Below are 224,042 nucleotides of genomic sequence, written 5' to 3'. Positions count from 1 at the left end.
GGGCGGCGGCCCTGGCCTGGGCCCTGGCGGTCGCCGTACCGGCGGCCCTGATCCTGAGGGCCTGGCGGCTGCGCGGCCGCGATCCGTACGCGGAGGACGGCGAGGACGCGGACGAGGACGCGGGGGAGGAGGGCGAGACCGGCGGGCCCGGGGCGAAGGGCACGGTGGACGGCCCGGCGGACGGTCCGGTCCCCGAGCCGGCGGCCCGTCGCCGGTGGTCGTGGCGCGGACGCCGTACGGGCGGACCGGACGCGGAGCCGGACCCCGCCGCCGTGCCGGTGCCCCGTCCGTCCGCCATGGGCACGGCGGTCCCGGGCGTCGCGGACGACGACATCGACCCGTACGACTTCCTGCCCACCGATCCCTGGCACGCGCGGACGCCCCCCGGACCGCGCCCGGAGGAACGCCCCGCGCCCGCGCCCGCGACGGCCGACGAGCCGCCGGGCGGGAGCGGCCCTAGTTCTTGACGCCGAAGAAGGGCTCCAGCGGCTTCGGGAGCAGTTCGTTGCAGGAGAGCTGACCCGATTTGGTGAGGGCGTCGTTCACACAGGTGTAGTAGTCGCGGTAGACCAGCTGAACGGTGAACGTCGTCGCCACGATCGCCAGCGCGACCACGGCCGTCACCAGACCGGTGACCGCGGCCGTCGTCTGCTGCCGGCTGCCGCGCTGCGCGTACGCGGCGGGCGGCGGGCCGGGCACGGAGGAACCGGGGGCCGGGGGAGCGGCCGGTGCGGCCGGCGACGGGCCCGCGGTGCCGGGAGCGGCCTGCTCCTTGGGCTTGGCCCGCAGCGCGCTGACCGACCAGTACGCGGCGAGCGCCCCGAGCAGCAGGGCGATCTCCGGGAAGTCGAAGAGCGCGAAGAAGAAGGCCCACATGCCGGAGAGCAGGGAGTAACGGGCGCGGCGCTGGACCGGGTCCGTCGGGTCCCAGCGCATTCCGCCACCGGGGGAGCCCTCCGGGCCGCCCTGGCCGCTCGGCCCGCCGGGCCCGGACGGCCGCCCGCCGAAGGTGCCGCTCTGGCGCCCCGGCTGGTGGCTGCTCCACTGGCTGCCCCAGACCGGCCGGTCGTCCGACGACCCGCCCTCGGGCGCGTCCCCGTCACCGCCCTCGCCCCGGGAGCCGCCCGCCGGCCGGCGCGGCTGCCACGGCTGGTCGGGGCGGTCCTCCGGCGGCGGCGCGAACGGGTTGTCCTCGCCCCGCCCCGAACCGGACGAACCGCCCGGCTCGTCCGAGGGGGAAGAGGAGGAGGAAGAGGAGCCCGGTGCGGGGGGCCGGCCCTCCCGCATCAGCAGTGGGGCCCGCTCGGACAGCGGCAGGCGGAAGGAGGTGCGGCGTCGGTCCGGCATGTGGTGAACGTCTTCCCCATCTCGTCATGTCCGCCCGGCGGACGGTTCACTGTCCCCGACGCTACCTTCCGGCGAGGAGGGGCCGGAAGCGGGGCGTACCGGCACGGTGGCCGAGAGCCGACGTCCGGCCGCGCCGGCGGGGCTCACCCCCGTCAGACGGGGCTCCGCCGAGGTGCCGGTATCGTTGCTGACGGTCGGACCGTTCGTAGAGTTCCCCGTATCGGGGGGCCCGATTCTTTCGTACGACCGTACAAACAGCATGGCCGCCGTGCCGATGCGCCCGCGACGCGGCGGGCGGTGCGGCCGCTTCGAACCGCTCCACACGTGAGAAAGGGCCCAGCCGTGGCCTCCCCGCTCTCTTCCGCCGGACCGGCCCGACTGGTGGTCCTGGTCTCCGGTTCCGGTACGAACCTTCAGGCACTGCTCGACGCGATCGGCGACGACCCCGAGGGCTACGGCGCCCGCGTCGTCGCGGTCGGCGCCGACCGCGACGGCATCGCCGGCCTGGAACGCGCCGAGCGGGCCGGGATCCCCACCTTCGTGTGCCGGGTCAGGGACCACGCCACACGCGCGGAGTGGGACACCGCGCTCGCCGAGGCCACCGCCGCGCACCGGCCGGACCTCGTCGTCTCCGCGGGCTTCATGAAGATCGTGGGCAAGGCGTTCCTGGCCGGATTCGGCGGCCGGTTCATCAACACCCACCCCGCCCTGCTCCCCAGCTTTCCCGGTGCCCACGGGGTGCGCGACGCGCTCGCGTACGGCGTGAAGGTCACCGGGTGCACCGTCCACTTCGTCGACGACGGCGTCGACACCGGTCCGATCATCGCGCAGGGCGTGGTCGAGGTGACCGAAGAGGACACCCCGGAGGGCGAAGCGGCTCTCCACGAACGCATCAAGGAAGTCGAGCGCAAGCTGCTCGTCGAGGCCGTGGGGCGGCTCGCCCGTGACGGCTATCGCATTGAGGGACGAAAGGTTCATCTCGATCATGTCGGTGAATAAGCCCATCCGCCGCGCCCTGGTCAGCGTCTACGACAAGACGGGGCTCGAAGACCTCGCACGCGGTCTGCACGAGGCGGGTGTCGAGCTGGTCTCCACCGGCTCCACCGCCGGGAAGATCGCCGCCGCCGGAGTGCCCGTCACCAAGGTCGAGGAGCTGACCGGCTTCCCCGAGTGCCTCGACGGCCGCGTCAAGACGCTGCACCCGCGCGTCCACGCCGGCATCCTGGCCGACCTCCGCCTGGAGAGCCACCGCGAGCAGCTGGCCGAGCTGGGCGTGGAGCCCTTCGACCTGGTGGTCGTCAACCTCTACCCGTTCACGGAGACCGTCGCCTCCGGCGCCTCGGACGACGACTGCGTCGAGCAGATCGACATCGGCGGCCCGTCCATGGTCCGCGCCGCGGCGAAGAACCACCCCTCCGTCGCCGTCGTCACCAGCCCGGAGCGGTACGCCGACGTGCTGGCCGCCGTCAGGGCGGGCGGCTTCGACCTGACGGCCCGCAAGCGGCTCGCCGCCGAGGCCTTCCGGCACACCGCCGAGTACGACGTGGCCGTCGCCTCCTGGTTCGCCGACGGGTACGCGGCCGCCGACGACTCGGGCTTCCCGGAGTTCCTCGGCGACACCTTCCACCGCAAGAACGTCCTGCGCTACGGCGAGAACCCGCACCAGCCCGCCGCGCTCTACTCCTACGCCGAGGGCGGTCTCGCGGAGGCCGAGCAACTGCACGGCAAGGAGATGTCCTTCAACAACTACACGGACACCGACGCCGCCCGCCGCGCCGCCTACGACCACGCCGAGCCGTGCGTGGCGATCATCAAGCACGCCAACCCGTGCGGCATCGCGATCGCGGACGACGTCGCGACCGCCCACCGCAACGCGCACGCCTGCGACCCGCTCTCCGCGTTCGGCGGCGTGATCGCCGTCAACCGCCCGGTGACGGTGGCCATGGCCGAGCAGGTCGCGGAGATCTTCACCGAGGTCATCGTCGCCCCGGACTACGAGGACGGCGCCGTCGAGGTGCTGGCCCGCAAGAAGAACATCCGCGTGCTGCGCTGCCCCGACGCCCCGACCCGGGCGTACGAGGTGAAGCCGGTCGACGGCGGCGCGCTGCTCCAGGTGACCGACCGCCTCCAGGCCGAGGGCGACGACCCGGCCAACTGGACGCTGGCCACCGGCGACGCGCTCTCCGCCGAGGAGCTGGCGGAGCTGTCCTTCGCCTGGAAGGCGTGCCGCGCGGTCAAGTCCAACGCGATCCTGCTCGCCAAGGACGGCGCCTCGGTCGGCGTCGGCATGGGCCAGGTCAACCGCGTCGACTCCGCGAAGCTCGCCGTCGAGCGCGCGGGCGAGGAGAGGGCGCGCGGTGCGTACGCCGCGTCGGACGCGTTCTTCCCGTTCCCCGACGGGCTGGAGATCCTGACCGCGGCCGGCGTCAAGGCCGTGGTGCAGCCCGGCGGTTCGGTCCGTGACGAGCTGGTCGTCGAGGCGGCGAAGAAGGCCGGCGTGACGATGTACTTCACGGGTACGCGGCACTTCTTCCACTGATCCGCACCCGCGCACGGCGAAGGGCCGGTCCCCCGAATCGAGTTCGGGGGACCGGCCCTTCGCCGTGCTGTGCGTACCGCGTTACTTCTTGATCACCAGGGTGTTGGCGGCCTTGTCGTGCCAGCCGCGCAGCTGTCCGGTGTTGTCGAAGAACGGAGAGATCACGATCAGGACGTAGCCCAAGCCACAGGTGATGTACCCGAGGCCGATCGGGAAGCCCCAGCGGACCAGCGCCGGACCGAAGGTCGGCTTCTGGCCGGTGCGGGAGTTGACGATCCGCATGCCGAGGATCATCTTGCCGGGCGTGGAGCCCATGGCGCTGACGAAGATGACGTCGTAGAAGATCACCGTCAGCGCAGAGAGGATCAGGGCACCGACGAAGGTGCCGACGGCCGCACCGGCGCTCGGTTCGTCGTCCCCGACACCGATGGCGAACGAGCCGAAGATGATCGAGTTGAGGATGAAGACCACGATGTACGCGAAGATCATGTCGAGTAGACGGGCGCCGAAGCGGGCCCCGTACGTGCCGACCTCGACCATGCCCAGACCGGGCACGTTCGCGTAGCCCTCGGGGGCCGGGGCGCCGGGCTGGCCCTGGTACTGCGGGCCGCCGTACGGCGGCATCCCCGGCTGCTGCGGGTAGCCGTAGCCGGGCTGGCCCTGCGGCGGCACGCCCTGGGGCGCCTGCTGCGGGTAGCCGTACCCCGGCTGTCCCTGGGGCGGCTGGCCGGGCTGCTGGCCGTAGGGGTTGTTCGGGTTCGGGTCGCCGAAGCTCATCTGGCGCTTTCCTCCAACGGACGTACGGGGACGAATGCGGCCGCGTGGAGGAGAGAAAACATCAGCGGTCCGCCCCCCGGGTACTACTGCGGCACTGCGGCCTTCATCGTTATAAGCGGAACGTAAGTTTGTCCAGTCGCCCGCGAGAGACGTTGTGCAAGTGCAACCTTGCGTCCACGCCCCGGACCTGGGATTGGTCCCTGGGCGGGGTCATCCGCGAGTATGGGGACATGACTGCCCAGATTCTCGATGGCAAGGCCACCGCAGCCGCGATCAAGTCCGATCTCACCGTCCGCGTGGCGGCCCTCAAGGCCCGGGGCGTCAACCCCGGCCTGGGAACCCTGCTCGTCGGGGACGACCCCGGCAGCCGGTGGTACGTGAACGGCAAGCACAAGGACTGCGCCCAGGTCGGCATCGGTTCCATCCAGCGCGAACTGCCGGACACCGCCACGCAGGAGGAGATCGAGGCGGTCGTCCGCGAGCTCAACGACGACCCGGCCTGCACCGGTTACATCGTGCAGCTCCCGCTGCCCGACGGCATCGACACCAACCGCGTCCTGGAACTGATGGACCCGGCCAAGGACGCCGACGGGCTGCACCCGATGAACCTCGGCCGTCTGGTGCTGGGTGAGCCGGGCCCGCTGCCCTGCACCCCGCAGGGCGTCGTCCAGCTGCTCCGGCACCACGGCGTCGAGATCAACGGCGCCAACGTGGTGGTCGTGGGGCGCGGCGTCACCATCGGCCGGCCGATGCCGCTGCTGCTGACCCGCCGCTCCGAGAACGCCACGGTGACCCAGTGCCACACCGGCACCCGGGACCTCTCCGCCCATCTGCGCCAGGCGGACATCATCGTCGCCGCCGCGGGCGTGCCGCACATCATCAAGCCCGACGACGTGAAGCCGGGCGCGGCCGTGCTGGACGTCGGCGTCAGCCGCGACGAGAACGGCAAGATCGTCGGTGACGTCCACCCGGGCGTGGCCGAGGTCGCCGCCTGGATCTCGCCGAACCCGGGCGGTGTCGGCCCGATGACCCGTGCCCAGCTGCTCGTCAACGTGGTCGAGGCGGCCGAGCGCGACGCCGCGGCGCTCTGAACCCGCCGCACGGATCCGGAGGGAACCCCATGGGTTCTGGTACGAGCCCGGCCGCACGGCGGTCCAGGCGCTTCCCGTCGTTCACCCGGGACACCGCCCGTCCCGAGGGCGGCGGCCGGGCGGCGGCCGGGGACGCCCCGGCACCCGCCCGCCAGTGGCCGCTGCTCGCGGTGCTCTGCACGGCCGGGGCGGGGCTGCTGATCGTGGCCCTCGACGCCTTCGAGGAGGCCTTCAGGATCGGCACGATCCTGATCGGGGTGGCGCTCATCGGGGGTGCGGTGCTGCGGCTGGTGGTGCCCTCGGTGGGCATGCTGGCGGTGCGTTCGCGCTTCACCGACCTGGTGACGTACGGGCTGCTCGGCGTCCTCATCGTGATGCTTGCGCTGGTGGCGCAGCCGAAGCCCTGGCTGGACGTGCCGATCCTGGAGGACGCCGTCCACTTCACGATCCGCTGAGCGCGGCGCGTGCCCCGGCCGGACTCGGTGTCCGTCCCCTCCCCCGAGGAGGGACGGACACCGAAGGGGCCGGGACACCGGGGGGAATGCCCCGGAAAGAGCGGCATGGGCCGCCTTGCCCCGTCCGGCTTCCAGCCTTGTTGACGGGCACCACCGGTTCAAGGCGTGGCCGGGGCCTGTGGCACGGAAGTGACCATTCCGCCACGGTGTGATCGTCCGGCAACGGTGGCAGACTGAACCGGTCGGTAACGGCGGGGGCGCATGGGAGTGCGCCCGGCTGCCGTGTGTGCCACCGTGCGCCCCTTCCCCAGGAACTGACCGTCCGCGTTCGCGCATCTCCCTGGGTAGCCCGGAACGGAAGGACCAACGGTCCGGGGCGAGGGGGGCGGAACCGTGCGGCACCGGCCGGCGGACCGGGCCGGCGGGCGCACGGCGCACGCGGCGACAGCGGCACAGGCGAGCGGGATGTAGGGGGATGGAATGCCTCGTTGGAAGGCACTGCCGGACGAGCTGGATCCGCAGGTCCGGGAGTTCACCGGGCAACTGCGCAGACTCGTCGACCGCAGCGGCCTGGGCATCGCCGCGCTGGCCGACCGCACCGGCTACAGCAAGACCTCCTGGGAGCGCTATCTGAACGGGCGGCTCCTCGCCCCCCGCGGCGCGATCGTCAAGCTCGCCGAGGTGACCGGCACCGACCAGGGCCATCTGAACACCATGTGGGAACTGGCGGAGCGGGCCTGGAGCCGGGCCGAGATGCGCCACGACATGACCATGGAGGCCATACGGATCGCCCAGGCGCGGGCCGCGCTCGACGAGGCCGCCGGTCCGCGCGGCCACGGCCGCAGCCGCCCCGCGGGCCACGCCGGTCCCGCCGCCGGGCAGCGCCCGCCCTCCGTACCGGTCCAGCGCGGTACCTACCCCCGCGTGCCGCAGCAGCCGCAGGCCGGACCCGACTCCGCCCCCGGGCACGGACTGCCGCCCGCCGTGGCCTACGCGGCCGGCCTCGGGACCCCGCCGCCCGCCGCCCGACCCGCGCGGCGCCGCCCCGCCGTGATCGCCGCCGCCGTCGCGGGCGCCCTGCTCGTGGTCACCGGGGCGGTGCTGCTGCTCCTTCCCGGCGACGGCCCGGACAAGGCCGAGGCGGCGGCCTCCCCGTCCCCGGCCGGCCCCGCGACGAGCGCCCCGCGCCTGCCCGCCGGCGTCGAGTGCAGCGGCTCCGACTGCGCGGGCGAGGACCCCGAGCGGATGGGCTGCGGCGGCGAGCACGCCCGTACGCTCTCCACCGCCACCGTCGGCACCCGGATCGTCGAGGTGCGCTACAGCGAGACCTGCTCTGCGGCCTGGGCGCGGATCACCAAGGGCGCACCCGGCGACACCGTCGAGATCAGCGCCGGCGCGAAGGGCCAGAAGGGCGCCGTCGACACGGCGGCGGAGGTGTACACGCCGATGGTGGCCGTGAAGCGCACCGCCGATGTGCGGGCCTGCGCCACGCTCGCCACGGGCACGAAGGGATGCACCACCGAGTCCGCCCGCTGACGCGCCACGGGCTCCCGGGCGCGGGACTCCGTACGAGCGGTGTGTGACCGTGTGTGCGCGGTGCCACAGGGGGCCGGGCGGCCGGGGGGTTCCGGGTCGGATAGCCTGGCGGGCGGATATCTCTTCACATCAAGATTCAGGGATGTCCCGCACCAGGGGCCAGGAGCCCCCACCGCCAGCTTGCTAACGGAGATCGCCATGACCCGCACTCCCGTGAATGTCACCGTGACCGGCGCGGCCGGCCAGATCGGTTACGCGCTGCTCTTCCGCATCGCCTCCGGTCACCTGCTCGGCCCGGACGTGCCGGTCAACCTGCGTCTCCTGGAGATCCCGCAGGGTCTGAAGGCCGCCGAGGGCACCGCGATGGAGCTCGACGACTGCGCGTTCCCGCTGCTGCGCAACATCGAGATCACCGACGACGCCAACGTCGGCTTCGCCGGTGCGAACGTCGCCCTGCTCGTCGGCGCCCGCCCGCGCACCAAGGGCATGGAGCGCGGTGACCTGCTCTCCGCCAACGGCGGCATCTTCAAGCCGCAGGGCAAGGCGATCAACGACAACGCCGCGGACGACATCAAGGTCCTCGTCGTCGGCAACCCGGCCAACACCAACGCGCTCATCGCGCAGGCCGCCGCCCCGGACGTCCCGGCCGAGCGCTTCACCGCGATGACCCGCCTGGACCACAACCGCGCGATCTCGCAGCTGGCCGCCAAGACCGGTGCCGCCGTCTCCGACATCAAGAAGTTGACGATCTGGGGCAACCACTCGGCCACCCAGTACCCGGACATCTTCCACGCCGAGGTCGCCGGCAAGAACGCCGCCGAGCTGGTGAACGACGAGGCGTGGCTGGCCGACTCCTTCATCCCGACCGTCGCCAAGCGCGGCGCCGCGATCATCGAGGCCCGTGGCGCCTCCTCGGCCGCCTCCGCCGCCAACGCCGCCATCGACCACGTGTACACCTGGGTCAACGGCACCGCCGCGGGCGACTGGACCTCGATGGGCATCCCGTCGGACGGCTCCTACGGCGTCCCCGAGGGCATCATCTCGTCCTTCCCGGTCACCACCGAGAACGGCACCTACAAGATCGTCCAGGGCCTGGACATCAACGAGTTCTCCCGTGCGCGCATCGACGCCTCGGTCAAGGAGCTCACCGAGGAGCGCGACGCGGTCCGCGAGCTCGGCCTGATCTGATCCACCGCCCGCGCCGTCCGCGGGCAGCCACCACGCCCCCGTCAGCGGATCGCCGACGGGGGCGTGGTGCTGTGCGGCCGCTCCCGGTACGCGGGGGCTCAGGCGTCCGCGGCCGTCCGCAGACCGGTGGCGATCGTGCCCAGGGCCGCCATGGCCCGGCGCTGGAGACCGGGGCCGAAGGTGACCCTGGCCGCGCCCAGTTCGCCCAGCCGGGCCGGGGACGGGCCGTCCGGGCGGGCCAGCGCGTTCAGCGGGCCCGGGACGGCCGCCGCCAGGCGGGGGAGCGCCTCGGGCGGGGCCATGATCGGGTAGACGCACTCGGCGCCCGCCGCCCCGTACAGCAGCGCCCGCCGCACCGTCTCGGCCTCCGGGTCCACCACCTCCGGCACGCCCGTCACATACGTGTCCACGCGGGCGTTGACGAACAGCGCGTCCCCGGCCGCCGCGCGCACCGCCGCCAGCCGGTCGGCCTGCCGGCCCGCGTCCACGAGGACGCCGTCCACGGTGTCCTCCAGATTGCAGCCGACGGCACCGGCCGCCAGCAGCCGCTCGACCAACTCGCCGGGCGGCAGTCCGTACCCGGCCTCCACATCGGCGGAGACCGGTACGGACACGGCCCGGGTGATCCGGGCCACCGCCGCGAACATCTCGTCGGCGGGCACCGCGCCGTCCGCGTACCCGAGCGAGGCGGCGACGCCCGCGCTCGGGGTGGCGAGGGCCGGGAAGCCCGCGTCTTCGAGGACCCGGGCGCTCCCGGCGTCCCACGGTCCGGGCAGGACCAGCGGATCGCCGGGGGCCCGGTCCCGGTGCAGGGCGCGCAGGACGGAAACGCTCATCGCGGGCTCCTCGGGGCGGGGCGGATCAGCGGTGGTCGCCGGGGGTGTAGTGGCCCGGGACCATGCGCGTGCTGACGGCGAAGCGGTTCCAGGCGTTGATCGTGACGATCGCGCCGATCAGATGGGCCAGCTCCGCCTCGTCGAAGTGCTTGGCGGCCTTCTCGTACACCTCGTCCGGGACGAAACCGTCGGTCAGCACGGTCACCGCCTCGGCCAGTTCGATCGCGGCGATCTCCCTCGGCGTGTAGAAGTGCCGCGACTCCTCCCAGGCGCTGAGCTGCACGATCCGCTCGATCGACTCACCGGCCGCGAGGGCGTCCTTGGTGTGCATGTCGAGGCAGAACGCGCAGTGGTTGAGCTGCGAGCAGCGGATCTTCACCAGCTCGCCCAGCACCGGGTCGATGCCCCGGCGGGTCGCGGCCTCCAGCCGCGCCATCGCCTTGTAGACCTCGGGGGCGTGGTCGGTCCACGTCATGCGGGGCGTGTGCTCGGGGGTGTGTTCGGAGGTCGCGTGGTGGTGCTCGTTCGTGGTCATGGCAACGACGCTACGCGGCCAGTGGCACAGCGGTATGGTCCATTGGTGTGAAAGATGACTGGGCCACTTTCGGGGCCGACCTGCATCTCGACCTCACCGGGGCGAGCGGACTGCGGACCGGGCTGATGGACGCACTGAGGGAGGCCGCCCGCTCGGGCCGGCTGGCGCCCGGGACCCGGCTGCCGTCCTCCCGGACCCTCGCCGCCGACCTCGGCATCGCCCGCAACACCGTCGCCGACGCCTACGCGGAACTGGTCGCGGAGGGCTGGCTCACCGCCCGGCAGGGCTCCGGCACCCGGGTGGCCCAGCGGGCCGCCCCGCGCCCGCCGGCCCCGGCAGCCGCCCCGCGCACCCGGCCGCCGCGCGGCCGTCCCGCCCACAGCCTGATGCCCGGCTCGCCCGATCTGGCGACCTTCCCGCGCGCCGCCTGGCTGCGGGCCGCCCGCCGCGCCGTCACCCGCGCCCCGCACGACGCCTTCGGCTACGGCGACCCGCGCGGCCGCGTCGAACTGCGCACGGTCCTCGCCGGCTACCTGGCACGGGCGCGCGGGGTGTACGCCGACCCCGAACGCATCGTCGTCTGCGCCGGCTTCGTCCACGGGCTGATGATGCTCGGCAAGGTCCTGCGCGCCCGCCGGGTGCGGGAGGTGGCCGTCGAGTCGTACGGACTGGACCTGCACTCCGGTCTGCTCACCGACGCCGGGCTGCGCATTCCCTGCCTGCCCCTGGACGGGCTGGGCTCCGAGACCCGCGCCCTGCCCGGGATGCGCGGCGCGGGCGCGGTCCTGCTCACCCCCGCCCACCAGTTCCCGACCGGGGTGCCCCTCCACCCGGACCGGCGCGCGGCGGCCGTCGACTGGGCGCGGAGCACGGGCGGGCTGATCCTGGAGGACGACTACGACGGCGAGTTCCGCTACGACCGCCAGCCCGTCGGCGCGCTCCAGGGCCTCGATCCCGAACGCGTCGTCTATCTGGGCACGGCGAGCAAGTCCCTCGCCCCGGGGCTGCGGCTGGGGTGGATGGTGGTCCCGGAGTCCCTGGTGGGCGAGGTGACCGAGGCCAAGGGGTGGAGCGACTGGTCGTCCAGCGCCCTGGAGCAGCTCACGCTCGCGGAGTTCATCGAGTCCGGCGCGTACGACCGCCATGTCCGCGCCATGCGCCTGCGCTACCGCAGCCGCCGCGACCAGCTCGTCGCCGCCCTCGCCGAACGCGCCCCCGGCATCCGCGTCACGGGCATCGCCGCCGGACTCCACGCCGTCCTCGAACTCCCGCGCGGCACCGAGGCCGAGGCGATCCGCTCCGCCGCCTGGCAGGGCCTCGCCGTCCAGGGCCTCTCCTTCTTCCGCCACCCGGACGCCGAGGACCGGCGCGAGGCCCTGGTCATCGGCTACGCCACCCCGACCGACAGCGCCTGGACGGGGGCCCTGGACGCGCTCTGCCGGATCCTGCCGTGACGGGGGTGGAGGCGGAGGTTCAGGGACGCGCCCCCGCCTCCGCCCCGGTCCCCGCCGGTGCCTCGCCGAAGCGGGCCAGGGCGAGCGCTCCCGCCACGGCCACGGCGAAACCGGTGACGGCGAGCCAGCCGAGGCCGTCGCGGGTGCGGTCGCCGAGCCAGCCGACGCCGGCCAGGGCGGGGCCGATGGTCTCGCCCAGGACCATCCCGGCGGTCGCGGTGGTCACCGAGCCGCGTTGCAGCGCCGAGGTGAGCAGCAGGAACGCCGCGCCGCCCCCCAGCAGCAGGGCGTAGACCGCCGGATCGGTGACGAGGGCGGCGGGCGACACGTCGTCGATCAGCCGTACGGCGATCTCCACCACACCGAAACCGCACCCCGCGCCCAGCCCCAGCACGAGCGCGCGGACCCGGCCGGGGAGCCGCCCGGCCACCGCGCCGAGGAGCAGGATCCCGGCGGCGGCACCGAGCAGCCAGAACCCCAGACCGTCCGGGCCGGAGCCGTGCCCCTCGGCCCCGGAGGACAGGGCGAGCATCCCCAGCCCCGCGCAGACCACGGCGACGGCCGTCCACTCGGTGCCGCTCAGCCGCGTCCCGAGGAGCCGCGCGGCGACGACGGCGGTGACCGCCAGACTGGCGGCCAGCGCCGCGCCCACCGCGTAGATCGGCAGGGCGCGCAGCGCCACGATCTGGAGGACGAAGCCGAGGCCGTCGAGGCCCAGCCCGGCCACGTACCGCCACTGCCGCACGGCCCGCAGGAGCAGCGCCGGATCGACGCCCGCCCCGGCGTCCGGCGCGGCGGCGGCGCGGGCGGCGACGGCCTGGAGGACGGAGGCCGTGCCGAAGCAGACCGCGGAGCCGAGCGCACAGATCATCCCCAGGAGCACATCGGGACTCTACTGGCGCCCCGGCCGCCGACGGGACCCCGCGCACGGCGGTGGGTCCGGCCGCGTGCGGGGCCGGACCCACGGGTGGGCCGGTGGGCGCGACCGCCGCCGGGCCCGCGCCCCCGTCAGCCGCGCAGTACCGCGCGCAGCTGCTCCAGGCCCCAGTCCAGGTCCTCCTTGGAGATCACCAGCGGCGGGGCGATGCGGATGGTGGAGCCGTGGGTGTCCTTGACCAGGACGCCCCGCTCCATCAGCCGCTCGGAGATCTCCCGGCCGGTGCCGAGCGCCGGATCGATGTCCACACCCGCCCACAGCCCGCGTCCGCGCACCTCGCGCACGGCGCCGGCGCCGACGAGGAGGCCCAGTTCGCGGTGGAGGTGGTCGCCCAGCTCCGCCGCCCGCTCCTGGAACTCGCCGGTGCGCAGCATCGCGATGACCTCCAGGGCGACCGCGCAGGCCAGCGGGTTGCCGCCGAAGGTCGAGCCGTGCTCCCCGGGCCGGAAGACGCCCAGCACCTCCGCCGAGGACACCACGGCCGAGACGGGCACCACGCCGCCGCCGAGCGCCTTGCCGAGGACGTACACGTCGGGCACGACGCCCTCGTGTTCGCAGGCGAAGGTCCGTCCGGTGCGGCCGAGGCCCGACTGGATCTCGTCCGCGACGAAGAGCACCCCGCGCTCCCGGGTCAGCTCCCGGACCCCGGCCAGATAGCCGGGCGGCGGCACCAGCACCCCGGCCTCGCCCTGGATCGGCTCCAGCAGCACCGCCACGGTGTTCTCGGTCATCGCCGCCCGCAGCGCGGTGAGGTCCCCGTACGGCACGATCTCGAAGCCCGGGGTGTACGGGCCGAAGTCGGCACGTGCCTCGTGGTCCGTGGAGAAGCTGACGATCGTGGTGGTCCGGCCGTGGAAGTTGTCGGCGGCGACGATGATCTTCGCCATGCCGTCGGGGACGCCCTTCACCCGGTAGCCCCATTTGCGGGCCGTCTTCACGGCCGTCTCCACGGCCTCCGCCCCGGTGTTCATGGGCAGCACCATCTCCATGCCGCACAGCTCGGCCAGCCCGGCGCAGAAGTCGGCGAACCGGTCGTGCTGGAAGGCGCGCGAGGTGAGCGTGACCCGTTCCAGCTGGGCCCTGGCCGCGTCGATCAGCCGGCGGTTGCCGTGGCCGAAATTGAGCGCCGAGTAGCCGGCGAGCAGATCGAGATAGCGCCGGCCCTCGACATCGGTCATCCAGGCCCCGTCGGCGGTGGCCACGACGACGGGCAGCGGGTGGTAGTTGTGCGCGCTGTGCGCGTCGGCGGAGGCGAGGGCACGTTCGGTGGTCGACACGGGGTCTCCGTTCGTCGTGCGGCGTGAGCCGGGGTTCTGGCCCACTTTGTATCGTCGGTCGGATCCCCCACGGGGAAACCTCCGGTACGCGGCGCGCCCGCGCCGTACCCCGTTCACACAGCCGTACGCCTTTCACACACCGGCGGCCCGAGATCGGTTCCGCACCTGAGACAATGGGTGCCATGGCCTCTGAACGTCCCCGTGTGCTCTCCGGAATCCAGCCCACCGCAGGCTCGTTCCACCTCGGCAACTACCTCGGCGCGGTCCGCCAGTGGGTGGCCCTGCAGGAATCGCACGACGCCTTCTACATGGTCGTCGACCTGCACGCGATCACCGTCCCGCAGGACCCGGCCGAACTGCGTGCGAACACCAGGCTCGCCGTCGCGCAGCTGCTCGCCGCCGGTCTGGACCCGGAGCGCTGCACGCTCTTCGTGCAGAGCCATGTGCCCGAGCACGCCCAGCTCGGCTGGGTGATGAACTGCCTGGCCGGTTTCGGCGAGGCCTCCCGGATGACGCAGTTCAAGGACAAGTCGGCCAAGCAGGGCAGCGACCGCACCACGGTCGGGCTGTTCACCTACCCGCTGCTGATGGTCGCCGACATCCTGCTCTACCAGGCCGACGAGGTCCCGGTGGGCGAGGACCAGCGCCAGCACCTGGAGCTGACCCGCAACCTCGCGGAGCGGTTCAACGGCACCTACGGCGACACGTTCACGATCCCGGACCCGTACATCCTCAAGGAGACGGCGAAGATCTACGACCTCCAGGACCCGTCCTCGAAGATGAGCAAGTCCGCGGCGACGGCCAAGGGTCTGATCAACCTTCTGGACGAGCCGAAGGTGACCGCCAAGAAGGTGAAGAGCGCCGTCACGGACACCGAGGCCGTGATCCGCTTCGACCAGGTGGAGAAGCCCGGCGTCAGCAATCTGCTGTCGATCTACTCGACGCTCACCAACACGTCGGTCGCCGACCTGGAGCAGAAGTACGAGGGCAAGGGCTACGGTGCGCTGAAGACGGACCTCGCCGAGGTCATGGTCGACTTCGTCACACCGTTCCGCACCCGGACCCAGGAATATCTCGACGACACCGAGACGCTGGACTCCATTCTGGCCAAGGGCGCGGAGAAGGCGCGTGCCGTCGCGGCCGAGACCCTGGCGCGGACCTACGAGCGGATGGGCCTTCTGCCCGCCAAGCACTGAGTCCAAGGACCCTGGCGTCCGGGCCTCCGCAGGCGGCACACTGGCGGCGTGAAGTATGCGGCCGTCAGTGGCTGAAAACAGACCATCGAGCATGGAGGAGAACGACGTGGGGACCGTAACGCTCGGCGTTTCGATCGCGGTCCCGGAGCCCTACGGCAGCCTGCTCCAGGAGCGGCGCGCGAGCTTCGGGGACCCTGCCGCACACGGCATTCCCACCCACGTCACCCTGCTGCCGCCGACCGAGGCGGAGGCGGCCGACCTGCCGGCCATCGAGGCGCATCTGTCCTCGGTCGCCACGGCCGGCCGCCCCTTCCCGATGCGGCTCTCCGGCACGGGCACCTTCCGCCCGCTCTCGCCGGTCGTCTTCGTCCAGGTCGTCGAGGGCGCGGCGGCCTGCTCCTGGCTCCAGAAGCGGGTCCGGGACGCCTCCGGGCCGCTGGTGCGCGAGCTCCAGTTCCCGTACCACCCGCACGTCACCGTGGCCCACGCCATCTCCGAGTCCGCGATGGACCGGGCCTACGAGGAGCTGGGCGACTACGAGGCGGCGTGGACCTGCGGTTCCTTCGCGCTCTACGAACAGGGCCCGGACGGCGTCTGGCGCAAGATCCACGAGTTCCCGTTCGGCGCGGGCGGCGGCGCGTCCGCCGTGCCCGCACAGAGCGGCAGCGCGGTGGACGCACCCTCCTTCCATCCCTGAGGGCGGCCCGCCGCCCCGAGGGGCGGCGCCGCCCGTACGTCCCTCAGACCGGCAGCCGGCGGAACAGCGGCCTCGGCACATGCCGCAGCGCCGCCATCACCCCGCGCAGCGCGCCCGGCACCCACACCGTCTCCGCACGCCTGCGCAGCCCCGCCACGATCGCGTCCGCGACCTCGTCGGGCGTCGTCACCAGCGGGGTCCGCAGGAGCGGAACACGTGTCAGTCGCGGCTCCTGCGCGTACCCCCGGCCCTCCGCGCTCCGCACCGGGCCGGGGCGGACGATCATCACCTGCACACCCGTGCCGTACAGGGCGTCCCCGAGGCCCTGGGCGAAGGCGTCCAGCCCCGCCTTGCTGGAGCCGTAGATGAAGTCGGCGCGCCGGGCGCGCTCCCCGGACACCGAGGACAGCACCACCAGCGAGCCGTGCCCCTGCGCCTGGAGCGCGCCCGCGCACACCAGCCCGGCGGAGACCGCCCCCGTGTAGTTCGTCTGCGCCACCCGGACCGCGCCGAGCGGCTCCTCCTCGTCGCGTTCCTGGTCACCGGGGACGCCGAAGGCCAGCAGCACCATGTCGATGTCGCCCTCGGTGAAGATCTTGCCGAGGCCGGTCTCGTGGGACTCGGTGTCCAGGGCGTCGAAGTCGACGGTACGGACATAGGCCCCCCGGCCGCGCAGCTCGGCGGCGGCCGCGTCCAGCTCGGGGGAGGGGCGGCCGGCCAGCCAGACCGTACGGGTGCGGCGGGCGATCAGCCGGCGGGCGGTGGCGAGCCCGATCTCCGACGTGCCGCCGAGGATCAGCAGGGACTGGGGGGCACCGAAGGCGTCCTTCACGAGCACACTCCTTGAGGCGGTGGACGGCGGTTGGCGGCGGATTCGTGGCTGTTCACGGCTGGTCACGACGGGCGGTGAGGGGCGCGGGCCGGTGGCGGGCGGGTCAGAGGCCCAGCCGGCGCGACAGGTCCGACCGGAACGCGCCGTGCGGGTCCAGCTCGGCGCGCAGGGCCCGGAAGGCGTCCAGCCGGGGATACATCGCCGCCGCGGCGGCCGGGCGCATCCGGGAGTCGTCGGTCAGGCAGACCCGCCCGCCGGCCGCCGCCACGTCCTCGTCCAGCCGGTCCAGCAGCCGCGCCAGCCCCGGCAGCCCGGCCGGCAGGTCCAGGGCCAGGCTCCAGCCGGGCCGCGGGAACGACAGCCAGCCGGCGTCGGCCGCGCCGAAGCGCCCCAGCACGGCGGAGTACGCGGGGACGCGCCGCTGGGCGAGACTCCGGACGATCCGGCGCACCGTCTCGGCCCGGTTGTCCCCGACGGTGAACGCGTAGTGCACCAGACCGCCCCGGCCGCCCACCCGGCTGCCGTACGGTCCGGTGTCCTGCGGCGCGAAGAACGCGCCGATCCGGCGGAGTTCGCCGGTGCGGGAGCGCGGGGCGCGCCGGTAGCGCAGCTCGTTGACCGCGGCGGCGGCCAGCCGGCCGGCCGGACCCCCGGGCACCGGCTCTGGGAGGTGCGCGGAGGAGGGACGGAGGGTCTGCGCCGTGCGCCGGGCGTGCGCCGGGAGCGCGGCAAGCACGTCGGGGGAGACGTGCTCCCCCCGGGTCAGAATGCCCCGTCCGGTCGCCCGGCCCCGGGCGGTGAGGTCGACCCAGGCGGAGGCGTAGTGCCGGCGGCGGCCTCCGGTGGCCAGGCGCGTCATCAGATCGTCCAGGTCCAGGGCCCGTTCGGTGTCGACGGCGATCAGCGGGGTGCGGACCGGGCGCAGCCGGAGCGTGGCCGAGAGGATCACCCCGGTCAGCCCCAGACCGCCCGCGGTGGCCTCGAAGAGCGGGGTGCCGGGCAGAACGGTGCGGATCTCGCCGTCCGCCGCGAGGAGCGCGAACTCCGTGACATGGCGCGAGAAGGCGCCCGCCGCGAGGTGGTTGCTCCCGTGGGCGTCGGAGCCGAGGGCCCCGCCCACCGTGACGTACCGCCCGCCCGGCGCCACCGGGGGCAGCCAGCCGAGCGGGAGCAGCACCTCGCGCAGCCGCCGCAGGCTCACCCCGGCGTCGCAGACCACCGTGCCGCGTTCCGCGTCGACGGTGCGGATCCGGTCGAGCCCCGTCATGTCGAGGACCGAGCCCCCGGCGTTCTGCGCCGCGTCCCCGTGGGCCCGGCCCAGGCCGCGGGCGATCGAACCGCGCGGCCCGCAGCCGCGCACGGTCGCCGCCGCCTCCTCGTAACTGCGGGGGCGGAAGCGCAGCGCGGTGGTCGGGGCGGTGCGGCCCCAGCCGGTCAGGGACACGGTGTCGACGGACATGGGGGTGACCGTATCGTCCGAGAAAACACCTTTGAGGGATTTGTTACAACACTCACCGAAATGGGTGATTGAAGGGGTGTCACTCCCTCCCCGCCGCAGCGGACACCCGTTTTCGCCGTCCGGGAGGGTAGTCGTACGTCCATGGACTGGCTGAAGAAACTCCCCGTCATCGGGCCGCTCGTCTCCCGGCTGATGGAGACCCACGCCTGGCGCAGCTACGAGACGCTGGACCGCGTCCACTGGACCCGGCTCGCCGCGGCGATCACGTTCATCAGCTTCCTGGCGCTCTTCCCGCTGATCGCGGTCGGCGCGGCGATCGGCGCGGCCCTGCTCTCCACCGAGCAGCTCCACAAGATCGAGGACAAGATCGCCGAGCAGGTGCCCGGCATCTCCGACCAGCTCGGCATCGGCAATCTGGTGGCCCACGCCGGGACGGTCGGGCTGGTGGCCGGTGCGCTGCTGCTGTTCACGGGCATCGGCTGGATCGGCTCGATGCGGGACTGCCTGCGCGCGGTCTGGGGGAAGGACGACCAGGACCTGGGCAATCCGGTCCTGCGCAAACTCAAGGACGCCGGAGTGCTGTTCGGGCTCGGCGGTGCCGCGCTGCTGACCCTGGCGATCTCCTCGGTGGGCTCGGTGGCCGTCGACCGGGTCGCGGATCTGCTCGGCATCCCGGGGGACGGCGCGGGTGGGGTGTTCCTGCGGATCGCCGCCCTGCTGGTGGCCGCCGTCGCCAACTTCCTGCTGCTGCTCTACCTGCTGACCCTGCTGCCCGGCGTCGAACCGCCGCGCCGGCCGCTCGTCGTGGCCGCCGTGATCGGCGCCGTCGGCTTCGAACTGCTCAAGCTGCTGCTCGGCAGCTATATGAAGGGCGTCGCCTCCAAGAGCATGTACGGCGCCTTCGGCGTGCCGATCGCGCTGCTGCTCTGGATCAACTTCACCGCCAAACTGCTGCTGTTCTGCGCCGCCTGGACGGCGACGCCGAGCCGGTCGGCGGAGCGGGCGGCGGACGCGGAACAGGGCCCCGCGCCCGCCGCCGGCGGCTCCACGCTCAGCGGCGGGGGATCCGGCGCACCAGGTCCGGGAGCGGCCAGCGCCGGTTGACCAGGAACGCCGCCCCGGCCAGCAGCACCAGCACCCCGCCGGTGATGCCGAAGGCGACGCCCATCCCGCTGGAGCCCCCGGAGGCCGCGGCCTTCTTCGCGGTCTGCGGGCCGTTCGCCCGGTCGGCGGCCGGCTTGCCCGCCTCCGCGCCCTTGCCGGTCCCGGTCGCGTCCTCCAGGGACTTCGGCGCGACCAGCTCGCCGACCGGGGTGACCTTGCCGCTCGCGGCGAAGCCCCAGTCCAGCAGCTTGGCGGCCTCCTTGTAGACGGCGTGCGTCTCGTCGGACGAGGGGTTCATGACGGTGACGAGCAGCACCCTGCCGTTGCGCTCGGCGACTCCGGTGAAGGTGTTGCCGGCGTGCGTCGTGTAGCCGTTCTTGACCCCGGCGATGCCCTTGTACGGGGTGACGCCGTCCGCCCCGGTCAGCAGCCGGTTGGTGTTCTGGATGCCGAAGGTCTCGCGCTTCTTGCCCTTCTCCTGCTTGCCCGGGAACTGCGCGGTGGCGGTCGCGCAGTACTCCCGGAAGTCCGCCTTCTGGAGCCCGCTGCGGGCGAACAGCGAGAGGTCGTACGCGCTGGAGACCTGCCGCGGCGCGTCGTACCCGTCGGGCGATACCACCGTGGTGTCCAGCGCCTGGAGCTCCACCGCGTGCGCCTGCATGTCGGCGACGGTCTTGGGCACGCCCCCGTACATCGACGCCAGCACGTGCACCGCGTCGTTGCCCGAGCGCAGGAAGACGCCCAGCCACAGATCGTGCACCGTGTAGCTCAGGTCCTCCTTGACCCCGACCAGGCTGCTGCCCTCACCGAGATCGGCCAGGTCCTCGTCCTTCACCGTGTACGCGAGCGTCTTCGGCTGGAGCGCGGGCGACTCGATCAGCGTGTCGGCGAAGAGCATCTTCAGCGTGGAGGCCGGGGGCAGCCGCCAGTGCGGATTGTGCGCGGCGAGCACCTCGCCGCTCTCCGCGTCCGAGACCATCCAGGACCTGCCGGTCAGCCCCTTGGGCAGCACCGGTGCGCCCGCGCCCAGATTCACCTGGGTTCCGCTCATGCCGAGCTGGGCGCCGCCGATCTTCGACATGACGGCGGGCGGTTTCGGCTCGTTGTCGTCCTCGTCGCCACTGGCCGCCGACGCGGGAGCGGCAAGGAAAGCGGACAGCAAAACGGCAGAGGTGACCGACAACACGGTCTTCTTGAGAGCTGACACGGTCGAAAACGTACATGCAGTTGATCTGAATATGGACCCCGACGCTATGACCCGCCGTGCGCTCCGCCGGGACAGCCCACCCCGGACGAAGCCCCCGCAGGGCGGCGGAGATACTGACTTCATGAAGCTCAGCCGCCCCGTCTCCTGGTTCCTGCTCGCTTTCGGGGTGTGGAGCTGGTTCATCTGGATCACTTTCGTCAAGAACCTCTGGAAGGACGGCAGTGGTCTCGCCTTCGACGACGCGGGTGACCCGACCGCCTACTTCTGGGTGCATCTGCTGCTCGCCATCACGTCCTTTCTCCTGGGGACGGCGGTCGGCGCCATCGGGTTCCGGGGCGTCAGGGCCCTGCGCCGCCCCGCCGAGTAGCGATCCGGTTTCCGGCCGGACCTGACACCGGACGAACAAGCACGAACGAGGCGGGGGACATACGAATGGCGGTCGTCGGACTCGCACTGCTCGCGGTCGTGGTGCTCGCACTGCTGGTGCTGGTCCACCGGTACGTGTGGCGCCGCTTCGTCGGCGACACGACGGCCCCGGGCAGCCCCCTGCGCCGGGCCGGCACCGTCGCGGTGTACGTCCTGCCGCTGCTCAGCGTCGGCGCGCTGGTCTCCGGCCGCGCGGGCGCGCCCTTCTGGCTCCAGCGGGTCCTGGCCTGGCCGGGCTACCTCTGGCTGGCCGCCCTGCTCTATCTGACGCTCGCTCTGCTGGCCGGCGAGGCGGTACGGCCGCTGCTGCGCCGGGCCCTGGAGCGCCGGGCGGGGGCTGCGGCACCGGAGGCCGCGCCCGGCGCCGCGCCCTCCGGCGACGCCGCGTCCCCGGGCTCCTCCGGCTCCTCCGTCGTGACCGAGGCGCCGCCCGCCCCCGCCCCCGCCGTCCCGGCCGGGGCGTCTGCCCTCGCGGCCCCCTCACGGCGGCTCTTCGTCGCGCGGACCGTCGGCGGCGCGGCGGCCGTCGCCGGGCTCGGGACCACCGCCTACGGCACCTACGGGGTGCTGCGCGGCCCCCGGGTCAAGCGCGTCACCGTCCCGCTCGCCCGGCTGCCCCGCTCCGCGCACGGCTTCCGGATCGCCGTCGTCAGCGACATCCACCTGGGCCCGGTCCTGGGCCGGGCCCACACCCGGCGGATCGTCGACACGGTCAACCGGACCCAGCCCGATCTGATCGCGGTCGTCGGGGACCTGGTCGACGGCACGGTCGCCGACCTCGGGCCCGCCGCCGAACCGCTCGCCGGACTGCGCTCCCGGCACGGTGCGTTCTTCGTCACGGGCAACCACGAGTACTACTCGGGCGCCGCCCCCTGGGTCGAGCACGTCAGGGAGCTGGGCCTGCACCCGCTGGAGAACGCCCGGGTGGAGATCGCCGGATTCGATCTCGCCGGCGTCAACGACGTGGCGGGCGAGAGCGAGGGGCAGGGGCCCGACTTCGGGCGGGCCCTCGGCGACCGGGACCGCAGCCGCGCCGCCGTCCTCATGGCCCATCAGCCGGTCGTCATCGACGAGGCCGTCGAGCACGGGGTGGACCTCCAGCTCTCCGGGCACACCCACGGCGGCCAGCTCTGGCCGGGCAACTACATCGCGGAGCTGTCCAATCCCACCGTCGCCGGGCTCGAACGGTACGGCGACACCCAGCTCTACGTGACGCGCGGCGCCGGTGCCTGGGGGCCGCCCGTCCGGGTCGGCGCGCCCTCCGACATCACCGTCGTGGAACTGGCCTCGAAGCAGGCGTGAACCGGGCGCGAACCGGGCGCGGACACCTCGGGAGGCCTCATGGGGTGACCGGGGGTGAACCCTCTGTATTCGACCTTACGGTGCAAGGTTTCAAGTAAAGAACAAAAGGCTATGAGCCTCAGATTTCCTCTTCCTGATGTGAAAAGCGTGTGATTGGCTGAGTGCGAACTTGTGCGGTGACCTGCGCCTCTGATGCGCGTCGCCGAGGTGGGGCTGGTAAGGGAGAGCACGTCAATGCGGTCGGTCCGGCTACGGATTCTCGCGATTCTCGCGGTATTGCTCATCGCAGGCGTAGGCGCCTGGCAGCTGCTTCCCTCCGATGAGGCGAACACCGATCCCGTGACGGTCGGCACGACCGACGAGGTCACCTCGCTCGACCCGGCCGGAGCGTACGACGCGGGTTCCTGGGCGATGTACAGCAACGTCTACCAGTCGCTCATGACGTTCAAGTCCGGGGCGATCGTGCCCGAGCCGGACGCGGCCGAGGAATGCCACTTCGTCGGTGCGAAGCTGCAGACCTACCAGTGCACGCTCCGGGACGACGTCACCTTCTCCGACGGCAAGAAGATCACCGCCGAGGACGTCAAGTACTCCTTCGACCGGATGATGGCGATCAAGGTCGACGTCGGTCCCTCGGTGCTCTTCCCGAGTCTGAAGAACGTGGTGGCCAAGGGCCTCACCGTCACCTTCAACCTCTCCGCCCGCGACGCCACCTTCCCGCAGAAGCTCGCCACCGGCGCGGGCTCCATCGTGGAGAAGGAGGCCTACTCGGAGCACAAGCTGCGCGGCGACAACAAGGTCACGGGCTCCGGGCCGTACGTGCTGAAGTCGTACGAACCGGGCGTCTCCGCCCAGCTGGTGCCCAACTCGCGGTACAAGGGCGCGCTGAAGAGCACCGGCGGCCCGGTCACCGTGCGCTACTACAAGCAGTCGGAAGACCTCCTGGCGGCCTGGAACTCCGGCAAGGTCGACGTGACGCACCGCCAGCTCCCGCCGTCCACGCTCGCCGAGCTGGACACGGGCGACGTCGACCAGCGCGTGACCGAGGCCGACAGTGCCGAGATCCGCAACCTGGTCTTCAACGTCCGCAAGGGCTCCCCGCTCGCCGACAAGAAGGTCCGGCAGGCCATCGCGTCGATCATCGACCGCGCCCCGCTGGTGACCGACATCTACAAGGGCACCGTCGAACCGCTGTACTCGCTGATCCCGCAGGGCTACATCGGGCACAGCACCCCGTTCTTCGACGCCTACCCCTCGCCCAACCCGAAGCGGGCCCGCGAACTGATGCAGGAGGCGGGCGTCCAGCTGCCGGTCCACATCACCTTCGCCTACCGCGCCTCGGACGACTCGTACAAGAAGGAGACGGCGGAGATCCGCCGCCAGCTGGAGGCGGACGGGCTGTTCAAGGTCTCGGTGAAGGAGGTCGAGTGGCAGGCCTTCCAGAAGGGGTACGCGAACGGCGCGTACGACGCGTACACCGTCGGCTGGCTCCCCGACTACCCGGACCCCGACACCTTCAGCCAGCCGCTCGTCGGCCGTGACAACAGCCTCCACAACGGCTACACCAGCACCAAGATGGACCAGCTGATCGCCGCCACGCTCCAGTACAGCGACCGCAGCCGGACCTCCGCCGACTTCAAGTCGCTGCAGAAGCTCGTCGGCGAGGATGTGCCGCTGGTGCCGCTGTGGCAGAAGAAGGACTACGTCGTCGCCAAGCCGGACATCTCCGGATCGCAGTACCTCACCGACGGCACCGGCATCTGGCGCCTGTGGGAGCTGGGCCGGATCTGATCCGCCCCCGTACGCACACGACAGCGGCCGCCCCGGTCTCCCGGGGCGGCCGCTTCGCCGTTCCCGCCCGCGCTACCGCGCCGCCGCCCCGGGCAGGAACTCCTCCAGCACGTCGTGGATCTGGCGGACCAGTGGACGCAGCACCCGGAAACGGGACAGCGCGATGGCACGGGCGGCGATCGGCGCGGTCCGCTCGACCAGACGGCGGCTGCGCTCGGCGCCCTCCGTGCGGTCGTACACCCAGAACAGCACCAGACCCATCTGCATCAGCCACATCAGCCGCGGCAGTACCTCGGCGAGCTGGGGGTCGGTCCGGGTCGAGGAGCCGGACAGACAGCGCTCCTGGATGGCGACCGCCGCCTCACGGGCCGGGAGCGAATCGGGGGAGAAGGGGCTGAGCGGGCTCTCCGGGTCGGCGGCGTTCTTGAAGAACTGGGCGGCGAAGCGGTGGTACTGCCCGGCCACGTCCAGCCAGCACAGCAGGACCCCGCGGATGCGCACCGCGAGGTCCCGGTCGCCGTCCAGGACCGGACCGACCGCCTCCGCGTGCTCGGCGGCCAGCCGGTCGTAGAAGCCCTGGACGAGGTGCTCCTTGGAGGCGAAGTAGTAGTACGCGTTCCCCACGGAGACGCCGGCCTCCTGCGCGATGGCCCGCATCGTCGTCTTGTCGTAGCCGCGCTCCTGGAAGAGCCGGAGCGCGGTTTCGAGGATGAGCGTGCGGGTCTGTTCGCTCTTGGGAGCCTTGGCTTCCCCGGCGTGCTTCACGTGCTTCACCACGGACCCGAGGGTATCGGTGCCGCCCGCCCCCGTCCGCCGTCCCTACGACTCCGCGACCGGCTCCCGCAGCCCGGGACCCGGTTCCGCGGCCGTTCGCGCCGGGTCCGTGAAGCGACGCACCCCCGGCACCGCCGCGGTGCCCACACAGGCCGCGCCGACCGTCAGACCGGCCACCAGCAGCGGGGCCTCCACGCCCCACCGGGAGGCGGCGAGCGGGGCCAGGGCGTAGCCGAGCGGGGTCGCGCCCAGCGAGAGCAGCCAGTCGTACGAGGTGACGCGGGCCAGTGTGTGGGCGGGGACGGCCGACTGGACGGCGGTCTCCCAGACCGGGTTGAGGAAGCCGAGCCCGGCCATGGCCACGCCGTAGGCGGTGATGCTCATGGCGACGGGCGCGTGCGCGGCCAGCAGACAGAGCGGCAGGACGTACAGCGCGCCGCAGAGATTGGCGCAGAGCACCGGACGGCGGGGCCGGGCCCGGCCGGCCGCCAGCGAGCCCAGCAGCAGTCCGACGGCCCCGGCCTGGAGGAAGACCACCCAGACGCCCTTGCCGCCCGGGTCCGCGAGGAAGAGGGCCGGACCGACCGTCATCAGGACGGCCGCCCCGCCGTTCCAGAGGGCGTGGGCGATCAGGCTCGTCCAGTACCAGTCGCGGCCCCGGACCTCGTCCCAGCCCTCCTTCAGATCGGCGGCCAGCGAGCGGCGCGCGATCGGCACGTGCCGGACCTCGATCGCGGCCAGCAGCGCCGCGCTCACCGCGAAGCTCACCCCGTCCAGCACGAAGGCCCAGCCGGGACCGGCGGTGAGGACCAGCGCCCCGGCGACGGCCGGCCCGCCGAGCCGGGTGGTGCTCGCGGCCACCGCCATCAGGGAGTTGGCGCGCAGCAGTCCGGATCCGGCGACGGTGCCCCGGACCAGCGGGGAGACGGTCGGCATGGCGAAGGCCCCGGCGGCGCCGCCGATCGCCTCGGCCACCGCGATCTGCCAGAGGGCCGGCGTGCCCGAGAGCAGTTCGGCGCCGACGAAGAGCTGGCTGACGCACCGTACGGCGTCGGTGGTCAGCGCGACCGTACGGGCGTTGAAGCGGTCGCCCACCACACCGCCCAGCGGCAGCAGGAGCAGTTTGGGGACCATGGCGCAGGCGAGCACCAGGGCGAGGGCGCCGGTCGAGCCGGTGGCCAGGTAGACGGCGAGGGTGAGCGCGGCGGGGATGGCCGCGTCACCGAGCAGCGAGAGGCTCCGGCCGATGAAGAGCAACCGGAAGGATCGGATCCGTAAGGGATGGGGCGAGACGGCGGGCTTCGGAGCGGCGGGCTGAGGCATGCGGGGCAATCTATTTCGCCAGCAAACTGTTCGTCAACGAAATATTAGGTACCGAAGGAATGTTGACGGTCCGGCGTAGGGTGGGGGCATGGAGCAACGCGACTGGACCGACGGCCATGTCGAGCGGTGGAAGCCGGTCCTCCCCGAACTCGACCCGGACATCGAGGGCGCCGTCACCCGGATGAAGAAGCTCTCCGTCCATCTGCGCCGGGTGCGCGAGCAGTCGCTGGTCGACTTCGACCTGGACCGCCAGGAGTTCGACACCCTGCACAAGCTCGCCGGACGCGGCGGCAAGGGCGCCCCCTCCGAACTGGCCGCCGACCTCGACCTCGCCCCCGCCTCCGTCACCGGCCGGCTGGACGCCCTGGAGCGCCGCGGCTTCGTCCGCCGCACCCCCTCCACCACCGACCGGCGCCGCGTCGACGTGGAGCTGACCGACGAGGGCCGCGCCACCTGGGTCGGCGCGATGGAGGTCCTCGGCAACGAGGAGGAACGCCTGCTGGGCGTCCTGTCCGCCGAGGAGCGCACCCTGCTCAACGACATGCTGCGGCGCGTCATGGTCCTCGCCGAGTCCCGGGGCGAAGCCGACTGGTGACGGCGCGCGCCGGTCCGGGAGCGGGCGGCCCGGAGCCGCGCCGGTCCGTGGTGCGGCCGGCGGTCAGTCCGTGCGGCGGCCCGGCCCCGGAAGACCCCGGCCGGACGCCAGCTCGGCGCGCAGCTCGTCCGGGGAGAGCGCCAGCAGCGCCCCGGCCGCCCTGTTCCAGCCCTCGGCCGCCCGCTCCACCCCGTCCCGGAAACCGCGCCGCAGCGCCCGCCCCGCCAGCAGCAGCGCCACCGCGGCCACCGGCCGCAACAGCCACCGCCCCCGCACGCTCGCCGCGACCTCCACCGTCCAGCAGCCCTCCCCCGACCGCCGGGGCCGCAGATACAGCCGCGCCTCACCCAGCCGGTGCCGCACCCTGCCGGCGGCCGGTGCCCTCGCCACCGCCGGTGCCCCCGGAGGAAGTTCCGCCGCCGCCCACCACGCCGCCAGATCGACCCGCGCCCGCCCGGTCCCGCGTTGCAGCGCCCCGGAGCCCTCCGCGCCCCGCATCCGGCCCTCGGCCTCCAGCAGCCGGGGCCGCTCCGGTGTCGTCAGCCGCACCGTCAGCCGCGCGGAGAGGTCCGGCGCGCTCATCAGCTGTTCCACCGCGACCGGGCCGCCCCGCCGCCATTCCCGTATCCGCAGCACGATCCGTTCCCGGACGTCCGGCTCCACCACCTCGTAGCGGGCCCCGGGACGCAGATGGCGGCCCCCGGTCAGCCGCAGGTCCGGCACCGGCTGCCCGTCGGGCATCAGCACCGTGCCGCCGCGCGTCCGGGTGGACTCGGCGATCTCCAGCAGGAGCGAGGTCAGCTCCCGCAGCCGGTCCGGCCCCACCGCCACGACCTCGACGGAATGCCTGAGTACGGCCATGCGCCCCGCCCCTCCCGAGGATCCGGCCCCCGGCACCCGCCGCGCCGTGGAGTCGCGTCCGACCGTACGCCAAACGGCCCCGCCCTCCGCGGACGTGCTGCGGAGGGCGGGGCCGTACGGAAGCGGGGGATCAGAAGCGACGCGTGATCAGCGCGCGCTTGACCTCCTGGATCGCCTTGGTGACCTCGATGCCACGGGGGCAGGCGTCCGTGCAGTTGAAGGTGGTGCGGCAGCGCCACACCCCGTCACGGTCGTTGAGGATCTCCAGGCGCTGCTCGCCGCCCTCGTCGCGCGAGTCGAAGATGAAGCGGTGCGCGTTGACGATCGCCGCCGGGCCGAAGTACTGGCCGTCGTTCCAGAACACCGGGCACGAGGACGTGCACGCGGCGCACAGGATGCACTTGGTGGTGTCGTCGAAGCGCTCGCGGTCCTCGGGGGACTGCAGACGCTCGCGGGTCGGCTCGTTCCCCTTGGTGATGAGGAAGGGCATGACGTCGCGGTAGGCCTGGAAGAACGGGTCCATGTCGACCACGAGGTCCTTCAGGACCGTGAGGCCCTTGATGGCCTCGATCGTGATCGGCTTCTCCGGGTTCAGGTCCTTGATCAGCGTCTTGCAGGCGAGCCTGTTCTTGCCGTTGATCCGCATGGCGTCCGAACCGCAGATGCCGTGCGCGCAGGAGCGGCGGAACGTGAGCGTCCCGTCCTGGTTCCACTTGATCTTGTGAAGGGCGTCGAGGACACGCTCCTTCGGGTCGATCTCGATCTGGAAGTCCTGCCACTGGGCCTCGTCGGAGACCTCCGGGTTGAACCGCCGGATGCGGAACGTCGCCGTGATGTACGGCGAGTCGGCGAAGCCTGCCTCGGGCTCGGGAGCCTTGTCGGCCTTGTCCAGGGTGGGTGTAGCCATCAGTACTTACGCTCCATCGGCTGGTAGCGGGTCTGGACGACCGGCTTGTAGTCCAGCCGGATCGACTCGGTGCCGTCGTCGGCGACCTCGCGGTACGCCATGGTGTGGCGCATGAAGTTGACGTCGTCGCGGTTGGGGTAGTCCTCGCGGTAGTGACCGCCGCGCGACTCCTTGCGGGCGAGCGCCGACGTCGCCATGACCTCGGCGAGGTCGAGCAGGTTGCCCAGCTCGATGGCCTCCAGCAGGTCCGTGTTGAACCGCTTGCCCTTGTCCTGGATCGACACGTTCAGGTAGCGCTTGCGCAGCTCCGCGATCGTGTCGACCGCGGTCTTGATCGTCTGCTCGGTGCGGAACACCATCACGTTGGCGTCCATGCACTCCTGGAGCTCCTGGCGGATCGTCGCGACCCGCTCGGTGCCCGTGGAGTTGCGCAGCCGCTCGACCTGGTCGACGACCGTCTGCGCCGGGTCCTCGGGCAGCGCGACGAAGTCGTGCGTCGAGGCGTACTCGGCGGCGGCGATGCCCGACCGGCGTCCGAAGACGTTGATGTCGAGCAGCGAGTTCGTCCCCAGGCGGTTGGCACCGTGCACGGAGACACAGGCGACCTCGCCGGCGGCGTACAGGCCCGGGACGACGGTGGTGTTGTCGGCCAGCACCTCGCCCTCGACGTTGGTCGGGATGCCGCCCATGGCGTAGTGCGCGGTCGGCTGGATCGGGATCGGGTCCGTGTAGGGCTCGATGCCGAGGTACGTACGCGCGAACTCGGTGATGTCCGGGAGCTTGGCGTCCAGCTGCTCCGGCGGCAGGTGCGTCAGGTCCAGGTAGACGTGGTCGCCCTCGGGACCGCAGCCGCGGCCCTCGCGGATCTCCGTGTAGATGGAGCGCGAGACGACGTCGCGCGAGGCGAGGTCCTTCATGACGGGCGCGTACTTCTCCATGAAGCGCTCGCCGTCCTTGTTGCGGAGGATGCCGCCCTCACCGCGGGCGCCCTCCGTCAGCAGGATGCCCATGCGCCAGATGCCCGTCGGGTGGAACTGGAAGAACTCCATGTCCTCCAGCGGCAGGCCCCGGCGGTAGCAGGCGGCCTGGCCGTCACCGGTCAGGGTGTGCGCGTTCGACGTCACCTTGAAGAACTTGCCGGTGCCGCCCGAGGCGTAGATGACCGACTTCGCCTGGAAGACGTGGATCTCGCCGGTGGCCAGCTCGTAGGCGACGACGCCGGCGGACTTCTTGACGCCGTCCTCCTCGACGACCAGCTGGTCCAGGACGTAGAACTCGTTGAAGAACTCCACGCCCTCCTTGACGCAGTTCTGGTAGAGCGTCTGGAGGATCATGTGGCCGGTGCGGTCGCCCGAGTAGCAGGCGCGGCGGACCGGGGCCTCGCCGTGGTTGCGGGAGTGACCGCCGAACCGGCGCTGGTCGATCTTGCCCTGGGGCGTGCGGCCGAACGGCAGGCCCATCTTCTCCAGGTCGAGAACGGCGTCGATGGCCTCCTTCGCCAGGATCTCGGCGGCGTCCTGGTCGACCAGGTAGTCACCGCCCTTGATCGTGTCGAAGGTGTGCCACTCCCAGTTGTCCTCCTCCACGTTGGCCAGCGCGGCGGCCATGCCGCCCTGCGCGGCGCCCGTGTGGGAGCGGGTGGGGTAGAGCTTGGTCAGCACGGCGGTGCGGCTGCGCTTGGTCGACTCGATGGCCGCGCGCATGCCGGCGCCGCCGGCGCCGACGATGACGGTGTCGTACTTGTGGATCTGCATGGTTTACCTCTGGTCTTCGGGCCCGGCGCCTAGCGGATGTTCGGGTCGAAGGTGAAGATCACCAGCGTGCCCAGCAGGACGGTGAACACCGTGGCGGTGTACAGGAGCATCTTCAGCCAGAAGCGGGTGTTGTCCCGTTCGGCGTAGTCGTTGATGACCGTACGGAGACCGTTGGCGCCGTGCAGCATGGCGAGCCACAGCATGGCGAGGTCCCAGACCTGCCAGAACGGCGAGGCCCAGCGGCCGGCGACGAAGGCGAAGCCGATCTTGGAGACACCGCCGTCCAGCACCAGCTGGATCAGCAGGTGGCCGAGGACCAGGACCACCAGCACGATGCCCGACAGGCGCATGAAGAGCCAGGCGTACATCTCGAAGTTGGTGCGCGAGCCCTTGGGCGTCTTGCCGGTCCGCTTGCGCGGCGGCTCGATGACGGGTGCCGGGTTGTCGACGTCGTACAGGGAGACGCCTTCGACAGCGCCGATCGCGGAAGTCTCGGTGGACATGGGCCTCAGCTCCCGAAGATTTCACGGACGGCGTGGCCGAGCACCGGGTACAGCGCCCCGAGCATCAGCACGATCCAGATGCCCAGCACGGTCCAGAGCATCTGCTTCTGAACGCGCGGGCCCTTGGCCCAGAAGTCCACGGCGACGATGCGCAGACCGTTCAGCGCGTGGAAGAGAATCGCGGCCACCAGGCCGTATTCCAGCAGCGCGACGATCGGCGTCTTGTACGTGGACACGACGTCGTCGTACGCCTCGGGGGAGACGCGGACAAGGGCGGTGTCCAGGACATGAACGAACAGGAAGAAGAAAATGAGGACACCGGTGACTCGATGAGCCACCCAGGACCACATGCCTTCCCGGCCGCGGTACAGCGTTCCAGCCGGCACGGAAGAACCCTCCGGGAGCGGGGATTGGGGTCGGCCGGCTTGACTGTCGGTCTGACCCGGCCGGGTACGGTCCACCGGCCCCGGCCATCGTAGCGACGGTTTGTCGGTTCGCTCGCGCGGGGGCCTCTGGTGTGATCAAAGTGGCAACGAAACAGGCACGGACGGGCTATGGACAGGCCGCGAAAGCCCTTTCCGCCCCCTCGGGAACGGGCGGGCCGCCGCGGTCGGGACCGCGACCGGTCCGTTACTGACTCGATACCAGCTCGATGATGCGGCCCCGGGCGAGCCGCCGCATCTCGTCGGCCGTCACCACCCGCTCGTGCTCGGGATCGTGCGCGAGCCGCGCCCGGATGCCGGCCAGCACCTGGTCGGGGTGCTCGGCGGGCAGGAACGCGTCCAGGCAGATCACGAAGACATGCCCGAACCGGCTCTCGTACGCCGCGTGCGCGGCGGCCAGCGCCAGATGGGCGGAGGGCGGCGCGTCCGGACGCAGCCCCGGCGACTCCTCCGCCGCGAGCGCCTCGGCCCGGTCCGCGGGGGAGAGGTCGTACCCCGCCTCGTCGGCGGCGGCGAGCAGCGCGTCCAGATCCGGATAGGGGCGGTGGTCGGCCAGCCGCTGCGCCCAGCGGCGGCTGCCGTAACAGTCCAGCAGCGCGGCCTCGGCCTCGGCGGCGGGCACGGCGTTGAACCGCCGCAGCCCGGCGGCCGGCACGGGACCGCAGTTCTGCACGGGGACGGCGGTGTGCGGGGCGGGCGGGGGCGGCTGCGCGGGGAGGCCGGCGTGGGACTCGCTGGACCTGGACAGCGTGAACTCCTGGAATGAACGCATCGGTGCGCCTGGAGTGGGGAGGGACCGGAGGGGCCAGACGGATGCAGGGTGAGGGAAGTACAAGGAGTGGTGAATGTGCCTCAAAGCTAACGACCCGGGGCAACGGCCGTCCGACGGATGCGCGAATTTCACCCGGACGGGAGAGTTTCACGCCCCCCGGGAAGCGATACGACGCGGTGAATGCCCGGCTATTGCCAGAGAAAAGACGAGATCGGGTGGACCATATCCCTATCATCCGTTCTTCCCCTTCTCTGCCGTCCCCACCTTCTCTGCCGTCCCCTCCGCACCCTCCCTCCCCTCTGTTCTCTCCGTACCAGGAGGTTTCTGACCGATGTCGCCCTCTCGCGGCCCACTCGTGGCCGGAGCCGCCCTCACGGCGGCGGCCGCGGCGACCCTCGTCGTCGTCCTCTGGCCGGAGGGCTCCGGCACCGGGGGCCCGGCCGGGGCCGCGTCCTCGCCGCCGCGCCCGTCGTCCGCCGCCCCCTCGCCGTCCCCGACCCGGAGCTATCCGCTCTCCGAGGCGCCCCGGACCATCCCCGCGGTCCGCGAGCACACCGCCGCCCGGGGGCCCGGCTGGAGGCCGGAGCCCGGCGGCGGGGTCGTGATCGCCCGCGGGGACGGGGCGCTCGCGGACGAGGCGAAGCTGCTCGCCGGGGAGCTGAAGCTGAGCTACCGGGGCGAGGCCGCGGCCCGCGCGGGCGATGTCGAGCTGGCCCTCGCCCCGAAGGACTCCGGCGGGCCCGAGTCGTACACCCTGCGCACCCGCGACGGGCGGGTCACGATCAGCGGACCGGGCGAGGCGGGCGTCTTCTACGGCACCCGCACGCTCAAGCAGTCCGTGCGCGCCGACGGGCTGATGCCGGAGGGCGAGGTGCGCGACCGGCCGGACCGGCCGCAGCGCGGCCTCAACCTGGACATCGCGCGCAAGTACTACAGCGCGGCCTGGATCGAGACCCGGCTGCGGGAGATGGCCGACCTCAAGCTCAACCAGCTCGGGCTGCACTTCTCCGACGACCAGGCCTTCCGGATCCAGTCCACGACCCACCCGGAGATCGTGTCGCCGCAGCACCTGACCACGGCCGAGGTCCGGGACATCGTGGCGCTGGCCCGCCGGCTGCACATCGACGTCGTCCCGGAGATCGACTCGCCCGGCCACCTCGGGGCGGTCCTCCGGGCGCATCCGGACCTCCAGCTGCGCAATGTCTCGGGCGTCGCCTCGACCGGCTCGCTGGACATCTCCAAGCCGGGGGCGGCGAAGCTGATCGACGAACTGCTGGGCGAGTACACCAAGCTCTTCGGCGGGTCCTTCTGGCATCTGGGCGCCGACGAGTACCGCGCGCTGATGGCACGCGATCCGGCGGCCTCGTACCCCCAGCTCCAGCGCGCCGCCGTGGCGAAGTACGGGGCGGGCGCGGGCATCTCCGATCTGGCCACCGGCTGGCTGAACGACCGGGCGGCGGTGGTCCGGCCGCACGGGATGACACCGAAGGCGTGGAACGACGGCATGTTCCGCGACAGCAGGGTCCGGGCGGCCAAGGACATCGAGGTCGAGTACTGGACGGGCAAGGAGTACGGGGCCCGGCCGCCCGAGCAGTACCTGGCCGAGGGGCGCCAGGTGGTGAACCTCAACGACGAGTACCTCTATTACGTGCTCGGCCAGCCCAACGCGTTCGTCTATCCGACCGGCAAGCGCATCTACGAGCAGTGGACCCCGCTCGTCCTGCGCGGCACGGCCCCGGTCCCCTCGCGCTACTCCGACCAGATCCTCGGCGGCCGGTTCGCGGTCTGGGGCGACTTCCCGAACGCCCAGACCGCCGCGCAGGTGGCGGCGGGCATCCGGATGCCGCTGCGTGCGACGGCCCAGAAGCTCTGGGACCCGGGGAAGCCCGCGCGGGGCTGGGAGGCGTTCAAGGCGCTGGCGGCGGAGATCGACAAGGGCTGAGGGGCCGGCGGGGCGGCCGAGGGGCCGACGAGGGCGAACTCCATGGACAGCGCGGCGGGCTGGCGCTAGCTTCCGCTTGGCGTGCGGTCCGGGGAGGGACGCGCGCTCCACGCGTAGTCGTCCGATCCCTGGGGGGTTCCACTTCCATGCTCTGCTCGCTCTGCGGTACAAGACCCGGCACCACCTCCGACGGACGGTGCGCGTTGTGCGCCGCCACCCGGCGCTCACGGGCGGGCGGGCTCATGCCGACGCCCACGGGCCCGCAGACGTCGAACGTGCTGCGCTCGCCGGTCGGACTCGGCCGGGCCGTGTGCGTCCTGCTGGGCGCGGTGGCCGTGGCGGACGTGGCGTCCATCGGTGCCGGCTTCCACGCCCGTCAGGTGTTCGGCGAGGCGGCGGCCGACGACGTCCTCCGGTACGGGGACGCGGCGGCGGTGGACGGCGCGGACAGGCTCTACCAGGCCTCCGTGTCGCTGTACCTGCTGATGTTCCTGGCGACCGCGGTGGTCTTCCTCGTGTGGTTCCGCCGGGTGCGGATGAACGCGGAGGTCTTCGACGCCTACGCGCACGCCATGCGGCCCGGCTGGGCGATCGGCGCCTGGTTCGTGCCCCTCGGCAACTTCCTGCTGCCGCACCGCGTCGCGAGCGGCGTCTGGACCGCGAGTTCTCCCGGCGGCAGCAACAGGGCGCCCGCCCCGCGCGGACTGCTGCACGCGTGGTGGGCGGCGCTGCTGTGCGCGACCCTCGTCGCCCGGTACGCCGCGCTGCGCTACGAGAAGGCGGAGGACACCGGCGAACTGCTGCACGCGCTCGACCTGGGCATGGTCGCCGACGCTCTCGACATCGCCGCCGCGGTCCTCGCGATCCTGTTCGTGCGCCGGCTGACCGCCATGCAGGGCGAGCGGGCCGCGGCGGGCCCGGACCGGCAGGCCGTATCGCCTCGTCCGGCGGACCTCATGGCCTGGCGCCGGGCGCACTGACGGCCGACGCCGGGCCGAACGGCGTTATTCAGACGGAGCGGGTGACACTTTTCGGCCATTCGGCGCTGAAGCCGATAAGGGGAAGCGCTGCGTCCCCGTGCGTCCGGGCACGGGGGCGGCCGACGGGAGACGCCGATGAGCCTGCTCGAACTGATCGCAGCCGCCGACGCGCGGGGACTCGCCGCGAGTGCCGCGGGCTGCCTCGACCGCTGCCTGCCGCGCCCGGAGGGCGGGTCCGGAGCCGATCCGCTCCGCCCGCTCTGGTCCGGCTGCGCCGATCCGGGGCTCTGGCCGGACCGGCTGGCGGAGGCGCGCACGGCGGTGGACGCCCTCGCGGAGGCGGACGGCGACGACACCCTCGCGCGGATCCGCGAACTCCTGGACGGGGCCCCGGGGGAGCGGACCGGCGAGGAACTGCGCGCCTGGGCCGACGCCTGCTCGCTGCTGGCGCTCGACGTCCACCGCGGCTACGACGCGGTCGGGGCCGGTGCGGAGGATCCGGTCGCGCACTGCCGCACCGGCACGACCGAGGGGGCGGGCCCGCTGCTGGCCGGTGAGGCCGCCCGGCAGACCCGGATCCTGGAGATGCTCGCGGAGATCGGCGAGGGGGCCCCGGTCGGCGCCGGACTGCGCCAGGTGATGGACGTGTCGACCGAGGGCCAGCGGGTGCTGCGCGCTGCCGCCGCCCGGAAAGCCCGTGTCCGCTGAGGTGTGCGGTTGCGAAGAATCGTGCCCAGATGTCAGGGGAAATCCGGCACATCGCCATTAGCCAGGGCGAATTCCCGGGAGAGAACCGGGTGATAGCTTTGCCCGCGAAGGCTTGACATGGACTCGATTGAGGGGGACCCGGTGCTCCGGACGACATTGAGCAGGACGGCCGTGGGAGTGGTCGCGGGCACGCTGACGGTGCTGTTCGCCGCGGGCTGCTCCGTGAGCGTGGGCGCGAAGGAAGTGAAGAAGGACGAGGTCGCCTCCCAGGCGTCGGACGCCCTCGCCAAGCAGACCGGCAAGAAGCCCGACGACGTCAGCTGCCAGGACGACCTCAAGGCGAAGGTCGGCGCCACCGTCCGCTGCGAACTGACGAGCGGCGGCACGAAGTACGGCATGACGGTCACCGCGAAGTCCGTGGACGACGACAAGGTGCAGATGGCCTTCAAGGTCGACGACGCCCCGGCCGGCGGCCAGTCCTCCGAGCGTCCCGACCCGGCCTCCTCCGCCGGCGCCTCCGGAGCCGTCGCCAAGGCCGAGGTCGCCCGCCAGGGCAAGGCCGCCCTCGCCGCGCAGGCGGGCCGTCAGCCCGACGCCTTCTCCTGCCCCGAGGACCTTCCCGCCCGCGTCGGCGCGACGATCCGCTGCCAGCTCGCCGCCGACGGCAAGCAGTACGGGGTGACGGTCACCGCGGCCTCCGTCGACGGCGGCAAGGTCAACATGGACTTCAAGGTCGACGAGACGCCGGGCGGCTGAGGCCGGAGCGGGCGCGCGGCCCGGGGAGACGAGGGGGAGTGGAGGACGACCGGGGCCGCCACCCCCCACAGGAGAGGCCCCGGTCGTCTTCCGCGGGGCCGCAGGACGACCCCGTACTCATCTCTGCGCCGCGGCCGCGATTTCTGTCACACCGTGCGGTGACACTCCGGATGTTGCAGGTTGTACAAGTCATGGACGCGGCGCCCGCGCACGACGTAGCGTGCGGAGTCGCGCAGGGTGGCGCGGCAGTGGTGACCAGCTGCGATTCGGGACAGCAGGGCAGGTTGAGGGAGTGCTGGGGGACGACGCGGGGCTTACCGCCGCGGTGCTCGCGGCTCAGGACGGGGACGAGGACGCCTTCCGTACTGTGTACCGCGCTGTGCAGCCGCGGCTGCTGGGCTACATAAGGACGCTGGTGGGGGAGCCGGACGCCGAGGACGTGGCGTCCGAGTCGTGGCTGCAGATAGCCAGGGACCTCGATCGGTTCAGCGGGGACGCGGACCGGTTCAGGGGCTGGGCGGCCCGGATAGCCCGCAATCGCGCGCTGGACCATCTGCGGATGCGCGGCCGGCGGCCCGCCGTCGGCGGGGACGAGACCGAACTGTCCGAGAAGCCGGCCGGCTCCGACACGGCGGACGAGGCCATCGAGGCCCTGGCCACCGGACGCACCATGTCGCTCATTGCCCAGCTGCCGCAGGACCAGGCCGAGGCCGTCGTCCTGCGCGTGGTGGTCGGGCTCGACGCCAAGAGCGCGGCCCAGACCCTCGGCAAGCGGCCCGGCGCCGTCCGCACCGCCGCGCACCGCGGACTCAAGCGCCTCGCCGAGCTGCTCCGCGCCGATGCCGCCGCCGGAGGGGCCGGTGCCGCCGGTGACGAGGGCGCCGCGGACACCGGCGACGGCCGGGTGTCCCTGCCCGCGCCCGCGGCGCCCCCCGCGCCCCGTTCCCGGGGCGGCCGGCCCTCGGCGGGGGCGGGCCGGAGCCGTTCCGACGCGGCCCGTACGCTCCCGGAGCCGAACCGTCCGGCAGCGGAACAAGACCGTCCGTCCGGCAATGGTCCGGTTACGCCGGCCGGCCCCGGGGGCGAGCCCGGCGACGGCACGCCCCGGACGCCGTCCGCGCAGGACAGCGCGGGCGGCCGGACCCTGGGACTCGGCGCGGTGCCCGCGCAACGCCCCTCCCGCACCGGTCTGGTGGCCCCCGCGGGTGTGACGCATTCGCGTCTGTGGACGCAGAAGGACATGTGATGGCCGACGAGCAGCACGGATGGCTCGACAAGGAAGCGGCGGAGCGACTGTTCCGCCGCGAACCGGTCGTCCCCTCCGACGGCCCGGCCCGGCAGGACGCCGAACGCCTCGTGGCCGCCCTGGACGCCGCGGCCCGCACCGCCCGCCCCGCCACCGGCGAACTGCCCGGCGAAGCCGCCGCGCTGGCCGCCTTCCGTGCCGTCCCCCGCGCCTCCGCGCGGAGCGGTGGTGCCGGACGGGCGGAGCAGGCCCAGGGCGGAACCGGGGATTCCGGCATGCTCGCGCCGGTCCGCATACGCGCGGCCGGCCCCGGCACGGCAGCCGGGTCCGCAGCCTCCCGCGGCCCCCGCCCGATGCGCTGGAGCCGGCCGATCCGCTTCGGCCTGGTCGCCTCCCTCGCGTGCTGCGCGATAGGCGGTGTGGCCGTGGCCGCCGGATCCGGTGTGCTGCCCGGCCCGTTCGGCCGGCACGGCCCCGCACCGGCCACCTCGGTGTCGGCCGCGGCCTCTCCCGAGGAGCTGGGCTCCGGCACCACCGCCGGGGAGGACGGCACCGCCGCCACCCCGCCCCGGTCCCCGGGCCGGGACGCGAAGACCCCGGACGCGACCGGATCCGGACCCACCCCCGGCGGCACCCCCTCGCGGGAGGGGACCACCGGCGCCGGCCCGGACGGCACCGACGACCACGCCGGCGGCGCGTCCGACGACACCACCCCCGGCACCACCGGCCAGGGACAGGACGGTCAGGGCGGCCGGAGCGGCGAGGACGACGACACGTCCTCCGGCAACGTCGAGGACGGCACCGCCGCCTGGTACGCCAAGACCCTCCAGGCCTGCCGCGACTACCGCGACGGCACGCTCGACGAGACCCGCCGGAAGCGGCTGGTCGCCCTGGCGAACGGGGCCCGCAACCTGGACCGCTTCTGCGACCGCCTGCTCGACCAGCCGGGCGCCAAGGGCAGCGGTAGCCAGAGCGACAACGGCAACGGGAACAGCCAGGGCGAGCCCGGCGACGACGACTCCGACGGCGGCTCGGGCACCCTGCCGTCGATCGGTTTCTCCACCGCCTCCCCCGGGCCCACCACGGCCGGCACCCCGGACCCCGGCCTCGCGGACGCCCCGGAGCCGACCCCGTCCCTCGCCGCGCGCTGAACCGGCCCGCACGGCCGGGTGTGACGTTTTCCGGCCGCCGGGCGCAGTACTGAGTGAGCCGACTGGTCATCGGCAGCGCCCGGAGCCGGGGTTCCCCCCGTACCTGCGGCTCGGCGCACATGGCGCGGGCGGGACACGTTCCCCCGGTCCCGCCCGCGCCCCTCTCTCCCGCGCCGCTCTCCGCGCGCACCGGCGCGGTTCACCAGTAGATGACGACCTTGTCGCCGTTGCGGACCTGGTCGAAGAGCGCGGCGATCTTCCCCTCGTCCCGGACGTTGACGCAGCCGTGCGAGGCGCCGTTGTAGCCGCGGGCCGCGAAGTCCGACGAGTAGTGCACCGCCTGGCCGCCGCTGAAGAACATCGCGTACGGCATGGCCGTGTGGTAGATCGACGACACGTGGTGGCGGGACTTCCAGTACACCGAGAAGGTGCCCTCGCGGGTCGGGGTGTACTGCGAGCCGAACCGCACGTCCATCGTCGAGACGACCTTGCCGTCGATCATCCACGACAGCGATCTGCTGGTCTTGCTGATGCAGATCACCCGGCCCGTCATACAGCGCTTGTCCGGCTTCGCGGCCGGTCGCGTCGTCGGCGGGGTCAGCTCCGCCGCCGTCGGTGTGCGCGTCATACCGAGCAGCTTCTGCCAGGTGACGGTGTCCGTCCTCCCGGTCCGCGGCAGTCCGCGCTTGCCCTGGAAGGACTGGACGGCGGTGACCGTGACGGAACCGTAGTAGCCCGTGGGGGTGCGGTCGAAGTGGCCGATCTGCCGCAGCCGGGCCTGGAGTTCCCGCACCTGCTTGCCCTGCGATCCGCTCGCCATCAGCACCTTGGCCGCGGGAGTGGCGGCGGGGGAGGAGGCCGGCGGCTTCGTGGGTGTGGCCTTCGGCGACGGGCTCGCCGACGTGTCCGGCTCCGCGCTCGCCGACGGGGTGGGCGACGCGCCGGTGTCCGTTTCCGGCGGGCTGCTGCTCGCGGGCGCGGAGGGCGCCGCCGACGCGCTGCCAGCCGGCTCCGCCTTGCATCCCGCGGTCAGGGCGACCAGGGCCAGGACGGCCGCCGCGGCCGCACCCGCCCCCCGGCCGCCGAGGTGTGCGTGACCGCGCCCGGTTCTTCCGCTGGATATCATCCCGGCCCCCTTCGGCCCCTTTTTCTGCGGTATCCCCTGGGACGGATTCCCGTTCGCTCCGGTTGCCGGATCGCGCGTAACGAAGGGATAGCGGTGGTCGATCATGGAGCCCGGACGAGCCGCCGAACCCCGCTTCCGAAGGATCGCACGCCCGTGCGACACTCCGTCCCATGCTGGGTGTCACCGACCTTCCGACCTATCTCGCCGGCCTCGCGCTCATCGTCCTGCTGCCGGGCCCGAACTCCCTGTACGTGCTCTCCGTCGCCGCCCGGCGCGGGGTGCGCACCGGGTACGCCGCCGCGGCCGGGGTGTGGACCGGGGACACCGTGCTGATGACCCTGTCCGCGCTCGGGGCCTCGTCGCTGCTGCAGACCACGCCGGTGCTCTTCGCCGTGGTGAAGTACGCGGGCGCGGGCTATCTGACCTGGATGGCGATCGGGATGCTGCGGGCGGCGGCCGGCATGTGGCGCGAACGGCACCGCAGGGTGGCCGAGATCACCGGCGAGGCGGCGGGGGCCGAGGCCCCCGCCGCCCTGGAGCGGCCGTACCGGCGGGCGCTGGTGGTCAGCCTGTTCAACCCGAAGGCGATCCTCTTCCTGATCTCCTTCTTCGTGCAGTTCGTCGATCCCGGGTACGCCTACCCGGCGCTGTCCTTCCTGGTGCTGGGCACCCTGCTCCAGATCGCCAGCTTCCTGTACCTGTCGGTGCTGATCTTCGGCGGCACCCGGCTCTCCGCCGCCTTCCGCCGCCGCAAGCGGCTCTCGGCGGGAGCCACTTCGGCGGCGGGCGTGCTGTTCCTCGGGTTCGCGGCGAAGCTGTCGCTCAGCAGCGTCTGACCGGGGCGGCTCCCCGGGGCCGCGCTACTCGTGCCAGGCCGTGCCGTTCACGTTGTGGATCATGCGCTGGAGCACCTTGAGGGCGGCGACGAACTCCTCGTCGGGGATGCCCTCGTGGATCTCCGCGCGGGCGGTCGTGACGCTCTCCATGGCACGGGTGCGCAGGGCGTGGCCCTCCGGCGTCAGCCGCAGCCGGGCCCCGGGGTCCTGGGTGACAAGGCCGCGCTCGACCAGGGTGTCGATCTCCGGTTCCAGGCTGTCCCCGGTGTCGAGGTAGCCGCTGAGCAGGGTGACCACGTCGGCGCGCGGCCTGCCCTCCTCGTCGGAGTCGACGAGCTGGTTGAGCACCCACCAGGGGGGCTGGGTCAGTCCGTGGTCGGCGAGCGCGGCACGGATACGGGTCACGGTGGCCTTGTGCGCGGCCCAGCTCCAGTAACCGATGGGCTGGCGGGCGAGTCCGGCGTCGTCATGTGAGTAGTCCATGCCGAGGACCGTAGGAACTCAACCGCGGTTGAGGTCAAGGCCGATCGGGGCGAGGTACTCGGCGAGCCCGGTGGCGTCCTCGCCCGCCCAGCCGACGTACCCGTCCGGACGGACCAGGAACAGCCCCTTCCCGTACGCCTCGTAGGCGCCCGTGCGGTGCACCCGCAGCATCGGTCCGCCGCCCGTCGGCAGCTCCGCGTCCGTGCCCACCGCGAGCAGGGTGAAGTGCGGACCCCGGAAGACGTCGAAGAGCCTGCGGCCGTCCCCGGCCGGGCCGTCGGGCGCGCGGTCTCCCGCTTCCAGCACGCCCGCGCGGCCCGTGGACAGCGGGCCGCCCCGGTAGCCGAGGCCCAGCTGCTGCGTCGCCGCGCCCCGCTCCTGCTCGCCCCGGTGGATCCGGGTGGACAGGCCGAGGACCCCGGCGGCGACCGGACGGCGCTCCTCCTCGTAGCTGTCGACGAGGGACGCGGACGCCCCGTGGAGCAGCACCTGCCCGAGCTTCCAGCCCAGGTTGTACGCGTCCTGCACGCTGGTGTTCAGCCCCTGCCCGCCGGCCGGGGAGTGGACGTGCGCGGCGTCCCCGGCCAGCAGCACCCGCCCCGCGCGGAAGCGGTCGGCGAGCGCGGCGCGCGGGCGGAAGTCGGACGCCCAGCGCACCTCGGTGACGTCCTCGGCGCGCAGATGGGTGCGCGCGGCGACCAGGGCGCGGACCCCGTCGGCGGAGAGGTCCGGCGCGCCCTCCTTGAACTGGGCGACCAGCTGGAAGTCGGCCGTGCCGGGCAGCGGGCAGAGCGTGATGAAGCCCGCGTCGGTGTTCATCATGTGCCAGTTGAGCCGGTCCAGCGCGTCCTCGGCGACGCGCACGTCCGCGACCAGCATCGGGGCCGGATCGACCGTCTCGCCGGTCATCGCGATGCCGAGCGCGCGCCGCACGGTGGAGCGTCCGCCGTCCGCCGCGACCAGGTACGCGGCCCGGACCGGCCCCGTGGACAGCCGCGCGGTGACCCCGTCGGCGTCCTGGTCGAGACCGGTCAGCGCGGTGGAGAACTCCACGTCGCCGCCCAGTTCGCGCAGGCGCGCCAGCAGGATCTCCTGGGTGCGCCACTGCGGCATCATCCACGGCTCCCCGTACGGCTCCGCCTCCGTCGGCGGCGCCACCCGGAACATCCGGTGCTCGCCCGTCCGCGCACCGTCCTGCCACGCCATCCCGACCGGCGCAGGACCGCCGTGCGTCCGCACCGCGTCCCCCACGCCGAGGTCGTCCAGGACCTCGCGGGTGCGCGGCTGGACGCCCTTGCCGCGCGAGCCGGGGAAGAGCCCCGCCCCCTGCTCGACGAGGCGGGCGGGCACGCCCCGGCGGGCCAGGTCGCAGGCCAGGGCGAGACCGCAGGGGCCCGCGCCGACGATGAGGACGGCGGTGTCCGCGACGGTTTCCTTAACGTTGTTAAGTTCCATGTCCGCGAGTGTGTCCTTAACGCTGTTAAGTTGTCAAGGACGGGAGCCGTGCGGGGGCTGTTAACTTGGCGAGGTGGGTACGACGAAGATCGACCGCGCACGGGTGGCCGACACCGCGCTGCGCCTGCTGAACGAGGTGGGCCTCGACGGGCTCTCCCTGCGCGCCATCGCCAAGGAACTGGACGTCAAGGCGCCCGCCCTCTACTGGCACTTCAAGGACAAGCAGGCCCTGCTCGACGAGATGGCCACGGTCATGTACCGGCGGATGGCCGACGAGGGCCTGCCCGGTCCCACCCCCGAGACCTGGCAGGACCAGCTCGTCGCGTACAACAGCGGACTGCGCCGCGGGCTGCTGCGCTACCGCGACGGGGCCAAGGTCTACGGCGGCGCACGGTTCACCGGCACCGAGCACGCCGAAGGTCTGGAAGGCCATCTGCGGACCATGGTCGACGCCGGCTTCGAACTCTGGCAGGCGGTGCGCGCCGGCACCACCGCGTACTCCTACACCATGGGCTTCGTCAGCGAGGAGCAGGGCGTCCGTCCGCTGCCGGAGCAGCAGCGCGACGGCTTCGACATCGGCGAACGCGCGGAACGCCTGGCCCGCTACCCGCTGGCCGCCGCGGCCGGCGAGGAGATCTTCGCCCACTACGACGAGCGCTTCGAGGACGGATTGCGGCTGATCATCGCGGGGATCGAGGCGCGGTACGGGGGGCGGGGGCGAGGGTGAGGAGGGGGTGCGCCGAGGCCGCCTCAGGCCCCGTGGCGGCGGGCCGGTGCGCTCACGCGGCCCGGAGGAAGGCCGACGTCGCGACCCGGCCCAGCATCGTCAGCCGGGACGCTCCGTCCGCCAGATGCTTGTCCAGGGCCTCCTGGACACCCGGCCAGGACGCGTCGCCGTAGTCGTCGAGGACGACGATGCCGCCCGGAGCGACGATCTCCTCGACCCACTCCAGATCCGCGGCCACGCCCTCCATCGAGTGGTCGCCGTCCACGACGATCACCCCGTACGCCCGGTCGCCGACCTCGGCCCTCACCTCCGGGTCGGAGGAGAACCCCTGGCGGATGCGCGGATGGTGCGTGGAACCTCCCCCGGTCAGTGCCAGATTGGCCCGCACCACGTCCTCGCGCACCGGAGTCCCCGTCGGGTCGGTGGACAGCGTGGTGCCGGGCTGGAGCTGCGCCCCGGCCAGCGGATCGACGATCGTCAACTCCGGCTCGATGCCCGCCCGGTGCACCATCCGGGTCAGCGCCGAGGCGAACAGCCCGTACAGCGTGCCGATCTCCAGGATGCTCCCGTTCGGCGGGGCCAGCAGCGGCACCGTGGCCAGCTTCCCGCACACATTGGACGTCGACCCCGCCAGTCGGCCGACACCCAGCGCCTCCAGCGCCACCACCGTGCGGTACGCCGTCACGACACTGCGCCGCGCCTTCGCGGTGTCCCCGCACAGCCCGGCGATCTCGTCGACCAGTGTGTCGATCTCCCGGGCCGGCGGAATCCGGTGCGCGCCCCGGCCGGTCCCGTCGAGGAGCAGCCCCAGCGCGTAACCGTGGCGCCGGTCCTCCTCCAGCTCCCCGCGCAGCGCGGCGAGTTCGGAGCGGAGCGGTTCGGCCGACCGCTCCACCCGGAGGCGGATGCGGCGGTCGACCAGATCAAGGGCGGGGCGCAGGGCGCGCTTCGTCAGGCGGTTGCGCAGAAGGGAGGGCATGGATGGGAACGTACGCGGGGCCGCGCACCGGTCCCACCACGCGCAGATGAAGTCTCGGTGTCCGCACGGCTACACGGGCAACCTTTCCGGCGTCTCGTGCATCGGGGCGGCCGCGGCCGGTCCGGTGCGCCCCCTCCTCCGCCGTACCACCGGCACGCACACCGTCGTCACCAGCGCCACCAGCGCGGCGGCCCCGGCGTACAGCCCGGCCCGCAGGCCCGGCGGCCGGAACGCGCAGTCGACCGTCGTCCGCCCGCCGTCCAGCGGCGCGGCCACCAGGCCCCGATACGAACCGGCCGGGCGTCCGTCGCAGCGCCAGCCCGCGATGCGCGGCGCGGCCAGCACCGCGACACCCGTGCTGCCCGGCGGCAGTTCGGCCCGGACCCCGCTGCCGGTGACGGACACCCGCATCGCACCGGTCCGCTTCAGGGCCGTGACCGCCGACGCCAGCCGGCCGCGGTCCAGGCAGCCGACCGCTTCGTGCGGCACGGTCCCGTCCCGGGCCACGCGCAGGGCCACGGAGAGCGGCCCGCCGCTGGTCCCGATGCGCCGCATGACGGCGCGCCGCCCCGGCAACTCCCCGCGGAAGTCAGTGAGTTCACCGTCCGTACCGAGTCGGGCCCGGCCGAACAGGTCGGGCGCCCACAGATATACCTCGCTGCCGACGGGGCAGCGGGCCGTCAACGTGTACGTACCGGGCCGCACGCGGTAGTCGTACGCTCCGGAGTCCTCGGCCCCCGCCCCGTCCCCGGCGGTCAGCGTGGTCGCGGGCACGGTGTACACGTCGGTGCCGAGCAGCCTCTCCTGGTTGCGGAACGGTGAACGGCCCGGCCGCCCGGCGTCGGCGGACGGCCGCACCGTCACCAGCGGCGGCGCGTCCTGCCGGACCACCGTGACCGGGCGGTCGTCCGGCAGATTCCAGCCCTGGTGCGGGTCCCGGGGCATGCGGACCCGGGCGCCGACCGAGAACACCGCGTCCGTCACCGGGTTGTCCAGGCTCTGGAGCGAGCGCCCGTTGGACGTCCAGCCGGCGCCTAGCGCGAGGAGGGTACGGGTCAGCACGTCGGGGGTGTGGCTGCTGTAGTACGCCCCGCCCTCACCGCCCACCAGCATCGGGTCGTTGGCCGTGGACTGCTCAAGACCGGGGTCGGTCCGGTAGCGCGGCCAGCCGTCCGCCCCTGCCACCGCCGCCGCCTGGCGGTCCTGGCGTACGCCCCAGGGCGCGTAGTCGTCGAGCCGGTTCAGCCGCTGGCGGTCGGCGTACGCGGTGGTGGCGGCGGCCTGCCCGGCCTGCGCGCCGATCAGCAGCAGCGCCGCGAGCACCGCGTACCGGCCCCGGCGGGCCAGCACCAGCGCCCCCAGCGCGGCCAGCGTCCCCGCCGCGAACAGCGGATACGTCCACGCGGTCACCAGCTCGCTGGCCGCGCCGCCCGCCGCGACCGCCCCCAGCACCACCGTCCCGCCCAGCAGCGCGCGCAGGTCCGGCCAGCCGGACGCCACCGCCGTCCACGCGGCGATCACCACCAGCCCGGACAGCACGAACGTCTGCCGGTACGGGCTGCCGTTCGGCGTCGCGAAGGCGTGCCACAGCAGATGCGTGGGCTCCCACTGGAGCGACAGCGCGACCACGGCCACCAGCCCCGGCCAGACGAACCGCTCGGCACGCGGGGCACCCCGGTGGAAGGCCAGCGCACAGGCCAACAGCAGCGCCCCTGTCCCCAGGAACAGCGCCGGACTGAAGAAGCTGTACGTGGCCGGCAGCAGCCGCGCCGCCACATCGGACCAGTCCGCCGGGGCGAAGGCCCGGGTCCAGCCCGGATACGCGTGCTTGGTCCCCAGGTACACCGGCACCAGCACCGGCGCGGCCAGCCCGATGCCCACCAGCACCGTCCGCACCGCTCGCCCCACCCCCCGCACCCGCTCCCGCGCGGTCCCCTCCTCCACTCCCAGCCGCACCGCCAGCACCAGCGCCGCGCCGAGCGTCGCCATGTACGCCGTATAGAAGTTCGACACCCACGCCAGCGTCACCAGCAGCGTGCCCAGGACCGGCCGCCGCCCCCGGCGCGCCCACTCGCCCGCCAGGCACAGCAGCGGGAACGCGATCAGCCCGTCCAGCCACATCGGGTTGTACACGGCCTCCACCACGGACCAGCCGCACAGCGCGTACGCGCCCCCCAGCACGCCCGCCGCCCACTCCCGCCCGCGCCCCTGCCGCAGCGACGTGAGCAGCCACGCCATCGCCGCCGCCGCCACGCCCGTCTTCACCAGCGTCACCACGTACACGGCCAGATCGATCCGGTCCTTCGGGAAGAACCCCACGAGCAGCGCGAACGGGCTCCCGAGATAGGTCCCGAAGTCCGGCAGGAAGCTGGTCCCGAACCCGGATTGCCAGTTCAGCAGCCCCGGTTCGGCGTTCCCGTGCAGCAGGTCCAGCAGCCGCGCGTGGAACGGGACGAACTGGTTCCCCAGATCGTTCACGCTGCGCGTATGCGGTCCGAACGGATAACTGCGGGCCACCGCGTCCCCGGCACAGACCGTGACGACGGCGAGCAGCGCGGCCAGAGCGGCGCCCCGGGCGCGCGGGGACCGCGTAAGTGACAGAGTCCTCATGATGGGTCGAATATGTCATCGAACATCGTGAAATCCGCTGCTGGAGAAGGCGGTTCACCGGATGGACGGCGACGCTTCATGTGGCGGTCCGTGTCCGGTCACGTGTCGCGCGGGAATCCCCGGCGGCCAGGCATCCGGCCGGTGGCGCCCTTGGCGGAGGGCCTTCTCGCCTTTCCGGGAGGAACAGCGCATGGCGTACGGTCGCGGCCCCCGGCGCGATGTCCGTGGCCTCGGCCCCGCCCCCTCACCCCGCCGCCGCCCGCTTCAGCGTCCGCGCTCTGCGGGCCAGGCGGCGGACCGTCGCGTTGCGTGGGATGAAGGCGAGCTGGGCGGGGACCGCCCCCGGCAGGCCCAGTGCGGTCAGCCGGCGTCGCTTGAAGTACCGCCAGAGGTGGTCGCGGTGCCCGCTGAGGTAGCGCTCGGCGTCGGGGCGGAGGGCGGCCTGGATCTGGGGCTGCATGGCGTAGCCGACGGCGGCGAGGAGGCCGGTCGGTTCGCCCGCGATCTGCTCGGGGGAGGGGAGGGACCAGGCGGTGACGGCGGCCGGGTCCTCCAGGTCGGGGAGGAGGGCGTCGACGATGGTCAGGGGGACGCGGTTGCTGTTCTGGTACGGGCTGAGGCGTTCCAGGAGGGGGGCGGTGCCGACGCGGGCGACGGGCAGGCCGTAGAAGGAGGCGGCCGTCAGCAGGGCGGTGGAGAAGCAGCCGACGACCAGGGCGGGGCGCGCCGTCTCGAACAGGGTCTCGGCGAGGACCGGGGTGTCCAGGACGGTCAGTTCGGCGCCGAGCCGTTCCGCCTCCGCCTCCAGGGACCGGGCCCACTGGGCCGGGGCGCTGGGGTGCGGCTTGAACACGATCCGGGTGTGGCCGAGGGCGACCGCCCCGCGCAGCATCCGGGCGTGCAGGTCCTCCTCCTCCTGGGCGGTGAGGATGCCCAGGGTGGAGAGGTACTGGCCGAGGAGCAGGGCGGGTGCGGGGCCGGGTCCGGGGATGCCGAAGTCGGGGGCCACGGCCGCCAGTTCGCCCAGCACCTTCAGGAACACGTCCGTCGGCACGACCTCCGCCTCCACGCCGAACTCCGTGAGGAGCAGCGGGCGCAGGCCCGGAACCAGGTCGAGGTGGAGCAGACGGCGGATGCGGGTGCCGAGCAGCTGGTCGAGCTTGCTGCGGGTCGGTCCGTAGCTCATCAGCCCGTCGGCGTAGATGTGGACCGGGCTGTCGCCGAAGACGGTCGCGAGGGCCTGGGCGGGGTTGGCCTGGATGGACTCGCAGGCCAGCTCCACCGGTTCGTCGCCCAGCTCCCACTCCTGGCGGACGGCCCGCTCCCAGAGGGAAGCGTCCTGCTCCCGGGGGGACCAGCCGGCCGGATGGAAGGGGCGGATGAAGTCGTTCCAGGACCGCACCGTGTCGAACTCGCCCGCCAGGACCTCGAATCCGGGGCGCTCGTGCAGCGGCGTGCCCAGCTCCGGGGAGGGGGAGGTGTCGCTGACGACGAGGATGCGCCGGTGCGCGGAGCGCGGGCCGAACCGGCCCGCGCGCAGCGCGGCGACGAGCGTGGCGGCCGCGTACTGCGTGCACGCGGAGAAGATCTGGGTGGTGGACCGGCCGGCCGGTGCCGTGTGCGTACCGGACATCAGGCCGCGACCTCCCGGGAGACGGAACGGCGGCGGACCCGGCGCAACTGGGCCGCGCGGCGGTCCCCGAGCGCGTCCAGGGTGTCGGCGAGAACATCCTGCGGCATGCGCCGCAGAGAGGCCGCGCTCATGGAACGCAATTTCCGTGCCACTGCCGGTTCGAACCTTTCGATGGATTCCAGATGGTGCGCCATGACCGCGCAATACGTGCGCACCGCTTTCGGCATCAGCGCCTCCGCCTCGGGATCCCGCGCGGTTTCCTCAAGCACCTGGTCGAAGGCCCGGATGAAGTCGAGCTGGCGCACATCGCCGATCTGTGTGAGCGAGGACGCGACGCCGCGCCGGTAGAAAACGCCCGGCAGTCCGACCGCTGCGAAGGAATTCGCCTCTCGGTGCAGCCGCCAGATCCACGGCCGGTCCTCCGCCGTCCGCAGTCCGTCCCGGAACCGGAGCAGCCCGGAGTCCGCGAGCCTGCGGTGGTACGCCCCGGCCCACGCGTACGCGTAGTCCACCGGCGTCGACCGGTCCGACGGCAGGATCACGTCGCGCGGGCGCAGCACCGTGTCGCGCAGCCCGTGCGGAACGCGGTGGACGGTGCGCACCCGGTCCGTGAACTGCACATGGTCCGTACGGACGAAATCGCAGCCCAGGGCGGTGATCGCGGCCAGCAGCCGCTCGTAGTGTCCGGGCACGACCCAGTCGTCGCCGTCGAGGAAGGTGAGGTACTCGCCGCGCGCCGCGTCGATCCCGGTATTGCGCGCGGTGGCCAGGCCCCCGTTCTTCTCGTGCGTGACGAGGACGGCACCCGGGATCTCGCGTTCGGCACGCCGGAGGATGTCCAGCGTCCCGTCCGTCGAGCAGTCGTCGACGAGGACGAACTCGAAATCGTCACGGGCATTGGCCCGCAGACTTCTCAGGGTGTCGGGGGCATAGGCCCGTACGTTGTAGAACGGCACGATGACGGAGAGCTTGACCACGCGCCACACGCTAGGCCGGGGTCCGTCATTTGCCCTGGCCCTGACAGGGACAACAGGTGAACGAAGAATGTCGACCTGATGAACCGGACCGGCCCGTTCATGGGAAAAGGGGACGCGCCGGGGCGGTTGGCCAAGCGTCGGTGGTCTGTTAACCCGTTGTTGCTGTCGCGTTGGGCTGCGAATCCGAATGACTTCCTAAGTTCTGGGACGTGCCCTCCCGTACCGAAAAGACGACCGCCCTCCGGGTAGCCGTACTCGCCGACTCCGACACCCGCTGGAAGTGGGGCGCGCTCACCGCGCGCCGGCTGACCACGGGCGACGGCGGCGCCCCCGCGCCCCGCACGGAGATCAGCGGACTGCTGCTGCGCGGCCGGGCGACCCCCACGCCGCGCCAGCTCGCCGAGGTCGGGGACGTCGGCATCGACGCCGGCCGGGTCCGCGAGGTCACCGCCGTCGAGTTCCTGCACACGGTCCGCGACGAGGGCTACGACCTGGTGGTCCTCGCCCTGGTCGGCGGCGCTGTCCAGGCGGTGCTGCACGGACTGGCCGCGCTGGACCTGCCCGCCCGGCCCGTCGTCGTCACCGGCTACGTCGGGGTCGTCTACGAGAAGCTCGCCGACGGACTGCTGCTGCGCCACGGCGCCGACGTCGTCCTCGCCAACTCCCGCCACGACGCCGACCGCTTCCGCGCGGTGTACGAGGGAGTGGGCGCCGACGCCTCCGCCGTCACCGAGGCCGCGCTGCCCTTCCTCGGCGGCGCCCCCCACCGGCCCGAACCGGGCCGCGACACCGTGGTGTTCGCCGCCCAGCCGTCCGTCCCCGCCACCCGCGAGGACCGCGCCTACCTGCTGCGCCGGCTCGTCGAGCACGCCCGGCTGCACCCCGGCCGCGAGGTCCTGCTCAAACTCCGCTCCAAGCCCGGCGAGCACACCACGCACATCGAGGAACTGCCCTACCAGAAGCTGGCCGAACGGATCCCCGGCGGCCTCCCGCCCAACCTCCGCCTGGTCTACGGGCACATGGGCGAGGTCCTGGACCGCACCGACCTCCTGGTCACCGTCTCCTCCACCGCCGCCCTGGAAGCCCTGCACCGGGGCATCCCCACCGCCGTCCTCACCGACCTCGGGGTGCGCGAGGTGCTCGGCAACCACCACTTCACCGGCTCCGGGCTGCTCGCCTCGTGGGACCAGCTCGACGGCGGCGCCCACCCGGAGCCCGACGCGGAGTGGCTGGCCGGCCAGGGCGTCGCGGCCGACGGCTCCTACGCCACCGCCTACGACACCGCCCGCGCCCGGGTCACCGCCCTCCTGGAACGGGACCGGCTGCCCGCGCTCGCGCCCTACTACACGCCCGCCACCGCCCCCGGCTACCTCCCGGGCATCCTCGCCCGCCACCACCTGGGCCCCGACGGCCGGCCGCTGCCGGGCGCCGCCGCGCGGGGGGACACCGGCCGGGTCAGGGGAGCGGTCCGCGACGCCGTCCGCGAGGCCGCCCGGGGCGCGTACCGCCACGGCGTCCAGCGCGTCGCCCCGGTCATCCGGCGGATGGGCGAGCTGTGAACACCACCACCACGTCACCTTCTGGAGCAGCGATGCCGCAGCCCACCGTGCTCGCCGTGATCCCCGCCCGCGGCGGATCCAAGGGCGTCCCGGCCAAGAACCTCGCCCAGGTCGGCGGTGTGCCGCTGGTCGTCCGCGCCGTCCGCGCCTGCCTCGCCTCCAGCGAGGTCACGGACGTCGTCGTCACCACCGACGCGCCCGCCGTCGCCGAGACCGTACGGGCCGCCGCCGACGCCCTCGGCGAGAGCGGACGCGTCCACCTCGTCCGGCGCCCCGAGGCCATCGCCGGCGACACCGCGACCAGCGAGGCCGCGGTCCTGCACGCCCTGGACACCTACGAGGCCGAGCACGGCACGACCGCGGACGTGGTCCTCCTCGTCCAGTGCACCAGCCCCTTCGTCAGCCGCGACGACATCGACGGCGTCGCCTCCGCCGTCGCCCGCGAGGGCGCCGACACGGCCGTCACCGTCGCCCCGTTCCACGGCTTCCTCTGGCGCGACGGCACCGCGGTCGAGGACCACAACTACGGCGTCAACCACGACAAGGCCGTCCGCCCCCGCCGCCAGGACCGCCCCGAGGACCTGCTGGAGACCGGCGCCGCCTACGCCATGGACGCGGCAGGCTTCCGCACCCACCGCCACCGCTTCTTCGGCCACACCGCGCTGGTGCGCACCGACCCCGCCCGGGTCCTGGAGATCGACGACCCGCACGACCTGGCCCGCGCCCGCGCGCTCGCCCCGCTCCTGGACCCGGCCCCGCTGCCCACCCGCGCGGACATCGACGCCGTCGTCCTCGACTTCGACGGCACCCAGACCGACGACCGCGTGTTCATCGACGCCGACGGCCACGAGACCGTCGCCGTGCACCGGGGCGACGGACTGGGCATCGCCGCCCTGCGCCGGGCCGGCGTACCGCTGCTGATCCTCTCCACGGAACAGAACCCGGTCGTCGCCGCCCGCGCCCGCAAGCTCCGCATCCCCGTCCTGCACGGCATCGACCGCAAGGACCTCGCGCTCAAGCAGTGGTGCGAGGAGCAGTCCCTCGCCCCCGAACGCGTCATGTACGTCGGCAACGACGTCAACGACCTCCCCTGCTTCGCACTCGCCGGCTGGCCCGTGGCCGTGGCGAGCGCGCACGACTCGGTACGCGCCGCGGCGCGTGCCGTGACGACCACCCCCGGCGGCTTCGGCGCCGTCCGCGAGATCGCGGCCTGGCTCCTGGGCCCCACCCTCACCGACACCCCCCTCCCCGAGTAAGGACACGCACCATGAGCACCTCCCGCCTGCGCACCTTCGGCACCCGCACCGCCGGCCCCGGCCACCCCGTGTACATCACCGGCGAGATCGGCATCAACCACAACGGCGACCTCGACAACGCCCTCGCGCTGATCGACGTGGCCGCCGAGGCCGGCTGCGACGCCGTCAAGTTCCAGAAGCGCACCCCGGAGATCTGCACCCCGCGCGACCAGTGGGACATCGAGCGCGACACCCCCTGGGGCCGCATGACGTACATCGACTACCGCCACCGCGTCGAATTCGGCGAGGACGAGTACCGCGCCATCTCCGAGCACTGCGCCAAGCGCGGCATCGACTGGTTCGCCTCCCCGTGGGACACCGAGGCCGTCGCCTTCCTGGAGAAGTTCGACGTCCCCGCCCACAAGGTGGCCTCCGCCTCCCTCACCGACGACGAGCTGCTGCGCGCCCTGCGCGCCACCGGCCGCACGGTGATCCTCTCCACCGGCATGTCGACCCCGCGCCAGATCCGCCACGCCGTCGAGGTCCTCGGCTCGGACAACATCCTGCTCTGCCACGCCACGTCGACGTACCCGGCCAAGGCCGAGGAGCTGAACCTCCGGGTCATCAACACCCTCCAGCAGGAGTACCCCAACGTCCCGATCGGCTACAGCGGCCACGAGACGGGCCTGCAGACCACCCTCGCCGCCGTCGCGCTCGGCGCCGCCTTCGTCGAGCGCCACATCACCCTCGACCGCGCCATGTGGGGCTCCGACCAGGCCGCCTCCGTCGAGCCCCAGGGCCTGACCCGCCTGGTCCGCGACATCCGCACCATCGAGGCCTCGCTCGGCGACGGCGTCAAGAAGGTGTACGAGTCCGAGCTCGGCCCGATGAAGAAGCTCCGCCGGGTCCCGGGTGTCGTCGCCGAGGCGGCCCGGGCCGCCGAGCCGGTCGCGGTCTGACGGGCCGACCGGTGAACCTCGCCTTCGTCGAGAGCCCGGTCCAGCTCCTGAACGTCCTGGAGTGGGCCGTCACAGAGGGAGGCGGCGCCCGCGTCCTCGCGGACGTCACCGTCGTCGTCCTCCCTCCGGTCGACCCGATGTCGCGCGGTCAGCTGCGCCGGATGGCGGAGCTGGCCCGCGACGAGGGCATGACCGTGCGCTGGCAGGAGGCGCGCGGCGACTCGGGAACCCCCCTGAAGTCGCTGCGCGCCCTGTCCCGCCTGGTCCGGAACGCCGACCACATCGTCATCGGCGACCCCTTCTCGCGGTACGTGCAACTGCTGCTCACCCTGGTCCGGCCGCGCCGCCTGACCGTGGTGGACGACGGCACCGCCACCCTGGAGTTCGTCGCCCAGCTGACCCGCGGCGAACGCCTCACCCGCTGGCACCGGCGCGGCGGCACCGGCCCGCGCGATCTGGCCCTGGCCCCGGTCACCGCCACCGCGCGCCGCCGCTTCACCCCGTCCGCGGCCCGCGAGGTCGAACTCTTCACCGCGATGCCGGTGGTCCCGCCGCCCGGCATCACCCTGATCCCCAACACCTTCTCCTGGACCCGCTCCCGCTTCGGCCCGCCCTCGCTCACCAAGGGCGCCGACCTGGTCGGCACCTCCCTGGTCGAGACGGGCGTCGTCGACCGCGCCCCGTACCTGGACGCCGTCGGCGCCCTGGCCCGCACCCACGGAGCCACCCGCTACTTCGCCCACCGCCGCGAGTCCACCGAGAAGCTCCACGCCCTGGAGGCCGCCACCGGACTGGAGATCGTCCGCCCCGACCTCCCCCTCGAACTCATCGCCCGCCGCGGCCCCATCGGCCGTACGGTCCTGAGCTTCCCCTCCACCGTCGTCCACACCCTCCCCCTCGCCCTGGCCGGCACCGAGGTCAAGGTCGCCGTCTGCGACATCGCCCCCGAGTGGCTCCGGGAGACCGCCTCTCCCCGCGCCCAGGGCTTCCTCGCCGGCGTCACCGAGACCGCCCGCGGCGCCCACCGCCTCGGCGGAGCCATGGCGGTGACGGGCGAGGCGTGAGGAGGGGCGGGGCACCTCCGCTCCGCCCCCGGGGGCGAAAAGTCGAGGAGTTTACCCACCTCCACCCCCCACCACACGCTCCCACGCCACCTTTTGTTCCTCTATGCGGCTGAACTTTTGTTGATCTGTGGTCAGTTGACGGGGCAGTGGGCCTACCCTTCAACGGGTGAACCAGTTGAAGTCCCGCGCGTCCGAAACCGACCTGCCCGTGGACGGAGTGCTGCCCGGCACCCTGTCCGACCCGCTCCGTGCCGAGCTGATCGCCTTCCGCCGTGATCTGCACATGCATCCGGAGCTGGGCAACCAGGAGTTCCGCACCACCGCGGCCCTCAAGGCCCGGCTGGAGCTGGCCGGGCTGGCGCCGCGGGTGCTGGCCACGGGGACGGGGCTGATCTGCGACGTCGGGACGCGGGGCCCGGACACGGGGCCGATGCTGGCGCTGCGGGCGGACATCGACGCGCTGCCGATCCCGGACACCAAGGCGGGCGTTCCGTACCGCTCGACCGTGCCCGACCGGGCGCACGCCTGCGGGCACGACGTGCACACCACGGCGGTGCTGGGCGCGGGCCTGGTGCTGGCCGCGCTGGACCGGGAGGGGCTGCTGCCGCACCCGGTGCGGCTGATCTTCCAGCCGGCCGAGGAGGTGCTGCCGGGCGGGGCGCCGGAGGCGATCGAGGCGGGGGTCCTGGAAGGCGTCGGGCGGATCATCGGGGTGCACTGCGACCCCAAGGTCGACGTGGGGCGGATCGGGCTGCGGGCCGGGGCCATCACCTCCGCCTGCGACCGGCTGGAGGTCTCGCTGGACGGGCCCGGCGGCCACACCGCCCGTCCGCATCTGACCACGGACCTGGTCACCGCCGCCGCCAAGGTGGCCACCGAGGTCCCCGCGCTGCTGACCCGCCGCGTCGACGCCCGCGCCGGGCTCGCGGTGGCCTGGGGGCGGCTGGAGACCGGGCACGTCTGCAACGCCATCCCGCAGCACGCCGAGCTGTCCGGGACGGTGCGCTGCCTCGACCTGGCCACCTGGCGCCAGGCCCCCGACCTGGTGCACGCGGCCATCGACGAGGTGGCCGGAATGTACCGGGCCAAGACGGTGATCGACTACATCCGGGGCGTCCCGCCGGTGGTCAACGATCCGGAGTCCATCGATCTGCTGGCCACGGCGATGACCGCCCGCCGCGGATCGTATGCGATCGAGGACACCGAGCAGAGCCTCGGCGGGGAGGACTTCTCCTGGTATCTGGAGCAGGTGCCCGGCGCGATGGCGCGGCTCGGCGTCCGCACCCCGGGCGACACGCGCGGGCTCGACCTGCACCGGGGCAATTTCGACGCCGACGAGGAGGCGATCACCGTGGGGGTGGAACTCTTCACCGCCTCCGCGTTGCTGTACGGCAACCATACGTAACCGGACAGGCCACCCCCGGTTCGCGACGATCCGATAACGGCTTCCGTACAGGTCCTTATCTGACATCTACGCGCGTTACGATCGCGGCGAAACCAGCGCCGGAAGAGGCGCTTCGGTCAGGTTTGAAGGAGCCTTCCCTTGCGCCGGGTATCCAAGATCACCGCTGCTTGTGCCGTCACCGCGGCGCTGGCGCTCACCGCCTCCGCGTGCGGCAGCTCGTCCGACGAGAGCAGCAGCTCCGACGACGGCCAGATGAAGATCGGCATGGCCTACGACGTCGGCGGCCGTGGCGACAACTCGTTCAACGACTCCGCCGCCCGTGGCCTCGACAAGGCCAAGAAGGAGTTCGACGCCCAGACGAAGGAGCTCACCGCCAAGAACGGTGAGACCCCCGCCGACCGTGAGCAGCGTCTGCAGTCGCTGGCCGAGGGCGGCTACAACCCGGTCATCGCCGTCGGCTTCGCGTACAAGGACGCGGTCGACAAGATCGCCCCGAACTACCCGAAGGTCAGCTTCGGCCTGGTCGACTCCGTCGCCGCCGCGAAGAACGTCGACTCGATCGTCTTCACCGAGGAGCAGGGCTCGTACCTCGCCGGTGTCGCGGCCGCCCTCAAGTCCAAGGACGGCAAGGTCGGCTTCATCGGCGGTGTGGACCTTCCGCTGATCAAGAAGTTCGCCGCCGGCTTCCAGCAGGGCGTCAAGGACACCAAGCCCTCGGCCACGGTGCAGATCCAGTACCTGTCCACCGGTTCGGACCTGTCCGGCTTCGGCAGCCCCGACAAGGGCAAGGCCGCCGCCAAGGGCATGCTCGACAAGGGCGTCGACGTCATCTTCGCCGCCGCGGGCGGTTCGGGTGCCGGTTCGATCGAGGCCGTCGCCGGCCAGAAGGGCGCCTGGTCGATCGGCGTCGACTCCGACCAGGCCCTGGACCCGGCCCTGGCGAAGTACAAGGACACGATCCTGACCTCGGTCGTCAAGAACGTCGACACCGGCGTCTTCGACCTGGTCAAGTCCGTCAAGGACGGCAAGCCGCTCACCGGCACCCAGACGTACTCCCTGGCCAAGGGCGGCGTCAGCCTGACCACCACGGGTGACCACCTGAGCGACATCCAGACCCAGCTGGACGAGGCGAAGAAGAAGATCGTCGACGGCACCATCACGGTCAAGACCACGACCTGATCCGTCCCGTCGATCGGGGCCCGGACGAGTGGCTTCGGCCGCCCTTCCGGGCCCCGATCGCGTACCCCCGTGCAGGGGGTGCCCCGGCCCCGGTCCGCCATCTGTGATCAGCTGGCCAACGATTCGGTGGCGCTACGCGCGTAGCTGCGGCTCGGGCGCGGTACCTTTTTCCGCCCCCCGCTCACGCCTCCCCGTCTCCGTCCCACCGCCTCCGCCCTCCGCTCCTGCCAAGGAGAGTGCGCCATCAACGCGTCCACCAGTCCTCATGCCGTGGAGCTCCGCGGCATCACCAAGCGGTTCCCCGGGGTCGTGGCCAACCACGACATCGACATCACCGTGCGCCGCGGCACCGTCCACGCCCTCGTCGGCGAGAACGGTGCCGGCAAGTCGACACTGATGAAGATCCTGTACGGCATGCAGAAGCCGGACGAGGGCACCATCGCGGTGGACGGCGAACAGGCCGTGTTCTCCAACCCCGGCGACGCCATCGACCGCGGCATCGGCATGGTCCACCAGCACTTCATGCTCGCGGACTACCTCACCGTCCTGGAGAACGTCGTCCTCGGCTCGGAGAAGCTGTACGGCATCGGCGACCGGGCCCGCGCGAAGATCAAGGAGATCTCCGACGCGTACGGCCTCGGCGTCCGCCCGGACGCCATGGTCGAGGACCTCGGGGTCGCCGACCGCCAGCGCGTGGAGATCCTCAAGGTCCTCTACCGGGGCGCCCGCACCCTGATCCTCGACGAGCCGACCGCCGTCCTCGTCCCGCAGGAGGTCGACGCGCTCTTCGACAACCTGCGCGAGCTCAAGGCCGAGGGCCTGACCGTCATCTTCATCTCGCACAAGCTGGGCGAGGTGCTGTCGGTGGCCGACGAGATCACCGTCATCCGCCGCGGCACCACCGTGGGCACCGCCGACCCGGAGCACACCACGACCAAGCAGCTCGCCGAGCTGATGGTCGGCAGCGAACTGCCCTCGCCGGAGACCCGCGAGTCGACCGTCACCGACACCCCGATGCTCACCGTCGACGGCCTGCGGCTCACCGCGACCGACCCCGACGGCGTGGTCCGGGCCGTCCTCGACGGCATCACCTTCACCATCCACAAGGGCGAGGTCCTCGGCATCGCGGGCGTCGAGGGCAACGGCCAGTCCGAACTCGTCGACGCCATCATGGGCATGCGGACCCTGGACGCGGGCACCCTCACCCTGGACGGCACGGACATCTCCCGCATCCCCACGCGCAAGCGCCGCGAGGACGGCATGGCCGTCATCCCCGAGGACCGCCACCGGCACGGACTGCTGCTGGAGGCCCCGCTCTGGGAGAACCGCATTCTCGGCCATGTCACCGAACGCCCCAACAGCAAGGGCGCCTTCCTCGACCTCAAGGCCGCCCGCGCCGACACCGAGCGCATCGTCCGCGAGTACGACGTGCGCACCCCCGGCATCGAGGTCACCGCGGCCTCCCTCTCCGGCGGGAACCAGCAGAAGCTGATCGTCGGCCGCGAGATGAGCCACGCCCCCAAGCTCCTGATCGCCGCCCACCCCACCCGGGGCGTGGACGTCGGCGCCCAGGCCCAGATCTGGGACCAGATCCGCGAGGCGCGCCGCGAGGGACTGGCGGTGCTGCTGATCTCCGCCGACCTGGACGAGCTGATCGGGCTCTCCGACACCCTGCGCGTCATGTACCGCGGCCGGCTGGTCGCGGACGCCGACCCGGCCGCCATCACCCCCGAGGAACTCGGCTCGGCGATGACGGGCGCGGCCAGCGGCCACCTCGAAGCGCCGGAGGAGGGCGGGGCCCCCGCCGCCACGGACGACGACACCGACCCCCGGGACGGGGGAGAGGACCGATGAAGAAGATCGACAAGGAGCGCCTGCTCCTGGGGATCGCGGCCCCCGTACTCGCGATCGTGGTCGCCTTCCTGGTGACGGCACTCGTGCTCGCCGCCACCGGCAAGGAGCCCTTCAGCGCCTTCGGCATCATGTTCGACTACGGCGTGAAGTCGGACAGCCAGGTCTACATCCTGAACAAGGCGACCACGTACTACCTCGCGGGCCTCGCGGTGGCCGTCGGCTTCCGGATGAACCTCTTCAACATCGGCGTCGACGGCCAGTACCGCCTGGCCGCCTTCTTCGCCGCGGCGCTCGGCGGCGCCCTCACCCTGCCCGGCGCGCTCTCGATCCCGCTGATCATCCTCACCGCGATGATCGTCGGCGCCATGTGGGCCGGTATCGCCGGTGTCCTCAAGGTCACCCGGGGCGTCAGCGAGGTCGTCTCGACGATCATGCTGAACGCCATCGCCACCGCCGTCATCGGCTATCTGCTCCAGCAGAACCGGCTCGGCCACCTCGACGAGGCCGGCACCAAGATCTCCACCAAGCCGCTCCCGGAGTCCTCGCACTTCTTCGAGTTCCCGACCACCCCGTCGCCCATCTGGGGCTTCATCGTGGTCGCGGTCGTCGCCGGCGTCGCGTACTGGTTCACGCTCTCGCGCACCCGCTTCGGCTTCGATCTGCGCACCGTCGGCCAGTCCGGCTCCGCCGCCGAGGCCAGCGGCGTCAACGTCAAGAAGATGGTCGTCACCTCGATGCTCATCTCCGGCGCCGTGGCCGGCCTGATCGGCATGCCGACCCTGCTGAACGACAGCTACGAGTACAGCGGCGACTTCCCCGTCGGCATCGGCTTCACCGGCATCGCCATCGCCCTCCTCGGCCGCAACCACCCCATCGGCATCGCGCTCGGCGCGCTCCTGTGGGGCTTCCTGGAACGCGGCACCGGAAAGCTGGAGTTCGAGGGCTACGACAAGGAGATCGTCGGCGTCATCCAGGGCGTCATCGTCCTCTGCGTCGTCATCGCCTACGAAGTCGTCCGCCGCTACGGACTCAAGCGCCAGCAGAGCAAGGTCGGCGCGGAACTCGCCGCACAGGCCGCCCGTAACTCCGACCAGCAGGAGGTGTCGGCGTGACCGTCACGGCGACTTCCACCCCGCCCCCCGCGGCCCCCAAGGTCTCCGGCGGCAAGGGCGGCCGCACCCGCCTCTCCTTCCCCGTCCTGCTGCTGGTCATCGCGGGCGTGCTGCTCGCGCTGTCCGCGGTGCGCGCCATCACCGGCGCCGAGGACGTCACCTCGGCCGGCCAGATCAGCGCCGCGCTCGCCATGGCCGTGCCGATCGGCCTCGCCGGTCTCGGCGGCCTCTGGTCGGAGCGCGCCGGTGTGGTCAACATCGGCCTCGAAGGCATGATGATCCTGGGCACCTTCTTCGGCGCCTGGGCCGGCTGGCAGACCAACCCGTGGCTCGGCGTCCTCGCCGGCGTCATCGGCGGTGCGCTCGGCGGACTGCTGCACGCGGTCGCGACCGTCACCTTCGGCGTCGACCACATCATCTCCGGCATCGCCATCAACATCCTGGCGCTCGGCTTCACCACCTACTTCGCCAAGCTCTGGTTCAACGCCGGCGAGGCGGCGGCCAAGGGCGGCTCCCCGAAGCAGTCCCCGCCGGCCGACGACATCACCTCTGTGACGATCCCCGGCCTCTCCGACTGGCTGCACAGCATCGAGAAGCACCACTGGTTCTTCGTCTCCGACCTGGCCGGCGTCATCGGCGGCCTGGTCACCAACGTCTCGCTGCTGACGATCCTGGCCGTCGTCCTGTTCGTCGTCACCTTCTTCGTCCTGTGGAAGACCGCCTTCGGTCTGCGGCTGCGCTCCTGCGGCGAGAACCCGGTGGCCGCCGAGTCCCTCGGCGTGAACGTCTACGCGTACAAGTACGCCGCGGTCGTCGTCTCCGGCGCCATGGCCGGACTCGGCGGGGCCTTCCTCTCCCTGGTCACCTCGCACATCTACAACGAGGGCCAGACCGGGGGCCGCGGCTACATCGGTCTCGCCGCGATGATCTTCGGCAACTGGCGGCCCGGCGGACTCGCCATGGGCGCGGGCCTGTTCGGCTTCGCCGACGCGCTCCAGCTGCGCAACGGCGGCGAGTCCGTCCACGCGCTGCTGCTGCTCCTGTTCGTGGTGCTGGCCGGCCTCGCCGTCTGGAAGCTCTACCGCAAGAGCTTCGTCCAGGGCGGCGTCAGCGCGGTGATCGCCGCCGCGGTCCTGGTCTGGTACCTCGCCACGGACACCGTGCCCACCGAGTTCGTCAGCGCGACCCCGTACATCGTCACGCTGCTCGTCCTCTCGCTCTCCGCGCAGCGGCTGCGGATGCCGAAGGCGGACGGCATGCGCTACCGCAAGGGCCAGGGCAAGTGACGCCCCCGGCCCGCGACGGGGCCGACTGGGACGCCCTGCGCGCCGCGGCCCGGGACGCCATGTCCCGGGCGTACGCGCCCTACTCCGGCTACCCGGTCGGCGTCGCCGCCCGGGTGGACGACGGCCGCACGATCACCGGCTGCAACGTCGAGAACGCCTCGTACGGCATCGGGCTCTGCGCCGAATGCGGGCTGGTCTCCACGCTGCACGCCACCGGCGGCGGCCGGCTGACCCACTTCACCTGCGTGGACGGGACGGGCGCGATCCTGGTCCCGTGCGGCCGGTGCCGTCAGCTGCTGTACGAGTTCGGCGGCCCGGAGCTGGTCCTGGAGACCCCGGACGGCTTCCGCACCCTCGACGAGATGCTGCCGCAGGCCTTCGGCCCGGCGCACCTCGGCTGACCACGCGCCGGGTGGGCCCCGATTCCGGGCCCACCCGGCGCCTCTTTCTCTCTCTATGCGCGTAGAGTCACCAGGACCCCACGCATGCGCACGTACCGGCCGGAAGGACGCCAGACCATGGACGCCATCTCCGTCATCCGCACCAAGCGGGACCGAGGCGAGCTGACCCCCGAGCAGATCGACTGGGTCATCGACGCGTACACCCGCGGCGAGGTCGCCGACGAGCAGATGTCCGCGCTGGCCATGGCGATCCTGCTGAACGGCATGAACCGTACGGAGATCGCCCGCTGGACCGCCGCCATGATCGCCTCCGGCGAGCGGATGAACTTCGACACCCTGTCCCGCCCCACCACGGACAAGCACTCCACCGGCGGCGTCGGCGACAAGATCACCCTCCCGCTCGCCCCGCTGGTCGCCGCCTGCGGCGCCGCCGTCCCCCAGCTCAGCGGCCGCGGCCTCGGCCACACCGGCGGCACGCTCGACAAGCTGGAGTCCATCCCCGGCTGGCGCGCCCACCTCTCGAACGCCGAGATGCTCGACGTCCTCGACACCACCGGCGCGGTCATCTGCGCGGCGGGCGACGGCCTGGCCCCCGCCGACAAGAAGCTCTACGCGCTCCGCGACGTCACCGGCACCGTCGAGGCGATCCCGCTCATCGCCAGCTCGATCATGTCCAAGAAGATCGCCGAGGGCACCGGAGCCCTCGTCCTGGACGTCAAGGTCGGCTCCGGAGCCTTCATGAAGACCCTCGACGACGCCCGCGAGCTCGCCTCCACCATGGTCGCCCTCGGCACCGACAGCGGCGTCCGCACCGTGGCCCTCCTCACCGACATGGCCACCCCTCTCGGCCTCACCGCGGGCAACGCCCTGGAGGTCCGCGAATCCGTCGAGGTCCTCGCCGGCGGCGGCCCCAAGGACGTCATCGACCTCACCCTCGCCCTCGCCCGCGAAATGCTCGACGCGGCCGGCCTCAAGGACGCCGACCCCGAGAAGGCCCTCGCCGACGGCTCCGCCATGGACGTCTGGCGCCGCATGATCTCCGCCCAGGGCGGCGACCCCGACGCCCCGCTCCCGGTGGCCCGCGAGCAGCACGTCGTCAGGGCGTCGTCCTCCGGCGTCCTCACCCGCCTCGACGCCTACGACATCGGCGTCGCCGCCTGGCGCCTCGGCGCCGGCCGCGCCCGCAAGGAGGACCCGGTCCAGGCCGGCGCCGGCATCGAACTCCACGCCAAGCCCGGCGACGAGATCACCGCCGGCCAGCCGCTGCTGACGCTGCACACGGACACCCCGGAGAAGTTCGACTACGCCCTGAAGGCCCTGCCCGACGCGTACGACATCGCCCCGGCGGGCACGGAGTTCACGGCGGCGTCGGTGGTGCGGGAACGTATCGCCTGACCTGCGGGTTCCTCGTACGGGTGAACGGGATCGGTGGACTGCCATCGGTCCCGTTCGGCATGCTGGACTCGGTGACGCACCGATAAGAGGAGATCGCCATGAGCGCACTCACCGTCGACCCGGCGCCGGGCCAAGGCCAGGAGTGGGACGACCTCGTCCGGATCTGGGAGGAGACGGACGCGCCCGAGGGCTGCAAGGTGGAGATCATCGAGGGGATCGTCACTGTGTCGCCACCGCCGTCCAAGGACCACAACACCACTGCGGAACTGCTGCAACGCAAGCTCTACGCCGTCATTCCGGAGGACTGGGGGATCTATCAGACCCTCGGTGTCTCCGTCCCCGGCCGCGCGGGCATCTACATCCCCGACCTCGTCGTCGTACCACGGGCCATCGCGTCGGGCCCCGGCAATCGCGTCCCGGCGGAGGAGGCCCGGGTCGTCGTGGAGATCACCTCACGGGCGAACGCCAACCACGACCGGATCGGCAAGGCGCACGGGTACGCGAAGGCGGGCGTGCCGTTGTTCCTGCTGCTGGATCCCTGGCAGTCGGGCCGGCCGACCGCCACGTTGTACGGGGAGCCGTCCGGGAGCACGTACCGGGTGCTGGACTCCGTCGAGTACGGAGGGACGCTGAAGCTGCCCGAGCCGTTCGGGACGGACCTCGACACCGGGATCTTCCCGGCCGGCTGAGAAGCACGGCGCCGCCGCGATGAGTTTCGCCCGCGGCGACGGTCTCCTTGGCATGGATCTCATGCCGCCGACGGCACTCGTCGTCACGGGCCGCATCACCCGGGCCGGGGTGCCGGCCCTCTGCGCACGTCTTGAGGCGATACTCGCCGCCACTGACGCAACGGTCGTGGACTGCGACGTGGGCGGCATCGAGCACCCTGATCTGGCCTCGGTGGAGGCGGTCGCACGGCTGTCGCTGGTCGCCCGCAGGGCGGGCGGGCGGCGGTTGCGGCTGGTCGGGGCCCCGCCCGCACTGCGTCTGCTGCTCGATCTGGTGGGGATCGAGGACGTGGTGGGGCTGGTGGGGGAGGACGGGGGCTGAGAGGGGACCGTCCCGAGACCCGTCGGCCGGCCGGGCCGGGCTGCCGGACCCGTCCTCCGCCCCGCCGTCACTCCTCGTCCCCGCCCCTACTCCTCGGCGTCCGTTCTGAACTCCGCCGTATCGCAGATCACTTGCACGAGCCGGGCCGTCGGCTGCCCGTCCGGCGGGACGTACTTCTCCGAGGGAGAGGCCGCCGCGCCGGAGGGATACGCCGAATCCCACGGGTTCGGTGGGCGCGGGACCGGCGTCACGCGCAGGGGCGTGGACCGCGACGGAGTAGGCGTCGCCGGAGGGGCGTCGTCCGCCCCCGGTGGCCGTTTCGCGGTCTCAGGGACCCCCGGCACCTCCTGCGCCCCCGGCGACCGCTTCGCGGCCGCCCTCAGCTCCTCGCAGTCGTACTCCGGCTGGGGGCCCGGTTCGGCGGCCGAGGAGGGCGGGGTGACCGGGGCCGGGCCGGAGGTCGCGGTGACTTCGCCGAGCCACTGGGCCGTGGCCCAGCCGGCGACGGCGAGGACGGCCCAGCCGGCGACCAGGGCCCGGGTCGTGCCGCGCCTCACGCGGCATCGGCCGCCAGGCGGTCGGCGAAGCCGAAGAGGGGGAACCAGCGCGGGGTGTCGAGGAAGCAGTGCATCCCGGTGATGGCGCCGTCCTTGATATCGATGACCTGGACCGCCCAGGGGATGAAACCCTCGCCCTCGGGGTCCGGCTTGTAGTGGGCGAAGGCCGGGGTGCCGTTGGCGTACGTCGCGATCAGACGGGAACCGGCGCAGCTCGCGCCGATCGAGGTCATGAAGCCGGTGATGTCGTCGTGGCCCTGGAGCCACAGGTCGAACGGCGGCATCGTCATGATCGCGTCCTCGTGGAGGAGCGCGGTCAGCGCCTTCATGTCGTAGCCCTCGAACGCCGCCACGTACCGCTCCAGGAGCTTCGCCTGCTCCTCGTCCAGCGGGTCCGCCGCGTCGGCGGTCACCGTCTCCCGGTCGGTCAGCGTGGCCCGCGCCCGCTGGAGGGCGCTGTTGACGGAGGCGACGGAGGTGTCGAGCAGCTCCGCGACCTCGGCGGCCTTCCAGGCCAGCACCTCGCGCAGGATCAGCACCGCCCGCTGCTTCGGCGGCAGATGCTGGAGCGCGGCGACGAACGCCAGACGCACGGACTCGCGCGCGACGGCGGCCTCCGCCGGGTCCTCGACCGAGGGAAGGATCCGCCCGTCCGGCATCGGCTCCAGCCAGGTGTTCTCCGGAAGCGGGTTGAGCGCCGCCTGGGCGAGCGGGGTCGGGCCGGACAGGTCGACCGGCCTGGCCCGCTTGTTGCCCGCGTTCAGCATGTCCAGGCAGACGTTGGTCGCGATGCGGTACAGCCACGACCGCAGCGAGGAGCGCCCCTCGAACTTGTCGAAGCTGCGCCAGGCGCGGACCAGGGTGTCCTGGACCGCGTCCTCCGCCTCGAAGGCCGAGCCGAGCATCCGGTAGCAGTAACCGGTCAGCTCGACCCGGTGTCCCTCCAGACGGCTGTCGATGTCCGTCGTCGTCGCCGTCAGATCACTCATCGCGTCGCTTCACCCCTGTTGCGCTGTGACACCGCTCACTTCAGCACTTCGGAAGCTACCGCACGCCACTGACAGCCGGGGCGGGAAGAGCAGAAGCGATCACGTTCCGGGCTTGCGCCCGTACACGTAGACGTCGTCGCCGTTCCTCAACAGGCTCCAGTATGTCTTCGCGTCGGCGGTGCGCATGTTGACGCAACCGTGCGACCCCGGCGGGTTCCACATCTTCACGCCGACCGCGTGGAAGGCCTGGCCGCCGTCGAAGAACTGGGAGTACGGCATCGCCACGTGGTACAGCGACGAGACGTGGTTCTTGTGCCGCCAGTAGATCTTCTTCGAGCCCGTCCGCGTCTCGTAGCCGTCGCGCCCCGTCCGTACCGGCACCGGCCCGAACTTCAGCTTCTTGCCGTCCTGGATCCAGCTGATCTGCCGGGTCAGGTCCACGCACGCGATGCGCCCCTTGTTGGTGGGGCACTTCCCGGCCTTGTTCGGCGTCTTCCCGGCGGCCTTCTGCGCGGTGAGCGTCTGCATGGTGCGCCAGGTCACCGGCCCCGCGTACCCGATCGTCGGGGTGACCCCGTACGTGCTCTGGAACGTGCGGATCTTCTTGCAGTCGGCGGCCGACTGCCGGCCGTCCACCTTCAGGCGCAGGTACTTCTCCACCTGCTTCTGGTACGGCCCCGTCGACGTCGTACAGGACGCGGCCTCGGCCGTACCCCCCGTACCCAGGACGAACGCCGGTACGGCGGTCAGCCCGGCGACGGCCAGCGCGAGCCCGCGCCGTGCCGTCGCGCCCCGTATGCGCCCCATGCTCCCCGTGCCCCTCATATGCGCCAACTCCCCTTCGCGCGCAGTGCGGTGATTCCGCCTGCTAGACGCGCGTCGGGGAGTCGAAGGTTGTGCGCCGAATGTCACGGTTCTGTACGGGGCTGCCGTACGGGGGCCGGTTCCGTACGGGGCGGCCTCGCGGGCGTCAGTTCCGTACGGGCACGAGCGCCGCCGCCCGCAGCCGTTCCGTACGAGCCGCGCGCGACCCGTACAGCGTGATCGAGACGACACCGAGCACCGCGAGCAGTCCCAGGCCGACCGTGCCCGCCCAGCCGCCGGCGTGGAAGGCGACGGCGCCGAGGGTGCCGCCCGCGCTGGAGCCGAGGTAGTACGCGGACTGGTACAGCGCCGAGGCCTGGGCGCGGCCGGTGGTGGCCGTACGGCTGACCGAGGAGGAGGCGACCGCGTGCCCGGCGAAGAAGCCGGCCGTGATCAGGACCAGGCCGAGGAGGACGGCGGCCAGCTGGTCGGCGAGCGAGAGCAGCAGACCCGCGGCGGTGGTGGAGACGGCGAGGTAGAGCGCGCCCCGGCGTCCCAGCCGGCCGACGAGCCGGCCCGCGGCGGCGGAGGAGACCGTACCGACCAGATAGACCAGGAAGATCGATCCGACGATGCCCTGCGGAAGGCTGAACGGGGCCTCCACCAGCCGGTAGCCGATCACCGTGTACACCGCGCCGAACACCGTCATGAACAGCGCGCCGATCGCGTACAGCCGACGCAGCAGCGGATCGGCGAGATGGCCGCCCACGGTCTTCGCCAGCGCCTTGGGGTTCAGCGAACCGGGGGTGAAGTGCCGGGCCCGGGGGATCATGAAGTGGAAGACGACCGCGCAGGCCACGGCCAGCAGCCCGACCGCGCCGAGGGCCGCGCGCCAGCCCCAGAGCTGGGCGATCCAGCCGGTGAGGATGCGGCCGCTCATGCCGCCGATGCTGTTGCCCGCCACGAACAGCCCGATCGCGGCGACGAGCGCCTTCGGCCGGACCTCCTCCGCCAGATACGCCATCGCGGAGGCGGGGAGCCCGGCGAGCGCGGCGCCCTGGACGGCGCGCAGCGCGATCAGCCAGCCCAGCGACGGTGCGAACGGCACGAACAGCCCGATCGTCACCGCGACGACCAGCGATCCGGTCATCATCTGCCGCCGCCCGAACCGCTCGGAGAGCGCGCTCAGCGGCAGCACGCACAGCGCCAGCGCGCCCGTCGCGGCGGAGACCGTCCAGCTCGCCTGCCCGGCGGTGGCGCCGAAGGACGCGGAGACGGCGGGCAGCAGCGCCTGGGTGGAGTAGAGGAGTGCGAACGTCGCGACACCGGCGGCGAAGAGCGCGAAGCTCATCCGGCGGTAGCCGGGGCGGCCGGGTTCGAGCCGGTCCGCGGTGGCGGTCGGCGCGGGGGCGACGGAGGTGACGGGGGACGACGGGGTCGAGGCGGCCACGGTGAGGGTGGACGCCCCGGTACTGGCGGGAGGCATGCCACGAACCTAGGACGACCTCCTTTCATGCGTCCAATGCACAAACACGCGATAATCCATCCCATGGCGCATCAGCACAGCTCACGGCCTCGGCTGTCACCAAGCAGTTACGAAGAAGACATTCGCGCGGTGCTCGCCCCGCGCCTCGCCTACTTCGAGGCCGTCGCCCGCCACGAGCACGTCACCCGCGCCGCGCAGGAGCTGGGCGTCCCGCAGTCGACGCTCTCGCGGGCCATGGTCCGGCTGGAACAGGACCTGGGCGTCGCCCTGTTCGCCCGCAGGGGCCGCACCGTCTCCCTCACCCCCGCCGGCCGCACCTTCCTGGCCTCGGCCGAGCGCGCCCTGGCGGAGGTCGAGAAGGCCGCCGACTCGGTCCGGGCCGACGCCGACCCCACCGCGGGCCGGGTCGCCTTCGGCTTTCTGCACACCATGGGCTCCGAGACCGTCCCCGCCCTGATCCGCGCCTTCCGCGCCGACCACCCCCGGGTCCGCTTCCAGCTCGTCCAGAACTACGGCGAGGCCATGATCGAACGCCTCCGCGCCGGCGGCCTCGACCTCTGCCTCACCTCCCCGGTCCCCGACGCCCCCGACCTCGTCACCCGCCGCCTCGACGAACAGCGCCTGCGCCTCGTCGTCCCCGAGGACCACCGCCTCGCCGGCCGCCGCCGCGTCCGCCTCGCCGAGGCCGCCGACGAAACCTTCGTCACCCTCGAACCCGGCTACGGCCTCCGCCGCATCACCGACGACCTCTGCGCCGAGGCAGGCTTCACCCCGCGTGTCGCCTTCGAGGGCGAGGAGGCCGAAACCCTCCGCGGCCTGGTCGCCGCCGGCCTCGGCGTCGCCCTCCTCCCGCCCCCCGCCGTCGCCCGCCCCGGCGTCGTCGAACTCACGGTGACGGCCCCCCGCGCCGCCCGCGAGATCGGCGTCGCCTGGCTGGACGGCCACCCGGACACACCCCCGGTGGCGGCGTTCAAGAAGTTCCTGCTGTCGCGGCGGGGGAATCTGCTGCCGGAGTGAGGGGGGATCCACTCTCCGGTGTCGTATCCCCTCGCCACCGTTGAAGTGTCTGGGGTCGGTAGCGATCAGTCCCTGGCTTCGGGCTACCTCGTTGAACAAGCGCTGACGGGCAATGTGTGAGGACCTGTGCGTGAGGTGACCTGTAGTTGGCATGAGAGGTGCATCTGAGTGACTCATGCTCGCGCAAGCCCCGACAGGTTCCATCCCCGGAGCTACGGGGAGCAGTTGTGCGCAGCAGACCCGTCGGGGCCATCCCCGCTGTAGCGAGGAGCGCGTAGGCTCATTTGCCTGAACCGAGTATGCCTTGAACCACTGAGCGTACGAATCGGACGCCGTAATCGGTGCTCATCGGTGCGAAAGAGCTAAGGAGAACGCAGAACCCGAGCAACTGGGCTGCCTCGTGTACCGATGTCCCCGCCAGTTTGAGGACAGTGCCGGCGGTGACGACGCATACGGTCAAGGACCGGGCGGAAGAGTGGCATGACTGCCCTAGACGAGCGCTGATTTGTGGTACCTGCGCTGCAGTTCGCTGACCGTCATTCATCCGATGCCTACCGTCTCTTCATGGATTGGTGCGAAGTGCGCTGCTGTCCAACAAGAGTAGGGGGAGTAATGCAGACCCGTCGTTCAGGAAGGCTGTTCTCGGCAATGTGAGGAGCTGAATTCACCCTTGCGTGCCTCGGGATCGCCATCGCCTGGACGACTATTGTGCAAATGTTCGGGGTAGAGGGGATTTCGCTACCGGACCCGCGAGATGATCCGACAGGTCAATGGGTTCCAATCGCTCCTGCAATCCGGGCGCTGGGGGCTTGTCTGGCAAGCGATCTTGCTCGGGTCGCGGAGTCTGAGGATCAGTGGGGGGAGGTGAGGTCTGGCCTTGCGTTGGGTGGCCAGACTGCCGAAGCGGGTGCGATCGCGCGGAACTGCTCGGGACGACAGAAGCAGCGTTCGACTACGGAGTTGGCCTTGTGGAGTCTCCGACCGAAAGGTGGCGGCCTGCCGCTGGCACCCCTTCGCTGCGGGCGGTGGGCCCTCCTGGTCGGCCCGTTCGAGGGAATGATCTGGTTGCTTCGCCTGCCCAGGACCTGGCGGCTCGGCCAAGATCTGGACGACTAAGGGCTGTTGAGTAAGAACTTGAGCGCTCTTCAGATCCACCCAACAGGCACCTGCCACGCCGGTGGGAAACGGTGCAGAGTCGGACAGCTGATCTGGTCCACCATGGCCGAAATCGAGCAGGGTTGCCGTTGTGCAACAGCCTTAAAACCTCAAGGGACGCGTCAGGTCTCCGGCACGGATGCCCGCACCGACCCGGTGCGCCCCGGCTCGTTCGTGACTGTTCCAGAGGCGGTGGAATCGTTGACTCGGTTGACGTCCACCCCACGGCCCCGACGGAGGTGCCGGACAGGTCGCGGAATGCCCACGAAATCGCCTGGTTGGCCAGAAATGCCCCCACCCTCCGGCTCCGTGGCCCTCGTTGTTACGGAACTCGGCGCCGACGTAGCCCTGCACGGCCGGATTCCGGGCGGGGACTTCGAACTGAGGCTGAGTTGTGAGCAGAAGACAGGAATGGTCCGGATCGAGGTCTCCGACACCCACGACGCCCGCCCCGACCCCGATGCGGTCGCGGAGCGGGAGGCCCTTGCCGACGCCGGGAGGGGGCTTCCCATCGTTCGGGCCGTTGCTCTCCGCTGGGGAGTGAGCGACCGCAACGGGCCCGGAAAGACGGTGTGGGCGGAGGTGGGGCCGTCCGGGCCGCCGGACGAGGTGCGTACACCGCGCCCGGTCGGTGAGCGGCCCCGCCCCGCGGGTGGTCAACGATCATGTGAACGACGCCCGTTCCGGCGAATCGCAGGGCCCCGCCGCATGCCCGCTCCGCCGCCCGGGGCGGGCCGTTCCCGGCGGGCCGGGATCGTCCGAGGCCGCCCGGAGGCGCTGGGGTGCGCCCTACTCTGGCAGTTCTGACGGGGGCCAGCTGAACAGAGAGGGGCAGGGCCATGACGAGTGACGCCACGCCGGATCCGTACGCCGACCCGATCGCGTTCGGACAGCGCATGCAGATGCTGCGTACGAGGAGGGGGATGTCGCGGCCGGTCGTGGCCGGGCTCCTGGGGATGTCGCCGTCGTGGGTGAAGCAGGTGGAGACGGGGCAGATCGGGATGCCGAAGCTGCCCATGGTGCTGCGCATCGCGGAGTTGCTGCGGGTGCGGGCGCTGTCGGATCTGACGGGGGATCTCTCGGACTCCGTCGACCTGTTCATCGGCCCCGGGCACTCCCGGCTCCCGGCGGTCCGGGACGCGGTGAACGTCCTCGTGGCGGACGGGACGCGGCAGGCCCCGCCGGCCGCGCGACTCGCGGCCCGGCTCGCCGAGGCGTGGATGGCCAGGCACCGGGCGCCGAACCACCGGGAGGTGCTGGGTGACTTGCTGCCGGGACTGATCCGGGACGCGCAACTGGCCGTCAGGCAGGCGGAGTCGGCGACGGACCGGCGGGCCGCTCAGGCGGTGCTGTCGGAGGTGTACTCGCTGGCGCAGTTCTTCGTGGCGTACCAGCCGGACAGCGCGCTGCTGTGGCGGGTGGCCGAGCGGGGCATGGTCGCCGCGCAGGAGTCCGAGGACCCGCACGCGATCGGCGTCGCGGCCTGGCTGGCCACGCAGGCGCACCGGGACATGGGCAGCAACCACTTCGACGCCGCCGACGCCCTGACGCGGGACGCGCTCGCCCACCTCGACCGGTTCCTGCTGGAGGCCGACGACCGGACGACCGCGATCACGGGGGCGCTGCAGTTCGAGGCCGGGTACACCGCCGCCCGGCGCGGGGCCCGGGGCGAGGCCTGGGGCTGGTGGGACAAGGCCCGCGCCACCGCGAAGCGGCTGACGCCCGGCTACTACCACCCCATCACCTCCTTCTCCACCGCGATCATGGGGGCCCACGCCGTGACCGTGGCCGTGGAACTGCGCGCCGGAGGCGAGTCGGTACGGCAGGCCGTCGACGCGGACAGCACCGCGATCCCCTCCCGCCCGAGGCTGGCCCGGCACCGGATCGAGGAGGCCCGCGCCTACCACCTGGACGGACAGGCGGAAACCGCGCTCGCCACCCTGGAACGGGCCTACAAGGCCGCCCCGGAGACCATCCGCTACAACGGCTACGCCCGGCGCATCGTCCTGGAGGAGACCGAGTCCCGCGTCCCGGTCCGCCGCCACCGCGCCGCCGCCCTCGCCGACCAACTGGGACTCCTCGCGGCGTAGGGGGTGACCGGCGCACTGCGCCGGCCCCGCCGGGACGTCGCCCCCGATACTCCGCGCGGCCCGAGGACGCCGGAACGGAACCCGTCGAACCCCTGGCCGAGGGGCAGGAATCCTGCCCCTCGGCCGTCCCGCGCGCTCGTACCGTCGGAAGACACCGCCCACGAGAGAGCGTCAGGGGGACGAGCCCGTGATGACCATCAACGAGTACGAGTTGTCTCGCGACGGGGACGCCAGAGCCCCGCGTCCCGGGACACCGGCCACCACCGAAGCCCGCGTCGCCTTCCAGGGCTGCCCCTGCGCCCGCTGCCGCGCCGCCCGCGCCGATGCCGCGTACCGGGCCTGGCTGGCCCACACCACCTCCTGCGCCACCTGCCGCGCCGGCGCCGCGTGCGTCACCGCCGTGGGCCTGGGCCGCGCCTGGAGGAACCGCCGATGATCTGCGCCCGCTGCGACGAGCCCATGACCGACGAGGAGGCCGTCGCGTACACCGTCCCCGGAGCCTCCGGACCCGGCATCACGATCCACGTCCACCGCGTCCTCTGCGACATCCCCGACACGACGCCCCGCCGGTACCCGACACCACCCTGCTGACGGATCGGCACTCGGGCAAGCATGCTTCCGGTCCCGGGGCGACAAAGCCCGCTTCTGCCTGAGGCTGTTGGCCAGGGCATTTCCGCGCGTGCGGGGAGCAGACGAAGCCATCGAAGTAGCTTCTCCAAATCGCGGGACCATCCCCGCACGCGCGGGGAGCAGGCGTCCGCCGGGAACGTGCCCTGGGACCAGGCGGGACCATCCCCGCACGCGCGGGGAGCAGTTCAGCCGCCACTGGACGACCTTGTTGTCGGCGGGACCATCCCCGCACGCGCGGGGAGCAGTCGCTCGATTTACGGAGGGCGTCATCCCGGCCGGGACCATCCCCGCACGCGCGGGGAGCAGGCTGCCCGACCTGTGACGTTATCCGTCCAGGGCAACGAATCTGACCACTTTCACGCAATCGGGCATAAGCGATCAAACCTCCCGTTGTTGACTGGGTCGGTTGAATCGGGAGGGGCAACTTACAAGAACTCGGCCCCTTCTGGGGCTGGTTCTCTCCAACTAGCCCCATATTCAGGTGGCTTTCATCATATGACCGCCCAGCACGGCCTCTTCCCTGTATCCATCTCCCATGACCCCCGCACACCGAGGCGTCCCCGACTCCGGCCTGCGCCTCAGGCTTTCCAGGCCCGCACGTGTCGTGTGGGCCAAGCATGACCGGGACTCCGACGGGTGGCTGCCGTTGTGGCGGCACATGGAGGACAGTGCCGCGGTTGCGGGGCTGTTGTGGGACGGGTGGGTGCCGCGGAATGTCCGGGGTCTGATCGGCGACGCGCTTCCCGAGGGTCAGGAGGACGGGCGGCGGCTTGCCGTGTGGCTGGCCGGGGCGCATGACGTCGGGAAGGCGACTCCGGCTTTCGCCTGCCAGGTCGATGTGCTCGCGGACCGCATGCGGGACGAAGGACTGGATATGCGCTCGGCCAGGGTCATGGGCCCGGACCGCAGGATCGCGCCGCACGGGCTGGCCGGTCAGGCGCTGCTGGGGGAGTGGCTGCGCGAGCGGTGCGGCTGGACGGTGAAGCAGGCGGGGCAGTTCACGGTCGTGGTCGGCGGGCATCACGGCGTACCGCCGGAGCACGGACAGATCGACGCGCTGCGCAGACATGGGAGCCTGCTGCGCAGTCCGGGACCGGGCCAGGACGTCTGGCGGCGGGTGCAGGACGAACTGCTCGACGCCTGCGCGGAGGAGTACGGCGTACGGGACCGGCTGAACGCCTGGCGGGAGGTGAGGCTGCCGCAGACCGCTCAGGTGCTGCTCACCTCACTCGTGATCGTGGCCGACTGGATCGCGAGCAACGCGGACCTCTTCCCGTACTTCCCGCAGGACTCCGCCCGCACCGGCGAGGAGCGCGTCGCCGCCGCCTGGCGCGGGCTGGATCTGCCCGCGCCCTGGTCCCCGCACGATCCGGCCGAGGATGCTCAGCAGCTCATCGGCTCCCGCTTCGGCCTGCCGGAGGGGGCGAAGGCCCGGCCGGTGCAGGAGGCCGCCGTCGAGCTGGCCCGTTCGGCCGGCACGCCGGGGCTGATGGTGATCGAGGCCCCGATGGGTGAGGGGAAGACGGAGGCGGCACTCGCCGTCGCCGAGATCTTCGCGGCCCGCTCGGGCGCCGGCGGTGTCTTCTTCGCGCTCCCTACCATGGCCACCGGCAACGCCATGTTCCCCCGGCTGCTCGACTGGATCGAACGGCTCCCCTCCGCCCCGGGCGCCCGGCACTCCGTGCTGCTCGCCCACTCCAAGGCGGCGTTGAACGAGCAGTTCGCCGACCTCGTGCGCGACAGCGGCCAACGCATCGTCGCCGTCGACCTCGACGCCCCGGAGGCGCCGCGCTGGCATCCCCGGGACACCTCCCACGCCGCATCCGCCGATCTCGTCGCACACGCCTGGCTGCGGGGACGCAAGAAGGCCATGCTGTCCTCCTTCGTCGCGGGGACCATCGACCAACTCCTCTTCGCCGGACTCAAGAGCCGCCACCTGGCAATGCGCCATCTCGCGGTGGCGGGCAAGGTCGTCGTCATCGACGAGGCGCACGCCTACGACACGTACATGAGCGTCTACCTCGACCGCGTCCTGTCCTGGCTCGGTGCGTACGGGGTTCCCGTGGTCGTCCTGTCCGCGACCCTTCCCGCCCGCAGACGGCAAGAGCTCGTCGAGGCGTACGCGGGGGCCGGAGCCCGAGGAGGCGACGGACACGCGGCGTTCGATGCGGTGGGGGAAGCCGCCGGCTATCCGCTGCTGACCGCCGTGAGCCACGGCGGCCGGCCGGTCATGCGCAGCCCCGGTGCCTCAGGGCGTGGTACGGACGTCGTGCTCGAACGGGTCGACGACGACATGGAGGTTCTCGTCGCACGGCTCGCCACCGAGCTGGACGGCGGTGGCTGCGCCCTCGTCGTACGCAACACCGTCACCCGCGTACTGGAGACGGCCAAGGCGCTCAGAAGCAGGTTCGGCGACGAGGGCGTGACGGTCGCGCACTCGTGCTTCATCGATGTCGACCGGGCGGCCAAGGACGCGTATCTCCTCAGACGTTTCGGGCCTCCCCGTGCGGCACGCGGCCATCCTGGGGGTACGGCACAGGCCACTTCACCGGGCAGGGTGCCGGCCCGCCCGCCCGGCCCGCACATCGTCGTGGCCAGCCAGGTGGCCGAGCAGTCGCTCGATGTCGACTTCGACCTGCTCGTCACCGACCTCTGCCCGGTCGACCTTCTGCTCCAGCGCATGGGCCGTCTCCACCGGCACCGGCGCGGCGTCGGTCAGCAGGACCGTCCCGAGCGGCTTCGCCGTGCGCGCTGCCTGGTGACGGGCGCCGACTGGGAGGCCGAGGTGCCCGTTCCCGTACGGGGATCCGTCGCCGTGTACGGGGCGCATGCGCTCCTGCGGTCGGCTGCGGCACTTCTGCCGCACTTCGTACGCGGGGAGGCGCGTCCCGTCCGGCTGCCCGACGACATCAGCCCGCTCGTCCAGGCCGCGTACGCCGATGACCCCGACGAGCCCCGGGGCTGGGCGGAGGCGTTGGCGTACGCGCGTGAACGTCATGAGAAGCACCGCGCCGATCAGGCCGAACGCGCGGCCGCGTTCCGGCTGGGGAAGGTAGGGGCGGCGGGCAGGCCGCTGTTCGGATGGGTTGCGGCCGGAGTGGGCGACGCGGACGACACCCGCGCCGGGCGCGCCCAGGTGCGCGACAGCAGGGAGAGCCTGGAGGTCGTGGTGGTGCGGCGCCGGGCCGACGGCACGCTGACGACGGTTCCGTGGCTCGCGCCCGACCGGCACGGCAACCCGCTCGGAGGGCTCGACCTGCCGCTGGACCAGGTGCCGGCCCGGCGCGCGGCAAGGGCGGCGGCGAGCTGCGGGCTGCGGCTGCCGATCCAGTTCTCGTACGCCGACGTCATGGACCGGGCCATCGCCGAACTGGAGGAACTGTACGTCCCCGCCTGGCAGGTGAAGGAGAGCTCCTGGCTCTCCGGCCAGCTGGTTCTCGCGCTCGACGACGATTGTCAGACCCGCCTGGCAGGCTTTTCCCTGAGCTACAGCGAGAGCGACGGCCTTGAGGTGACCCGTGACCGAGACCGATGAGAACGCCGCCCGTGCGCTGTCGTTCGACCTCACATCGGAGCCCTGGATTCCCGTTCTGTTTCTGGACGGCACGCAAGCAGATCTGTCATTGCGGCAGGTCCTGGACCGGGCCCGCACGGTGAGACGGATCGTCGGGGACCTGCCCACCCAGGAGTTCGCCCTGCTCCGGCTGCTGCTGGCCGTCGCGCACGACGCGGTCGACGGGCCGCGGGACGCCGAGCACTGGGCGGAGCTGTGGGCCGACGACGACCCCTTCGCACCGGCCGGGGCGTATCTCGACGGGCATCGCGACCGCTTCGACCTCTTCCACGACCGCACGCCCTTCTTACAGGTCGCCGGACTCCGGACCGCGAAGGGCGAGGTCGCGTCCCTGAACCGCATCGTGGCCGATGTGCCCAACGGTGAGCCCTTCCTCAGTTCCCGCATGCCGGGTGCGGAACGGCTGAGCTACGCGGAAGCCGCCCGATGGGTCGTGCACGCGCACGCGTACGACACCTCCGGCATCAAGACCGGGGTGGTGGGCGACGACCGGGTCAAGGGGGGCCGGGTCTACCCACTCGGTGTCGGCTGGGCGGGCAGCCTCGGCGGCGTCTTCGCCGAGGGGCCCACGCTGCGTGAGACCCTTCTGCTCAACATGGTGGCGCCGGCCGACACCCCCGGCCTCAGCGACTGGGACACCGGTGACGACCGGCCCGCTTGGCGGCGCGATCCCTGCGGGCCGGGTGCCGGAGCCTTACGGGCCCCCACCGGAGTGCGTGATCTCTACACCTGGCAGACCCGCCGCATCCTGCTGCACGCGGACGGCGACGGCGTCCATGGTGTGGTCCTCGGCTACGGCGACCCGCTCACCTCCCGCAACAAGCACGGCTGCGAGCCGATGACCGCCTGGCGGCGCAGCAAGGCGCAGGAGAAGAAGCACGGTGAATCGGTCGCGTACATGCCCCGCGAGCACGACCCGACGCGCTCGGCCTGGCGGGGGCTCGCTTCCCTGATCGCCAATAGGGGCGCACCCTCGCAGGGTTCCGAGGCAGCGGACTACCTGCCTCCTCGTCTCTTCGAGTGGATCGCCCGGCTGGTGACGGAGGGAGAGCTGGACGAGGGATTCCTGCTCAGGGCGCGGATCATCGGCGCCCAGTACGGCACGCAGCAGTCGGTGGTCGACGAGGTCGTCGACGACCACATGGCCATGGGAGTGGTCCTGCTCCACGCACAGAGGACCGAGTACGCGGAGCAGGCGATCAGCGCCGTCAGCGATGCCGAAGAGGCGGTCACCGCGTTCGGCGACCTCGCGACGAATCTCGCCCGCGCCGCCGGTACCGACAGCGAGGGACCCAGAGCGGCAGCGCGCGACGCGGGCTTCCACCTGCTGGGCACGCACTACCGGACCTGGCTCGCCGCCCTGCACCGCAGCCCGGACCCGTACGGGGCACGAGCGGAGTGGCAGCAGCAGGTGCACGGCATCGTGTCCCGGCTGGGCGACGGCCTCATCGACCGGGCCGGGGACGCCGCCTGGGAAGGCCGGGTCATCACGGTCAAGTCCCGTACGGAATGGCTGAACGCGGGTCTGGCCGGCAACTGGTTCCGCCACCGACTCCGCACGTGCCTGGGTCACCCGGGGGATTCCGGCGCACCGACGGACACGACTCGTGGACCGGCCCCGGCCGGGACATCCGCCGGCACAACAGGCCCTGCCGTCGCCATGGCCTCCTCCACGGCCCCCACATCCGTCCCTGCCACTGCCGCGCCTGCCACCGAGGGGCACGTATGACGACGTCGACCAGCACCACCGCCACCGCTCTGCCGACGCCCCGCGACCGCGTCGAGAAGCTGGCCGGGGACCGCCTCCGCGTGTACCAGGAGGGATATCTCGCCGACCGTCCGGACGCCGTCGCGGCCCTGGCCCGGCTGCGCCGGGGGGCCGGGAAGAAGCCGGAACACGTGCCCGACCTGTGGGCCCTCGTCGACATCTCCCCCCTGCACACTCCACCCGAGGGCGCCCGTGCGCTGAGCGAATCCGAACTCGAACGTGCGGAGAACGCCCTGCATACGTCGCTCACGCTGTGGGCGCTGCACCAGCAGTCCCGCCGCGATGCGCGCATGCACCAGTCGAACAGCCGCGGAATGCCCCGCGGGCTGGGCGCGGCGGTGCGCCGCATGATGAAGCCCGACGAGATCGACGAGCCGCTGCGCAAACGACTGGTGCGGGCCGGTACGGCGCCCGACCTGCCCGTTCTCGCGCAGCGCCTGAGAGACATCGTCCTGTTGCTCCGCCGTGAGCAGTACCCCCTCGACTACGCGCTGCTGGCCGGCCAGCTCTACGTGTGGCAGTGGCCGGACGGCCCCGATCGCGTCCGCAGGGAATGGGGCCGGTCCTTCCACGCCCGGCAGAGCGAGGCCCGGCAGCCGCGTGGCGAAGAACGGCCGGGCGACGACCAGTACACCGACCAGAACGACAAGGACGCCTCGTGAACCGCTTCTATCTCGATGTGCACGCCCTGCAGACCGTTCCGCCGAGCAATCTGAACAGGGACGACACCGGTGCCCCGAAGTCATCGGTGTACGGGGGAGTGCCCCGCGCCCGGGTCTCCAGCCAGGCGTGGAAGAAGGCCACCCGGGACTACTTCGCGGCCGAGAACCTCCTCGACCCGAGCGAGCTGGGCGTGCGGACGAAGAGGGTCGTCGAGGTCCTGGCCGAACGGATCCGTGAGTACGACACCTCGGTGTCCGAGGACGACGCGCTGAAGCTGGCCGCCGAGGTCGTCACCACCACGGGGCTCAAGACCGAGGTGCCCCAGCGCAAGAAGGCGAAGAAGGCGGGGGCCGACGGCGCAGCAGCCGACGAGGAGACGCAGAACCGGCCGCCCGAGGCCAAGTACCTGGTCTTTCTCAGCGCCCGGCAGCTCGACGGACTGGCCCGGTTCGCCCTCGAAGGTGCGGCCGACCTCACGGCCTTCCTGAAGGACAAGGAGAACAAGGCCAGGGTGAAGCAGATCGCGGACAGCCGTCACTCGGTCGACATCGCCCTGTTCGGGCGGATGGTCGCGGACGCCACCGACTTCAATGTGGATGCCGCGGTCCAGGTGGCGCACGCGATCAGCGTCCACCGCGTGGACAACGAGTCCGATTACTACACGGCGGTCGACGACCGCAACGCGGACTCCGAGCCGGGTGCCGGAATGATCGGCACGGTGGACTTCAACTCCGCCACCCTCTACCGGTATGCGGCGCTGGGCGTCCACCAGCTGGCGGCGAACCTGGGGGAGGGGCTGCGCGAGGACGAGTCGGGGGTCACCCCGGTGCGCCGTGCCGCCGAGGCGTTCGTCCGGGGATTCGTCGAATCCCTGCCCACCGGCAAGATCAACACCTTCGGCCACCACACACGGCCCGACGCGGTGGTCGTCAAGCTCCGGACCACCCGCCCCATCAGCTTCGTCGCGGCGTTCGAGGAGCCGGTGCGGGGCGATCTCGGTGGTCACATGTCCGAGGCGTGCTCGCGCCTCGCGGAGTACGTGCCGGACATCGAGCGGGCTTACGGCGACGAGGAGTCCACGCTCACCTGGGTGCTCCGTGTCGGCCCGAGCACCCGGAAGCTGGCGGGCATCGGCGAGGAGACCGCGAGCATCGGCGAACTGGTCGCGGCGGTCGGCCGGGCCGTGGGCGAGCGCCTGGAGAAGCCCGCATGAGCGTGCTGACGATGCGGCTGGCGGGCCCGCTGCAGTCCTGGGGGTCGTCGGCCCGCTTCATCCGCCGCACCACGGAGGCGGCCCCGACGAAGAGCGGGGTGATCGGCCTGCTGGCAGCGGCGGCCGGCATCGAGCGGGGCGACGACACGGCCCTGGCCACCCTCGCCGGGCTGCGGTTCGGCGTTCGCATCGACCAACCCGGCAGCCGGGTCAGGGACTTCCAGACCGCGCACCACCTGGTAACTGGCGACTCCATGCCGCTGACCGAGCGCTTCTATCTGGCCGACGCGGTGTTCGTCGCGGCGGTCGCGGGCGAGGCCGGACTCCTCGCCCGGCTCTACGCGGCCTTGCGGGCCCCGGCCTATCCACTGTTCCTCGGCCGCCGCTCCTGCCCACCCGCCCAGCCCGTGGAGCTGGGGATACGCGACGGCGACTCGCTTCACCTTGCCCTGGCGGACGAGCCGTGGCAGGCGGCCGCCTGGTACCGGCGCAGGCACCGGGGCGAGGCCACGGTGTCCCTGACCGTGCTGCGAGAAGCGGACGAGGACGAGGGCGACGCGGACCACCAACGCGACCAGCCGCTCAGTTTCTCCGCCGAGCAACGTCGGCACGCCCTGCGCACGGTGGTCAGCAGGACGGTGACCGTCCTCAACCCGGACACCGTGCACCGGCGGCCGGAACGGCCCGTGCACGAGCCGTTCGACGCACTGGAGGAGAGCGCCCGATGTTCCTGACCCGTTTCCGCCTGAACACCGCGCGCACGGGCGCACGCCATCTACTGTCCTCACCGCAGGTGCTGCACGCCGCCGTCATGGCCTCGTTCCCCGGGCTCCTGCCCACGCGCGCCCCCGCCGCCGCGGACGGCCCCCGGGTGCTGTGGCGCCTCGACCAGAACGCGAGGGCCGAGGTGCTGCTGTACGTCACCGGTCCGGACCGTCCCGATCTGACGCACCTGGTGGAGCAGGCCGGCTGGCCCGCGCTGGCGGAACCCGACTCCCCGGGCTGGCAGACGCGTCCCTACGCCCCTTTCCTCGATCGTCTGACCCCGGCACAGCGGTGGGCGTTCCGGCTGACGGCCAACCCCGTGCACGACATCCGGCGGAAGCCGGACGAGCCGACCAAGCGCACCGCGCACCTCACCCCCTTCCACCAGGCGAGATGGCTCCTCGACCGTCAGGAGCGCTGTGGCTTCCGTGTCATGGAGAAGCCGCCGGGCGAGCGCCTGCTGCCTGCCGGGACCACGCACCGGGGCCATGAGCACCACGGCGACCGTTTCCAGTTGACGGTCGGTGACCGCAGGGGGCTCTCCTTCGACAAGGGGCGTGACAGAGCGCGCGAAGGGGGGAGGAGTCAGGGCCGCGTCAGCATCGTGACCGTGACGTTCGACGGCCATCTGGAGGTGACCGACCCGGTCGCGCTGCGACGCGCCCTCACGCAGGGGATCGGCAAGGCGAAAGCGTACGGCTGCGGCCTGCTGACCCTGGCACCTCTCGCCGGGACGGACTGAACCGGTGGCGACGGTCTCCCAGCGCACCGCCCTCACGCCGCGCCACCTCACCCGTACCGGCGAACGACTGTCCTTCGTCTACCTGGAACGCTGCGTCGTGCACCGGGACGCCAACGCGATCACCGCCGAGGACGCGGAGGGCACGACCCACATTCCGTCCGCGACGATCGGCACCCTGCTCCTGGGCCCCGGCACCCGCATTACCCACCAGGCGATGAGCGTGCTCGGTGAGACCGGTGCCGCCGTTGCCTGGGTCGGCGAACAGGGCGTGCGTTACTACGCGGGCGGCCGTGCCCTCACCCGCTCGTCTGCCCTCGCGGAGGCGCAGGCCGTTCAATGGGCCAACGCCCGCAGCCGCCTGTCCGTGGCCCGTGAGATGTACCGGCTGCGCTTCCCGGACGAGGACCCGGACGGTCTCACCCGCAAAGGGCTCCTCGGGTGCGAGGGCCGACGGGTGAAGGACTGCTACCGGACCGAGGCCGCCCGTACCGGCATCCGCTGGCGGGGGCGGAGATACATCCCCGGTGACTTCACCTCCGGCGACGCCGTCAACCAGGCGATCACCGCCGCAGCCCAGTGCATGTACGGAGTGGCCCACGCCGTCGTCTCCTCCCTCGGCTGCAGCCCGGCCCTCGGCTTCGTCCACTCCGGCCACGAACTCTCCTTCGTCCTCGACATCGCCGACCTGTACAAGACGGAGATCGGTATCCCCCTGGCCTTCGACGTCGCCGCGGAGAGCGAGGAGGACGTAGCGTCCCGAACCCGCAGAGCCCTGCGCGACCGCATCAACGAGACCTCGTTGCTCGACCGGTGTGTCGACGACATCAAGCAACTGCTGCGCCCCGGCGACCCGGACACGGCCACCCACGTCGACCGGGACGTGGTCACCCTTCAAAGCGACGGCGGAGCCGAAGTGGCTGCGGGCCGGAACTACGGCGAGCGCGATGACCACGAGAACGAGGACATGCTCTGGTGACCGTGATCGTCCTCACCAACTGCCCGGCTGGCCTCCGGGGCTTCCTCACCCGCTGGCTCCTGGAGATCTCCGCCGGAGTCTTCATCGGCAACCCCTCGGCCCGCGTCCGCGACGTCCTCTGGGCCGAAGTCCAGGAGTACGCCGGCCAAGGCCGCGCCCTCCTGGCCCATACCACCGACAACGAACAGGGCTTCACCTTCCGAACTCACGACCACGCCTGGCGTCCCACCGACCACGAGGGCCTGACCCTGATCCACCGCCCGAACGACTCGGCAGCCCACCCCCGCCTCCCTTCCCAAGCCCCGAAGCCGGGCTGGAGTAAGGCTGCCAAAAGACGACGGTTCGGAAAGGGATGAACGACCACGTCTGCTGCAGTATTAGACGTATGGACGGTTTGTCGCCATCCATGAAAGTGGCACGAAACTGCCCCGCGACGGAGCAACGCAGCAGGTCAGCAAGAGTGCTCCCCGCGCGTACGGGGATGGTCCCCCGCCGACAACGACTGGATCCGCGCCGGTCAGGTGCTCCCCGCGCGTACGGGGATGGTCCCGACAGCAGGAACGAGGCCCACACGGTGAACGTGTGCTCCCCGCGCGTACGGGGATGGTCCCTGCTGCGCCGTATGGCGTGGATGACGCGTACGGTGCTCCCCGCGCGTACGGGGATGGTCCCTCGCCCTCGTCGTTGACGACGAAGTACTCACCGTGCTCCCCGCGCGTACGGGGATGGTCCCGGAAGACCAGCGCCGCGAGCGTCGGGCCGTCGGTGCTCCCCGCGCGTACGGGGATGGTCCCGTGGGCGCGACGGTAGTCCTGCCGCGTCTCTCGTGCTCCCCGCGCGTACGGGGATGGTCCCCGGCGATGTGGCGGCGGCTCTACGAGCTGTGGGTGCTCCCCGCGCGTACGGGGATGGTCCCCAGCACCGCGCACACCCGCAAGGAGCAGCCCAGTGCTCCCCGCGCGTACGGGGATGGTCCCTCGCGGTACTTGTCCGGGCTGTCGTGCGCGGTGTGCTCCCCCCGCGTACGGGGATGACCCCCGCCCGGCGCCCGGGGCCTACGTGCTGGGCCGCGTGCCCCCCCCGCGACCGCAAGGGCGATGCCCTCGGCCCCGCTACCCACGAGGCTCCGTCCGGACCGGCACCGGGACCCGGCGCCGGGCACCCACCCCACCAGGGCCCCGGGCGCGCCCGGGTGTCGCCTTTGGTGCTTGCGTGGCTCGTCAAGGGTGTGGGGATGGGTTCTCACCCCCGCAGCGACTTCCCGAACCCCGCCGCCAGCGGCATCCGCAGGCCCAGCGGTGGCGGGGCCGCCAGGGCGTCGGCGACCGGGCGGGCGTAGGTGTGGCCGAAGAGGGCGCCGAGGACGAAGTCGGTGGCGAGGGCGGTGACTTCGGCGTTGTGCTGGCGCAGGGAGTGGCCGTCGGAGTGGACCTCGAAGCGACAGGTGTCGCGGTTGGACTTCTTGGCGCGTTCGGCGAGGCGGAAGGAGAGTTCGGGGTCGGAGCGCTGGTCGTTGGTGCCGTGGACGAGGAGGACCTGGCGGCCGACGAGGTGTTTGACGGGTTCCGGTTCGGCGTCGGGGGCGTCCGGGAACCAGGGGGCCATGGCGAAGACCGCGCCGACGGCGTCGTGGCCGCCCGCGCGGAGGGCGGCGCGGCCGCCCATGCCGTGGCCGGCCAGGCAGACGGGGACGTCGCCGTAGCGGCGGACGACCTCCTCGACGGCCCAGGTGGCATCGGCCGCGAGGTGGGCCTCCGTGGTGTTCCAGCCGCGGCAGCGGTAGTGGACGACGTGGGCGGCCAGGCCGTCCTCCTGGCCCGCGCGGGCCAGGGCGCGGGCCAGCGGGAGCTGGAAGGCGTAGGCGAAGGGGGAGGGGCGGCGGTACGAGTACGGCTCGCCGTCCGGGAGCAGCAGGACCACGCCGCTGACCGCTGTTGATGCTCCGGCCGCCGTGACGGCCCGTCCCAGCCTCGCAGCAGGCAGGGGGAGTGCGCGCTGTGCCATGACGTAACAGTGTCAGAAGGGGAGGTGTACGCCACCCGTATTCGCGGTCTCTGTTACGTATCGGCGAGCCGTGCCCCGCAGCGCTCTACGCGCGTAGGCGCTAGAGTGCGTGGATGATGAGCCCGACCCTCCATGTGCCCGGCCAGGATCAGATCCGGCGTGCCCCCAAGGTCCTTCTCCACGACCACCTCGACGGCGGACTGCGCCCCGGGACGATCGTCGAACTCGCCGCCGCGAGCGGATACGACGGGCTTCCCGAGACCGACCCCGACAAGCTCGGGATCTGGTTCCGCGAGGCCGCCGACTCCGGTTCGCTGGAGCGGTATCTGGAGACGTTCGCCCACACCTGTGCCGTCATGCAGACCCGTGACGCGCTCGTCCGGGTCGCCGCCGAGTGCGCCGAGGACCTGGCCGCCGACGGGGTCGTCTACGCCGAGATCCGGTACGCGCCCGAGCAGCACCTGGAGGCCGGACTCACCCTCGAAGAGGTCGTCGAGGCCGTCAACGAGGGCTTCCGGGAAGGGGAGCGGCGGGCCCGCCGGGACGGGCACCGCATCCGCGTCGGCGCCCTGCTCACCGCGATGCGGCACGCCGCCCGCTCGCTGGAGATCGCCGAACTCGCCAACCGCTACCGCGACCAGGGCGTCGTCGGCTTCGACATCGCGGGCGCCGAGGCCGGCTTCCCTCCCACCCGCCACCTCGACGCCTTCGAATACCTCAAGCGCGAGAACAACCACTTCACCATCCACGCCGGTGAGGCCTTCGGACTGCCCTCCATCTGGCAGGCCATCCAGTGGTGCGGCGCCGACCGCCTCGGCCACGGCGTCCGCATCATCGACGACATCGAGGTCGCGGAGGACGGCGCCGTGAAGCTGGGCCGCCTCGCCTCGTACGTACGGGACAAGCGCATCCCGCTGGAGCTCTGCCCGACCTCCAACCTCCAGACCGGGGCCGCCGCCTCGTACGCCGAGCACCCGATCGGACTGCTGCGGAAGCTGCATTTCCGCGCCACGGTGAATACGGACAACCGGCTCATGAGCGGGACCAGCATGAGCCGTGAATTCGAGAAACTGACCGAGACCTTCGGATACACGCTCGACGACATGCAGTGGTTCACCGTCAATGCGATGAAGTCGGCATTCATTCCTTTCGATGAACGTCTCGCGATGATCAACGACGTCATCAAGCCGGGCTACGCCGAGCTGAAATCCGAATGGCTCTTCGAGCAGACCGCCGCGACCAGCGTGTCCTCCTCCACGGGCGCCTGACGGAGCGGACGGAGAGCGGCTGGGAATTCCCCGTCCGGCCGCTTTTCCGCGTGTCACGGGATGTTTGCGGGAGGGGGTGCGGGCTGGCTACGTTGCAGAGCCGCTCCCATCCCCCTCCCCAAGGACGCATTCCTATGAAGAAGTCTTCCGCCCGGACGCTCGGTGTCGCCGTTCTCGGTGCCGCTTTCGCCGCTGCCGCCGCCGGTACCGCCTCCGCCGCCGCCCTCCCGCTGGAGACCGCCACCGGCGTCCTGCCCGTCGCCGGCTCCCTGGTGTCGGACGGTGCCTCCACGAAGGCCGTCCAGGACACCGCCACCGACCTCCTCGGCACCAGCCAGACGAAGGTCCTCGGCGAGGCCACCGCCCCGGCCAAGGGTCTCCTCGGCGGTCTGCCGGCCGGCGGCGCCAACACCAGCGGCCTCGGGGTCAACGGGCTGCCGCTCGGCCGCTGAGCCCCGGCCCGTCGCTCCACACGCCTGTGGGCGGACCCCCGAACCGGGGGTCCGCCCACAGGTGTGTCGTGCGCGGGCGGCGTTCCTACCAGGCGGCCGCCGTCGTCGTTCCCGACGTCTTCTCCTCCGGCAGCAGTACCCACAGCGCCAGGTAGAGCAGGAACTGCGGGCCCGGCAGCAGGCACGAGACCAGGAAGATCAGACGCATCGTCCGCGCGGAGGTGCCGAAGCGCCGTGCCAGCGCCGCGCACACTCCGCCGAGCATCCGTCCGTCACGGGGGCGGGCAAGACCGGCCATGGTGGGCTCCTTCGCGAACCGTCCGGGGAGCGTTCCGTTGTGCTCCCGATGTATCCAGGATGGCCCGCGCCCCTGCCTCGGGGCGTCGCTCTACGGGGCGATGCCGACCCTGGAAATCGTCGGGGTGGACCCCTGAGGGCCCCGGGACTCCCGGGGCTGCTCGGGGTCGATCCGGGGCAGCGGACGGATCCGCCGCGCCGTGCGGCGCCGCAGCCGGGCCCGCCAGGCCGGGACGACGAGGACATGGGCGAGCCCGACGCCCACGGTGTTCAGGAGCAGCGAGTCCACGTCGACGACCTGGCCCGGCACCCCGGTCTGGCCCAGCTCGATCGCCAGTGAGATCAGCGCGCCGGCCGCGACCGTACGGGCCAGCGAGGACCACGCCGGGACGGTGAGCCGGCCCCCGGCCAGCGGCAGCAGCACGCCCAGCGGGGCCAGCAGCAGGAGTTCCTTGCCGATGCGGCGGGCCGCCGCCGCGGGGCCGAGCGAGAGATCGGCCTTGATACCGGCGAAGGGCTGGAGATTGGATGCGGTCATCCACGGCACGTCCAGCGGGCGCAGGGTCAGCCAGCCGACGAGCAGCAGATACGCGAGGAGGAGCGAGACCCCGGCCGCGCGGAAGCGGATGACGGCTTGGCCGTCCGAACCTTGACGCACGATCCCCAAGACGCCGCGGGCGGCAGGATCGGTTCCGCTCGCCCCGGGGAGACCTGGCTCACCCGGCGGAAGCGGCGGCCCGGCCCGCGTGGGGCGTGCACCGGGCCGCCCCGGCGGCGGTCACGGCCGGGGTGTCGAGTCCAGCGTCGGCACGGCCTCGGGGCTGGCCTTCGTCTCCGCGGTGCAGAGGTAGCCGCGCGGCGGGTACGTCCCCGGGCCGCCGAGCGTCACCGTGTTCTCGGGGGACAGCGCATCGCTGTCCGCGAAGGTGCAGACGAGCTGGGCCAGCGCCTCCGGCACGAGGTCCTCGGGCTGTTCGCTCAGCCGGAGGGTGTCCGGGGTGTCGCCCCGTCCGGGGCCCGAGACCCGCAGCGCCGCCGGGACCCGGGTGGAGAAGCCCGCCAGCCGCTCGGTCTCCGGCGGTTCCCGCCGCACCTCGTCCAGCAGGGCGCGGGCGATCCTGAGCCGGTCCGAGGTGGACTCCTGGACCCGTACGGTGCGGTCCACCGCGACCAGTTCGCCCGCGCAGACCAGATAGACCTGGACCGGGATGCCCTGCTGGGCCTGGGCGGATATGTCCTCCGCGGGCATCGCGCACGGCACCCGGGACGGGGCCGGTCCGGCGTCGACCGGGACCGAGGTGGTGCGGATCCCGCAGCCCGCCGCCAGGGCCGCGCAGAGCACGGTGGTGGCGAGGGCGGCGGCGGGGCGGGCGCCCCGGCGGTTGCTGGGCGTCACGAGGCGTCGTCCTCCTGGTCCGGGAGCCGCGTCCCGTGCTCCTCGCCGGTGCGGTTCAGCGCCTCGGCGTCGCGCGGCAGCCGCAGGACGAACACCGCGCCGTCGCCGTCCGGGGAGTTCGCCGCGGTGATGTCGCCGCCGTGGATGTGCGCGTTCTCCATGGCGATGGAGAGGCCGAGACCGCTGCCGTCCGAACGCGGCCGGGAGGCGCTGGCCTTGTAGAAACGGTCGAAGACGTGCGGCAGGACGTCCTCGGGGATGCCCGGACCGTGGTCGCGGACCTCGATGACGAGGTCGTCGCCCTCGGTGCGCACCGCGACCCGTACCGGCGAACCGCCGTGCTTCAGCGCGTTGCCGATCAGATTGGCCAGGATCACGTCGAGCCGGCGCGGATCGAGGCGGACCATCATGCCGCGCTCGGCGTCCAGGTCCACCGCGTCCAGCCAGGCACGGGCGTCGATGCACGCGGTCACCTGGTCGGCCACGTCGACCGTGTCGAGCACCAGCCGGGCGGTGCCCGCGTCGAAACGGGTCACCTCCATCAGGTTCTCCACCAGGTCGTTCAGCCGCCGGGTCTCGCTGACCACCAGGTTCACGGCGGGCGCGATCATCGGGTCGAGGCTGTCCGCCTCGTCCTCCAGCACCTCGGTGACCGCGGTGAGCGCGGTCAGCGGGGTGCGCAGCTCGTGCGACATGTCGGCGACGAAACGGCGGCTGGACTCCTCCCGCGCGCTCATGTCCGCGACCTTCTTCTCCAGGGAGCCGGCCGTGCGGTTGAACGTCCTGGAGAGCTCGGCCAGTTCGTCCGTGCCCGAGACCACGAGACGGGTGTCCAGCTTGCCCTCGCCGAGCTTGCGCGCGGCCTCGCCGAGCCGCTGCACGGGCCGCAGCACCGTCGTCGCCGCCGCCTGCGCGAGCAGCGCGGAGCCCACCAGGGCCAGCGCCGTGGCGATCCCCAGCGACCAGGCCAGCGAGTTGAGGTCCTGCCGTTCCTGGTCCAGCGATTTGAGCATGTAGCCGGTCGGGCCGCCGCCGATGATCTTCGTGCCGGCGACCAGGTACGGCGTACCGCGGATCGAGGTCCGCTGCCAGAACAGGTGGTACTGGTACTTGTTGCCCGCCTTCACCGGCTGCTTGCGGTCCACCTGTTCCTGCAGCGACTCCGGCACGTTGTCGCGCGTGAAGGTGTCCAGGTCGGAGTTGCCGACGATGGGCTTGCCCGGATCGCGCTCGTCTATCAGCAGGACGCTGTAGCCGGGGCTGCTGCTCGCCATCTGCACGGCGGCCGTCTGGAGGTCGTCCCGCGACGGCTTCAGCGGCAGCGAGGCCGCCCGGGTCTGCATCTCCTGACGGAAGTCGCCGAGCGCCGCGTCCTGCGTACGCGTCAGCACCGCCTCGCGGTTCAGCCAGTACGCGATCGCGGAGGCCGACACCGCGGCGGTGAGCGCGACCAGCGCGAAGACGATGACCAGCCGCAGCCGCAGGCTGGTCCAGCGGAGCCCGCTGAGCAGGCCCCGCTTCACCGCGGTACTCACTGCGGCGAGTCCAGCCGGTATCCGACGCCCCGTACCGTACGGATCAGGGTCGGCGAGGACGGTACGTCCTCCACCTTGGCGCGCAGCCGCTGCACACAGGCGTCCACCAGCCGGGAGTCGCCGAGGTAGTCGTGCTCCCAGACCAGCCGCAGCAGTTGCTGCCGGGACAGCGCCTGACCGGGCCGGCGGCTCAGCTCCAGCAGCAGCCGCAGCTCGGTCGGCGTGAGCTGCAGGTCCTCGCCGTTCTTGGTGACGGTCATCGCGGACCGGTCGATCACCACGTTGCCGAAGGTCGCCGAATCGGTCGACTCCCGCTCGCCGCGGCGCAGCACCGCGCGGATCCGGGCGTCGAGCACCCGGCCCTGCACGGGTTTCACCACGTAGTCGTCGGCCCCCGACTCCAGACCGACCACGACGTCGATGTCGTCGCTCCGCGCGGTCAGCAGGATGATCGGCAGCTGGTCGGTGCGCCGGATGCGCCGGCACACCTCGAAACCGTCGATCCCGGGCAGCATCACATCCAGCACGACCAGGTCGGGCCGCTGCTCACGGAGCAGGTTCAGGCCGTCCTCTCCCGTCGCCGCGGTGGCCACACGGTGGCCCTGGCGTGACAGCGAGAGTTCGAGGGCCGTGCGGATGGCGTCGTCGTCCTCGATCAGCAACAGGAAAGGCACGCTGGTCATTCTGACCCATGGGGGTGCCCCAGTTCGACAGTTGGTCCCCTCTCTTGCGTCCCGCACCCCGTTCCCACGCGTCCCACACCCCTCATGCGTACGCTCCGCGCACCGTCCGCGCACCCTTCGTGCACCTTCCGTGCTTCTTGATCACCTTCGCGCAGGGGCCTGTGACAGGTCTGTGACAGTCGGCGGACAGCGCCATGAAATCGCCCCGGCAAGCTCGGTGGCACAAGGAACGGACGGACTCCACCGATGGGGGGCGCGAGATGAACGCAACTCACAGCATCACCGCAAGCGCAGTCGTCACGCGTCTCCACGACGTCGGGCGGAGCACCGAGAAGTCCGGCCCGGCACTGAACGGGCGGGGGTGCGAGCGCGCCGCGAGGCGTCCGCACCCGGCGTTCATGACGGTGGTCGACGCCGGCGACGGGGGAAGCGCGTACGGGGAGGGCTCGGGGGAGCGGAAGGTCCCGGCGCGGACCGAGGACGCCGAAGCGGCGTTCACGGCCTACGTCCGGGAGCGCCGTGCCTCCCTGTACGCCACCGCCTACCACCTGACCGGTGACCGGTTCGAGGCCGAGGACCTGCTGCAGAGCGCGCTGTTCTCGACGTACCGGGCCTGGGACCGGATCAGCGACAAGGCGGCGGTCGGCGGCTATCTGCGCCGCACCATGACCAATCTGCACATCAGCGCCTGGCGCAGGCGCAAGCTGAACGAGTACCCGACCGAGGAGCTGCCGGAGACGGCGGGCGACACGGACGCGATGCGCGGTACGGAGCTGCGCGCCGTGCTCTGGCAGGCGCTGGCGCGCCTCCCCGAGCTGCAGCGCACGATGCTCGTCCTGCGGTACTACGAAGGCCGTACGGACCCGGAGATCGCGTCCATCCTCGACATCAGTGTCGGCACGGTGAAGTCGAGCATCTGGCGCTCCCTGCGCCGGCTGCGCGAGGACGAGGTCCTCAGCTTCGGCCGTGACGAGGAGGAGTCCTTCGGCGAGCTGGTGGCCTGAGGCAGGGGGAACCCGCGGGAAGGGCTCGGGGGAGTCCGGGGGCCCGCGGGGCACGGGGATACGGGGGTATCGGGGGAAAAAGGGGGGACCACGGGGGAACGTGATCGCCGCTTCGGGGGAAGCGGCGGTGCACGGGGGACCACGGGGAAAGCCGAAGGGTCGGACGGGCCGGGGGGTCTTGTCCGACCCTTTGGCGTGTCCGGGGGCCGGGGGCGTACCCCCGTGCACCGCGGGCTGTCCCGCCGGGGCTGACGGAACGGCCCTCAGCCGGCGTCGGGGCCGGACGGCTCCGCGGTCGCGGGCACGGCCGCGCTCGCCGTCGCGGGGGTCCGGCAGCGGCCCGCCGCCGCGGCGGCCAGGCGGCCCAGGGCCTCGTCCTTGCCGCAGGGGTACGCGCCCAGCCCGGTCTGGCGCGCCACGATCCGGCGCTCGCTGCGCATCAGCCGCCAGCCCCGCCGCAGCAGGAACGGCACCGACTTGCGGCCCTCGCGCAGATCGCGCAGGAGCCGGCGGCGGAACGTCGTCGAGGGACGGCCGCGCAGGCACAGCGCGTCGGCGAGGAGGCCCAGCGACTGGCACCGCCCGACGATGTCCGCGGCGAAGATCCCCTCGGCGACGAAGAGCGGGGTGCGCTCGATGTGGAAGCCCTCGTGGCCGGTGCGCGAACTGGTGGCGATGTCGTACACCGGGACGTCCGTGTGCCCGGTGCGGCACAGCTCCTCGATCGCGGCGACGGCGGCGTCCGCGTCCCAGGAGTCGGGGGAGTCCCAGTCGATGTCCTGGGAGCCGGTGACCAGGGGCAGCGTGGGGTCGCCCGCCTCCTTGTAGAAGTCGTCCAGCCGCAGCACCGGAAGGCCGGTGCGCGCGGCGAGGGAGGACTTGCCGGAACCGGAGGGGCCCGCCAGCAGGACGACACGGCTCGAAATCGCTTGGGAACTCACAGAACACGAGTGTGAGGCATTGACCCGCACAGGGGATCCCCCGGAGGTCTTGTTGGTATCCAGCATCACACCTCAACTACGCTACGCATTCAGTCGATTACCCGATTCGATCGACGGTTCGATCGACCCGACCAGGCGGGAACCCCATGGCACGTCACGCACGATTCACCTCCCGGCGCCGCACGCTGCTGCGCGCGGGCCTGACCGTCACCGCGGTCGGCGCCGCGCTCGGCGCGGGGGGTGCGGCGGCCCAGGCGGCGCCGCTGCCCCTCGTCCAGGCGACGGGCACCGACACCAGCATCGGCGACGCCACCGAGGCGGCCGGCGGCGCGGTCACCGGTGCCCTCGGCAGCGCGGTGGGCAACGGCCTCGCCCCGGTGACCCACCTCCGGCTCGACCCGCTGGCCGGCACCGGCGTGGACCCGCTGGACAACGGGGTCGGCACCCAGGTCGCCGACTTCAAGCCGGTCTCCACGGCCCTGGTCACCGACCCGCTCACCAGCGGCGGCGCGCTCAAGGACCTGCCGGTCGTCGGCCAGGTCACCGGGCTGCTGCACGGCTGACGCAGGGCCGACGCACGCGAGGGCGCGGGCCGGGCACCCGGGAGATCCGGGGCCCGGCCCGCGCCCTTCGCGCGCACGCCCGCGTACGAGCCGACAGGTCCTCGTACGAGTCGCCAGGAGTCGCCTGCGAGTCGGGGCCTGTCAGTACGAGGAGCCCGAGACGCCCAGCGCGCCCGTGGGGTGCCAGACGGTCTTGGTCTCCAGGAACGCGGTCAGGCGGTGCGTGCCGGGGTCCCCGGACCAGTCGGGCTCCGCGTCGGCGTCCACAGCCTGTGGACGCCGGACGCGCTTGAGGTTGTCCGCCGCCGCGATCTCCAGCTCCCTGGCCAGCTCCGCGCCGGCCCCGGTGAGGTCGATGCCGTTGACGTCCTGGTGCGAGGCCAGGGGCGTGGCGATCTCCGCCGTGCGGCCGGACAGGATGTTGACGACGCCGCCCGGGACGTCCGAGGTGGCCAGCACCTCGGCCAGGGACAGCGCGGGGAGCGGGGCGTGCTCCGAGGCGACGACGACCGCCGTGTTGCCGGTGGCGATCACCGGGGCCAGCACCGAGACCAGGCCCAGGAACGAGGACTTTTGCGGGGCCAGGACCGCCACGACACCGGTCGGTTCGGGCGTCGAGAGGTTGAAGAACGGGCCCGCGACCGGGTTCGCCCCGCCCACGACCTGGGCGATCTTGTCGGTCCAGCCCGCGTACCAGACCCACCGGTCGACGGCCGCGTCCACCACGGCCGCCGCCTTGGACTTCGACAGGCCCTCGGCCTCCGTCACCTCGCGGACGAACTGGTCCCGGCGGCCCTCCAGCATCTCCGCGACGCGGTAGAGGACCTGGCCGCGGTTGTACGCGGTCGCGCCCGACCAGCCGCCGAACGCCTTGCGGGCGGCCACGACCGCGTCGCGCGCGTCCTTGCGGGAGGACTGCGGGGCGTTCGCCAGCCACCTGCCCTTGGAGTCCGTCACCTCGTACACCCGGCCGCTCTCGGAGCGGGGGAACTTGCCCCCGACGTACAGCTTGTAGGTCTTGAAGACGCTCAGTCGGTCATCGGACATCGAGGTACGCCTCCAGGCCGTGGCGGCCGCCTTCGCGGCCGAAGCCCGACTCCTTGTAGCCGCCGAACGGCGAGGTCGGGTCGAACTTGTTGAACGTGTTGGCCCAGACGACGCCCGCCCGGAGCTTGTTGGCCACCGCGAGGATGCGGGAGCCCTTCTCCGTCCAGATGCCGGCCGACAGGCCGTACTGGCTGTTGTTGGCCTTGGCGACCGCCTCGTCCGGGGTGCGGAACGACAGCACGGAGAGCACCGGGCCGAAGATCTCGTCGCGGGCGACGGTGTGCGCCTGGGTGACGTTGGTGAACAGCGTCGGGGCGAACCAGTAGCCCGCCGAAGGTAGTTCGCAGGGAACCGACCAGCGGTCCGCGCCCTCGGCCTCGCCGGTCTCGGCGAGCGCGGTGATCCGGGCGAGCTGCTCCGCGGAGTTGATCGCGCCGATGTCGGTGTTCTTGTCCAGCGGGTCGCCGAGGCGCAGCGTGGAGAGCCGGCGCTTCAGGGCGTCCAGCAGCTCCTCCTCGATCGACTCCTGGACCAGGAGGCGCGAACCCGCGCAGCAGACCTGGCCCTGGTTGAAGAAGATGCCGGTGACGATGCCCTCGACGGCCTGGTCGAGCGGGGCGTCGTCGAAGACGATGTTGGCGCCCTTGCCGCCCAGCTCCAGGGTGACCTTCTTGTCGGTCCCCGCGACCTGGCGGGCGATGGCCTTGCCGACGGCGGTCGAGCCGGTGAAGGCGACCTTGTTGACGTCCCCGTGCTCCACGAGCGCCTGGCCCGCGTCGCCGTAGCCGGTGAGGATGTTGACGACGCCCTTGGGCAGCCCGGCCTGCCGGCAGATGTCCGCGAAGAACAGGGCGGAGAGCGGGGTCGTCTCGGCGGGCTTGAGGACCACCGTGTTGCCCGTGGCGAGCGCCGGGGCGATCTTCCACGCGAGCATCAGCAGCGGGAAGTTCCACGGGATGACCTGCCCGGCCACGCCCAGCGGACGCGGGTCCGGGCCGTAGCCCGCGTGGTCCAGCTTGTCGGCCCAGCCCGCGTAGTAGAAGAAGTGCGCGGCGACCAGCGGGAGGTCCGCGTCGCGGGTCTCCTTGATCGGCTTGCCGTTGTCCAGGGTCTCCAGGACGGCCAGTTCGCGGGAGCGCTCCTGGATGATCCGGGCGATCCGGAACAGGTACTTGGCGCGCTCGGAGCCGGGCAGCGCCGACCACTTCTCGAACGCCCTGCGGGCCGCCTTCACGGCGCGGTCCACGTCCTCGGCTCCCGCGCGGGCGACCTCGGACAGCACCTCCTCGGAGGACGGGCTGACCGTCTTGAAGACCCTGCCGTCGGCCGCGTCGGTGAACTCACCGTCGATGAACAGGCCGTACGAGGGGGCGATGTCGACGACGGAGCGGGACTCCGGTGCCGGTGCGTACTCGAATGCGGATGCCATGGGGTATCAGTCCACCGTCACGTAATCGGGGCCGGAGTAACGGCCGGTGCTGAGCTTCTGGCGCTGCATCAGCAGATCGTTCAGCAGGCTGGAGGCGCCGAAGCGGAACCAGTGGTTGTCCAGCCAGTCCTCGCCCGCCGTCTCGTTGACCAGCACCAGGAACTTGATCGCGTCCTTGGAGGTGCGGATGCCGCCGGCCGGCTTCACGCCGATCTGGACGCCGGTCTGCGCACGGAAGTCGCGCACCGCCTCCAGCATCAGCAGGGTGTTCGCGGGCGTGGCGTTGGTGGCGACCTTGCCCGTCGAGGTCTTGATGAAGTCCGCGCCCGCCAGCATCCCGAGCCAGGAGGCCCGCCGGATGTTGTCGTACGTGGACAGCTCGCCGGTCTCGAAGATCACCTTGAGGCGGGCGGCCCCGCACTCCGCCTTCACGGCGAGGATCTCCTCGTACACCTTCAGATAGCGGCCGGAGAGGAAGGCGCCCCGGTCGATCACCATGTCGATCTCGTCGGCACCGGCCGCGACGGCGTCGCGGACGTCCGCGAGCTTCACGTCCAGCGCGGCGCGCCCCGCCGGGAAGGCCGTCGCCACGGAGGCCACCTTCACACCGGAGCCGGCCAGCGCGGCCGCGGCGGTGGCCGCCATGTCGGGGTAGACGCAGACGGCGGCGGTGCGCGGCGCCGTGCGGTCGGTGGGGTCGGGGTGGAGGGCCTTGGCGGCCAGCGCCCGGACCTTGCCCGGGGTGTCCGCGCCTTCCAGCGTCGTCAGGTCGATCATCGAGATGGCCAGGTCGATGGCGTACGCCTTGGCCGTCGTCTTGACCGAGCGGGTTCCGAGCGCGGCGGCGCGGGCTTCCAGGCCGACGGCGTCGACGCCGGGCAGCCCGTGCAGGAAGCGGCGCAGCGCACTGTCGGACGCCGTCGCTTCGGCGAATGCGGGTGCAGTGGTGGGCATGGTCACCACATGAGCATATCTACGCGCGTAGCGGCCTGTACAGGGGGTGGGGTCCGGCCACGGTTCCCGGCGTCCCCGCCGCGCGGGCCGCCGCCCACCCCGCCGGGCACGTCCGCGTGTCCGGACGGCCGCCCCGGCACGCGCCGCGGCCGTCAGGCAGAATCGGGCCCATGACGAGCCCCACGCCGCCCTCCGAGCCCACCTACGCCGACCGGACCTTCCGGTCGCCCGCCGGGCTGGTCGGGGGCGCCCTGATGCTCCTGCTCATCTGCTGGATCGGCGGGGACGCCGCGTTCCGGGGGCACGGCCGCGTGCCGTGGCTGGCCCTGGCCGGACTGCTGACCTCGGTGCCGCTGGTGATCGCCTTCACCCTGCGGCCCGTCGTGGCGGTCAACGACGAGCGCATCCGCATCCGCAACCCGTTCCGCACGATCGTCCTGCCGTGGACCGAGGTCGCCGACGTGCGCGCCGGGTACTCCAGCGAGCTGTTCACCGCCGACGGCCAGAAGTTCCAGCTCTGGGCGGTCCCGGTCTCGCTGCGCCAGCGCAAGAAGGCCGCCCGCAACCAGTCGCGCGCCGCCATGGACGACCCGCACCGCCGCACCTCCGTCACCGCCGACGTCCGCGACTCCAAGGCCCGCGTCGCCCCCGCCGACCAGACGGTCGTCGACCTGCGCGAGCTGGCCGAGCGCGCCGGCGGCGAACCCGTTCCCGGCGGCACCGCCCGCTCGATCCGCTGGGCCTACGAGATCATCGCCCCGGCCGTCGTCGGCGCGGTGCTGCTCGTGGTGCTGGGGGCGTTCGGCTGAGGGCGGCGGCCGTCAGATCTTGATGACCGTGACGCGTGGTCCGCAGAGGACGGCGAGGTCCTCCGGGTCCGAGGTCAGGACGGTGACGGGGCCGGGGGCCGAGAGGGCCGTGGCGGCGACCATGGCGTCGATGGCGTACTTGTGACCGTGCAGTCCGGCGTCGGCCAGGAGCGCGGCGGCCTGCCGGGCGAGGGAGTCGTCGACGGCTTCCACCACGAGGCGGGACAGGGTCCATTCCAGGGCCGGCCGGTTGATGCGTGGATGGATCACTTCGACGAGCGTGGCTGCGGACGTGATGACGCGCAGGTCGTCCGCACGGGCCAGCGCCAGCCAGCCCGTGACGGTCCGGTCGCGCAGAACGGCCCGGGCCAGTCCCTCGCTGTCGAGGACGAGCGTGCCGCCCGGGGTGGCGCTGGGCCGGGTCATGCGGCGGTGGCGTCCTTCTCCGTCGGGCGGCGGCGGGCCTCGTGCAGCTGATCGCGCAGGGCCTGGATCTCACCGTCCGTGACGGGGCCGTGCTCGGCCTCGGCGACCTGGATGAGTTCGTTGAGGTTGTCGCGCTCGATCTGGCGGCTGACGGCGGCGGCCACATAGGCGGACAGCCCTGAATGCCCGCTGCGCGCGCGGGCTGCCTCGGCGATGTCGCGGGGCATGGTGATGGAGTACTTGCCGGTGGGGTCACTCATGCTCTTTATCCTACCCGCTGTCCTCCTTGCCCTGGTGTCCCTTTCCGTGCGCGGTAGTCGTGCAGCCGCCGGAATCCCGTATCCGCGTGTATGCCGGGCGGCCGGGGGGCAACCAGCCGGTGAAAGCCGACCGGTTCGGCGGTTTTTCGGTGTACCGGTCACCTCCGTCTCCTTACATTGCGCCTGCCGCACCGGCATCCGACCGGGCGGCGGGGGGTGGGGCGTGATGGCGGGCGGGACGGCGGGCGGTGCGAGAGCCGAGGCGGGCGGGGCGCGGTGCCGGGTCGATGTGGCGGCCGGCGGAGGATACGAGTGGCGGCTGGTCGCGCAGAACGGGCGCGTGGTCGCCGTATCGGCCGGGACGCACGAGGCGTACGCGCAGTGCCTGGCCGATTTCGGCGAGATGCGCGCACGGGCCGCGGAGCTGAGCGGCGGGGTGCAGCACGCCCCCGGCGGCAACGGCTGGGTCTGGGTGCTGCGGGACGCGGCCGGGCGGTCGGTGGCGGTGTCGGCGCGGGCGTACGAACGGCACTCGACCTGCCGGGCCGCCCACGAGCGGTTCCGCTTGCTCCTGGGGGAGCTGGGGGCGGCGTGAGGGGAAGTTGCCCGTAGGGCACACCTCGTTCACACAGCGGTGCGGGCCCGGCCACCGCACCCCGCGACCGTCTGCCGCGTGACGAGAGATACGAGTGGGGCCGAGGCCGAGGCGCCCCGGCGGCTGTACGCGGATCCCGGGCTGCCCGACCGCGTCTTCCGCGGGGTGGCGCGCGGCGGCGGCGGGCTGGTCCTCGCGGTGATGCTGCTGGTCGGCGGGTTCCTGCTGTACCGCGCCTGGCAGGCCCTCTCCCGGGCCGGCTGGTCGTTCCTGACCACCGAGACCTGGGAGCCGGACGCCGGACGCTTCGGGATCGCCGCCGTCCTCGTCGGGACCGTGCTGATCGCGGTGGTGGCGGTCGCCGTCGCCGTACCGCTGGCGGTCGGCGGGGCGCTGTACATCTCCGAGTACGCCCCCGCCCGGCTGCGCCGCACCCTGATCAGCGTCGTCGACCTGATGGCCGCCGTGCCGTCCGTCGTCTACGGGCTGTGGGGGCTCTTCTTCTTCGAGGGGAAGATCCTGCCCACGGCCCGCTGGATGGCGACCTACCTCGACTGGATCCCCTTCCTCCGGGTGAGGGGCGCCGACCCGGACGATCCGCTCGCCCCCGAGACCGTGTACACCTCCTCGACCTTCGTCGCCGGGGTCGTCGTCGCGCTGATGGTGGCGCCCATCGCCTGCTCGGTGATGCGCGAGGTGTTCTCGCAGGCGCCGGTCGGCGAGCGGGAGGGGGCGTACGCGCTGGGCGCCACCCGCTGGGGCATGATCCGCAGCGTCGTCCTCCCGTTCGGCAGGGGCGGCATGATCGGCGGCACCATGCTCGGGCTCGGCCGGGCGCTCGGCGAGACCATCGGCGTCTACCTGATCATCTCGCCGGTCTTCGAGATCCAGTGGCACGTGCTGCAGAGCGGCACCAGCTCGGTCGCCGCGCTGATCGCCCTGCGCTACGGCGAGGCCAGCGAGTTCGGCATGTCGGCGCTGATGGCCGCGGGCCTCGCGCTCTTCCTGATGACCCTCGTCGTCAACTTCGCCGCGTCGTCGATCGTCGCCCGCAGCCGTTCCGGCGCGGCGAGCGAGTAAGTGAACAGGGCTGGAGACCATATGACCCTCGCACCCGAGAAGCCCGCCGTCGCCGAGGAGCGGACGCGGACCGCGGGGGAGCGGCGCCGCTCCACGCGTCTGCTGCGCGCCACCGACGTGTACGCCCTGCTGGGCGCCGCGGCCGCCGCGCTCTCCGTGACCGCGCTGCTCTTCACCCGGCTGCTGCCGTTCAGCGGCACGGTCGGCTTCCTCGTCATCGCCTATCTGCTCTTCCTCGGCTTGTACGCACTGCTCGTCTCCCTGGACGAGAACGGCCCGGCCGTACGCGACCGGCTGGCCGCCGTCGTCGTGCAGAGCCTCGGCCTGGTCATGGTCGTGGCGCTCGGCTTCGTCATCGTGTTCACGCTGTGGGAGGGCCGCAAGGCACTGCCGCACCTCAACTTCTTCACCGAGGACATGGCGAAGGCCGGGCCCCTGGACCCGCTGTCGGCCGGCGGCATCCTGCACGCGATCCTCGGCACGCTGGAGCAGATCACCATCGCCCTGGCCCTCACCGTGCCGAGCGGCATGGTCTGCGCGGTCTTCCTCAACGAGGTCCCGGGCCGCTTCGCCCGCTTCGTGCGCACGGTCGTCGAGGCGATGACCGCGCTGCCGTCCGTCGTCGCGGGCCTGTTCGTCTACGCGACGGTGATCCTGGCCCTCGGCTTCGACCGGTCCGGGCTCGCCGCCTCCCTCGCGCTCGCCGTGATGATGCTGCCGATCATCATCCGGGCGGCGGACGTGGTGATCCGGCTCGTCCCGGGCACCCTGCGGGAGGCCTCGTACGCGCTCGGCACCTCCCGCTGGCGCACCGTCTGGCACGTGGTGCTGCCCACCGCCCGCTCCGGACTGACCACCTCCGTCATCCTCGGCACCGCGCGCGGCATCGGCGAGACCTCGCCCGTGCTGCTCACCGCCGGGTTCACCGCCGAGATCAACGGCGACCCGCTCTCCGGACCGCAGGTCTCGCTGCCGCTCGCCACCTTCGAGTTCGTCAAATCACCCGAACCCACCATGATCGCCCGCGGTTTCGGCACGGCGGCCGTGCTGATGGCGCTGGTGCTCGTGCTGTTCGTCGTCGCGCGCGTCATCGGCGGGCGCGGACCGGGTCAGCTGACCCGGCGCCAGGAGCACCGCCGCGTCCTGGCCTCACGCCGGGACGCCGAGCGCTTCGCGGCCCGCTCCCCGAAGCCCGCGACCGCCTTGCGGCCGCGCCCCACCGACACAGGAGTGAGTGACCAGTGAGACCGGCAACCGTCTCCCGACTGACCACGGCGGTGGCGGCACTGGTGTGCGCGCTGCTCGCCCTGCACCAGCCGCCCGCGCGGGCGGCCGGATACACGAAGATCAGCGGCGGCGGCTCCACCTGGAGCTCCAACGCCCTCGACCAGTGGCGCCGCAATGTGTCCGCCAACAGCGGCATGACCGTCAACTACGCGGCGGTCGGCTCCTCGGTGGGCCGTGAGCAGTTCAAGAACGGCACCGCGGACTTCGCGGTCTCCGAGATCCCCTACGGGCTCACCGAGGCCGGCATGCGCGACGCCCCGCCGAAGCGGGGGTACGCGTACATGCCGATCGTCGCCGGCGGAACGGCCTTCATGTACAACCTGAGGATCGGCGGGAAGAAGGTCACCAACCTGCGGCTCTCCGGCGAGGTCGTCACCAAGATCTTCACCGGGACGCTGACCATGTGGAACGCCCCCGAGATCAAGGCCGACAACCCCGGGCTCGCGCTGCCCGCCCGCCGCATCATCCCCGTCGTGCGCTCCGACGGCTCCGGCACGACCGCCCAGCTGACCACCTGGCTGGCCAAGGAGCACGGCGGGCTGTGGGACGCGTACTGCAAGCGCGCCGGACGCTCCACACCCTGCGGGATGACCTCGTACTTCCCGGTCGTGCCCGGCTCCTCGACCATCGCCAAGTCCGGCTCGCTCGGCGTCTCCGGCTACACCAAGCAGGGCCACGCCGAGGGCGCGATCACCTACGTCGAGTACTCGTACGCGATCAAGACCGGCTTCCCGGTCGCCAAGATGCTCAACGCCTCGGGCTACTACGTCGAACCGACCGCCTCCAGCGTCGCCGTCGCCCTGCTGAAGGCCCGGATCAACGAGGACCGGAACTCCGAGAACTACCTGACCCAGATCCTGGACGGCGTCTACCGCTCCGGCGACCGCCGCACGTACCCGCTCTCCTCCTACAGCTACATGATCGTGCCCACGAACGCGGAGGCCCCCTTCACGACCGCCAAGGGCAGGACGCTCGGCACCTTCGCCAACTACTTCCTCTGCGAGGGCCAGCAGCAGGCCGAGGAACTCGGCTACTCGCCGCTGCCCAAGAACCTCGTCCAGGCCGGCTTCACCCAGGTGAGCCGCATCCCCGGCGCCCCCGCGTCGAGCGTCGACCTCTCGAAGTGCCGCAACCCCACGTTCTCCTCCGACGGCTCCAACACCCTGGCCAGGAACGCCCCCTACCCCAAGGCCTGTGACAAACGCGGCTCCACGCAGTGCGCCGACGGCACGGCGGGCGCCAAGCAGCAGACCCGGGTCGTCCCCGCCGCGACCGGCGGCGGTTCGGGAGGCGGCGGCAACGGCGGCGGTACGGGGGGCGGTTCCGGCTCCCCGGGCGGTACGGGCGGTACGGGCGGTGCCCCGGGCGGCTCCGCGGGCGGCGCCTCCCCGGCCGACGGCGGCGCGGCGGCGGCGGGCGGAGCGGCCTCCGGCGCCGTCGACCCCGACACCGGCGAACCGATCGACGACTCCGGCGGTGCCGGGGGCGGCGACGCCTCCGTCGTCGGCAATCCGGTCACCCTCGCCGCCGCCGACTCGGCCGGGCTGCGCGGTGTGCTGATGGCGCTCTCCGCGGTGCTGCTCGTCGGCGTGGTCGTCGGACCGCCCCTCACCGCGCGTGCGCTCGCCGCGCGCAACCGACGCAAGGAAGGGCCGCGATGAACCGCAGACGCCTCATGGCGGGGACCGGAGCCCTGCTCGCCGCCCTGGTGCTCGCGCTGCTGCCGCTGCCGGCCACCACGGCCCCCGCCCGCGCCGACTCCGGTTCGGCGGTGACGGTGAGCGGCCGCAAGGGCCCGTACGACGACTTCTCGAAGCTGCGGGTCACCGTCCACCAGACGAAGCAGCTGCGCGGCCAGGGGGTGCGGATCACCTGGACCGGCGGCAGGGGCACCACGACCGGGTTCGCGTACAACTACCTCCAGATCATGCAGTGCTGGGGCGACGACCCGTCCGGACCCACGCGCGAGCAGTGCCAGTTCGGTGCCGGGATGTCCCCGTCGCTGGGCGGGAACTGGACCGGCCTGCGCCAGATCGGGGCGGGGGCGGTCGACCCCGAGGAGAAGACCTACGTCGGCAACGGGCCGGGCGGCGAGTCCTACGTGCCCTTCCGGCCCGCGGACGGGGGCCCCGCCACCGTCTCCTCGCGCGACTGGACCTACTTCGCCACGCTCGACTCCAACGAGGAGCCCTTCGCCGTCACCCAGGCCGACGGCACGGGTGAGTTCACCTTCCAGATGCAGTCGGGGCAGGAGGCCTCCCAGCTCGGCTGCGGCAACGAGACGAAGAAGGCCGGCGGGACCACCACCCGCCCCTGCTGGCTCGTCGTCGTCCCGCGCGGCGAGCACGAGGTGGACGGAGGCCCCGGCCCCAGCGGCAACCGCCTGGAGACCTCGCCCCTGACCGCGACGAACTGGGCCCAGCGCCTGGTGGTGCCGCTGAGCTTCCAGCCCGTCGGCACCACCTGCCCGACGGACCGGGCCGAGCGCCGGGTGATCGGATCCGAACTCGTCACCGAGGCCATGAGCGCGTGGCAGCCGGTCCTCTGCGGCACCTCCGGCGGTGCCACGTACGCGTTCACCCAGAGCGGTGAGGAGCACGTGCGGGACACGCTCGCCCGGCCCACCGCCGGCTCCCCGCACCTCGGCTTCACCGTCGGGCCGCTGCCCCCGCCGGACGAGGGCGGAGCGGTGCACGCGCCGGTCGCGGTCAGCGGCCTCGTGGTCGGCTTCTTCGTCGAGATGCCGGGCTCCGGGCGGCTCGCCTCGATGAACCTCACCCCGCGCCTCATCGCCAAAATGCTCACCTCCTCGTACCAGAAAGGCGTGGTGAACAGAATCAGGGAAGTTCCCGAACATCTGAAGGGAAATCCCGTCAGCCTGTTCCACGACGAGGAATTCAGGAAGCTCAATCCCGTCTTCGAGACGTGGCCGAACTCGCTGGCCCCGTCCAATCTCGTGGTCCAGCTGGACAATTCCGACACCAGCGCGATGCTGTGGCAGTGGCTGCGGTCCGACCGCGAGGCGCGGGAATTCCTGGCCGGTGCGCCCGACCCCTGGGGCGCCCGGGTGAACCCGTACTTCAAGGACCTCCACCTGGACACCGACACGAGCGTCGACGACTTCCCCAAGGCCGACCCGACCGTCGTCACCCTGACGGTCGGCCCGCAGTCCGTGACGTACGGCAGCGACGAGATCGCCCCCTACGTCCAGGACATGCACGAGGGCGCGCTGCGCACCCGCCGGGGCAACGCCGGAGCCACGACCACCGCGGTCCCGGGCCCCGACAACTCGCCCCAGACGCCCGCGAAACTCGTCAACACCCCTCCGCAGGCCGGCCAGCGCATGGTCCTCGCCCTCGTCGACGCTGCCTCCGCGGCCCGCTACGGACTCCAGACCGCCGCCCTGCGCAACGCCGACGGCACCTTCGTCGCCCCCACGCCCGCCTCGCTCCTCGCGGGCGTCGGCGCGATGCGCGACACCTCGGGCGTACTCGCCCCGAACCCCGGTGGCGCCAAGGGCGCGGCGTACCCGCTCGCCTCGGTCGTCCACGCGGCGGCCTACACCACCGCGCCGGCCGCCGAGCGCAAGGACTACGCCGGCCTCATCCGGTACGCGGCCGGCCCCGGCCAGACCCCCGGCCTCGCGCCCGGACTGCTGCCGCCCGGCTACGCCCCGCTGCCCGAGGCGCTGCGCACCCGCGCGCTGGCCGCCGCCGACCGGCTGGAGCGCGGCGGCGCGGCAGCCGGGGCGGGGCCCGGTGCCGGGGGAGCGCCGGATGCCGGCGGGTCCGGCACCGGCGGGGGGTCCGGGGGGTCCGGCGGAGCGGGCGGCGGCGGTCCGGGCGGCGGCGGGGCCGCCCGCCGGCCCGGGGGGGGGGGGGCGCCCGCCCCCCCCACGGCGGGTGGACGGTGAGGGGCCGTCAATGTGCGGGCACAACCGCCCGGTCGAGCGCTTCGCCCTCGGGGGCCGGCTCCGCCGGGCCTGGGTCCGCCGCACGGCCCAGGTGGTTGAAGGCCAGGTTGAGGACGATCGCCACCACGCATCCGGTCGAGATCCCGGAGTCGAGCACGACCAGCAGGTCCTTCGGGAAGGCGTGGTAGAAGTCCGGCGCGGCGATGGGTATCAGGCCGACGCCGACGGCCGCGGCGACGATCAGCGCGTTCTCGCCCTTCTCCAGCGCGGCGGTGGCCAGGGTCTGGATACCGCTCGCGGCGACCGAGCCGAACAGGACGATGCCCGCGCCGCCGAGCACGGGCAGCGGGACCAGCGCGATGACGGACGCCGCGACGGGGAACAGGCCGAGCAGGATCAGGATGCCGCCGCCCGCCGCGACGACGAAACGGCTGCGTACCTTCGTCATGGCGACCAGGCCGATGTTCTGGGCGAAGGCGCTGCACATGAAGCCGTTGAACAGCGGGCTGAGCGCGCTGCCCAGGGTGTCGGCGCGCAGTCCGCCCTCGATCGTCCGCTCGTCGGCCGGGCGGTCGACGATCCGGCCGAGGGCCAGCATGTCGGCGGTCGACTCGGTCATGCAGACCAGCATCACGATGCACATGGAGACGATCGCGGCGATCTCGAACTGCGGGGCGCCGAAGTGGAACGGGGTGGGGAAGCCGACCACGTCGGCGTCGCCGATCGCACCGAAGTCGGTGATGCCGACGGGGATGGCGACGAGGGTGCCGGCGACCAGGCCGAGCAGGATCGCGATCTGTTGGAGGAAGCCCCGGAGCAGTTTGCGCAGCGCCAGCACGATCACCAGGGTGACGGCGGCCATGGTGATGTTGGTGGTGGAGCCGTAGTCGTCGGCGGTGGCGTTGCCGCCCTGGGACCAGTTGAAGGCGACCGGCAGCAGGGAGACACCGATCAGGGTGATGACGGTGCCGGTGACGACCGGTGGGAAGAAGCGGACGAGCTTGCAGAAGTACGGGGCGAGGACGAAGCCGAGGAGGCTGGCGACGATGATCGCGCCGAAGATCACGGCGATGCCGTCGTGCCCCCGGTCCTTGCCTATGGCGACCATCGGGGTCACCCCGGCGAAGGAGACGCCGTTGACGAACGGCAGCCGGGCGCCTATCCGCCAGAAGCCGAGCGTCTGGAGCAGGGTGGCGATGCCGGCGGTGAAGAGGCTCGCCCCCATCAGGAAGGCGGTCTCCTTGGGGGTGAGGCCCACGGCGGGCCCCACGATCATGGGCGGGGCGACCACGCCCGCGTACATCGCGGCCACGTGCTGGAGGCCGCTGGTCACCATCTTCAGTGGGGGGAGCGTCTCGTCGACCGGATGTTTCCGGTCGGAGGCCGCTTCGGGTCCGGGTGCTGCACTGGCGTCGTTGCGAAACCTGGGCGTGGCTGCCACGGCGGTTCCTCCGGTCGGGTACACGTCTGCGGTGACGTGGGTGTCAGGGAGGTGGTGCCGGGGCCGGTCCGGGGACCGGGCCCCGTGTGGTGCGTTGATGCAGGTGGGGCAGGTCGTGCAGCTGGTGCGGGCAGCTTCGGTCGCCGGTGCGGGAGGCGTCCGCGCTGGGCGGATGCCTCCCGCACCGGTTGCCGCGGACCCCGCTCGGGTCCGCGGCGGCCGGACGAGGGCCGTCCCCCTCGGCCGGCCGGTTCGGGGGGGCGGGTCAGGCTCCGGCGGCGATCCCGGCGAGGCGCCGGGCCTCGTCACGGGTGGCGACGGCGATGGCGTCCTCGTCCGCGGTGACCAGCCGGCCCGACTCGACGACGGGCCGGCCGCCGACGAGCGAGAGGGTGACGGGCGCGGCGGCGCCGAAGACGAGCGCGGTCACCGGGTCGGCGATGGAGGCATGGGCGAGGGTGTCCATCCTCCAGAGCACGACGTCGGCGAGCTTGCCGGGTTCCAGGGAGCCGATCTGGTCGGCACGGCCCAGGACCCTGGCCCCGCCGTACGTGCCGAGCCGGAGCGCCTGACGGGCGTTCAGGGCGCGTTCGCGGTGCGGGCCGAGGCGGTTGACGAGGAGGGCGTTGCGCAGCTCGGTGTGGAGTTCGCCGGACTCGTTGGAGGCGGTGCCGTCGACGCCGAGGCCGACCGGGACCCCGGCGGCGAGCATGTCCGGGACCCGGGCGATGCCGGCGGCGAGCCGGGCGTTGGAGGACGGGCAGTGGGCGACGCCGGTGCCGGTGCGGGCGAACGCGGCGATGTCGGCGTCGTTCATGTGGACGCAGTGCGCCATCCACACGTCCTCGCCGAGCCAGCCGGTGGACGCGAAGTAGTCGGTCGGTCCCATGCCGAACAGCTCGTGGCAGAACTTCTCCTCCTCCACGGTCTCCGAGCCGTGGGTGTGCAGCCGGACCCCGCGCCTGCGGGCCAGTTCGGCGCCCTCGCGCATGAGTGCGGTGGAGACGGAGAACGGGGAGCAGGGGGCGACGGCGATCTGGGTCATCGCGTCGAAGGAGGCGTCGTGGTGGGCGTCGATGGTCGCCTCGGTGGCGGCGAGCGCTCCCTCCAGGGTCTCGACGGCGAAGTCCGGCGGCAGTCCGCCGTCCTTCTCGCTGCGGTCCATGGAGCCCCGGGCGAGGGTGAACCGTACGCCCATGTCCCGGGCGGCGCCGATGATCGCGCCGGACAGGTCGCCCGAGCCGCGCGGGTAGACGTAGTGGTGGTCCATCGCGGTGGTGACGCCGCCGCGCGCCATCATGGCGAGCGAGCCCTGGGCGGCGGCGCGGACCATCGGTTCGTCGATGCGCGCCCAGGTCGGGTAGAGGGCGACCAGCCACTCGAAGAGGTTGTGGTCGGTGGCCAGGCCCCGGGTGATCCACTGGTAGAAGTGGTGGTGCGTGTTGATCAGGCCCGGGGTGAGCAGATGCCCGGTGCCGTCGATCCGGCGTACGACGTTCTCCAGACCCTCGGGGGCCCGGCCTGCGCCGACGGACTCGATGCGGCCGTCCGCGACGACGAGGTGTCCCGAGGCGTACTCGGTGTCGTCGGCGTCGACGGTCGCGATCGAGCAGTTCTCGATGACGATGCGTTCCACTCGGCCGGTTGCCGCCATGGTGCGTCCTTCTCTCGTCGGGGGTGCGGGCACGGCAGGACCCTAGGAGGATTTGAGTGCCGCGGCGGTGAGGCGGGCCGCGGGTGCCGAGAGGGTGGAGGGGCTGGGTGTGACCGGTGGAGGCGCGCCGGTCCGCCCCGGGCGGACGGACCCGGCGCGCCGCCGGGTCAGAGGTTGGTCAGGTCGACCGGGATCTGCGGCTCGACGCCGTCCCGGAGCACGGTGGCCTCGATCAGGCCGTACGGCCGGTCGGCCGCGAAGTAGACCTCGTTGTCGTTCTTGAGGCCGAAGGGCTCCAGGTCGACGAGGAAGTGGTGGTTGTTCGGCAGCGAGAAGCGGATCTCGTCGATCTCGCTGCGGCTGTTGATGATCCGCGAACCCATCTGGTAAAGGGTCTGCTGGAGCGAGAGGGAGTACGTCTCGGCGAAGGCCTGGAGCATGTGCGTGCGCGCCTGCTCGTAGGACTTCTCCCAGTTGGGCATCCGCTGCTCGTCGCTGGTCCAGTTGTAGCGCCAGCGGGCCGAGACGTCGGTGGCCAGGATGCGGTCGTACGCCTCCTTGAGCGTCGTGTACTCGTCCTTGACGTACCCCCAGAACTCGGAGTTCGTCGAGTTGAGCACGGTCAGCTCCTTGAGCCCGGAGATGATCTGCCAGTGCTCGCCGTCGAAGGTGATCTGGCTGGTGCGGATCTCCTGGTTGCGGCGGACGAAGGAGTGGTTGACCTCGTCCGAGCCGATGAAGCGGGAGTTGGCGTCGGAGGTGGCGATGCGGTCCCAGGCGTACTGCTCGATGCGGATCCGGGCCCGCTTGATCGGCTCCTGGGACGTCACGAAGTGGCGGGCGAGATGGATGCCGAACTGCTCGGCGGAGTCGATGCCGTGCTGCTTGGCGAAGGCGAACACCGTGTTCTTGGTGGTGTCCGTGGGCAGGACGTTGGCGTTGGATCCCGAGTAGTGGACCTCGTCCATGTCGCCGGAGAGGGCGACGGAGACGTTGAGGTCCTTGATGTGGTGGGTGTCGCCGTCCCGCACGATCCTGACGACGCGGTTCTCTGCTTTGCCGTACTGGTTCTGGCCGAGAATCGTGGGCATGGTCTGCTAGCTCCCTCGGTATACGGAGTAGCCGAACGGGTTGAGCAGCAGCGGTACGTGGTAGTGCTCGCCCGGAGTGACGGCGAAGGTGATCGCCACCTCCGGGAAGAACGCACCGCTGTCCCTTACGCGGGGGGCGTCCTGCTGCGCCTCGGCTTGCTTCTTGGCGGTGAAGTACGGCTCGGTCTCGAAGTCCAGCCGTACGTGGGTGGTGCCTTCCGGCAGGGCCGGCAGGTCCTTGCAGCGCCCGTCCGCATCGGTCGTGGACCCGCCGAGCGCCACCCACGGCGCGTCGCCGCCGCCGCGGGCGGAGAGCGAGACGGGGACGGCCCCGGCCGGGCGGCCGATGCTGGTGTCCAGGATGTGCGTGGACACCGATGCGGTGGTCGAGGTGCTCAAGGCCTTGCTCTCCTTCGGTTACGTGTCCTCGGCGACGAGGCGCGTGAGGCGGACGCGGTTGATCCTGCCCAGTTCGGTGCGGACGACCTCGCGCTCCCGCTCCGGCGTGTTCCCGATCCGGGACTTCACGGCGTCGCGCATCTGCTCACCGGTGGCCCCGGTGGCGCAGATCAGGAAGACGTGGCCGAACCGTTCCTGGTAGGCCAGGTTCAGGGCGAGCATCTCGGCCTTGAGTTCCTCGGAGGCTCCGGCCATCCCCCGCTGTTCGCGGGAGGAGACCGGGTCCCCGGGCTTCGGCCGGCCGATCGGGGGGTGACCGGCCATGGCCTCGGCCAGGTCCCGCGCGTCGAGTGCCGCCGTGGCGGTGTCGCTCGCGGAGAACAGGGCTTCGGCGGTGGCGTACGGGCGGTGGGCGAGGATCGCACGTCCCCAGGCCGTACTGGCACAGACCTCGTGCAGTGCGGTGGCCGCGGCCTCGTCCGCCAGGGTGTTGAACCGGGCCAGGCCCGGCGTGGAGCTCGAAGTCACGGGAGCCTCCGTGGCTGTGGTGCGCTGTGCGTTGGTCGGGCTGCGGGATAGCTAACGCCCTCCACCACACCACGTCAACACTTTGTTGAAATTCCGTTCATGTAAAAAGCCGCCGCCCGGTGATCCGGACGGCGGCCCGCGCGTTCATGTGCGCGTAACACGGGAAGGCGGCTCCAACTAGCCGCTCTTGGAGCCGTTTTCCCTGTTCAGGTAGTTGTAGACGGTGAACCGCGAGACGCCGAGCGCGCCCGCCACGGTCTCCACGCCGTGCCGCACGGAGAAGGCACCGCGCGCCTCCAGGGTGCGGACGACCTCCTGCTTGGTACGGCGGTCCAGCTCGGCGAGCGGTCTGCCGTGCCGGCGCTCCATCGCGGCGAGGATGTGGTCCAGCGATTCGGAGAGCTGCGGGAGCCGGACGGCTATGACGGCCTCGCCCTCCCAGGCCAGGACGACGTCGTCGGCCTCGGCCTCGCCGGGTCCGAGCAGCTCCGCGCCCATCGCGTCGACGAGCGGTCTGACCGCGCCGATCAGGGGGTGCTCCGCGGCCCCGGTCACCGCGGGCCCTCCCCGATCACGTTGACCTGGAGGGAGACCCGGGTGGCCCCGGACGCCAGGGTCCGGCGGAGCAGGGAGTCCACCGCGGTGAGCACCGCGTCCGCGCCGCCCTCCGCCGTGTTGCCGAAGGGGCCGACGTCCACGGCGTCCAGCTCGGCGGACTGGATGACCTCGCGGGCCACGACCGCGTGGGCCGGTGCCTCGTCGAGGTCGAAGGGCTCGGTGGTGAACTCCACTCTCAGGCGCACGGTCTCTCCTCTTGCCTCGGGCCGCGTCCGGGGCGGCCCGCAACTCCGGACCGACCCTAGCGCCCGGGGCCCGCCACCGGCAGCACGCAGACGGCGGCCGGGAAGGCGAAGGGCGCTCCCGTCGGGGTGAGGGCGCCGGTGGCGGCGTCGACCCGGAAGACGGTGACGGTGCCGGAACGCTGGTTGGCGGCCAGGAGGAGGGCACCGTCCGGGGAGAGGGCGGTGTGCCGGGGGAAGTCGCCGCCGACCGGGACGGTGTCCAGCAGGCGCAGCGCGGCCCCGTCGCCCTCGACGGCGTAGCGGGTGAGGCTGTTGTGCCCCCGGTTGGCGAGGTAGGCGAAGCGGCCGTCGGCGGTGACCAGGAGCTGGGCGGGGTAGCTGGTGCCGGCCCCGGTGCCGGTGGACTGCGGGGTGCCGGGGGTGAGGGTGCCGGTGGCGGGGTCGTAGCCGCAGACGACGACGGTGTTGTCGAGTTCGCAGGCGAGGTACGCGTACCGGCCGCCGGGGTGGAAGGTGAGGTGGCGCGGTCCGGCGCCGGGGCGCAGGGCGGCGTACGAGAGCTGGTCCAGGGTGCCGCGCGTCTCGTCGAGTCGGTAGGTGTACACCGTGTCGTTGCCCAGGTCGACGGCGAGGACGTGGCCGCCGTCGGGGGCGGTGACGATCTGGTGGGCGTGCGGCCCGCCCTGTCCGGGTCCGGGGGCGGGCGCGGTGTGGGCGACCAGGTCGGTGCGCTCGCCGATCGATCCGTCGTCGGCCAGGGGGTGCACGGCGACGCTGCCGGAGGTGTAGTTGGCGCTCAGCAGCCAGCGGCCGCCCGGGTGGACCGAGAGGTGGCAGGGGCCGGCGCCGCCGGTGGAGCGGGTGCCGAGCACCCGGAAGGTCCCGTCCCCGGCGAGCGCGACAGCGGTCACGCCCCCGTCGCTCCGCTCGTCGACGGCGTACAGGGTGCGCCCCGCGGGGTGGAGCGCGAGGTACGAGGGGTCGGGGACTCCGGTGACGGTCGTCCGGGCGGTGATCGCCCCGCTCACCGGGTCGTAGGAGGCCACGCCGATGCCGGTGCCACCGGGGCTGGTCGTGGTGTACGTGCCGAGGAAGAGCGTTCCGGCCGCGCGGACCGGGGGCTTCGGCGGGCGGGGGCGGCGCTCCTCGCGCGGGAGGCCGGGGGCGGCGGCGAGCGCGCCGCCCGCCAGGAGCGCGCCGAGGACGGTGCGGCGGCTGGTGGGGGAAGTCATGCGAGGCACCTCGTGGGGTCGGTGGCGTCGGACGGCACAGCCACAGTGGCGCTCCCCGGGGCCGCGGGCAAGAGACGCACCGGCCATTGCGCACAGCGCAACGCGGTTCCGACGCCCGTCCGTTCGGACCCCCGCGAGCGGCGGAATTTCCGGGGCCCCCTTGACAGTCCCCCACCCGCCCCGGCAACCTTCCATAAAGCAGAAACAGACTTCCGCAATACGGAAGGAGCGCCGACACCCTCATGGGCTACCCGGACCAGCGCTTCGATGTGAACCTGTCGATCCTCTTCACGGAACTCCCGCTCCTGGAGCGCCCCGCGGCCGCCGCCGCGGCGGGCTTCACCGCGGTCGAGCTGTGGTGGCCGTGGATCGACGACCCCACCCCCGAGCAGGCCGAGCTCGACGCCCTCAAGCAGGCGCTCGACGACGCCGGCACCCGGCTCGTGGGCCTGAACTTCTACGCCGGACGGCTGCCCGGCCCCGACCGCGGCGCGCTCTCCGTGCCGGGCGAGGAGTCCGACCGCTTCCGCGCCAACATCGAGGTGGCGGCGGCCTTCGCCGCCTCGGTCGGCTGCACGGCGCTCAACGCGCTGTACGGCAACCGGATCGACGGCGTCGACCCGGCCGTCCAGGACGCGCTCGCCCTGGAGAACCTGACCGAGGCCGCCCGCGCCGCCGACCGGATCGGGGCGGTCCTGCTGATCGAGACCCTGAACAGGCCGGAGTCCCCGGACTATCCGCTGGTGAGCGCGGAGGCGGCGATCGAGGTGGTCGACCGGGTCAACGCGGCGACCGGTCTCGGCAACGCGAAGTTCCTGCTGGACCTGTACCACCTGTCGATGAACGGCGAGGACCTCGGCCGGGTGATCGCCGCGTACGCGAGCCGGACCGGTCACGTCCAGATCGCCGACAATCCGGGGCGCGGCGCGCCCGGCACCGGATCTCTCCCGCTGGAGCGGCTGCTCGACGAGCTGACGAAGGCCGGGTACGAGGGCCGGGTCGGCCTGGAGTACAAGCCGGGCGACCGTCCGAGCGCCGCCTCCTTCGACTGGCTCCCGGCCACCGCGCGGGCCGCCCGCTGAGCGCGGCGGACCCCGTACACACGCTGAATCGGAAGGCACCCTCATGAGCAACAACCTCCCCAAGGTCGCGTGGATCGGGCTCGGCATCATGGGCTCGCCCATGTCCGAGAACCTGATCAAGGCCGGGTACGACGTCACCGGCTACACCCTGGAGCAGGACAAGATCGACCGGCTGGCCGCGGCCGGCGGCACCGGCGCCCCCTCGATCGCCGACGCGGTCCGGGACGCGGACGTCGTCATCACGATGGTGCCCGCGTCCCCGCAGGTCGAGGCGGTCGCCTACGGCCCGGACGGCATCCTGGAGAACGTCCGGCGCGGCACCCTGCTGATCGACATGTCCTCGATCACCCCGCAGACCTCCGTGGACCTGGCGAAGAACGCCGCCGAGAAGGGCGTCCGGGTCCTGGACGCCCCCGTGTCGGGCGGCGAGGCCGGGGCGATCGAGGCCGTGCTGTCCATCATGGTGGGCGGCGAGCAGGCCGACTTCGACACGGCGAAGCCGCTCCTCGAAGCCCTCGGGAAGACCATCGTGCTCTGCGGCCCGCACGGCTCCGGCCAGACGGTGAAGGCCGCCAACCAGCTGATCGTCGCGGTCAACATCCAGGCGTGCGCGGAGGCCGTGGTCTTCCTGGAGAAGTCCGGCGTCGACCTCGGCGCGGCGCTGGACGTCCTGAACGGCGGCCTCGCCGGTTCGACCGTCCTGACCCGCAAGAAGGACAATTTCCTCAACCGGGACTTCGCCCCGGGCTTCCGGATCGACCTGCACCACAAGGACATGGGCATCGTCACCGACGCCGCCCGCACCGTCGGCGCCGCGCTGCCCGTCGGCGGCGTGGTCGCCCAGCTCGTCGCCTCGCTGCGCGCGCAGGGCGACGGCGGCCTGGACCACTCGGCGCTGCTGCGCTCGGTGGAACGCCTCTCGGGCGGGTCCGTCCGGGCCTGACCCGGCCCCGCCCCCACAGACTTCCGGACGGTGCCGGCGCCGACACCTGTCCTGTCGCGCCCAGGCGCCGGCACCGTCCGGAACACCACGCTTCTCCCTCCCCCTCAAGAAATTCAACAAACTGTTGACGTCGGGTTCGGGGCGTATCTACGCTCCTGGAGCCCCCAGGGGGTGTCTCGTCGCAGTTCAGCAGCTCCCGTACGGAAGGTCGCCCCGACACCATGACGCAGCGTGTGCTTACGACCGAGTCCGGCGCCCCGGTCGCCGACAACCAGAACTCCGCCACCGCCGGCGTCGGTGGCCCGATCCTCCTCCAGGACGGCCATCTCCTGGAGAAGCTGGCCCGCTTCAACCGGGAGCGCATCCCGGAGCGCGTGGTGCACGCCCGGGGCTCCGGAGCGTACGGCTACTTCGAGGTGACCGACGACGTCACCGGCTTCACCCGCGCCGACTTCCTCTCCGAGGTGGGCCGCCGCACCGAGACGTTCATCCGCTTCTCCACCGTCGCGGACTCGCTCGGCGGCGCGGACGCGGTCCGCGACCCGCGCGGCTTCGCGCTCAAGTTCTATACGAACGACGGCAATTACGACCTCGTCGGCAACAACACCCCGGTGTTCTTCATCAAGGACCCGATCAAGTTCCCCGACTTCATACACTCGCAGAAGCGCGACCCGTTCACGGGCCGTCAGGAGCCGGACAACGTCTGGGACTTCTGGGCGCACGCGCCGGAGGCGACCCACCAGGTCACCTGGCTGATGGGCGACCGCGGCATACCCGCCTCGTACCGGCACATGAACGGCTACGGCTCGCACACCTACCAGTGGACGAACGCCGAGGGCGAGGCCTTCTTCGTCAAGTACCACTTCAAGACCAACCAGGGCGTTCGCTCGCTCTCCTCCGAGCAGGCCGCCGAACTCGTCGGCAAGGACGCCAGTTCCCACCAGACGGACCTGCTCCAGGCGATCGAGCGGGGCGTCAACCCGTCCTGGACCCTGTACGTCCAGGTCATGCCGGCCGCCGAGGCCGCCGACTACCGCTTCAACCCCTTCGACCTGACCAAGGTGTGGCCGCACGCCGACTACCCCCTCCAGCGGGTCGGCCGGCTGGTCCTGGACCGCAACCCGGACAACGTGTTCGCCGAGGTCGAGCAGGCCGCGTTCTCCCCCAACAACTTCGTGCCCGGCATCGGGCCCTCCCCGGACAAGATGCTCCAGGGCCGCCTCTTCGCCTACGCGGACGCGCACCGCTACCGCCTCGGCGTCAACCACACCCACCTCCCGGTGAACGCCCCGCGCACCGCGACCGTCGACAACTACGGCCGCGACGGCCTCCACGCCACCCGCAACGGCGCCCGCCACGACAAGAACTACGAGCCCAACTCGTACGCGGGCCCCGCCCAGACGGACGCCCCGCACTCCGCCCCGCTCGCCGTCCACGGCTGGACCGGCACCCACGCCGCCCCCGCCCACACCAAGGACGACGACTTCTTCCAGGCCGGCGAGCTGTACCGCCTGATGTCGGACGACGAGAAGTCCCGGCTGATCGCCAACATCGCCGGCGGCCTCTCCCAAGTCACCCGCGACGACGTCATCGAGAAGAACCTGGCCCACTTCCACGCGGCCGACCCCGAGTACGGGGCCCGCGTGGAGGAGGCGGTCCGCGCCCTGCGCGAGGACTGACCTCCCACCCACAGACCCTGCCCGTGCCGACCGCGCCCACCCGGATGAGGGGTTCGCGCACGGCACGGGCAGGACGAGGGGGATCCGCCGGACACCCCCTCGGGCCGCGGCGGCCGGTGCGATACCAGTGCGGTGGTACGGGGCGGCGGCGTTCCGGTTCCTGACCTGAAGGAGCCGGACACCATCCCCTCCCGCACCACCGCCGCGGCCCCTGCCACCTCCCGGAACCAGGGCGTGGAGTACGGATACGGTCCCGTACTCCACGCCCTTTTCCCGTACCCCGGCGACACGGCCCCCGGGGCGGGTGACTCGGCGTCGAAGTCGTGCTTTGCTGACCCGGTTTGACGGACCGAGAGACGCACGGCCCGCGCACAGCAACGCGCGCGGACGCACCGCACGAGGAAAGAGGAAAGCCGACGATGATACCGCCGCTCACCAGAACCCGTTCCTGGTCCCTGCCCCGGTGGTCCGCCGACCCGCGCCCCTCCGCGCCGCGCACCACGCCCGGCAGGCGCGCGGCCGGCGTGCTGCTCGCCGCCACCGCCTGCGTGGCCGCGCTGCTCGTCCCCGCGCAGACCGCCGCCGCGGCGACCGTCCCCACCGGCCCGGTCTTCAACAAGCCGACCGGCACCACCGCCGAGCAGCAGACCATCCGCGCCCAGGTCCGTTCCGTCATCGCGAACGCGGACAGCGGCTCGGTCCTGCGCCTGGCGATGTACCACCTCTGGGACGAGACGGTCGCCAACGACCTCGGCGCCGCGAAGGCCCGGGGCGTCAGCGTCAAGGTCGTCCTCGACGAGAGCACGCTCGACTACCCGGCCTCCTACGACCTCCTCAAGAGCAGCCTCGGCACCAGCACCTCCGCCGCCTCCTGGGTCGCCCTCTGCGCCAAGGGCCGCTCCTGCCTCGGTACGGCCGCCAGCGGCATCAACCACAACAAGTTCCTGCTCGCGAGCAGTGTCGGGGACGGGGCCCAGAAGAACGTCGTCGTCCAACTCACCTCGAACCTGACGCCGTCCAACTACAGCCGCTACTGGAACAGTTCGGTCACCGTCGCCGGCAACACCGCCCTGTACGACGGCTACGTGGACTACTTCACGCGTCTCCCGGCCCAGAACCGCACCGCCTGGTCGTACACGTACGGCAACGCCGGCGACTACAAGTACTACTTCTTCCCCCGCGCGGGCAGCGACAACACCACGGACACCGTCGTCAACGCGATGGACAACATCACCTGCCGCTACACCGACTCCGGCGGCACCGCCCGCCGCACCACCGTCCACGCCGCCATGCTCAAGATCACCCGCCAGGGCGTCGCGGACAAGCTCCGCGCGCTGGCCGGCCAGGGCTGCCTCGTCGACCTCGTCTACAGCGAGACCGACTCCGGCACCTGGACCGCCCTCCACGGCGTCTCCGGCCTCACCAACCGCTGCTACCAGCAGCCCGACGCGGACGACTCCACCGCGCCCAACCGGATCGTCCACTCGAAGAACTGGATGGTCGACGGCATGTACGCCGGCACCGTCCAGAAGGTGATGTTCACCGGCAGCCACAACTGGAGCGGCCCCGCCCTCCGCAACAACGACGAGGCCATGCTCCGCATCACCACCCCGTCCGTCTTCGACGCCTTCGAAGCCAACTTCCAGGCCACCCGCGCCGCCGCCGTCCCCGGCACCAGCGACAACGTGGCGGTCTGCAAGGGCTGACCTCGACCGGCACTTCGTACGAGAGGGGCACCTGCGGATCTTCCGCAGGTGCCCCTCTCGCCGGTCGCGGCGGCTGCCGCCGGGCCCACCGCTCCTGTAGATCCGCTGGCTGCCGGGCAGCGGGTCGTAGCCCACGAGCCGGGTCGGTCCGAACCCGATGTCCGCCTGGCCGTGCGCGTCGACGTGGTCGTCCTCGGCCCGCATGGTAGTGGCGTGCCGCACCTCGGGGGCGAAGCGCCGCAGGTGACCGGGCAAGGAGGCCGGCGCTCCCGCCCGCCGGGCACGCGAGTGTTCTGGTTCTCAGACGCTCGTTCGGGGTCGGTTGATGCCAAGGCGTTCCCAGAGGCCGGCCAGATGCGTGTGCAGGACTTCCTCGGCGTCCTCCGCGGTCAGGTGGCCGATGAGCACATGGGTGGTGAGGCCGTCGGCGAGGGCGAGCAGCGCGTGGGCCTCGTACCGGGGGTCGGGTGGCGTGGCTCCGTTGTCGGCCGAGCCGCTGTCGGTGACCTCTGCGACGAGGCGGACGAGAAGATCCCGGAGGGCCGCGTAGCTGGTTCTCAGCGGGTCGGCGAGCGACTCGCTGACAGCGGCCTGCGCGATGAACGCGAGCCAGATCCGTGCTTCGGCACGGTGTTCCTCGCGGAGCAGGGCGATCTCGTCGGCCGCGTGGCTCAGAGCGGTGGCGGCCGACCGGGCCGGGCTCGCGGTGAGGCGGGTCCTCACACGTTCGGTGAGACGTTCGCCGACGTGGTCGACGGCGAAGAGGAGCATCTCCTCCTTGCTGCGGAAGCAGCGCTGTACGGCGCCCAGCGAGACCTGCGCGCGGGCGGCGACATCACGCATGCTCACCCCCTGCGGCCCGTGTTCGTCGGCGAGGAGGCAGACGGCCTCGGCGATCCGACGGCGTCGGCTTTCGTAGTCCACCTGTTTGGGCATGGTCGAGCAGCCTCCTTATTCCGATACGATCGTATCACTTCTGGGTTAGGGTTCGGCCACCAGCACTTCGGCGTGGGGATGGGAAGCATGATGATCAGGCAGGACGCTCTGTGGGCCATGACGGCCGCCGCTCAGGCGGAGGCGGTCCGAGGCGGGGAGATCTCGGCGGTCGAGCTGGTCGACAGCCACCTGGACCGCATCGCCGAGGTCAACCCGCAGGTCAACGCGGTCACGCAGTTGATGGCCGAGCGAGCCCGCGAGGCCGCGGCACATGCGGACCAGCGGCGGGCGGCGGGCGAAGACCTCGGGCCGCTGGCCGGCGTGCCGTTCACGGTGAAGGAGACCACCGCTGTCGAAGGGGTGCCGACCACACTCGGAACGTCACGCTTCCGCGACCTGGTGGCTCCGGCCGACGCACCCCCCGTGGCCAGGCTCCGCGCGGCGGGAGCCGTCCCGATCGGCCACAGCAACATGCCCACCCTGGTCCTGGCCGGGATGCACACCCGCAGCGAGTTGTTCGGCGACACCGTCAACCCGTGGAACCGCGGCCGGACCCCGGGCGGCAGCAGCGGCGGTGACGGCGTGGCCGTCGCCACCGGCATGGCCGCACTCGGACTCGGAAACGATTCCGGCGGATCCGTTCGGATCCCCGCCTCGTTCTGCGGCGTCACGGGGCTGAAGCCGACCACCGGACGGTTCCCCGCCGACCACCGCCTCCTCGGCCCCGAAGACCCGGGACCGGCCTCACAGATGCTGGTCACCGACGGACCCCTGGCCCGTACCGTCGCCGACCTGCGGCTGGCCTACGAGGCGCTGTCCGGGACCGACCCCCGGGACCCCCGGGCCGTCCCCGTGCCCCTCTACGGCGAACCGCTGCCGGGGCCGCTCAAGGTCGCGGTCGTCGCCGACCCCGGAGGCCACGGCGTCCACCCCACGGTCCGCGGGGCCGTCACAGCGGCAGCGGACGCGTTGCGCGACGCCGGGTACGACATCCGGGAGATCGCGGACGTTCCACGACTGGACGAGGCACTTGAGGCGTACGGCCGGATCACCGCGACCGAATTCGCCCCGACCTGGCCGGCGGTGCGGAAACTGCTCGGCGAGGGCGGAGACCGCTTCATCCAGATGGCCATGGAGAAGACCCCGCCCGCGAACGCCGCCGAGCTCACGAAGCTGATGGGGACCTGGCTCGGCATCCGCCGCTCCTGGGCGGAATTCCTCGACGCGTACCCGCTGCTGCTCGGCCCGGTGTTCACCGAGCCGCCCGTCGAGCCGGGACTGGAGTCCCGCGACGAAGCGGGGCGCGAACGGGTCGCCAACGGCATGCGCCTGTGCACGGTGACCAGCTTTGTGGGCGTACCCGCGGTCGCCGTACCGACCGGCCTCGACGACGGCCTGCCGTCCGGCGTACAGATCATCGGCCGCGCGTTCCGGGAAGACCTGTGCCTGACCGCCGCCCAGGAGATCGAGAACCGCCTCGGCGTGCTCACTCCGATCAGCCCTCGTGCCGAATCCCCGGCTGCCGGACGGTAGGCGGAGCCACTGCGGAAGACAGAGCGCCTCGACCTCAAGGGGCCCGGTCAGGCGAGATGGGCGCGGCGAGCAGCCCTGGCCGTGGGCCGGTCACCACCGCGCCCCGTAGAACGGAGGGCAAGCCGGCAGCATCCCCAACAGCACCACCTTCGCGTACAGCGGGCCGCCGTCGACACCGAGCCGCCGCCCATGGCCGGCGACGCTCGGGTCGACGACGCCGAGCCGAACAGCGGAGGCCGGCCACAGCCCGCGCGCGGCCGCCGCGGTATGCCGCGAATCGACCCACGACTGACGCGGCAACTGAACGGCGCCAGCGTCGGGCTCCTGCGCATCACAGCAGGTAAGGCCACAGGCTGACGCTGTTCCGCTGCACACTGATCTCGACCCACGTTCCATGGACAGCAGTCGATGGCGGCGGGTAGGCGAGGTCGAACAGGATGTGGGTTCCCGCTACTTCCAGCACGGCTCCGCCATCGCCCGTCAGGCCCAGCCGCCCCCGAAAGACGATCCGGCCGTCTTCCTCCTCATCCACCCCGGGTGAAAATGAAGTGGCCGGTCGAGTGTTGCCGCCCCAGGCCACGTCCTCTTCAACGGTCCACTCCACATGATGTTCGCGGCCCACTCCCGTCGGATCGCCGCACCAGAACGCCGCAACGGTCCCCACCTCCGAGCACACCCGAACCGTCGCGCGCCCGTCGGCGTCCTCCCCCACCGCTTCCACTCGGACCAACACCCCGCCATCATCCACGGCAGGCCTGCGTTGCCAGACACTCCCGCCAGGACAGAACGCTCTTTCTAGACGGTCCCGTACGTTGCGGCCGTTCGGGGGTTCGAGCGATTCGGCGAGCAGTTGGGGGTGGGGCGCACTCCGCTCCGAGTTCCGAAAGGAATACCGAGCGCCGCCGAACCGCTCGAACGACAAGCTCATCCCTTGATGAACTCGATGATCTGCGGGGCGATCTTTTTCGGGGCCATGACGACGGCGCCGTGGTTGAGTCCGGGCAGGGTGCGGTGGTCGGCCTGCGGCAGGATCTCGGTGACGGCGAGGGCGGCGCGCCGGAATGCGGCCGGGCTCTTGCCACCGGTCAACACGCGGGTGCGTATGCCCACCCCTTTCCACTCCTCGGCATCGAGCGGCTTGCCTTGCTGGGTATCGCCCATGACCGCGATGTCATAGGGCAGGGTGCCGGCCAGCCTGGTGAGGTCTGCCCACATCTTCGGCATGAGCCTCATGAAGAACACGGCGATGCCGGGCATGCCTTGGACCCTGGTCATGAAGTACGTGACCGCGTCGCTGTGCCGGCCTTCCGCAAGTAGCGCGGTGATCTGCTGCGCGAGATCCTTGGGCGGTCCGTCGTCGCCTTCGGCGACCACGAACGGAGGCTCGTACAGAGCCAGGCGGTCGACGTTCACTCCGGCCGCGGCCGCGCGCAGGGCAAGTACCGCTCCGGAGGACGACCCGAACAGCGACGCCGAACCGCCGACGTGTTCGACCAAGGCGACGATGTCCTCAATCTCGCGGTCAGGGGCGTAATTTTGGCTGTCACCGCTGGCACCCCGCCCGCGCCGGTCGTAGTTGATGACGGTGAAGTGCTGGGCGAGGAGGGCCGCGAGTTTGGTCGTGTCCGAGCGGTCTGCCAATGCCGAGGCGATCAGGACGACGGCCGGCCCGCTGCCCGACTGCTCAAACGCGATCTCGGTGCCGTCGGCGGAGACGACGCGGGCCTCGGCTCCGGCCGCCTGGTCTCGCGCTGTTGCCATGTTTCTCTCTCCGGTTCGTGTAGGGGCCGTACCGCTGGTGTGTGCGTTACAGCCCATAGGACGCCCGCAGCGCAGAGAACTCATCGGTGCGACGGGCGTTCGGTGCCGAAGCCGTCACATTTCGGCGAGGACGGGCTCCCTCACGCAGGATGGGTGGCCTTGGGGCGGCGGTGGCAAGTGGCGGCCTGCCGGCGATGGAAGATCCTCGGCGGCTGCCGTCTCAAGGGCGATGGCGTTCGCCACGCGACCAATCTCGCAGGACAACCCGACGGACCACGCTGGACAATGCCCAGGTGGACTTCGTGATCGACACCCCCTGAGTGGAGGACGCCCCAGCCCTTGCCCACACGCTCCTGGCGGCCTGGCTCCTGGCGTATCCCAACCAGGACGCAGGGATCGACGAGGCATGGATCCGGGCGCAGCGCGGCAATGTGGTCACCGACGAGGGCATCGCCCAGTGGCGCGAGTTCATCGAGGAGGCCGGGCGCCGGCCCGCGCAGCTCTTCTGCCGTGTCGTGCGCCAGGGGGACGAGATCATCGGCTTCCTGTGCGGGCGCCGCGACGAAGCGGTCAGTCTCGGACCGATGTACCTGCTGCCCCGGGCGCAGGGCCGAAGCATCGGACGCGACTTGATGACGCTATTCCTCACCTGGGCCGACGACGCACCCATCCGCCTGTGGGTCACCGCCTACAACGAGCGGGCCATCAGCTTCTACCAGCACTACGGGTTCGAGGACACCGGCGAGCGGCACCTGTGGCGGGACAAGCTGCCGAACCTCCGCATGGCCCGGACCGGCCCGCCGGAACGACGAGAAGACCAGCCCTGATCGGTTGCACTCCGACGCGACGGCCTCGCCCCTGACGGCTTCCCAAACAGCCGCGGCGGGAAGAGACGCCTCTTGAGTCCGCGCTCGAGACCTCGTCATGAAACGATCGATCGGTGACGCACCACGTGGATCGCGCTCGGTCCCTTGAAGAGCTTGAACGCGCCGGCTGCCCGGAACCGTCACCCGACAGCAGTCGTCTTGTCACTACTGCTCACGCCCTGCGGCGTCGACCGATCGGCGAGCTGACCGTCGAGGACATGCGCTTGTTGATCGGACAGCACATGGGCCTGCCCCACCTCCTGCCGCTGGCGCTGGAGGTACTGCGGGAGAACCCGATGGCAGAGGGGCACATGTACGAAGGTGATCTGCTGTCCGCAGTCCTCACCAGGAACCCGGCGATCTGGGCCGAGTTTCCCGAACTCGGCCGAGAACTGAACGAGATCGTCTCGAAGTTGGCTGATCTGCCCCCTGACTTGCAACGGAAGGTTGAGCGCTTCCGGGCTCCGTAGAACACCGCCGCAGGACGTTCCCCGTGGGAGGAACTGCCGGCGTGTCCACGGAACGTCTCGCAGGCCCTGCGCATCGCCGCAAAGGCGCAGAGTTCTCCCAGCGGCTGGGACGTTTCCGCTGGACCGTCGAGCGCACCGTCTCCTGGTTCGCCGGATGCGGCTCACCGCATCCCGGATGGTGTCGGTCAGGGCCGTCCCGGACCCGGACTGACCACACCCGGTCCTCGTCCGGTCCGCCCCCGTGGGCCGGCTCGGTATCCCCACGCTCGTGGAAGGCGGCGGCTTCGCGTACCGCACGGTGCGCGCCACGGACCGGGGACCGCTACAAGCTTGGCACCATCGGTGATGGTCCGCGCGGGCCGTTACCGGGCCCCTGCCACCCCGCTTCTGCGCGCCTGCTTCCTCCGGCGAACTTCGAAGACGCCTGCTGACGTCAGTAGGCGTTCATGTACCAGATCACTCCGCCGAGACATACCGGCAGAGTGAGAGCCATCTGGAGCATCCAGGGAGCATCGGGCCCCTCGTCGTCAGGCTTGCCGGGGTTCTCCGCACGCCACGCCATGAATACGCGCATCGCCTTCCCATGGCCCACGGCACCCAGGCCGATACCCAGCACTGTTCCGCAGTAGACGGGAAGCAGGTCGTGGAGAGGCTGGTCGTACTTGGCGCTGTAGGCCGCGATCGCCAGGAAGCCTGCCACCGGCCCGCACGACACCCAGATCATCTGCCGCCGGTTCACCATCCCCGGGAACATCGCGGCGAGAAACAGAACAGCGCTGATCGCGGCCCAGAGCCACCACAGCGGTGAAGACCTCTCCGGCACCGAGCCCCTTCCATCCGCCGTCGAGATCACGGCCCGACAACCCTCGACCTCCCCCACAAAGGCCGCGCTTTCTGCCGATTCCACAGAGCACGGCTTATGGGATCACCATATCGACCCGTGTGCGAGAACGGCTCACGCCGGGGTCGACACATGTCAAGAGCGCCTACGAGGGGCCGTAGGCGCTCTTGGGGGGGGCAACGGTCCGAGGGTCAGGCGCCCACGAACGGCCTGATCGCCGTGGGCGCGTGACCCGGTTCCGTCGCCAGGTCCTCGAACTCGTTCACCGAGGCGATGTCGGTCCCGCTCATCGCGATGTTCGTGACGCGTTCCAGGATCGCTTCGACCACCACCGGGACGCGGAACTCCGCCGCCAGCTTCTTGGCCTCCTCGAAGGCGGGGAGGAGGGCGTCCGGTTCGGTGACGCGGATGGCCTTGCAGCCCAGGCCCTCGACCACCTTGACGTGGTCGACGCCGTAGACGCCGAGTTCCGGGGAGTTGAGGTTCTCGAACTCCAGGTTGACCTGGAAGTCGATGTCGAAGGTGCGCTGGGCCTGGCGGATGAGGCCGAGGTAGGAGTTGTTGACCAGGACGTGCACGTACGGGATGCGGTGCTGGGCGCCCACCGCCAGTTCCTCCAGCATGAACTGGAAGTCGTAGTCGCCGGAGAGGGCGACGACGGAGCCGTCGGGGTCGGCGGTGGCGACGCCCAGGGCGGCCGGGATGGTCCAGCCGAGGGGGCCCGCCTGGCCGCAGTTGATCCAGTGGCGGGGGCGGTGGACGTGGAGCATCTGGGCGCCGGCGATCTGGGAGAGGCCGATCGTGGTGACGTACCGGGTCTCGGGGCCGAACGCGCGGTTCATCTCCTCGTAGACCCGCTGGGGCTTCAGGGGGACGTCGTCGAAGTGGGTGCGGCGCTGGAGCGTCGCGCGGCGTTCCTGGGTGGCGGCGGCCCAGGTCGCGCGGTCCTTCAGACGGCCGGCCGCCTTCCGTTCGCGTGCGACCTCCACGAACAGTTCGAGGGCCGCCTTCGCGTCGGAGACGATGCCGAGGTCCGGGGCGAAGATCTTGCCGATCTGGGTGGGCGCGATGTCGACGTGGACGAAGGTGCGGCCCTGCGTGTAGACGTCGAGCTTGCCGGTGTGGCGGTTGGCCCAGCGGTTGCCGATGCCGAGGACGAAGTCGGATTCCAGGAAGTTCGCGTTGCCGTAGCGGTGGGAGGTCTGGAGGCCGACCATGCCGGCGTTGAGCGCGTGGTCGTCGGGGAGGGTGCCCCAGCCCATGAGGGTCGGGACGACCGGGACTCCGGTCAGTTCGGCGAACTCCACGAGGAGGTCCGAGGCGTCGGCGTTGATGATGCCGCCGCCGGCGACGAGGAGCGGGCGTTCGGAGGCGTTGAGCAGGTCGAGCGCGCGCTCGATCTGCTTGCGGGACGCGGCGGGCTTGTGGACCGGCAGCGGCTCGTACAGATCGGGGTCGAACTCGATCTCGGTGAGCTGGACGTCGATCGGGAGGTCGATGAGGACCGGGCCGGGGCGGCCCGTGCGCATGAGGTGGAACGCCTGCTGGAAGACGCCGGGGACCTGGGCGGCCTCCAGGACCGTGGTGGCCGCCTTGGTGACCGGGGCGGCGATCGAGGCGATGTCGACGGCCTGGAAGTCCTCCTTGTGGAGGACGGCGGTCGGGGCCTGGCCGGTGATGCAGAGGATCGGGATCGAGTCGGCGATCGCGGAGTAGAGGCCGGTGATCATGTCGGTGCCGGCCGGGCCCGACGTACCGATGCAGACGCCGATGTTCCCCGGGCGGGCCCGGGTGTAGCCCTCCGCCATGTGGGAGGCGCCCTCGACGTGGCGGGCGAGCGTGTGATGAACCCCGCCGGCCGCCTTGAGCGCCGCGTAGAAGGGGTTGATCGCCGCGCCCGGCACACCGAACGCGTTGCTGACGCCCTCGCGCTTGAGGATTTCGACTGCCGCGCGGGCAGCGGTCATTCGAGGCATTGAGTGCTCCTGCTCGGACCTGGGTGGAGTCGGGCTCTGTCGCGCCACCTGAGAGCACCAATTCCGCATCACGGAAGTTTGATTCTGTTATACGGAAGTCAATGTAAAGTCCGTCCGGACGGGCGTCAAGGGAGGGCCCCAGCACCCGGGAGACGGGGACCGGGGCGGCCAAGTGGCTCAACTCCCTGCCCCGGGCCTCGCTCTTGGTGGAGCATGGGGCACGGAGCGGAGCCGCCCCGGACAGCGGGGGCCGGCCGCCTCCGCGTGCCGGAAGGAGCCCGCGGTGGACGAGGGGGAGCAGAGGGAGCACAGCGAACAGGTGGGGGGAGCGGTTCCGGTACGGTGCCCGGCCTGCCGCCGCGACCACGCGTACGTCCCGCCCGCCTACGCCTGCCCCTGCGGCGCCCCGGCCGTCCCGCCCCTGCTGCGCGGCGCGCCCGTCGCCCCGGTCACCCACCGCACCTGGACCGACGACTGGGTGACCGTGCGCTGCCTCGGCTGCGGCCGGCACGACCAGTGGCCGCAGCCCGAACTGTGCTGCCCGTGCGGAGCCGTGCTGCGCCTCCCCGTCCGGCCCGTGGCCGCCCCCGGCCGCCCCTCGGCCGCCTCCGCACCTTCCGGCTCCTCCGGCCCCTCCGGCCCCACCCGGACGGGCGGGACCGACGCCACGGGCCGAACCGGCCCCACGGGCAGGACGAACATCACCGGCCCCTCCCACATCCCGCTCCCCCGCACCGCCCCGGCACCCCGCCCGCCCTTCCGGCCGGTGGCCATCCGCTCCGCGCGGGACGCGGTCGCCGCCGCCGCGCGGTATCTGACGTGGCTGGGCTACCGCGACGTGACCCGGTCCGCCGGGCGCCCGGCCTCACGGATCGATCTGCGGGCGGCCGGGGCGATCGCCCAGGTCGACGCCACCACCCGGCCCAGCACCCGGCGCGATGTCGAGTGCCTGTGGCTCCACGCGCTCAACTCCTCGGTGACCGGGGTGTTCTTCTCGCTCGCGGGGTACGCCCCGGACGCCGGGGAGCGGGCCGACGCACTCGGCGTCCCGCTCTTCACGATGGATCCGACGGGCCGGCCGCACCCGCTCAACGGCCCGGCCGACGATCTGCTCGGCACCGGCCCCTGAGCCGGGCACCCGTCGCCCTGCCGGCGGCCGGCGGGATACTCGGAGCATGCGCATCCGTACCGCGCGCAGCGCGGACCTCCCCCTGCTCCAGGACATCGAACGCGCCGCCGGCGAACCGTTCCGCGCCCTCGGCATGGCGGCCGTGGCCGACGACGCTCCCCCGCCGCTGGATCTGCTGGACGCCTACCGCGCGGACGGCCGCGCCCGGGTGGTCACCGGCGACGACGACCGGCCGCTCGGCTATCTGCTCGTCGACCGGGTCGACGGCTGCGCCCATGTCGAGCAGGTCTCCGTCCATCCGTCGGCCGCGCGGCGCGGTCTGGGCCGCGCGCTCATCGACGACGCCGAACGGTGGGCGGTGCGCGAGGGGCTGGAGGCGCTGACCCTGACCACGTTCAGAGACGTCCCGTGGAACGCCCCGTACTACGCCCGGCTCGGCTTCCGCGTCCTGGACGGGTCCGGTCCCGATCGCCCGGACGGTCGGGGCTCGGCCCGACCGAACGAATCCGGACTCACCGAAGGCCTGCGCGCCATTCGCGCCGCGGAGGTACGGCACGGCCTGGACCGGTGGCCACGGGTCTGCATGCGCCGTGACGTGCCGCAGCTCACAGGAACCGGGCGGCCACACTGAGTGCAATCGGTCACGTTCGAGCCAGGGGGACACATTTGTTCGGTGTGTTGTCAGTGGCGGGCTCTAGAGTGGGCGCATGGTCTTAACTCCACGGCATTCCACCGCTACGGCACCGTCGCACACCGTCTTCCCCGCCCAGCCGGCCCACCCCGCGGCCGTCGAGGCGAACGAGGCGATCCGTGCGCTCGTCGACGCGCGCGCGGGCCGTGAGTGGTCCCCCGTGGAGTCCGCGGCGTACGAGGTCCTGCTGATCGAATGGGCGGCGGCCACGAAGGGCACCGCCGGCGACGTCATGGAAGCCGCCTGACGGCACCCCTCCCTCTTTCTCCGGTTTCCTCTACTTCCCGTAGTTCTCCCGCAGTTCGATCTTCCGGACCTTCCCGCTGACCGTCATCGGGAAGGCGTCCATGATCTGGAGCAGACGCGGAACCTTGTAGTGCGCCAGCTGTTCGCGGCAGAACTCCCGGATCTCGTCCAGCTCCGGCGGATCGGCCGGGTCGACGGGGATGACGCAGGCCAGGACCTCCTCGCCGTACCGCTCGTCCGCCACCCCCACCACCTGCACATCGGCGACCTTGGGGTGGCGGTAGAGGAACTCCTCGATCTCGCGCGGGTACACGTTCTCGCCGCCCCGGATGATCATGTCCTTGATCCGGCCGACGATCTGCACATAGCCGTCCTCGCGCATCACCGCGAGGTCGCCCGTGTGCATCCAGCGCCCGGCGTCGATGGCCTCCGCCGTGCGCTCCGGCTCCTCCCAGTACCCCAGCATCACGCTGTAGCCCCGGGTGCAGAGTTCACCGGACTCGCCGCGCGGCAGCGTCACCCCGGTCACCGGGTCGACGACCTTCACCTCGATGTGCGGCATCACCCGGCCCACGGTCCCGGTGCGGCGCTCCAGATCGTCGTCGCGGCGGGTCTGGGTCGAGACCGGTGAGGTCTCCGTCATCCCGTAGCAGATGGACACCTCGTCCATGTGCATCTCCGCGACGACCCGCTTCATCACCTCGACCGGGCAGGGGGATCCGGCCATGATGCCGGTGCGCAGCGAGGAGAGGTCGTACGAGGAGAAGTCGGGCAGGTTCAGCTCGGCGATGAACATGGTGGGGACGCCGTACAGCGAGGTGCAGCGCTCCTGTTGGACGGCCGAGAGCACCGCGCCCGCCTCGAACGCGGGCGCCGGGATCACGATGCAGGCGCCGTGCGAGGTGATGCCGAGGTTGCCCATGACCATGCCGAAGCAGTGGTAGAAGGGCACGGGCAGACAGACCCGGTCCTGTTCGGTGTAGGCGACCAGTTCCCCCACGAAGAAGCCGTTGTTGAGGATGTTGTGGTGGGAGAGCGTCGCGCCCTTGGGGAATCCGGTGGTGCCCGAGGTGTACTGGATGTTGATCGGGTCGTCGCAGGACAGCCCGGCCTCCCGCTCCGCGAGCTGAGCGGGGCTCACCGCGGGCGCGGCGGCGAGGAGTTCGTCCCAGGACGGGTCTCCGATGTAGTGCACGGCGCGCAGGGCGGGGCAGCCGGAACGGACCTCGTCGACCAGGGCCCGGTAGTCGCTCGTGCGGTGGGAGAGCGAGGCGACGAGAAGCGATATCCCGGCCTGCTTGAGCACGTACTCCAGCTCGTGCGCCCGGTAGGCGGGGTTGATGTTGACCATCACGGCGCCGATGCGGGCGGTCGCGTACTGGACGAGGACCCATTCCGGGCAGTTGATCGCCCAGATCCCGACCCGGTCGCCCTTGGCCACGCCCGACGCCATCAGCGCGCGGGCCAGTTCGTCGACGGCCGCGCCGAACTCCGCGTACGTCCAGCGCCGCCCCGACGGTACGTCGACCAGCGCCTCGCGGCCGGGGTACGCCTCGATCGCGCGGTCGAGGTTGCGCCCGATGGTGTCGCCGAGCAGCGGTGTGGTGCCGGTGCCGTGCGCGTAGGACGGCGGTGGGGAGGCGGTGTCCGCGGTGTGCCGGGCGGTGGACGGCTCGCTCATGCCAGGTCCCCCTCGCTGTACTCGGTGCCCGCGCCCCGGGCCGTGGCCTCGCGCAGTTCGATGCGGCGGATCTTGCCGGAGACGGTCTTGGGCAGATCGGCGAACTCCAGCCGGCGGACCCGCTTGTACGGGGCGAGCACGGCCCGGGAGTGCTCGAAGAGCACCTTCGCGGTGTCCGGTCCGGGCTCCCAGCCCTCGGCGAGGACGATGTACGCCTTCGGGACGGCGAGGCGCACCGGGTCGGGGGCGGGCACGACGGCGGCCTCGGCGACGGCCTCGTGCTCCAGCAGGGCGCTCTCCAGCTCGAACGGCGAGATCTTGTAGTCGGAGGCCTTGAAGACGTCGTCGGCCCGGCCGACGTAGGTGATGTAGCCGTCGGCGTCGCGGGAGCCGATGTCGCCGGTGCGGTAGTAGCCGCCCGCCATGGCCTCGGCGGTGCGGTCCGGGTCGCCGTGGTAGCCCGTCATCAGGCCGACCGGGTGGCCGGACAGATCGAGCGAGATCTCGCCCTCGACCGCGCCGGGCTCCCCGCTGACCGGGTCGAGCAGAACCACCTGGTAGCCGGGGCTGGGACGGCCCATCGAACCGGTCTTCAGGACCTGGCCCGGCGAGTTCGAGACCTGGACGGCGGTCTCCGTCTGGCCGAAGCCGTCGCGGATGGTGACGCCCCAGGCGCGCCGGACCGTCTCGATGACCTCCGGGTTGAGCGGTTCGCCGGCCGCGACGACCTCGCGGGGCGGCGTCTTCAGCTGGGAGAGGTCGGCCTGGATGAGCATGCGCCACACGGTGGGCGGGGCGCAGAAGCTGGTGACGCCGGATCGTTCCATCTCCGCCATCAACCGGCCGGCGTCGAAGCGCGTGTAGTTGAAGATGAAAACGGTCGCCTCGGCGTTCCACGGGGCGAAGAGGTTCGACCAGGCGTGCTTGGCCCAGCCGGGCGAGGAGATGTTGAGGTGGACGTCGCCGGGGCGGAGCCCGATCCAGTACATCGTCGCGAGGTGGCCCACGGGGTAGGAGGCGTGGGTGTGCTCGACGAGCTTGGGGCTGGCGGTGGTGCCCGAGGTGAAGTAGAGCATCAGCGGTTCGTCGGCGTCCGTCTCGCGGTCGGCCGTGAACGTCTCCGGCTGGGCGTCGGCCCCGGTGTAGGAGAGCCAGCCCTCGGTCTCGGCGCCGACGCAGATCCGGGTGTAGTCGCCGGGCACCTCGTCGAACTTCCCGGTGTCCGCGTCCCGGACCAGGACGTGGCGGACCCGGCCGCGGTCGACCCGGTCGCGCAGGTCGACGGGGCCGAGCAGCGGCGTCGCGGGGATGACGACGGCGCGCAGCTTCATGGCGGCCAGCGCGGTCTCCCACAGCTCGACCTGGTTGCCGAGCATCACCAGGATGCGGTCGCCCTCGCGGACGCCCTGGGCGCGGAGCCAGTTCGCCGCCCGGTTGGAGCGGGCGGACATCCGGGCGAAGGACACCTCGGTGCGGTCGCCGTCCTCCTCCACGATGTGCAGGGCGGTGCGGTCGTTGTCCTCGGCGATGACGTCGAACCAGTCGAGCGCCCAGTTGAAGTGCTGGCTGCGGGGCCAGCTGAAGCCCTCGTACGCCGCGGTGTAGTCCTCGCGGTGCTCCAGCAGGAAGTCCCGGGCGGCCCGGAACGTCTCCGTCGCACTGGTTGCCGACATGTGCCCTCCTCGTTGCGGACCCTCGATACGGCCCGGACCGGTCACTTAACATCATGTAAACAGTGACTCAGGTCTCACCACCCCCGAACGGGGGTGGCGGGGGGTGCGAGCCTCCCGGGGCCGGGCGGAGGGACGTCGGCGTGCCGGAATCGGGCGATGCGGTCGAGATGCAAGCGGCGCTGCTGCGGCTGCGCCGGACGAGCGGGCTGCCCGTGGCCTTCGGCGGGCTGCTCTCCGATGCCCGTCACGCCCGGATCGCCGAACTGAACGGGGCGCAGACCGCCGCCCTGCGCGGGCTGGTCATCTCGGCCGGCAGCGGGCTCGGCGGGAAGTCGATCGCGCTCTCGCGGCCGTGCGCGGTCACCGACTACCACTCCTCCCGTCACATCAGCCACGAGTACGACGTGGCGGTGGCCGCGGAGGGGCTGCGCTCGGTGGTCGCCGTCCCCGTCGTGGTGCGCCGCCGGGTCCGGGGCGTGCTGTACGGAGCGCTGCGCGAGCCGCTGACGCTCGGTGACCGCACCTTCGACGCGGCCGTGGCCGCGGCCCGTGACGTGGAGCAGGCGCTCGTCGTCCGCGACGAGGTGCAGACGCTCCTCGCGGCGACCCGGGAGGAGGTCGCCGGGCCCACCGCCTCCCCCGCCGCCTGGGAGGACGTGCGGGAGGCCCACCGCGAACTGCGCGCCCTGGTGCCGAAGGTCGTCGATCCCGCGCTGCGGGACGAGCTGATCGCCGTCTGCGGGCGGCTGGCCTCCGCGTCGGGGACCCGGGTCCCCGGGCAGCGCGACGTCCTGCTCGCGCCCCGCGAGGTCGACGTCCTGGCCTGCGTCGCGACCGGCGCGACCAACGCGGTGGCGGCCGGGCGGCTGGGGCTGCGCCCGGAGACCGTGAAGGGCTACCTCCGCTCCGCAATGCGCAAGCTGGGCGCTCACACCCGTCTGGAGGCCGTCGTCGCGGCCCGGCGGGCCGGGTTGCTGCCGTAGGGCGGACCGCCGGGCCGGAGCGTTCAGACCGTCGTCGTCTCCCGGCGCTCCGCCGGCGCGTCGCCGGATGCCCCGCGGGAGCGGAGCAGATCGGCGAGGGGGCAGTCGGTGACGGCGCAGACGTGGCAGCCGAGGTCGGTGGTGCGGAGCGTGGGCGGGGCCGGGTCGGCGGGGGCGGTACGGGGACGGGGGCCGTGTTCCTCGCGGTAGTCGAGGAGCAGGAGGGCCGAGTCGTCCGCGCAGCCGGTCGCCGAGTGCCGGGGCGCCGCGTGGCGGCAGGCGTCCGCGCGCAGCCGCCGCAGCCCGGCCTCGGCGGTGCCGCCGCGCAGCAGGGCCCCGCGTTCCAGGAGCGGGTAGAAGCGGCCGGCCGCGTCGCGGGTCTCGTCGAGCCCGTCGGTGTGGAAGAGGACCCGGTCCCCGGCGGACAGCACCCGGGTGTGGCGGCCGGGGCGGCACTCGATGAGCCCGTCCAGACCGAGCGGGGTGCCCGGGTGCTCCGGATCGGCCCGCACGGCGTCGCCGGAGGCCGGGACGACGAGCGGTCCGGGGTGGCCGTAGTTCAGGATCCTCATGGTGCCGTCCCAGGTCACCTCGGCCATGACGGCGGTGACGAAGCGCTCGTCGCCGCGCCGCAGGAGCGCGCAGGACAGCTTCACGCCGACGGTGTCGAGCCGGTCCGCGACCGGGGCGCTCTCCCGGAAGGCGGCGAGGACGGCGGCGGCCACGCCGACCGCGTCCAGGCCCTTGCCCTGGACGTCGCCGACCAGGATCCGGACCCCGCCGTCGACCGGGACCACCTCGTAGAAGTCGCCGCCGATGCCGGCCGCCTCGGCCGCCGATTCGTAGCTGGCGGCGATGCGCACCGGGCCACGGTCCACCGGCACGGGGGCCACGATCGTCCGCCGGGCGGCGTCCGCGACGTCGCTCACCGCGGCGAGGCGGCATTCGCCGCGCAGCCGTATGCGGGCGGCGGCAGCGGAGAAGAAGGTGACGAAGGTGATGGCCAGCAGTGAGGAGACTCCCCGGCGCGAGTCGAGCAGCCCTTCGTCGAGTGCGAGCACCGTGGCCAGGGAGGCGGCGAACAGCCCCGTGCCGAGCACCCCGCGCACCGAGGCACGGCAGGCCGCCAGGGCCGGACCGACCGCGTAGAGCGGCAGGAGTCTGACCTCCTCGCCCAGGAGGACGTCCACCAGCGCGACGAGCAGCACGGCCGCGACGCCCCGGCAGTCGAGGTACCGGGCGGTGGGCCACCTCGGCTTGTGCATGGTCGCTGTCTCCTCCCCGGCGGTGCCGTGGGCGCGTAATGGGCGGTCCCGGCCGAGGATGACCGGACACCGTTGCCCCGCGCGGTGCGGCACGGTTGCCGGACGGTTGCCGTCCGGGCCGCGTGCGCGGTTCGGGACGTTCGTCCCGGACGAGGTGCCGTGTGTCCTGGGTCACGGTCCGGGGCTTCGGTCCCGGACTTCGGTCCCAGACTTCCGGCCCGGACTTCCGGCCCGGACTTCCGGCCCGGACTTCGGTCCCGGACTTCCGGCCCCGGGCTCCCAGGGTCTCCGGAACCCGCCCGGTTCCACGGCCTTCCCGGGCCTACGGGTCTCCGTAGGATCCGGCGCTCACGGCCCCCCGGGCCCCTCCGCCGCGAAGCGGTACCCCACACCCCGCAGGACCTCCACCGGGTCGCCGGCCCCCGGACCGCCCGCCGCGCGCAGTTTGCGGCGCAGCCGGAGCACCCCGAACTTGACCCGGTCGCGGCCCACGGCCATCGGGTCGTCCCAGACCTGGTCCAGCAGTTGTTCGGTGGTGACCACGCGGCCCCGGTTGCGGACGAGCACCTGGAGCAGCCGGTACTCGATGGCGCTGAGCCGGGCCTCGCCGCCGTGCCAGAGGGCGGCCCGCCGTTCGGGCAGCAGCCGCAGTTCGTCCAGTGCCTCGTCGCCCGTCCACTCTCGGCGCCCGGCGCGGCGCAGCAGGGCCTCGATCCGGGCCAGCAGTTCCTCCGGTTCACAGGGCTTGACCAGGTAGTCGTCGGCGCCGGCGCGCAGGGCCCGGACCCGGTCGGCGACCGCGTCGAGGCCGGAGAGGACCAGGACCGGCAGATCGCTCATGTCGCGGGCGCGGGCCAGTACCTGCCAGCCGTCCAGCTCGGGCAGGCGCAGGTCCAGGACCATCAGGGCGGGGCGCTCGGCGAAGAGCAGCCGCAGCCCCTGCCGGCCGTCCGCCGCGCACAGCACGGCGTAGCCCCGGGCGGCGAGCAGTTCCCGCAGCGCCAGTGCCGTCGCGGCGTCGTCCTCCACGATGAGCAATCGGTCCATCACGACCTGCCGTACCCGGACGGTGACTCCACGCCGCCCCTGGGCGGGGCGACGGGCTCCTTCGAGTCAACCAGCCCGGCCGCCGGTCCGCAGCGGCTCAGTCCCCGAAGTCGATGAAGGAGGCGAACCGCACGTCGTACGGCGCGGCCGGGGCGTCCGGCTCCGCCGTCGCGGCGAGCAGGGCCTCGGCCTCCTCGGTGACCGCGTCGCGCTCGGCGGCGGTGAGCGCGCGCAGCGGCTGGACGGTGAGCGTCCCGGGCGCCGGTCCGGTCGCCGTGCCGTGCCGCCAGATCGCCGCGAGGGATCCGTCGGCCAGGACCGTTCCGTACGCCTGGTTGCCGACGCCGTTGCGCCCCTTGAGGTGGGGCGGGATGACACGGGTGCGGTCCGCGTGGCCGAGGAGGACGTTGTCGAATTCGGGCAGGAAGCGCGGCGGGGCGGGGGTGTCCTCGTCGGGGCGGGGGGCGTCGGGCAGGTCGAAGAGTTCGACGCCGTGCTCGTCACGGAAGGTGAGGAGGTCCGGGCGGAGGCGTTCGAAGGCCTCCCGGGTCCGGGTCAGTCCCGACCAGGACTGGAAGTCCTTGACGGAGGCGGGGCCGAACGCGCCGAGGTAGCGCAGCACGGTGGCGTCGAGTGGGGCGGCCGGGCGGGAGGGGCGGCTCAGCCAGTGCTCCACGGTGGTCAGGGCGACCTTGCCGCTCCTGCCCCACAGGCCGCGCGGTGTGACCTGGACCAGGGGCAGCAGACAGCGGGCCGCCGTGCTCAGCGACTGCGGGTCGGCGTCGGGCCACTCCAGGAGGAGGTGTTCGCGGATCTCCTTCGGGGTGCGGGGCTCCTCCTCGACGTACGCCCTGGCGAGCGCGCCGAGCCGGTCCAGGTCCACGCCGGTCAGCCCGGCTCGGAACATGCGCAGCTCCCGGTTGCGGGCCGGCTGGACCAGGGGGCGCAGGGTCAGGGCGTCGTCGGCGGTGTGGGTGTGGACGGTGGAGCGCAGGCTGACGATGCGGACGACCGCGCGGGACTCCATGAGCCCGGAGAGTTCGGCCGGGGCGAATCCCTCCAGCCGGGCGAGGAGCTGGTAGTACGGCGGCTTCGCGTTCTGCGCCTGAAGGCCGACGAGGTGGTGCACGGCGCGCTCGGCGCTCATCGCGGTGCGGCGGAGCAGGAGTTGACGCGCCAGGGTCGCGCGTCCCAGGGCCCGGGGGGTCAGTACGGGGACCGGGGCGGAGGTCTTCTTCTTCACGGCCATGGGCGGCACGCTACGCGGTCATCCGGTCGGATCCCGACCTGATGGGGGCCGGCCGCCGCGACCGGATCGGGGCGGGCGCGAGGCCGGTTCAGCGTCCGAGGTCGCCGGGGGCGCCGGGGTGGGCGGCGCGCCAGGCGGTCATCGAGCGGTCCCACTCGTCCCCGGACAGGGCGGTGAGGGAGGCCGGGAAGAGACCGTCCTCCTCCTTGGCGATGTGGTGGTGGAGTTCGTCGACGGACTCCCGCAGCCGGAGCACGTCCTGAGGGATCATCAGGTCCACCGTGTCCAGGAACGCTGCGAGTTGGCGGTGTTCCTGGACGAGTGCGTCGATGTAGCCGGCGTACTCCGGGTCGTCGCCCATGACCGTGAAGAGGCCGTCCTCCTCGCCCCGCCAGTGCGCGCGCAGTTCCCCGGCCATCCGGGCGATCAGGCCGGTGGCGAGGTCCGTGTCGCCCCGGTCCAGGGCACGCAGCGCTTCTCCGGCGGTGTCCGTGACGGTCTCGTGCTCGGCGATGAACTCCTTGATCAGGGGGATCTCGCGGCAGCCGCAGTAGTGGCACATGGGGTCACCGTAGTCGGAGATATCGGCGGAAAAGCTCCTTGCGCGGGCATTTCGCGGAGTGCTCGGCGAACGGCGCCGCCAGGGAGCGCGACGGCCCCGGTCCGTGGCCGCGGATCGCCTTCCCGCATGCCCGGACCGGGGCCGTACCCCGGACGCGTCGTCCGTTACTTGCTGACGGCGAAGCGCATCAGGGCCTGCTCGTCGCCCTGCTTGATCTTGCCGGTCTCGTTGATCACCTGGAGCTTCCAGCCACCGCCGACACGCATCGCCTTGGCCACGGCGCAGCCGTTGTCGTTGGTGAGCAGGCTCGGCCAGATGTCGGCGACCTGCTGCGAGCTGCCGCCCGTCGCGTCGTACACCTTGAAGCTGATGTTGCGGGCGTCCTGGAAGGAGCTGCGCTTCTTGTACGCGGCGGCGATGAAGACGATCGACGTGATGTTCTGCGGGATCCGCGCGAAGTCGACCGTCACGGTCTCGTCGTCACCGTCGCCGCGGCCCGTCTGGTTGTCGCCGCTGTGCTGGAGCGAGCCGTTGCCCAGCGGGTCCAGCGAGTCCAGTCCGGCCAGCCGCACGGGGTCCCCGTCCGCCATCGCGATCGCGATCAGGTCGAGGTCGGTGCCCTTCTTCTGGCGGATCTTCCCCATCAGCCCGCCACTGGAACCCGCCGTGGGATCCCAGGACACCCCGATGGACAGGTGGGTGACCCCGTCCAGATCCGCCGGGCCGTCTTCCTTCTTCAACGTGATCATGCGTGATCCTCTTCGTGGCGAGATTCCTACAGGTCGAGTGTGCCTGGTGTCTTCAGGGAGCAGCCCCCCGGGGGCAAAATTTCGACCAAGTGTTGGACGACTGACGCCGAATTGTCCTGCTCGGGCAGGATGGTGTCCGGCTCGGGCCCGTGATAAGAAGACGCCCCCGTGGCGGTGACCACGGGGGCGGTGGGGACGGGATGCGGTGCTACGGGGCGGGTTCCGGTACGACGAGGGGCGTCCCGAGGAGCTGGTGCCCGCCGCTGGCGAGCATCCGCACCTCCCCGAGGTCGCTGATCTCCGCGCGGACGATCCCGGTCTCGTCCTCGTACACCGGGTGCCCGCCCGCCCCGGACCGTTCGGTCCGGTGGACCACCACCGCGTCGTCCTCCACGGCGGACGACTGAAACACCAGCTGATAGCTCTCCGGGTACTCCATGACGGCCTTTCCACGACGGACTGCGGCCTTCCCCTCCATGGTCTCGCACCCCGGGCGGAGACGCCCCCGCACCGGGCGCACGCTGCGGGGCCCGGCCCCTGCCGCCTATCCTGAAGGGGCCGGTCACGGCGGACCGGGCCGGCGCGCAGGACCGGGATCCCCGACACCCGGAAGGAAAGCGTCATGGATGATGCCGACCGGGGCGACGACGTCTATCAGCCCCAGCAGCCGGAGGCCTCCGACCCCGTCGAGCAGCTCGAACCGGAGGACACCCTCGACAACCGGGACCTCACCGACGTCCTGGACGAGGGGTACTCCCCGCCCGAGCGGCCGTGGGCCGTGGAGGACCGCGGCACCACCGCCTCCGAACAGCACCGCGGCGAGACGCTGGAGGACCGGCTGGCCCGGGAGCTGCCCGAGGGCTCGGTCCCGGACGGCGACGGCGTGGGCGATGTGGCCGACGGCGACGGCGAGCCCTGGGACGCCGAGGTCGGTACCGTGCGCGCGGGCCGGCTCACCCGTGAACTCGACCGGAACGACCCGGACACCACGGCGGGCGAGGACGTCGGCATCGACGGGGCCGCGGCCTCCGCCGAGGAGGCCGCCGTGCACGTCATCCCCGACACCTCCGCCTGACCAAGGGCTGTCCCGTAGGGACCTTGACCTCGGAGGTAATCGACGCCCCACGGCCCGTCCGACATCGTGTTCCTCACGAGCACAGCGCTCCCGGCCACCGGCCGGAGCCGACGAGAGGACCGCACGATGACCGCCTACTACGACGCCGTCCAGCGCTACTTCGCCGCCTGGAACGCCGCCACCGCCGAGGAGTTGGAGAAGGCCGTCGCCGCGGCCTTCACCGAGGACGCCACGTACACCGATCCGTTCACCGACGTCCGGGGGCACGAGGCGCTGGCCGCCGCGATCAGCGGGACGCAGGAGCAGTTCCCCGGTTTCACGTTCCGGCTGCTGGGCGAGGTGGACGGACACCACGCCCTGGCCCGCTTCGGCTGGGAGCTGGTCTCGGGGGCCGACGGCTCGGCGCCCGTGGCCGGTTCGGACGTGATCGCCCTCGCCGAGGACGGGCGCATCGCCTCGGTCAGCGGCTTCCTGGACCGGCTGCCGTCCTGACGGACCGGCCCCGCCGCCGCGCCCGGTCCCGGTCATCGCGCGGCGTACACGGCGGCGAGCAGCAGCAGGTTGCAGACGCCCTGCGCCGCCGTGCAGGCGAGCACCGATCCGGTGACCGCCCGGCAGAGGCCAAGCGCGAGGCCCATCAGGAAGACGGACAGCACCGCGCCCGCCGCCACCTCGGCGTCGAACGGCTTCAGGCCGTAGTCGCCGAGGTGGACGAACGACCAGGCGGCCGCGGTGGTGACGACGGCGGCGGCCCCGCCCCGTTCCCGTTCGACCGCCTCGTACAGGACGCCCCGGTAGCAGACCTCTTCCACCAGCGGCACCAGGAGCCCGAGGCAGAGCAGCATGGCGGCGGTGTCCGCCCAGGGCGCACCGGGCACCATGCCCTGGAAGATCCGGGGCACCCAGACCGTCCAGTTGTCGTCGTCGGCCCCGAAGGCGCCGCGCGCGGCCAGAAAGGTCTGGGCGTAGACCAGGGCGACGAGCCCGGTCGTCAGGAGCGCCGCGCGCGGCGGGAATCCGCGCAGCCCGGTCCGGGGCCAGCCCCGGCGCTCCACCACCAGCAGGACGCAGGCGCTCAACGCGACGGACAGCACCATCAACGCGAAGTTGTACGCCCCCGCCAGCCGCACGGCGGCCAGCACGGCGAAGAGCGCCGCCGCCGACGCGAGCGGGGCCCGCTCGTGCCGGCGGCGCAGCCGTCCCAGGACGTCCGGCACGGGCCCGCTCATCCGCCGGCCGAGGGGGCGGCGGTGCGGCGGCGGCGGCCGGGCAGAGGCGGCAGCCACCAGTTGTACTTCCGCAGGAGCATCAGCGAGGCCGGGACGAAGAGCATCCGGATCACGGTGGCGTCCAGCAGGACGGCGAGGCCGAGTCCGGCCCCGTACTCCCTGAGCATCAGCGTGGACGACAGGGCCATGGTGCCCAGGCTCCCGGCCATCACCAGCCCGGCCGCGTTGATGACCCGGCCGGTGTCGACGACCGCCTCCATGGTCGCCTCGTCCTGGTCGAGACCGCTCCGGATCAGATCGCGGACCCGGGTAACCAGGAAGATCTCGTAGTCCATGCCCAGCCCCATCATCAGGACGGTGAGGAAGATCGGCAGGTCGTCGATGATCGCCTCGCCGCGCCAGCAGGCGAAGATCAGCACGGTCAGTCCGATCGCGAGGACGTTGCTGAGCATGATCGTGGCGATCAGCCGCACCGGCACGAGCAGCGAGCGCAGGGTGATCACCAGCATGACGAACACGCCGAGGCTCACCAGCAGCACCATCCGCCAGAAGCTGGAGCGCAGCGCGGCGCCGTACTGGAGGTCGACCTGGGTGGCGCCGCCGAGGTTCAGGGTGCCCACCGCCGCGCCGTCGCGGGCCAGGACGGTGTCCAGGCGCTGGACGGTGCGGGCCGCCGCCTCGGAGTACGGATCGTCCTTCAGGGCCACGACGAAGCGCAGCGCGCCGTCCGGCGAGGCGTAGTCCTCGGTGACGCCCGTGCCCGCCGCGGTCAGCCGGTCCGCGCTCCAGCGGCTGCCGAAGGGGTGGCTGAGGGAGTCGACCGAGGCGACGCCGTCGGTCGCCGCGAGTGTCTCGGTGAGGCGGGCGACCGCGGCCAGGCCCCCGGGCGTGGGCCGGCCGTCGTCGAGGACGCCGTCGGCGGCGCGCCCGGTGACGATCGTGGGCAGCACCGCCGCGTCGCCCCAGGTGTCGGCCACGGTCTCGTACCCGGCCCGGGAATCGGTCGCCGGGCTCAGCGCGACCGGGTCGGACGTGGAGCGGTTGCCGCTCACCAGCAGGGCGAAGGGCACGGTCGCGACGAGGAAGAGCACCACGATCGCCGCCCGGCGGCGGCGGGCGAACTCGGCGGTGCGGCGCAGATGCCGCGCCATCGCCCCGTGGCGTTCCAGATCGGCGAGGGGCGACCGGCCGAGGGCGAAGAACCGGTCCCCGAGCAGGGCCAGCAGGCACGGGGTGAGCGTGAGGGCGGCGGCGAGCACGATGGGGATGCCGAGGAGGCCGCCGTAGCCGAGCGGCGGGATCCAGTCCACCGGGGAGAGCAGCGTCGCCCCGAAGGCCAGGACGACGGCGACGGCCGCGAGGACCATGCTCTCGCCCGCGTGCACCGTGGCGTGCACGGCCGCCTCCTTCGGGCCGCGCCCGGCCAGGCGTTCCTGCCGGTAGCGCGAGGACAGCAGCATGCTGTAGTCGACACCCGCGCCGAGCATCACGAACTGCATGATGGTGACGGTGAACTGAGTGAGCGTCACCTCTCGGCCGAGCAGGTTGAGCGCGGCCTGGCTGACGTTCATCGACAGGCCCACGACCGCGAGCGTCAGGACGGCCGGGACGAGCGCGCGGAAGAAGAAGAGCAGGACGACGAAGATGATCACGTACGCGACCGACTCCATCAGCGCGTTGTCGGACTCGGCCTTCTCGTACGTGTCGTGGATCAGGGCGAGTTCGCCGGTGACGTGGACCTCGACACCGGCTCCGGCGCGTTCGGAGAGGGTACGGGCGGTGTCGCGCAGCCACTCCACGTCCGGGTCGCTGCCGGCCTTGTCCGTGTAGCTGACCGAGGCGAGGGCGGCCCTGCCGTCGGGGGCGACGAGCCGGTCGACGAGTTCCTTCGGTACGTCGAGGGGGAACGCGGACCAGTCCGTCTGCCGGGCGAACCGGGCGGCCACGGCGGTGACCGCCGCGTCGTCGTCGGCGGCGGCCGCCTCCTCGGCGGGTCCGGCGAGCGCGGTGGGGATCGCGCCCCGCCGGACCTCGGCGTCGACGGCCGCGCGCCGGGCCGCTTCGGTCGTCGCCCGCTCGCGGACGCGCTCTCGGACGCCGGTGAGAAACCCGGCGGTGGTGTCGCGGTAGACGGTGAAGGCGGAGGAGGAGCGCTCGACCTCGCCGTCGCGGCGCAGCCCGGCGATCCGGGTGTCGAGGTCGGCCAGCAGACCGCGGACCTGCGGGGTGCGCACGTCCGTGCCCTGGACCACGACGACGACCTCCCGCTCGGAGCGGTGCGGGAAGGACTCCTTGATCCGCGCGTCGGCACGGGCGCTGCTGGTGCCGGGGACGACCTTGGAGGCCCCCTGGTCGGTGAGGACGTCGGTGAGTCCGGTGGCCAGCGGGGTGCAGGCGGCGATGAGGACGGCCCAGGCCGCGACGACCAGCTTCGGGTGGCCGACCAGGGCGTGCGCGAAGCGGCGCAGGACCCGCTGGAGGCGGCCGTCGGGGGCGTCCGGGGGGCCGCCGGCCCGGGAGGCCGGTCCGGCGGTCGTGGTGGTGGCGTCGCTCACGCGGCACCCGCCGACTCGTTCGCCGGGGTGCGGCCGCCGCCCCGCCCGGCCGCGGGCCTGCCGCCGGCCACCACGACGAAGGTGTGCTCGATCTCCAGGGTGCCCTCGCGGGCCAGGAGTTCGGCCAGGGCCGCCTCGACGCGGTCCAGGACGAGCTGTTCGCGCGACTGGTCCACGGCGGTCTTGAAGCCGGCGGCCGCGCCCGAGCGCTGCACCCACTCCATGACGTCGGCCGGGGTGTGGGCGGGGATCGTCTGGGATCCCTCGCGCCGCACGTCCACGGTGAGGTCCGCCTTGGCGAACCAGCGTGCCACGGTGGCGGCGTCCTTGGGCAGCGACACCCGCACCATGCTGGTGAGCAGCGAGGGGTCGTCGGCGAAGACGCGTTCCAGGCCCTGGGTGAGGGCGTGGTGGGCGTCGGCACGCGTCTCGATGACCAGGACCCTGCCGCCGGGGCGCAACACCCTGCGGATCTCGGTGAGGAGCCGTACCGGCTTGGCGTAGCAGATGGCCCAGCCGACGACGACGAGGTCGGCGGAGCCGGCGGGCAGTCCCTGGACGAAGGTCTCCATGTCGCCCTCGCTCAGCTCCACCGTGAGTTCCGGAGTGCTGCGGACGAGGGGGTGCACCTTCTCCCGGGCCACGCCCAGCATGCCGGGCGATTTGTCGACGGCCCGCAGCGAGCCCCGGCCCCCGAGCCTGCGGACCAGTTCGGCCGTCAGATGGCCGGTGCCGCAGGCGAGTTCGACGACATCGCTGCCCGGCACCACGGTGACCTCGTCGAGGGCCGCCACGGAGTGGCCGCCCATGACCGGGCTGAAGAAGGTGTCGTAGTCCGAACTGGCCGCGTCGTAGTCCGCGGTGGGGTCGGCATGGGCCCCGCTGAGGGTCAGGCGCAGTGCGCGTGCGGCAAGACGCAGTCGGCTCATGGTCGGGCTCCTTGGTCGGTGGTTCGGTCGGGAGGGGTCGTGACGGTCGGGAGGACGAGGAGCAGCGCGACGGCGCAGAGGCAGGCGCCGGCCGCCGCGCGGGCCTGCGGCGGCCAGAGCGCGCCCAGCGCTCCCCCGGCGGCCAGCGCGGGCCCGGCCAGGACGCAGGCCCGCCGGGCGGACGGGGCGAGGACGCGCAGGAGGCAGCCGGTGGCGAAGACCGTCGCCGGGACCCCGGCGACCAGTACGGCCGCGGCGGTGCCGGCCGCCGCCGGGGGGCCCGGCACGGCCAGGGCCGTGCCGAGTCCGAGCAGCGCCGCGGCCAGGGCCCCGGTCAGCCGGGGAGCGGCGAGCCGCGCGGCGAACCGGCAGCCGAGCGCGCCCGCCACCGCGCAGACGAGCAGGGCGGCGAGGACGGCCCCGGTCCCGAAGCGGTGGGCGCAGGGGCGCAGGCAGGCGGCGGCGATCACCCCGGCCGCCGCTGCCACGGCCAGTGCCGCGGCAGTCAAGGTTTGCCCGGAAGGAGCGGCGTCAGGTGCGTGCTCTCGGCGTGCCGGCCGGAAGTCCTCGTACTGGGCGTACGTGGGCTTTCGGCCGGTGCGGCGAGAGTGCGTGCATGGCGTCGCGACGGGGCGAACCTTGGCTGATGCGGCACTAGGGAGGGCGCCGGTGGCGGGCCGCACCGGATCAGGCCGCGGTGGCCGCGGCACGGTGCCGTGGGCTGCCGGCCGGGACCTCGGCGGCGAGGGCCTCGACGACCCGGTCGAGTTGTTCGGGGGTGTGCGCCGCCGTGTAGCTGGTGCGCAGGCGGGGCGAGGCGGCGGGCGGGATGACCGGGTTGACGTACACGCCCCGTTCGACGAGGCGGTTCCAGGCGGTGAGGGTCTCCGTGGTCCCGGCCATCGGCACGGGGACGATCGGGGTGGGGCTGTCGCCGGTGGGGATGCCCGCGCCGGCCAGGCCCCGGCGCACCCGGGCCGCGTTGGCGAGGACCCGGTCCACCCGGTGGGGTTCGGCGCGCAGCACGCGCAGGGCGGTGAGGGCGGTGGCCGTGCTCGCCGGGGTGGGCGAGGCGCTGAACATCAGGCTGCGCGCGTGGTGCTTGAGGTAGTGGATGGCCTCCTCGCTGCCGAGCACGGCTCCGCCGATGGAGGCGAGGGACTTGCTGAAGGTGACGGTGATCAGGTCGACCCGGTCCGTCAGTCCGAAGTGGGCGGCGGTGCCCCGTCCCCGGGCGAGTACGCCGAGGCCGTGGGCGTCGTCCACGAGGAGCCGGGCGCCGTACTCGGCGCAGACCTCGACGACGGCGGGGAGGTCGCAGAGGTCGCCCTCCATGGAGTAGACGCCGTCCACGACGACGAGCCGGGCGGCGTCGTCGGGTATGCGCTCCAGGGCGGTGCGCAGTCCTTCGGCGTCGTTGTGGGGGAACCAGCGCATCCGGGCGCCGCTGAGCCGGCACCCGTCGATGAGCGAGGCGTGGGCCTCCCGGTCGGCAACGACGTAGTCCCGGGGCGACAGCAGTCCGGCGACAGCACCGAGGTTGGCCTGGTAACCGGTGGGCAGGACGAGCGCGGCGGGTTTGCCGAGGAAGGCGGCGAGTTCGGCCTCCAACTGCTCGTGGAGGTCCGTGTTGCCGTTCAGGAAGCGGGAGCCGGTGCAGGAGGTGCCGTACCGGCGCAGGGCGTCCTCGGCGGCACCGACGAGGCGGTCGTCGCCGGTCAGGCCCAGGTAGTTGTTGGAGCCGCACATGATGAGTTCGCGGCCGGCCCGCCGGACGACGGACGCCTCGTGCCCGTCGAGGGGGAGGAAGAAGGGATACATTCCCGCGCTCATCAGATCGGAGGCCGCGCGGTATTCGTCGAGCCGGTCGTAGACGTCGGGGAATTTTAATCGAGCGTTCACGAAACTCTCCCACCGGAATGCGGGCACGCCACAGGTGTCCGCCTCATTCGGATGTTCCAGAGAAAGGGGCGATCACGTCGGCGGCGTATGCCGAGGACGTATCGCAAGAACTCGAAAACGAGCCGTCACCTGGTCCGGTGCATCATTCCCGGACGAGCGAGCGGGGCGGATCGACGCTGATCCACCGGAATGCGCTCGCCATGGTCGCTCAACCGGGGCACGAAAGCACCCGGGAGTCGCCGTTACCTCTCGGACGAACCGTGAACCATTCAAATCCCCCCGATTGACAGATCACTTCAGCCGGTTCCCGAATCCGCGCCGGCCCCGCCGACACAGAACGTAGGCAAACCGCAGACGCCATGTCAACCCACATCCACAGCGCCCGGCCGTTGATATGGAATTAACGGTTCCGATGTATGGAGCCACTTTGCCCCACCCTCGGAACACTCCCTGAACCATCTCCGGGAATCGCCTCGGAGGCCATGCTAGCCTGCATTCGACCGTCCAGACGGTCGGACAATACCGGAAGTCGGAGAACGGGGCCGTCGATGCATGATCGAATCCTTGACGCAGTGGAGAGCGTGCTGCTGAAAAGGGGCATCGACGCGGTCCGGCTGGACGCCGTGGCGGCCGAGGCGGGGGTGAGCAAGGGCGGGCTGCTGCACCACTTCCCCAACCGCCAGGCCCTGGTCGAAGGGGTCGTGCGCCGGCTCGTCGGCCGCTTCGAGGCGGTCCTGCCCGGGGAGGACGCCCCGCCCGGGGCCTTCACCCTGGCCTGGCTCGACGCCTCCATCCCGCCGGAGTCCCCCGAGGACGACGACCCGGCACAGGGTTCGGTCCCGGTCGCCCTGTTCGCCGCCGCCAACGGTCCCGCCGTGCTCGACGTCCTCCAGGAGCGCTACCGCGCCTGGCAGGAGCGCCTGGACCGGGACGGACTGCCGCCCGGCGTCAGCACCCTGGTCCGGATGGCCGTGGACGGCTGGTGGACCGCCCGGCTCCTGGGCCTGGCCGACCCGCGGGGCGAGGACCACCGCCGGCTCCGCGCCCTGGTGCTCGGGCTGATCGAGGGAAGGGCGGCCGCCTGATGGGAATCGCCATGGTGGCCGGGGCCATCGTCTCCGAGGTGATCGCCACCCTCTCGCTGCGCGCCTCGCACGGACTGAGCCGGCCGTGGCCCACCCTGGTCGTCGTCATCGGCTACGCGGCGGCGTTCGTCCTGCTCGCCCAGGCCCTCAAGAGCCTGGACGTCGGCCCGGTCTACGCGGTCTGGTCCGGTCTCGGCACCGTGGGGGCGCTGGTCGGCGGGGTGCTCCTCTTCGGCGAACAGCTGCACACGGCGACGGTGGTGGGCGCGGGACTCATCGTGTTCGGGGTCGCGGTGATGTATCTGGGCGGAGGGCTCGCCCACTGATGGCGCGCCCGGCCGCCCTCGCCTCCTGCCCGCCCCGGCGGCCCTCCGCCCTCGGCGCGGTCAAGGCCACCATGCTCGTGACCGATCTGGGGTTCGTCCTCTACTGGGCGACGGCCCTGCTCGGCCTCATCCCCGCCGAGCTGGCCTACAAGGACTACACCGACCCCGTCATGACCGACTGGAACTACTCCTTCCTCCCGCTGGACGCCGCCGCGAGCGCGACGGGCCTGGCCGCCCTGGTCCTCGCCCGGCGCGGCCGGCCCGGATGGCGGACGCTCATGACCGTCTCGCTCACCCTGACGAGCACCGCCGGGCTCCAGGCCGTCGCCTTCTGGGCGCTGCGCGGCGACTGGTCGCCCACCTGGTGGATCCCCAACCTCTTCCTGCTGCTCTTCCCGGTCCCGGCGCTGTATCTGACCGCGCGCGCCCGGTCCCGACCGGATCGGACCGATTCCTGGAATTAACCTCTGATGCCTTGTCATCGGCTGTTCTACGCGCATAGCTTGTGCACCCTCACCACACTCTGAGGGGCAGTTTCCGTGCGTATATCCAGACACCGTTCCGTCCTGCTGGCCGGCGCGGTAGCCGTGACCCTCTCGGCGACCGCGCTGCCCGCCGCCTTCGCCGCTCCGTCCTCCACCGTCGTGATCTCCGAGGTGTACGGCGGCGGGGGGAACTCGGGTGCGACGCTCACCCGGGACTTCGTCGAGCTGGCCGGGGTCGGCTCGGGGACGTTCGACCTGTCCGGTTACAGCGTCCAGTACCTGCCGGGCGCCCCGTCCGCGGGTTCGCTGTGGCAGGTCTCCGCGCTGAGCGGTTCGGTCGCCGCGGGCGGCCGCTATCTGGTCGCCGAGGCGGCGGGGACCGGCGGCACCGTCGCACTGCCCGCCCCGGACGCCACCGGCACCGTCGCGATGTCCGCCGCCAGCGGCACCATCGCCCTGGTCTCCGGGACCACCCCGCTGACCTGCAAGACCGCGGCCGACTGCGCCGCCGACACCCGGATCGTCGACCTCGTGGGCTACGGCTCCGCCGTCGTCCGGGAGGGCAGCGGCCCCGCCACCGGCGCCTCGGCCACCGCCTCCGTGGCCCGCCCGGCCTCCCTCGCGGACACCGACGACAACGCGGCGGACCTCGCCGCGGGGACGCCCACCCCGGTCAACGCCGCGGGCGACACCTCCGGCGGTGGCGAGGGGCCCGGCGACCCGGGCAACCCGACCGAGCCCGGCACCGTGCGCGTCCACGACATCCAGGGCACCACCCGGGTCTCCCCGCTGGACGGCAAGGGCGTCACCGGGGTGCCCGGTGTCGTCACCGCCGTCCGTACCTCGGGATCGCGCGGCTTCTGGATCCAGGACACCGCCCCCGACGCCGACGCGCGCACCAGCGAGGCCGTGTTCGTCTACACCGGCTCGGCCGAACCGAAGGTCGCGGTGGGCGACTCGGTGCTGGTCAGCGGCGTGGTCGACGAGTACTACCCGTCGTCCACCACCCAGTCGGTCACCGAGATCACCTCACCCCGCGTCACCGTCGTGTCCTCGGGCAACCCGCTGCCCGCCCCGGTGGTGCTCGACGCCGCCTCCGTGCCGGACGCCTACAGCCCGACGGCGGGCGGCGGTTCGATCGACGGACTGCCGCTGGAGCCGTCCGCGTACGCCCTCGACCTCTACGAGTCGCTGGAGGGCGTCCGCGTGCGGATCGCCGACACCCGGGTCACGGGTGCGACGACCGCGTACGACGAGATCTGGGTGACCGTCGCCCCGAAGCAGAACCCCACGGAGCGCGGCGGGACGCTCTACTCCTCGTACACCGACCAGAACAGCGGCCGGATCAAGGTGATGTCGCTCGACACCAGTCGTCCCTTCCCGGTCGGCAACGTGGGCGACGTGCTGGCGGGGGCCACCACGGGCGTCATCGACTACGCCTCGTACGGCGGCTACAACCTCCAGGCCACGGAGCTGGGCACCCTCGTCGACAAGCATCTGAAGCGTGAGGTCACCCGGAAGCAGAAGGGCGGCGAACTCGCCGTCGCCACGTACAACGTGGAGAACCTGGACGCGCTGGACGAGCAGGCCAAGTTCGACACGCTCGCCGAGGGCGTCGCGGTCAACCTCTCCTCCCCCGACATCGTCTCGCTGGAGGAGATCCAGGACGACAACGGCGCGGTCAATGACGGCACGGTCGGCTCCGAGGCCACGCTGAAGCGGTTCACCGACGCGATCGTCGCGGCGGGCGGACCCCGCTACGCCTGGCGGTACGTCGCCCCGCAGGACGGCGAGGACGGCGGGGAGCCGGGCGGCAACATCCGCAATGTGTTCCTCTTCAACCCGGAGCGGGTCTCCTTCACGGACCGCGCGGGCGGCGACGCGACGACCCCGGTGGCCGCCGTGCCGACGAAGAAGGGTGTGGCCCTGTCGGTGTCGCCCGGCCGGATCAACCCGGCGAGCGCCGCGTGGGCGGACAGCCGCAAGCCGCTGGTCGGCGAGTTCCGCTTCCACGGCAAGCCGGTCTTCGTGATCGGCAACCACTTCGCCTCCAAGGGCGGCGACCAGCCACTGCACGGCCGCTACCAGGAGCCGTGGCGCAGTTCGGAGTCGAAGCGGATCCAGCAGGCGACCGAGGTCAACACCTTCGTCAAGTCGCTGCTGGCGGCGGACAAGTCGGCCCGGGTCATCACGCTCGGCGACCTGAACGACTTCGCGTTCTCGCCGGCGGTCTCGGCGCTGACCGACGGCAAGGTCCTCAAGCCGCTCATCACCACGCTGCCGGCGGACGAGCGGTACAGCTATGTGTACGACGGCAACTCGCAGACGCTGGACCACATCCTGACGAGCCCCGGCATCCGCCGGTTCGACTACGACGTGGTGCACATCAACGCGGAGTTCGCCGACCAGGCGAGCGACCACGACCCGCAGATCGTGCGGGTCAAGGTGGAGGGCCGCCCCTGATCCGGCCGGGCGGCCGGGGCGCTCAGCGGACGCCCCGGCCGCCCGTCGGCAACGCCGCGTCCGCCGTGCGCGGACGCGGCAGCGGGGCGACGGGCCGCAGTGCGGCGGCGGACTCCAGCGGGCGGTCGGTGAAGAAGCGGGTCACCAGCTCGGCCACGTCCTCGGAGCGCTCCAGCACGACCCAGTGGTCGGACTCCCCGATCGTCAGGAATCGGCTGCCCTCGATCGTCGCGGCGAAGGCCCGCTGCCGTTCGGCGGAGGTCACCGTGTCGTGCTCGCCCGCGAAGACGAGGGCGGGCACCCCGCTCAGCCCGCCGGAGAAGTCCGGCCGGTGACCGAGCGCCCGGATCAGTGAACGCTCGGCGTGCGGGGACCGGGTGAGCGCGTGCACGAACGCCCGGCGGACGTAGCTGCGGGCGAGCGCCCTCCGGTGGACCGGCCGCTCCGGGTCGGTGCACAGCAGCACGTCCGAGGCCAGCGCGGCAAGCCCTTCGGCGTCCCCTGCGTGCAGCCGGGCGATCGCGGCGGCCCACCGCTCGCGCTGTTCGTCCCCGATGTGGGCGGGCACCCCGCCGAGCGCCAGCCGGGCGATCCGGCCGGGGTTCCGGCGGGCGCAGCCGAACGCCATCGTGGTGCCGTAGGAGAAGCCGAAGAGGTTGACGCGCTCGGCACCGAGGTCGTCGAGGACCCCGGTGACCGCCTCGCACAGGAGGTCGTCGCCGCCGCCCTCGGCCGGCAGCGGGTCCGCGTCGCCCATGCCGGGCAGGTCGACGGTGACGACGTCGGCGTGCGGGCCGAGGTGGGCGTCCATCTGCGGCCAGCCGTGGATGCCCTGGAGCGCGCCGCCGAGCAGGACGACCGGTTCGGTGCGGGGGGCGGGGCAGGGCAGGACGCGGTAGCGGTAGCGCAGTCCGCGGACGGTGAGGTCGCGGACGGTCGCGTCGGGCAGGGTCATGGGCGTGGGGGGTCCCGTCGGTCAGGCCCGGGTGAGGACGAGCGCGGCGTTGTGCCCGCCGAAGCCGAGCGAGGTCTTGGCGGCGGCCTCGAACACGGCCGGGCGGGCCTCCTTGCTCACCACCTCGACCGGGATCTCGGGGTCGGGGGCGTCGAGGTTCACGGTGGGCGGGACGAGCTGGTGCTGGAGGGCGAGGACGGTGAGGGCGGTCTCGATGCCGCCGGCCGCCCCGAGGGTGTGCCCGGTCATCGCCTTCGTCGAGGTGACCAGGGGGTGTTCACCGAGGACGCGGCGGAGCACGGTCCCCTCGATCAGGTCGTTGGCGACCGTCGAGGTGCCGTGGGCGTTGACGTGGCCGATGTCGGCGCCGGTGAGCCCGGCGTCCGCGAGCGCGGTGCGCAGGGCGCGTTCGATGCCGAGTCCGTCGGGGTCGGGGGCGACGGCGGAGTAGGCGTCGCTGGAGGCGCCGTAACCGGCGACCAGGGCGCGGACGGTGGCGCCCCGGGCGGCGGCGTGCTCGGGGCGTTCCAGGACGAGGAGGCCGGCGCCCTCGCCGACGACGAAGCCGTCGCGGTGGGTGTCGAAGGGGCGGCAGGCGGCCTGCGGCTCGTCGCGCCGGGTGGATACGGCCCCCAGCCGGCAGGCGCTGGCGATGAGGAGCCGGGAGCAGACGGATTCGGCGCCGCCCGCCACGACGATGTCGCAGGCGCCGGTGCGCAGCATCTGGTGCGCGGTGCCGATGGCGACGGTGCCGGAGGAGCAGGCGGTGGAGACGGCCTGGCTGGGGCCCTTGGCGCCGAGGTCGGTGGCGACGCTGCTGGCGGCCCCGTTGACGACGGAGAGCGGGGCGAGCTTCGGGGAGACGCGGCGGGCGCCGCGTTCGGTGAGGGCGGTGTGCTGTTCGTCGTAGAAGGGCAGTCCGCCGTGGGCGGAGCCGATGACGACGGCGACGCGCCCGCTGTCCCAGGCCGAGGGGTCGAGTCCGGCGTCGGCGACGGCCTCGCGGGCGGCGATGACGGCGAGCTGGGAGAAGCGGTCCATGAGCCGCTGGACGGCGACGCCGAGCACCGCCCTCGGATCGAGCCCGGCGACGGTGTACATGAAGTCGCAGGGCAGATCCTGGAGTTCGGACCGGTGCGGGACGTGGGGGGCCTGTTCGGCGGAGGAGACCCCGTGCCAGGCGGCGGCCGTGCCGACGCCGGCCGAGGTGACGAGCCCGATGCCGGTGACGGCGGCGGCGAACGGCGCGGCCCGGTACGGGGCGGTCATGCGGCGGCCCGTCCGTGGACGGCCTCGACGAGCCGCCCGACGGTGTCGCGCGAGGTCAGCTGGACGTCGTCGAGGTCCACGCCGAGCCGGTCCTCGATGAGGAGCCGCAGCTCCTCCAGGGCCAGGGAGTCCAGTCGCAGCTGGCGCAGCGACACCTCGGGGCGGATCGCCACCGGATCGGTCCCGAAGTTCGCCACCAGCAAGGTACGGATCTCGTCTGCCGTGTTCATGGGGGGGCACTCCTGCCTGTCGTACGCGGTGACGCCTTGCCGCGTGCGGGGTGAGTGCCGTCGGGGGACGCCGGCCGGTCCGGTTGGAACCTTTTATACGCCCTGTGGGAGGCGCCCCCCGTCCGCGTTCCCCCGTGCGGTGGGGAGCCCGTCCAGGTGTGCGAATCCCGTGCCGGGTGGGGTGGGGGTGGCACGATGGGCGGACCTACGAGCGAGGGAGTCGGCATGGCGGTGGAGAGCGACGGCGGGGCGGCCCCGCGGCTCAGTCCGAGCGGCTGGGTGGCGAAGCAGGCGGAGTTGTACGAGTCCTCGGGCGGCACCAAGGGCACCACCCAGCTTGGGGTGCCCTGTCTGCTGCTGGACTACGTGGGCCGGCGCAGCGGGACCGTGCGGCGCACGGTGCTGATGTACGGGCGCGACGGCGACGACTATCTGATCGTGGGGTCCAACGGCGGCTCCGACAGCCATCCGCTCTGGTACCTCAACCTGCTGGAGAACCCGGCCGTGGAACTGCGGGTGGGCACCGAGCGGTTCCCGGCCGAGACGAGCACGCTGTCGGCGCGGGAGAAGGAGCGGGTCTGGCCGGGTCTGGTGGACCTCTTCCCCCGGTACGCGCAGTACCAGGAGGGCACCGCGCGCGAGATCCCGGTGGTCCGGCTGCGCCGGACGGGCTGACGGGCCGACGGGCCGGTCTCCTCGGCGCGGGCGCACGCCCGTACACTCCGCGATCATGACGACCGAAACGACGCCCGGGGCCCCGACGGCCGCGTCCGATGCCCTGTTCGCCACCATGTCCACGATGCGCGCGATGCGCCGCCTCAAGCCGGAGCCCCTTCCGGAGGAGACGCTGGAGCAGTTGATACAGGCCGCCGTCTGGGGTCCCAGCGGCGGCAACATGCAGTGTTACGAGTACGTGGTGGTGACGGACCGTGAGGTGATGGCACGTCTGGCTCCGCTGTGGAAGCGGTGCGTGGACGCCTACCTCGCGACGACCGGGAAGTTCGCGCCGGAGGGCATGGACGAGGCCGCGTACGGGCGGATGGTGGCCGCGATCGAGTACCAGCGCGACCACTTCGCGGACACCCCGGCACTGATCGTCCCCTGCTACCGCTTCCCGGAGCCGCGGCTGGACGAGGAGGGGCTGGGGGTGTACGCGCAGGCGCTCGGCCCCGCCGGGGTCGAGCACATGATGAGCACCCAGACCCGCTTCCAGGCCCTGGCCGAGGGCTCGTGCGTCTACCCGGGGGTGCAGAACATCCTGCTCGCCGCCCGCTCGCTGGGGCTCGCGGCGAACATCACCATCTGGCATCTGATGCTGGAGCAGGAGTGGAAGGAGGCCCTGGGCATCCCGGAATCCATGCAGACCTTCGCCGCGATCCCGGTCGGCCTGCCGATGGGCAACTTCGGGCCGATCCGGCGGCGCCCGGTGGCCGACGTCGTCCACCGCGACCGCTGGTAGCCCGCACCGCCGGGCCCCGTCTCCCGGACGGGGCCCGGCGGCCCGCCCCACGACACCCCTTCCGTTCTGAGTGACCGTCAACTCCATTGGAGTGAAAGGCTGTTCGACACGCCGGAGAGTCGTTGTCATGCCCTGAACAGATCGATAGCCTGGCCGGGCTTCGCGGCCCCTCGGCCCGCCCGTCGGGCCCGGGGCCGCTCCTCTTCTCCCCCACAGAGCAGGAGCAGGTATGCCCACACGCGCCGCCGCCCACACCAAGGCCCGCGCCTCCGTGCTGGCGGCCCTCACCGCCACCGTCCTCGCCGCGACCGGCACCCCGGCCCTCGCGTCGACGGACACCGGGCACCCGATGAACCGGGCCCTCGCCCGCGCGGCCGCCGCCTACGACGTACCGCGCGATCTGCTCGCCGCCGTCGGCTACGGGGAGACCCGGCTGGACGGCCACCACGGGCGCCCCAGCCAGGCGAACGGCTTCGGGGTGATGCACCTGGTCAGCAACCCCGCCCAGCACACCCTGGAACGGGCCGCCGACCTCACCGGCGCCCCCCTGATCCGGCTGCGCACCGACACGGCCACCAACGTCCTGGGCGGCGCGGCGGTGCTGCGCGGCTACGCCGACACCCTCGGGCTCGACGCGAAGGACCGCGACGACCTGAACGCGTGGTACCCGGTCGTCGCCCGGTACAGCGGTTCGCAGGGCCCGACGGCCGCCCTCTACGCCGACACGGTCTTCACCTTCCTCGCGGACGGGCTGGACACCGTCACCCCCGACGGCGAGCCGGTCTCCGTGACGGCGCGCCCCGTCTCCCCGCAGAAGGACGCGACCGCGACCGCCGTCAGCACCCGCAGCGCCGACTACCCCTCCGCCCTCTGGGTGCCGGCCGACCCGGCCAACTACGCCAAGGGCCGCTCGGCGACGATCGACAAGGTCGTCGTCCATGTCACCCAGGGCTCGTACGCGGGCTCCATCAGCTGGTTCCAGAACCCGGCGTCCCAGGTCAGCTCCCACTACGTGATCCGCTCCTCGGACGGCCAGATCACCCAGATGGTGCGGGACGCCGACACCGCGTACCACGCGCGCAGCGCCAACTCCTCCTCGCTCGGCATCGAGCACGAGGGCTTCATCGACGACCCGACCTGGTTCACCGACAGCATGTACCGCTCCTCGGCGGCGCTGACCGCGTACCTGTGCGACCGGTACGGCATCCCGAAGGACCGGGCGCACATCATCGGGCACAGCGAGGCGCCCGGGAACGACCACACCGACCCGGGGCAGTACTGGGACTGGAACCGCTACATGCAGCTGGTCGGCGGGAGCACCGGCGGCTCGCCCGGCACGGACGCGCTCAGCTTCCCCTCGTACGCGACCCAGCGCAGCGGTTCGGCGGGGCCGCAGGTGAGCGCCGTGCAGACGCTGCTCAACGCGCAGGGCTTCCCGTCCGGCACGGTCGACGGGAGCTTCGGGCCGGCCACCTCGGCGGCCGTCACCGCGTTCCAGAAGGCGCGCGGGCTGGACGCCGACGGGGTGGTGGGGGCCAGGACCTGGACCGCGCTGCTGTCGGCCGGCAGTACGCCCGTGCTGGCCGAGGGCGGCTCGGGCGACGCGGTGAAGCGGCTCCAGCGGGCGCTGACGGCGGCGCTCGGCTCGACGGTCGGCATCGACGGCTCCTTCGGTCCGGCGACGGCGACCGCGCTGCGCTCCTATCAGTCGGCGCGGGGCCTGTCCGCCGACGGGATCGTGGGTCCGGCCACCTGGGCGGCCCTCCAGGCAGGCCGCTGACCTGCGCGGTCCCGGGGCCGCGCGACGGCTCCGGGACCGCTCGTCACGTTTGGGTAACCTCCCGGAAACCCTTGACGCGCCTCCGGGGGCGTTCTTAACCTCCTCGTGTAAGTCGCTCCTCACGTGCTGCGGCGCTTTCCGCAGTGTTTTGGCAGGCACAGACATAGACCACCTGTCGGTGGTTTCGTCATGCCTGTTTTTTTGTGCTCCCCGTGCCGCCGATGGGTCTTCCTCGAAGGCGGATTCATGGCACAACGTCCGAGCGTCAAAGGCGTCGGCGACGTCGTTGCGCTCATCGATGGGCTGGGAAAGATCACCGGCCGGGCGCAGGTCATCTGGTTCCTCGTATTCGGCGGGCTGTTCCTCGACGCCTACTCGAACGCGGCGCTGAGCGCCGGCCTGGGGCCGATGACGACCCAGATGGAGCTGACCAGCACCCAGGTCTCGATCCTCACGGCCACCGCTCCGGCCCTGGCGATCATCTTCAACCCGGTCGGCGGCTGGCTCGCCACCCGGATCGGCCGGGTCCCCCCGCTGCTCATCGCCAAGGTCTTCGCCATCGCGGGCGCGCTGCTCGCCGCGTTCGCCGGTGACTTCACCGTCGTCTGGCTGGGCCGGGTGCTGGTGGGCGTGGCGTACGGCATCGACTTCGCCGTCGCCATGGCGCTGCTCGCCGAGTACACCCCCGCCAAGCTGGGCGGCCGGCTGAATCTGTGGCAGGCCGTCTGGTACGTCGCCACCACCAGCAATCTGGCGCTCGCGCTGCTCTTCTTCAACCTGGACGTCGGCGCGGACATCTGGCGCTGGTCGGTGGGCTCGGCCGCCGTCGTCGCGGTCGCGCTGCTGCTGGGCCAGTGGCTGATGCTCAGGGAGAGCCCCACCTGGCTGGCGAGCAAGGGCCGGCTCGACGAGGCCGTCCTCAACCTCGACCGGATCTACGGGATCGAGGCCGTCGCCGGGAAGCCCGACGAGGCGACCCGGGCCGCGAGCGAGGCCCCCGCGATCGGCTTCCGGCAGGCCGGGGTACTGTTCCGCGGCGACTACCTGCCGCGCACGATCCTGTCCTCGGTGATCTCGCTCGGTCAGTCGATGCAGTACTTCGCGGTCGGCTGGTACCTCCCCCTGATCAGCCTGACGATCTTCGGCGAGAGCTTCGAGAAGGCCACAATCGGCTCGATGGTGTTCAACGCCTTCGGTATCGCGGGCGGACTGCTGTCCGCGTACTTCGGCCGCCGGCTCGGACTGCGGCTCAGCTCCGCCGCCGGGTTCGCCGGGGTGTTCGTCGCTCTGGTCGCGATGGGGCTGACCTTCGAGAAGGTGCCCACGGCCGTGGCGTTCCTGCTGCCGGTGCTGTTCATCCTCTGCCACTCCACGGGACCCGGCGCCAACGGCAAGTCCATCGCCGCGCTCTCGTACAGCAGTGATGTGCGCGCGCTGGGCACCGGGGTCACCGGCATGGTCGGCAGCTTCGGCAGTGTCGCCGGGCTCTACCTCTTCCCGCAGATCAAGGAGGGGCTCGGCCTCGCCGACACCTTCCTGGTCCTGTCCGTCGTGCCGCTGCTCGGCATGATCACCTGCCTGGCCATCAAGTGGGACCCGATGAAGGCCCCCTCGCCGGACGAGGTGGCGGGGCAGGACGCCGCCGGAGCGGACGCGCGGGAATCCGCGCCGGCCGCCGCCGCGCGCTGACCGTCCGCCGGTCCCGCCGCACCCCACGATGGTCCCTCTCCCCCTCCGTACAGCTCGCGACGCTCGCAAGGAAAGGCCCGCAATGACGCAGACGCTCCCCGGCGCCGCCTCCCGGCGCGGTGTGCTCGCCATCGACGAGGGCACCACCGGCACCCGGGCCGGAGTCGTACTCGACTCCGGCGGGGCGCACGAGGTGTTCTACCGCTCGATCGCGGTCAGCCACCCGGACGACCACTCGGTCGAACAGGACCCGATGGAGATCTGGACCGCCACGCTCGACGTGGCGCGCCGGGCCGTCGCCGCCGCGCGGGCGGAGGGGATCGCGGTCACCGCCGTGGCCCTCTCCACCCAGCGGGCCACCGCGATGCTGTGGGACCGCGTGACCGGGCGGCCGCTGCTGCCCGCCGTGGTGTGGCAGGACCGGCGGTACGCCGCCGAACTCACCGCGCACGAGGAGCGGTGGGACGCCGTCCTCACCGCCCGCCAGGGCCGGCCCGTCGGGGCCCGCGCGCCGTTCCTCTGGGCCGCCCGGCAGATCGCCGCGCACCCGGAGGCGGCCGAGGCGCACCGCGCGGGCCGGCTGCTCTTCGGCACCGTCGACACCTGGCTGATCTGGCGGCTGACCGGGGGCGCCGTGCACGCCACCACCCCGACCAACGCCGCGTCCACCGGCGGCTATCTGCTCCAGCGGCACGCCTGGGACGAGGAGTGGATCGGCCATCTCGGCTTCCCCCTCGACCTGCTGCCCGAACTCCGCTCCGACGACGCCGGGTTCGGCACCACCGACCCGGCCGCCCTCGGCATCTCCGTCCCGCTGGCCGCCTCCATGGGCGACCAGCACGCGGCCCTGATCGCGCTCGGCGGTCTGGCCGCCGGACAGGGCATGTGCATGTACGGGACCGGCGCGTTCGTCGACGCGGCGACCGGCACCACGCCCGCCCTGCCCCGGCCGGACATCGCCGGGGTGCTGGCCCAGCCCGGCTACCGGCAGGGCTCCACCAGCCACTACAGCCTGGAGGCCTACACCTCCACGGCGGGTTCGGCGCTGCGCTGGCTCTGCGACGACCTGGGCCTGTTCGCCTCGCCGAAGGAGCTCGGTGAGGAGGCGGGCCGGGTCCCCACCCGGCCGGGCCGCACCCCGCGTTTCGTCCCGGCGCTCGCCGGGGTCAGAACGCCGGTCTGGCACCCGGAGGCCACCGCCGCCCTCACCGGGCTCACCCTCGCCACCACCCGGGCCGATCTGGCCCGCGCCGTCCTGGACGGCATCGCGCACTCGGTGTGCGACCTCGTCGACGGGGTCGCCGCCACGATGGACGCCCCGTTCACCCGGCTGCGGGTCGGCGGCGGGGTCGCGGGCAGCGACCCGCTGCTGCGGATCCAGGCCGATCTGACCGGTCTGCCGCTGGAGCGGGTCTCCGACTCGGCCACCGCCAGTCTGCGGGGAACCGCCTATCTCGCCGGGGTCGCCCAGGGGCTCTGGGGCTCCCTGGAGGAGGTCGTCGAGGCGCAGCCGCGGGGCCGGGTCTTCGAACCGTCCCTCGGCGCGGACGAACGCGCCGCCCAGCGCGCGGCCTGGCGGGATGTGCTCATCGGCCATCTCCAGGACCCCGCCCTCACACCCCTCATCCCCCACTGACGGCCCCCAGCCGTCGGCAGGCGGTGGCCGCCCGCCCGACCGCGCGGCCACCGCACCTTGAACCACCAGGAGTTGATGTTGTGATCACCATGCCCGCCAGGAAGCCGCGGCGCGCCGCCGCGGCGACCCGCCGCACCCCGCTGCTGCTGGACCGCGCGGCGGCCAAGCGGCGGCTGGCCGACGACACGTACGACGTCCTTGTCATCGGCGGCGGCGTCACCGGGGCGTACGCCGTGCTGGACGCCGCCTCCCGGGGGCTGCGCGCCGCGCTCGTCGAGAAGGACGACTTCGCGTCGGGCACCTCGTCGAAGTCCTCGAAGATGGTGCACGGCGGCCTGCGCTACATCGAGCAGGGCAACGTCAACCTCGTCCGCCACTCGCTCCTGGAACGCCACCGCTTCCGCAAGAACGCCCCGCACCTGGTGCACCGGCTGCCGTTCCTCTTCCCCATCCTGGAGAAGGAGGGCGTCTTCGACGCCCGGCTCGCCAAGGGCTTCGAGGGTCTGCTGTGGACCTACGACCTGGTCGGCGGCTGGCGGATCGGCAAGCTGCACCAGCGGCTCACCGTGCCGGAGGTCCTCGCGCAGGCGCCGACGCTGCGCGCGGAGAACCTCAAGGGCGGGCTGGTGTACTTCGACGCCCGCACCGACGACGCCCGGCTGGTGCTCACCATCGTGCGCACGGCCGCCGCCCTGGGCGCGACCGTGCTGAACGGCGCCAAGGCCGAAGGACTGCTCATGCAGGCCGGGAAGGTCTCCGGCGCGCGGGTCTCGGCGGACGGCGACACCTTCGACATCCGGGCGCGGGCCGTCGTCAACGCCACCGGGGTGTGGACCGACGAGCTGGACGCCAAGGCCGTCGACGGCCACCGGCCCCAGGTGCGGCCCGCCAAGGGCGTGCACATCGTGGTGCCGTGGGACAAGGTGCGGATCAACTGCACGGTCACCGTCCCGATCCCGGGCCGGGCCCGCCGCGCGACCTGCACCCGCTGGGGCAACGCCGTGGTGCTGGGCACCACGGACGAGGACTACCAGGGCTCGCCGGACGATGTGCACTGCACCCGCGAGGAGATGGACTTCCTGCTGGAGGGCGCCAACACCGCCTTCGAGGGGAAGCTCACCCCGGACGACGTGGTCGGCTCCATCGGCGGGCTGCGCCCGCTGGTCGGCGGCAAGGAGGGCGCGACGCTCGACATGCGCCGCGACCACCACATCAGCGTCGGCCGCACCGGCATGGTGACGGTGACCGGCGGCAAGCTCACCACCAGCCGGCACATGGGCGAGCTGGTCATCGACAAGGTGATGACCGTCCTGGGCCGCCGGGGGAAGAGCCGCACCACCGACCTTCCGCTGCTCGGCGGGGCCGGCTACGACGCCGAGGCCGTGGCCGCGTCCGGCGGGCTCGCCGCCCATCTCGGCGAACGCTTCGGCACCGAGGCCCGCTTCGTCGGCGACCTCATCCAGGAGGACCCGACGCTGGCCGAGCCCGTCGTCACCGGACTCCCGTACACGAAGGCCGAGGTCGTGTACGCGGCACGGGCCGAGCTGGCCCGTTCCGTCGACGACGTCCTCTCCCGCCGCACCCGCGCCCGGCTCTTCGCCCGCGACGCCTCCGCCGAGGCGGCCGGCACCGTCGGCGCGATCCTCGGCCGCGAACTGAACCTCAGCCAGTCCGAGGTGGAGCGCTCCGTCTCCGACTACCTCGCCTCCGTCCGCCACGAAAAGTCCGTACTCCTCGAAGGGGCCGCAGCATGATCAGCCGTCAGACCATCACCCACCCGTTCAACCGGGGCAACTACACGGTCGGCGCCCCGAGCTTCGCCAAGTGGGCGCAGAACACCCCGGTCGGCGACGGCGAGGCCGCGCTCCAGAACGACCCGGTCGAGGTGCCGGAGGCCGTGATCGGGGCGCTGCGCGAGGTCGCGCGGGCCGTGCACGTGGAGCGCGAGGAGGTCGTCACCCGGACCCGTGACTGGTGGGCCGGTTCGATGATCGGCGAGACCGAGGGCCGTCCCGCGACGCCGGACGCCGTGGTCGTGGAGGCCGACGACGCCGACCAGATCGCGGCCGTGCTGCGGATCTGCCACGAGGCGGGCATCCCCGTCACCCCGTCGGCGGGCCGCTCCAACGTCACGGGCGCGGCGCTCCCCGTCTTCGGCGGCGTCGTCCTGGACGTGTGCGGGCTGAACGCGATCACCGGGTTCGACGCCGAGTCGAACGTGGTGGACGTGCAGGCCGGCATGTTCGGCGACCTCTTCGAGAAGCAGCTCCAGGAGGAGTACGGCGTCACGACGGGCCACTGGCCCTCCGCGTTCGCCGTCTCCACGGTCGGCGGCTGGATCGCCTGCCGGGGCGCCGGCCAGCTCTCGACCCGCTACGGCAAGATCGAGGACATGGTCGTGGGCGTGGACGTGATCCACGCCGACGGCACCCGCGCCACGTACGGCGACTACGCCCGCGCGGCCGTCGGCCCGGACCTGCGCCAGCTGTTCATCGGCTCCGAGGGCACCCTCGGCGTCATCGTCTCGGCGCGGCTGCGGGTGCACCCCCTCCCGGAGTACGCGAACGCCGTCGCGTACGGCTTCGCGACCTTCGCCGAGGGCCTGGAGGCCTGCCGGCGGATCATGCAGCGCGGGGCGACCCCGGCGGTGCTGCGGCTGTACGACGCCCTGGAGTCGGGCACCCACTTCGGCCACCCCGAGACCAATCTGCTGCTGGTCGCGGACGAGGGCGACCCGGCGATCGTGGACGCCTCGCTGAAGGTGGCGGCCGAGGTCTGCGCGGAGTACGGCCCCGAGCTGGACTCCCGGGCCGTCTTCGAGCGGTGGCTGGACGAGCGGATGCTGGTCGGCAAGTCCTCGGACGGCTTCACCCCCGGTCCTGGCTTCGTCGCGGACACCCTGGAGATGGCGGCGTCCTGGGCGGACCTGCCGGTGATCTACGACGAGGTGGTGGCCGCGATCCAGTCGGTGCCGGGCACCCTGGCGGCCTCCGCGCACCAGTCGCACGCCTACACCGACGGCGCCTGCGTCTACTTCTCGCTCCGCGGCGACGTGGCCCCCGAGGCGCGGCGCGACTGGTACCGCGCGGTGTGGGACGCGGCGAACGCCGTCCTGATCGAGCACGCGGCGGCACTCAGCCACCACCACGGCTGCGGTCTGCTGCGCGGCCCCTACCTGCGGGAATCGCTGGGCGCCGGCTTCGAGACCTTCGTCGCGGTGAAGAAGGCCCTGGACCCGGCCGGCATTCTCAACCCTGGCAAACTGGGCCTTCCCAGCCGATTCGGTACGTCTCCGCTGAACTGACCCGGCCCTCCGCACCCCTCCTCCCAGGCAGGCCATGGCATGACCCCTTCCCCGTCCCGGTCCGGCGCCCCGCTCGATCCCCGGCTCGCCTCGGCGTTCGCCGAGGTGCCCGTGATCGCATCGGTCGTCGGCGCCCAGCCGCTGCGGCAGTTCCTGACCGCACCGGCCCGGGTGTGCATCCTCGCGTCGTTCGCCGTGGGGCAGCTGCCCCAGGTCGTTCCGGCGCTGGGCCGGGCGGGGAAGCTCGTGTTCGTCAACGTGGACAGCAGCCCCGGTCTGGCGCAGGACCGGGGCGCGCTGGAGTTCATCAAGAACATGGGCGCGCACGGCGTGGTCAGCACCCGGCTCTCGCTCATAGAGAAGGGCCGGCCGCTGGGCCTGCTGACGATGATGAAGGTGTTCGTCACCGACCGGTCCAATCTGCGCCGCTCCACGGACGCGATCGCGCGCGGGGCGCCGGACCTGGTCGAGGTCATGCCCGCCCCGATCATCGCCCGGATGAGCGCGCAGGCCCAGCGCGCGATGTCCCCGTCGGTGGCCGCGGGCTTCGTGGAAGACCCCGCGGACGTGGCGCTCGCCCTGGCCCTCGGCTCGTCCGCGGCCGCCACCTCCGACCCCCGCCTCTGGCATCTGCGCCGCGACCAGCTGCCGCCGGTCCCGCCGGGCGCCCTCAAGAGGCCCTCCCCACCCCAGGAGTAGTACCGAAGTGAGTTACGTCGTCATAGCCCGCTACCGCACCCGGGAGGGCGCCGAGGACACCGTCCTGCCGCTCCTCGACACCATGGCCTTGGCCTCCCGCGCCGAGCCCGGCAACCTCGCCTACCGGGTCCACCAGGGCACCGAGGACCCCCGCGCCATCGCGCTCTACGAGGAGTACGCGAGCGAGGCCGACTTCACCGCGCACTGCGCGAGCCCGCACTTCCAGGAGATCGTGCTCGGCCGGGTCGTCCCGCTGCTGGAGAGCCGCGAGGTGCTGCGCTGCACTCCGCGTGAGGGGGCGGGAGCGTGAGGACCCGGGCCGTCGTCCTGCGCGGGACCTCGACCGCGCGCCCGTACACGGACTCCCGTCCGGTCGCCGTGGAGGAGCTGGAGCTCGGCGCTCCGCGCGAGGGGGAGGTCCTGGTCCGGGTCGCGGCCGCCTCGCTGTGCCACTCGGACCTCTCCGTCGTCAACGGCGACCGGGTGCGCCCGCTGCCGATGGCCCTCGGGCACGAGGCGGTCGGCGTGGTCGAGGAGACCGGGCCCGGGGTGCGCCGGGTCTCCCCCGGTGACCATGTGGCGCTCGTCTTCGTGCCGAGCTGCGGCTTCTGCGCCGACTGCGCGGCGGGCCGGCCCGCCCTGTGCGCCCAGGCCGCCGCGGCGAACGGTTCCGGGGCGCTGCTGCACGGCCCCTCGCTGCTGACCGACGCCTCCGGCGCCACCGTCCACCACCAGCTGGGCGTCTCGGCGTTCTCCTCGTACACCGTGGTGGCCCAGGAGTCGCTGGTGCCGATCCCCCGGGACATCCCGTTCACCGTGGCCTCGATGTTCGGCTGCGCGGTGCTCACCGGGGCCGGCGCGGTCATCAACACGGCGGCGCTGCGCCCCGGCCAGTCGGCCGTGGTCTACGGGCTGGGCGGGGTGGGCCTCTCGGCGGTGCTGGGCGCACGGGCGGCCGGGGCGTACCCGGTGATCGCCGTCGACCCGGTGCCGGAGAAGCGCGCCCTGGCCCTGCGGCTCGGCGCCACCCACGCGTACGCCCCCGACGAGGCGGTCGCCGCGATCCGCGAACTGACGTCCGGCGGGGCGGAGGTGGCGGTCGAGGCCGTGGGCAGTCCGAAGGTCATGGCCGCATGCCTGACGGCCGTGGCGCGCGGCGGCAAGGTCGTCTCGGTGGGGCTGCCCGCCCCGGACCGGACGCTGGAGGTCCCGGCGCTGGCCTTCGCGGGCGAGGGCAAGTCGCTGCTCGGTTCGTACATGGGCGACGCGGTGCCGCGCCGGGACATCCCGCGCTTCCTGGACCTGTGGCGGGCCGGGCTCATGCCGGTGGAGCTGATGCACACCGGGACGCTCGCCCTGGACGGGATCAACGACGCGATGGAGGAACTGGCCTCGGGCCGGGCGATCCGTCAGGTCCTGGACACCTCGGGTCTGCTGGCCGTGTGAGCGTCGGGACGGGCCCGTGCGCCGCCGGCGTACGGGTCAGTCCCCGCGTTCCGTGTCGCGCGCGTAGTGCAGTTCCACGACCCCGCTGCCGAAGGACCGGGTCCCGAGGAGCCGGAGCGGGGTGACCGTGTCCGTCAGCGGGAACATGCGCCGCCCGCGCCCGATGAGCACGGGGTGCACGGTGACCCGGTACTCGTCGATCAGGTCGAGCGCCGCGAACGACGCGGCGAGGTCGGCGCCGCCGAGCCCGAGGTCGCCGCCGGGCTGCTCCTTCAGCGCCCGCACCTCCTCGGGCACGACGTCGTGGATGACGGCGGTCGCCCAGTCGATGCGGTCCCGCGTCCGGGAGTAGACGTACTTCGGCTTGTCGCGCCAGATGGGCGCGAACTCGGCCGTCGCCCCGGCGTTCGCCGGGTCCTCGTCGGCGGTGGGCCAGAAGTCCGCCATCAGTTCGTGCACCACGCGCCCGTGCAGGAATCCGCCCAGTTCGGCGATGGTCTCGTTGAAGTACCGGTGCAGTTCGTCGTCGACCCGGTGCCAGCTGATGTCCTGGTCCGGGCCCTCGATGTATCCGTCGAGGGAGATCGACATGGAGTAGATGATCTTGCGCATCGCGGACCTCACCGGGGTGTCGGGGGCGGGCGTGCCCGACCCTACCCGGCGGCGGGGTCGCGCACAGGCACCTCGTACGGGTGGTTCGCGCACACCGTTGGTTCGGTTTTCCGAACCAACGGTCCGGGGGCTGCCGGGATCGATCGCCGCGCCGCACGGCCCCAGGATGGAGCCATGGCTGAGACGACGAGCACCACCACGGAATGGGCCGCGCGGGCGGACGGGCTGCACCGCGAGTACCGGCGCGGCGGCACCACGGTGAGGGCCCTGCGCGGGGTGTCGGTGGCCCTGCGCCCGGGGACGTTCACGGCGGTGATGGGGCCCTCCGGATCGGGCAAGACCACACTGCTGCACTGTCTGGCCGGGATGGACCGGCCCACCCGCGGCTCGGTGTGCTGGGGCGGCACCGAGGTGTCGCGGCTCCCCGAGCGGCGCCTGGCCGAACTGCGGCGCAGCCGGACCGGGTTCGTCTTCCAGGCGTTCAACCTGATGCCCGCGATGACCGTGGAGCAGAACGTCGAACTGCCGGGCCGGCTCGCCGGACACCGCCCCGACCGGGCGCGGGTCCGCGAGGCGCTGGCCCGGGTGGGGCTGACCGGCCGGGAGCGGAGCCGGCCCGGCCAGCTGTCCGGCGGCCAGCAGCAGCGGGTGGCGATCGCCCGAGCCCTGGTCTCCCGCCCCGAGGTGCTCTTCGCGGACGAGCCCACCGGCGCCCTGGACCGTGCGACCGGCCGCGAGATCCTGGGGCTGCTGCGCGAGGGCGTCGAACGGGACGGCCGGACCTGTGTGATGGTGACCCACGATCCGGCCGCCGCCGCGTACGCGGACCGGGTGCTGCTGCTCTCCGACGGCCTGGTCGTCGACGAACTGGACCGCCCCGACGCCGCCGCGATCGGCGCCCGGCTGAACGGGCTCGCCGCGTGATGCCGGTGTCCCTGATCGCGCTCCAGCAGATGCGCGGGCGGCCCGCCGCCTTCGTGGGCCTGGGTGCCGCCCTGCTCCTGGCCGTGGCCACGACGACGCTGTTCGGTTCGCTGCTCGCGGCCGAACTGACCGCCCCGGACGGGTCCGGAGCACGGACGGACGGGCCCGGCGTGGCCGTGATAGCCGGCGCGTTCGGGGAGATCGCGGTCCTGGTCTCCCTCTTCGTCGTCGTCAACGCGCTGGGCTTCGCCGTGGAACGCCAGCACCGCGAACTGGCCCTGCTGCGCACCGTGGCCGCGACGCCCCGTCAGGTGCGGCGTCTCGTACGGGTCCAGGTCGTGGCCGCGGTCCTGCTGGTGAGCGGGCCGGGCTCGGTGCTCGGCACGGTGGCGGCCCGCGGTCTCCTCGCCGCGCTCCAGAGGCGCGGGATGGCCTCGCCGGACCTCTCCGTCACCCCGGCCGTGCTGCCGATGCTCGTCGCGACCGCTGCCGCACTGGTCGTGGGGACGGCGGCGACGGCGGTGGCGGCGCGGCGGATCAGCCGGATCCCGCCGGCGGCGGCGCTCACCGCGAGCGCGACCGAACAGGCGCGCACCGGGGTGCCGAGACTGCTCGTGGGACTGGTGGCCGTGGCGGGCGGCGCCCTGCTGCTGCGGCTGGCGGCGACGCGCCCGGCGCAGGATCTCGACAAGGCCGGGCAGGCCGCGCTACTCGGCTCGCTGGCCCTGCTGGTCGCGCTCGCCCTGACCGGACCGCTGACCGCCCGGCTTCCGGCTGCCGTGCTCGGCGCGCCGCTGCGGGTCCTGTCGCCCGGGACGGGCTGGCTGGCCGACGCCCATCTGCGCGGGTACGCACGGCGGTTGTCCTCGGCCGTGGTGCCGGTCGCGCTCCTGGTGGGGCTCTCGGGCACCATGACGGCCATGACGCACACGGCGAAACGGGCGAGCGACGCGGACACGGGCAGTGTCACCTCGGCGACCGATGTGTGGCTGCGGCAGGGCGAGTTGGCGATGCTGATGTGCTTCGCCGCGGTCTCGACCGTCAACACGCTGGTCGCGGTGACCGCGGACCGGCGCCGTGAGTTCGCCCTGCTGCGGCTGGCCGGGGCGACCCGGCCCCAGGTGATGCGGATGCTCGCCGCGGAGGCGGCCGTGACCACGGTGGTCGGGGTGCTGCTCGGCGGCGCGGTGGCGGCCGCCGCCACGGCCGCGTACGGCACGGCGGTGACCGGCTCCGCCCTGCCGTCGGTCCCGGAGGCCGCCTGCGGCTGGATCGTGGCGGGCGCCGCGGTGCTCACCCTGCCGGGCATCCTGGCCTCCGGAGCATGGGCCGTGCGCGGTCCGGCGGCGGACGTGGCGGGCGGGGACCGTGGCTGAGGGGAGCGGCCCTCCCGCACCGGTGCGGCGGGGCCCGTTCTCCGTGCGGCGGGGCGAGTGGGCGTTCGCCCTCGTCGGGGTGGTGCCCGCCGTGCTCGGTGGCGCGTACGCGCTGGCCGTCGTGTACGCGGGTGTGCTGCTCTCGCTCACGGTGCTCGGGCTGCCCTTCCTGGTCGCCGGGCTGCTGGGCGCGCGGGGGCTGGGGACGCCGCACCGGTGGCTGGTCGGGCGGTTCCTCGGGGAGCGGGTGGAGGCCCCGGCCCCGCTGCCCCGGCCCGGCGGTGTCCTCGCCCGGGGGCGTGTGGTGCTGGGCGATCCGGTCGCCTGGCGGACCCTGCTCTATCTGGTGCTGCGGCTGCCGCTGGGCGTCCTGGGGCCGGTCGCCGCGGCCCTTCCGCTCGGCTGCCTCTGGCTCGTCGGATTCCCGCTCTGGGTGCGGCTGTGGGAGCCGGGCGACCCGGCGGCCGGGCCGTTGGACGCGGCGGCCATGGCCCTGGGGCTGGTCCTGCTCCTCGCCGTGCCCGCCGTGCCGCGGACGCTCGCCGCGGCCGAACGGGGGCTGGCGCGGCTGCTCCTCGGCCCGGCCCGTGCGGAGCGGCGGGTCCGGGAGCTGGAGAGCGCCCGGTCGGCCCTGCTCGCGGAGAACGACGACCGGCTCCGCCGCCTGGAACGCGATCTGCACGACGGCACCCAGTCCCGGCTGGTCGCGCTGGCCATCACCCTCTCGCTGACCGAGGACGCGCTCACCGCGGGGGACGCCCCCGATCCGGTCCGGCTTCGCTCCCTGGTCGACCGGGCGCGCGGCCAGACCGACGACACCCTCACCGAACTGCGGCGGCTGGTCCGGGGCATCCATCCGGTGTCCCTGGACGGCGGGCTCGGCCGGGCCCTTCCCGAACTGGTCATGACCTCCCCGGCACCCGTCACCCTCCGCGTCGACGTGCCGGAGCGGCCGGACCCGGCCGCGGAGCGCGCCGTGTACTACTGCGCGGCCGAACTACTCACCAACGCCGCCAAGCACAGCGGGGCCGGCGCGGTGGCGCTCACCGTCGAACGGAGCGGGGACCGGATCCGCCTGGTGGTCCGCGACGACGGCCGGGGCGGCGCCGTCGTCGGCACGGGCACCGGTCTGACCGGGCTCGCGGAACGCCTCGCGGCGGTGGACGGCCGGCTGCGGGTCGACAGTCCGCCGGGCGGCCCCACGACGGTGACGGCGGAGCTGCCGGCCCGGCTGTGACGGCCGCCCCGGGCGTCCTCGCGGTTCAGGCGTGCCCGGGGACCGCCGCCGCCTCGAACAGCCTGTCGTAGGCGCCGCGCAGTGCTGCCGTATCCATGAGGTGCTTCCCTTCAGTCGGGGGGTGTCGGACCCGCATCCCGTTCGGCCGCCTCGGCGACGCGTCTGATGTGCGCCAGGCGCCGGTCCCAGTCGGCCGCGAGCGAGGCCATCCACTGTGCGGTCGCGTCCAGCGCCGCGGGCCGCACCGCGTACCGCACCTCGCGACCGGCCCGGCGGCCGGACACCAGCCCGGCGGCGTCCAGGACGGCGAGGTGCTTGACCACCGCCTGCCGCGAGACGGGAAGGCGTTCGGCGAGCGTCGTCGCGGTGGCCTCGCCCCGCGCGGCGAGCAGGTCCAGCAGGTGTCTTCGCGTCGGGTCGGCCAGCGCACCGAGCACGCTGTCGACGGCCCTGGCGGCTCCGGAGGGCTCCTCCGTCACGTGGCGGGCTGTTCGGCGCGCGACTTGAGCGCGTCGAGCTCCAGGGGCCAGCCTCCGCTGTGGTCCTTCCGGTTCTGCCCGCGCAGCTCCTCGGACCCGGCCAGCGTCGCGAACCCGCTCTCGACGACGCGCAGCCGCGTCCCGTCGCCCTCCGGGGTCAGCGTGAACTCCACGAGGGTGCTGTTGTCCTCGCGCAGCTCCTCCCCGGGGAACGCGCTGGTCCAGCGGTACGCCAGATACGTCGGCGGCTCGACCCTCTCCACGCGTACCGGGAAGTCGCCGTGCTCGGCGTTCCTCGCCACCATCGACGCGCCCTGCTTCGCCACGGTCCCCGGCAGGCTCGCCTTGTCGGCCACCCAGAACCCGGGTTGGGCCACCAGCGACCAGACCCGCTCCAGGGAAGCCGCGATCAGGGTCTCGCTCTCAATCCGGTCCTCGCTCATCAGGGACTCCTCCGTCGTCATCATCGGATGCAACCTTAGAGTTGCACATCGACCGACCACACGCAACCCAGCGGTTGCGCATGCCCCGGGCGCCGCGCCGGACGGATCCGTCAGGAGGGCAGGCCCCCGCTCTCCGCGAGATACGTCAGCACGGCCTTGACCCGCCGGTTGTCCGTACCGCCCGCGCGCAGACCGAATTTGGTGAAGACCGAGGCGATGTGCTTCTCCACCGCCCGTTCGGACACGGCCAGCCGCTCCGCGACGGACCGGTTGGCGTGGCCCTGCGCCATCAGCTCCAGCACCTCGCGCTCGCGTGCCGTCAGCGCGTCCACCCGGCCGCGCCGACCGCCGCGCATCAGCCGGGAGACGACCTCCGGGTCCAGTGCGGTGCCGCCGCCCGCGACGCGGTGCAGGGCGTCCACGAACTCGGAGGTGCGGGCGACGCGTTCCTTCAGCAGATAGCCGACGCCCGCCGCGCCGTCCGCCAGCAGCCGGGTGGCGTAGGAGGTCTCGATGTACTGGGAGAAGACCAGGATGCCGGTGCCCGGGACACGGGTCCGCAGCTCGACGGCGGCCCGGATGCCCTCGTCCGTGTGGGTGGGGGGCATCCGGATGTCGACGACGGCGACGTCCGGGCGGTGCCGCTCCACCGCGGCGAGCAGGTCGGGCGCCGTCCCCGCGGTGGCCACCACCGCACAGCCGCGGGCCCCGAGCAGTTCGGTCATTCCGTCCCGCAGGACAACGGAGTCCTCGGCGAGCACCACACTGAGCTGTCTGTCCGTCACCCGCCCATTATCGGCGGCGGGTGCGGCCGCCCCGCCCCCGAGCCGTCGTGATCTACGCTCGGCGGACCGCCCCCTCCGCACCGCCCCGAGGAGCCGCCGCATGAGAGTCGGAACCGCGCGCGCCACCGCGCGCCGCTGGGTGGCCGCGCACGCCCGCGATCTCCCGGGCTACCGGGGTGCCTACTTCGGCGGATCGACGGTGGGGAAGCCGGACGACGCCGAGCTGGCGCCCTCCTCCGACGTGGACGTGATGGTGGTGACGGAGGCGGACGAAGTCCCGGTCAAACCGGGCAAGTTCCGCCACGAGGGCGCCCTGCTGGAGATCAGCCTCGTGCCGTGGGACGAGCTGCGCGACCCGGCCGCCGTGCTCTCCTCGTACCATCTGGCGGGCGCCTTCCGCACCGATACGGTGATCGACGATCCGAGCGGCGCGCTGCGGGCGCTGCACACGGCCGTGGCGCCCCGGTTCGCCGAGCGGAAGCGGGTGCGGAGCCGGTGCCTGGACGCCCGGCACCGGGTCGAGTCCCGGCTGGCCGCGCACGATCCGGGCGCCCCGTTCCACGAGCGGGTGACGGCGTGGATGTTCCCGACCGGGGTGACCACGCACGTGCTGCTGGTGGCGGCGCTGCGCAATCCGACGATCCGGCTGCGCTACCGGGCGGTGCGCGAGGTGCTGGAGGCCTACGGGCGGCCGGAGTTCCACCACGAGCTGCTGGACCTGCTCGGCTGCGCCGAGGTGCCGGCGGAGGTGGTCCGGCACCATCTGGGCGAGCTGGCGCGAACGTTCGACGCGACGGTGCCGGTGGCGCGGACCCCGTTCTTCTTCAGCGGCGATCTCACCGCCGGGGCGCGGCCCGTCGCCGTCGACGGCAGCCGGGACCTGGTGGAGCGCGGCGAGCACCGGGAGGCCGTCTTCTGGATCGTGGCGACGTTCGCCCGCTGCCACACGGTACTGGCGGCGGACGCCCCGGCGCTGCACGCGGAGCGGCTGCCGGCGTTCCGGGCGGCGGTGGCCGCGCTCACCGGGGTAACGGGGCCGGACGATCTGCCGGCCCGGGGCGAGAAGGTGCTGCGGTTCCTGCCCCGGCTGTGGGAGACGGCCGAGGAGATCCTCGCGGCGAACCCGGGGATCACCGGGGACAGCGCCCTGCCGCCGCCGCGGCCGCTCTGATAATTTGCCGGTATGTCATTCCTCCGTGCGTAGACCCGAGCCCTGGCCCCCGGGCGTGTTTCGCCACACGTCCTCGCCCCGGACCACGTCCCGGGTGGGCCGCTCCGGTGTCCCCGCACACCCCGGCGCCCTTGGTGCGCCGTTCTCACGAGGAATGCCGTCGTGTCTCTTTCGTATGTCTCCGTTCTGCGCGTCCCACGGGCCGCGCGCCCCTTCGCCGCCACCCTGGTGGGGCGCCTCTCCTACGGAATCGTCCCGCTCGCCCTGCTGCTCGCCGTCAAGAACGCCGCCGGTTCGTACGCGGTGGCCGGCGGGGTGATGGCCCTGTTCGGGGCCCTGAGCGTCGTCCTGTCCCCCGCCCGCGCGGCGCTGATCGACCGGTACGGGGCTCCGCGCGCCCTGCCGCCGATGGCGGGGGTGTACGCGGGGCTGCTCGTCGTCGTGGCCCTGCTCACCTGGCGGCCCGGCGCCCCCGTCGCCCTCGTCGGCGCGCTCACCGTGGCGGCGGGTGCCTGCACGCCGCCGCTGGGCCCGGTCATGCGGGCGGTGTGGAGCGCCCTGGTCCCCGACCGGGCGCTGCTGCAGCGCGCGTACAGCCTGGACGGGGTGGCCGAGGAACTGATGTACATCACCGCCCCGTTGCTCGTCGGGGTGCTGCTCACCGTCTCCGGGCCCTCGGCCGGGGTGCTCGTCGGCGCGGTGCTGGTGTTCTCCGGGGCGACGGTCCTGGCGACCTCGCCCGCGGTGCCGCGCGGCAGCCGTGCGCGGGCGGCCGGGGGCAAGGGTTCCGCCGCGCCCCGGCTGCGGCTGCGCGGGATCGCCCCGCTGCGGCACGCGGTCCTGGTGACGGGTGCGGTGGGCCTCGGCCTGGGGTCGCTGGAGCTGCTGGTCGTGGCGTTCACCGAGTCGCTGCACTCCGCGTCCTCGGTGTCCTGGGTGCTGGCCGCGCTGTCGGCCGGGAGCGCGGTCGGCGGGCTGTCCTACGGGGCGGTGCGGTGGCGGTCCCCGGACCGCGTCCGGTTGCCGCTGGTCGCCGCGGCGCTGGGCGCGACGCTGCTGGCGGCCGGGTTCTCGCCCGGACTGCCGGTGCTGGCGGTCCTGATCGCGGTCGCCGGGCTGTTCGTCGCCCCGGCGCTCACCACCGCGTATCTGATCGCGGACGCCTCGGTGGACGAGGGCCGGCGCACCCGGGCGGGGGCGTGGGTGAACACCGCGTTCAACGCCGGTTCGGCGGCCGGCAGTGCGGCAGCCGGCCTGCTGATCGACCGGCTGCCGCTCGCGGTGTGCTTCGCCCTGGCGGCGGCCCCCGCCCTGCTGTGCGCGCCGCTGATGCTGCGCGCCGGTGTCCGCGGGTCCCGGCAGGCGGGGGCCCCGGACACCGGCGCGCGGACGGACGCGGTCAGCGGAGCTTGATCGCTCCGCCGTCGGCCATCAGCGTCTGCCCGGTGATGTAGCGGGCGTCGTCGCTCGCCAGGAACGCGACGACGGGGGCGACGTCCGTGCGCGGGTCGCCGAAGCGGCCGAGGGGGACCTTGGCCGCGGACAGGGCGTACTGCTCGGGGTTGGCCTCCGCCCAGGCGGCCACCCCGGCGGTGCGGGCCATCGGCGAGACGACGTTGACCCGGATCTGGTCGGCGGCCCATTCGTTGGCGACGACCCGGCTCAGGCCGCGGATGGCCTCCTTCGCGGCGGCGTAGGAGGCCTGGTTGGGCTGGCCGTCGATGCCCGCGCCCGAGGCGAAGTTGATCACGGCACCCTGCCGGGCGCGCAGCTGCGGGTGGGCGGCCAGCATGAAGTTGCGGGTGGCGAACAGACCGGTGTCCAGGGCGAGCCTCCAGTCGTCCTCGGTCTGCTCGGTGAAGGGGCGCACCCGCGAGGCGCTGGCGTTGTTGACCAGGACGTCGAGGTGACCGAAGCGCTCGACCGCGGTGGCGACGGCCAGATCGGCGACGGCGCGGTCGGAGACGTCGCCGCGGAGGAAGGCGACGGCGTCGCCGAGGTCGGCGACGAGGGTGTCCCCCGCCTCCTGCTGGAGGTCGACGACCACGACGCGGGCGCCGCGCTCGACGAAGAGCCGGGTGACGGCCTCGCCGATGCCGGAGGCTCCTCCGGTGACGACGGCGACCTTGTTCTCCAGTGTCATTGCGCTGTTCCTTCGACTCGCTGGGTGCGGCGCCGCCCCCGCCGTACGCCTCTCAATATGCACCATACATCAGATATGTATGGTGCATATCAATGTGGCGTACCGGCGCTCAGGGGCGGCTCCACGCCTCCCAGACCGCCGTCAGTTCCGCCTCGACGGCCGGGGCGGCGGTGTCCAGCAGCCGGATCTGCGCACCCGGCCCCGCCAGCTCCGCGCGGCAGGGGTGCGCCGGGCCGGCCGGACGCGCGCCGAGCGCCGTGACCGAGCCGACGACTCGGTTCGGTCCCAGCAGTCCGGGCAGGGCGCGCACGGCGGTGTCGGTGAGGTCCAGGTCCTCGACCAGCAGTTCCTCGTCGTCGTACGTCACCCGGGTGACCACCCGCACGCTGCCGCCGCGCTCCCCCGAGCGGCCCAGCACGAGCGTGTCCCGCCAGAGCATCCGGGCCCCGGCGGCGAGGGCGACGTCCATCTCGCGCAGCACGTCCGCCCCGTCGGAGACGACGAACGGCTGCCCGCACCAGAGGAGTTCACCGCCCTCGGCGACCTCGACCCGGGCCCGCCACCGGGAGCGTCCGCCCCGGTGGTCGTAGGCGACGAGCCCGGCCGGCTCGACGAGTTCGAGGCGGGCGCCGGGGCCGACGGAGATCCGCAGTCCGAGGTCGTCGCCGGCCAGCAGCCCGGCCCGGGTGCCGACCAGGGCGATTCTGGTCCTGTCCGGCTCGGGCAGCAGGGGACGGGGCGCGAGGAAGGCGCCGGGGCGCAGTTCGCGGGCGACATGGCGGCCGGAGGCGTCGCGCTCGACGCCGACGACGACGGGCTCGTTCACGCGTGGTCGTGGCTGTGCGGCGCCATCGGGCCCGGGTCGGTGGGGACATGGGCGCCCGCGCGGTGGCGGGCGAGCAGGTCCCGTACCCAGTCGGCCAGTTCCGCGACGGAGGCCAGGTCCTTGCGGGACAGGGCCAGGACGGGGAGCCCGCCGCGCACGGACGCGGCGTCGGCGACCATCGCGGCCACGTCCACCTCCACATGGGGCGCGAGATCCGTCTTGTTGACGATCAGGAGGTCGGCTCCGGTGATGCCGGGACCGCCTTTGCGCGCCACGTCGCCGCCGCCCGCGACATCGATGCAGAAGAGCTGGGCGTCCGCGAGGGCCGGGCTGAAAGTGGCGGTCAGGTTGTCGCCGCCGCTCTCGACGAGGACCAGGTCCAGCGGACCGAACTCCTCCTCCAGGTCCTCGACCGCGTCCAGGTTGGCGCTGACGTCGTCCCGGATGGCGGTGTGCGGGCAGGCGCCCGTCTCGACCGCGCGGATCCGCTCGGTGGGCAGCACCCCGGCCGAGCGCAGGAAGCGGGCGTCCTCGTCGGTGTAGATGTCGTTGGTGACGACGGCCATGGCCAGTTCGCCGGCCAGCTCGCGGCAGAGCGTGGCCAGGATGGAGCTCTTTCCGGTGCCGACCGGTCCGGCGACGCCCAGGCGCAGGGCGCGGGCCGGTGCCGCATGGACGTGCGGGTGGGCATCGGGGTGCGGGTGGGTGTGGGCGGGGCGGGGGTCGGGGGTCGTGTCAGGCAAGGAAGAGCCTCCGTTCGCGTCGTGCGTGGTCGAGCGCCCACTGTTCGGTGAGCGGGGCCGTACGGGCGGGCAGCAGGCCCGGACTCCGTACGGCGAGGGCGGTGCCGGCCGCCCGAGCCGCCTCGGGTTCGGCGGCGAGGATCCAGGCGACCGAGTCGAGCGGGTCGCCGGGCAGGAGCTTGAGCGCGGCCGAGGCGATGGTCTGGAGCTCGTCGTAGACGACGGCGTGCGCCAGTTCCTCCTCGGTCGCGGGGAGTACGGCGGCCAGCGCGCCGAGCGCGACCGGCCGCAGCGGACGGCCGTCCAGGGCGGACAGCGCGGTGACGGCGGGGTGGGCGGGGGCCAGGCGCCGGGCGAGCCGGTGCACCCCCCGGCCGAGCGCCGCCGAGGCCGTGCGCTGCGGGGCGACCGGGGTCCGGGCGGCCAGCGCCCGTTGCACCGGCCGGTAGTCCGGCCGGTCCTCCCCCGCCGCCCGCAGCGCGAGGACGGCGGCGGCCGCCTCGGTGACGGCGGTGGTGCGCAGCCGGGCCATGAGCAGGGCGGGGACGTCGTCGCGGGTGAGTCCCGCCGCGACGGCCGGCTCCAGTCCGGCGCTGTAGGTGTACGCGCCGACCGGGAGCCGCCCGTCGCCCAGCAGGAGGGCGGCCAGGGACGCCATCAGAACAAGGAGTACCGCTGGGTGAGCGGCAGTTCGGTGACGGGCGCGGGTTCGACCGGTTCGCCGTCGATGCGGATGGCGAAGGTCTCCGGGTCGACCTCGATGACGGGCAGCGCGGTGTTGTTCGGCAGGTCCGCCTTGGTGAGGTGGCGGGTGGGGCGAACGGCGACGAGTTCCCGCACGAGTCCGAGGCGTTCGGCCAGACCGTCGGCCAGGGCGGCCGGGGCGACGAAGCTGACGGACAGGTGCGGGGCGGCCCCGGCCGCCGCCGTCGGGCGCAGCAGCACGGGCTGGGTGGTGGGGATCGCCGCGTTGGCGTCGCCGAGCGGCGCGTACACCACCATGCCGCCCTTGAGGACGGCCGCGGGGCGGATGCCGAAGAAGGCGGGGTCCCAGAGGACCAGATCGGCGAGCTTGCCCGGTTCGACGGAGCCCACGACATGGTCGATGCCGTGTGCGACGGCGGGGCAGATCGTGTACTTGGCGACGTAGCGGCGGGCGCGTTCGTTGTCGGCGGGCAGCACGCTGCCCCGGTCTCCGAAACGGTTCTTCATCACATGGGCGACCTGCCAGGTGCGGCAGACGACCTCACCGATGCGGCCCATGGCCTGGGCGTCGGAGGAGGTGATGGAGAGTGCGCCGATGTCGTGGAGCACGTCCTCGGCGGCGATGGTGGTGGCGCGGATCCGGGACTCGGCGAAGGCCAGGTCCTCGGGGACACGCGGGTTGAGGTGGTGGCAGACCATCAGCATGTCGAGGTGTTCGTCGACGGTGTTGACGGTGTGCGGGAGCGTCGGATTGGTGGACGCCGGGAGGATGTGGGGGTGGGAGGCGACCGTGATGATGTCGGGCGCGTGGCCCCCGCCGGCCCCCTCGGCGTGGAAGACGTGGATGCCCCGGCCGGCGATGGCGTCCAGGGTGCCCTCGACGTAGCCGGCCTCGTTGAGGCTGTCGCCGTGCAGGGCGACCTGGAGGCCGTGGGCGTCGGCGGCCTTCAGCGCGGCGTCGATGGCGGCGGGGGTCGCGCCCCAGTCCTCGTGGACCTTGTAGCCGCCGGCACCGGCGAGCGCCGCCTCGCGAAGGGCCTCCTCGCCGACGGTGGACCCCTTGGCGAAGAGCAGGACGTTCAGCGGGACGGAGTCCAGCGAGCGGTGCATCATCGCGAGGTTCCAGGCGCCGGGGGTGACGGTGGTGGCCTTGGAGCCCTCGGTGGCCCCGGTGCCGCCGCCGATGACGGTGGTGGTGCCGGTGGCCAGCGCCTCGTGCAGGGTCTCCGGCATGAGGAAGTGGACATGGGTGTCGACGGCCCCGGCGGTGAGGATGCGCCCCTCGCCGGAGACCACGTCGGTGCCGGGTCCGATGACCAGGTCCGGGTGGACGCCGTCGGTGGTGTCGGGGTTGCCCGAGCGGCCCAGGGCGACGATGCGCCCGGAACGGACGCCGACGTCGGTCTTGACGACGCCCCAGTGGTCCAGGACGACGACATTGGTGATGACCAGGTCGAGGGCCCCGTCGGCGCGCGAGGCGGTGGACTGGGCCATGGACTCGCGGATCGACTTCCCGCCGCCGAAGACGGCCTCGTCACCGCCGACGCAGCGGTCCTCCTCGACCTCGATCCAGAGGTCGGTGTCGGCGAGCCGGACGCGGTCGCCGGTGGTCGGCCCGTAGAGCGCCGCGTAGCCGGCGCGGGTCAGCTCGGACATCTCACGGCCTCCTGTTCCTGTTCCTGTTCGGGGGTGCGGACCGGGCGGGCGGCGGGGACGACGAGGCCGGGCACCGCACCGCGTCCGCCGAACGCCACGAGGGGGACGTCCGCGCCGACGCCTGGTTCGAAGCGCAGCGACGTACCGGAGGGAATGTCCAGCCTGAATCCCCGCGCGGCATCACGGTCGAAGGAAAGCGCGGGATTCACGTCGGCGAAATGGAAATGCGAACCGATCTGAATGGGACGGTCTCCGTCATTCACCACGGTGAGCCGAATGGCGGGGCGTCCGGAATTGAGTCGGACCGTACCGGCGGCGGGCCGGATCTCGCCGGGGATCACGGGATCGGCGCGGTGATCGTGACGAGCTTGCGCCCGTCGGGGAAGGTCGCCTCGACCTGGACGTCGTGCAGCATCTCCGGAACGCCTTCCAGCACGTCGGAGCGGGTGAGCACGGTGCGCCCCTCGGTCATGAGGTCGGCTACCCGGGCCCCTTCGCGGGCCCGCTCCATCGCCCAGCAGGCGAGCAGAGCGGTGGCCTCGGGGTAGTTGAGGCGGACGCCTCGCGCGCGGCGGTCACGGGCGACCATTCCGGCGACGCTCAGCAGCAATTTCTCCGTGTCGGACGGAGTGAGAAACATGGGAAACCTCCATGGCGGCGGATCCCCGGAATTCCCGGAATCGCCTCGGCCACGTTCCTCTTATAAGCCTCCGGATGGCGCCGTGGCAACTTCCGTCGCACCGCAAAAAATCCCTTTCTGGCGTTATCGCCCACCATATACGGGCAAAGCGGGCAAATTTTGATCTTCGCGGGGCACGGAAGAGGCGGCCGCGCCCCCGGTCCCCCGGGGTGCGCGACCGCCTCGAACGCGTTTCTCAGCGGGTCACTTGAGGCCGAAGGCCCGGATGATCTCCTGGTCCACCGCGAGACCGCCGGGGGCCTCCGCGTGCACCTTCAGCGACACGGCCCCGGCCCCCTTCGCGGGGGTCCTGAACCGGGCGGTCCAGGAACCGGCCGCGTCCTTCCTCAGCTGCACCGCGCTCCAGCTCTTCCCGTCGTCGTAGCTGACGGACATGGTGGCCTTCGTGGCCTTCACGGCACCCTCCAGCCACTCCTGCGTGGTGGAGGCGAGAGCGATCTCGGTCCATCCGCCGGCCTTCACGTCACCGGCCAGGTCGGTCGCGACGCCGTAGTCCAGCTGGAGCATCGGGATGTCGACCTGGAACGGGCCGTCGGCGTCCGGCGCACCGGACTCGAAGGCCCACTCCGTGCGGGTGCGCACCGAGGTCTTCCAGGTGTCCGCGTCGCGCGAGGCGTCCAGGACGAGGCGGTAGGGCAGCTTCTCGGGGGCGAGGTTCCCGGCGTAGCCCGCGCGTCCCGGCACCTGGTCGAGCAGCGTGTCGCCCTGGTAGAGCGCGGCCGTGCCGGTGTCGTACTCCTTGTCCGGCATGGCGCCCGAATGACCGGCGCCGCCGTCCGTCCACGGCGTGACGTTGTACTGGATGTCGCCGTACTGCGAACGGCTCGGCCCCCAGTAGCCGGTGCCCAGACGCGGCCGGGCGACCGGGGCGAACCAGTCGGCCCGGTAGGTGCGGCCCGCCGTGTAGTCCAGGTCGCCGCTGCGCTGCTCCAGCGAGATGTCCGTGCCGGTCTCGTTGTACACCGAGTGGTCCTCGTACCAGAACGAGGCGCCCGGCAGCGGCGTGACCCATTCGGTGCGGGTGGCGGGGTACTTCTCGTACTCGGCGAAACCGATGCCGTAGCCGTAGTCGGGGATGTCGTAGCGGTAACCGCCGCCCACGACGTCCCGGTGGCCGTAGAAGGTGTTCTCCACCTTCGCGAGCCGGCGGGCGGACGGGGCGAAGGCGAGCGAGCCGTCCGGGACGGTGCCGTCGTGGCGGTCGACCAGGTCGTACACGTACCGGGCGTACTTCCGCTGGACCACGGTCACCTTCGCGCCGCGCCGTGCCTGCTTCACCAGGTCCTCGCCCGCCAGCCGGCGCACGGAGGCCACCGGGATCGGGAGCGTGGTGCCGTAGTCGGCGTAGGACTCCATCAGCACGCCGTCACCGGAGTTGACGACGAACAGCGCCTCGGCACCGGCCGCGATCGCGGCGGCCGCCCGGTCGGCGGGGGCCACCGCGTCGCCGCTGCGGATCACGACGGCCCTGCCCCGGGCGTCCAGTCCTTCGTAGTCGGCGGGCGCGCCCTCACCGGCGAAGACGGTGGCGAGCTTCTGACGCCGGTCCTCGGCGACCGGCGAGCCGCCCTGCACGGCCACGTCCACATCACGGCCGCCGGCCGTCAGGTCGACCAGCTTCTCGCCCTGCCGCCATCGCGTCAGGAAGGAGAAGCCGCCCTGCGTGACCTTCTCGGTGGGGCTCGCCCACAACTGGTCGTACGTCAGCGGGATCTGGTACGCGTCGCGCTGGACGGTCCCGTCCGGGGCGGTGCGCGCCATGTCGTAGCGCAGCTGCCGGGTCTCGGTCTCCTTCGGCGTCCGCACCTCGACCTTGTGGGCGCGGGAGGCGTCGAGGGTCACGGTGGAGGGCTTGTCGAGGACGATCTCGGGGGCGGCCAGGAAGGCGAGTGCCTTCGAGTCGGCGGTGTCGCCCTTGACGTCGGCGGCGGACCAGGCGGTGTACGTGCCCGGGGGCAGCCGGAGCGTGGTGTCGCCGGGGACCGCGACGGGCGTCAGGTTCGGGTCGCCGAGGGCGGCGAGGACCACGGTCCCGTCCATCGGCTCACCGGAGCGGTCGCGAAGCCGCAGCGTCAGGTCGTAGAGCTCCTGCTCCTTGTTCAGCGCGAAGCCGGTGTGCGCGACGACCGCGCCCGAGGCGTCCTCGGCGAGGACCTGTCCGGAGTACGTGGTGTTCACCGCGACCTTCGACGGGTCCAGCGAGAGCACAGCGTCGGCGGTCGAACCGGCCGGGACCGTGAGCCGATCCGTCGACAGCGTGTACGCGTCCGCGTCCCCGTCCGTCGACAGGTCGAGGGTCACGTCCTCGGTGCCGGTGTTGCGGTAGGTGACGGTCCGTTCGGCGACCGGGTCCGAGGGGCTGTGCGGCCAGTCGTAGGCGGCGACCGGCACGGAACCGGTGGCCTCGATCCGGGTGTCGACCGCGGCCTTCACATCGAGCCGGCCGGTGCCCTGCTCGTACGGGGTGTGGTCGGGCAGCAGCTTCGACGAGGTCATCAGCGCGTCCTTGACGCGCTGTCCGGACCAGTCGGGGTGGCGCTGCTTGAGGATGGCGGCGGCGCCGGCGACGTGCGGGGTGGCCATCGACGTACCGGACATCGACTGGTACATGCCCTCGATGCCCGGAACCGACTGCGAGGCGGCCGCGTTGATGTCGACGCCGGGCGCGGAGAGGTCCGGCTTGAGGCCGTAGGAGCGGACCAGCGGGCCCATGGAGGAGAAGTCGGCGCGGCCGTCCTGCTTGTCGACGGCGGCGACGGTCAGCGCCCGGTCCGCGGAGCCGGGCGAGCCGATCGTGCCGGCGCCGTAGGCGTTGCCGGCGGCGATGACGAAGAGCGGACCGCCGTCCGCGGAGAGGGTGTTGACGGCCTGGGCCATCGGATCGGTGCCGTCGTCGGGGACGTCCGAGCCGAGGCTCATGGAGACGACGTCGGCGCCCTCGGCCTTCGCCCACTCCATCGCCTCGATGATGCCCGAGTCGGCGCCGGATCCCTCGTCGCTCAGCACCTTGCCGACGAGCAGCCCGGCGGCCGGGGCCACGCCCTTGTTGACACCGTCGGACGCGGCGCCGGATCCGGCGATGGTGGAGGCGACGTGCGTGCCGTGGCCGTGCTTGTCGTCGACCTCCTCACCGGGGACGAAGCTCTTCGTCTCCAGGATGCGGTCCTTGACGTCCGGGTGGTCGGCGTCGATGCCGGTGTCCAGGACGGCGACCTTGACGCCCTTGCCGTCGTAGCCCTCGGCCCAGGCCTGCGGGGCGTTGATCTGCGGGACGGAGTCCTTCAGCGCCGCCTCGACGCGGCCGTCGAGCCAGAGCTTGGCGATGCCGTTGTCCAGCGAACGGGCCGTCGGGGTGGCCGCGATGTCGTCCCAGAAGGTGCGGACGGTGTCCTTGCCGGCCTTCAGGGCGGCGCCGTGGATCGAGGCGAGCGTCCGCACGGTGCGGCTGCCGCGCGGGGCGACGGGCAGCGCACGGGCGTTGCCCGCCGGGTAGGTGGCGATCAGGGGTATGCCGCCGCTGCGCCGGTCGTCGTAGCCCATCTTCGCGAGGGCGGTGATGTTGAAGAGGCGGCGGTCCAGCCGGCCTGCGGCGATCAGGCCGGAGGCCTCGTCGGGCAGGACGTAGAGGTCGTCCCCGGCCTGCTGGACGTGGACCCCGCCCGGCGCGCCGTCCGGACGGTCCACGGTGACGGTGTCCTGCCGGCCGGCCCCGTCGGAGAAGTGCACCACGTCACCGGTGACCAGGGTGATGTCGTACGTGCGCGCCTCGGGGGCGTTCCGGCCGGAAGCGGCGGCCGGGCCGGTGGCGGCGGTGGCGCTTCCGGTGACGGGCAGCAGCGCGCCGCTGGTCAGGGCGACCGCGGTCGCGGTCAGCAGCGCGCGGCGCCGTGCGCGGACGGGTCTCGCCCGGCCGCCGGCGGTGGAGGGTGTGGAAGTCATGCTGCTGATCTACCGGTTGGCGCTCCGGTTCGTCAGTGCCCGCGGCTGGCGGAAAACCGCCGCGGCGGGGAACCGCCTGTTCCGGAAGGTCCCGGACGCGGTCTCAGGCGGCGGATCCGAGCCGTCCGACGGGGGCCGGGGCCGGGTGGATCGGGGTGTGCGCGCCGGTGAGCGGGCGTCCGCTGCCGCCGCGTCGCTCGGCGACGATCTCGGCGGCGATGGACAGGGCGGTCTCCTCGGGGGTGCGGGCTCCGAGGTCGAGGCCGATCGGCGAGTGGAGCCGGGCCAGTTCCGCTTCGGTCACCCCGGCCCGGCGCAGCCGGTCGTTGCGGTCCAGATGGGTGCGGCGCGAGCCCATCGCGCCGATGTAGGCGACGGGGAGCCTGAGCGCGGTCTCCAGCAGCGGGATGTCGAACTTGGCGTCGTGGGTGAGGACGCAGAGCACGGTGCGCGCGTCCACCCCGGTCGCGGCGAGATAGCGGTGCGGCCATTCGACGACGAGTTCGTCGGCCTCCGGGAAGCGGGCCCGGGTCGCGAAGACGGGCCGGGCGTCGCACACCGTGACGTGGTAGCCGAGGAACTTCCCGGCCCGCACCAGGGCCGCCGCGAAGTCGATGGCCCCGAACACGATCATCCGGGGTGGCGGGACGCTGGACTCGACGAGCAGCGTGAGCGGCCGGCCGCAGCGGGAGCCGTCCGCGCCGATGGTGAGGGTACCGGTGCGCCCGGCGTCGAGCAGGGCCCGGGTCTCGGCGGCGGCGGTGCGGTCCAGTTCCGGATGGCCGCCGAGCCCGCCCTCGACCCCGCCGTCCGGCCGGACGAGCAGCGGCCGTCCGAGCAGTTCGGCGGGTCCGTCGGCGATCCGGGCGAGCGCCGCCGCCTCCCCCCGCGCGGCGGCGGCGAACGCGGAGGCGAACACCGGGCGGGCGGGGTCGTCCGCCCGTACCGGTGTCACCAGGATGTCGATGACGCCGCCGCAGGTCAGCCCCACGGCGAAGGCGTCCTCGTCGCTGTAGCCGAAGCGTTCGCGGACGGGGGTGCCGTCGTCGAGCGCCTGCCGGCACAGCTCGTAGACCGCGCCCTCCACGCATCCGCCGGAGACCGAGCCGATCGCGGTGCCGTCACGGTCGACGGCGAGCGCGGCGCCGGGCTGCCGGGGCGCGCTGCCGCCGACGGCGACGACGGTGGCCACGGCGAAGTCGCGGCCCTGCCCGGTCCATCGGTCGAGTTCCTCGGCGATGTCCAGCATCTCGGTCTCCTTGGCGGACGAGTGGGGGAAACGGCGTACGGGGAGGGTCAGCTGACGCCCAGCCAGCTCTCGATCGGGTGCAGGGCGAAGTAGACGACGAAGATCACCGTCAGTCCCCACATGAAGGCGCCGACCTCGCGGGCCCGGCCCTGGGCCGCCTTGATGGCGACGTACGAGATGACGCCGGCGGCCACCCCGGTGGTGATGGTGTACGTGAAGGGCATCAGGACCACGGTCAGGAAGACCGGGACGGCCACCGAGCGGTCGCTCCAGTCCACGTGCCGGGCGTTCTGCATCATCATGGCACCGATGACGACGAGGGCGGCGGAGGCCACCTCGGCCGGCACGATCGCGGTGAGCGGGGTGAAGAAGAGGCAGGCGGCGAAGAAGAGGCCGGTGACGACGGAGGCCAGCCCGGTGCGGGCGCCCTCCCCGACGCCGGTGGCGGATTCGACGAAGACCGTCTGGCCGGAGCCGCCGGCGACACCGCCGATCGCCCCGCCCGCGCCGTCGATGAACAGCGCCTTGGAGAGACCGGGCATCCGGCCCCGGTCGTCGGCGAGCCCGGCCTCCGTGCCGACCCCGATGATGGTGGCCATCGCGTCGAAGAAGCCGGCCAGCACCAGGGTGAAGACGATGAAGCCGACGGTCATCGCGCCGACGTCGCCCCAGCCGCCGAACTCGACGTCACCGAAGAGCGAGAAGTCCGGTGAGGAGACCGCGGATCCGCTCAGCTCGGGCGGGCCGCTGCTCCAGATCTTCGGGTCGACGTCGGCGGCCTTGTTGACGACGACGGCGACCACGGTGCCGACGACGATCCCGATGAGGATCGCGCCGGGGATGTTGCGGGCCTGGAGCATGAAGATGAGGAGCAGGGTCACCGCGAAGACGAGGACGGGCCAGCCGGCGAGTTCACCGGTGGGGCCGAGGGTGACCGGGGTGGCGGTGCCCTTGCCGACGAAGCCGGCCTTGTAGAGGCCGATGAGGGCGATGAACAGTCCGATGCCCATGGTGATGCCGTGCTTGAGGGGCAACGGGATCGCGTTCATGATCAGCTCGCGCAGACCGGTGACCACCAGCAGGCAGATCACCACGCCGTACATCACGCACATGCCCATGGCCTGCGGCCAGGTCATCTCCGGGGCGACCTGCGAGGACAGCACACCGGAGACGCTGAGCCCCGCGGCGAGGGCGAGCGGGACCTTGCCGACGAAGCCCATCAGCAGGGTGGTCGCGGCGGCGGCGAGCGCGGTGGCGGTGATCAGTCCGGGCTGGCCGAGAACATTGCCGTCGACGTCCTTGCCGCCGAGGATGAGCGGGTTGAGCAGCAGGATGTACGCCATCGCCATGAAGGTGGTGACGCCGCCGCGCACCTCGGTGGCGACGGTCGATCCGCGCTCGGATATGTGGAAGTACCGGTCGAGCCATGATCTTCCGGCGGGGACGCGCGAGCCGCGGCCCGCCTCCTTGGCGCCGGTCTTCGGTTCCACTGACTGCTGGGTCATGATGCCTGACTCCCAAGGTTCACAGGGGCACCCGCGATGACGAGTCGATATGCGGGATTTGGGATGACTGCGCTGGCGGCACGACCCGGGGGACGGCCCGAGACGAACTGTTCATGCGGAGTGGTGGGGAACGGGTACGGCCGGCGGCGCCGGAACGCCGCCGCGGAACGGTCCGGGGCCCGCGAGCGGTGCGGGATCCGGTGACTCCGGGCGGTGCGGCGGGGAGGGTGTGACGTTCCCTGGGCGCGCACCGCCCGGAGCGTGGTGGGGGAGCTCCGGTCAGGTGCCGGTGAGGTGCTCCGGGCGGACCGGGGTCCGGTTGAGCTCCAGCCCCGTCGCGTTCCGGATCGCCGCGAGGACGGCCGGGGTGGACGACAGGGTGGGGGCCTCGCCGATGCCGCGCAGCCCGTACGGGGCGTGCTCGTCGGCGAGTTCGAGCACATCGACCGGGATGGTCGGGGTGTCGAGGATGGTGGGCAGGAGGTAGTCCGTGAAGGAGGGGTTGCGCACCTTCGCGGTCGTGGGGTCGACGATGATCTCCTCCATGACGGCGATCCCCATGCCCTGGAGGGTGCCGCCCTGGATCTGGCCGAGGACGGACAGCGGGTTGAGGGCCTTGCCGACGTCCTGGGCGCAGGCCAGTTCGATGACCTTGACCAGGCCGAGTTCGGTGTCGACCTCGACGACGGCGCGGTGGGCGGCGATGGAGTACTGGACGTGGCCGTTGCCCTGGCCGGTCCGCAGGTCGAAGGGCTCGGTGGGCCGGTGGCGCCACTCCAGCTCGACGTCGACCGCCTCGTCCTCCAGGACGTCGACGAGGTCGGCCAGCACCTCGCCGCCGTCGGTGACCACCTTGCCGCCCTCCAGGAGGAGTTCGGCGGTGGCCCAGGCCGGATGGTAGGTGCCGAACTTGCGGCGCCCCAGCTCCAGCACCTGTTCCCGCACGGCCTCGCAGGAGTTCTTGACCGCGCCGCCGGTGACGTACGTCTGGCGGGAGGCGGAGGTCGATCCGGCGGAGCCCACCTGCGTGTCGGCGGGGTGGATGGTGACCTGGGCGACGCCGAGTTCGGTCCGGGCGATCTGGGCGTGCACGGTGACGCCGCCCTGCCCGACCTCGGCCATGGCGGTGTGGACGGTCGCGACGGGTTCGCCGCCGATGACCTCCATGCGCACCCGGGCGGTGGAGTAGTCGTCGAAGCCCTCGGAGAAGCCGACGTTCTTCAGTCCGACCGCGTAGCCGACGCCCCGGACGACGCCCTCGCCGTGCGTGGTGTTGGAGAGTCCGCCGGGCAGGGCGCGTACGTCGGGGCCGGCGCCGGCGCTCTCCCACTGGCGCTCGGGCGGCAGGGGGCGGGCCTTGACCCGGCGGAGCAGTTCGGCGACCGGGGCGGGCGAGTCGACCCGCTGTCCGGTGGGCAGCAGGGAGCCCTGTTCCATGGCGTTGAGCTGACGGAACTCGACCGGGTCCATGCCGAGTGCGGCGGCCAGCTTGTCCATCTGCGCCTCGTAGGCGAAGCAGGCCTGGACCGCGCCGAAGCCGCGCATGGCGCCGCAGGGCGGGTTGTTGGTGTAGAGGGCGATCGCCTCGATGTCGACGTCCTCGACCACGTAGGGGCCGACGGAGAGCGAGGAGGCGTTGCCGACGACGGCCGGGGAGGCGGAGGCGTAGGCGCCGCCGTCCAGCACGATGCGGCACTTCATGTGGGTGAGCTTGCCGTCGCGGGTGGCGCCGTGCTCGTACCTGAGCTTGGCGGGGTGGCGGTGGACGTGTCCGAAGAAGGACTCGAAGCGGTTGTAGACGATCTTGACGGGTTTGCCGGTGCGCAGGGCGAGCAGGCAGGCGTGGATCTGCATCGACAGGTCCTCGCGTCCGCCGAAGGCGCCGCCGACGCCGGAGAGCGTCATGCGGACCTTGTCCTCGGGCAGGCCGAGGACGGGGGCGATCTGGCGCAGGTCGGAGTGGAGCCACTGGGTGGCGACGTAGAGGTCGACTCCGCCGTCCTCGGCGGGGACCGCGAGGCCGGACTCGGGGCCGAGGAAGGCCTGGTCCTGCATGCCGAAGACGTACTCGCCGCTGACCACCACGTCGGCGCGGGCCCTCGCGGCCTCGGCGTCGCCGCGGACGATGGGCTGGCGGTGGACGATGTTGGGGTGCGGTACGTGCCCGATGTGGTGGTCGTCGCGGTTCTCGTGGATGAGCGGAGCGCCGGGCGCGGTCGCGGAGGCCTCGTCGGTGACGACCGGCAGTTCGCGGTAGTCGATGCGGATCTTCGCGGCGGCACGGCGGGCCGTCTCCGGGTGGTCGGCGGCGACCAGCGCGACCGGTTCGCCGTGGTGGCGGACGCGGCCGTGGGCGAGAACGGGGGTGTCCTGGATCTCCAGCCCGTAGTTCTTCACCTCGGCTGGCAGGTCGTCGTAGGTGAGCACGGCGTAGACGCCGGAGGTGGCGAGCGCCTCGGAGACGTCGATGGAGCGGATCTCGGCGTGCGCGACGGTGGAGCGCAGGGTGTGGCCCCAGAGCATGTCCTCGTGCCACATGTCGGAGGAGTACGCGAACTCGCCGGTGACCTTCAGGATGCCGTCGGGGCGCAGCGTGGACTCGCCGATGCCGCCCCGGGTGCGGGTTCCCTGGTTGATGCTGGTGGGGGATCCGGTGACGCCCATCGTCTAGACCGCCTCTTCCGCGCGGGCGGCCGCGAGGCGGACCGCGTCGAGGATCTTCTCGTAGCCGGTGCAGCGGCAGAGGTTGCCGGAGAGCGCCTCGCGGATGTCCGCGTCGGACGGCTCCGGGTTGCGTTCCAGCAGTTCGTCCGCGGCGACCAGCAGGCCGGGGGTGCAGAAGCCGCACTGGACGGCGCCCGCGTCGATGAAGGCCTGCTGGATCGGGGAGAGCGGGCCGGTGTCGCGGGTCTCCTCGGCGGTGGGCCGGGCCTTCCAGCGCTGCGCCGTGTCGACGGTGACGCCGCAGGCGCCGGAGGCGCAGCCGGTGCCGGGGTGGGCCTCCGCGCGGTGGGCGGCGAAGTCGGCCAGTCCTTCGACGGTGACGACGTCGCGGCCCTCGACCTGGCCGGCGGCGACCAGGCAGGAGCAGACGGGCACCCCGTCGAGACGGACGGTGCAGGAGCCGCACTCGCCCTGTTCGCAGGCGTTCTTGGAGCCGGGCAGGCCCATCCGCTCGCGCAGGACGTAGAGGAGGGACTCGCCCTCCCAGACGTCGTCGGCCTCGTGCGGGCGGCCGTTGACCGTGAAATTGACGCGCATGATCAGGCGGCTCCTTCGGTGCTGCGGCCGTTGCCGCGGTAGGACTCCCAGGTCCAGCCGAGGGTCCTGCGGGCCATGATCCCGACGGCGTGGCGGCGGTAGCTCGCGGTGCCGCGCACATCGTCGATCGGGTTGCAGGCGCCCGCGGCCAGCTGGGCGAACCGGGTGGCGACGGAGGGGGTGATGATCGCCCGGCTGTCCCAGAAGCCGCCCTCCTCCAGGGCGGCGTTCAGGAATTCCTCGGCCTCCTTGGCCCGGACGGGTGTCGGGGCGGCGGAGCCGATGCCGGTGCGGACGGTGCGGGTCTCGGGGTGCAGGGCGAGGCCGAAGGCGCAGACGGCGATGACCATCGCGTTGCGGGTGCCGACCTTGGAGTACTGCTGCGGCCCGTCGGCCTTCTTGATGTGGACGGCCCGGATCAGTTCGTCGGGCTCCAGGGCGTTGCGCTTGACGCCGGTGTAGAAGGCGTCGATGGGAATCATCCGGGTGCCCCGGACGGACGCGGCCTCGACCTCGGCGCCGGCGGCGAGCAGGGCGGGGTGGGCGTCCCCGGCGGGTGAGGCGGTGCCCAGGTTGCCGCCGACGCCGCCCCGGTTGCGGATCTGGGGCGAGGCGACGGTGTGCGAGGCGAGCGCCAGTCCGGGCAGCTCGGTCCGCAGGTGTTCCATGATGCTGCTGTACGGCACCGAGGCGCCGAGCCGTACGCTCTCGGGGCCCACCTCCCACTCGGTCAGCTCACCGATGCGGTTCAGGTCGAGCAGCTGCTCGGGCCGCCGGTGGTCGAAGTTGATCTCGACCATCACATCGGTGCCGCCCGCGATGGGTACAGCCGTCGGGTGCTCGGCCTTGGCGGCGAGCGCCTCCTCCCAGCCGGCGGGGCGAAGGAAGTCCATGAGTGGCTCTCTTCTCGATCGGTCGTTCGCTGGGGCTGGGGGACGGCCGGCCCGGTTCCTGTTCATGTCTTGTTCACGCGGTGTGCGGCCCAGTACACAAGCCCTGCTCCACCTGGTGCAGTCACCGAAACCATGAAGGAGTTGGCTGGTCTCCGCCCCCGTCTTGTAGATTCGAACGAATGGCGGGGACTCGTTACCTCGCGGCAATACCCAGTTCTTCCCCGCACGAACGAAAGAGAACGGCGACGAGATGCGGCTGCGCACCCTGCTGGAGACGGATGCCCTCGGCCTGCGGCTGCTCGGCGGCGAGGACGAACTGGACCGTTCGGTCCGTGGTGTGATGACCACGGATCTGCGTGATCCGAGCCGCTATCTCACGGGCGGCGAGCTGGTGCTGACCGGACTGGCCTGGCGCCGGGACGCCGGGGACGCGGAGCCCTTCGTACGGATCCTGGCGGCGGCCGGCGTGGCCGGTCTCGCGGCGGGCGAGGCGGAGCTGGGCGACATCCCGGAGGACCTGGTCGAGGCGTGCCGCCGGCACCGGCTTCCGCTGTTCGCGGTCCACGAGACCGTTGCGTTCGCAACGATCACCGAGCATGTGGTGCGCCAGGTGTCGGGCGAGCGCGCCGGGGACCTGGCCGCCGTCGTGGACCGGCACCGCCGGCTGATGACCTCGGGCCCGGCGGGCGGCGGCCCGGAGGCGGTCCTCGATCTGCTCGGCTCCGACCTCGACCTGCGGGCCTGGGTGCTCTCCCCCACCGGGCGGCGGATCGCGGGCTCCGGTGAGCCGCTGCCCGCCCCGGTCGGCGCGGAGCTGGCCGGGGCGCATCTGGCCGCGGTGCGCGCGGGCCGCCGCGCCCCGCACCGGGCCGTGAGCGGTGGCGTGACCTACGCGCTGTTCCCGATCCGGAACGTCGGCCGGGGCGCCGCGCCGGCCTCCCGGGACGTCCGGGAGTCGGTCCTGTCGGACTGGCTGCTGGCCGTGGAGGCCGACGCGGGCGACTGGCCGGCCGCCCGGCTCGATCTGCTCCAGGGCGTCACCCAGCTGATCGCGGTGGAGCGGGAGCGGCGGGACGCCGCCCGGACGGTGCGCCGCCGGCTGGCCCAGGAGGTGCTGGAGCTGGTCCAGGCGGGGGCGCCGCCCGCCGAGATCGCCGCCCGGCTGCGGGTGGCCGCCCCGGTGCTGCTGCCGGGGCTCGGCGCGGCGCCGCACTGGCAGGTGGTCGTGGCCCGGGTGGAGTGGGACGAGCACGGGGCGCCCGGCGGCTCCGGCTCCGGGATCGCCGGCGGCCCGGCCGCGCAGGCGCTGCTGGAGGAGATCCTGATCGACCCGGCGCTCTCGGGCCCCGATTCCGCCGACCGCATCGCCGTCGCCCATACGGGTGATGAGGCCGTCGCGCTCGTCCCGCTGCCCGCCCTCGCGGCGGCGGACAGGGAGGAGACCGCGGCCGAGGAGGCCCCGGAGGACCCGGCGCTGCACGCCGACACGCTGCTGGATGCGGTGCGGACCCCGCTCGCCGCGGGCCTGGCCGACGACGGCCGGCTCACCCTGGGCGTCAGCGCCTCGGTGCATTCGCCCGAGGGGCTGCGCGGCGCCCTGGAGGAGGCCCGGCACGCCCGGCGGGTGGCGGCGGCCCGGCCGGGGCGGGTCTGCGCGGCCGGCCACCACGAGCTGGCCTCGCACGTGCTGCTCCTGCCGTTCGTCCCGGACGACGTGCGGCGCGCGTTCACCGCACGTCTGCTCGACCCGCTGCGCGACTACGACCGGCGCCACCGCGCGGAGCTGATCCCGACCCTGGAGGCGTTCCTGGACTGCGACGGATCGTGGACCCGCTGCGCCTCGCGACTCCACCTGCACGTCAACACGTTGCGCTACCGGGTGGGGCGTATCGAGCAGTTGACGGGTCGTGACCTTTCGCGGCTGGAGGACAAGCTCGATTTCTTCCTGGCCCTGCGGATGAGCTGACGCCCCGGGCCCGCGCCGGGCCCCGTGCACACCCGGTCGATTGTGAAAAGTTTCACCTATCCTTGACTCGACCTCTTGGCCCGGCGTGCCAATCCGTGCTGTGATGCGGCCAGACTCCGAGTGTCCGCCCCCGAGGGGGTCCGGACGCTCTCCACAGCTCGATGGCGCGCTCGGGGAGGGCAATGTGGCGCATACCGCCATGTCTGGTTCCGGAACGACAGCAGATGACGATCCGCCGCTCCAGACAGCGGTATGGCGCCTGCGGTCGCGCGCCTGTTGGACGGACGCGGCCGCCCTGCTCGAACACGACGCCGCCACCGACCCGGCCGCGGCCCTCCAGCGCACGGCCCTGCTGACCGAGCGCTGTCTGTACACCGGTCAGGGCTGGACGGAGGCCGAGGACGCGCTGCGCACCGCCGAGGCCATGGCCCAGGACGACGCCGAGCGCGGGGCCGCGGCCTGCGAACGCGGCCATCTGGCGTACGCCTCGACCCTCCTCGGGGTGCGCGACCGGGCGGACGAGGCCCGGGTGGCGCTCGGCCGGGCCGCCGCCCTGCTCTCCCCCGCCGCACCGGCCCGTCCGCTGCTGGACTTCCGCCGGGGCCTGATCGCGCAGAACATCGCGGATTCGCCGCAGGCCGCGCGGGCCGCGTACCGCAGGGCGCACGCCGGGGCGACCGCCCAGGGGGACGCCCTGCTGCTCTCCTCCACCTGGCGCCATCTGGCCCTGATCGCCCTGCGCGAGGGCGAGTTGGCGGAGGCCCGGCACGGCTTCGCGGAGTCGCTGCGGATAAGGGAGGAGCTGGGCTATCTGGTCGGTACGGCCCCGGCCCTCATCGCCATGGCCGATTCGGAGCCCGAGCCGGAGGAGGCGGCCCGGCTGCGCGCCGAGGCGGGGCGGCTGTTCCGGCTGCTGGGCGGCGTACCGACCTGGCTGGCACCGCATCTGGACCCGCCGGACCCGGCGACGGCCGAGGCGAACTGAACCCGTCCGGAACCGCCGGCCGGGGGCGGGTCAGCGGTCCGCGCCGGCGAAGTGCTCCCGCACCAGCGACTGCACCACGGCCACGTCCTGGGCGATCAGCGCGTCCAGGAGGGCGGTGTGCTCGGCGGCGTCGGCCAGCAGATCGGCGCGGCGGGTGGCGGGGTTGTCCTCCAGCGGCCACTGGGAGCGGCGGTGCAGATCGTCGGCGACCATGACCAGCTGGGTGTTCCCGGCCAGGGCGAGCACCGCCCCGTGGAAGGCCCGGTCGGCCTCCGCGTAGCTCGCCCGGTCGCCGACCGCCGCCGCGGCGACCGTGGCGTCGGCCAGCGGGCGCAGCGCGCACCAGGCGGCCGGGGGCACGGTGCGGGCGAGCCGCAGCATCACGGGGACCTCGATCAGGGCGCGCACCTCGGCCAGCTCGGCCAGCTCGCCCGGCCCGCGCTCGGAGACCCGGAAGCCCCGGTTCGGCACGACCTCCACGGCGCCCTCGACGGCGAGCTGCTGCATGGCCTCGCGCACCGGGGTGGCGGAGACGCCGAAGCGGGCGCCGAGCGCCGGGGCGGAGTAGACCTGGCCGGGGACCAGCTCGCCGTCGACGAGGGCGGCCCGCAGCGCGTCCAGGATCTGGCCGCGCACGGAGTGCCGGCGCACCGCGGCCCGGGGGGCGGGCGGCTCGCTGTGGGTGTGCTCGCCCCGGGCCTGTTCGGGCACCCGGACGGACGAGGACGCGGTCATGGGGGCGGCGGACACGTACGGTGCCCACGCGTCCTCACGCGCTCTGCCCTGCTCCACGGGTACCTCCTCGGCCTTCGCGGGCACGGCTCGCGCGCGCCGGGCCCCTTGTGCACGATAGGCGCAAGGGGCCGCAGTTCAAACATCGATCGCGTCGGGTAAGGTAAGGCTTACCTGCAAACGATCGCGATTCGGTGGTCCCTGCATGACCCTTCCCACGCTTGCCCCCGGCTCGACGGCCTCGGCGGTGACGGACGCGTACGCGCGGCTGGCCGAGGTCTTCCCGGGGCTGCGCGCCGAAGCCCTGCCGGCCGGCGCCCCCTCGCCCGACGGTGCCGGATGGGTGGGCGCGCACGAGCTCGCGGCCGGTGGCGCCGCGCTCGACGCGTTCCTCGTCTGGGACGACGAGCAGGTACTGCGGGACTACGGCGAGCGGGCCCGGCCGGACGTGGTCGCAGGTTTCGGACTGCACCGCTACGCGTGGCCGGCCTGTCTGCTGGTGACGGTGCCGTGGTTCCTGCACCGCCGGGTGCCGAGGATCCCCGTCGAGGACGTGGCGTTCCAGCGGGCGCTGGGCCATCTGGCCGTCCGCGTCACGGAGTTCGCCTGCCTGCCGGACGATCCCGCGGCGGCACTGCCGGGCGCGCGGGTGGTGGCCGACGAGGCCGCGCTGCGCGCCGAGGTGCTGACGGCCGTGGCCGAGCACCTGGGGCCGGTGCTCGAAGGGTTCCGGCCGCGGATGCGACGCGGGCGCCGGGCGCTGTGGGGCATGGCGACCGACGAGATCGTCGAGGGCCTCTGGTACATCGGCGCGCTGCTCGGCGAGGAGCCGCGCGCGATGGCCGAGCTGGAGGCACTGCTGCCGGGCACCGCGAAGCCGTACGTCGGCACCCCGGGCTTCCGCGAACTGACCGGACCCGGCGGGGAGTCGCTGCCGACCCGGGACCGGGCGAGCTGCTGCATGTTCTACACGCTGCGCCCCGAGGACACCTGCGTCACCTGTCCGCGCACCTGTGACGCGGAACGGGTCAGCCGGCTGATGCCCGCGCCCTGATCCGCACCGCCCTCGGGAAGGCGTAATTCGAACCCAACTCGGCTTATCCGTATGGGTATTCGACCAGATCGTGAATATCCCACGACTCCGCCACCCCATTGGCGTTCTCTTGCACCGAAACCGCCTGGAAGCGTGGAATTCCCCGGCACGATGGCGTCCGAAACGCCTACGTGACACAAGGGACCGCGCATGAGACTGACCGACATATCGCTTGACTGGCTGCTGCCGGCCGTCGTGCTGCTGGCGGGGGTCATGGCGGCGGCCACGGTGGTCGCGCGCGGCAAGCGCGCCTCCGACACATCCGCGGCCGACGACTCCTGGGAGCGCAGCGAGGAACGGCGCAGACGCAAGGAGGCGCTGTTCGCCACCGCCTCCTACGTCCTGCTGTTCTGCTGCGCCGCGGTCGCGGCGGCCCTCTCCTTCCACGGCCTCGTCGGCTTCGGCCGGCAGAACCTCAGCCTCTCCGGGGGCTGGGAGTACCTGGTGCCCTTCGGGCTCGACGGGGCCGCCATGTTCTGCTCGGTCCTCGCCGTGCGCGAGGCCAGCCACGGTGACGCGGCCCTGGGCTCGCGCCTGCTGGTGTGGACGTTCGCCGGGGCGGCCGCCTGGTTCAACTGGGTGCACGCGCCGCGCGGTCTGACCCACGCGGGCGCGCCGCACTTCTTCGCGGGGATGTCGCTCTCGGCCGCGGTGCTGTTCGACCGCGCGCTGAAGCAGACCCGTCGCGCGGCGCTGCGCGAGCAGGGCCTGGTGCCCCGCCCGCTGCCGCAGATCCGCATCGTCCGCTGGCTGCGCGCTCCCCGGGAGACCTACGGCGCCTGGTCGCTGATGCTCCTGGAGGGCGTCCGCACCCTGGACGAGGCGGTCGACGAGGTGCGGGAGGACCGCCGGGAGAAAGAGCAGAACCGTCTCCGCAGACGTGACCAGGAGAAGCTGGACCGGGCGCACATCAAGGCCCTGAACCGGCAGAACCGTGCCTGGACCCGCATCGGCCGCGCGCCCGCCCAGGTGGATGTGCAGGCCATCGCCCCGGCGTCGGCCTCCACGCAGTCCGTCGCGGAGCCCGCCATATCGGAAGCGGGACAGCTGCCCCTGAGGCCCCGGCCGTCCCTGCAGGCCGTGAACGGCCCGCAGTCGCGGGACGTGCCGGAGCTGAACGGGACTGATCCCCGGACGGTGGACCTCACCGCCGAGGACGACACCCAGGCCCTGCCCCGGCTCGACTCGCTGGAGCAGAAACTGAAGGACCTGGAGCAGCAGTTCGGCTGAACCACCGCTCCGGGCTCCGTCCGGCGGAAACGGCCCTGATGGTCCCCGTCGACCGTCAGGGCCGTTCGCCGTCCAGTTCGAACCAGACCACCTTGCCCGGACCGCGGGTGCTGACGCCCCAGGCGTCCGCGAGACTCTCCACCAGGACCAGGCCCCGGCCGTGCGTACCGTCGTCGGCGTCCGGTACGTGCGACACGGGCATCCCGGGGACGAAGTCCCGGACCTCCACGCGGAGTCTGCGGGGCGCCACGCTGACGGCGACGACCGCTCCGTCGTCCGTGTGGACCAGCGCGTTGGTGACCAGCTCGCTCAGCAGCAGCTCGGCCACCTGAGCGGGCTCCTCCTTCCAGCGATATCGCAGTAATTCCCTTACCGCACCGCGCACTTCGGCCACGGCCGCCAAATCGGCGCGGCCGACTCTGCGATGCAATCGGGCCAGTTCCTGACGTTCCATCGTCTCCCCCGGCGACACAGTGAATCGTCCCCCTCCGCTCGGTCTTCCTCACGCCATGCATGCCCCGCCCACGCGCTGTCACGCGTCCGCGTTCATCAATACGTACGAAACCTCCCCCATATGTTCCGCTCGGACACACCCACGACCGGGGCCATCCCCCGTTCCGGTTAACTTCCGGGAAATTCACTCGACTTGGCGTTGACGAAGCGGCATCTACGCGCGTCATCATGGGTGGCATGCGAATCCCCCCACGGATCACCACGCTCGGCGGCGCGGCCGCCCTTCTGTCCGCCCTCCTCGTCGGCGGCCCGGTCACGGCGACCGCGACCGCCTCCCCCACCGCCACCCCCGTCTCCGTCGCCTCCCTCGCCTCGGTCGGCAGCATCTGCTCCTCGGATCTGCCCTCCCAGGCGCACGACACGCTCGACCTCATCGAGGCGGGCGGCCCGTTCCCCTACTCCCAGGACGGCACCGTCTTCCAGAACCGCGAAGGCGTCCTGCCCGGCCGGAGCACCGGCTACTACCACGAGTACACCGTGATCACCCCCGGCTCCCCGACCCGCGGTGCCCGGCGCATCGTCACGGGCGAGGCGTACGAGGAGGACTACTACACCTCGGACCACTACGCGACCTTCGACCTCATCGACTTCGACTGCTGAGGCCGTCCCCGGTCCGGTCCGTGCCGCAGCCCTCACCCCCCACCTGCGGCACGGACCTCCGGGCCACGGGTGCGCGACCGCACCCGTGGCCCGTGGTCCGTACGCGGGTCAGTACCGGGTCGCCACCTTCACATCGGCGAAGTCCCGGACGGCGTACAGACTGATGTAGTGGGCACCCGCCGCCGGACGGTCGATCGTCAGCGTGTGGGCCGTTCCGGCGCCGGTGGCACGGGCCGTGTACGAGCCGGTGGTGGCCCAGCCGTTCGCGCTGTAGTACAGATCGGCGTCGCCCGAACCGCCACTGGTGGTGACGGTGAGGCGGGCGGTGCCCTCGGGCACGTACAGATACAGATAGGAGTAGTTGCCCTCGGTGGCCCGCTGTCCGCTGCGGGCGCAGTTCTCGCCCAGTTCGCGCACGTCGCTCGCGGTGCACTCCGCGGACGGGTCGGGGTCGGGCCCGGTGCTCTCCCCGCAACTGCCGGCCGCGCAGGCGGTGAGCCAGGTGTTCCAGTCGGCGTCGTAGCGGCTGCCTATGGTCGAGGTGAGCAGGGTGCGCGCCCCGGCCCAGTCACCGGCGCGGTAGCGGCCCAGCAGGGTGTCGACGTCGGCGCGGTGCGACTGGAGCATGTAGCGGACGGCCAGATAGCCCCAGTTGTAGACACGGGTCTGGTCGGCGTTCTCGTAGGTGGTGTCGAACAGCGTCCGCAGGGTGTACGTGTGCTCCGCGGCGCGGGCGACGGCGTCGTCGTAGGTGACGCCCCGGTAGGAGTAGGAGACGTACTCCGCGAAGCCCTCGACCCACCAGATGGTCGGTGTGGTGATGTTGGCCTCGAAGTCACCGGCCATGTCGAACCGGCCGTCGAGGTAGTGGGTGTACTCGTGGTTGAGGTTCCAGATCTGGAAGTCCGGCCGCGTCCACTCGGCCTCGTAGGCGATGAACCGGGGCTGGTTGCCGGCCGCCGAGGGGTCGCCCTCCAGGTACATGCCGCCGTTGTTGGTGTCGATCCCGTAGATCGCCCCGGCGTAGGTCTGGTAGTCGGTGCTGGAGTCGAAGACGATCACTTCGATGGTGCTGTTGAGGTCACCGGCGACAGGTCCGCCGTCCCGGGCGATGCCGTGGAAGTAGGCGTCCTGGCCCTTGAGGCTGGTGCACGCCTTCGTCAGGTCGGCCGACGACATCTGCTGGGCGAGGATGCGGATGCTGTCGCTGCAGGTGTACGAGACCGGCAGGACGGCCGACTTCAGCCGTGCGGCCAGGTCGCAGGTGCCGTACGCGGCGCAGTCGGCCCGGTCGTAGTAGTCGGTCATCTCGGCCAGCCCGACCCAGAGCGGCGCGGTCGGCCCGGTGATCGCGGTGCGGCCGAGGAGGTCGATGACGAGCGGGCGGGCCTTGGGGCGCAGGGACGCCTCCTGGAGGAAGCGGCCGAGTTCCCGTCCGGCGTTGGAGGTCAGGTACGAGCGGTCGGTGCCGAGCAGGCCGAGGTGGTCGCGGGCGAATCCGGCGAGCGCGTCGAGCAGGCTCGGGTCGGCCTCGACGGCGCTGACGAACTCGGGCACCTGGTGGCCGCGGAAGGTCACGGTGTAGACGCTGTTGACCGCGTTGAGCATGTACCAGGAGCTGTCGTACGCGCTGTTGTAGTCGGCGAGCAGCCGCTTGACGACGTACAGATAGCGGGCGTTCTGCTCCGCGCTGTCGATGAGGACGACCGCCTCGGACAGGGTCTCGCCGTTGGCGTCGGTGACGTCGTGGGAGTGCGACGAGGCGAAGAAGGCGTCCAGCGCGCCCTGGATCGCGGTGCGCAGGGCCGTTCCGTAGTCGCCGACCGTTCCGGGGTCGTAGTACTGCACGTAGTAGCCGGCCCGGAGGTAGAGCACCAGTTGGGGCATTCCGGTGCTGCTGTCGCCGGGGTAGGCGGCCGATCCGGCGCGCATGGCGTCGGCGACGGCCACCATCTGGGACTCGCGGAAGGCGAGGTAGCCGTCGTTGCCCTTGACGGAGAAGAGCGTGTTGACGCAGTCCGTCGTCGAGGAGCGGATCTGCTGGACGAGGGCGCTGCCGGTGCGGCTGGTGAAGTCGGCCACGGAGCACGCGGCGGCCGGGGCGATTCCGGCGGCCTTCGCCGCGGTGCGGGCCTTCGCCCCCATCGAGGGGGCGGGGTGGCTCGGCTCGGCGGCGTCCGGGGCGTCGTAGTCGCGGCGCAGGGCGTCCTTGGACGCGGTGAGCGGAGCCCGGTCGGCGGGGCTCGCGGCGTCGGCGGCCAGATGACCGGCGTCCCGGACGGGCGCTCCGGCGGAGCGTGCGGCGGGGCCGCCGGCCTCGGGCGCCCCGGTGCTCGCCGGTGCCGCGGCCGGGGATGCCGGCCGGGGCTCGGCGGCCCCGGCCGGGGCCACGAGCAGTCCGATGCCCAGGCATGCGGCCAGGGCCGCGGTGGAGAGTGCGGTGAATCTCTGTCGAACCGTTCGGTTCCTCACGTGCCGCCTCCCAGCGGTGTGGTGCCGTGCGACGCGTCGCACGGCGAGTGGGGGATGGCGCGGGCCGGGCCGTGCCGGAGGGTCACCCCGCGGGGCCCGGAGGCCCAGGGATGATCTGACATGGACACGACCTCATTCGCGACCGTCAGTACAATGGCACATGTCACATGTCCTTAGGAAGCGGCCGGGCACACCTTTGTGAAGCCCTCAACTCAGGTGAGAGGCAGAGGTGTTGATGGGGCCCTGCTCAGGCGCGGGCGGCCGCCGCGCCTTCGGAGGCCGGGGCGGCGTCGGCGTCCGGCGTCCCGTCGGCCCACAGGGAGCGGACGTGGGACATATGGCCGAGCATGCAGGCCTCGGCGCCCTCGGCGTCGCCCGCGACGACGAGGTCCAGCAGTTGTACGTGTTCCTGCGCGGAGGCCACCAGCTGGCCCGACTCGGCCAGCCGGTTCAGGCCGAACAGCCGGGAGCGCTTGCGCAGTTCGCCGACCTCCTCGACCAGGCGGCGGTTCCCGGCCAGCCCGAGCAGGGCGAGGTGGAAGCGGCGGTCGGCGTCCAGATAGCCCAGGATGTCGTGGCGTCGGGCCGCCGCCACGATCTCCTCGGCGGCGGGCCGCAGCGCGTCCAGCTCCCGGGTGAGCCCCATGCGCGCGATCCGGCCCACGGTGGGCACCTCGATCAGGGCGCGCAGATCGGTGAAGTCGTCGAGGTCCTGCTCGGTCAGCTCGGTGATGCGGAAGCCCTTGTTGCGGACGGCCTCGACCAGTCCCTCCCGGGCCAGGTCGAGCATCGCCTCGCGCACCGGGGTCGCCGAGACCCCGAACTCGGCGGCGAGCGCGGGGGCCGAGTAGACCGTCCCCGGCTCCAGTTCGCCGGAGATGAGCGCCGCCCGCAGCGCGTGCGCCACCTGATCACGCAGATGTTCCCGCGCCGAGAGCGCGTTGAGCGACGTCAGGCGGGCCATGTCTGTTCCTCCGGGGCCGTGCGGAGCCCAAGAATACAATGTGACGTTGCCCGGCGGCCGGGTCCCGGCTCACAGCAGGAACCCAGCGGGGAACGGGTCGGCCGGGTCGAGGAAGTACTGCGCGGTGCCGGTGATCCAGGCCCGTCCCGTCACGGTGGGCACGACGGCCGGCAGCGTGCCCACGGTGGTCTCGGCGACGAGCCGTCCGGTGAACTCCGTACCGATGAACGACTCGTTGACGAAGTCGGCGCCCAGCGCCAGTTCGCCCCGGGCGTGCAGCTGGGCCATCCGGGCGGAGGTACCGGTGCCGCACGGGGAGCGGTCGAACCAGCCGGGGTGGATGGCCATCGCGTGCCGGGAGCGGACGGCGTCCGAGCCCGGAGCGATCAGCTGGACGTGCTTGAGGCCGTGGATGGCGGGGTCGACCGGATGGACCGGCCGGTCGTGCGCGTTGACCGCGTCCATCAGCGCGAGCCCCGCCGCCAGCAGTTCGTCCTTGCGCGACCGGTCGAACGGCAGCCCCAGGTCCTCCAGCCGGACCATCGCGTAGAAGTTGCCCCCGTAGGCGAGGTCGTAGGGCACCGTGCCGTGGCCGGGCACCCTCGCGGTCAGTCCGAGACCGGCGCTGAAGGAGGGGACGTTGGTGAGCGTGACGTGGACGGCGGCCCCGTCCTCCACCCGTACATCGGCCGTCACCAGTCCGGCCGGGGTGTCCAGCCGGACCCTGGTGACGGGTTCGGTGACCTCCACCAGACCGGTCTCCACCAGGACGGTGGCCACCCCGATGGTGCCGTGCCCGCACATGGGCAGACAGCCGGAGACCTCCATGAACAGCACTCCGACGTCGGCGTCCGGCCGGGTCGGCGGCTGGAGGACCGCCCCGCTCATGGCGGAGTGGCCGCGCGGTTCGTACATCAGAAGGGTCCGCACCGCGTCCCGGTGCTCCATGAAGTACGCGCGGCGCTCGGCCATCGTGGCGCCGGGCAGGGTCCCGACGCCTCCGGTGATCACCCGGGTCGGCATGCCCTCGGTGTGCGAGTCGACGGCGTGGAAGATGTGGCGGCTGCGCAAGGTTCCCCCTCGGTGGTCGGTGCGGGCGGGTTCAGTGCAGGCCCTCGGCGAGGGCCTTCTCGGTGGCGGCGCGCACGGCTTCCAGGGCCTCCGCGCCGAGCGGCAGCCGCGGCGGCCGGGTGGGGCCGCCATGGCGTCCGACGAGGTCCATCGAGGCCTTGATGGCCTGGACGAACTCCGGTTTGGAGTCCCAGCGCAGCAGCGGGTGCAGCGTGCGGTAGAGCGGGAGCGCGGTCTCCAGGTCCCCGTCGACGGCCGCCCGGTACAGCGCGGCGCACGAGGCGGGCAGCATGTTGGGGCAGCCGGCGATCCAGCCGGCGGCGCCGGCCACGGCGAGTTCGAGCAGGACGTCGTCGGCCCCGGCCAGCAGATCGAGTCCGGGGGCCCGTTCGGCGATCTCGTAGGCCCGGCGGACGTCACCGCTGAACTCCTTCACCGCGACGACGGAGCCGTCCGCGTGGAGCCGGGCGAGCAGCCGCGGCGTCAGATCGACCTTGGTGTCGAACGGGTTGTTGTAGGCGACGACCGGGAGCCCCGCGGCGGCGACCTCGGCGTAGTGCGCCCGGACCGCCTCGTCCACGCACGGATAGCCGTTGGGGGGCAGCAGGAGCACGGAGCCCACGCCCGCCTCGGCCGCCCGCTCGGCGCGGTGCCGGGACTGGGCGCTGTCGTACGAGGAGACCCCGGGCATGACGCGGGCCCCGTCGCCGGCCGCCTCGACGGCGACGCGCACGACCTCGTCGCGCTCGCGGTCGGTGAGGGTCTGGTACTCCCCCAGCGAACCGTTGGGGACCACACCGTCGCAGCCGGCGGCCACGAGGTCGCGCACATGGGCGGCGTACGCGTCGAAGTCGATGGACCGGTCCTCGCGCAGGGTGAGCGGGGTGGCGACCATGACGCCCCGCCAGGGGGTCTCGCGCTGCCAGGTGCTGTCCGTCATCTGGGCTCCTCACATGGGGTGGTACGGACGGGACGGGAGAGGTGTGGTTTCGGTGGGCGCCCCCGGGGGCGCCGTCACGGTTCCTCGGGGCGGTCGGCGCGGGCCAGTTCGCCGAGCGGGACGGGGCAGGCGAGCGGCCGGCGGTCGGGGGCGCCGGTCTCCGCCGCGCAGCCAGCCAGTTCCCGGACGGCGAAGCCGCAGGTACGTCCCTGGCACCAGCCCATTCCGGCGCGGGTGAGGAGCTTGACCGTGCGGCTGTCGCCGGCGCCGAGCGTGTCGACGGCCGTACGGACGGCCCCGGCGGTGACCTCTTCGCACCGGCAGATCTCGGTGCCGGGCTCCAGCCAGCCGGGCCAGCCGGACCCCGGCCGGTGCACGGCCCCCATCAGACCGGCGAACGCGCGCATCCGCTCCCGGGACCGGCGCAGCGCGGCCGTGCGGAGCCGGTCCCCGGGCGGACCGCCGCGGGCGTCCGCGACCACCGAACGGCCGGCGAGCTCCCCTTCGGTGAGGGCGAGCCGGACCCCGCCGACTCCCCCGGTCTCACCGGCGGCCCAGACGCCCGGCACGGTGGTGCGGGCCTCGGCGTCGAGCACGAGGCCGGCCGTTCCGTCGGGCCCGCCGCGGGTGGCGCAGCCGAGGCCGACGGCGAGGTCCGGCTGGGGCACCAGACCGTGGCCGACGGCGAGGGCGTCGCAGTCCAGACGGCGCCCGGTCCCCGGCACCGGCCGCCAGTCCGCGTCCAGCCGCGAGACGGTGACCCCGGTGACCCGCTCGGTGCCGTGGACGGCGGTGACCGCCCGGTGCGTCAGCAGCCGCACGCCGTTCCGGGCCAGCGCGGCTCGGTACCGGGCGCCTTCCGCGAGCCGGCCGGGGCAGCGGACGAGGGTGAGCGGCGCACGGGCGTACGCGCGGTACCCGGCGGCCTCGACGAGGGCGGGGACACGGGCCCCGGCGCGGGCCAGCGAGACGGCGACGGCCTGGAGCAGCGGTCCGCTGCCCGCGACGACGATCCGCCGGCCGGGCAGCACCAGGCCGGATTTCAGCATGGCCTGGGCGCCCGCCGCGCCGACGACGCCGGGCAGGGTCCAGCCGGGAAAGGGCAGCTGGCGTTCGGTCGATCCGGTCGCGATCAGCAGCCGGCGGGCCCGGAGCGCGGCCGGACCGTCCTGCCCGTCGGGCCCGGTGACACAGTGCAGGGTCCAGTCCTCGCCGGTCCGTTCGACCGTCCAGACGTGGTGGGCGGTGAGATGGCGGATCCGGCCCGTCGCGCGGTGCCGGGCGAGCCGGGCGGTGAGTGCGGCGAAGGCCTTCCGGCCGTGGTGCGGGGCCTCGGAGCTCGGGGGTGCGAGCCCGGGGGCGGGGGCGCGGTAGTACTGACCGCCCGGCGCGGCGGCCGAGTCGATCAGCAGCACGTCGAGCCCGCCGTCGGCCGCGGTGACGGCCGCCGCGAGCCCGGCGGGTCCGGCGCCCACCACCGCGAGTGCGGCGGGGGCCCGTTCAGTCGAGGTGTCCGGCATGCCCGGTGCCCTCCTGTGTGGTGACGACGTCGCCGGGCCGGGCCGGAACGAGACAGGCCCGCCGGTTGGGGCTCCCGTTCACCGTGGCCAGGCACTCGTAGCAGGACCCGATCCCGCAGAAGGCGCCCCTGGGCCGTCCCCCGTTCCGCGTGGTGCGCCAGCTGAGCACGGAGGCCGCCCAGAGCGCGGCGGCGATGCTCTGGCCGGGCAGTGCGGGGACCGGCCGGCCGTCGAAGGTGAGGGTGAACGCGGGTGCGGCCGCGGATGCGGAGGTACGGGTACGGGGGCGTCTCACCAAGGGCTCCTGCTCGGTCGGGAGGGGCGGAGGTGGTCGGGGCGGGCGGGTCCGTCGTGTGCGTGGGGCCCGGCCGAGGCGTTTCGGACGACCGGTCACGGGCTCCCGGACCGAGACGGACCGGGTGTTCGGCCGCTCAAGCGGTCCGCATGGTCAACGGTTCCGGTCCGAAGCGGACCGGGTGTTCGGCCGCTCATGCGGACCGCACGGTCAACGGTTCCGGTCCGAAACGGTCCGGGCGGAAGGGGTGCGGGTCGACGGGTGGCCGCTCGCCGAGGAGGGCGGCGGTGATCAGGGCGGCCGTCGCGGGGGCGAGCCCGATACCGGCGCCCTCGTGGCCGCAGGCGTGGAAGAGGCCGGGGACCCGGCCGTCCGGGCCGATCGCGGGCAGATGGTCGGGGAGGTAGGGCCGGAAGCCGTGGTAGGCGCGGAGCACCCGGGTCCGCGCCAGCACCGGGAACAGCGCGGCCGCCGCCGCGGCCAGCCGACTGACGACGGGAACCGACAGGGTGCGGTCGTAGCCGACCCGTTCGCGGCTGGCGCCGATCAGGACGGGCCCGGCCGCCGTGCCCTCCACCACGGGTGAGGTCTGGAGTTCCGCGGAGGCGCTGGACACGTCGGCGACGTACTCCGCCGCGTACACCTTGTGCCGGATCAGGCGCGGCAGGGGCTCGGTGACGAGGACGAAGCCGCGCCGGGGCAGGACGGGCAGCTCCACCCCCGCCAGCGCCGCGAGTTCCCCGCCGTGGACGCCCGTCGCGTTGACCACCGCCGGGGCGAGCAGATCCCCCGCGTCCGTGCGCACGCCCCGGACCTCGCCCCGCGGCCCGGTGAGGACGGCCGTGACCGTGCGGCCGGGGTGGAACACGGCGCCGTCGTCACGGGCGGCCCGGAGCAGATGGGCGGCGGCCAGGGCGGGCTGGATCTGGGCGTCCTGCGGATAGCGGACACCCCCGGCCAGATGGGGCGTCAGGTGGGGTTCGAGGGCGCGCAGTTCATCGGGGCCCACGGACTCGGCACGCACGCCGGCCGCCCGCTGGCCCTCGGCGGTCCGGCCGAGGGCGGCCAGCGACTCCGGTCCGGCGGCCACGACCAGGCCGCCCTTCGCCTCGAACTCCACCGCGTCCGGAAGTTCCTCGGCCAGTGAGCGCCAGAGTCCGAGGGAGAGGAGCGCGAGGTCCAGCTCCGGTCCGGGCGGCTTGTCGGAGACCAGGAGGTTGCCCTCCCCCGCTCCCGTGGTGCCGCCCGCGACCGGCCCCCGGTCCACGACGGCGACCGCGAGTCCGGACCGGGCGGCCGCCCGCGCACAGGCGGCACCGACGACCCCGGCCCCGACGACGATCACGTCCCACGCCTTCTTCGTGAACACGTCAGTAATATGTCACATGGTTCTGAGGGTGCCAAGAGGTCGTCGCCACAGGTGATCTGACGAGTCCTCATGTCTGTGGAGCGGCGCGCGCACGGCCGACGGGGGGAGGCTCCTGCCGGTGAGGGATGGCGCGGGGCAGCAGGGGAAGACAAGCCCTTGACCCTGCCCGACCGCGATCCGGAGGAGCGGCGATGCACGACGACAGCGCACTGGTGGAGGCCCGGCTGGAGCGGGCCCTGAACCAGTTCATCCGCCCCGCCACGTATGCGGACCGGACGCCGCTGACGCTCGCGGTGTGGCACGTCCGGGGCGAGCCGGTGCCGGTGGCCGAGGCGCTGGCCGCCTCGTACGCACCCTTCACGACGGGCACGGAGTGGGGCGCGCCCTGGTCCACCAGTTGGTTCCGGCTGACCGGGACGGTCCCCGCCGCCTGGGCCGGCCGGCGGGTCGAGGTGGTCGTCGACCCCGGCTTCTCCGGCCAGGCGCCCGGATTCCAGGCCGAGGGCCTGCTGTACGACGCGGAGGGCGTGCCGCTCAAGGGCGTCCATCCGCGCAACCGCCACCTCACCGTCACCGCGTCCGCCGCCGGCGGCGAGACGGTCTCCCTGCTCCTGGAGGCCGCCGCCAACCCCGCCGTCCTGGAACACGGCTTCGTGCCGACGCCGCTCGGCGACGTCCTGACGGCGGGCGACGCGCCGCTGTACCGCTTCGCCTCCGCCGACCTCGCCGTGCTGGACGAGGAGGTGTGGCACCTGGTCCTGGACATCGAGGTGCTGTCCGAGCTGATGCGGGAGCTGCCCGCCGACCGCTCGCGGCACCACGAGATCCTGCGGGCCCTGGAGCGCATGCTCGACGCCCTGGACCTGCACGACGTCTCCGGCACGGCGGCGGCCGGGCGGGCCGAGCTGGCCGGGGCCCTGTCCCGGCCGGCGTCGGCGAGCGCCCACCGGATCTCGGCCGCCGGGCACGCCCACATCGACTCGGCGTGGCTCTGGCCACTGCGCGAGACCGTCCGCAAGGCCTCGCGCACCTTCGCCAACGTCACCGCGCTCGCCCAGGACTATCCGGAGCTGGTCTTCGCCTGTTCCCAGGCCCAGCAGTACGCCTGGGTGAAGGAGCACCAGCCGCACCTCTGGGAGCGGATCCGGCGGGCCGTGGCCGACGGGCAGTGGGAGCCGGTCGGCTCCATGTGGGTGGAGTCCGACGCCAATCTGCCGGGCGGCGAGGCGCTGGCCCGGCAGATTGTGCACGGGAAGCGGTTCTTCGAGCAGGAGTTCGGTGTGGAGACCCGGGAGATCTGGCTGCCGGACTCCTTCGGCTACACCGCCGCGTTCCCGCAGTTGGCCCGGCTGGCCGGTGTCCGCTGGTTCCTGACGCAGAAACTGTCGTGGAACCAGACGAACCGGATGCCCCACCACACCTTCTGGTGGGAGGGCATCGACGGCACCCGGGTCTTCACCCACTTCCCGCCCGTCGACACCTACAACGCCCATGTCCACGGCAGTGAACTCGCCCACGCCGAAAAGAACTTCCGGGAGAAGGGGCTGGCCGGCCGCTCCCTGGTGCCGTTCGGCTGGGGCGACGGGGGCGGCGGTCCCACCCGGGAGATGCTGGAGAAGGCGCGCAGGCTCGCCGATCTGGAGGGCTCCCCGCGCGTCGCGGTCGAGAAGCCCTCCGCGTTCTTCGCGGCGGCCGAGGAGGAGTACGGGGCGCGGGCCCCGGTCTGGTCGGGCGAGCTGTATCTGGAGCTGCACCGCGCCACGTACACCACGCAGGCGAAGACCAAACAGGGCAACCGGCGCAGTGAACACCTCCTGCGCGAGGCCGAGTTGTGGGCAACGGCGGCAGCCCTGAGGTCGCCGGAGTACGCCTATCCGTACGAGGAGCTGGACCGGATCTGGAAGACGGTGCTGCTGCACCAGTTCCACGACATCCTGCCGGGGTCCTCGATCGCCTGGGTGCACCGCGAGGCGCGGGAGACGTACGACCGGATCCGCGAGGAGCTGGCCGGTCTGATCGCGGACGCGGTGGCGGCCCTGGGCCCGGCGCGGGTCCCGGCCGTCCTCAACGCCTCCCCGTACGCCCGTTCCCAGGTCCTCGAACTGGACGCCGAGGCGAGCGCGCTGTTGCCGCCCGGGGCGCGGGCGCAGCGGCTGGGCGGGGGCCGCACGCTGGTGCCGGCCGAGGTACCGGGACTGGGGGCGGGGCCGCTGGACGGTGCGGCCCTCCCGGGGGCGCCGGTCACGGCCGAGGCGTCCCGGGACGGCGGGAGCGTGCTGGACAACGGGCTGCTGCGGGTGGTGGTCGACGCGGACGGGCTGATCTCCTCCGTCCGCGATCTCGCGGCGGACCGCGAGGTGCTGGCCCCGGGCCGCCGCGCCAATCTGCTGCAACTGCATCCGGACCACCCGAACCACTGGGACGCCTGGGACCTCGACCGCCACTACCGCCGCGCGCACACCGATCTGACGGAGGCGGAGCGGGTCGAGCGGGTGGAGGAGGGACCGCTGCGGGCCTCGGTCCGCGTGGTCCGTGCCTTCGGCGCCTCGGCGGTCGTGCAGGAGATCCGGCTGGCGGCGGGGTCCCGGCAGGTCGACATCGAGACCGAGGTGGACTGGCAGGAGTCGGAGAAGGTCCTCAAGGCGGCCTTCCCGCTCGATGTGCACGCCGAACGGTCCACGGCCGAGATCCAGTTCGGCCATGTGCACCGGGCCACCCACGACAACACCGGCTGGGACGCGGCCCGTTTCGAGATCTGCGCCCACCGCTGGCTGCGGGTCGCCGAGCCGGGGTACGGCGTGGCCGTGCTCAACGACTCGACGTACGGCCACGAGGTGGTCCGCGCCCCGCACCCGGACGGGCTGGGCACAACCGTACGGCTGACGCTGCTGCGCGCCCCGCACAGCCCGGACCCCGCCACCGACCTCGGCACGCACCGCTTCCGGTACGCGCTGGCGCCCGGGGCGGAGGTCACGGACGCGGTCCGGGAGGGGCTCGCCCTCAATCTGCCGTTGCGAGCCGCCGTCGCACCCCTCGTCCCCGCGCTCGTCGAGACCGGTCATCCGGCGGTGACGGTGGAGTCGGTGAAACTGGCCGACGACCGCAGCGGCGATGTGGTCGTGCGGCTGTACGAGTCGGCGGGCGGCCGGGCACGGGCGCGGCTGCGGGCGGCGTTCCCCGTGGTGGAGGCGCGGATCACCGATCTTCTGGAGCGGCCGCTGGGTCCGGCCCCGGCCGGGCCGGACGGGCTGGAGCCGGAGCTGCGGCCGTTCCAGATCCTGACGGTGCGGCTGACCCCGGCCTGAGGCGGCCGGCCCGGCTCAGGGGCGGGGCACGTTGCGAAGGTTGGAGCGGGCCATCTGGACCATCCGGCCCACACCGCCGTCCAGCACGATCTTTCCGGCGGAGAGCGCGAATCCGGTGACCATGTCCGCGCTGATCTTCGGGGGGATGGAGAGCGCGTTGGGGTCGGTGACGACGTCGACGAGGGCGGGGCCGTCGTGCTTGAAGGCGTCCTTGAGGGCGCTCTCCAGTTGTCTGGGCTTCTCGACGCGGACGCCGTAGGCCCCGGCGGCGCGGGCGACGGCAGCGAAGTCCGGGTTCTTGTTGGTCGTGCCGAACGACGGGAGGCCCCCGACCAGCATCTCCAGTTCGACCATGCCCAGCGAGGAGTTGTTGAAGAGGACGACCTTCACGGGCAGGTCGTACTGGACGAGGGTCAGGAAGTCCCCCATCAGCATGGTGAACCCGCCGTCGCCGGACATCGAGACGACCTGCCGGTTCCGGTCGGTGAACTGGGCGCCGATGGCCTGCGGCAGCGCGTTGGCCATGGAACCGTGGCTGAACGAGCCGATCACCCGGCGTTTGCCGTTCGGTGTCAGATAGCGGGCCGCCCAGACGTTGCACATACCGGTGTCGACGGTGAACACGGCGTCCTCGTCCGCGAGGTCGTCGAGCACCGAGGCCACGTACTCGGGGTGGATCGGGACGTGCTTGTCGACCTTGCGGGTGTAGGCGCGGATCACGCCCTCCAGCGCGTCGGCGTGCTTCTTGAGCATCCGGTCGAGGAAGCGGCGGTCGCTCTTGGCCTTCACCCGGGGCGTCAGACAGCGCAGCGTCTCGCGGACGTCGCCCCAGACCGCGAGGTCGAGTTTGGAGCGCCGACCCAGGTGCTCGGGGCGCACATCGACCTGGACGATCTTCACATCGGTGGGCAGGAAGGCGTTGTACGGGAAGTCCGTGCCGAGCAGGATCAGCAGATCGCACTCGTTGGTCGCCTCGTAGGCGGCGCCGTAGCCGAGCAGCCCGCTCATGCCGACGTCGTACGGGTTGTCGTACTGGATCCACTCCTTGCCGCGCAGGGCGTGGCCCACCGGGGCCTTGACCCGCTCGGCGAACTCCATGACCTCGGCGTGCGCGCCGGCCGTTCCGCTGCCGCAGAACAGCGTCACCCGTTTGGCCTCGTCCACCATCCGGCAGAGCTTCTCGATCTCCGCGTCACCGGGGCGCACGGTGGGCCGCGAGGTGACCAGGGCGTGTTCGACGGACTTCTCCGGGGCGGGCCGGGAGGCGACGTCGCCGGGCATGGTGACGACCGAGACGCCGCCCCGGCCGATGGCGTGCTGGATGGCGGTCTGGAGCAGCCGGGGCATCTGCTGGGGGTTGGAGATCATCTCGTTGTAGTGGCTGCATTCCTGGAAGAGCAGCTCCGGATGGGTCTCCTGGAAGAAGCCGAGGCCGATCTCGCCGGACGGGATGTGCGAGGCGAGCGCAAGGACCGGGGCCATGGAGCGGTGGGCGTCGTAGAGGCCGTTGATGAGGTGCAGGTTGCCGGGGCCGCAGGAGCCCGCGCAGGCCGCGAGTCCGCCGGTGATCTGGGCCTCGGCGCCGGCCGCGAACGCGGCGGTCTCCTCGTGCCTGACCTGGATCCAGTCCATGTCCGGGTGGCGCCGGATGGCGTCGACGACCGGGTTGAGACTGTCACCGACGACCCCGTACATCCGGGTGACGCCTGCCCGGGACAGGATGTCGACGAACTGCTCCGACACGTTCTGCTTGGCCATGGGTGCGCACTCCCTCGACGGTTCTCCGGAGTCCATCAACCCATGGCCCGCGCGGTTACGCCTCCCAGACGCCGACCGCCGTCCGGTCGTCGGCGTACCCGGCCACCCTCAGCCGTGTGTCGTCGAGGAAGGCGCCGAGACCCGGTGGACCGGCCGCCGACCAGCGGGCGGACAGGGCCTCGGCGAGGGCGGGCTCGCCGCGCAGCGGCGCGGCGAGGCCCTGGCTGCACAGCAGGAGCGTGTCGCCCGGCCGGGCGACGGAGGCCCGGAAGCGGAAGGGCTCGGCGGGCGGCGGGACGGGGGCCTCCACATACGGCGCGGGGGCGGTGGTGATGCCGAGGTCCATGGTCAGGCGCTCGCCGCCGGGGGTGCTCTCGGGTACGGCCGCGCCGAAACCGGCGACGGATTCGGCGGCCGGCGGTTCGCTCTGCGGCACCAGCGGTTCGAGGTCCTGCCAGCCGCCGTCGCGGAGCCGGAACAGCCCGCCGCCGCCGACGCCGAAGAAGACCCGGGTGCGGCAGCCGGGGTCGGCGGAGAGCAGCAGACAGCGCAGGCCGGCGCTGTACTCCGCGGGTTCCAGGCCGAGTTCGGCGGCGCGGGCGCGCAGCTTGCCGTACGTACGGTCGGCGAGCCGGTGCAGTCCGGACTTGAGGTCGCCCCGCCGGTCCGCCCTTATGTCGTCGGAGAGCCGGGCGTGGCTCCGTCCCACGGCCTCGCCGATCCAGCGGCAGGCGTCGGCGGCGGCCAGATGGGCGAGGTCGGCGGTCCGGCCACCGCCGGCGACGGCGACCAGGACCAGCGCGTCCTCCCCGGCGCCGAAGCGGACGGTCAGCAGCGCGTCGCGCCGGGGCTCGCCCCGGTACCGCGCGGAGTCGCCCCGTACGGAGGCGGCCCGCAGGGTGTACGTGCCGTAGCGGGCGCCGTCGAGGACCGTGTCGGGGACCAGCCCGTCCAGGGCGCGCGGGTCGCTCGCGGGCAGCGCGGTGGGCTCCGCGTCGTACGTGGGCGGCCTGGCTCCCACATGGCCCACCTCGGCGCGCGGCGCGGGGACGGGGGCCGGTACCGGCTCGGGCTCGGGCTCCCGCGCCGCCGGGGCCGTGTTCTCGACGGGCGGCCGTTCCGTGACCGGGCGTCGGGGCAGCGGCGGCACGGCGGATTCCACGGGTTCGGCGGGTTCGGCGGGCTGGGCGGGCTCGACGGCGGCCGGTTCGGAGGAGGGGACGAGCCGGGCCGGGGCCGCCGGTTCGGAGGGAGGGGCGGGCTCCGGAGCCGCCGGTTCGGAGGAGGGAACGGGCTGGGCCGGGGCGGCCGGTTCGGAGGGGACGGGCTCCGGGGCCGCCGGTTCGGACGGGGCTGCGACGGTCGGTGCCTCGGTCTCGTCCCAAGGGGCGCCGGCGGCGGCCGGGGCCGGGGAGACGCGGGGATCGGCCGAGGGCCGCGAGGGTTCCCAGGAGGGCGGCTCCCAGGACGGTGGCTCCCAGGACGACAGCGACGGTGTCGGCTCCGGCGGCGGGGTCGGCTCAGGGGGCGGCGGGGCCGCGTCCCGTACGGGCGGTGCGGGCTCCGGCGGTGGTTCCGGTGCGGCCGGGCGGGGTGGGGCGAAGGTGTGGGGTCCGGGTGGGCCGGCGGGCGGCTCCCACGGGGCGCGGGCGGTGAACTCCGGCGACCGGGGCGGCGCCGTATCCGCCGTTCGGGTGGCGGCGGAGACCGCCTCCCTGGGCTCCGGCACGGGTGCGGCGGCCGCGTCCTCCCAGCCGGCCCCCGGCCGCAGCGCCACGGACGCCGAGTCGAAGCGGTCGTCGAGCGTGTCGGCCACCTGGCTCGCCCCGGTGTCCGGGGCGGATTCGTCGTACAGCCTGCGCCACCAGTCGTCCTCGTGGGCGGCGGGCGTCTCCCCCTGCTGACTCATGCCCTTATTGTCCACCGCGAGGGCCGTACGAAAACGGGACATCCGGAAAAAGTGCTCGGAGCCCGCCCCCGCGCAGGGGTCCGCCGGGCGCCCCCACCCCCCACGGGAAGGACGCCCGGCGGACCGGTCGGTGATCCGGCGTCAGCGCACGGCGTAGGCGTCGGTCACGGTCTGGACGACGGAGTTCCCGTGGGAGTCCGTCAGTTCGGTGCGCAGGGTGACCGGCTTCCCGGCCGCGCCCGCGTGGTCCACGGTCGCGGTCCACCGGCCGTCGCGCCGGGCGGTGACGGCCTCGGTCCAGGTCTCGCCGCCGTCGTAGGAGTAGGAGACCTTGGCCGACGTCACCGTGCCCGGGGTGTAGCCGGCGTGTCCGGTGACGCTCAGTCCGATGGTCTGGCCGTCCTTCGCGGGCAGCGTCTTCATGCCGTCCGAGGGGAGGTCGTACCCGGGGAAGAGCAGCGGGACGCCCTGCGAGTAGACGTTCTCGTCACGGTGCGAGCGGAACCGCCAGGTGGTCTCGGTGCGCGTCGAGCGCTTCCACACAGCGGCCGGCTGCCCCGACTTGGCGGTCATCAGGGTGAGTTCGTACGCCGCGTCCCCGGCCGGGACCTCGAAGACCCCGGAGGGCCAGCCCGTCCGGCCGGTCTCCTCGCCGTCGCGGGTGAGGCGCAGATTGCCCAGATCACCGAACGAGCCCTGAATCCCGGCGTGTTGGGTGTCGCTCCAGAAACCGGGGGCGACACCGATGAGGTTGTCCTGGCGTTCGGCGGCAAGCTGTTCGGCGCCGTTCGCGTCGCGGGGCGCGGACGGGACCAGCAGACCCCGGTACCACTCGGCGTCACGGTGCGAGCCCGCCCGGTAGGTGCGGAACGGGTCCATCATGTACTCGCCCCACGGGAAGCTGGACGAGAGGCCCTGCTGCCAGGTGCTGTCACCCGCCGAGTAGTACTCGGTCCGCTTCCCCGGCGCCGGAACGGTGTCGAACTGGCCCACGGAGAAGTTCGCCCCGTAGGGACGGGCGACCACGAGCGTGTCGACGAAGTCGGTGGCGACGCCCATCGACTCGTAGGTGGAGTCGACCCGGCCGAGGGCGCGGTCCTTGACCCGGTAGGTGCGGTCCGAGGTGACCGGGCCGTTCTCGGGGAAGGCCAGGTTGTAGACGAACGGGCTGACGGCGGTGGCCTTCCAGTCCAGGGCGACCGGTCCGGCGGCCAGCGCGTCGGCCAGGCCCTTCGCCTCGTCGGCGGGGATGCCGAGGGTCGGCAGCGGTGCCTGCGCGTATCCGACGGACGGCTGCCAGGGGCCCGCGGAGGTGCGGTGCACCAGCAGGGCCACGGCCCCGGCCGCCTTGGCGTTCTTCGCCTGGGCGCTGACCGTGCCGTCGTCCGGGACGGAGACCAGGACGACCTTGCCGAAGGCACCGGCGGCGGCCAGCTCCTCGGGGGTGCCCTTCCCGGCGTCGACGAGCGCGGCCCGGCCGGTGCCGTCGAGGTTGACGGAGCCCTGGGAGGCGGCGACCGGGTGCAGGGCTGCGCCGGAGACCACCGACAGCTTCTCGATCTTCGGGGCGTAGGCGCGCCAGAAGCTGTCGAACTCGAAGGAGCCGTCCCGGGCCCTGCCGCGGATGTCGACGCGGTAGTCCTTCACGAGTCCGCCGGCCGTGAGGGAACCGGCGTGCAGCCAGGTGCCGTCCCAGGTCCGCCCGAAGGCGAGGGTGCCGCTGCGGGTCTCGCTGGTCCGGTCCTCGGTCCGCACCCCGATCCGGTGGGCCTTGCGGGAGTCCAGGACCAGGGTGGTGTCCTCGGTGAGGTTCAGCTGCGGCCGGGCGAGGTAGGCGACCGAGCCGGCGAGCCGGCCGGTGGCGTCCTCGGGGTTCGGCGAGACGACGAATCCGGAGACGAAGTAGGCGCCGGGGCGCAGTTGGTACACCTGGTCGGCGGAGCCGTTGTTGAAGCGGCGCTCACCGGTGGCGGTGTCGGTGCCGATGACGTCCAGCGACGAGGACCCCTCGGCGGCCCGGCCCCGGTTGTCGATCAGCTTGACGCGCAGGGTGACGGTCTCGGCCCCGACGTACAGCGAGAACGGGGTGGAGACGGCGGTCCCGCCGGGGGCGGTGGCGAGGATCCGGCCGGTGACGTCGCCGTACTGCGCGGCCTTGAGACGCGCGGTCGGGTCGAGCTTCAGCGGGACCTCTGCCGTCCCGCCGGCGGGCACGGTGACGCTCTTCGCGCCGAGGGCGGCGACGGAGGACCGCACGGCGGAGCCGTCGTTGCCGGTGACGCCCCGGACGGCGAGCGACAGCTTCACCGGTTTGTCGCCGGTGTTGGTGTACGGGATCCGCACGGTGGTGCGGTCCGTCGCGTCCTGGGGCCAGTTGAAGGTGCCGCCCTGGACGGCGGGGGCGCCGGTCACGGTGGTGTCGATCGCGGCCTTCACGTCGAGCCGTCCACCGCCGGTCTCGCGGACGTCGCCGGGGACGTCGCTCTTCGCGGAGGAGACGAGGGCGGCCTTCACCTGCTGGGCGGTCCAGCCCGGGTGGCGCTGCTTGACGATCGCGGCGGCGCCGGCGACGTGCGGGGCGGCCATCGACGTACCGGACATCGACCGGTAGGCGTAGACGCCCCGGCCGCCGGCCGAGGCGGCGGAGATCGCGACGCCGGGGGCGGCGATCTCGGGCTTGAGGGTGTGGGCGCCGATGGCGGGGCCCCGGCTGGAGAACGGCGCGGTGGAGTCGTCGCGGTCGACGGCGCCGACGGTGAGGACGCTGGGCGCGCAGCCGGGCGAGGAGACCGTGTTGAGCGCCGGGCCGAGGTTGCCGGCCGCGACGACGAACAGGGTGTCCTTGCTCCTGCCGAGCTCCTCGGCGGCCAGGCTCATCGGGTCGGTGCAGTCGGTGGGGGTCTGGCTGCCCAGGCTCATGGAGACGACGTCGGCCTTCCGGTCGACGGCCCACTGCATGCCCGCGATGATCCAGGAGGAGTCGCCGGAGCCGCTGTCGTTGAGGACCTTGCCGACGAGGAGTCCGGCCCCGGGGGCGACGCCCTTCTTCTTCCCGCCGCTCGCCGCACCGGAGCCGCCGACGGTGGAGAGGGTGTGGGTGCCGTGGCCCTGGCGGTCGTCGGTGGTGTCGGAGTCGGTGAAGTTCTTCGACTCGGTGATGCGGCCTTCGAGATCGGGGTGTCCGGCGTCGGCGCCGGTGTCCAGGACGGCGACCGTGGTGCCCTTGCCGTCGTAACCGGCGGCCCACGCGAGGTCGACGCCGACCTGCTTGGTCGAACGGTCCAGGCTGGCCTCGACCTTGCGGTCCAGCCAGAGCTTCTTCAGCCCGGCGGCGGAGCGGGACCGGGCGGGGCCCGTGACGTCGGCCCAGAAACCGGCGGCCTGCTTCTTGTCCGCCTTGAGCGCGACGCCGTCGATGGACGGAAGGGCCAGTCCGCGCACGGCGCCGCGCGGGGTGGCGGGCGCGCTGCGGGCGGTGCTCGCGGTGTACGTGGCGATGACGGGCACGGAGTCCGCGTGGGCGTCGTCGTAGCCCTGGCGGATCAGCCCGGTGACGTTGAACAGCTCCTCGTCCACGGTGCCTTCGGCGAGCGCCTTCGCGGCGCCCTCCGGGTAGACGTAGAGGTCCCGGCCCGAGCGGCGGGTCTGCACGAGGGGGAGGGTGCCGTCCTCGCGCGGCTGGGCGGTGGCCGAGGCGCGGCCCGACGTGTCGGTGCTCACCCGGATCCGGTCGCCGGTGACCAGGGTGACGGTCACGGGTTCGGCGCCCGGGGCGGTGGCCGCGCTGCCGGTGAGTGGTCTCTTCGCGGTCGTGTCGCCCGGTGGCGCCGCCACGGACGGTGCGATCACCGTGACGGCGAGGACCGCGGCGGTGGCCGCCCCCAGGGCCGTACGCGATATCGGACGCATCGCTCTCCCCACGTCGAACCAGAACGAACAGGGCAAAGCCCCGCGTTCCGGAGGTTGTTGGTGCTGCGGTGGCGCCACATTGGCAGAGTGGCGGGCGGTACAGGGATGATGTTGTGCGGCGGGTTTACGCCGTGGCCGTTTTCCGCCACGGCCGTCGCACCGCGCCGCCGTACGCGCCGGGGAAACCACACGTCCGGGAGGGGCCCGAGGATGCTGGGAGCGATAGGTCTCGACGAGAGACAGGAATCGGCCTACCGCGCGCTCGTGGCCCTGGGCGCCGCGGAGGTGTCCGATCTGGCGCACCGGCTGGGCCTCCCCGAGGCGGACACCGAGCGGGCGCTGCGCCGGCTGGAGCAGCACGGTCTGGCCGCCCAGTCCTCCGCGCGCACCGAACGCTGGGTGGCGGCGCCCCCGGGTGTCGCCCTGGGAGCGCTCCTGACCCAGCAGCGCCACGAGCTGGAACAGGCGGAGCTGGCGGCGGTGCTGCTCGCCGAGGAGTACCGGATGGACGCCGACCAGCCGGCCGTGCACGATCTGGTCGAGGTGGTCACCGGCGCGAGCGCGGTGGCGCACCGCTTCCACCAGTTGCAGCTGGGGGCGGTGAGCGAGGTCTGCGCCCTGGTCACCGGGAAGCCGATCGCGGTCAGCGGGATGGAGAACGAGTCGGAGGAGCAGGCCGCCGCGCGCGGGGTCTCCTTCCGGGTGGTGGTGGAGCGCGAGGTGCTGGCGCTGCCCTCGGGGATCGTGGAGCTGTCGGCGGCGCTGAGCCGCCACGAGCAGTGCCGGGTGGTGGACCGGGTCCCCACGAAACTGGTCATCGCCGACGGCGCGATGGCGATGGTGCCGCTGACCGGCCGGGGCGCGGACCCCGCCGCGCTCGTGGTGCACGGCTCGGGGCTGCTGGAGTCGCTGACGGGGCTCTTCGAGGCGGTGTGGCGCGAGGCGATGCCGCTGCGACTGGCCGAGAGCGGTGGCATCGACGAGGACACGACGGGTCCCGATCCGACGGATCTGGAGATCCTGTCCCTGCTGCTGGCCGGGCTGACCGACGCCAGCGTGGCCAAACAGCTGGATCTCGGGCTGCGCACCGTGCAGCGCCGGGTCAAGGGGCTCATGGAGCTGACCGGGGTCTCGACCCGGCTCCAGCTGGGGTGGCACGCCTTCGAACGGGGCTGGGTCGCCCGCTGACACCGCTCCGGGACCGGTCCGCACACCCTCTGAGCTGCACCGACGCCCTCCGGGCCGGGGTGCGACGACGGGCGGGACCGGCCGGACTCCGGCAGGCTGGTGGCATGAGTGTGTGGCAGCTCGTCGCCGTGGGCCTGGTCATGCTGCTCGGCCTGATCGGTGTGCTGGTGCCCGGTGTGCCGGGGCAGGCGATCGTCTGGGCCGCGGTGCTGTGGTGGGCGCTGACCGACATGTCACCGGCCGCCTGGGGCGTCCTGATCGCCTCCACGGCGCTGCTGCTGCTCAACCAGGCCCTCAAACCGCTGCTGCCGCCGCGCCGCCCCCGCGAGTCGGGCGCGCCCCGGCGGACCCTGATGCTGGGCGGGATCGGCGCGATCGCCGGCTTCTTCGTGGTCCCGGTGATCGGCGCGATCGCGGGATACGTCGGCGTGATCTACGGGGCGGAACGGCTCCGGCTGGGCAGCCGGGGCGCGGGCTGGGCCTCGGTGCGCTCGGTGATGCGGACGACCGGCTACTCCGTGCTCGTCGAGCTGTTCGCCTGCCTGCTGGTGGCGGGCGCGTGGCTGGGCGCGGTGATCTGGGGCTGATCGCCCGGGAGGTCCGGGCCGTGCCCGGGGCATCCCGTCGTACGGACCCGCCCGCCAGGCCGACGGGGCGGCGCTCAGAGGGTCCGGCGGACCCCGTACGAGCGCCAGGGGCGCCACCGGCCGGAACCGGGAGTGCCGTACGGATCCACGTCCGGGTCGCCCAGGGCGCGCATCCGGATCAGCCGCGCGGCCGGGACGGTCATGCCGGGGACCCGGAGCAGCGCCTGCTCGGCCTCGTCCCGGTCGGCGCCCGCGTCCAGCCGCACCGCGCCGTCGGCGAGCGCCGCGGCCAGGGCCCGGAGCCCGGGGCCGGACGCGGACGCGGCGAGTACGACCGGCTCCGGGAACACCCGGGTGAGGCCGCCGCAGGGGGTGTCCAGGACCTTCCCGTACGCCTCGACCAGCTCCCCGGCCTCCCCCGGTTCCATCAGCGTCCGCAGGGCGAACTCCTCCGGATCGGCCGTGCCGGGCGAGCGCACCCCCGGGCGGGCGGCGACCCGTTCCGCGAGGAGCGGGTCGGCGGCGAGGAGGTCGTCCACGGCGTACGGATCGGCGTCCAGGTCGAAGAGGCGGCGCAGCCGCTGCACGGCCGTGCTCAGATCGCGCAGGTCCGTGAGGTGGATCCGGGCCTCCAGCCAGGATCCGGCGGACCGCTCGTCGACGGCGGCGATGCCGGTGCCGTGCGGCAGGCGCAGGGTGCGGCGGTAGGTGCGGGCCCCCGGCTCCCCGACGACCTCCTCGACCAGCGGCACCTGCTCGGCGGCCAGCAGATCGAAGACCTCGCGGGCGGCGTACGGTCCGCGGTGGGCGAGCCGGAGCGGGACACCGGCGCCCCGGGCCCGGCGGGCCCCGGTCCCGGTGCCCGTCTCGGCACGCAGCTGGCTCGGCGTGCGCGCGTAGATGGTGCGGATGGTGTCGTTGAACTGACGGACGCTGGCGCATCCGGACGCGAAGGCGATGTCCGTGACGGGCAGCTCGGTGGTCTGGAGGAGCACCCGGGCGGTGTGGGCGCGCTGGGCGCGGGCCAGGGCGACGGGGCCGGCGCCCAGCTCGGCGTTGAGCTGCCGCTGGACCTGGCGGGCGCTGTAGCCGAGCCGGCGGGCGAGGCCGGGGACGCCCTCCCGGTCGACGACCCCGTCGCCGATCATCCGCATGGCGCGGCCCACCACATCGGCCCGGACGTTCCACTCCGCCGATCCGGGCACGGCGTCCGGGCGGCAGCGGCGGCACGCCCGGAAGCCGTTGCCCTGGGCGGCGGCGGCCGTCGGGTAGAAGCGGACGTTCTTCCGCTTGGGGGTGACGGCGGGGCAGCTCGGACGGCAGTAGATGCCGGTCGTCGCGACGGCGAAGAAGAACTCCCCGTCGAACCGCGCGTCGCGGCTGCTCACCGCCTCGTATCTGCTCTCCTCGTCCCTCATACCGTCCAGTGTGCGTCCCCGGCGCACGCTTCACTCGCGGTTTTCGGACATCGAGCAGTGGGGCCGGCTACCGCACCCGCCCCCGCTTGGCCTCCATCGCGGCCCGCCCCTCGGCGCCCTTGCGCTTCCAGTCGCGCCGGATCTCCGAGCGGACCCGGGCATCCGTCTTGGCGACGATGCGCTGGTTCTCGCGCCGGAGCTTGAGGTAGCTGTCGAAGCGCCGCTCGGGCAGCGCGCCGTCCTCGATCGCCTCGCGGACCGCGCAGCCCGGTTCCGTCCCGTGCGCGCAGTCGTGGAAGCGGCAGTCCGCGGCCAGTTCCTCGATCTCCGTGAAGACCTGGCCGACGCCGGTCTCCGCGTCCCAGAGGCCGACCCCGCGCAGCCCGGGGGTGTCGATGATCACCCCGCCGGAGGGCAGCACGAGGAGGTTGCGGGTGGTGGTGGTGTGCCGGCCCTTGCCGTCGACGTCGCGGGCGGCCCGCACGTCCATGGCGTCCCGGCCGAGGAGGGTGTTGGCGAGGGTGGACTTGCCCGCGCCGGAGGCTCCGAGGAGCACGCTCGTCCCGCCGGAGACGATCGCGGAGAAGACGTCGACGCCCTCACCGGTAGTGGAGCTGACGGGCAGCACCTGGACCCCGGGGGCCAGGCGTTCGACGTCCTCGACGAGGTGGGCGAGGGTGGCCGGGTCGGGGACGAGGTCGGCCTTGGTCAGCACGACCAGGGTCTCGGCGGTGCCGTCGCCGTCCACCGCCCCGTCGCGCAGGAGCGCGTCGCCGCCGGCGCTGGACAGGGCGAGCGCCAGGAAGCGCTCCACCCGTCCCAGGTCGAGCTCGACCGCGAGGGAGACGCAGATGGCGATGTGGTCGACATTGGTGGCGAGCACCTGGCCCTCGGAGCGCTTGGACGAGGTGGAGCGGACGAAGGCGGTGCGGCGGGGCAGCAGCGTACGGACGAACCTCGGGTCGCCGTCGGCGTCCACGGCGGCCCAGTCGCCGGTGCAGACGATCCGCATCGGATCCCGGGGCACGACGAACGCGGTGTCGGCGCGGACCGTGCCCGTCGGAGTGACGAGATCGCACTGGCCCCGGTCGACGCGGACCACGCGTCCGGGAATCAGACCCCGCTCGGCGTACGGGGCGAACGCGGCGTCCCAGCCGGCGTCCCAGCCGTAGGCGGACAGGGAGGAGGAGAACGAGGAGGAGAACGGGAGAGACAAGGGAGACCCTTCACAGGGTGGTCCCGGCGGTGCGCACGGCGGCGCACGAACGCGTCAGGTCAGCCGGTGACCACGGGGGTGGAATCGATGTGCTTCGGCTCGTGGGCAGTGCCCACCGCAATGGCCTTCGCCAACGTCCTCACCTCCGGCTTGTCTCTCTGTCGGTACGGCGGTCGCTCCGCCGTCCATTACGCGGCACACCTTAGCGTCCGGTACGGGAGCGGCGTCAACGGATTATTTCCGGCCGCCCGTTCTCGCCCACCCCCTACCCCGATCGAGTGACACACAGGGCGATCGACCGGTCGCGGACGGTTAGGGTGCCGGACATGACCTCCCCCCAGACTGCCTCCGGCACCTTCACCCAGGCCCAGTTGGGCACCCTCACCCTGATCGGCTGGAGCGGCGAACACCCCCACACGGGCCAGGACATCGCGTTCCTGCTCGTCTACTCCCTGGGCGACGGCTCGGAGGGCCCCGCGGTCGGCGAGAGCGCCATGCGCATCGCGCTGGAGCGCTGCGGACTCCCGGTCGGCGGCGCCGCGGTGCGGGCCGAGGAGAAGCCGGGGCTGCCGGTGAAGCTCCTTGTCCAAGCCGGACAGGCGGTGCTGACGCTGCCTCATTTCTCGGCGCAGTATCCGGTGCCGCCGCAGTGGCTGGCGGCGGCCCACGCCCAGGGCGAGGTGCACGCCATGTTCGCCACCCGCCCGTGGCCGCAGGGCGCCCCGGGCCTCACGGTCGACGAGGCCATCCTGCGCGCCTTCGCCGGGGACCCGGCCGTCATCGAGTCCTCCGCCCACGCGGTCCTGCCGGTCCGCAGCCTGGGCTGACGCCGGACGCACCGATGCCCACCCCTCCCCCGTGGAGCGGTGGGCATCGTGCGTACCGCGGGCGGCCGGTAGGACGTACCGGCCGCCCGCGGTGCGGGGCTCAGTTGTTGCCGACGCCGTTCCCCGAGAGGACCGGGATGCCCTCCACCAGGTGCGACAGGGCCTCGTCGCCCTTGGCCTGGGTGGAGTTCTCGGCGCACTGCTGGTTCTGCGGCGAGTGCAGGACGTTGATGTCCTGGACCGCGACGGGCACCAGCAGGCCCACGAGGGAACCGGCGTTGGCCTTGATCGGCGCACCGACGCAGAGCTTGTTCAGGGAACCCTGGACGAGCTGGACCTGCGGGCTGCCGTCACCGCGGGTCACGGCGTTGCCGAACGCGTCGACGGCGCCGTTGCCGTTGACGGACGTGGTGCCCCCGTCGTTGCCGATCGCCATGGCCGAGGGGGCCGCGGCGGCGGACAGGCCGACCAGGGACACGGCAACTGCCGCACCGGCCATCATCTTCTTCATCACGCTTCACCTTTCGGAGCGTTCCGTTGGGGAACGTACTGCTCAACCCCCGCCGGAGGTTTCGGTTCCGCGGTTCCACTCAAAAGGGTTGAATCCGGTAAAAGTTCGACGCTTTGGACGTCAGTCCCGGGGGCTCTCCGCGGATGTCCGCGCCCCGGGGACGAGACCGCTCGCGCGGGAGGGGGGCGGGCCCGGGGCGCCGGCCTCCGGAGGCGCCGCGCGGTCGCGGGCCGCCTGCCATTCGGCGAGGAGGCGGTCGTAGATCGGGGTGCCGCCCTGCGGGGAGCGGCGCGGGTCCTGCCGTCGTCGACTGCCGTACTGGTCCATGGAGGGGCCCTACCCGGTCCGCCGGGGACCGTGGCCGCCGCTACGGCAACCGGCCCAGCCGCCCCGCCCGTTCGGGGGAGCCGGGCCCGTCCACGCGCAGGGGGCCGGCCCGCCCGGGACGGCCGGAGATCCGGCTGTCCCGAGACGGTCCGGCCCCCTGTGCGGTACGGAACCGCGGGTGCCCGGGTGCCGACTAGTTGTTGGCGACACCGTTGCCGGAGAGCACCGGGATGCTGTCCAGGATGTGCGACAGCGGCTCGTCGCCCTTGGCCTGGGTGGAGTTCTCGGTGCACTGCTGGTTCTGCGGCGAGGACAGGACGTTGAGGTCCTGCACCGAGATCGGGACGACGCCGAGCACGGAACCGACGTTGGCCTTGGCCGGCAGGGCGATGCAGGGCTTGTTGAGCGAGCCCTGGATGAGTGCGAACTGCGGGCTCCAGTCACCGTGGGTGGCGGAGTTGCCGTAGGCCTGGACGGCGCCGTTGCCGTTGACCGACGTGGTGCCCTGGTCGTTGCCGATCGCCATGGCCGCGGGAGCGGCGGCGGCGGAGACGCCGACGATCGAAGCGGCGACGGCGGCCGAGGCCATAATCTTCTTGATCACAGAAAAGCCCTTCTCGGGTTGTGCGTGTGCCCGCCTGTCCGGCACGGTCTGATCAACTCGCCCCGGCGGGAATGGTTGTGGCGCTTCACTCGAACGGTGTGCCCGTGCGCGCCTTCGTACGAGGTGTCAGCCGCCGACCGGGAGGCCGCCGATGAGCGGGGCGGCACCCTTGGCCGCCTGGGTGGCCTGACCGGCGAGCTTCGTGACCGTGCCGTCCTTGGTCAGGGCGTCGGCGGCGCCGTCCACGGCCTGCGAAACGGGGTCGACGACCTGTGGGGCCGCGGCCGTCACCTGGTTGATCCCGCCGTCGAGGCTGAAGTTGGGGGCCGTGGGGTTCGCGGCGGCGAAGGCGGGAGCAGCCGTACCGAGAGCGACCACGGAACCGGCGACGAACGCAGCTGTCTTCGCGTACTTCACTGTCGGATTCCCTTCTGCGGCGGCATGGCCTTCCGTCGCGTACGCGCGCCGCACCGGCCTTCCGTGGCGGTGATCCATGCCGCATTCCCTCTGCACAACGAGCGGTTCACGGGTGGGCAACTGGACGGTCCCGCTTTTCTGCGCCGTATGTGCCGGGACATCCGGGAAATTCTCCCGTACGGGGAAATGAGAAAGGCCCCGGACGGCGCTGTGCGCGGTCCGGGGCCTTCCGGTGCCGAAGGAATTCGGCGGGGTTTTCTCAGACGTTGGCGCAGGTGTTCCCGAAGGCCGGGTTCAGCAGGCCGACGACGTTGATCGTGTTGCCGCAGACGTTGACCGGCACGTGAACCGGAACCTGGATGACGTTGCCCGAGACAACGCCCGGCGAGTTCACGGCCGCACCCTCGGCGCCGGAGTCGGCGAAAGCCGGAGCGGCGGCACCCATCGCCATGAGGGTACCGGCGGCGACGGCCGCGATCTTGGTGTACTTCACTTTTCTACCCTTTCTTCGGCGGAGTCCGGAGCGGCTACGACGTTCGTGCCGCACGAGCACGGTCCTGCCATAACTCGTAACCCCGCCGCTGTCATTCGTAACGATTTCGGACGGTAAGCGAAACTCTTCCCGGAGGATATTCTTCGGAATCCGCCCGAATGACGCAGTTCCGGCGCATCCGGCGTCACGGCCGGATGCGCCGGGACCTTTCCGGGGTGGCCCCGGAAAGGACAGCAGCAGGCCCGGACCGCGCGGAGGAGGAACGCCGGCGGTCCGGGCCTGCTGACCGGCCGGATCAGCTGTTGCCGGCGCCGTTGCCGGAGAGCACCGGGATCCCGCTCAGGATGTGCGACAGCGGCTCGTCGCCCTTGGCCTGGGTGGAGTTCTCGGTGCACTGCTGGTTCTGCGGGGAGGACAGGACGTTGACGTCCTGGACCGCGATCGGGATGAGACCGATCAGCGAACCGGCGTTGACCTTGGCCGGCAGACCGATGCAGGGCTTGTTCAGCGAGCCCTGGACCAGGCCGAACTGCGGGCTGCCGTCGCCGCGCGTCTCGGCGTTGCCGAACACCTGCGAAGCCCCGTTGCCGTTGACGGAGGTGGTGCCGCCGTCGTTGCCGATGGCCATCGCCTGCGTCGCGCCGAGACCGAGGATGGAGGCGGCGACGGCGCCCGTAGCCAGGACCTTCTTGATCACGATGAACCCTTCTCGTACTGGACGCCCCGTACCGGAGCGCCCTGATCAACTGGCCTCCCGGCGTTTGGTTATCGGCATTCACCCGAATGTCGGGGTGAGGCGGACGTCCGTACGAGAGATACATCGAGAGCCGACGATTCATCGACCCGAACGCCTATACGTAGACCTTCCGAGTGATCACAGGATTTTCACGGATTCCACGTTTCCCGCCCACCCGACCCTCGTTATGGGTGTCGTCAAGCCTGCCCGGCGGGACGGCCACCCCCGCAGGTCGGTCGGGCCCGTCGGTTGCTGCACCGCCTGATGAACGAATGCGGGTCGATTACGCACCCGCGAGAACAAGTCCCAAGGAAGGGCAACGATGCGAAAAGCCTTGAGTAAGAGCGTGCTCGTCATGGCGGCGGCGTCAGGCATCCTGACCGCCTCCGGCGGCTACGCGTTCGCCGACGCGTCGGCCGACGGCGCCGCGATCGGCTCGCCCGGTGTCGGCTCGGGCAACACCGTGCAGGTGCCGGTGCACGTTCCGGTGAACCTCTGCGGCAACACGGTCAACGTCATCGGTGCGCTGAACCCCGCCTTCGGCAACGAGTGCGAGAACGAGAGCGAGGGGGCCTCGGCCGGCGACGCCCAGGGCGCGAGCGCCTCCGGTGTCGCGGCCAACTCCCCCGGGGTGCTGTCGGGCAACCTGATCCAGGCACCGGTCGACGTGCCGGTCAACGTCTGCGGCAACTCGGTGAACGTCGTCGGTCTGCTGAACCCGGCCGCGGGCAACGAGTGCGAGAACAGCTCCGAGGGCGTCGAGACGCCGGAGCCTCCGAAGCCCCACCAGCCTCCGAAGCCGCACAAGCCGCCGACGGGCCACGACCACGACTGCCACTGCGGGGGTCACCACAACCCGCCGGAGCCCCCCAAGCCGCCGAAGCCGCCGGTGCACCACCACGACCACAACTGCCCGCCCAGCCACCACCACAACCCGCCGAAGCCCCCGAAGCCGCCGGTGCACCACCACGACCACAACTGCCCCCCGAGCCACCACCACAACCCGCCGAAGCCCCCGAAGCCGCCGGTGCACCACCACAACGACGACTGCCCCCCGAGCCACCACCACAACCCGCCGACCCCTCCGGCGCCGCCCACCCACACCGGGTGGCACCACACGCCGCACAAGCACCACAAGCCGCCGCAGATGGCCCACACCGGCGCCAATGAGAACCTCGGCATCGCCGGTGGCGCCAGCGCCGCCATGGTGCTCGGCGGCGGTCTGCTGATGCGCCGCGCCCGCGCCGCGCAGAAGTAGTCGCCCGACCACGCGAAGGGGGCGGGCGGGACAGCCACACGCTGTCCCGCCC

206 protein-coding genes and 2 CRISPR repeat arrays (1 of these 208 running past the window's edge) are annotated in these 224,042 nt (G+C 72.6%); of the genes, 100 read left to right on the top strand and 106 right to left on the bottom strand.

Going from position 1 to position 224,042, the window contains the following annotated elements; genetic code table 11:
* On the top strand, positions 1-467 hold the 3' end of the coding sequence (locus ACFVDM_RS17185) for a DUF6350 family protein (protein WP_383640141.1). Its footprint begins 1,180 nt before the window's first position; only the last 467 of its 1,647 coding nucleotides appear in the window; its start codon lies off the left edge, out of view; its stop codon occupies positions 465-467.
* Here ACFVDM_RS17185 and ACFVDM_RS17180 read toward each other — a convergent pair.
* The gene (locus tag ACFVDM_RS17180; RefSeq protein ID WP_383639762.1) at positions 457-1,347 is read right to left on the bottom strand and encodes a hypothetical protein; all 891 of its coding nucleotides are present in this window, start codon (positions 1,345-1,347) and stop codon (positions 457-459) included. The genes ACFVDM_RS17185 and ACFVDM_RS17180 overlap by 11 nt on opposite strands.
* 342 nt (positions 1,348-1,689) lie before the next feature.
* Here ACFVDM_RS17180 and purN point away from each other — a divergent pair, with 342 nt between their 5' ends.
* Positions 1,690-2,346, top strand: a complete 657-nt coding sequence (gene purN, locus ACFVDM_RS17175) for a phosphoribosylglycinamide formyltransferase (protein ID WP_383639759.1) — start codon at positions 1,690-1,692, stop codon at positions 2,344-2,346.
* Positions 2,333-3,886, top strand: a complete 1,554-nt coding sequence (gene purH / locus ACFVDM_RS17170; protein WP_383639756.1) for a bifunctional phosphoribosylaminoimidazolecarboxamide formyltransferase/IMP cyclohydrolase — start codon at positions 2,333-2,335, stop codon at positions 3,884-3,886. Before purN ends, purH begins: the two co-directional genes overlap by 14 nt.
* 81 nt (positions 3,887-3,967) lie before the next feature.
* On the opposite strand, the gene ACFVDM_RS17165 is transcribed toward purH, so the two are convergent.
* Positions 3,968-4,663 carry an RDD family protein gene (locus ACFVDM_RS17165; RefSeq protein ID WP_383639753.1) on the bottom strand — a complete coding sequence of 232 codons (696 nt, stop codon included), beginning with the start codon at positions 4,661-4,663 and terminating at the stop codon, positions 3,968-3,970.
* A gap of 230 nt (positions 4,664-4,893) precedes the next feature.
* On the opposite strand from ACFVDM_RS17165, the gene ACFVDM_RS17160 reads away from it, so the two are divergent.
* From ACFVDM_RS17160 to ACFVDM_RS17145, 4 genes are all read left to right on the top strand, one after another.
* Positions 4,894-5,754, top strand: coding sequence for a bifunctional methylenetetrahydrofolate dehydrogenase/methenyltetrahydrofolate cyclohydrolase (locus ACFVDM_RS17160; protein WP_383639750.1), 861 nt, complete (start codon positions 4,894-4,896; stop codon positions 5,752-5,754).
* Positions 5,655-6,209 carry a DUF3017 domain-containing protein gene (locus ACFVDM_RS17155; protein ID WP_383640138.1) on the top strand — a complete coding sequence of 185 codons (555 nt, stop codon included), beginning with the start codon at positions 5,655-5,657 and terminating at the stop codon, positions 6,207-6,209. Before ACFVDM_RS17160 ends, ACFVDM_RS17155 begins: the two co-directional genes overlap by 100 nt.
* Positions 6,210-6,689: 480 nt before the next feature.
* A complete protein-coding gene (locus ACFVDM_RS17150) occupies positions 6,690-7,745 on the top strand; it encodes a DUF2690 domain-containing protein (RefSeq protein ID WP_383639747.1) in 1,056 nt (351 codons plus the stop codon).
* A 198-nt stretch (positions 7,746-7,943) separates the two neighbouring features.
* Positions 7,944-8,933, top strand: a complete 990-nt coding sequence (locus ACFVDM_RS17145; protein ID WP_383639744.1) for a malate dehydrogenase — start codon at positions 7,944-7,946, stop codon at positions 8,931-8,933.
* 98 nt (positions 8,934-9,031) lie between these two features.
* On the opposite strand, the gene ACFVDM_RS17140 is transcribed toward ACFVDM_RS17145, so the two are convergent.
* Together ACFVDM_RS17140 and ACFVDM_RS17135 are read right to left on the bottom strand one after the other, a co-directional pair.
* The gene (locus ACFVDM_RS17140) at positions 9,032-9,769 is read right to left on the bottom strand and encodes an isocitrate lyase/phosphoenolpyruvate mutase family protein (protein WP_383639741.1); all 738 of its coding nucleotides are present in this window, start codon (positions 9,767-9,769) and stop codon (positions 9,032-9,034) included.
* A gap of 25 nt (positions 9,770-9,794) precedes the next feature.
* Positions 9,795-10,304 (bottom strand): carboxymuconolactone decarboxylase family protein, encoded by a 510-nt coding sequence (locus tag ACFVDM_RS17135; RefSeq protein ID WP_383639738.1) that lies wholly within the window; start codon positions 10,302-10,304, stop codon positions 9,795-9,797.
* A 47-nt stretch (positions 10,305-10,351) separates the two neighbouring features.
* Between ACFVDM_RS17135 and ACFVDM_RS17130 the strand changes: the two genes are divergently transcribed.
* Positions 10,352-11,758, top strand: a complete 1,407-nt coding sequence (locus tag ACFVDM_RS17130; RefSeq protein WP_383639735.1) for a PLP-dependent aminotransferase family protein — start codon at positions 10,352-10,354, stop codon at positions 11,756-11,758.
* Positions 11,759-11,777: 19 nt separating this feature from the next.
* On the opposite strand, the gene ACFVDM_RS17125 is transcribed toward ACFVDM_RS17130, so the two are convergent.
* Together ACFVDM_RS17125 and rocD are read right to left on the bottom strand one after the other, a co-directional pair.
* Positions 11,778-12,629 carry a hypothetical protein gene (locus ACFVDM_RS17125; protein ID WP_383640135.1) on the bottom strand — a complete coding sequence of 284 codons (852 nt, stop codon included), beginning with the start codon at positions 12,627-12,629 and terminating at the stop codon, positions 11,778-11,780.
* Positions 12,630-12,766: 137 nt separating this feature from the next.
* On the bottom strand, positions 12,767-13,972 hold the full coding sequence (gene rocD, locus ACFVDM_RS17120; RefSeq protein ID WP_383639732.1) for an ornithine--oxo-acid transaminase: 1,206 nt from the start codon (positions 13,970-13,972) through the stop codon (positions 12,767-12,769).
* Between the two features lie 182 nt (positions 13,973-14,154).
* On the opposite strand from rocD, the gene trpS reads away from it, so the two are divergent.
* Both trpS and ACFVDM_RS17110 read left to right on the top strand, forming a co-directional pair.
* A complete protein-coding gene (gene trpS, locus ACFVDM_RS17115) occupies positions 14,155-15,168 on the top strand; it encodes a tryptophan--tRNA ligase (protein ID WP_383639728.1) in 1,014 nt (337 codons plus the stop codon).
* Between the two features lie 106 nt (positions 15,169-15,274).
* Positions 15,275-15,865 carry a 2'-5' RNA ligase family protein gene (locus ACFVDM_RS17110; protein ID WP_383639725.1) on the top strand — a complete coding sequence of 197 codons (591 nt, stop codon included), beginning with the start codon at positions 15,275-15,277 and terminating at the stop codon, positions 15,863-15,865.
* Positions 15,866-15,908: 43 nt separating this feature from the next.
* On the opposite strand, the gene ACFVDM_RS17105 is transcribed toward ACFVDM_RS17110, so the two are convergent.
* A complete protein-coding gene (locus tag ACFVDM_RS17105; RefSeq protein ID WP_383639722.1) occupies positions 15,909-16,697 on the bottom strand; it encodes a decaprenylphospho-beta-D-erythro-pentofuranosid-2-ulose 2-reductase in 789 nt (262 codons plus the stop codon).
* A gap of 103 nt (positions 16,698-16,800) precedes the next feature.
* Complete coding sequence (locus ACFVDM_RS17100; protein WP_383639719.1) at positions 16,801-18,156, bottom strand: FAD-binding oxidoreductase; 1,356 nt, start codon at positions 18,154-18,156, stop codon at positions 16,801-16,803.
* 141 nt (positions 18,157-18,297) lie between these two features.
* Between ACFVDM_RS17100 and ACFVDM_RS17095 the strand changes: the two genes are divergently transcribed.
* Positions 18,298-19,260: a YihY/virulence factor BrkB family protein gene (locus ACFVDM_RS17095; protein ID WP_383639715.1), complete on the top strand. Its 963-nt coding sequence runs from the start codon at positions 18,298-18,300 to the stop codon at positions 19,258-19,260.
* On the opposite strand, the gene ACFVDM_RS17090 is transcribed toward ACFVDM_RS17095, so the two are convergent.
* Positions 19,208-20,467: a D-alanyl-D-alanine carboxypeptidase family protein gene (locus tag ACFVDM_RS17090; RefSeq protein WP_383639712.1), complete on the bottom strand. Its 1,260-nt coding sequence runs from the start codon at positions 20,465-20,467 to the stop codon at positions 19,208-19,210. The genes ACFVDM_RS17095 and ACFVDM_RS17090 overlap by 53 nt on opposite strands.
* A gap of 121 nt (positions 20,468-20,588) precedes the next feature.
* Here ACFVDM_RS17090 and ACFVDM_RS17085 point away from each other — a divergent pair, with 121 nt between their 5' ends.
* From ACFVDM_RS17085 to ACFVDM_RS17075, 3 genes are all read left to right on the top strand, one after another.
* Positions 20,589-20,834: an SCO4848 family membrane protein gene (locus ACFVDM_RS17085; protein ID WP_383639709.1), complete on the top strand. Its 246-nt coding sequence runs from the start codon at positions 20,589-20,591 to the stop codon at positions 20,832-20,834.
* A 65-nt stretch (positions 20,835-20,899) separates the two neighbouring features.
* Positions 20,900-22,195, top strand: coding sequence for a metallophosphoesterase (locus tag ACFVDM_RS17080; RefSeq protein WP_383639706.1), 1,296 nt, complete (start codon positions 20,900-20,902; stop codon positions 22,193-22,195).
* A 234-nt stretch (positions 22,196-22,429) separates the two neighbouring features.
* The gene (locus ACFVDM_RS17075) at positions 22,430-23,986 is read left to right on the top strand and encodes an ABC transporter substrate-binding protein (protein WP_383639703.1); all 1,557 of its coding nucleotides are present in this window, start codon (positions 22,430-22,432) and stop codon (positions 23,984-23,986) included.
* Positions 23,987-24,058: 72 nt separating this feature from the next.
* Here the strand turns inward: ACFVDM_RS17075 and ACFVDM_RS17070 are convergent, their stop codons facing one another.
* Together ACFVDM_RS17070 and ACFVDM_RS17065 are read right to left on the bottom strand one after the other, a co-directional pair.
* On the bottom strand, positions 24,059-24,763 hold the full coding sequence (locus tag ACFVDM_RS17070; RefSeq protein WP_383639700.1) for a TetR/AcrR family transcriptional regulator: 705 nt from the start codon (positions 24,761-24,763) through the stop codon (positions 24,059-24,061).
* Positions 24,764-24,805: 42 nt separating this feature from the next.
* Positions 24,806-26,083 (bottom strand): MFS transporter, encoded by a 1,278-nt coding sequence (locus ACFVDM_RS17065; RefSeq protein ID WP_383639697.1) that lies wholly within the window; start codon positions 26,081-26,083, stop codon positions 24,806-24,808.
* 88 nt (positions 26,084-26,171) lie between these two features.
* Here ACFVDM_RS17065 and ACFVDM_RS17060 point away from each other — a divergent pair, with 88 nt between their 5' ends.
* Complete coding sequence (locus ACFVDM_RS17060) at positions 26,172-26,678, top strand: MarR family winged helix-turn-helix transcriptional regulator (protein ID WP_383639694.1); 507 nt, start codon at positions 26,172-26,174, stop codon at positions 26,676-26,678.
* Between the two features lie 63 nt (positions 26,679-26,741).
* On the opposite strand, the gene ACFVDM_RS17055 is transcribed toward ACFVDM_RS17060, so the two are convergent.
* From ACFVDM_RS17055 to ACFVDM_RS17030, 6 genes are all read right to left on the bottom strand, one after another.
* Positions 26,742-27,539, bottom strand: a complete 798-nt coding sequence (locus ACFVDM_RS17055) for a hypothetical protein (protein ID WP_383639691.1) — start codon at positions 27,537-27,539, stop codon at positions 26,742-26,744.
* Between the two features lie 130 nt (positions 27,540-27,669).
* Positions 27,670-28,446: a succinate dehydrogenase iron-sulfur subunit gene (locus tag ACFVDM_RS17050; RefSeq protein WP_383639688.1), complete on the bottom strand. Its 777-nt coding sequence runs from the start codon at positions 28,444-28,446 to the stop codon at positions 27,670-27,672.
* The gene (gene sdhA / locus ACFVDM_RS17045) at positions 28,446-30,200 is read right to left on the bottom strand and encodes a succinate dehydrogenase flavoprotein subunit (protein ID WP_383639685.1); all 1,755 of its coding nucleotides are present in this window, start codon (positions 30,198-30,200) and stop codon (positions 28,446-28,448) included. Before sdhA ends, ACFVDM_RS17050 begins: the two co-directional genes overlap by 1 nt.
* Before the next feature lie 29 nt (positions 30,201-30,229).
* On the bottom strand, positions 30,230-30,703 hold the full coding sequence (locus tag ACFVDM_RS17040) for a succinate dehydrogenase hydrophobic membrane anchor subunit (RefSeq protein WP_018101094.1): 474 nt from the start codon (positions 30,701-30,703) through the stop codon (positions 30,230-30,232).
* Between the two features lie 5 nt (positions 30,704-30,708).
* Positions 30,709-31,089 carry a succinate dehydrogenase, cytochrome b556 subunit gene (gene sdhC / locus ACFVDM_RS17035; RefSeq protein ID WP_383639682.1) on the bottom strand — a complete coding sequence of 127 codons (381 nt, stop codon included), beginning with the start codon at positions 31,087-31,089 and terminating at the stop codon, positions 30,709-30,711.
* 244 nt (positions 31,090-31,333) lie between these two features.
* Complete coding sequence (locus ACFVDM_RS17030) at positions 31,334-31,918, bottom strand: 2-oxo-4-hydroxy-4-carboxy-5-ureidoimidazoline decarboxylase (RefSeq protein WP_383639679.1); 585 nt, start codon at positions 31,916-31,918, stop codon at positions 31,334-31,336.
* Positions 31,919-32,249: 331 nt separating this feature from the next.
* On the opposite strand from ACFVDM_RS17030, the gene ACFVDM_RS17025 reads away from it, so the two are divergent.
* From ACFVDM_RS17025 to ACFVDM_RS17000, 6 genes are all read left to right on the top strand, one after another.
* The gene (locus ACFVDM_RS17025; protein ID WP_383639676.1) at positions 32,250-33,860 is read left to right on the top strand and encodes a glycoside hydrolase family 20 protein; all 1,611 of its coding nucleotides are present in this window, start codon (positions 32,250-32,252) and stop codon (positions 33,858-33,860) included.
* 242 nt (positions 33,861-34,102) lie between these two features.
* Positions 34,103-34,840 carry a DUF4328 domain-containing protein gene (locus ACFVDM_RS17020; RefSeq protein ID WP_383639673.1) on the top strand — a complete coding sequence of 246 codons (738 nt, stop codon included), beginning with the start codon at positions 34,103-34,105 and terminating at the stop codon, positions 34,838-34,840.
* A 135-nt stretch (positions 34,841-34,975) separates the two neighbouring features.
* Positions 34,976-35,548 carry a hypothetical protein gene (locus tag ACFVDM_RS17015; RefSeq protein WP_383639670.1) on the top strand — a complete coding sequence of 191 codons (573 nt, stop codon included), beginning with the start codon at positions 34,976-34,978 and terminating at the stop codon, positions 35,546-35,548.
* 117 nt (positions 35,549-35,665) lie between these two features.
* Positions 35,666-36,304, top strand: a complete 639-nt coding sequence (locus ACFVDM_RS17010) for a DUF4333 domain-containing protein (RefSeq protein WP_383639667.1) — start codon at positions 35,666-35,668, stop codon at positions 36,302-36,304.
* Between the two features lie 292 nt (positions 36,305-36,596).
* Entirely contained in the window at positions 36,597-37,550 is a 954-nt protein-coding gene (locus ACFVDM_RS17005; protein WP_383639663.1) for an RNA polymerase sigma factor, read from the top strand.
* Entirely contained in the window at positions 37,550-38,701 is a 1,152-nt protein-coding gene (locus ACFVDM_RS17000) for a hypothetical protein (protein WP_383639660.1), read from the top strand. Before ACFVDM_RS17005 ends, ACFVDM_RS17000 begins: the two co-directional genes overlap by 1 nt.
* A 199-nt stretch (positions 38,702-38,900) precedes the next feature.
* Here the strand turns inward: ACFVDM_RS17000 and ACFVDM_RS16995 are convergent, their stop codons facing one another.
* Complete coding sequence (locus ACFVDM_RS16995) at positions 38,901-39,827, bottom strand: L,D-transpeptidase family protein (protein WP_383639657.1); 927 nt, start codon at positions 39,825-39,827, stop codon at positions 38,901-38,903.
* A gap of 170 nt (positions 39,828-39,997) precedes the next feature.
* Between ACFVDM_RS16995 and leuE the strand changes: the two genes are divergently transcribed.
* Positions 39,998-40,663, top strand: a complete 666-nt coding sequence (gene leuE, locus ACFVDM_RS16990; protein ID WP_383639654.1) for a leucine efflux protein LeuE — start codon at positions 39,998-40,000, stop codon at positions 40,661-40,663.
* Between the two features lie 24 nt (positions 40,664-40,687).
* Here leuE and ACFVDM_RS16985 read toward each other — a convergent pair whose 3' ends face one another.
* A complete protein-coding gene (locus ACFVDM_RS16985; RefSeq protein ID WP_383639649.1) occupies positions 40,688-41,146 on the bottom strand; it encodes a MarR family winged helix-turn-helix transcriptional regulator in 459 nt (152 codons plus the stop codon).
* 18 nt (positions 41,147-41,164) lie between these two features.
* Entirely contained in the window at positions 41,165-42,601 is a 1,437-nt protein-coding gene (locus tag ACFVDM_RS16980) for an FAD-dependent monooxygenase (RefSeq protein ID WP_383639646.1), read from the bottom strand.
* Between the two features lie 73 nt (positions 42,602-42,674).
* Here ACFVDM_RS16980 and ACFVDM_RS16975 point away from each other — a divergent pair, with 73 nt between their 5' ends.
* A complete protein-coding gene (locus tag ACFVDM_RS16975; RefSeq protein ID WP_383639643.1) occupies positions 42,675-43,328 on the top strand; it encodes a TetR/AcrR family transcriptional regulator C-terminal domain-containing protein in 654 nt (217 codons plus the stop codon).
* 52 nt (positions 43,329-43,380) lie between these two features.
* Here the strand turns inward: ACFVDM_RS16975 and ACFVDM_RS16970 are convergent, their stop codons facing one another.
* The 4 genes from ACFVDM_RS16970 to ACFVDM_RS16955 all read right to left on the bottom strand — a co-directional run bounded on the left by ACFVDM_RS16970 (position 43,381) and on the right by ACFVDM_RS16955 (position 49,527).
* Complete coding sequence (locus ACFVDM_RS16970; protein ID WP_383639639.1) at positions 43,381-44,307, bottom strand: class I SAM-dependent methyltransferase; 927 nt, start codon at positions 44,305-44,307, stop codon at positions 43,381-43,383.
* Between the two features lie 69 nt (positions 44,308-44,376).
* On the bottom strand, positions 44,377-46,917 hold the full coding sequence (locus tag ACFVDM_RS16965; protein ID WP_383639635.1) for a YfhO family protein: 2,541 nt from the start codon (positions 46,915-46,917) through the stop codon (positions 44,377-44,379).
* Between the two features lie 244 nt (positions 46,918-47,161).
* Positions 47,162-48,550: a polysialyltransferase family glycosyltransferase gene (locus ACFVDM_RS16960; protein WP_383639632.1), complete on the bottom strand. Its 1,389-nt coding sequence runs from the start codon at positions 48,548-48,550 to the stop codon at positions 47,162-47,164.
* Positions 48,550-49,527: a glycosyltransferase family 2 protein gene (locus ACFVDM_RS16955; RefSeq protein WP_383639629.1), complete on the bottom strand. Its 978-nt coding sequence runs from the start codon at positions 49,525-49,527 to the stop codon at positions 48,550-48,552. The genes ACFVDM_RS16960 and ACFVDM_RS16955 overlap by 1 nt, the downstream gene beginning before the upstream one ends.
* A 209-nt stretch (positions 49,528-49,736) precedes the next feature.
* On the opposite strand from ACFVDM_RS16955, the gene ACFVDM_RS16950 reads away from it, so the two are divergent.
* The 13 genes from ACFVDM_RS16950 to ACFVDM_RS16890 all read left to right on the top strand — a co-directional run bounded on the left by ACFVDM_RS16950 (position 49,737) and on the right by ACFVDM_RS16890 (position 64,026).
* Positions 49,737-51,086: a DUF6716 putative glycosyltransferase gene (locus ACFVDM_RS16950; protein ID WP_383639626.1), complete on the top strand. Its 1,350-nt coding sequence runs from the start codon at positions 49,737-49,739 to the stop codon at positions 51,084-51,086.
* Positions 51,087-51,118: 32 nt separating this feature from the next.
* Positions 51,119-52,342 (top strand): cytidylyltransferase domain-containing protein, encoded by a 1,224-nt coding sequence (locus ACFVDM_RS16945; protein WP_383639623.1) that lies wholly within the window; start codon positions 51,119-51,121, stop codon positions 52,340-52,342.
* Between the two features lie 11 nt (positions 52,343-52,353).
* Positions 52,354-53,280: an N-acetylneuraminate synthase family protein gene (locus ACFVDM_RS16940; RefSeq protein ID WP_383639620.1), complete on the top strand. Its 927-nt coding sequence runs from the start codon at positions 52,354-52,356 to the stop codon at positions 53,278-53,280.
* An 11-nt stretch (positions 53,281-53,291) separates the two neighbouring features.
* Entirely contained in the window at positions 53,292-54,344 is a 1,053-nt protein-coding gene (locus ACFVDM_RS16935) for a hypothetical protein (protein ID WP_383639617.1), read from the top strand.
* A gap of 175 nt (positions 54,345-54,519) precedes the next feature.
* Positions 54,520-55,749, top strand: coding sequence for an amidohydrolase (locus tag ACFVDM_RS16930; protein ID WP_383640132.1), 1,230 nt, complete (start codon positions 54,520-54,522; stop codon positions 55,747-55,749).
* 138 nt (positions 55,750-55,887) lie between these two features.
* Entirely contained in the window at positions 55,888-56,928 is a 1,041-nt protein-coding gene (locus ACFVDM_RS16925) for a BMP family protein (protein ID WP_383639614.1), read from the top strand.
* Between the two features lie 270 nt (positions 56,929-57,198).
* Complete coding sequence (locus tag ACFVDM_RS16920) at positions 57,199-58,782, top strand: ABC transporter ATP-binding protein (RefSeq protein WP_383639610.1); 1,584 nt, start codon at positions 57,199-57,201, stop codon at positions 58,780-58,782.
* Positions 58,779-59,894, top strand: a complete 1,116-nt coding sequence (locus ACFVDM_RS16915) for an ABC transporter permease (protein ID WP_383639606.1) — start codon at positions 58,779-58,781, stop codon at positions 59,892-59,894. Before ACFVDM_RS16920 ends, ACFVDM_RS16915 begins: the two co-directional genes overlap by 4 nt.
* Positions 59,891-61,180 carry an ABC transporter permease gene (locus ACFVDM_RS16910; RefSeq protein ID WP_383639603.1) on the top strand — a complete coding sequence of 430 codons (1,290 nt, stop codon included), beginning with the start codon at positions 59,891-59,893 and terminating at the stop codon, positions 61,178-61,180. Before ACFVDM_RS16915 ends, ACFVDM_RS16910 begins: the two co-directional genes overlap by 4 nt.
* Positions 61,177-61,581 (top strand): cytidine deaminase, encoded by a 405-nt coding sequence (locus ACFVDM_RS16905; RefSeq protein WP_383639600.1) that lies wholly within the window; start codon positions 61,177-61,179, stop codon positions 61,579-61,581. The genes ACFVDM_RS16910 and ACFVDM_RS16905 overlap by 4 nt, the downstream gene beginning before the upstream one ends.
* A gap of 117 nt (positions 61,582-61,698) precedes the next feature.
* Positions 61,699-62,976, top strand: coding sequence for a thymidine phosphorylase (locus tag ACFVDM_RS16900; RefSeq protein WP_383639597.1), 1,278 nt, complete (start codon positions 61,699-61,701; stop codon positions 62,974-62,976).
* A 98-nt stretch (positions 62,977-63,074) separates the two neighbouring features.
* The gene (locus tag ACFVDM_RS16895; protein ID WP_383639594.1) at positions 63,075-63,665 is read left to right on the top strand and encodes a Uma2 family endonuclease; all 591 of its coding nucleotides are present in this window, start codon (positions 63,075-63,077) and stop codon (positions 63,663-63,665) included.
* Positions 63,666-63,717: 52 nt separating this feature from the next.
* Positions 63,718-64,026 carry an STAS domain-containing protein gene (locus ACFVDM_RS16890; RefSeq protein ID WP_383639591.1) on the top strand — a complete coding sequence of 103 codons (309 nt, stop codon included), beginning with the start codon at positions 63,718-63,720 and terminating at the stop codon, positions 64,024-64,026.
* 86 nt (positions 64,027-64,112) lie between these two features.
* Here the strand turns inward: ACFVDM_RS16890 and ACFVDM_RS16885 are convergent, their stop codons facing one another.
* The 4 genes from ACFVDM_RS16885 to ACFVDM_RS16870 form a co-directional block, all read right to left on the bottom strand.
* Positions 64,113-64,583 carry a hypothetical protein gene (locus ACFVDM_RS16885; protein ID WP_383639588.1) on the bottom strand — a complete coding sequence of 157 codons (471 nt, stop codon included), beginning with the start codon at positions 64,581-64,583 and terminating at the stop codon, positions 64,113-64,115.
* Entirely contained in the window at positions 64,580-65,572 is a 993-nt protein-coding gene (locus tag ACFVDM_RS16880; RefSeq protein WP_383639585.1) for a sigma-70 family RNA polymerase sigma factor, read from the bottom strand. Before ACFVDM_RS16880 ends, ACFVDM_RS16885 begins: the two co-directional genes overlap by 4 nt.
* A gap of 99 nt (positions 65,573-65,671) precedes the next feature.
* A complete protein-coding gene (locus tag ACFVDM_RS16875) occupies positions 65,672-66,379 on the bottom strand; it encodes a L,D-transpeptidase (RefSeq protein WP_383639581.1) in 708 nt (235 codons plus the stop codon).
* Between the two features lie 163 nt (positions 66,380-66,542).
* Positions 66,543-67,862: an MFS transporter gene (locus ACFVDM_RS16870; protein ID WP_383639578.1), complete on the bottom strand. Its 1,320-nt coding sequence runs from the start codon at positions 67,860-67,862 to the stop codon at positions 66,543-66,545.
* Positions 67,863-67,925: 63 nt separating this feature from the next.
* Between ACFVDM_RS16870 and ACFVDM_RS16865 the strand changes: the two genes are divergently transcribed.
* The 12 genes from ACFVDM_RS16865 (at position 67,926) to cas2e (ending at position 82,811) form a co-directional block, all read left to right on the top strand.
* Positions 67,926-68,879 (top strand): LysR family transcriptional regulator, encoded by a 954-nt coding sequence (locus ACFVDM_RS16865; protein ID WP_383639575.1) that lies wholly within the window; start codon positions 67,926-67,928, stop codon positions 68,877-68,879.
* 1,994 nt (positions 68,880-70,873) lie between these two features.
* Positions 70,874-72,124 carry a helix-turn-helix domain-containing protein gene (locus tag ACFVDM_RS16860; protein ID WP_383639572.1) on the top strand — a complete coding sequence of 417 codons (1,251 nt, stop codon included), beginning with the start codon at positions 70,874-70,876 and terminating at the stop codon, positions 72,122-72,124.
* 190 nt (positions 72,125-72,314) lie between these two features.
* Positions 72,315-72,560: a hypothetical protein gene (locus ACFVDM_RS16855; RefSeq protein ID WP_383639569.1), complete on the top strand. Its 246-nt coding sequence runs from the start codon at positions 72,315-72,317 to the stop codon at positions 72,558-72,560.
* Complete coding sequence (locus tag ACFVDM_RS16850; protein ID WP_383639567.1) at positions 72,557-72,715, top strand: hypothetical protein; 159 nt, start codon at positions 72,557-72,559, stop codon at positions 72,713-72,715. Before ACFVDM_RS16855 ends, ACFVDM_RS16850 begins: the two co-directional genes overlap by 4 nt.
* A 69-nt stretch (positions 72,716-72,784) precedes the next feature.
* Positions 72,785-73,060: a CRISPR direct-repeat array (repeat unit 30 nt; unit sequence CGGGACCATCCCCGCACGCGCGGGGAGCAG).
* Positions 73,061-73,412: 352 nt separating this feature from the next.
* Positions 73,413-76,289, top strand: coding sequence for a CRISPR-associated helicase Cas3' (gene cas3 / locus ACFVDM_RS16845; RefSeq protein ID WP_383640129.1), 2,877 nt, complete (start codon positions 73,413-73,415; stop codon positions 76,287-76,289).
* Positions 76,273-78,057, top strand: a complete 1,785-nt coding sequence (gene casA / locus ACFVDM_RS16840) for a type I-E CRISPR-associated protein Cse1/CasA (protein WP_383639564.1) — start codon at positions 76,273-76,275, stop codon at positions 78,055-78,057. Before cas3 ends, casA begins: the two co-directional genes overlap by 17 nt.
* Positions 78,054-78,758, top strand: a complete 705-nt coding sequence (casB, locus tag ACFVDM_RS16835; RefSeq protein WP_383639561.1) for a type I-E CRISPR-associated protein Cse2/CasB — start codon at positions 78,054-78,056, stop codon at positions 78,756-78,758. Before casA ends, casB begins: the two co-directional genes overlap by 4 nt.
* Positions 78,755-79,972 carry a type I-E CRISPR-associated protein Cas7/Cse4/CasC gene (cas7e, locus tag ACFVDM_RS16830; protein ID WP_383639558.1) on the top strand — a complete coding sequence of 406 codons (1,218 nt, stop codon included), beginning with the start codon at positions 78,755-78,757 and terminating at the stop codon, positions 79,970-79,972. Before casB ends, cas7e begins: the two co-directional genes overlap by 4 nt.
* On the top strand, positions 79,969-80,706 hold the full coding sequence (cas5e, locus tag ACFVDM_RS16825) for a type I-E CRISPR-associated protein Cas5/CasD (protein WP_383639555.1): 738 nt from the start codon (positions 79,969-79,971) through the stop codon (positions 80,704-80,706). The genes cas7e and cas5e overlap by 4 nt, the downstream gene beginning before the upstream one ends.
* Entirely contained in the window at positions 80,697-81,479 is a 783-nt protein-coding gene (gene cas6e / locus ACFVDM_RS16820) for a type I-E CRISPR-associated protein Cas6/Cse3/CasE (protein WP_383639552.1), read from the top strand. The genes cas5e and cas6e overlap by 10 nt, the downstream gene beginning before the upstream one ends.
* A 4-nt stretch (positions 81,480-81,483) precedes the next feature.
* Positions 81,484-82,455, top strand: a complete 972-nt coding sequence (gene cas1e / locus ACFVDM_RS16815) for a type I-E CRISPR-associated endonuclease Cas1e (RefSeq protein ID WP_383639549.1) — start codon at positions 81,484-81,486, stop codon at positions 82,453-82,455.
* Positions 82,452-82,811, top strand: coding sequence for a type I-E CRISPR-associated endoribonuclease Cas2e (gene cas2e, locus ACFVDM_RS16810; RefSeq protein ID WP_383639546.1), 360 nt, complete (start codon positions 82,452-82,454; stop codon positions 82,809-82,811). The genes cas1e and cas2e overlap by 4 nt, the downstream gene beginning before the upstream one ends.
* A gap of 104 nt (positions 82,812-82,915) precedes the next feature.
* Positions 82,916-83,493: a CRISPR direct-repeat array (repeat unit 29 nt; unit sequence GTGCTCCCCGCGCGTACGGGGATGGTCCC).
* Positions 83,494-83,697: 204 nt separating this feature from the next.
* Here the strand turns inward: cas2e and ACFVDM_RS16805 are convergent.
* Positions 83,698-84,459 carry an alpha/beta hydrolase gene (locus ACFVDM_RS16805; protein WP_383639543.1) on the bottom strand — a complete coding sequence of 254 codons (762 nt, stop codon included), beginning with the start codon at positions 84,457-84,459 and terminating at the stop codon, positions 83,698-83,700.
* A gap of 113 nt (positions 84,460-84,572) precedes the next feature.
* On the opposite strand from ACFVDM_RS16805, the gene ACFVDM_RS16800 reads away from it, so the two are divergent.
* The gene (locus tag ACFVDM_RS16800) at positions 84,573-85,727 is read left to right on the top strand and encodes an adenosine deaminase (RefSeq protein ID WP_383639540.1); all 1,155 of its coding nucleotides are present in this window, start codon (positions 84,573-84,575) and stop codon (positions 85,725-85,727) included.
* A gap of 134 nt (positions 85,728-85,861) precedes the next feature.
* Positions 85,862-86,179 carry a hypothetical protein gene (locus ACFVDM_RS16795; RefSeq protein ID WP_383639537.1) on the top strand — a complete coding sequence of 106 codons (318 nt, stop codon included), beginning with the start codon at positions 85,862-85,864 and terminating at the stop codon, positions 86,177-86,179.
* Positions 86,180-86,264: 85 nt separating this feature from the next.
* Here the strand turns inward: ACFVDM_RS16795 and ACFVDM_RS16790 are convergent, their stop codons facing one another.
* The 5 genes from ACFVDM_RS16790 to afsQ1 all read right to left on the bottom strand — a co-directional run bounded on the left by ACFVDM_RS16790 (position 86,265) and on the right by afsQ1 (position 90,081).
* On the bottom strand, positions 86,265-86,477 hold the full coding sequence (locus tag ACFVDM_RS16790) for a PspC domain-containing protein (RefSeq protein ID WP_383639534.1): 213 nt from the start codon (positions 86,475-86,477) through the stop codon (positions 86,265-86,267).
* A gap of 90 nt (positions 86,478-86,567) precedes the next feature.
* The gene (locus ACFVDM_RS16785; RefSeq protein ID WP_383639532.1) at positions 86,568-87,134 is read right to left on the bottom strand and encodes a VanZ family protein; all 567 of its coding nucleotides are present in this window, start codon (positions 87,132-87,134) and stop codon (positions 86,568-86,570) included.
* Between the two features lie 120 nt (positions 87,135-87,254).
* Positions 87,255-87,872, bottom strand: a complete 618-nt coding sequence (locus ACFVDM_RS16780; protein WP_383639529.1) for a hypothetical protein — start codon at positions 87,870-87,872, stop codon at positions 87,255-87,257.
* Entirely contained in the window at positions 87,869-89,407 is a 1,539-nt protein-coding gene (locus ACFVDM_RS16775; protein ID WP_383639526.1) for an ATP-binding protein, read from the bottom strand. The genes ACFVDM_RS16780 and ACFVDM_RS16775 overlap by 4 nt, the downstream gene beginning before the upstream one ends.
* The gene (gene afsQ1 / locus ACFVDM_RS16770; protein WP_026171255.1) at positions 89,404-90,081 is read right to left on the bottom strand and encodes a two-component system response regulator AfsQ1; all 678 of its coding nucleotides are present in this window, start codon (positions 90,079-90,081) and stop codon (positions 89,404-89,406) included. The genes ACFVDM_RS16775 and afsQ1 overlap by 4 nt, the downstream gene beginning before the upstream one ends.
* A 269-nt stretch (positions 90,082-90,350) precedes the next feature.
* On the opposite strand from afsQ1, the gene ACFVDM_RS16765 reads away from it, so the two are divergent.
* Positions 90,351-91,094: a SigE family RNA polymerase sigma factor gene (locus tag ACFVDM_RS16765; RefSeq protein ID WP_383639523.1), complete on the top strand. Its 744-nt coding sequence runs from the start codon at positions 90,351-90,353 to the stop codon at positions 91,092-91,094.
* Positions 91,095-91,357: 263 nt separating this feature from the next.
* On the opposite strand, the gene ACFVDM_RS16760 is transcribed toward ACFVDM_RS16765, so the two are convergent.
* On the bottom strand, positions 91,358-92,101 hold the full coding sequence (locus ACFVDM_RS16760) for a uridine kinase (protein ID WP_383639521.1): 744 nt from the start codon (positions 92,099-92,101) through the stop codon (positions 91,358-91,360).
* 80 nt (positions 92,102-92,181) lie between these two features.
* On the opposite strand from ACFVDM_RS16760, the gene ACFVDM_RS16755 reads away from it, so the two are divergent.
* Positions 92,182-92,598, top strand: coding sequence for a hypothetical protein (locus tag ACFVDM_RS16755; protein WP_383639518.1), 417 nt, complete (start codon positions 92,182-92,184; stop codon positions 92,596-92,598).
* Positions 92,599-92,739: 141 nt separating this feature from the next.
* Here ACFVDM_RS16755 and ACFVDM_RS16750 read toward each other — a convergent pair whose 3' ends face one another.
* The 3 genes from ACFVDM_RS16750 to deoC are packed head-to-tail and all read right to left on the bottom strand — an operon-like array spanning position 92,740 to position 96,028.
* Entirely contained in the window at positions 92,740-93,645 is a 906-nt protein-coding gene (locus tag ACFVDM_RS16750; protein WP_383639515.1) for an aldehyde dehydrogenase family protein, read from the bottom strand.
* Positions 93,635-95,074, bottom strand: a complete 1,440-nt coding sequence (locus ACFVDM_RS16745; RefSeq protein WP_383639512.1) for an aldehyde dehydrogenase family protein — start codon at positions 95,072-95,074, stop codon at positions 93,635-93,637. The genes ACFVDM_RS16750 and ACFVDM_RS16745 overlap by 11 nt, the downstream gene beginning before the upstream one ends.
* Before the next feature lie 6 nt (positions 95,075-95,080).
* Entirely contained in the window at positions 95,081-96,028 is a 948-nt protein-coding gene (deoC, locus tag ACFVDM_RS16740; protein ID WP_383639510.1) for a deoxyribose-phosphate aldolase, read from the bottom strand.
* Positions 96,029-96,198: 170 nt separating this feature from the next.
* On the opposite strand from deoC, the gene ACFVDM_RS16735 reads away from it, so the two are divergent.
* On the top strand, positions 96,199-96,837 hold the full coding sequence (locus ACFVDM_RS16735) for a PH domain-containing protein (RefSeq protein WP_383639507.1): 639 nt from the start codon (positions 96,199-96,201) through the stop codon (positions 96,835-96,837).
* A 12-nt stretch (positions 96,838-96,849) separates the two neighbouring features.
* Here the strand turns inward: ACFVDM_RS16735 and ACFVDM_RS16730 are convergent, their stop codons facing one another.
* Positions 96,850-97,263: a DNA-binding protein gene (locus ACFVDM_RS16730; RefSeq protein WP_383639504.1), complete on the bottom strand. Its 414-nt coding sequence runs from the start codon at positions 97,261-97,263 to the stop codon at positions 96,850-96,852.
* Positions 97,260-97,523, bottom strand: a complete 264-nt coding sequence (locus ACFVDM_RS16725) for a CopG family transcriptional regulator (protein ID WP_383639502.1) — start codon at positions 97,521-97,523, stop codon at positions 97,260-97,262. The genes ACFVDM_RS16730 and ACFVDM_RS16725 overlap by 4 nt, the downstream gene beginning before the upstream one ends.
* 226 nt (positions 97,524-97,749) lie before the next feature.
* Between ACFVDM_RS16725 and ACFVDM_RS16720 the strand changes: the two genes are divergently transcribed.
* From ACFVDM_RS16720 to ACFVDM_RS16700, 5 genes are all read left to right on the top strand, one after another.
* Entirely contained in the window at positions 97,750-98,118 is a 369-nt protein-coding gene (locus tag ACFVDM_RS16720; RefSeq protein WP_383639499.1) for a hypothetical protein, read from the top strand.
* A 78-nt stretch (positions 98,119-98,196) separates the two neighbouring features.
* Entirely contained in the window at positions 98,197-99,198 is a 1,002-nt protein-coding gene (gene pstC, locus ACFVDM_RS16715; RefSeq protein WP_383639496.1) for a phosphate ABC transporter permease subunit PstC, read from the top strand.
* A gap of 21 nt (positions 99,199-99,219) precedes the next feature.
* Positions 99,220-100,443 (top strand): phosphate ABC transporter permease PstA, encoded by a 1,224-nt coding sequence (gene pstA / locus ACFVDM_RS16710; RefSeq protein WP_383639494.1) that lies wholly within the window; start codon positions 99,220-99,222, stop codon positions 100,441-100,443.
* Complete coding sequence (pstS, locus tag ACFVDM_RS16705; protein WP_383639491.1) at positions 100,440-102,146, top strand: phosphate ABC transporter substrate-binding protein PstS; 1,707 nt, start codon at positions 100,440-100,442, stop codon at positions 102,144-102,146. Before pstA ends, pstS begins: the two co-directional genes overlap by 4 nt.
* Positions 102,143-104,398, top strand: coding sequence for a hypothetical protein (locus ACFVDM_RS16700; RefSeq protein ID WP_383639488.1), 2,256 nt, complete (start codon positions 102,143-102,145; stop codon positions 104,396-104,398). The genes pstS and ACFVDM_RS16700 overlap by 4 nt, the downstream gene beginning before the upstream one ends.
* Positions 104,399-104,405: 7 nt before the next feature.
* Here the strand turns inward: ACFVDM_RS16700 and ACFVDM_RS16695 are convergent, their stop codons facing one another.
* From ACFVDM_RS16695 to ACFVDM_RS16660, 8 genes are all read right to left on the bottom strand, one after another.
* Positions 104,406-105,839: a nucleobase:cation symporter-2 family protein gene (locus ACFVDM_RS16695; RefSeq protein WP_383639485.1), complete on the bottom strand. Its 1,434-nt coding sequence runs from the start codon at positions 105,837-105,839 to the stop codon at positions 104,406-104,408.
* A 265-nt stretch (positions 105,840-106,104) separates the two neighbouring features.
* Positions 106,105-107,493, bottom strand: a complete 1,389-nt coding sequence (locus tag ACFVDM_RS16690; RefSeq protein ID WP_383639481.1) for an 8-oxoguanine deaminase — start codon at positions 107,491-107,493, stop codon at positions 106,105-106,107.
* Between the two features lie 167 nt (positions 107,494-107,660).
* Positions 107,661-108,584 (bottom strand): factor-independent urate hydroxylase, encoded by a 924-nt coding sequence (gene pucL, locus ACFVDM_RS16685; RefSeq protein ID WP_383639478.1) that lies wholly within the window; start codon positions 108,582-108,584, stop codon positions 107,661-107,663.
* Between the two features lie 6 nt (positions 108,585-108,590).
* Positions 108,591-108,983, bottom strand: coding sequence for a hydroxyisourate hydrolase (uraH, locus tag ACFVDM_RS16680; protein ID WP_383639475.1), 393 nt, complete (start codon positions 108,981-108,983; stop codon positions 108,591-108,593).
* A gap of 18 nt (positions 108,984-109,001) precedes the next feature.
* A complete protein-coding gene (uraD, locus tag ACFVDM_RS16675; RefSeq protein WP_383639472.1) occupies positions 109,002-109,511 on the bottom strand; it encodes a 2-oxo-4-hydroxy-4-carboxy-5-ureidoimidazoline decarboxylase in 510 nt (169 codons plus the stop codon).
* Positions 109,512-109,688: 177 nt separating this feature from the next.
* On the bottom strand, positions 109,689-110,009 hold the full coding sequence (locus ACFVDM_RS16670) for a helix-turn-helix domain-containing protein (protein ID WP_383640126.1): 321 nt from the start codon (positions 110,007-110,009) through the stop codon (positions 109,689-109,691).
* A 53-nt stretch (positions 110,010-110,062) separates the two neighbouring features.
* Positions 110,063-110,314 carry a hypothetical protein gene (locus ACFVDM_RS16665; protein WP_383639469.1) on the bottom strand — a complete coding sequence of 84 codons (252 nt, stop codon included), beginning with the start codon at positions 110,312-110,314 and terminating at the stop codon, positions 110,063-110,065.
* Between the two features lie 56 nt (positions 110,315-110,370).
* Positions 110,371-111,546 carry a lactonase family protein gene (locus tag ACFVDM_RS16660; protein ID WP_383639466.1) on the bottom strand — a complete coding sequence of 392 codons (1,176 nt, stop codon included), beginning with the start codon at positions 111,544-111,546 and terminating at the stop codon, positions 110,371-110,373.
* A gap of 242 nt (positions 111,547-111,788) precedes the next feature.
* Here ACFVDM_RS16660 and ACFVDM_RS16655 point away from each other — a divergent pair, with 242 nt between their 5' ends.
* The 4 genes from ACFVDM_RS16655 to ACFVDM_RS16640 all read left to right on the top strand — a co-directional run bounded on the left by ACFVDM_RS16655 (position 111,789) and on the right by ACFVDM_RS16640 (position 116,956).
* Positions 111,789-112,628: a TIM barrel protein gene (locus tag ACFVDM_RS16655; RefSeq protein WP_383639463.1), complete on the top strand. Its 840-nt coding sequence runs from the start codon at positions 111,789-111,791 to the stop codon at positions 112,626-112,628.
* Between the two features lie 43 nt (positions 112,629-112,671).
* Positions 112,672-113,571, top strand: a complete 900-nt coding sequence (locus ACFVDM_RS16650) for a 2-hydroxy-3-oxopropionate reductase (RefSeq protein ID WP_383639460.1) — start codon at positions 112,672-112,674, stop codon at positions 113,569-113,571.
* 221 nt (positions 113,572-113,792) lie between these two features.
* Positions 113,793-115,250 (top strand): catalase, encoded by a 1,458-nt coding sequence (locus ACFVDM_RS16645; protein WP_383639457.1) that lies wholly within the window; start codon positions 113,793-113,795, stop codon positions 115,248-115,250.
* Positions 115,251-115,669: 419 nt separating this feature from the next.
* Positions 115,670-116,956, top strand: coding sequence for a phospholipase D-like domain-containing protein (locus ACFVDM_RS16640; RefSeq protein ID WP_383639454.1), 1,287 nt, complete (start codon positions 115,670-115,672; stop codon positions 116,954-116,956).
* A 300-nt stretch (positions 116,957-117,256) separates the two neighbouring features.
* Here ACFVDM_RS16640 and ACFVDM_RS16635 read toward each other — a convergent pair whose 3' ends face one another.
* Positions 117,257-117,892 carry a TetR/AcrR family transcriptional regulator gene (locus tag ACFVDM_RS16635; RefSeq protein WP_383639451.1) on the bottom strand — a complete coding sequence of 212 codons (636 nt, stop codon included), beginning with the start codon at positions 117,890-117,892 and terminating at the stop codon, positions 117,257-117,259.
* Between the two features lie 90 nt (positions 117,893-117,982).
* Here ACFVDM_RS16635 and ACFVDM_RS16630 point away from each other — a divergent pair, with 90 nt between their 5' ends.
* Positions 117,983-119,425 carry an amidase gene (locus ACFVDM_RS16630; RefSeq protein WP_383640123.1) on the top strand — a complete coding sequence of 481 codons (1,443 nt, stop codon included), beginning with the start codon at positions 117,983-117,985 and terminating at the stop codon, positions 119,423-119,425.
* A 331-nt stretch (positions 119,426-119,756) separates the two neighbouring features.
* Here the strand turns inward: ACFVDM_RS16630 and ACFVDM_RS16625 are convergent, their stop codons facing one another.
* Positions 119,757-120,158: a hypothetical protein gene (locus ACFVDM_RS16625; RefSeq protein ID WP_383639448.1), complete on the bottom strand. Its 402-nt coding sequence runs from the start codon at positions 120,156-120,158 to the stop codon at positions 119,757-119,759.
* 191 nt (positions 120,159-120,349) lie between these two features.
* Positions 120,350-121,186 carry an alpha/beta fold hydrolase gene (locus tag ACFVDM_RS16620; protein ID WP_383639445.1) on the bottom strand — a complete coding sequence of 279 codons (837 nt, stop codon included), beginning with the start codon at positions 121,184-121,186 and terminating at the stop codon, positions 120,350-120,352.
* A 320-nt stretch (positions 121,187-121,506) separates the two neighbouring features.
* Between ACFVDM_RS16620 and ACFVDM_RS16615 the strand changes: the two genes are divergently transcribed.
* Positions 121,507-122,013: a GNAT family N-acetyltransferase gene (locus ACFVDM_RS16615; RefSeq protein WP_383639442.1), complete on the top strand. Its 507-nt coding sequence runs from the start codon at positions 121,507-121,509 to the stop codon at positions 122,011-122,013.
* 113 nt (positions 122,014-122,126) lie between these two features.
* Positions 122,127-122,522, top strand: coding sequence for a contact-dependent growth inhibition system immunity protein (locus ACFVDM_RS16610; RefSeq protein ID WP_383639439.1), 396 nt, complete (start codon positions 122,127-122,129; stop codon positions 122,520-122,522).
* Positions 122,523-122,955: 433 nt separating this feature from the next.
* Here ACFVDM_RS16610 and ACFVDM_RS16605 read toward each other — a convergent pair whose 3' ends face one another.
* Positions 122,956-123,429 (bottom strand): hypothetical protein, encoded by a 474-nt coding sequence (locus tag ACFVDM_RS16605; RefSeq protein WP_383639436.1) that lies wholly within the window; start codon positions 123,427-123,429, stop codon positions 122,956-122,958.
* A gap of 125 nt (positions 123,430-123,554) precedes the next feature.
* The gene (gene gcl, locus ACFVDM_RS16600; RefSeq protein WP_383639433.1) at positions 123,555-125,339 is read right to left on the bottom strand and encodes a glyoxylate carboligase; all 1,785 of its coding nucleotides are present in this window, start codon (positions 125,337-125,339) and stop codon (positions 123,555-123,557) included.
* 319 nt (positions 125,340-125,658) lie between these two features.
* On the opposite strand from gcl, the gene ACFVDM_RS16595 reads away from it, so the two are divergent.
* From ACFVDM_RS16595 to ACFVDM_RS16585, 3 genes are all read left to right on the top strand, one after another.
* Positions 125,659-126,468: a hypothetical protein gene (locus tag ACFVDM_RS16595; protein WP_383640120.1), complete on the top strand. Its 810-nt coding sequence runs from the start codon at positions 125,659-125,661 to the stop codon at positions 126,466-126,468.
* Positions 126,469-126,514: 46 nt separating this feature from the next.
* Entirely contained in the window at positions 126,515-127,099 is a 585-nt protein-coding gene (locus tag ACFVDM_RS16590; protein WP_383639430.1) for a GNAT family N-acetyltransferase, read from the top strand.
* A 76-nt stretch (positions 127,100-127,175) separates the two neighbouring features.
* On the top strand, positions 127,176-127,406 hold the full coding sequence (locus tag ACFVDM_RS16585) for a hypothetical protein (protein ID WP_383639427.1): 231 nt from the start codon (positions 127,176-127,178) through the stop codon (positions 127,404-127,406).
* A 30-nt stretch (positions 127,407-127,436) separates the two neighbouring features.
* On the opposite strand, the gene ACFVDM_RS16580 is transcribed toward ACFVDM_RS16585, so the two are convergent.
* Together ACFVDM_RS16580 and ACFVDM_RS16575 are read right to left on the bottom strand one after the other, a co-directional pair.
* On the bottom strand, positions 127,437-129,086 hold the full coding sequence (locus ACFVDM_RS16580) for an AMP-binding protein (RefSeq protein ID WP_383639424.1): 1,650 nt from the start codon (positions 129,084-129,086) through the stop codon (positions 127,437-127,439).
* A complete protein-coding gene (locus ACFVDM_RS16575) occupies positions 129,083-130,759 on the bottom strand; it encodes an AMP-binding protein (protein ID WP_383639421.1) in 1,677 nt (558 codons plus the stop codon). The genes ACFVDM_RS16580 and ACFVDM_RS16575 overlap by 4 nt, the downstream gene beginning before the upstream one ends.
* A gap of 140 nt (positions 130,760-130,899) precedes the next feature.
* Between ACFVDM_RS16575 and ACFVDM_RS16570 the strand changes: the two genes are divergently transcribed.
* Positions 130,900-131,742, top strand: a complete 843-nt coding sequence (locus ACFVDM_RS16570; protein WP_383639418.1) for a response regulator transcription factor — start codon at positions 130,900-130,902, stop codon at positions 131,740-131,742.
* A gap of 23 nt (positions 131,743-131,765) precedes the next feature.
* Here the strand turns inward: ACFVDM_RS16570 and ACFVDM_RS16565 are convergent, their stop codons facing one another.
* The 6 genes from ACFVDM_RS16565 to ACFVDM_RS16540 form a co-directional block, all read right to left on the bottom strand.
* Entirely contained in the window at positions 131,766-133,007 is a 1,242-nt protein-coding gene (locus ACFVDM_RS16565) for a PP2C family protein-serine/threonine phosphatase (protein WP_383639415.1), read from the bottom strand.
* A gap of 348 nt (positions 133,008-133,355) precedes the next feature.
* Complete coding sequence (locus ACFVDM_RS16560) at positions 133,356-134,054, bottom strand: response regulator transcription factor (protein ID WP_383639412.1); 699 nt, start codon at positions 134,052-134,054, stop codon at positions 133,356-133,358.
* Positions 134,055-134,151: 97 nt separating this feature from the next.
* Positions 134,152-135,303: a winged helix DNA-binding domain-containing protein gene (locus ACFVDM_RS16555; RefSeq protein WP_383639409.1), complete on the bottom strand. Its 1,152-nt coding sequence runs from the start codon at positions 135,301-135,303 to the stop codon at positions 134,152-134,154.
* Positions 135,304-135,391: 88 nt separating this feature from the next.
* Positions 135,392-135,865 (bottom strand): hemerythrin domain-containing protein, encoded by a 474-nt coding sequence (locus ACFVDM_RS16550; RefSeq protein WP_383639406.1) that lies wholly within the window; start codon positions 135,863-135,865, stop codon positions 135,392-135,394.
* A gap of 164 nt (positions 135,866-136,029) precedes the next feature.
* Positions 136,030-136,614, bottom strand: coding sequence for a TerD family protein (locus ACFVDM_RS16545; protein ID WP_383639403.1), 585 nt, complete (start codon positions 136,612-136,614; stop codon positions 136,030-136,032).
* 208 nt (positions 136,615-136,822) lie between these two features.
* Positions 136,823-137,053 carry a DUF6296 family protein gene (locus tag ACFVDM_RS16540; RefSeq protein WP_383639400.1) on the bottom strand — a complete coding sequence of 77 codons (231 nt, stop codon included), beginning with the start codon at positions 137,051-137,053 and terminating at the stop codon, positions 136,823-136,825.
* Positions 137,054-137,236: 183 nt separating this feature from the next.
* Between ACFVDM_RS16540 and ACFVDM_RS16535 the strand changes: the two genes are divergently transcribed.
* Both ACFVDM_RS16535 and ACFVDM_RS16530 read left to right on the top strand, forming a co-directional pair.
* Positions 137,237-137,689 carry a DUF5709 domain-containing protein gene (locus tag ACFVDM_RS16535; protein WP_383639397.1) on the top strand — a complete coding sequence of 151 codons (453 nt, stop codon included), beginning with the start codon at positions 137,237-137,239 and terminating at the stop codon, positions 137,687-137,689.
* 126 nt (positions 137,690-137,815) lie between these two features.
* Complete coding sequence (locus ACFVDM_RS16530; protein ID WP_383639394.1) at positions 137,816-138,181, top strand: nuclear transport factor 2 family protein; 366 nt, start codon at positions 137,816-137,818, stop codon at positions 138,179-138,181.
* A 32-nt stretch (positions 138,182-138,213) separates the two neighbouring features.
* On the opposite strand, the gene ACFVDM_RS16525 is transcribed toward ACFVDM_RS16530, so the two are convergent.
* From ACFVDM_RS16525 to ACFVDM_RS16505, 5 genes are all read right to left on the bottom strand, one after another.
* A complete protein-coding gene (locus ACFVDM_RS16525; RefSeq protein ID WP_383639391.1) occupies positions 138,214-138,906 on the bottom strand; it encodes a CPBP family intramembrane glutamic endopeptidase in 693 nt (230 codons plus the stop codon).
* An 8-nt stretch (positions 138,907-138,914) separates the two neighbouring features.
* On the bottom strand, positions 138,915-141,473 hold the full coding sequence (locus ACFVDM_RS16520) for an MMPL family transporter (RefSeq protein ID WP_383639388.1): 2,559 nt from the start codon (positions 141,471-141,473) through the stop codon (positions 138,915-138,917).
* Complete coding sequence (locus ACFVDM_RS16515; protein WP_383639385.1) at positions 141,470-142,402, bottom strand: class I SAM-dependent methyltransferase; 933 nt, start codon at positions 142,400-142,402, stop codon at positions 141,470-141,472. Before ACFVDM_RS16515 ends, ACFVDM_RS16520 begins: the two co-directional genes overlap by 4 nt.
* Positions 142,399-142,911 carry a hypothetical protein gene (locus tag ACFVDM_RS16510; RefSeq protein WP_383639382.1) on the bottom strand — a complete coding sequence of 171 codons (513 nt, stop codon included), beginning with the start codon at positions 142,909-142,911 and terminating at the stop codon, positions 142,399-142,401. The genes ACFVDM_RS16515 and ACFVDM_RS16510 overlap by 4 nt, the downstream gene beginning before the upstream one ends.
* A gap of 178 nt (positions 142,912-143,089) precedes the next feature.
* Positions 143,090-144,331, bottom strand: a complete 1,242-nt coding sequence (locus ACFVDM_RS16505) for an aminotransferase class I/II-fold pyridoxal phosphate-dependent enzyme (protein WP_383639379.1) — start codon at positions 144,329-144,331, stop codon at positions 143,090-143,092.
* A gap of 545 nt (positions 144,332-144,876) precedes the next feature.
* Here ACFVDM_RS16505 and ACFVDM_RS16500 point away from each other — a divergent pair.
* The 4 genes from ACFVDM_RS16500 (at position 144,877) to ACFVDM_RS16485 (ending at position 148,663) form a co-directional block, all read left to right on the top strand.
* The gene (locus tag ACFVDM_RS16500; RefSeq protein ID WP_383639376.1) at positions 144,877-145,389 is read left to right on the top strand and encodes a TetR/AcrR family transcriptional regulator; all 513 of its coding nucleotides are present in this window, start codon (positions 144,877-144,879) and stop codon (positions 145,387-145,389) included.
* On the top strand, positions 145,389-145,715 hold the full coding sequence (locus tag ACFVDM_RS16495) for a DMT family transporter (RefSeq protein WP_383639373.1): 327 nt from the start codon (positions 145,389-145,391) through the stop codon (positions 145,713-145,715). The genes ACFVDM_RS16500 and ACFVDM_RS16495 overlap by 1 nt, the downstream gene beginning before the upstream one ends.
* Positions 145,715-146,179 (top strand): DUF5360 family protein, encoded by a 465-nt coding sequence (locus ACFVDM_RS16490; protein WP_383639370.1) that lies wholly within the window; start codon positions 145,715-145,717, stop codon positions 146,177-146,179. Before ACFVDM_RS16495 ends, ACFVDM_RS16490 begins: the two co-directional genes overlap by 1 nt.
* 75 nt (positions 146,180-146,254) lie before the next feature.
* Complete coding sequence (locus ACFVDM_RS16485; RefSeq protein ID WP_383639367.1) at positions 146,255-148,663, top strand: endonuclease/exonuclease/phosphatase family protein; 2,409 nt, start codon at positions 146,255-146,257, stop codon at positions 148,661-148,663.
* A 22-nt stretch (positions 148,664-148,685) separates the two neighbouring features.
* On the opposite strand, the gene ACFVDM_RS16480 is transcribed toward ACFVDM_RS16485, so the two are convergent.
* The 3 genes from ACFVDM_RS16480 to ACFVDM_RS16470 are packed head-to-tail and all read right to left on the bottom strand — an operon-like array spanning position 148,686 to position 151,117.
* Entirely contained in the window at positions 148,686-149,618 is a 933-nt protein-coding gene (locus tag ACFVDM_RS16480) for an alpha/beta fold hydrolase (RefSeq protein WP_383639364.1), read from the bottom strand.
* Between the two features lie 21 nt (positions 149,619-149,639).
* A complete protein-coding gene (locus ACFVDM_RS16475) occupies positions 149,640-150,887 on the bottom strand; it encodes a beta-ketoacyl-[acyl-carrier-protein] synthase family protein (protein WP_383639361.1) in 1,248 nt (415 codons plus the stop codon).
* On the bottom strand, positions 150,884-151,117 hold the full coding sequence (locus ACFVDM_RS16470; RefSeq protein WP_383639358.1) for an acyl carrier protein: 234 nt from the start codon (positions 151,115-151,117) through the stop codon (positions 150,884-150,886). The genes ACFVDM_RS16475 and ACFVDM_RS16470 overlap by 4 nt, the downstream gene beginning before the upstream one ends.
* Before the next feature lie 225 nt (positions 151,118-151,342).
* Here ACFVDM_RS16470 and ACFVDM_RS16465 point away from each other — a divergent pair, with 225 nt between their 5' ends.
* The 10 genes from ACFVDM_RS16465 to ACFVDM_RS16420 all read left to right on the top strand — a co-directional run bounded on the left by ACFVDM_RS16465 (position 151,343) and on the right by ACFVDM_RS16420 (position 163,130).
* A complete protein-coding gene (locus ACFVDM_RS16465) occupies positions 151,343-151,792 on the top strand; it encodes a nitroreductase family deazaflavin-dependent oxidoreductase (RefSeq protein ID WP_383639355.1) in 450 nt (149 codons plus the stop codon).
* Between the two features lie 55 nt (positions 151,793-151,847).
* Positions 151,848-152,576 (top strand): nitroreductase family protein, encoded by a 729-nt coding sequence (locus ACFVDM_RS16460; protein WP_383639352.1) that lies wholly within the window; start codon positions 151,848-151,850, stop codon positions 152,574-152,576.
* Between the two features lie 229 nt (positions 152,577-152,805).
* The gene (locus ACFVDM_RS16455; RefSeq protein ID WP_383639349.1) at positions 152,806-154,356 is read left to right on the top strand and encodes a peptidoglycan-binding protein; all 1,551 of its coding nucleotides are present in this window, start codon (positions 152,806-152,808) and stop codon (positions 154,354-154,356) included.
* A gap of 246 nt (positions 154,357-154,602) precedes the next feature.
* Positions 154,603-156,045, top strand: a complete 1,443-nt coding sequence (locus tag ACFVDM_RS16450) for an MFS transporter (protein ID WP_383639346.1) — start codon at positions 154,603-154,605, stop codon at positions 156,043-156,045.
* 82 nt (positions 156,046-156,127) lie between these two features.
* Entirely contained in the window at positions 156,128-157,681 is a 1,554-nt protein-coding gene (locus ACFVDM_RS16445) for an FGGY family carbohydrate kinase (protein WP_383639343.1), read from the top strand.
* An 80-nt stretch (positions 157,682-157,761) separates the two neighbouring features.
* A complete protein-coding gene (locus tag ACFVDM_RS16440; protein WP_383639340.1) occupies positions 157,762-159,435 on the top strand; it encodes an FAD-dependent oxidoreductase in 1,674 nt (557 codons plus the stop codon).
* The gene (locus tag ACFVDM_RS16435; RefSeq protein WP_383639336.1) at positions 159,432-160,985 is read left to right on the top strand and encodes an FAD-binding oxidoreductase; all 1,554 of its coding nucleotides are present in this window, start codon (positions 159,432-159,434) and stop codon (positions 160,983-160,985) included. Before ACFVDM_RS16440 ends, ACFVDM_RS16435 begins: the two co-directional genes overlap by 4 nt.
* A gap of 39 nt (positions 160,986-161,024) precedes the next feature.
* Entirely contained in the window at positions 161,025-161,684 is a 660-nt protein-coding gene (locus ACFVDM_RS16430) for a glycerol-3-phosphate responsive antiterminator (protein ID WP_383639333.1), read from the top strand.
* Between the two features lie 7 nt (positions 161,685-161,691).
* Positions 161,692-161,994: a putative quinol monooxygenase gene (locus ACFVDM_RS16425; RefSeq protein WP_383639330.1), complete on the top strand. Its 303-nt coding sequence runs from the start codon at positions 161,692-161,694 to the stop codon at positions 161,992-161,994.
* A complete protein-coding gene (locus ACFVDM_RS16420; RefSeq protein ID WP_383639327.1) occupies positions 161,991-163,130 on the top strand; it encodes a zinc-binding dehydrogenase in 1,140 nt (379 codons plus the stop codon). The genes ACFVDM_RS16425 and ACFVDM_RS16420 overlap by 4 nt, the downstream gene beginning before the upstream one ends.
* Before the next feature lie 36 nt (positions 163,131-163,166).
* Here the strand turns inward: ACFVDM_RS16420 and ACFVDM_RS16415 are convergent, their stop codons facing one another.
* Positions 163,167-163,742, bottom strand: a complete 576-nt coding sequence (locus ACFVDM_RS16415; RefSeq protein ID WP_383639324.1) for a dihydrofolate reductase family protein — start codon at positions 163,740-163,742, stop codon at positions 163,167-163,169.
* Between the two features lie 174 nt (positions 163,743-163,916).
* Here ACFVDM_RS16415 and ACFVDM_RS16410 point away from each other — a divergent pair, with 174 nt between their 5' ends.
* From ACFVDM_RS16410 to ACFVDM_RS16400, 3 genes are read left to right on the top strand one after another with little or no spacing between them, the layout of a single operon-like run.
* Positions 163,917-164,666, top strand: coding sequence for an ABC transporter ATP-binding protein (locus ACFVDM_RS16410; RefSeq protein WP_383639321.1), 750 nt, complete (start codon positions 163,917-163,919; stop codon positions 164,664-164,666).
* Entirely contained in the window at positions 164,666-166,042 is a 1,377-nt protein-coding gene (locus ACFVDM_RS16405) for an FtsX-like permease family protein (protein WP_383639319.1), read from the top strand. Before ACFVDM_RS16410 ends, ACFVDM_RS16405 begins: the two co-directional genes overlap by 1 nt.
* Entirely contained in the window at positions 166,035-167,279 is a 1,245-nt protein-coding gene (locus ACFVDM_RS16400) for a sensor histidine kinase (protein WP_383639316.1), read from the top strand. The genes ACFVDM_RS16405 and ACFVDM_RS16400 overlap by 8 nt, the downstream gene beginning before the upstream one ends.
* A gap of 110 nt (positions 167,280-167,389) precedes the next feature.
* Here the strand turns inward: ACFVDM_RS16400 and ACFVDM_RS16395 are convergent, their stop codons facing one another.
* The 3 genes from ACFVDM_RS16395 to ACFVDM_RS16385 form a co-directional block, all read right to left on the bottom strand.
* A complete protein-coding gene (locus tag ACFVDM_RS16395) occupies positions 167,390-167,758 on the bottom strand; it encodes an ArsR/SmtB family transcription factor (protein WP_383639313.1) in 369 nt (122 codons plus the stop codon).
* Positions 167,755-168,201 carry an SRPBCC domain-containing protein gene (locus ACFVDM_RS16390; RefSeq protein WP_383640117.1) on the bottom strand — a complete coding sequence of 149 codons (447 nt, stop codon included), beginning with the start codon at positions 168,199-168,201 and terminating at the stop codon, positions 167,755-167,757. Before ACFVDM_RS16390 ends, ACFVDM_RS16395 begins: the two co-directional genes overlap by 4 nt.
* A gap of 110 nt (positions 168,202-168,311) precedes the next feature.
* Positions 168,312-168,986 (bottom strand): response regulator, encoded by a 675-nt coding sequence (locus tag ACFVDM_RS16385; protein WP_383639310.1) that lies wholly within the window; start codon positions 168,984-168,986, stop codon positions 168,312-168,314.
* Between the two features lie 100 nt (positions 168,987-169,086).
* Here ACFVDM_RS16385 and ACFVDM_RS16380 point away from each other — a divergent pair, with 100 nt between their 5' ends.
* Together ACFVDM_RS16380 and ACFVDM_RS16375 are read left to right on the top strand one after the other, a co-directional pair.
* Positions 169,087-170,157, top strand: a complete 1,071-nt coding sequence (locus tag ACFVDM_RS16380; RefSeq protein WP_383639307.1) for a hypothetical protein — start codon at positions 169,087-169,089, stop codon at positions 170,155-170,157.
* A gap of 162 nt (positions 170,158-170,319) precedes the next feature.
* Positions 170,320-171,570 (top strand): MFS transporter, encoded by a 1,251-nt coding sequence (locus ACFVDM_RS16375; RefSeq protein WP_383639304.1) that lies wholly within the window; start codon positions 170,320-170,322, stop codon positions 171,568-171,570.
* On the opposite strand, the gene ACFVDM_RS16370 is transcribed toward ACFVDM_RS16375, so the two are convergent.
* From ACFVDM_RS16370 to ACFVDM_RS16310, 13 genes are all read right to left on the bottom strand, one after another.
* A complete protein-coding gene (locus ACFVDM_RS16370; RefSeq protein ID WP_383639301.1) occupies positions 171,557-172,300 on the bottom strand; it encodes an SDR family NAD(P)-dependent oxidoreductase in 744 nt (247 codons plus the stop codon). The genes ACFVDM_RS16375 and ACFVDM_RS16370 overlap by 14 nt on opposite strands.
* A 109-nt stretch (positions 172,301-172,409) precedes the next feature.
* A complete protein-coding gene (locus ACFVDM_RS16365) occupies positions 172,410-173,126 on the bottom strand; it encodes an urease accessory protein UreD (RefSeq protein ID WP_383639298.1) in 717 nt (238 codons plus the stop codon).
* Positions 173,123-173,779 carry an urease accessory protein UreG gene (ureG, locus tag ACFVDM_RS16360; RefSeq protein WP_383640114.1) on the bottom strand — a complete coding sequence of 219 codons (657 nt, stop codon included), beginning with the start codon at positions 173,777-173,779 and terminating at the stop codon, positions 173,123-173,125. The genes ACFVDM_RS16365 and ureG overlap by 4 nt, the downstream gene beginning before the upstream one ends.
* Positions 173,780-173,861: 82 nt before the next feature.
* Positions 173,862-174,527, bottom strand: coding sequence for an urease accessory protein UreF (locus ACFVDM_RS16355; RefSeq protein WP_383639295.1), 666 nt, complete (start codon positions 174,525-174,527; stop codon positions 173,862-173,864).
* On the bottom strand, positions 174,527-176,230 hold the full coding sequence (locus tag ACFVDM_RS16350; RefSeq protein ID WP_383639292.1) for an urease subunit alpha: 1,704 nt from the start codon (positions 176,228-176,230) through the stop codon (positions 174,527-174,529). The genes ACFVDM_RS16355 and ACFVDM_RS16350 overlap by 1 nt, the downstream gene beginning before the upstream one ends.
* Positions 176,218-176,571 carry an urease subunit beta gene (locus tag ACFVDM_RS16345; RefSeq protein ID WP_383639289.1) on the bottom strand — a complete coding sequence of 118 codons (354 nt, stop codon included), beginning with the start codon at positions 176,569-176,571 and terminating at the stop codon, positions 176,218-176,220. The genes ACFVDM_RS16350 and ACFVDM_RS16345 overlap by 13 nt, the downstream gene beginning before the upstream one ends.
* Positions 176,568-176,870, bottom strand: a complete 303-nt coding sequence (locus ACFVDM_RS16340; RefSeq protein ID WP_239221042.1) for an urease subunit gamma — start codon at positions 176,868-176,870, stop codon at positions 176,568-176,570. Before ACFVDM_RS16340 ends, ACFVDM_RS16345 begins: the two co-directional genes overlap by 4 nt.
* Before the next feature lie 243 nt (positions 176,871-177,113).
* Positions 177,114-180,869 carry a S8 family serine peptidase gene (locus ACFVDM_RS16335; protein ID WP_383639285.1) on the bottom strand — a complete coding sequence of 1,252 codons (3,756 nt, stop codon included), beginning with the start codon at positions 180,867-180,869 and terminating at the stop codon, positions 177,114-177,116.
* Between the two features lie 103 nt (positions 180,870-180,972).
* Positions 180,973-182,118: an XdhC family protein gene (locus tag ACFVDM_RS16330; protein WP_383639281.1), complete on the bottom strand. Its 1,146-nt coding sequence runs from the start codon at positions 182,116-182,118 to the stop codon at positions 180,973-180,975.
* A gap of 47 nt (positions 182,119-182,165) precedes the next feature.
* Positions 182,166-183,623, bottom strand: a complete 1,458-nt coding sequence (locus ACFVDM_RS16325) for an NCS2 family permease (RefSeq protein WP_383639278.1) — start codon at positions 183,621-183,623, stop codon at positions 182,166-182,168.
* A gap of 279 nt (positions 183,624-183,902) precedes the next feature.
* The gene (locus ACFVDM_RS16320; RefSeq protein ID WP_383639275.1) at positions 183,903-186,287 is read right to left on the bottom strand and encodes a xanthine dehydrogenase family protein molybdopterin-binding subunit; all 2,385 of its coding nucleotides are present in this window, start codon (positions 186,285-186,287) and stop codon (positions 183,903-183,905) included.
* A 3-nt stretch (positions 186,288-186,290) separates the two neighbouring features.
* The gene (locus ACFVDM_RS16315) at positions 186,291-186,884 is read right to left on the bottom strand and encodes a (2Fe-2S)-binding protein (RefSeq protein ID WP_383639272.1); all 594 of its coding nucleotides are present in this window, start codon (positions 186,882-186,884) and stop codon (positions 186,291-186,293) included.
* A gap of 2 nt (positions 186,885-186,886) precedes the next feature.
* On the bottom strand, positions 186,887-187,777 hold the full coding sequence (locus ACFVDM_RS16310; RefSeq protein ID WP_383639269.1) for an FAD binding domain-containing protein: 891 nt from the start codon (positions 187,775-187,777) through the stop codon (positions 186,887-186,889).
* 250 nt (positions 187,778-188,027) lie between these two features.
* Between ACFVDM_RS16310 and ACFVDM_RS16305 the strand changes: the two genes are divergently transcribed.
* On the top strand, positions 188,028-189,743 hold the full coding sequence (locus tag ACFVDM_RS16305) for a PucR family transcriptional regulator (RefSeq protein WP_383639266.1): 1,716 nt from the start codon (positions 188,028-188,030) through the stop codon (positions 189,741-189,743).
* Positions 189,744-189,942: 199 nt separating this feature from the next.
* The gene (locus ACFVDM_RS16300) at positions 189,943-190,728 is read left to right on the top strand and encodes a hypothetical protein (protein WP_383639263.1); all 786 of its coding nucleotides are present in this window, start codon (positions 189,943-189,945) and stop codon (positions 190,726-190,728) included.
* A gap of 30 nt (positions 190,729-190,758) precedes the next feature.
* On the opposite strand, the gene ACFVDM_RS16295 is transcribed toward ACFVDM_RS16300, so the two are convergent.
* Positions 190,759-191,520, bottom strand: a complete 762-nt coding sequence (locus ACFVDM_RS16295) for a GntR family transcriptional regulator (protein WP_383639260.1) — start codon at positions 191,518-191,520, stop codon at positions 190,759-190,761.
* A 145-nt stretch (positions 191,521-191,665) separates the two neighbouring features.
* On the opposite strand from ACFVDM_RS16295, the gene ACFVDM_RS16290 reads away from it, so the two are divergent.
* Positions 191,666-192,514, top strand: coding sequence for a (2Fe-2S)-binding protein (locus tag ACFVDM_RS16290; RefSeq protein ID WP_383639257.1), 849 nt, complete (start codon positions 191,666-191,668; stop codon positions 192,512-192,514).
* Between the two features lie 189 nt (positions 192,515-192,703).
* On the top strand, positions 192,704-193,783 hold the full coding sequence (locus ACFVDM_RS16285; RefSeq protein ID WP_383639254.1) for a DUF2637 domain-containing protein: 1,080 nt from the start codon (positions 192,704-192,706) through the stop codon (positions 193,781-193,783).
* Positions 193,784-193,838: 55 nt separating this feature from the next.
* Here ACFVDM_RS16285 and ACFVDM_RS16280 read toward each other — a convergent pair whose 3' ends face one another.
* Positions 193,839-194,237, bottom strand: a complete 399-nt coding sequence (locus ACFVDM_RS16280; RefSeq protein WP_383639251.1) for an ATP-binding protein — start codon at positions 194,235-194,237, stop codon at positions 193,839-193,841.
* A 236-nt stretch (positions 194,238-194,473) separates the two neighbouring features.
* On the opposite strand from ACFVDM_RS16280, the gene ACFVDM_RS16275 reads away from it, so the two are divergent.
* Positions 194,474-194,896 (top strand): ribonuclease domain-containing protein, encoded by a 423-nt coding sequence (locus ACFVDM_RS16275; RefSeq protein WP_383639248.1) that lies wholly within the window; start codon positions 194,474-194,476, stop codon positions 194,894-194,896.
* A gap of 108 nt (positions 194,897-195,004) precedes the next feature.
* Here ACFVDM_RS16275 and ACFVDM_RS16270 read toward each other — a convergent pair whose 3' ends face one another.
* The 7 genes from ACFVDM_RS16270 to ACFVDM_RS16240 form a co-directional block, all read right to left on the bottom strand.
* The gene (locus ACFVDM_RS16270) at positions 195,005-197,368 is read right to left on the bottom strand and encodes a M9 family metallopeptidase (RefSeq protein WP_383639245.1); all 2,364 of its coding nucleotides are present in this window, start codon (positions 197,366-197,368) and stop codon (positions 195,005-195,007) included.
* A gap of 247 nt (positions 197,369-197,615) precedes the next feature.
* Positions 197,616-198,332 (bottom strand): GntR family transcriptional regulator, encoded by a 717-nt coding sequence (locus ACFVDM_RS16265; protein ID WP_383639241.1) that lies wholly within the window; start codon positions 198,330-198,332, stop codon positions 197,616-197,618.
* Positions 198,333-198,401: 69 nt separating this feature from the next.
* Positions 198,402-199,403: a proline racemase family protein gene (locus ACFVDM_RS16260; RefSeq protein ID WP_383639238.1), complete on the bottom strand. Its 1,002-nt coding sequence runs from the start codon at positions 199,401-199,403 to the stop codon at positions 198,402-198,404.
* A 31-nt stretch (positions 199,404-199,434) separates the two neighbouring features.
* On the bottom strand, positions 199,435-200,343 hold the full coding sequence (locus ACFVDM_RS16255; RefSeq protein ID WP_383639235.1) for a dihydrodipicolinate synthase family protein: 909 nt from the start codon (positions 200,341-200,343) through the stop codon (positions 199,435-199,437).
* A gap of 74 nt (positions 200,344-200,417) precedes the next feature.
* Entirely contained in the window at positions 200,418-201,863 is a 1,446-nt protein-coding gene (locus ACFVDM_RS16250; RefSeq protein ID WP_383639232.1) for an FAD-dependent oxidoreductase, read from the bottom strand.
* A complete protein-coding gene (locus tag ACFVDM_RS16245) occupies positions 201,844-202,158 on the bottom strand; it encodes a (2Fe-2S)-binding protein (protein ID WP_383639229.1) in 315 nt (104 codons plus the stop codon). The genes ACFVDM_RS16250 and ACFVDM_RS16245 overlap by 20 nt, the downstream gene beginning before the upstream one ends.
* A 193-nt stretch (positions 202,159-202,351) precedes the next feature.
* Positions 202,352-203,527, bottom strand: coding sequence for an NAD(P)/FAD-dependent oxidoreductase (locus ACFVDM_RS16240; protein ID WP_383639226.1), 1,176 nt, complete (start codon positions 203,525-203,527; stop codon positions 202,352-202,354).
* A 191-nt stretch (positions 203,528-203,718) separates the two neighbouring features.
* Between ACFVDM_RS16240 and ACFVDM_RS16235 the strand changes: the two genes are divergently transcribed.
* The gene (locus ACFVDM_RS16235; RefSeq protein ID WP_383639223.1) at positions 203,719-206,832 is read left to right on the top strand and encodes an alpha-mannosidase; all 3,114 of its coding nucleotides are present in this window, start codon (positions 203,719-203,721) and stop codon (positions 206,830-206,832) included.
* A gap of 15 nt (positions 206,833-206,847) precedes the next feature.
* On the opposite strand, the gene ACFVDM_RS16230 is transcribed toward ACFVDM_RS16235, so the two are convergent.
* The 3 genes from ACFVDM_RS16230 to ACFVDM_RS16220 form a co-directional block, all read right to left on the bottom strand.
* Positions 206,848-208,590, bottom strand: coding sequence for a pyruvate dehydrogenase (locus ACFVDM_RS16230; protein ID WP_383639220.1), 1,743 nt, complete (start codon positions 208,588-208,590; stop codon positions 206,848-206,850).
* A gap of 55 nt (positions 208,591-208,645) precedes the next feature.
* The gene (locus tag ACFVDM_RS16225; RefSeq protein ID WP_383639217.1) at positions 208,646-210,499 is read right to left on the bottom strand and encodes a protein phosphatase 2C domain-containing protein; all 1,854 of its coding nucleotides are present in this window, start codon (positions 210,497-210,499) and stop codon (positions 208,646-208,648) included.
* A gap of 141 nt (positions 210,500-210,640) precedes the next feature.
* A complete protein-coding gene (locus ACFVDM_RS16220; protein ID WP_383639214.1) occupies positions 210,641-214,408 on the bottom strand; it encodes a S8 family serine peptidase in 3,768 nt (1,255 codons plus the stop codon).
* 210 nt (positions 214,409-214,618) lie between these two features.
* Between ACFVDM_RS16220 and ACFVDM_RS16215 the strand changes: the two genes are divergently transcribed.
* On the top strand, positions 214,619-215,596 hold the full coding sequence (locus ACFVDM_RS16215; RefSeq protein WP_383639211.1) for a helix-turn-helix domain-containing protein: 978 nt from the start codon (positions 214,619-214,621) through the stop codon (positions 215,594-215,596).
* Positions 215,597-215,700: 104 nt separating this feature from the next.
* On the top strand, positions 215,701-216,183 hold the full coding sequence (locus tag ACFVDM_RS16210; RefSeq protein WP_383639208.1) for a DUF456 domain-containing protein: 483 nt from the start codon (positions 215,701-215,703) through the stop codon (positions 216,181-216,183).
* A gap of 74 nt (positions 216,184-216,257) precedes the next feature.
* On the opposite strand, the gene ACFVDM_RS16205 is transcribed toward ACFVDM_RS16210, so the two are convergent.
* Both ACFVDM_RS16205 and rsgA read right to left on the bottom strand, forming a co-directional pair.
* Positions 216,258-217,601 (bottom strand): AlkA N-terminal domain-containing protein, encoded by a 1,344-nt coding sequence (locus ACFVDM_RS16205; RefSeq protein WP_383639205.1) that lies wholly within the window; start codon positions 217,599-217,601, stop codon positions 216,258-216,260.
* A gap of 67 nt (positions 217,602-217,668) precedes the next feature.
* Positions 217,669-218,817, bottom strand: coding sequence for a ribosome small subunit-dependent GTPase A (gene rsgA, locus ACFVDM_RS16200; RefSeq protein ID WP_383639202.1), 1,149 nt, complete (start codon positions 218,815-218,817; stop codon positions 217,669-217,671).
* A gap of 326 nt (positions 218,818-219,143) precedes the next feature.
* On the opposite strand from rsgA, the gene ACFVDM_RS16195 reads away from it, so the two are divergent.
* The gene (locus tag ACFVDM_RS16195) at positions 219,144-219,644 is read left to right on the top strand and encodes a DUF5949 family protein (protein ID WP_383639199.1); all 501 of its coding nucleotides are present in this window, start codon (positions 219,144-219,146) and stop codon (positions 219,642-219,644) included.
* A gap of 100 nt (positions 219,645-219,744) precedes the next feature.
* Here the strand turns inward: ACFVDM_RS16195 and ACFVDM_RS16190 are convergent, their stop codons facing one another.
* From ACFVDM_RS16190 to ACFVDM_RS16165, 6 genes are all read right to left on the bottom strand, one after another.
* Positions 219,745-220,155, bottom strand: a complete 411-nt coding sequence (locus ACFVDM_RS16190) for a rodlin (RefSeq protein ID WP_383639196.1) — start codon at positions 220,153-220,155, stop codon at positions 219,745-219,747.
* A 120-nt stretch (positions 220,156-220,275) separates the two neighbouring features.
* A complete protein-coding gene (locus ACFVDM_RS16185; RefSeq protein ID WP_383639193.1) occupies positions 220,276-220,482 on the bottom strand; it encodes a hypothetical protein in 207 nt (68 codons plus the stop codon).
* A 193-nt stretch (positions 220,483-220,675) separates the two neighbouring features.
* Positions 220,676-221,086, bottom strand: a complete 411-nt coding sequence (locus ACFVDM_RS16180; protein WP_383639190.1) for a rodlin — start codon at positions 221,084-221,086, stop codon at positions 220,676-220,678.
* 126 nt (positions 221,087-221,212) lie between these two features.
* The gene (locus ACFVDM_RS16175; protein WP_383639188.1) at positions 221,213-221,503 is read right to left on the bottom strand and encodes a hypothetical protein; all 291 of its coding nucleotides are present in this window, start codon (positions 221,501-221,503) and stop codon (positions 221,213-221,215) included.
* Between the two features lie 259 nt (positions 221,504-221,762).
* Entirely contained in the window at positions 221,763-221,996 is a 234-nt protein-coding gene (locus ACFVDM_RS16170) for a chaplin (RefSeq protein ID WP_383639185.1), read from the bottom strand.
* Between the two features lie 295 nt (positions 221,997-222,291).
* Entirely contained in the window at positions 222,292-222,693 is a 402-nt protein-coding gene (locus tag ACFVDM_RS16165; protein ID WP_383639182.1) for a rodlin, read from the bottom strand.
* 385 nt (positions 222,694-223,078) lie between these two features.
* On the opposite strand from ACFVDM_RS16165, the gene ACFVDM_RS16160 reads away from it, so the two are divergent.
* Positions 223,079-223,990 (top strand): chaplin, encoded by a 912-nt coding sequence (locus ACFVDM_RS16160; protein WP_383640111.1) that lies wholly within the window; start codon positions 223,079-223,081, stop codon positions 223,988-223,990.
* Positions 223,991-224,042 lie beyond the last annotated feature (52 nt).

Origin of the sequence: Streptomyces sp. NPDC057682 (assembly GCF_042799575.1) — a bacterium.
Classification (GTDB): Bacteria; Actinomycetota; Actinomycetes; order Streptomycetales; family Streptomycetaceae; genus Streptomyces.
Note: the sequence above shows the minus strand (reverse complement) of the source record. Positions and strands in the feature narration are given on the sequence as shown.

Excerpts from the sequence above, each read along its gene's own strand:
- ACFVDM_RS16305 (WP_383639266.1), top strand. The coding sequence starts at position 188,028 with ATGCGGCTGCGCACCCTGCTGGAGACGGATGCCCTCGGCCTGCGGCTG.
- ACFVDM_RS16310 (WP_383639269.1), bottom strand. The coding sequence starts at position 187,777 with ATGGACTTCCTTCGCCCCGCCGGCTGGGAGGAGGCGCTCGCCGCCAAG.
- ACFVDM_RS16985 (WP_383639649.1), bottom strand. The coding sequence starts at position 41,146 with ATGGACTACTCACATGACGACGCCGGACTCGCCCGCCAGCCCATCGGT.
- ACFVDM_RS16415 (WP_383639324.1), bottom strand. The coding sequence starts at position 163,742 with ATGCGCAAGATCATCTACTCCATGTCGATCTCCCTCGACGGATACATC.
- ACFVDM_RS17150 (WP_383639747.1), top strand. The coding sequence starts at position 6,690 with ATGCCTCGTTGGAAGGCACTGCCGGACGAGCTGGATCCGCAGGTCCGG.
- ACFVDM_RS17095 (WP_383639715.1), top strand. The coding sequence starts at position 18,298 with ATGGACTGGCTGAAGAAACTCCCCGTCATCGGGCCGCTCGTCTCCCGG.
- ACFVDM_RS16790 (WP_383639534.1), bottom strand. The coding sequence starts at position 86,477 with ATGGCCGGTCTTGCCCGCCCCCGTGACGGACGGATGCTCGGCGGAGTG.
- ACFVDM_RS16965 (WP_383639635.1), bottom strand. The coding sequence starts at position 46,917 with ATGAGGACTCTGTCACTTACGCGGTCCCCGCGCGCCCGGGGCGCCGCT.
- ACFVDM_RS16545 (WP_383639403.1), bottom strand. The coding sequence starts at position 136,614 with ATGATCACGTTGAAGAAGGAAGACGGCCCGGCGGATCTGGACGGGGTC.
- ACFVDM_RS16915 (WP_383639606.1), top strand. The coding sequence starts at position 58,779 with ATGAAGAAGATCGACAAGGAGCGCCTGCTCCTGGGGATCGCGGCCCCC.
- ACFVDM_RS16460 (WP_383639352.1), top strand. The coding sequence starts at position 151,848 with ATGACGACCGAAACGACGCCCGGGGCCCCGACGGCCGCGTCCGATGCC.
- ACFVDM_RS16490 (WP_383639370.1), top strand. The coding sequence starts at position 145,715 with ATGGCGCGCCCGGCCGCCCTCGCCTCCTGCCCGCCCCGGCGGCCCTCC.
- ACFVDM_RS16315 (WP_383639272.1), bottom strand. The coding sequence starts at position 186,884 with ATGCGCGTCAATTTCACGGTCAACGGCCGCCCGCACGAGGCCGACGAC.
- ACFVDM_RS16900 (WP_383639597.1), top strand. The coding sequence starts at position 61,699 with ATGGACGCCATCTCCGTCATCCGCACCAAGCGGGACCGAGGCGAGCTG.
- ACFVDM_RS16445 (WP_383639343.1), top strand. The coding sequence starts at position 156,128 with ATGACGCAGACGCTCCCCGGCGCCGCCTCCCGGCGCGGTGTGCTCGCC.
- ACFVDM_RS16290 (WP_383639257.1), top strand. The coding sequence starts at position 191,666 with ATGACCCTTCCCACGCTTGCCCCCGGCTCGACGGCCTCGGCGGTGACG.
- ACFVDM_RS16970 (WP_383639639.1), bottom strand. The coding sequence starts at position 44,307 with ATGCCCTCCCTTCTGCGCAACCGCCTGACGAAGCGCGCCCTGCGCCCC.
- ACFVDM_RS17085 (WP_383639709.1), top strand. The coding sequence starts at position 20,589 with ATGAAGCTCAGCCGCCCCGTCTCCTGGTTCCTGCTCGCTTTCGGGGTG.
- ACFVDM_RS16530 (WP_383639394.1), top strand. The coding sequence starts at position 137,816 with ATGACCGCCTACTACGACGCCGTCCAGCGCTACTTCGCCGCCTGGAAC.
- cas3 (WP_383640129.1), top strand. The coding sequence starts at position 73,413 with ATGGAGGACAGTGCCGCGGTTGCGGGGCTGTTGTGGGACGGGTGGGTG.
- ACFVDM_RS16580 (WP_383639424.1), bottom strand. The coding sequence starts at position 129,086 with ATGAGCGAGCCGTCCACCGCCCGGCACACCGCGGACACCGCCTCCCCA.
- ACFVDM_RS16730 (WP_383639504.1), bottom strand. The coding sequence starts at position 97,263 with ATGACCCGGCCCAGCGCCACCCCGGGCGGCACGCTCGTCCTCGACAGC.
- ACFVDM_RS16850 (WP_383639567.1), top strand. The coding sequence starts at position 72,557 with ATGATCTGCGCCCGCTGCGACGAGCCCATGACCGACGAGGAGGCCGTC.
- ACFVDM_RS16635 (WP_383639451.1), bottom strand. The coding sequence starts at position 117,892 with ATGCCCAAACAGGTGGACTACGAAAGCCGACGCCGTCGGATCGCCGAG.
- ACFVDM_RS16455 (WP_383639349.1), top strand. The coding sequence starts at position 152,806 with ATGCCCACACGCGCCGCCGCCCACACCAAGGCCCGCGCCTCCGTGCTG.
- ACFVDM_RS16560 (WP_383639412.1), bottom strand. The coding sequence starts at position 134,054 with ATGGACCGATTGCTCATCGTGGAGGACGACGCCGCGACGGCACTGGCG.
- ACFVDM_RS16380 (WP_383639307.1), top strand. The coding sequence starts at position 169,087 with ATGAGAGTCGGAACCGCGCGCGCCACCGCGCGCCGCTGGGTGGCCGCG.
- ACFVDM_RS16630 (WP_383640123.1), top strand. The coding sequence starts at position 117,983 with ATGATCAGGCAGGACGCTCTGTGGGCCATGACGGCCGCCGCTCAGGCG.
- ACFVDM_RS17100 (WP_383639719.1), bottom strand. The coding sequence starts at position 18,156 with ATGTCCGTCGACACCGTGTCCCTGACCGGCTGGGGCCGCACCGCCCCG.
- ACFVDM_RS16475 (WP_383639361.1), bottom strand. The coding sequence starts at position 150,887 with ATGACCGCCCCGTACCGGGCCGCGCCGTTCGCCGCCGCCGTCACCGGC.
- ACFVDM_RS16880 (WP_383639585.1), bottom strand. The coding sequence starts at position 65,572 with ATGAGTGATCTGACGGCGACGACGACGGACATCGACAGCCGTCTGGAG.
- ACFVDM_RS17135 (WP_383639738.1), bottom strand. The coding sequence starts at position 10,304 with ATGACCACGAACGAGCACCACCACGCGACCTCCGAACACACCCCCGAG.
- ACFVDM_RS16750 (WP_383639515.1), bottom strand. The coding sequence starts at position 93,645 with ATGTCCGATGACCGACTGAGCGTCTTCAAGACCTACAAGCTGTACGTC.
- ACFVDM_RS16755 (WP_383639518.1), top strand. The coding sequence starts at position 92,182 with ATGGCACGTCACGCACGATTCACCTCCCGGCGCCGCACGCTGCTGCGC.
- ACFVDM_RS16265 (WP_383639241.1), bottom strand. The coding sequence starts at position 198,332 with ATGGCCCGCCTGACGTCGCTCAACGCGCTCTCGGCGCGGGAACATCTG.
- ACFVDM_RS16760 (WP_383639521.1), bottom strand. The coding sequence starts at position 92,101 with ATGCTGGATACCAACAAGACCTCCGGGGGATCCCCTGTGCGGGTCAAT.
- ACFVDM_RS16195 (WP_383639199.1), top strand. The coding sequence starts at position 219,144 with ATGACCTCCCCCCAGACTGCCTCCGGCACCTTCACCCAGGCCCAGTTG.
- cas6e (WP_383639552.1), top strand. The coding sequence starts at position 80,697 with ATGTTCCTGACCCGTTTCCGCCTGAACACCGCGCGCACGGGCGCACGC.
- ACFVDM_RS17030 (WP_383639679.1), bottom strand. The coding sequence starts at position 31,918 with ATGCGTTCATTCCAGGAGTTCACGCTGTCCAGGTCCAGCGAGTCCCAC.
- ACFVDM_RS16250 (WP_383639232.1), bottom strand. The coding sequence starts at position 201,863 with ATGCCGGACACCTCGACTGAACGGGCCCCCGCCGCACTCGCGGTGGTG.
- ACFVDM_RS16470 (WP_383639358.1), bottom strand. The coding sequence starts at position 151,117 with ATGAACACGGCAGACGAGATCCGTACCTTGCTGGTGGCGAACTTCGGG.
- ACFVDM_RS16450 (WP_383639346.1), top strand. The coding sequence starts at position 154,603 with ATGGCACAACGTCCGAGCGTCAAAGGCGTCGGCGACGTCGTTGCGCTC.
- ACFVDM_RS16945 (WP_383639623.1), top strand. The coding sequence starts at position 51,119 with ATGCCGCAGCCCACCGTGCTCGCCGTGATCCCCGCCCGCGGCGGATCC.
- ACFVDM_RS16690 (WP_383639481.1), bottom strand. The coding sequence starts at position 107,493 with ATGGCGGCAACCGGCCGAGTGGAACGCATCGTCATCGAGAACTGCTCG.
- ACFVDM_RS16480 (WP_383639364.1), bottom strand. The coding sequence starts at position 149,618 with ATGACCCTGCCCGACGCGACCGTCCGCGACCTCACCGTCCGCGGACTG.
- ACFVDM_RS16585 (WP_383639427.1), top strand. The coding sequence starts at position 127,176 with ATGGTCTTAACTCCACGGCATTCCACCGCTACGGCACCGTCGCACACC.
- ACFVDM_RS16185 (WP_383639193.1), bottom strand. The coding sequence starts at position 220,482 with ATGGACCAGTACGGCAGTCGACGACGGCAGGACCCGCGCCGCTCCCCG.
- leuE (WP_383639654.1), top strand. The coding sequence starts at position 39,998 with ATGCTGGGTGTCACCGACCTTCCGACCTATCTCGCCGGCCTCGCGCTC.
- ACFVDM_RS16940 (WP_383639620.1), top strand. The coding sequence starts at position 52,354 with ATGAGCACCTCCCGCCTGCGCACCTTCGGCACCCGCACCGCCGGCCCC.
- pucL (WP_383639478.1), bottom strand. The coding sequence starts at position 108,584 with ATGCCCACGATTCTCGGCCAGAACCAGTACGGCAAAGCAGAGAACCGC.
- ACFVDM_RS16205 (WP_383639205.1), bottom strand. The coding sequence starts at position 217,601 with ATGAGGGACGAGGAGAGCAGATACGAGGCGGTGAGCAGCCGCGACGCG.
- ACFVDM_RS16960 (WP_383639632.1), bottom strand. The coding sequence starts at position 48,550 with ATGTCCGGTACGCACACGGCACCGGCCGGCCGGTCCACCACCCAGATC.
- ACFVDM_RS16645 (WP_383639457.1), top strand. The coding sequence starts at position 113,793 with ATGACGCAGCGTGTGCTTACGACCGAGTCCGGCGCCCCGGTCGCCGAC.
- ACFVDM_RS16370 (WP_383639301.1), bottom strand. The coding sequence starts at position 172,300 with ATGACACTGGAGAACAAGGTCGCCGTCGTCACCGGAGGAGCCTCCGGC.
- ACFVDM_RS16350 (WP_383639292.1), bottom strand. The coding sequence starts at position 176,230 with ATGTCCGAGCTGACCCGCGCCGGCTACGCGGCGCTCTACGGGCCGACC.
- ACFVDM_RS16995 (WP_383639657.1), bottom strand. The coding sequence starts at position 39,827 with ATGATATCCAGCGGAAGAACCGGGCGCGGTCACGCACACCTCGGCGGC.
- ACFVDM_RS16865 (WP_383639575.1), top strand. The coding sequence starts at position 67,926 with ATGGCGCATCAGCACAGCTCACGGCCTCGGCTGTCACCAAGCAGTTAC.
- trpS (WP_383639728.1), top strand. The coding sequence starts at position 14,155 with ATGGCCTCTGAACGTCCCCGTGTGCTCTCCGGAATCCAGCCCACCGCA.
- ACFVDM_RS16465 (WP_383639355.1), top strand. The coding sequence starts at position 151,343 with ATGGCGGTGGAGAGCGACGGCGGGGCGGCCCCGCGGCTCAGTCCGAGC.
- ACFVDM_RS16875 (WP_383639581.1), bottom strand. The coding sequence starts at position 66,379 with ATGGGGCGCATACGGGGCGCGACGGCACGGCGCGGGCTCGCGCTGGCC.
- ACFVDM_RS16700 (WP_383639488.1), top strand. The coding sequence starts at position 102,143 with ATGAACCGCAGACGCCTCATGGCGGGGACCGGAGCCCTGCTCGCCGCC.
- casB (WP_383639561.1), top strand. The coding sequence starts at position 78,054 with ATGACGACGTCGACCAGCACCACCGCCACCGCTCTGCCGACGCCCCGC.
- pstA (WP_383639494.1), top strand. The coding sequence starts at position 99,220 with ATGACCCTCGCACCCGAGAAGCCCGCCGTCGCCGAGGAGCGGACGCGG.
- ACFVDM_RS16220 (WP_383639214.1), bottom strand. The coding sequence starts at position 214,408 with ATGCGTCCGATATCGCGTACGGCCCTGGGGGCGGCCACCGCCGCGGTC.
- ACFVDM_RS16285 (WP_383639254.1), top strand. The coding sequence starts at position 192,704 with ATGAGACTGACCGACATATCGCTTGACTGGCTGCTGCCGGCCGTCGTG.
- ACFVDM_RS16390 (WP_383640117.1), bottom strand. The coding sequence starts at position 168,201 with ATGAGCGAGGACCGGATTGAGAGCGAGACCCTGATCGCGGCTTCCCTG.
- ACFVDM_RS16325 (WP_383639278.1), bottom strand. The coding sequence starts at position 183,623 with ATGACCCAGCAGTCAGTGGAACCGAAGACCGGCGCCAAGGAGGCGGGC.
- ACFVDM_RS16565 (WP_383639415.1), bottom strand. The coding sequence starts at position 133,007 with ATGCACAAGCCGAGGTGGCCCACCGCCCGGTACCTCGACTGCCGGGGC.
- ACFVDM_RS16720 (WP_383639499.1), top strand. The coding sequence starts at position 97,750 with ATGGCGGGCGGGACGGCGGGCGGTGCGAGAGCCGAGGCGGGCGGGGCG.
- ACFVDM_RS16330 (WP_383639281.1), bottom strand. The coding sequence starts at position 182,118 with ATGCTGGACATCGCCGAGGAACTCGACCGATGGACCGGGCAGGGCCGC.
- ACFVDM_RS16590 (WP_383639430.1), top strand. The coding sequence starts at position 126,515 with ATGCGCATCCGTACCGCGCGCAGCGCGGACCTCCCCCTGCTCCAGGAC.
- ACFVDM_RS16230 (WP_383639220.1), bottom strand. The coding sequence starts at position 208,590 with ATGGCCAAGCAGAACGTGTCGGAGCAGTTCGTCGACATCCTGTCCCGG.
- ACFVDM_RS16550 (WP_383639406.1), bottom strand. The coding sequence starts at position 135,865 with ATGTGCCACTACTGCGGCTGCCGCGAGATCCCCCTGATCAAGGAGTTC.
- ACFVDM_RS16410 (WP_383639321.1), top strand. The coding sequence starts at position 163,917 with ATGGCTGAGACGACGAGCACCACCACGGAATGGGCCGCGCGGGCGGAC.
- ACFVDM_RS16255 (WP_383639235.1), bottom strand. The coding sequence starts at position 200,343 with ATGACGGACAGCACCTGGCAGCGCGAGACCCCCTGGCGGGGCGTCATG.
- ACFVDM_RS16320 (WP_383639275.1), bottom strand. The coding sequence starts at position 186,287 with ATGGGCGTCACCGGATCCCCCACCAGCATCAACCAGGGAACCCGCACC.
- ACFVDM_RS16725 (WP_383639502.1), bottom strand. The coding sequence starts at position 97,523 with ATGAGTGACCCCACCGGCAAGTACTCCATCACCATGCCCCGCGACATC.
- ACFVDM_RS16540 (WP_383639400.1), bottom strand. The coding sequence starts at position 137,053 with ATGGAGTACCCGGAGAGCTATCAGCTGGTGTTTCAGTCGTCCGCCGTG.
- ACFVDM_RS16640 (WP_383639454.1), top strand. The coding sequence starts at position 115,670 with ATGATACCGCCGCTCACCAGAACCCGTTCCTGGTCCCTGCCCCGGTGG.
- ACFVDM_RS16190 (WP_383639196.1), bottom strand. The coding sequence starts at position 220,155 with ATGAAGAAGATGATGGCCGGTGCGGCAGTTGCCGTGTCCCTGGTCGGC.
- ACFVDM_RS16515 (WP_383639385.1), bottom strand. The coding sequence starts at position 142,402 with ATGAGCCGACTGCGTCTTGCCGCACGCGCACTGCGCCTGACCCTCAGC.
- ACFVDM_RS17165 (WP_383639753.1), bottom strand. The coding sequence starts at position 4,663 with ATGAGCTTCGGCGACCCGAACCCGAACAACCCCTACGGCCAGCAGCCC.
- ACFVDM_RS16765 (WP_383639523.1), top strand. The coding sequence starts at position 90,351 with ATGAACGCAACTCACAGCATCACCGCAAGCGCAGTCGTCACGCGTCTC.
- ACFVDM_RS16670 (WP_383640126.1), bottom strand. The coding sequence starts at position 110,009 with ATGGGCGCGGAGCTGCTCGGACCCGGCGAGGCCGAGGCCGACGACGTC.
- ACFVDM_RS17060 (WP_383639694.1), top strand. The coding sequence starts at position 26,172 with ATGGAGCAACGCGACTGGACCGACGGCCATGTCGAGCGGTGGAAGCCG.
- ACFVDM_RS16805 (WP_383639543.1), bottom strand. The coding sequence starts at position 84,459 with ATGGCACAGCGCGCACTCCCCCTGCCTGCTGCGAGGCTGGGACGGGCC.
- ACFVDM_RS16495 (WP_383639373.1), top strand. The coding sequence starts at position 145,389 with ATGGGAATCGCCATGGTGGCCGGGGCCATCGTCTCCGAGGTGATCGCC.
- ACFVDM_RS16895 (WP_383639594.1), top strand. The coding sequence starts at position 63,075 with ATGAGCGCACTCACCGTCGACCCGGCGCCGGGCCAAGGCCAGGAGTGG.
- ACFVDM_RS16235 (WP_383639223.1), top strand. The coding sequence starts at position 203,719 with ATGCACGACGACAGCGCACTGGTGGAGGCCCGGCTGGAGCGGGCCCTG.
- ACFVDM_RS16870 (WP_383639578.1), bottom strand. The coding sequence starts at position 67,862 with ATGCCTCCCGCCAGTACCGGGGCGTCCACCCTCACCGTGGCCGCCTCG.
- ACFVDM_RS16210 (WP_383639208.1), top strand. The coding sequence starts at position 215,701 with ATGAGTGTGTGGCAGCTCGTCGCCGTGGGCCTGGTCATGCTGCTCGGC.
- ACFVDM_RS17080 (WP_383639706.1), top strand. The coding sequence starts at position 20,900 with ATGGCGGTCGTCGGACTCGCACTGCTCGCGGTCGTGGTGCTCGCACTG.
- ACFVDM_RS16575 (WP_383639421.1), bottom strand. The coding sequence starts at position 130,759 with ATGTCGGCAACCAGTGCGACGGAGACGTTCCGGGCCGCCCGGGACTTC.
- ACFVDM_RS17020 (WP_383639673.1), top strand. The coding sequence starts at position 34,103 with ATGCCGACGCCCACGGGCCCGCAGACGTCGAACGTGCTGCGCTCGCCG.
- ACFVDM_RS16745 (WP_383639512.1), bottom strand. The coding sequence starts at position 95,074 with ATGGCATCCGCATTCGAGTACGCACCGGCACCGGAGTCCCGCTCCGTC.
- ACFVDM_RS17050 (WP_383639688.1), bottom strand. The coding sequence starts at position 28,446 with ATGGCTACACCCACCCTGGACAAGGCCGACAAGGCTCCCGAGCCCGAG.
- ACFVDM_RS16860 (WP_383639572.1), top strand. The coding sequence starts at position 70,874 with ATGACGAGTGACGCCACGCCGGATCCGTACGCCGACCCGATCGCGTTC.
- ACFVDM_RS16620 (WP_383639445.1), bottom strand. The coding sequence starts at position 121,186 with ATGGCAACAGCGCGAGACCAGGCGGCCGGAGCCGAGGCCCGCGTCGTC.
- ACFVDM_RS17000 (WP_383639660.1), top strand. The coding sequence starts at position 37,550 with ATGGCCGACGAGCAGCACGGATGGCTCGACAAGGAAGCGGCGGAGCGA.
- ACFVDM_RS16735 (WP_383639507.1), top strand. The coding sequence starts at position 96,199 with ATGACGAGCCCCACGCCGCCCTCCGAGCCCACCTACGCCGACCGGACC.
- ACFVDM_RS16435 (WP_383639336.1), top strand. The coding sequence starts at position 159,432 with ATGATCAGCCGTCAGACCATCACCCACCCGTTCAACCGGGGCAACTAC.
- ACFVDM_RS16405 (WP_383639319.1), top strand. The coding sequence starts at position 164,666 with ATGCCGGTGTCCCTGATCGCGCTCCAGCAGATGCGCGGGCGGCCCGCC.
- ACFVDM_RS17180 (WP_383639762.1), bottom strand. The coding sequence starts at position 1,347 with ATGCCGGACCGACGCCGCACCTCCTTCCGCCTGCCGCTGTCCGAGCGG.
- ACFVDM_RS16660 (WP_383639466.1), bottom strand. The coding sequence starts at position 111,546 with ATGACTTCCCCCACCAGCCGCCGCACCGTCCTCGGCGCGCTCCTGGCG.
- ACFVDM_RS16980 (WP_383639646.1), bottom strand. The coding sequence starts at position 42,601 with ATGGAACTTAACAACGTTAAGGAAACCGTCGCGGACACCGCCGTCCTC.
- ACFVDM_RS16430 (WP_383639333.1), top strand. The coding sequence starts at position 161,025 with ATGACCCCTTCCCCGTCCCGGTCCGGCGCCCCGCTCGATCCCCGGCTC.
- ACFVDM_RS16655 (WP_383639463.1), top strand. The coding sequence starts at position 111,789 with ATGGGCTACCCGGACCAGCGCTTCGATGTGAACCTGTCGATCCTCTTC.
- deoC (WP_383639510.1), bottom strand. The coding sequence starts at position 96,028 with ATGCCCACCACTGCACCCGCATTCGCCGAAGCGACGGCGTCCGACAGT.
- ACFVDM_RS17025 (WP_383639676.1), top strand. The coding sequence starts at position 32,250 with ATGTCGCCCTCTCGCGGCCCACTCGTGGCCGGAGCCGCCCTCACGGCG.
- ACFVDM_RS16300 (WP_383639263.1), top strand. The coding sequence starts at position 189,943 with ATGTCTGGTTCCGGAACGACAGCAGATGACGATCCGCCGCTCCAGACA.
- ACFVDM_RS16280 (WP_383639251.1), bottom strand. The coding sequence starts at position 194,237 with ATGGAACGTCAGGAACTGGCCCGATTGCATCGCAGAGTCGGCCGCGCC.
- ACFVDM_RS17055 (WP_383639691.1), bottom strand. The coding sequence starts at position 27,539 with ATGGCCGTACTCAGGCATTCCGTCGAGGTCGTGGCGGTGGGGCCGGAC.
- ACFVDM_RS16225 (WP_383639217.1), bottom strand. The coding sequence starts at position 210,499 with ATGAGTCAGCAGGGGGAGACGCCCGCCGCCCACGAGGACGACTGGTGG.
- ACFVDM_RS16800 (WP_383639540.1), top strand. The coding sequence starts at position 84,573 with ATGATGAGCCCGACCCTCCATGTGCCCGGCCAGGATCAGATCCGGCGT.
- ACFVDM_RS16335 (WP_383639285.1), bottom strand. The coding sequence starts at position 180,869 with ATGACTTCCACACCCTCCACCGCCGGCGGCCGGGCGAGACCCGTCCGC.
- ACFVDM_RS16215 (WP_383639211.1), top strand. The coding sequence starts at position 214,619 with ATGCTGGGAGCGATAGGTCTCGACGAGAGACAGGAATCGGCCTACCGC.
- ACFVDM_RS17140 (WP_383639741.1), bottom strand. The coding sequence starts at position 9,769 with ATGAGCGTTTCCGTCCTGCGCGCCCTGCACCGGGACCGGGCCCCCGGC.
- ACFVDM_RS16535 (WP_383639397.1), top strand. The coding sequence starts at position 137,237 with ATGGATGATGCCGACCGGGGCGACGACGTCTATCAGCCCCAGCAGCCG.
- cas5e (WP_383639555.1), top strand. The coding sequence starts at position 79,969 with ATGAGCGTGCTGACGATGCGGCTGGCGGGCCCGCTGCAGTCCTGGGGG.
- ACFVDM_RS16355 (WP_383639295.1), bottom strand. The coding sequence starts at position 174,527 with ATGGCGTCCCTGGCCGCCCTCCTGCTGGGCGACGGGCGGCTCCCGGTC.
- purH (WP_383639756.1), top strand. The coding sequence starts at position 2,333 with ATGTCGGTGAATAAGCCCATCCGCCGCGCCCTGGTCAGCGTCTACGAC.
- ACFVDM_RS16555 (WP_383639409.1), bottom strand. The coding sequence starts at position 135,303 with ATGGCCGTGAAGAAGAAGACCTCCGCCCCGGTCCCCGTACTGACCCCC.
- ACFVDM_RS16275 (WP_383639248.1), top strand. The coding sequence starts at position 194,474 with ATGCGAATCCCCCCACGGATCACCACGCTCGGCGGCGCGGCCGCCCTT.
- ACFVDM_RS17015 (WP_383639670.1), top strand. The coding sequence starts at position 34,976 with ATGAGCCTGCTCGAACTGATCGCAGCCGCCGACGCGCGGGGACTCGCC.
- sdhA (WP_383639685.1), bottom strand. The coding sequence starts at position 30,200 with ATGCAGATCCACAAGTACGACACCGTCATCGTCGGCGCCGGCGGCGCC.
- ACFVDM_RS16340 (WP_239221042.1), bottom strand. The coding sequence starts at position 176,870 with ATGTTTCTCACTCCGTCCGACACGGAGAAATTGCTGCTGAGCGTCGCC.
- ACFVDM_RS17065 (WP_383639697.1), bottom strand. The coding sequence starts at position 26,083 with ATGCCTCAGCCCGCCGCTCCGAAGCCCGCCGTCTCGCCCCATCCCTTA.
- ACFVDM_RS16795 (WP_383639537.1), top strand. The coding sequence starts at position 85,862 with ATGAAGAAGTCTTCCGCCCGGACGCTCGGTGTCGCCGTTCTCGGTGCC.
- ACFVDM_RS16855 (WP_383639569.1), top strand. The coding sequence starts at position 72,315 with ATGACCATCAACGAGTACGAGTTGTCTCGCGACGGGGACGCCAGAGCC.
- ACFVDM_RS17145 (WP_383639744.1), top strand. The coding sequence starts at position 7,944 with ATGACCCGCACTCCCGTGAATGTCACCGTGACCGGCGCGGCCGGCCAG.
- ACFVDM_RS17160 (WP_383639750.1), top strand. The coding sequence starts at position 4,894 with ATGACTGCCCAGATTCTCGATGGCAAGGCCACCGCAGCCGCGATCAAG.
- ACFVDM_RS17075 (WP_383639703.1), top strand. The coding sequence starts at position 22,430 with ATGCGGTCGGTCCGGCTACGGATTCTCGCGATTCTCGCGGTATTGCTC.
- ACFVDM_RS17125 (WP_383640135.1), bottom strand. The coding sequence starts at position 12,629 with ATGATCTGTGCGCTCGGCTCCGCGGTCTGCTTCGGCACGGCCTCCGTC.
- gcl (WP_383639433.1), bottom strand. The coding sequence starts at position 125,339 with ATGCCTCGAATGACCGCTGCCCGCGCGGCAGTCGAAATCCTCAAGCGC.
- ACFVDM_RS16890 (WP_383639591.1), top strand. The coding sequence starts at position 63,718 with ATGGATCTCATGCCGCCGACGGCACTCGTCGTCACGGGCCGCATCACC.
- ACFVDM_RS16650 (WP_383639460.1), top strand. The coding sequence starts at position 112,672 with ATGAGCAACAACCTCCCCAAGGTCGCGTGGATCGGGCTCGGCATCATG.
- ACFVDM_RS17040 (WP_018101094.1), bottom strand. The coding sequence starts at position 30,703 with ATGTCCACCGAGACTTCCGCGATCGGCGCTGTCGAAGGCGTCTCCCTG.
- ACFVDM_RS17010 (WP_383639667.1), top strand. The coding sequence starts at position 35,666 with ATGGACTCGATTGAGGGGGACCCGGTGCTCCGGACGACATTGAGCAGG.